This window comes from Streptomyces sp. NTD91 (assembly GCF_059510455.1).
Genome location: NZ_JCAJZW010000011.1, coordinates 1 through 182,701, shown reverse-complemented (window position 1 = coordinate 182,701; position 182,701 = coordinate 1). Strand labels below are relative to the sequence as shown.

General features: G+C 71.7%; 128 protein-coding genes and 5 pseudogenes. 73 read left to right on the top strand and 60 right to left on the bottom strand.

What is annotated here, in order from left to right; genetic code table 11:
- Window positions 1-681: 681 nt before the first annotated feature.
- The gene (locus AC5WRT_RS15090; RefSeq protein WP_496100308.1) at window positions 682-2,409 is read right to left on the bottom strand and encodes an MFS transporter; all 1,728 of its coding nucleotides are present in this window, start codon (window positions 2,407-2,409) and stop codon (window positions 682-684) included.
- Between the two features lie 419 nt (window positions 2,410-2,828).
- Between AC5WRT_RS15090 and AC5WRT_RS15085 the strand changes: the two are divergent.
- Window positions 2,829-3,121: pseudogene (locus tag AC5WRT_RS15085) on the top strand (phenylacetic acid degradation protein); the annotation flags it as partial.
- A 21-nt stretch (window positions 3,122-3,142) separates the two neighbouring features.
- On the opposite strand, the gene meaB reads toward AC5WRT_RS15085, so the two are convergent.
- The 4 genes from meaB to AC5WRT_RS15065 form a co-directional block, all read right to left on the bottom strand.
- On the bottom strand, window positions 3,143-4,138 hold the full coding sequence (gene meaB / locus AC5WRT_RS15080; protein ID WP_496094101.1) for a methylmalonyl Co-A mutase-associated GTPase MeaB: 996 nt from the start codon (window positions 4,136-4,138) through the stop codon (window positions 3,143-3,145).
- Window positions 4,139-4,145: 7 nt separating this feature from the next.
- Window positions 4,146-6,320 carry a methylmalonyl-CoA mutase gene (gene scpA, locus AC5WRT_RS15075; RefSeq protein WP_496094102.1) on the bottom strand — a complete coding sequence of 725 codons (2,175 nt, stop codon included), beginning with the start codon at window positions 6,318-6,320 and terminating at the stop codon, window positions 4,146-4,148.
- Window positions 6,320-8,119 carry a methylmalonyl-CoA mutase family protein gene (locus AC5WRT_RS15070; protein ID WP_496094103.1) on the bottom strand — a complete coding sequence of 600 codons (1,800 nt, stop codon included), beginning with the start codon at window positions 8,117-8,119 and terminating at the stop codon, window positions 6,320-6,322. Before AC5WRT_RS15070 ends, scpA begins: the two co-directional genes overlap by 1 nt.
- 85 nt (window positions 8,120-8,204) lie before the next feature.
- Window positions 8,205-8,714 carry a MarR family winged helix-turn-helix transcriptional regulator gene (locus AC5WRT_RS15065; RefSeq protein ID WP_496094104.1) on the bottom strand — a complete coding sequence of 170 codons (510 nt, stop codon included), beginning with the start codon at window positions 8,712-8,714 and terminating at the stop codon, window positions 8,205-8,207.
- Between the two features lie 137 nt (window positions 8,715-8,851).
- Here AC5WRT_RS15065 and AC5WRT_RS15060 point away from each other — a divergent pair, with 137 nt between their 5' ends.
- A complete protein-coding gene (locus AC5WRT_RS15060; protein ID WP_496094105.1) occupies window positions 8,852-9,367 on the top strand; it encodes a YceI family protein in 516 nt (171 codons plus the stop codon).
- Window positions 9,368-9,376: 9 nt separating this feature from the next.
- Here the strand turns inward: AC5WRT_RS15060 and AC5WRT_RS15055 are convergent, their stop codons facing one another.
- The gene (locus AC5WRT_RS15055) at window positions 9,377-11,173 is read right to left on the bottom strand and encodes a hypothetical protein (RefSeq protein WP_496094106.1); all 1,797 of its coding nucleotides are present in this window, start codon (window positions 11,171-11,173) and stop codon (window positions 9,377-9,379) included.
- Between the two features lie 195 nt (window positions 11,174-11,368).
- On the opposite strand from AC5WRT_RS15055, the gene AC5WRT_RS15050 reads away from it, so the two are divergent.
- The 5 genes from AC5WRT_RS15050 to AC5WRT_RS15030 all read left to right on the top strand — a co-directional run bounded on the left by AC5WRT_RS15050 (window position 11,369) and on the right by AC5WRT_RS15030 (window position 15,391).
- Complete coding sequence (locus AC5WRT_RS15050; protein WP_496094107.1) at window positions 11,369-11,788, top strand: cell division protein SepF; 420 nt, start codon at window positions 11,369-11,371, stop codon at window positions 11,786-11,788.
- A gap of 260 nt (window positions 11,789-12,048) precedes the next feature.
- On the top strand, window positions 12,049-13,218 hold the full coding sequence (locus AC5WRT_RS15045) for an AAA family ATPase (protein ID WP_496100307.1): 1,170 nt from the start codon (window positions 12,049-12,051) through the stop codon (window positions 13,216-13,218).
- The gene (locus AC5WRT_RS15040; protein ID WP_496094109.1) at window positions 13,215-13,583 is read left to right on the top strand and encodes a nucleotide pyrophosphohydrolase; all 369 of its coding nucleotides are present in this window, start codon (window positions 13,215-13,217) and stop codon (window positions 13,581-13,583) included. Before AC5WRT_RS15045 ends, AC5WRT_RS15040 begins: the two co-directional genes overlap by 4 nt.
- Window positions 13,584-13,749: 166 nt before the next feature.
- Window positions 13,750-14,301 carry a DUF6099 family protein gene (locus AC5WRT_RS15035; RefSeq protein WP_496094110.1) on the top strand — a complete coding sequence of 184 codons (552 nt, stop codon included), beginning with the start codon at window positions 13,750-13,752 and terminating at the stop codon, window positions 14,299-14,301.
- A 166-nt stretch (window positions 14,302-14,467) separates the two neighbouring features.
- Complete coding sequence (locus AC5WRT_RS15030) at window positions 14,468-15,391, top strand: LLM class F420-dependent oxidoreductase (protein WP_496094111.1); 924 nt, start codon at window positions 14,468-14,470, stop codon at window positions 15,389-15,391.
- An 86-nt stretch (window positions 15,392-15,477) separates the two neighbouring features.
- Here the strand turns inward: AC5WRT_RS15030 and AC5WRT_RS15025 are convergent.
- Window positions 15,478-15,807, bottom strand: a pseudogene (locus AC5WRT_RS15025) (alanine--tRNA ligase-related protein); the annotation flags it as partial.
- Between the two features lie 560 nt (window positions 15,808-16,367).
- On the opposite strand from AC5WRT_RS15025, the gene AC5WRT_RS15020 reads away from it, so the two are divergent.
- The 8 genes from AC5WRT_RS15020 to AC5WRT_RS14985 all read left to right on the top strand — a co-directional run bounded on the left by AC5WRT_RS15020 (window position 16,368) and on the right by AC5WRT_RS14985 (window position 27,984).
- Entirely contained in the window at window positions 16,368-17,309 is a 942-nt protein-coding gene (locus AC5WRT_RS15020) for a hypothetical protein (protein WP_496094112.1), read from the top strand.
- Window positions 17,310-17,371: 62 nt separating this feature from the next.
- On the top strand, window positions 17,372-18,835 hold the full coding sequence (locus tag AC5WRT_RS15015; protein ID WP_496100306.1) for a 3' terminal RNA ribose 2'-O-methyltransferase Hen1: 1,464 nt from the start codon (window positions 17,372-17,374) through the stop codon (window positions 18,833-18,835).
- Window positions 18,832-21,411, top strand: coding sequence for a polynucleotide kinase-phosphatase (locus AC5WRT_RS15010; protein ID WP_496100305.1), 2,580 nt, complete (start codon window positions 18,832-18,834; stop codon window positions 21,409-21,411). Before AC5WRT_RS15015 ends, AC5WRT_RS15010 begins: the two co-directional genes overlap by 4 nt.
- Before the next feature lie 205 nt (window positions 21,412-21,616).
- Window positions 21,617-23,464, top strand: a complete 1,848-nt coding sequence (locus tag AC5WRT_RS15005) for a RiPP maturation radical SAM C-methyltransferase (RefSeq protein ID WP_496094115.1) — start codon at window positions 21,617-21,619, stop codon at window positions 23,462-23,464.
- Entirely contained in the window at window positions 23,461-23,991 is a 531-nt protein-coding gene (locus tag AC5WRT_RS15000) for a DUF5825 family protein (protein WP_496094116.1), read from the top strand. The genes AC5WRT_RS15005 and AC5WRT_RS15000 overlap by 4 nt, the downstream gene beginning before the upstream one ends.
- Window positions 23,992-24,087: 96 nt before the next feature.
- A complete protein-coding gene (locus AC5WRT_RS14995) occupies window positions 24,088-25,311 on the top strand; it encodes an arginine deiminase (protein ID WP_496094117.1) in 1,224 nt (407 codons plus the stop codon).
- 93 nt (window positions 25,312-25,404) lie between these two features.
- Window positions 25,405-26,421 carry an ornithine carbamoyltransferase gene (gene argF, locus AC5WRT_RS14990; protein ID WP_496094118.1) on the top strand — a complete coding sequence of 339 codons (1,017 nt, stop codon included), beginning with the start codon at window positions 25,405-25,407 and terminating at the stop codon, window positions 26,419-26,421.
- Window positions 26,422-26,535: 114 nt separating this feature from the next.
- Window positions 26,536-27,984 (top strand): amino acid permease, encoded by a 1,449-nt coding sequence (locus AC5WRT_RS14985; RefSeq protein WP_496094119.1) that lies wholly within the window; start codon window positions 26,536-26,538, stop codon window positions 27,982-27,984.
- Here AC5WRT_RS14985 and AC5WRT_RS14980 read toward each other — a convergent pair.
- On the bottom strand, window positions 27,941-28,447 hold the full coding sequence (locus AC5WRT_RS14980) for an ATP-binding protein (protein ID WP_496100304.1): 507 nt from the start codon (window positions 28,445-28,447) through the stop codon (window positions 27,941-27,943). The two genes, AC5WRT_RS14985 and AC5WRT_RS14980, sit on opposite strands and share 44 nt — an antisense overlap.
- Window positions 28,448-28,745: 298 nt before the next feature.
- Here AC5WRT_RS14980 and AC5WRT_RS14975 point away from each other — a divergent pair, with 298 nt between their 5' ends.
- Genes AC5WRT_RS14975 through AC5WRT_RS14965 form a run of 3 tightly spaced genes read left to right on the top strand, consistent with a single transcriptional unit; the run spans window position 28,746 to window position 32,468 of the window.
- Entirely contained in the window at window positions 28,746-29,573 is an 828-nt protein-coding gene (locus AC5WRT_RS14975) for an enoyl-CoA hydratase family protein (RefSeq protein WP_496094121.1), read from the top strand.
- A gap of 6 nt (window positions 29,574-29,579) precedes the next feature.
- Entirely contained in the window at window positions 29,580-31,904 is a 2,325-nt protein-coding gene (locus AC5WRT_RS14970) for a bifunctional salicylyl-CoA 5-hydroxylase/oxidoreductase (RefSeq protein ID WP_496094122.1), read from the top strand.
- A gap of 54 nt (window positions 31,905-31,958) precedes the next feature.
- Window positions 31,959-32,468: a hypothetical protein gene (locus AC5WRT_RS14965; RefSeq protein WP_496094123.1), complete on the top strand. Its 510-nt coding sequence runs from the start codon at window positions 31,959-31,961 to the stop codon at window positions 32,466-32,468.
- A 77-nt stretch (window positions 32,469-32,545) separates the two neighbouring features.
- On the opposite strand, the gene AC5WRT_RS14960 is transcribed toward AC5WRT_RS14965, so the two are convergent.
- Window positions 32,546-33,358, bottom strand: a complete 813-nt coding sequence (locus tag AC5WRT_RS14960) for a PaaX family transcriptional regulator (protein ID WP_496094124.1) — start codon at window positions 33,356-33,358, stop codon at window positions 32,546-32,548.
- A gap of 15 nt (window positions 33,359-33,373) precedes the next feature.
- A complete protein-coding gene (locus AC5WRT_RS14955; RefSeq protein ID WP_496094125.1) occupies window positions 33,374-34,966 on the bottom strand; it encodes an AMP-binding protein in 1,593 nt (530 codons plus the stop codon).
- A gap of 310 nt (window positions 34,967-35,276) precedes the next feature.
- Here AC5WRT_RS14955 and AC5WRT_RS14950 point away from each other — a divergent pair, with 310 nt between their 5' ends.
- Window positions 35,277-36,416 carry an acyl-CoA dehydrogenase family protein gene (locus AC5WRT_RS14950; protein WP_496094126.1) on the top strand — a complete coding sequence of 380 codons (1,140 nt, stop codon included), beginning with the start codon at window positions 35,277-35,279 and terminating at the stop codon, window positions 36,414-36,416.
- Window positions 36,413-36,811 (top strand): RidA family protein, encoded by a 399-nt coding sequence (locus AC5WRT_RS14945; RefSeq protein ID WP_496094127.1) that lies wholly within the window; start codon window positions 36,413-36,415, stop codon window positions 36,809-36,811. Before AC5WRT_RS14950 ends, AC5WRT_RS14945 begins: the two co-directional genes overlap by 4 nt.
- Before the next feature lie 28 nt (window positions 36,812-36,839).
- On the opposite strand, the gene AC5WRT_RS14940 is transcribed toward AC5WRT_RS14945, so the two are convergent.
- On the bottom strand, window positions 36,840-37,040 hold the full coding sequence (locus tag AC5WRT_RS14940) for a DUF5999 family protein (RefSeq protein ID WP_496094128.1): 201 nt from the start codon (window positions 37,038-37,040) through the stop codon (window positions 36,840-36,842).
- A 239-nt stretch (window positions 37,041-37,279) separates the two neighbouring features.
- Between AC5WRT_RS14940 and AC5WRT_RS14935 the strand changes: the two genes are divergently transcribed.
- Window positions 37,280-37,705 (top strand): DUF6299 family protein, encoded by a 426-nt coding sequence (locus AC5WRT_RS14935; RefSeq protein ID WP_496094129.1) that lies wholly within the window; start codon window positions 37,280-37,282, stop codon window positions 37,703-37,705.
- 81 nt (window positions 37,706-37,786) lie between these two features.
- On the opposite strand, the gene AC5WRT_RS14930 is transcribed toward AC5WRT_RS14935, so the two are convergent.
- From AC5WRT_RS14930 to AC5WRT_RS14920, 3 genes are all read right to left on the bottom strand, one after another.
- Complete coding sequence (locus AC5WRT_RS14930) at window positions 37,787-37,987, bottom strand: acyl-CoA carboxylase epsilon subunit (protein WP_496094130.1); 201 nt, start codon at window positions 37,985-37,987, stop codon at window positions 37,787-37,789.
- 35 nt (window positions 37,988-38,022) lie between these two features.
- The gene (locus AC5WRT_RS14925; RefSeq protein ID WP_496094131.1) at window positions 38,023-39,567 is read right to left on the bottom strand and encodes an acyl-CoA carboxylase subunit beta; all 1,545 of its coding nucleotides are present in this window, start codon (window positions 39,565-39,567) and stop codon (window positions 38,023-38,025) included.
- A gap of 112 nt (window positions 39,568-39,679) precedes the next feature.
- Entirely contained in the window at window positions 39,680-40,465 is a 786-nt protein-coding gene (locus tag AC5WRT_RS14920) for an AfsR/SARP family transcriptional regulator (RefSeq protein ID WP_496094132.1), read from the bottom strand.
- Between the two features lie 495 nt (window positions 40,466-40,960).
- On the opposite strand from AC5WRT_RS14920, the gene AC5WRT_RS14915 reads away from it, so the two are divergent.
- From AC5WRT_RS14915 to fabI, 6 genes are all read left to right on the top strand, one after another.
- On the top strand, window positions 40,961-41,968 hold the full coding sequence (locus tag AC5WRT_RS14915) for a DUF2156 domain-containing protein (protein ID WP_496094133.1): 1,008 nt from the start codon (window positions 40,961-40,963) through the stop codon (window positions 41,966-41,968).
- Window positions 41,969-42,001: 33 nt separating this feature from the next.
- Window positions 42,002-42,151 carry a hypothetical protein gene (locus AC5WRT_RS14910; protein ID WP_496094134.1) on the top strand — a complete coding sequence of 50 codons (150 nt, stop codon included), beginning with the start codon at window positions 42,002-42,004 and terminating at the stop codon, window positions 42,149-42,151.
- Between the two features lie 241 nt (window positions 42,152-42,392).
- A complete protein-coding gene (locus AC5WRT_RS14905; RefSeq protein ID WP_496100303.1) occupies window positions 42,393-43,493 on the top strand; it encodes a fatty acid desaturase family protein in 1,101 nt (366 codons plus the stop codon).
- Between the two features lie 170 nt (window positions 43,494-43,663).
- A complete protein-coding gene (locus tag AC5WRT_RS14900; protein WP_496100302.1) occupies window positions 43,664-45,031 on the top strand; it encodes an MFS transporter in 1,368 nt (455 codons plus the stop codon).
- A 28-nt stretch (window positions 45,032-45,059) separates the two neighbouring features.
- The gene (gene fdxA / locus AC5WRT_RS14895) at window positions 45,060-45,389 is read left to right on the top strand and encodes a ferredoxin (protein ID WP_496094137.1); all 330 of its coding nucleotides are present in this window, start codon (window positions 45,060-45,062) and stop codon (window positions 45,387-45,389) included.
- On the top strand, window positions 45,386-46,153 hold the full coding sequence (fabI, locus tag AC5WRT_RS14890; RefSeq protein ID WP_496094138.1) for an enoyl-ACP reductase FabI: 768 nt from the start codon (window positions 45,386-45,388) through the stop codon (window positions 46,151-46,153). The genes fdxA and fabI overlap by 4 nt, the downstream gene beginning before the upstream one ends.
- A gap of 55 nt (window positions 46,154-46,208) precedes the next feature.
- On the opposite strand, the gene serS is transcribed toward fabI, so the two are convergent.
- The 12 genes from serS to AC5WRT_RS14830 all read right to left on the bottom strand — a co-directional run bounded on the left by serS (window position 46,209) and on the right by AC5WRT_RS14830 (window position 58,528).
- Entirely contained in the window at window positions 46,209-47,486 is a 1,278-nt protein-coding gene (serS, locus tag AC5WRT_RS14885) for a serine--tRNA ligase (RefSeq protein ID WP_496094139.1), read from the bottom strand.
- Window positions 47,479-48,948 carry an APC family permease gene (locus AC5WRT_RS14880; RefSeq protein ID WP_496094140.1) on the bottom strand — a complete coding sequence of 490 codons (1,470 nt, stop codon included), beginning with the start codon at window positions 48,946-48,948 and terminating at the stop codon, window positions 47,479-47,481. The genes serS and AC5WRT_RS14880 overlap by 8 nt, the downstream gene beginning before the upstream one ends.
- Window positions 48,949-49,161: 213 nt before the next feature.
- Window positions 49,162-50,382 carry a beta-ketoacyl-[acyl-carrier-protein] synthase family protein gene (locus AC5WRT_RS14875; RefSeq protein ID WP_496100301.1) on the bottom strand — a complete coding sequence of 407 codons (1,221 nt, stop codon included), beginning with the start codon at window positions 50,380-50,382 and terminating at the stop codon, window positions 49,162-49,164.
- Window positions 50,382-50,612, bottom strand: a complete 231-nt coding sequence (locus AC5WRT_RS14870; protein WP_076095786.1) for a phosphopantetheine-binding protein — start codon at window positions 50,610-50,612, stop codon at window positions 50,382-50,384. Before AC5WRT_RS14870 ends, AC5WRT_RS14875 begins: the two co-directional genes overlap by 1 nt.
- A gap of 79 nt (window positions 50,613-50,691) precedes the next feature.
- The gene (locus AC5WRT_RS14865; protein WP_496094142.1) at window positions 50,692-51,699 is read right to left on the bottom strand and encodes a beta-ketoacyl-ACP synthase III; all 1,008 of its coding nucleotides are present in this window, start codon (window positions 51,697-51,699) and stop codon (window positions 50,692-50,694) included.
- Window positions 51,696-52,676 carry a ferritin family protein gene (locus AC5WRT_RS14860; RefSeq protein WP_496094143.1) on the bottom strand — a complete coding sequence of 327 codons (981 nt, stop codon included), beginning with the start codon at window positions 52,674-52,676 and terminating at the stop codon, window positions 51,696-51,698. Before AC5WRT_RS14860 ends, AC5WRT_RS14865 begins: the two co-directional genes overlap by 4 nt.
- Complete coding sequence (locus tag AC5WRT_RS14855) at window positions 52,673-53,218, bottom strand: flavin reductase family protein (protein ID WP_496094144.1); 546 nt, start codon at window positions 53,216-53,218, stop codon at window positions 52,673-52,675. The genes AC5WRT_RS14860 and AC5WRT_RS14855 overlap by 4 nt, the downstream gene beginning before the upstream one ends.
- Window positions 53,215-53,745, bottom strand: coding sequence for a hypothetical protein (locus AC5WRT_RS14850; protein WP_496094145.1), 531 nt, complete (start codon window positions 53,743-53,745; stop codon window positions 53,215-53,217). Before AC5WRT_RS14850 ends, AC5WRT_RS14855 begins: the two co-directional genes overlap by 4 nt.
- Before the next feature lie 20 nt (window positions 53,746-53,765).
- A complete protein-coding gene (locus AC5WRT_RS14845; protein WP_496094146.1) occupies window positions 53,766-54,248 on the bottom strand; it encodes a type II toxin-antitoxin system RatA family toxin in 483 nt (160 codons plus the stop codon).
- A 2-nt stretch (window positions 54,249-54,250) separates the two neighbouring features.
- Window positions 54,251-55,546, bottom strand: coding sequence for an aspartate aminotransferase family protein (locus AC5WRT_RS14840; RefSeq protein WP_496094147.1), 1,296 nt, complete (start codon window positions 55,544-55,546; stop codon window positions 54,251-54,253).
- 177 nt (window positions 55,547-55,723) lie between these two features.
- The gene (locus tag AC5WRT_RS14835) at window positions 55,724-56,866 is read right to left on the bottom strand and encodes an acyl-CoA dehydrogenase family protein (protein WP_496094148.1); all 1,143 of its coding nucleotides are present in this window, start codon (window positions 56,864-56,866) and stop codon (window positions 55,724-55,726) included.
- Window positions 56,867-56,896: 30 nt separating this feature from the next.
- Window positions 56,897-58,528, bottom strand: coding sequence for an aldehyde dehydrogenase family protein (locus AC5WRT_RS14830; protein WP_496094149.1), 1,632 nt, complete (start codon window positions 58,526-58,528; stop codon window positions 56,897-56,899).
- A gap of 162 nt (window positions 58,529-58,690) precedes the next feature.
- Between AC5WRT_RS14830 and AC5WRT_RS14825 the strand changes: the two genes are divergently transcribed.
- From AC5WRT_RS14825 to AC5WRT_RS14780, 10 genes are all read left to right on the top strand, one after another.
- Window positions 58,691-58,990, top strand: a complete 300-nt coding sequence (locus AC5WRT_RS14825; RefSeq protein ID WP_496094150.1) for an acyl carrier protein — start codon at window positions 58,691-58,693, stop codon at window positions 58,988-58,990.
- A gap of 11 nt (window positions 58,991-59,001) precedes the next feature.
- Entirely contained in the window at window positions 59,002-64,662 is a 5,661-nt protein-coding gene (locus tag AC5WRT_RS14820) for a type I polyketide synthase (RefSeq protein WP_496100300.1), read from the top strand.
- Between the two features lie 32 nt (window positions 64,663-64,694).
- On the top strand, window positions 64,695-66,296 hold the full coding sequence (locus AC5WRT_RS14815) for a long-chain-fatty-acid--CoA ligase (RefSeq protein WP_496094152.1): 1,602 nt from the start codon (window positions 64,695-64,697) through the stop codon (window positions 66,294-66,296).
- On the top strand, window positions 66,293-67,285 hold the full coding sequence (locus tag AC5WRT_RS14810) for an LLM class flavin-dependent oxidoreductase (RefSeq protein WP_496094153.1): 993 nt from the start codon (window positions 66,293-66,295) through the stop codon (window positions 67,283-67,285). The genes AC5WRT_RS14815 and AC5WRT_RS14810 overlap by 4 nt, the downstream gene beginning before the upstream one ends.
- Window positions 67,286-67,314: 29 nt before the next feature.
- Window positions 67,315-68,082, top strand: coding sequence for a thioesterase II family protein (locus AC5WRT_RS14805; protein ID WP_496094222.1), 768 nt, complete (start codon window positions 67,315-67,317; stop codon window positions 68,080-68,082).
- A gap of 154 nt (window positions 68,083-68,236) precedes the next feature.
- Window positions 68,237-69,706, top strand: coding sequence for an MFS transporter (locus tag AC5WRT_RS14800; RefSeq protein ID WP_496094154.1), 1,470 nt, complete (start codon window positions 68,237-68,239; stop codon window positions 69,704-69,706).
- A 151-nt stretch (window positions 69,707-69,857) separates the two neighbouring features.
- Entirely contained in the window at window positions 69,858-71,051 is a 1,194-nt protein-coding gene (locus AC5WRT_RS14795) for a cytochrome P450 (RefSeq protein WP_496094155.1), read from the top strand.
- Between the two features lie 126 nt (window positions 71,052-71,177).
- Window positions 71,178-72,140 (top strand): diacylglycerol/lipid kinase family protein, encoded by a 963-nt coding sequence (locus AC5WRT_RS14790; RefSeq protein WP_496094156.1) that lies wholly within the window; start codon window positions 71,178-71,180, stop codon window positions 72,138-72,140.
- A 53-nt stretch (window positions 72,141-72,193) separates the two neighbouring features.
- Window positions 72,194-72,562 (top strand): nuclear transport factor 2 family protein, encoded by a 369-nt coding sequence (locus AC5WRT_RS14785; protein WP_496094157.1) that lies wholly within the window; start codon window positions 72,194-72,196, stop codon window positions 72,560-72,562.
- A 95-nt stretch (window positions 72,563-72,657) separates the two neighbouring features.
- Window positions 72,658-74,229, top strand: a complete 1,572-nt coding sequence (locus tag AC5WRT_RS14780) for an MmgE/PrpD family protein (protein WP_496094158.1) — start codon at window positions 72,658-72,660, stop codon at window positions 74,227-74,229.
- Window positions 74,230-74,289: 60 nt separating this feature from the next.
- On the opposite strand, the gene AC5WRT_RS14775 is transcribed toward AC5WRT_RS14780, so the two are convergent.
- Entirely contained in the window at window positions 74,290-75,057 is a 768-nt protein-coding gene (locus AC5WRT_RS14775) for a GntR family transcriptional regulator (RefSeq protein ID WP_496094159.1), read from the bottom strand.
- Window positions 75,058-75,379: 322 nt separating this feature from the next.
- Between AC5WRT_RS14775 and AC5WRT_RS14770 the strand changes: the two genes are divergently transcribed.
- The 5 genes from AC5WRT_RS14770 (at window position 75,380) to AC5WRT_RS14750 (ending at window position 86,126) form a co-directional block, all read left to right on the top strand.
- Window positions 75,380-76,660: an extracellular solute-binding protein gene (locus tag AC5WRT_RS14770; RefSeq protein ID WP_496094160.1), complete on the top strand. Its 1,281-nt coding sequence runs from the start codon at window positions 75,380-75,382 to the stop codon at window positions 76,658-76,660.
- 84 nt (window positions 76,661-76,744) lie between these two features.
- Window positions 76,745-77,743: a carbohydrate ABC transporter permease gene (locus AC5WRT_RS14765; RefSeq protein ID WP_496094161.1), complete on the top strand. Its 999-nt coding sequence runs from the start codon at window positions 76,745-76,747 to the stop codon at window positions 77,741-77,743.
- The gene (locus AC5WRT_RS14760; RefSeq protein WP_496094162.1) at window positions 77,740-78,570 is read left to right on the top strand and encodes a carbohydrate ABC transporter permease; all 831 of its coding nucleotides are present in this window, start codon (window positions 77,740-77,742) and stop codon (window positions 78,568-78,570) included. The genes AC5WRT_RS14765 and AC5WRT_RS14760 overlap by 4 nt, the downstream gene beginning before the upstream one ends.
- Before the next feature lie 8 nt (window positions 78,571-78,578).
- Window positions 78,579-80,069: a glycoside hydrolase family 3 protein gene (locus AC5WRT_RS14755; RefSeq protein ID WP_496094163.1), complete on the top strand. Its 1,491-nt coding sequence runs from the start codon at window positions 78,579-78,581 to the stop codon at window positions 80,067-80,069.
- Window positions 80,070-80,843: 774 nt separating this feature from the next.
- A complete protein-coding gene (locus AC5WRT_RS14750) occupies window positions 80,844-86,126 on the top strand; it encodes a sacsin N-terminal ATP-binding-like domain-containing protein (protein ID WP_496094164.1) in 5,283 nt (1,760 codons plus the stop codon).
- A 42-nt stretch (window positions 86,127-86,168) separates the two neighbouring features.
- On the opposite strand, the gene AC5WRT_RS14745 is transcribed toward AC5WRT_RS14750, so the two are convergent.
- The 8 genes from AC5WRT_RS14745 to AC5WRT_RS14710 all read right to left on the bottom strand — a co-directional run bounded on the left by AC5WRT_RS14745 (window position 86,169) and on the right by AC5WRT_RS14710 (window position 101,006).
- Entirely contained in the window at window positions 86,169-88,331 is a 2,163-nt protein-coding gene (locus AC5WRT_RS14745; protein ID WP_496094165.1) for a DEAD/DEAH box helicase, read from the bottom strand.
- On the bottom strand, window positions 88,331-89,656 hold the full coding sequence (gene brxD, locus AC5WRT_RS14740) for a BREX system ATP-binding protein BrxD (protein WP_496094166.1): 1,326 nt from the start codon (window positions 89,654-89,656) through the stop codon (window positions 88,331-88,333). Before brxD ends, AC5WRT_RS14745 begins: the two co-directional genes overlap by 1 nt.
- Before the next feature lie 45 nt (window positions 89,657-89,701).
- Window positions 89,702-91,450 carry an AIPR family protein gene (locus tag AC5WRT_RS14735; protein WP_496094167.1) on the bottom strand — a complete coding sequence of 583 codons (1,749 nt, stop codon included), beginning with the start codon at window positions 91,448-91,450 and terminating at the stop codon, window positions 89,702-89,704.
- A gap of 40 nt (window positions 91,451-91,490) precedes the next feature.
- A complete protein-coding gene (pglZ, locus tag AC5WRT_RS14730) occupies window positions 91,491-94,391 on the bottom strand; it encodes a BREX-2 system phosphatase PglZ (RefSeq protein WP_496094168.1) in 2,901 nt (966 codons plus the stop codon).
- Entirely contained in the window at window positions 94,388-98,272 is a 3,885-nt protein-coding gene (gene pglY, locus AC5WRT_RS14725; RefSeq protein ID WP_496100299.1) for a BREX-2 system ATPase PglY, read from the bottom strand. The genes pglZ and pglY overlap by 4 nt, the downstream gene beginning before the upstream one ends.
- A gap of 92 nt (window positions 98,273-98,364) precedes the next feature.
- Entirely contained in the window at window positions 98,365-100,305 is a 1,941-nt protein-coding gene (locus AC5WRT_RS14720) for a DNA/RNA helicase domain-containing protein (protein ID WP_496100298.1), read from the bottom strand.
- 162 nt (window positions 100,306-100,467) lie between these two features.
- Window positions 100,468-100,719 carry a hypothetical protein gene (locus AC5WRT_RS14715; RefSeq protein ID WP_496100297.1) on the bottom strand — a complete coding sequence of 84 codons (252 nt, stop codon included), beginning with the start codon at window positions 100,717-100,719 and terminating at the stop codon, window positions 100,468-100,470.
- A complete protein-coding gene (locus AC5WRT_RS14710) occupies window positions 100,716-101,006 on the bottom strand; it encodes a hypothetical protein (RefSeq protein ID WP_496100296.1) in 291 nt (96 codons plus the stop codon). Before AC5WRT_RS14710 ends, AC5WRT_RS14715 begins: the two co-directional genes overlap by 4 nt.
- Before the next feature lie 201 nt (window positions 101,007-101,207).
- On the opposite strand from AC5WRT_RS14710, the gene AC5WRT_RS14705 reads away from it, so the two are divergent.
- Together AC5WRT_RS14705 and AC5WRT_RS14700 are read left to right on the top strand one after the other, a co-directional pair.
- Window positions 101,208-102,050 carry a helix-turn-helix domain-containing protein gene (locus tag AC5WRT_RS14705; protein ID WP_496100295.1) on the top strand — a complete coding sequence of 281 codons (843 nt, stop codon included), beginning with the start codon at window positions 101,208-101,210 and terminating at the stop codon, window positions 102,048-102,050.
- The gene (locus AC5WRT_RS14700) at window positions 102,032-102,241 is read left to right on the top strand and encodes a DUF397 domain-containing protein (RefSeq protein ID WP_496100294.1); all 210 of its coding nucleotides are present in this window, start codon (window positions 102,032-102,034) and stop codon (window positions 102,239-102,241) included. The genes AC5WRT_RS14705 and AC5WRT_RS14700 overlap by 19 nt, the downstream gene beginning before the upstream one ends.
- Window positions 102,242-102,305: 64 nt before the next feature.
- Here AC5WRT_RS14700 and pglX read toward each other — a convergent pair whose 3' ends face one another.
- Both pglX and pglW read right to left on the bottom strand, forming a co-directional pair.
- A complete protein-coding gene (gene pglX / locus AC5WRT_RS14695; RefSeq protein ID WP_496100293.1) occupies window positions 102,306-105,908 on the bottom strand; it encodes a BREX-2 system adenine-specific DNA-methyltransferase PglX in 3,603 nt (1,200 codons plus the stop codon).
- Window positions 105,905-110,602: a BREX system serine/threonine kinase PglW gene (gene pglW, locus AC5WRT_RS14690; protein WP_496100292.1), complete on the bottom strand. Its 4,698-nt coding sequence runs from the start codon at window positions 110,600-110,602 to the stop codon at window positions 105,905-105,907. The genes pglX and pglW overlap by 4 nt, the downstream gene beginning before the upstream one ends.
- 370 nt (window positions 110,603-110,972) lie before the next feature.
- On the opposite strand from pglW, the gene AC5WRT_RS14685 reads away from it, so the two are divergent.
- The 4 genes from AC5WRT_RS14685 to AC5WRT_RS14670 are packed head-to-tail and all read left to right on the top strand — an operon-like array spanning window position 110,973 to window position 119,477.
- Window positions 110,973-112,610 (top strand): TIGR02677 family protein, encoded by a 1,638-nt coding sequence (locus AC5WRT_RS14685; RefSeq protein ID WP_496100291.1) that lies wholly within the window; start codon window positions 110,973-110,975, stop codon window positions 112,608-112,610.
- Window positions 112,607-113,881, top strand: coding sequence for a TIGR02678 family protein (locus AC5WRT_RS14680; RefSeq protein ID WP_496094177.1), 1,275 nt, complete (start codon window positions 112,607-112,609; stop codon window positions 113,879-113,881). Before AC5WRT_RS14685 ends, AC5WRT_RS14680 begins: the two co-directional genes overlap by 4 nt.
- Before the next feature lie 8 nt (window positions 113,882-113,889).
- A complete protein-coding gene (locus tag AC5WRT_RS14675) occupies window positions 113,890-118,128 on the top strand; it encodes a TIGR02680 family protein (protein WP_496094178.1) in 4,239 nt (1,412 codons plus the stop codon).
- Entirely contained in the window at window positions 118,119-119,477 is a 1,359-nt protein-coding gene (locus AC5WRT_RS14670) for a TIGR02679 family protein (protein ID WP_496094179.1), read from the top strand. Before AC5WRT_RS14675 ends, AC5WRT_RS14670 begins: the two co-directional genes overlap by 10 nt.
- 223 nt (window positions 119,478-119,700) lie before the next feature.
- On the opposite strand, the gene AC5WRT_RS14665 is transcribed toward AC5WRT_RS14670, so the two are convergent.
- On the bottom strand, window positions 119,701-121,230 hold the full coding sequence (locus tag AC5WRT_RS14665; RefSeq protein ID WP_496094180.1) for a helix-turn-helix domain-containing protein: 1,530 nt from the start codon (window positions 121,228-121,230) through the stop codon (window positions 119,701-119,703).
- A 435-nt stretch (window positions 121,231-121,665) separates the two neighbouring features.
- On the opposite strand from AC5WRT_RS14665, the gene acnA reads away from it, so the two are divergent.
- On the top strand, window positions 121,666-124,383 hold the full coding sequence (acnA, locus tag AC5WRT_RS14660) for an aconitate hydratase AcnA (protein ID WP_496094181.1): 2,718 nt from the start codon (window positions 121,666-121,668) through the stop codon (window positions 124,381-124,383).
- A 64-nt stretch (window positions 124,384-124,447) separates the two neighbouring features.
- On the opposite strand, the gene AC5WRT_RS14655 is transcribed toward acnA, so the two are convergent.
- Window positions 124,448-127,117 carry a SpoIIE family protein phosphatase gene (locus AC5WRT_RS14655; RefSeq protein ID WP_496094182.1) on the bottom strand — a complete coding sequence of 890 codons (2,670 nt, stop codon included), beginning with the start codon at window positions 127,115-127,117 and terminating at the stop codon, window positions 124,448-124,450.
- Between the two features lie 460 nt (window positions 127,118-127,577).
- Entirely contained in the window at window positions 127,578-131,381 is a 3,804-nt protein-coding gene (locus AC5WRT_RS14650) for a GH92 family glycosyl hydrolase (protein WP_496100290.1), read from the bottom strand.
- 342 nt (window positions 131,382-131,723) lie between these two features.
- On the opposite strand from AC5WRT_RS14650, the gene ngcE reads away from it, so the two are divergent.
- The 9 genes from ngcE (at window position 131,724) to AC5WRT_RS14605 (ending at window position 143,785) form a co-directional block, all read left to right on the top strand.
- Window positions 131,724-133,169: an N-acetylglucosamine/diacetylchitobiose ABC transporter substrate-binding protein gene (gene ngcE, locus AC5WRT_RS14645; protein WP_496094184.1), complete on the top strand. Its 1,446-nt coding sequence runs from the start codon at window positions 131,724-131,726 to the stop codon at window positions 133,167-133,169.
- A 116-nt stretch (window positions 133,170-133,285) separates the two neighbouring features.
- Window positions 133,286-134,221 carry a carbohydrate ABC transporter permease gene (locus AC5WRT_RS14640; RefSeq protein ID WP_496094185.1) on the top strand — a complete coding sequence of 312 codons (936 nt, stop codon included), beginning with the start codon at window positions 133,286-133,288 and terminating at the stop codon, window positions 134,219-134,221.
- A gap of 15 nt (window positions 134,222-134,236) precedes the next feature.
- Complete coding sequence (locus tag AC5WRT_RS14635; RefSeq protein WP_496094186.1) at window positions 134,237-135,157, top strand: carbohydrate ABC transporter permease; 921 nt, start codon at window positions 134,237-134,239, stop codon at window positions 135,155-135,157.
- 188 nt (window positions 135,158-135,345) lie between these two features.
- Complete coding sequence (locus AC5WRT_RS14630; RefSeq protein ID WP_496094187.1) at window positions 135,346-136,545, top strand: ROK family transcriptional regulator; 1,200 nt, start codon at window positions 135,346-135,348, stop codon at window positions 136,543-136,545.
- 134 nt (window positions 136,546-136,679) lie between these two features.
- Window positions 136,680-137,777 carry a sugar ABC transporter substrate-binding protein gene (locus AC5WRT_RS14625; protein WP_496100309.1) on the top strand — a complete coding sequence of 366 codons (1,098 nt, stop codon included), beginning with the start codon at window positions 136,680-136,682 and terminating at the stop codon, window positions 137,775-137,777.
- Window positions 137,778-137,963: 186 nt separating this feature from the next.
- Window positions 137,964-138,755, top strand: a complete 792-nt coding sequence (locus AC5WRT_RS14620; protein ID WP_496094188.1) for an ATP-binding cassette domain-containing protein — start codon at window positions 137,964-137,966, stop codon at window positions 138,753-138,755.
- Window positions 138,752-140,044: a sugar ABC transporter permease gene (locus AC5WRT_RS14615; protein WP_496100289.1), complete on the top strand. Its 1,293-nt coding sequence runs from the start codon at window positions 138,752-138,754 to the stop codon at window positions 140,042-140,044. The genes AC5WRT_RS14620 and AC5WRT_RS14615 overlap by 4 nt, the downstream gene beginning before the upstream one ends.
- Before the next feature lie 133 nt (window positions 140,045-140,177).
- Window positions 140,178-142,106, top strand: coding sequence for a 1-deoxy-D-xylulose-5-phosphate synthase (dxs, locus tag AC5WRT_RS14610; RefSeq protein WP_496094190.1), 1,929 nt, complete (start codon window positions 140,178-140,180; stop codon window positions 142,104-142,106).
- A 155-nt stretch (window positions 142,107-142,261) separates the two neighbouring features.
- Window positions 142,262-143,785: an amino acid permease gene (locus AC5WRT_RS14605; protein ID WP_496100288.1), complete on the top strand. Its 1,524-nt coding sequence runs from the start codon at window positions 142,262-142,264 to the stop codon at window positions 143,783-143,785.
- A 104-nt stretch (window positions 143,786-143,889) separates the two neighbouring features.
- Here the strand turns inward: AC5WRT_RS14605 and AC5WRT_RS14600 are convergent, their stop codons facing one another.
- Entirely contained in the window at window positions 143,890-144,288 is a 399-nt protein-coding gene (locus AC5WRT_RS14600; protein ID WP_496100287.1) for a PIN domain-containing protein, read from the bottom strand.
- 38 nt (window positions 144,289-144,326) lie between these two features.
- Window positions 144,327-145,322 carry a hypothetical protein gene (locus AC5WRT_RS14595; protein ID WP_496094193.1) on the bottom strand — a complete coding sequence of 332 codons (996 nt, stop codon included), beginning with the start codon at window positions 145,320-145,322 and terminating at the stop codon, window positions 144,327-144,329.
- 20 nt (window positions 145,323-145,342) lie between these two features.
- On the opposite strand from AC5WRT_RS14595, the gene AC5WRT_RS14590 reads away from it, so the two are divergent.
- The 3 genes and pseudogenes from AC5WRT_RS14590 to AC5WRT_RS14580 all read left to right on the top strand — a co-directional run bounded on the left by AC5WRT_RS14590 (window position 145,343) and on the right by AC5WRT_RS14580 (window position 149,768).
- The gene (locus AC5WRT_RS14590) at window positions 145,343-146,563 is read left to right on the top strand and encodes a CapA family protein (protein WP_496100286.1); all 1,221 of its coding nucleotides are present in this window, start codon (window positions 145,343-145,345) and stop codon (window positions 146,561-146,563) included.
- A gap of 1,922 nt (window positions 146,564-148,485) precedes the next feature.
- Window positions 148,486-148,728: pseudogene (locus AC5WRT_RS14585) on the top strand (hypothetical protein); the annotation flags it as partial.
- Between the two features lie 46 nt (window positions 148,729-148,774).
- Window positions 148,775-149,768 (top strand): annotated as a pseudogene (locus AC5WRT_RS14580) (PLL family lectin).
- A gap of 51 nt (window positions 149,769-149,819) precedes the next feature.
- Here the strand turns inward: AC5WRT_RS14580 and AC5WRT_RS14575 are convergent.
- Window positions 149,820-151,949, bottom strand: a complete 2,130-nt coding sequence (locus AC5WRT_RS14575; RefSeq protein ID WP_496100285.1) for a 3-hydroxyacyl-CoA dehydrogenase NAD-binding domain-containing protein — start codon at window positions 151,947-151,949, stop codon at window positions 149,820-149,822.
- Window positions 151,946-153,163, bottom strand: a complete 1,218-nt coding sequence (locus tag AC5WRT_RS14570; RefSeq protein WP_496100284.1) for a thiolase family protein — start codon at window positions 153,161-153,163, stop codon at window positions 151,946-151,948. Before AC5WRT_RS14570 ends, AC5WRT_RS14575 begins: the two co-directional genes overlap by 4 nt.
- A 320-nt stretch (window positions 153,164-153,483) precedes the next feature.
- Here AC5WRT_RS14570 and AC5WRT_RS14565 point away from each other — a divergent pair.
- Window positions 153,484-153,692, top strand: a pseudogene (locus AC5WRT_RS14565) (carbohydrate ABC transporter permease); the annotation flags it as partial.
- A 5-nt stretch (window positions 153,693-153,697) separates the two neighbouring features.
- Here AC5WRT_RS14565 and AC5WRT_RS14560 read toward each other — a convergent pair.
- The 3 genes from AC5WRT_RS14560 to AC5WRT_RS14550 form a co-directional block, all read right to left on the bottom strand.
- Window positions 153,698-154,984 carry an HRDC domain-containing protein gene (locus AC5WRT_RS14560; protein ID WP_496100283.1) on the bottom strand — a complete coding sequence of 429 codons (1,287 nt, stop codon included), beginning with the start codon at window positions 154,982-154,984 and terminating at the stop codon, window positions 153,698-153,700.
- Window positions 154,985-155,202: 218 nt separating this feature from the next.
- The gene (locus AC5WRT_RS14555; protein WP_023545949.1) at window positions 155,203-155,859 is read right to left on the bottom strand and encodes a response regulator transcription factor; all 657 of its coding nucleotides are present in this window, start codon (window positions 155,857-155,859) and stop codon (window positions 155,203-155,205) included.
- Window positions 155,860-156,140: 281 nt separating this feature from the next.
- A complete protein-coding gene (locus AC5WRT_RS14550) occupies window positions 156,141-156,818 on the bottom strand; it encodes a DUF3000 domain-containing protein (protein WP_496094198.1) in 678 nt (225 codons plus the stop codon).
- Between the two features lie 169 nt (window positions 156,819-156,987).
- Here AC5WRT_RS14550 and hemE point away from each other — a divergent pair, with 169 nt between their 5' ends.
- A complete protein-coding gene (gene hemE / locus AC5WRT_RS14545) occupies window positions 156,988-158,028 on the top strand; it encodes a uroporphyrinogen decarboxylase (protein WP_496094224.1) in 1,041 nt (346 codons plus the stop codon).
- A 1-nt stretch (window position 158,029) separates the two neighbouring features.
- Here the strand turns inward: hemE and AC5WRT_RS14540 are convergent, their stop codons facing one another.
- Window positions 158,030-158,854 carry a rhomboid family intramembrane serine protease gene (locus AC5WRT_RS14540; RefSeq protein ID WP_496094199.1) on the bottom strand — a complete coding sequence of 275 codons (825 nt, stop codon included), beginning with the start codon at window positions 158,852-158,854 and terminating at the stop codon, window positions 158,030-158,032.
- Between the two features lie 91 nt (window positions 158,855-158,945).
- On the opposite strand from AC5WRT_RS14540, the gene AC5WRT_RS14535 reads away from it, so the two are divergent.
- Window positions 158,946-159,215: a hypothetical protein gene (locus AC5WRT_RS14535; protein ID WP_496094200.1), complete on the top strand. Its 270-nt coding sequence runs from the start codon at window positions 158,946-158,948 to the stop codon at window positions 159,213-159,215.
- Between the two features lie 97 nt (window positions 159,216-159,312).
- On the opposite strand, the gene AC5WRT_RS14530 is transcribed toward AC5WRT_RS14535, so the two are convergent.
- Complete coding sequence (locus AC5WRT_RS14530; protein ID WP_496100282.1) at window positions 159,313-160,713, bottom strand: FAD-dependent oxidoreductase; 1,401 nt, start codon at window positions 160,711-160,713, stop codon at window positions 159,313-159,315.
- A gap of 45 nt (window positions 160,714-160,758) precedes the next feature.
- The gene (locus AC5WRT_RS14525) at window positions 160,759-161,721 is read right to left on the bottom strand and encodes a DUF4349 domain-containing protein (RefSeq protein ID WP_496100281.1); all 963 of its coding nucleotides are present in this window, start codon (window positions 161,719-161,721) and stop codon (window positions 160,759-160,761) included.
- Between the two features lie 201 nt (window positions 161,722-161,922).
- On the opposite strand from AC5WRT_RS14525, the gene hemG reads away from it, so the two are divergent.
- Entirely contained in the window at window positions 161,923-163,377 is a 1,455-nt protein-coding gene (hemG, locus tag AC5WRT_RS14520) for a protoporphyrinogen oxidase (RefSeq protein ID WP_496094203.1), read from the top strand.
- A 5-nt stretch (window positions 163,378-163,382) separates the two neighbouring features.
- Window positions 163,383-164,114, top strand: coding sequence for a hydrogen peroxide-dependent heme synthase (hemQ, locus tag AC5WRT_RS14515; RefSeq protein ID WP_496094204.1), 732 nt, complete (start codon window positions 163,383-163,385; stop codon window positions 164,112-164,114).
- An 8-nt stretch (window positions 164,115-164,122) separates the two neighbouring features.
- Here the strand turns inward: hemQ and AC5WRT_RS14510 are convergent, their stop codons facing one another.
- The 5 genes from AC5WRT_RS14510 to AC5WRT_RS14490 form a co-directional block, all read right to left on the bottom strand.
- The gene (locus tag AC5WRT_RS14510) at window positions 164,123-165,775 is read right to left on the bottom strand and encodes an alpha/beta hydrolase (protein WP_496094205.1); all 1,653 of its coding nucleotides are present in this window, start codon (window positions 165,773-165,775) and stop codon (window positions 164,123-164,125) included.
- A 159-nt stretch (window positions 165,776-165,934) separates the two neighbouring features.
- The gene (locus tag AC5WRT_RS14505) at window positions 165,935-166,714 is read right to left on the bottom strand and encodes a TIGR04222 domain-containing membrane protein (RefSeq protein WP_496100280.1); all 780 of its coding nucleotides are present in this window, start codon (window positions 166,712-166,714) and stop codon (window positions 165,935-165,937) included.
- A gap of 106 nt (window positions 166,715-166,820) precedes the next feature.
- A complete protein-coding gene (locus AC5WRT_RS14500; protein WP_496094207.1) occupies window positions 166,821-167,594 on the bottom strand; it encodes a DUF4142 domain-containing protein in 774 nt (257 codons plus the stop codon).
- A 373-nt stretch (window positions 167,595-167,967) separates the two neighbouring features.
- Window positions 167,968-169,287 (bottom strand): MbnB/TglH/ChrH family RiPP precursor modification enzyme, encoded by a 1,320-nt coding sequence (locus AC5WRT_RS14495; RefSeq protein WP_496094208.1) that lies wholly within the window; start codon window positions 169,285-169,287, stop codon window positions 167,968-167,970.
- An 88-nt stretch (window positions 169,288-169,375) separates the two neighbouring features.
- Window positions 169,376-170,122 carry a peptidyl-tRNA hydrolase gene (locus AC5WRT_RS14490; RefSeq protein WP_496094209.1) on the bottom strand — a complete coding sequence of 249 codons (747 nt, stop codon included), beginning with the start codon at window positions 170,120-170,122 and terminating at the stop codon, window positions 169,376-169,378.
- 72 nt (window positions 170,123-170,194) lie between these two features.
- Between AC5WRT_RS14490 and AC5WRT_RS14485 the strand changes: the two genes are divergently transcribed.
- Window positions 170,195-171,058, top strand: coding sequence for an ABC transporter ATP-binding protein (locus AC5WRT_RS14485; RefSeq protein ID WP_496094210.1), 864 nt, complete (start codon window positions 170,195-170,197; stop codon window positions 171,056-171,058).
- A complete protein-coding gene (locus AC5WRT_RS14480) occupies window positions 171,055-171,726 on the top strand; it encodes an ABC transporter (RefSeq protein WP_496094211.1) in 672 nt (223 codons plus the stop codon). The genes AC5WRT_RS14485 and AC5WRT_RS14480 overlap by 4 nt, the downstream gene beginning before the upstream one ends.
- Window positions 171,727-171,777: 51 nt before the next feature.
- On the opposite strand, the gene AC5WRT_RS14475 is transcribed toward AC5WRT_RS14480, so the two are convergent.
- From AC5WRT_RS14475 to zapE, 5 genes are all read right to left on the bottom strand, one after another.
- On the bottom strand, window positions 171,778-173,301 hold the full coding sequence (locus AC5WRT_RS14475; RefSeq protein WP_496100279.1) for an FAD-dependent oxidoreductase: 1,524 nt from the start codon (window positions 173,299-173,301) through the stop codon (window positions 171,778-171,780).
- Window positions 173,302-173,683: 382 nt separating this feature from the next.
- Window positions 173,684-174,553, bottom strand: a complete 870-nt coding sequence (locus AC5WRT_RS14470) for a PPK2 family polyphosphate kinase (protein ID WP_496094213.1) — start codon at window positions 174,551-174,553, stop codon at window positions 173,684-173,686.
- Window positions 174,554-174,609: 56 nt separating this feature from the next.
- Window positions 174,610-175,155: a YbhB/YbcL family Raf kinase inhibitor-like protein gene (locus tag AC5WRT_RS14465; protein WP_496094214.1), complete on the bottom strand. Its 546-nt coding sequence runs from the start codon at window positions 175,153-175,155 to the stop codon at window positions 174,610-174,612.
- A 10-nt stretch (window positions 175,156-175,165) separates the two neighbouring features.
- Window positions 175,166-176,203 carry a slipin family protein gene (locus AC5WRT_RS14460; protein WP_496100278.1) on the bottom strand — a complete coding sequence of 346 codons (1,038 nt, stop codon included), beginning with the start codon at window positions 176,201-176,203 and terminating at the stop codon, window positions 175,166-175,168.
- A 436-nt stretch (window positions 176,204-176,639) separates the two neighbouring features.
- Window positions 176,640-177,743: a cell division protein ZapE gene (zapE, locus tag AC5WRT_RS14455; protein WP_496094216.1), complete on the bottom strand. Its 1,104-nt coding sequence runs from the start codon at window positions 177,741-177,743 to the stop codon at window positions 176,640-176,642.
- 37 nt (window positions 177,744-177,780) lie between these two features.
- On the opposite strand from zapE, the gene AC5WRT_RS14450 reads away from it, so the two are divergent.
- From AC5WRT_RS14450 to AC5WRT_RS14430, 5 genes are all read left to right on the top strand, one after another.
- Window positions 177,781-178,644: a pyrimidine reductase family protein gene (locus tag AC5WRT_RS14450; protein ID WP_496094217.1), complete on the top strand. Its 864-nt coding sequence runs from the start codon at window positions 177,781-177,783 to the stop codon at window positions 178,642-178,644.
- A gap of 130 nt (window positions 178,645-178,774) precedes the next feature.
- Window positions 178,775-179,248 (top strand): indole-3-glycerol phosphate synthase, encoded by a 474-nt coding sequence (locus AC5WRT_RS14445; RefSeq protein WP_496094218.1) that lies wholly within the window; start codon window positions 178,775-178,777, stop codon window positions 179,246-179,248.
- A 112-nt stretch (window positions 179,249-179,360) separates the two neighbouring features.
- Complete coding sequence (gene murC / locus AC5WRT_RS14440; RefSeq protein WP_496094219.1) at window positions 179,361-180,749, top strand: UDP-N-acetylmuramate--L-alanine ligase; 1,389 nt, start codon at window positions 179,361-179,363, stop codon at window positions 180,747-180,749.
- Between the two features lie 13 nt (window positions 180,750-180,762).
- Window positions 180,763-181,170 carry a peptide-methionine (R)-S-oxide reductase MsrB gene (msrB, locus tag AC5WRT_RS14435; RefSeq protein ID WP_496094220.1) on the top strand — a complete coding sequence of 136 codons (408 nt, stop codon included), beginning with the start codon at window positions 180,763-180,765 and terminating at the stop codon, window positions 181,168-181,170.
- 312 nt (window positions 181,171-181,482) lie between these two features.
- On the top strand, window positions 181,483-182,701 hold a 1,219-nt coding region (locus AC5WRT_RS14430), incomplete at its 3' end, for a PP2C family protein-serine/threonine phosphatase (RefSeq protein WP_496094221.1).

The following is a 182,701-nucleotide window of genomic DNA, read 5'->3' as shown; positions in this document are numbered from 1 at the left end:
CTCGGCACGGCGGCCGGAGGGGGTCCTGGTGATCGGTGGCCGGGGTGAAGGGTGCGGCATCCGGCGCCGTCGCCTGACGAGGGGCTTGAGAATCCAGCCCAGGGCTTCATGGACTTCGGTCCGGAAGCCGCCTCCGAAGAGATACGGAGCAGGCAGACCGGGGGCGCCGAGCCGTGCAGGAGTTCGGGCAGTTCGCCGGTGCCGTGACGCTCGTTTGACGCTCTGAGCACCCGCAACCGGGACAGCGGGCCGAGAAACCGTGCCTGACCTGGCCTTTTCTGAGCCTCGCTCGGGCCGACATCCTTCCGACGACGTCGCACGTGGAGTGCGTGGCGATTCTGGAGCCTGTCGTCAAGGGGACCTGACCTGCGGCTTTCATCGGCTCCTCGATACGTACGGGTGTGCTCGACCGTTTGCCGAAGTGCGCGACGTCGAGCACGTCGTACGCTCACGAACGCCGTCTGAACTGGCCTTCCAGACCGCGCACGGGGTGGCTGCGCGGTCTGCTCCTTCCGCGGTACGAAGCGGGGCTGACGGCCTTGACGCTCGCCGAGCGCGCGGCTCGGACCGGGCCCCGTCGGCACTGCGTCCGGCCGACGCCGTGCGGCGCCCCTGGGCCGGGTCGGGTCCGGTGCAGTCGGCCATGACGGCGTTCGACCGGCCGCGTGGTGCCATCGCGTCCTACCGGCCTTGCGAAGGCGCTCCACGTTCCGGGCCTGTGGGTTTCGCCGTCCTGGCAGGGGCGGGGAGTCGCAGTGCCATCAGCCAGCCGACGAGGGCCAGCGCGGCCATAGCGGTGGCCGACACGGTCAGCGCCTGCTCACGGGCACGGGCGTTGATCCGTACCAGCCCGTCGGCCGCGGTACCGGTGAAGCCCCGTGACGTCGCTTTCGCCCGCAGGGCGTCGTCGGACACGGCGGTGATCTGGACCTGGTGCTCCACGGTCCGTGTCACCAGGTCCTTCTGGGCGGCGGACAGGACGCTGCTGTCGCTCACCCCGGCCTCGAACGCGTACAGCAGCGCTGTGGTCATGAGGGCACCGGCGAGCGCGACTCCGAACGAACTTCCGAGATAGCCGGCCGTGTAGGAGAGCCCTGTCACGTCGCTCACCTCGTCCCGCTCGGGCGCCGACTGGACGAGGTCGGTGAGTGTCGTGGCCATGCCCCGGCCGACTCCGATCAGGAGGATGCCCGGCGCGAGTGCCAGACCCACCGCCGCCACTCCCTGTGCTCGAGGACTGAACAGGACGGCGACAGCGCCGCAACCGACGCCCATGCAGACGAACGCTCCCATCGCGGCGGCGCGGTGTGTCATCCTCCCCCGCCCGATGCGCTGGGCGGTCGGCGGGGCGGCCATCATCAGCCCCAGCGAGATCGGAAGCAGCACGACTCCGCTGTGCAGCGCGCCGAATCCGAAGGTGGTCTGCAGGAAGACCGGCACCAGGAAGAGCACGCCGTTGGGCACCAGCACCAGCATCAACTGGGTCGAGATCCCGGTCCGGACGGCGTGGTTCTGCAACACCGTCACGCGGACCAGCGGGTCCCTTCCGAGCCGAACGAGACGCAGTTCCCATCCCGCGAAGCAGGCCAGGACCACCAGCCCCGTGCCCGCCAGGACGGGAACGGGTGACAGACCGCCACGCTCCAGCAGCGTGTGGCCGAGCACCACGAAGTTCTGCCGGGCCTTCAGCAGGCCGTACCGCCCCGCGAACAGGGCCGAGACGACGAGCAGAACCAGTCCTGTCGTGGACAGCAGCACCCCACGGGCATCGAAGTGCTGTCCGGGGCGTCCCGGGAACGTCCCGGCAGCGGCCGTACACCGCATGAGCCATGTCACGGTCAGGGTGATCACGGCTCCCAGGAGGAACGACATACGCCAGCTCACGTAGTTGGTGACCAGGCCGCCCAGCACGGGACCGGCCGCCGCGCCGATGCCGGAGGTCATGGCCAGCGTGGACAGCACCTTGGTCCGTACGGCCCCGGTGAAGGTTGCGGTGAGCATGGCCATGAGCGCCGGAAGCATCAACGCGACGCCGAGCCCCTGGAGCACGGACCAGCCGAACAGCACGAACGGCAGGCTCGGGGCGGAGCCGCTGATCAGCGCGCCCAGGACGAAGATTCCGCCGCCGAGGGCAAAGGTCCGCCGGTACCCGTGGCGGGTGCCGAGCTTGCTGCCGGTGATCACGAACGCGGCGACCACCAGAGCGTACAGCGAAATCGCCGACTGTACGCCGACCAGGGTCGTGTGCAGGTCCCCGACGAGCGCCGACAGGGCCACGTTCATGGCGGTGGCGGTGTAGTTGATCAGGAGGTTCTGGCCGGCGAGCAGGAAGAACAGTGTCCTGGCGGCCGACGGCGTCTCCCCTCCGACCGGTCCCCTGAACCGCCCCGCTGCGTTTCGCCTTTGCACGAATGCGTCCTGCCGTTCACTCGCTCCGCCCCGCGCGGGCCCGCTGCTCCCAGGACCGGCCTGTGTCTTCGACCCTCCGGTTCAGGGTGCCCGCCGTGCGCACCCCAGGCTCGCGGGACGCGCCAGCACAGACCCGAGCGGATGACATGGGCCGCGACCCGGCCCTCGCGGGGCTGCCGAGATGCGATCTTCGACGGGGGCGCCGATCGCTGTCGGGGCGGATGCGACCAGGACAAGGTCCATGCGCTGCTCATGCCGAGACGACGGGACGCCTGATCGGCGGCGAACATGCGTGCCGTCGAGTCCGTGCGAGTCGGTGTTGCCTCTGTCGTGACTTGTACCACCCTGTCAACCGACCGAACATTCGGTCAGCGTGCGGCGTGGCCAGTGATTCGAGCCATGCCAGGGCCTGTCGAGAGACCGGTCGACTCGACGCCGATCGGCTGACCGCGCTCATCGACGGCCTGGTCGACGTCTTCGCAGCCGACCACTGGTGGTTGTGCGGCCCCCACGGCATGGTCCTGGACGCCCAGAGGGTGCTCGCCGAACTGGGAGTGCCCCGTGACCGGGTCCACCAGTGGCTCTTCTTCGCGGGCGGGGAGCCCACCGCCGTACGCCGCCCGGAACCCCGGGCCGACGGACCGGTCGGCCAGGCGCCGTCGTCCTGGCCGGCCGCGCCACCACCTCCGCGCTCTCCCGCGAGGCGCCGGTGCCGCGCCGTGCGGCGGTCTCGTCAGGGGGAGCCGGTCGAGCCCCGGAACGCCTCCAGGATCCGTTCCGCCGCCAGGGTCGCCGTCAAGGAGCCGTCGCGCACCGCCCGTTCCAGCCCGGGCGCGACCTCGCGCACCGCCGGGTCGGCGTGCAGCCGGCCGAGCAGTTCGTCGCGGACCATCGACCACGTCCAGTCGACCTGCTGGTCCCGCCGCTTGGCGGTGAGCCGCCCGGTGGAGTCCAGCAGGGTGCGGTGCTGTTCCAGCCGCTCCCACACCAGCTCCAGGCCGGCCGACTCCCGCGCGCTGCAACTGAGCACCGGAGGCGCCCAGAACGCGTCCTTGCCGTGCATCAGCCTGAGCGCGCCCGCCAGCTCACGGGCGGCGGCGCGGGCGTCGCGCTCGTGCGGGCCGTCCGCCTTGTTCACGGCGATCACGTCGGCCAGCTCCAGGACGCCCTTCTTGATGCCCTGCAGCTGGTCGCCGGTGCGGGCCAGGGTGAGCAGCAGGAAGGAGTCGACCATGTCGGCGACCGTGGTCTCGGACTGGCCGACGCCGACGGTCTCCACCAGGACCACGTCGTAACCGGCCGCCTCCATGACGACCATCGACTCGCGGGTCGCCTTCGCCACCCCGCCCAGCGTGCCCGCGCTGGGCGAGGGCCGGACGAAGGCGTCCGGGTCGACCGCCAGGCGCTCCATCCTCGTCTTGTCGCCCAGGATGGAGCCGCCCGTGCGGGTCGAGGACGGGTCCACGGCCAGCACCGCGACCCGGTGGCCCAGCGAGGTCAGCATCGTGCCGAACGCGTCGATGAACGTCGACTTGCCGACACCCGGCACCCCGCTCACGCCGATCCGGCGCGCCCGGCCGCTGTGCGGCAGCAGCTGCGTCAGCAACTCCTGCGCCAGCGACCGGTGCTGAGGGCGGGTGGACTCCACGAGTGTGATCGCACGGGCCACGATCGCCCGCTTTCCGTCGAGCACGCCCTTCACGTAGGCGTCGAGACCGATCGGTGCCATCGACGCCCTACAGCTCGTGGCCGAGGTCGGCCGACAGCCGCTTCACGAGGTCGTACGCCGCGTCCGGGATCACCGTCCCGGGCAGGAACACCTCCGCCGCGCCCATCTCCCGGAGCGTCGGGACGTCCTGCGGCGGGATCACCCCGCCGACCACGATCATGATGTCCTCGCGGCCCTCCTCGGCGAGCTTCTCGCGCAGCGCCGGAACGAGGGTCAGATGGCCCGCGGCCAGCGAGGACACGCCGACCACGTGCACGTCCGCCTCGACCGCCTGCCGGGCGACCTCCTCCGGCGTCTGGAACAGCGGGCCGACGTCGACGTCGAAGCCGAGGTCGGCGAAGGCGGTCGCGATCACCTTCTGGCCGCGGTCGTGGCCGTCCTGGCCCATCTTGGCGACCAGGATGCGCGGCCGGCGCCCCTCGGCCTCCTCGAAGTCGTCCACCAGGGCACGCGTGCGGTCCACGGACGGGGACTGGCCTGCTTCGTTGCGGTACACGCCGGAGATCGTACGGATCTGGCCCGCGTGCCGCCCGTACACCTTCTCCAGGGCGTCCGAGATCTCGCCGACGGTCGCCTTGGCGCGGGCGGCGCGGACGGCCAGCTCCAGCAGGTTCTCCTTGCCGTCGGCGGCCCGGGTGAGCGCGTCGAGGGCGTCCCGGCAGGCCTGCTCGTCCCGCTCCTCCCGCAGCCGCCGCAGCCTCTCGATCTGCTGGGCGCGTACGGAGGAGTTGTCGACCTTGAGGACCTCGATCTGCTCGTCGTTCTCCACTCGGTACTTGTTCACGCCGATCACCGGCTGCCGGCCGGAGTCGATGCGGGCCTGCGTGCGGGCCGCCGCCTCCTCCACGCGCAGCTTGGGGATGCCTGCGTCGATGGCCTGCGCCATGCCGCCCGCCTGCTCGACCTCCTGGATGTGCGCCCACGCCTTGCGCGCGAGGTCGTACGTCAGCCGCTCCACGTACGCGCTGCCGCCCCAGGGATCGATGACCCTGGTCGTGCCCGACTCCTGCTGGATGAGCAGCTGGGTGTTGCGGGCGATGCGCGCCGAGAAGTCGGTCGGCAGGGCGAGGGCCTCGTCGAGGGCGTTGGTGTGCAGCGACTGGGTGTGGCCCTGGGTCGCGGCCATCGCCTCCACGGCCGTGCGCGTGACGTTGTTGAACACGTCCTGCGCGGTCAGCGACCAGCCCGAGGTCTGCGAATGGGTGCGCAACGACAAGGACTTGGTGTTCTGCGGCTCGAACTGGGAGACCAGCCTGGCCCACAGGAGCCGGGCCGCGCGCAGCTTGGCGATCTCCATGAAGAAGTTCATGCCGATCGCCCAGAAGAACGACAGCCGGGGCGCGAACGCGTCCACGTCCAGGCCCGCCTCCCGGCCCGCGCGGAGGTACTCCACACCGTCCGCCAGCGTGTACGCCAGCTCCAGGTCGGCCGTCGCACCCGCCTCCTGGATGTGGTAGCCCGAGATGGAGATCGAGTTGTAGCGCGGCATCCTCTGCGAGGTGTACGCGAAGATGTCGGAGATGATCCGCATCGAGGGCTTGGGCGGGTAGATGTAGGTGTTGCGGACCATGAACTCCTTGAGGATGTCGTTCTGGATGGTCCCCGCCAGCTTCTCCGGCGGCACGCCCTGCTCCTCCGCCGCCACGATGTACAGCGCCAGCACCGGCAGCACGGCGCCGTTCATCGTCATCGACACGGTCATCCTGTCCAGCGGGATGCCGTCGAACAGCTGCCGCATGTCGTAGATGGAGTCGATGGCCACGCCCGCCATGCCGACGTCACCGGTCACGCGCGGGTGGTCGCTGTCGTAACCCCGGTGCGTGGGCAGGTCGAAGGCGACCGACAGGCCCTTCTGGCCGGCCGCCAGGTTGCGCCGGTAGAAGGCGTTGGACTCCTCGGCGGTGGAGAAGCCCGCGTACTGGCGGATCGTCCAGGGCTGGTTGACGTACATCGTCGGGTAGGGGCCGCGCAGATACGGCGCGATGCCCGGATAGGTGCCCAGGAAGTCCAGGCCCTCCAGATCACGGCCGGTGTAGAGCGGCTTGACCCCGATGCCCTCCGGGGTCTCCCACAGCTGCTCTTCGCTGCCGGTCGCCCGTGCGACGGCCGCACGCCACTGATCGGCACCGCCGTCGGCGACCGGCGTCCCCAGCTCGACGCCGGAGAAGTCGGGGATTCCCATCAGGACACTCCCATGCGGTCGAGGGTCGCGGACAGGACGTCGATGGCGTCGCAGCCCGCGAAGACACAACTGTCGATACCGGCGTACTCGCCCCGGCCCGCCAAGAACACGTGCCGGGCGCCGGACGCCTTGAGCGACTTGGCGGCCTGCCCGGCCTGTTCGGCGTACAGGGCGTCGCTGGAACACAGCACGGCCTCGGTGGCGCCGCTGTCCTCGAAGGAGCCCTCGGTGACCGGTTCGACACCGCCCGCCTGGAAGAGGTTGGCGGCGAAGGTGGCGCGCGCGGTGTACTCGGCGGCCGAGCCGAGGGCCGCCAGGTAGACCCGGGGGCGGGCGCCGGTCGCGGCCAGGTGGGCGTCGGAGCGGGCGCGCAGTTCCTCGAACGCCTCGTCGCGGCGCACCCGCGGCAGCCCCCCGGACGGCGGCTCGGGCGCGCGCTCGCGCTCCACCGGCTTCTCCGCCAGCAGCGGGAACTCACTGACGCCGGTGATGGGTTCGCGCCGCTTGGCGAGCTTCTTGGAGCGCTCCGCCCAGGTCGTCGCGAGGTCGGTGCGCAGCCGGCCGGAGCGCAGGACGGCCGCCTGGCCGCCGTCGCGCTCGATCGTCCGGAAGAACTCCCAGGCCGCGTGCGCGAGTTCGTCGGTCAGTCGCTCCACGTACCAGGAGCCGCCCGCCGGGTCGATGACCCGGGCCAGGTGGGACTCCTCGATCAGGATCGTGGAGGTGTTGCGGGCGATTCGGCGCGCGAACGCGTCGGGCAGGCCGAGCGCGTGGTCGAACGGCAGGACGGTCACGGAGTCGGCGCCGCCGACCCCGGCGGCCAGCGTCGCGACCGTCGTGCGGAGCATGTTCACCCACGGGTCGCGGCGGGCCATCATCACCGGGGAGGTCACCGCGTGCTGCACCTGGGCGCCCGGGGCCCCGCACACCTCGGCGACCCGGGACCACAGCCGGCGCGCGGCCCGCAGCTTGGCGATGGTGAGGAACTGGTCGGCGGTGGCCGCGTAACGGAACTCCAGCTGTCCGGCAGCCTGTTCGATGCTCAGCCCGGCCTCGGTGAGCTGCCGCAGATAGGCCACACCGGTGCCGAGCGAGGCGCCCAGCTCCTGTGCGGCCGAGCCGCCCGCCTCGTGGTACGGCAGCGCGTCGACGGTCAGCGCGCGCAGCCCGGGGTGACGCTCGGCGCAGCGCGCGGCCAGGGCGGCGTACGGCGCGAAGTCCAGGGCGGTGCCGGTACGGGCCTCGTACCCGAGCGGGTCGCCGCCCAGATTGCCGCGTACGGTCCCGGCGTCCACGCCCTTGTCGGCGTGGAGCCGCAGCAGTGCCTCGGCGGCCTGCCCGGTGTCCCGGCCGGCGTCCAGCACGACCGGTGCGAGGTCGAGGTACACGCCCTCCAGCGCCTCGCCCAGCCGGTCGACCGGGATGCCGCCCTCGCCCAGCACGAGCCACAGCGAGGTTCCGCCGTTCTCCAGGTCGGCCAGGACGGCGCCCTCCGCGAGGGCGGTGTGCCGCTGCCGCACGTCCCAGCCGCCCACGGTGTTGCCCTCGGGGCGGCAGCCGCGCACATAGGGTGCGAAGCCCGGCAGTCCGGGGTCGGGCGCGGCGTCGCGCGCGGTGTACAGGGGGCGGGTGCGCAGCCCGTCCTCCAGCGTCGTGGACAGGGCGTCCTCAACTGCCGCGCCCGAGACTTCCTTGCCCGACTTGCGCAGCACGCCCTCCACCAGGCGTTGCCACTGCTCGTGCGTCGCGTCAGGGAACTCGGCGGCCAGTGAGAGCCCGTCGTCAGGCAGGACCGTCATGGCTCGGATGCTAGGGCAGGGCGCTCGACCACGACTAAACGAAGCCCTGTGAGGTTTCTCCTCTTGCGCGTGTGACCTGCGTCGCTCAGCTCCCGGTGGGTGCGGCGTCGGGCTCCGGAAGGTCGGGTACGAGCGCGCACACGGCCGCGCGCTGGTCGGGTCCCATGGAGTCCGCGAGGGCCTGCCGGACGGTCGCCGCGAGCAGGGCGGAGGTCTCGGCCAGCAGGTCGCGCGCCTTGTCGGTGAGGGCGACCTGGACGCCGCGCCTGTCACCGCACACGGACGTGCGGGCGACCAGACCGGCCCGCTGGAGGCAGGCGATCTGGTAGGTGAGCCGGGTCTTGGGCCGGCCGAGGAGGTCGGCGACCTGGGTCATGCGCAGCCCGGTGCGGGGCTGTTCCGCCAGCAGGCACAGGATCAGGAACTCGTCGTGGGAGACGTCGAGGGTGTCCTTCACGGCCGAGCGCAGCCGTTGCTCCACGGCACCGGTGGTGGCCAGCAGGATCATCCAGGCACGCAGCTCGGCCGGCAGCAGGCTGCCGGCCGGGGCGGGGCAGGGCAGCCGGTCGGCGAGGTGCGCGTCGGGGTCGGACATGGCTCGAGTCTACCTGTTGTCCAAATTTGGACCATGTTGGTGCCTGATTCCGGGCGAGTCGGTTGTCCAAATTTGGATAAGCGGCTAGCGTGACGACAGTCGTCCAAATTTGAACCACTCACGTCGGGAGTACGACCATGACCGTCGCCGTGCAGACAGGCACCTGGCAGCTCGACCCGGCCGCGTCCGCCGTGGGGCTGCGGCACAAGACCTTCTGGGGGCTCGTCACCGTGAAAGGCGCCTTCACCGGTGTGTCCGGCGGCGGCGAGGTGCATGCCGACGGCTCGGCCACCGGCACCGTGACCCTGGAGGCGGCCTCTTTGGACACCGGGCACGCCAAGCGGGACACGCATCTGCGCTCGGCCGACTTCTTCGACGCCGGCGAGCACCCGGAGCTCACCTTCGCCGTCCGCGCCGCCGAGCGTCTCGACGGCGACGCCGTACGGGTCACCGGTCAGCTGACCGTGTGCGGCGTCAGCAGGCCCGTGACCTTCACCGCGCGCCTGGCCGAGGCGGGCGCCGACGCGCTCACCCTGGACGCGGAGTTCACCGTGGACCGCGAGCAGTTCGGCATGGGGTGGAACCAGCTGGGCATGATGCGCGGGCTCACCACGGTGACCGCGAGCCTGCGCTTCCTGCGAACGCCTGCCTGAACCGCCCGCTCAGCCCTTCGGCGCCGCCCCGCCCTTGCCGCTCGCGTCCTTGATGCCCAGCTCGGCCCGGGTCACGTCCTTGGTGGAGAGCGTCTGCGGGGTCGCCGTGAAGGCGCGCAGCCGGATGTGCGTGTACTTCTTCGAGGGCAACGGGACTCCTCCCCTGGGCGCGCGCAGCTGGACGGTCGCCGTGGTGTGCGCGGGGATCGTGGCCGGGCCGTGCGCCAGCGACCAGTACCGGCTCATGCCCTGGCCCGTCGTCAGCATGTAGTGCGGGGTGAGCGCGGTGTCGCCGGTATTGGTCACCTTGACGCTCAGCGCCGTCAGCGTGCGCTTCGAGCCGTGGCGGTTCGCCGTGATGTCCATGCTCAGCGGCGGCTTCCCCGTCATCGCCAGGGTCGCGCTCACCAGCGCGGGCAGCACCAGCACCACCACGGCCGCCGCCAGGGCCGGCCGGCGGCGGCGGCCCGTCAGCCACCGGGGGCGCGGCTGCCACGCGTTCCGGAACTCCGACAGGGGCGCGGTGACGGCCGCCGCCAGCCACAGCGGCGTGTACATCAGGTAGTAGCCGTCCTGGGAGCGGGTCGCCAGGTAGAAGGCGCACCAGGGCAGCACGGTCGCGGCCGGGCCCAGTCGCCGTACGAACAGCACGAACAGCGCCATCAGGGCCGCGGCGAGCAGCATGCTCGCGTGGCCGTACCAGTCGAGCCGGTCGCTGCCGTGCGTGAAGTACAGGGAGACGTCGACCAGGCCCTGGCCGTGCAGCACCGCGCCCTGGGTCAGCGGCAGGGCGATGCCGTCCAGCCACGGGCCCGGCTCACTGACGACGAAGTAGGCGTTGATCAGCAGCCAGGTGGCGACGGCGATCCCGGTGATCCGCAGCACCACCCGCGCGGCCTCGCGCCCGCCGAGTTCACCGCGGCGCACGGCGTAGATCCCGGCCAGCAGGAACGGGGTGACGAACCAGGGGAGCTGCTGGGCCGCGCACGCGGCGCCGATGCACGCGGCCCGCGCGATCCCGGCGGCACCCAGCCGGCCCCCGGCGCCGAACCGCGGCCAGCGCATCACCACCGGCACCAGCAGGACCAGGCCGACGATCGCCGGGTAGCCCTGACGGGCGTACGACGGCAGGAAACTGAAGCCCAGACAGACCATCGTGGCCGCCGACCGCCACGGCGTCGGCAGCAGCCGCCACAGCACGACCGTGCCGACGATCAGGACGGCCGTCACCGCGAGCGTGGCCGGTGCGCCGGCGTGGCCGAGCCACAGGAAGGGCACGGTAAGAAGCGGCGCCAGCGGCGGATAGCCGTACGTGAAGTCGTAACCGCCGGTCGTCGTCGCCGTCAGGGCGACGCCCTTGATGCGGAAGAGCCACGGCCACGGCTGGTCGTACACCTGGTGTCCGTGCACGATCTGTTTCGCCGCCTGCGTGGTCAGGACCGCCTCGTCGCCGCCCGCGTGGTTCAGCGTCCAGGCGCACAGGGTGAGCGCGACGGCGGTCACCAGCACCACCACGTCCAGGCGGGCCAGCGAGCGAGCCCGGCGGACCGTCAGGGTGAGAACGCCGGTCACCAGGATCGAGGCGTAGCAGAGGGAGACGACCGCTGCGAGGACCAGTTTGTGCGTGGCCGCCTGCGTCCACACCGCGCGGGTGCCGATGAACAGGCTGACATCGGCGAGCAGTGTCAGCACGCGATGCCACTGCGCGGGAGCTTCGTGGATCGCCGCGCGGGCGACCGGGACGGCGGACACCGCCGACTGCGTCCGCCGGCCGACTGTCACCTGCTGTGTTTCTGCCAAGTGCACGGGAACGGACGCTATCGGGGGTGGATGTGCGACACGTGGCGCCTCGTGAAGAGGACGGTATGAGGGAGGTAAGAAGCGGGCGTATTCGCACATGTGACGCAGGTCGCTCTCGGCCATGTGGCACAGGACCGGTGGCGCAGTGTGTCGCTGTTGGGCCGAACGGGTGACATGGCGTAAGAATTGGCTGGTGCAGGCATGGAGTGCGAGTCAGGTCGGGGGGAGCCGGTGAGCCGCTACGACGTCACCGATGAGCAGTGGGAGGGGCTCGCCCAGGTCGTGCCGCTGCGGGGCCGGGACGCCTGGCCGTCGGCGGTGAACCACCGCTCGCTGCCGGACGCCGAGACCGAGACCCGGCGCCGGTTCGTGGTCCTGCGCGTCAACGTCTTCGCGGACGCCCGCGACGTGGCCGAGACCCTGATGGCGGGCGCGCCGGTCCTGCTGGACCTGACCGGCGCGGAGAACGAGGTCGCCAAGCGCGTCCTCGACTTCAGCACCGGCGTGGTCTTCGGCCTGGGCAGCGGAATGCACCGTGTCGACCGCAATGTGTTCCTCCTCACTCCACCCGGCACCGAGGTGAGCGGGTTGATGGAGGGCATGGGGGTTTCCGGGGGCTGAGCCGGGGCCTTCGGCGGTCGGGTGCGATCCTCGGGCGGTCGAGGACAGTGGGCGGCCCGGCGGTCGGGCGCGTGTCCGGTCGTCCGGGGCGCCGGTGGCGGTGCCGGAGGTGCGCGCGGGGGTGCCTCCGGGCGACGGTCGGTTCGCTGTCACTCGACCGGGTGGCCCCGGTCGCGCCGGATGCCGTCTCGACCGCCCGATCGTGGGAAGACGCCGGCGTGAAACGGTTCGGCAGGCGGGGCTCGGCCTACGGTCCGGGCATGGCCGTCCCTTCCGCGTCCGCCGCGACCGTCCCCCCGCAGTTCCGTCAGCCCTCCGATGTGCGCGCCCGGATCACCGAGTTGCGGCTGTCGGCCTTCGCCGTGCACCGGCGGGCCGGCTTCCCGCTGGGTGCCGTCACCTTGTTCGCCGGGCGCAGCGGTGCGGGCAAGACGACCGCGCTCGCGGCGTACGAGGCGCTCGCCCGGCTCGGCGGCGGGGCCTCGCTGCGCGAGGCGTTCCCGGACCCCGTGGCCTGTGTGCCGCAGCGGGCGCGTCCCGATGCGGGCGGACGCCGCGGCTTCCGGATCGGGTGTACGGCCGACGGTGCCGAGGGGCCGGTGCGGCTCGACCTCGCCGTGCAGGCCGAACCGGACCTCAGGATCGTGGGCGAGCGGCTGACCGCGGGCGGCGTGGTCCTGCTGGAGACCGCGCTGCGCGACCCCGGGCGCCGTACCGTCCAGGCCGCCTGGCACACGGCCGGCTCCGCACCGGTGACCCGTGCCCCGCTGCCGGACGACCGCCTCGGCACCGCCCTGCTGCCGTTGCGCGTGGCCGGCAAGACGGACGGGCAGCGGCAGGTGCTCGCCGCGGCCGAGCAGACGGTGGTCGCGCTGCGGTCCGTATTCCCCTGCGACCCCCGGCCCGACTGCATGCGCGGCCCCGTCCCCACCGGCTCCGGGCGGCTGCTGCCCGGCTGCGACAACCTCGCCGACGTGCTGTGGCGCACCCGGACGGAGTGCAGCCGCCGGCACGGACTGCTGGTCGACGCGCTGCGTGCGGGATGCGCGGGCCCGGTGGCCGACCTCCTCGCCGAGCCGCTGCCCGACGGCACCGTACGGGCGCTGCTCGACCGCGGCGACGGCCCGCGCACCGAACTCGCCCGGCTCGGCGACGGCGAACTCCGCTACCTCGCGCTGACGCTGGTGCTGCTGACCGGGCCCGGCGTGCTGGCCGTGGACGCCCCGGGTGAGGTGCCCGACGCGCTGCGCACCCTCACCGTCCTCGCCGACGGCTTCGATCGCGGCCTCGACCCCGTCCAGCGCCGCGAACTGCTGGGTACGGCGGCCCGGATGGGCGAGCGCGGGCACATCCGGTTCGTCGGCGCGGTGAGCGACGCCTCGTGGGCCGCCGGGACCGACGGCGTCACGGTGGTAGACCTGGACGCGTGACGGAACCTCTCGACCTCGCCCGACTCCAGCGCCGGCTCGCCGAGTTCGCGGCCGCACGGAACTGGCAGCCCTACCACACCCCCAAGAACCTCGTCGCCGCGCTCAGCGTGGAGGCCTCCGAGCTGATGGAGATCTTCCAGTGGCTGACGCCGGAGGAGTCCGGGCGGGTGATGGACGATCCCGGCACCGCGCACCGGGTCGCGGACGAGGTCGCCGACGTCCTCGCCTATCTGCTGCAGTTCTGCGAGGTCCTGGACATCGACCCGCTGGCCGCCCTGGACGCCAAGATCGACCGCAACGAAGAGCGCTTTCCCGTGCCGGGAGCGCAGAGCGGCGTCGCGCACCCCCAAGGACCGGAAGCCTGAAGTCCGATATCACTCTACGGAGTCAAATTGCCTGTCGAATCCGAATTGTTGTCCACAGATTTCGGTCTACCTCTGGCTTTTCGTCCTTGACGCCTTCACTCTGGGTAGTGGACACGGGAGTTCCGCCGGGCGTGCGAGGGGGCACGCGGAAGGACGGGGACGACGCATGGATGCGATACGGCTCATCCTCACGGGCAGGCGTGCGCTGGCCTGTGCTGCCGACGCGGGCGAGATCATGGCGGAAGTCTGGCAGGCGCAGGCACTGGCCCAGGCGATCGGCAGCAGACTCGCGGTCTCCGGCCCGCCGGAGCTGCGCGGCGAGGCGCTCGGCCTGACCGAGCTGGCGGGCCGGGGCTGCGGAGTCCTGGACCCGCCCCAGCTCGACCTGGGTGCCCTGCGCGCCGCCCAGCTCACCGAACTGGCCGACGCCCGCGAGACCCTGCTCTGCCTCGGGGGCCTGCTCGGCGAGGTCGGCATCGCTCTGGTCGGCATGGCGAGTTCGGCCGACGACGAGACGACGTACTGGCAGTGCATGGAGGCCATCGACGCGGCCGACGAGTCCCGCGACCGCGTCGTCGAGATGCTCCGCAAGCTGGCGGCGCGGGAGGAGGCATTACAGCGGGACGAGACATTACCGGGGGAGCGGACGCCCCAGCGGGACGAGACGTTGCGGGAGAACGGTCGGCAGAACAGCCCGTCGAGCGCCCTGGGCACCTGACACGACCCGCCCGCCGCACCACCACGAGGGCCGGCCGCACCGCCCGGCAGCCGGCGGCTCCGTGCCGGTCACCGGCACCTGGCGCACCCCCGCGGTGACCCGACCGACCGCCGTTCGCGGTGGCACCGAAGAGGTTGACCGGCGGTGCGGTGTGCAGGATGGATGTATGGACCTTCGAATCTTCACCGAGCCCCAGCAAGGGGCTACCTATGACACCTTGCTCGCCGTGGCGAAGGCCACCGAGGACCTCGGTTTCGATGCCTTCTTCCGTTCCGACCACTACCTCCGCATGGGCAACGTCGACGGCCTGCCCGGCCCCACGGACGCCTGGATCACCCTGGCCGGCCTGGCCCGCGAGACCCGGCGCATCCGCCTCGGCACGCTGATGACGGCAGGTACCTTCCGGCTGCCCGGTGTGCTCGCCGTCCAGGTCGCCCAGGTCGACCAGATGTCCGGCGGCCGGGTGGAGCTGGGTCTCGGCGCGGGCTGGTTCGAGGAGGAGCACCGGGCGTACGGCATCCCCTTCCCGAAGGAGAAGTTCGCCCGGCTGGAGGAACAGTTGGCGATCGTCACCGGGCTGTGGGCGACCGAGGTGGGCAAGACCTTCGACTTCCACGGCACGTACTACGACCTGACCGGATCGCCCGCGCTGCCCAAGCCCGCCCAGGGGAAGGTCCCGGTGCTCATCGGCGGCCACGGCGCGACCCGTACGCCGCGGCTGGCCGCGCAGTACGCGGACGAGTTCAACATCCCCTTCGCCTCCGTGGAGGACAGCGCGCGGCAGTTCGGCCGGGTGCGTGCGGCGGCCGAGGCGGCCGGGCGCGGCGCGGACGCGCTGACGTACTCCAATGCGCTCGTGGTCTGCGTCGGCCGGGACGACCGGGAAGTCGCCCGCCGCGCCGCCGCGATCGGCCGCGACGTGGACGAACTGAAGGCCAACGGTCTGGCCGGCTCGCCGGCCGAGGTCGTCGACAAGATCGGCCGCTACGCCGAGATCGGCTCGCAGCGGATCTATCTGCAGCTCCTGGACCTCGACGACCTGGACCACCTGGAGCTGATCTCCGCACAGGTCCTGGTGCAGCTGTCGTAGGGCACACGACGGCCCGAGAGGGCGGATCCGACCGCGCCGTGACGAAGGCCCCGTGACCGGAACCACCGCTCCGGTCACGGGGCCCGTCACTCCTCCCGCAGGCCCGTGACCGGATCGCGGGACAGGCCATGGGTGTCGTGAAGATGATCGAAGTCCTCGTCCGTCAGCCTGCTCCGGAACTGCGGCCGGGCAAGCACCTGCCGGCCGCGTTCCAGCAGTCGGCCGAACCGGCGCTCCTCCTCCAGCAACAGCCGGTGTACGGCGCCGGGGTCTCCCTTCTGCCGGAAGTGGTCGGGGGTGTGCGTGACCAACTCCTGCGGAAGGTCTCCGAGACCGCGCGAGGGATCCTCCCGCCACAGCACGGTGAGCACCCGTCGCACCAAGCGGCGCAGCACGCAGCCTCGCCCGGCGGGGGAGGCACCGGAGAACGGGACCGTGCGGCCGTCGCACCGGACAGGAGGGCGAGGATGTCAGGGGATCATCGACGGGCCGTTTCCGGTCGCCGGTGGAGGGACGTCAGGCGGCGGCAACCGGCGAGCCGGCCGCTCGCGCGGTCGCGGTGGTGTTCCGGCCGGTGACGTCCATGGTGTGACCATGAGCCGCCCCGTACGTCGAGCACGTGGGTTTCCGGCTCGGCGCGCCGTTTTCACCGGCCGGGCGGGCGTGTCATGAAGTGACGGCCATGGGTTTCGGCATCCGTTCCTGTGCCTTCCACGACGGCGACGCCGTCCCGATGGATGCCTCGGTCGTCCGGGGGGCCGGAGCGGTACGTGCTCGGGCGCGACCGAGGCGTGCCTCGCGGTGCCCGACAGGGAGGGGCGGCCGGCCGCGTACCCCTTCGGCTGCGGCGCACATCTCGCGGTGGCCGACTTCACCTGCTCCAGGTGAGGCCCTCGTGAGGCATCCGTGAAGTCGATGTGCCGGAACTGTGGGCTCCATCACGGCGCCCATGATCCGGACCTGATCGGATGGCCGGGTGCGCAGAGTCCTTCCCCTCGCCCTCATCGGCCTGTTCGCCCTGTCCGCCTGCCAGTTGGCCGGTCACGACGACCCCGCCGACAAGGCCCGCGGCCTCAACACCATGGCGGCGCTCCCGCTGCACGCCTACGTCCCCGATCCCGCGTCGGACGGTGGGAAGGCTGTCGGCAGGGCCCAGTGGATCCTCGGGAAGCAGTGCATGGTCAAGCTGGGCTTCACCGGATTCGCGGCGCTCGACACCGAGTCCATGGCGTCGACCGAACCGGTCCGGCGGGACACGATCACGGAGGACGCCGACATGCCCGGCGACGACACGCCGTACGGCGTCGTCGACCCCGACCTGACCGCCGAGCACGGCTACCACAACCGCACGGCGGACTCCGCCGGCCGCTACCAGCGGTGGCCCGCCGACCAGTACGCCGCGCTCACCGGATCCTTCCAGCCCGGCGACAGCCACGTCACCCACGGGCACCGCATCCCCGAGGGCGGCTGCCTGGGCCAGGCGATGCGGAAGATCTACGGCGCCCCGCCCAAGGCGACCAAGGTCGCCGGCATCAGGCTGTCCGGCTACTACTCGCTCGCCCTCGAACTCTGGCACGACTCCCGCGAGCAGGCGAGCAAGGACCCCGCCTGGAAGAAGGCGGACCGGGCATGGTCGGCCTGCATGAAGAAGATGGGCTTCCGCTACGCCACCCCGGACAAGGCCACCTACGACTCCGGCTGGTTCGGGCACACCAAGCCGTCGGAGAAGGAGAGGAAGACGGCGACCGCCGACGCCCGCTGCAAGCTCGACACCGGCTACGTCCCCACCGTCCACGCCCTGGAGGTACGGGCCCAGAAGGCCGCCATCGCCCGGCACCGGCGCAGCCTCGATGCGCTGCGGGCGGCCGACGAGCGGGCGATGCGGAACGCGCAGAAGATCGCCGGCAACGCGTCGTGACGACCGGTGCACGGTGAGAAAAACGGTGGTCGGCGAGGCCTGATGCCGGAACACTCGGACATGTGTTCCTGACGATCTCCATGCGCGGCGACGCCGCCCAGCCGGCCACCGACCTCGGGTATCTGCTGCACAAGCACCCTGACAAGGCACAGAAGTTCACCACGTCCCACGGCACGGCGCACGTCTTCTACCCCGAGGCGGACGAGCGGTGCTGCACGGCCGCTCTGCTGCTGGAGGTCGACACGCTCGCGCTGGTCCGGCGGAGCAGGGGCAAGGGCCGCGGCGGCGCCCCCGACGCGGCACTCGCGCAGTACGTCAACGACCGTCCCTACGCGGCCTCGTCGCTGCTCGCGGTGGCGCTCGGCGGCGTGTTCTCCAGCGCGATGAAGGGCGCCTGTGCCGCCAGGCCCGGACTTCCCGAGCAGCCGAGGCCGTTGCGCATCGAGGTGCCCGCGCTGCCCGCCCGCGGCGGACCAGAGCTGGTACGCCGGCTCTTCCAGCCGCTGGGCTGGACGGTCGCCGCCGAACCGGTCGCCCTGGACGCCGAGTTCCCCGAGTGGGGCGACTCGCGCTATGTGCGTCTCGTCCTGGAGTCCGAGGCGCTGACCCTCGCCGAGGCACTGCGTCACCTCTATGTCCTGCTGCCGGTCCTCGACGATGCCAAGCACTACTGGATCTCCTCCGACGAGGTCGACAAGCTGTTGCGGGCCGGTGAGGGCTGGCTGCCGGTCCACCCGGAGCAGAAGCTGATCACCAGCCGGTATCTCTCCCGCCGCTGGTCGCTCACCCGGCAGGCGATGGAGCGGCTGGAACTGGTGCGCCTGGCCGAGGCCGACGACAGTGAGGTCGAGGAGATCGACAACGCGGTCGAGGTGGAGACCGAGACGGAGGAGAGGCCGACCCCGCTCGCCGTCCAGCGCCGCGAGGCGATCCTCGCCGCCCTGCGCGAGCACGGCGCCTCTCGTGTCCTCGACCTCGGCTGCGGACAGGGCGAGCTGGTGCGGGAGCTGCTGAAGAACACGGAGTTCACCGGGATCCTCGGGATCGACGTGTCCGTGCGGGCACTGACCATCGCCTCCCGGCGGCTGAAGCTGGACCGCATGGGGGAGCGGCAGGCGTCCCGCGTCAAGCTGGTGCAGGGCTCGCTCGCCTACACCGACAACCGGCTCAAGGGCTACGACGCCGCCGTGCTCAGCGAGGTCGTCGAGCACCTCGACCTGCCCCGGCTGCCCGCCCTGGAGTACGCCGTGTTCGGGCACGCCCGCCCGCGCACGGTCCTCGTGACCACCCCGAACGTCGAGTACAACGTCCGCTGGGAGACCCTGCCCGCCGGACACGCCAGGCACGGCGACCACCGCTTCGAGTGGACCCGCGAGGAGTTCCGCGCCTGGGCGCGGACGGTGGCCGAACGGCACGGGTACGACGTCCGGTTCGCGCCCGTCGGCCCGGACGACGCCGAGGTCGGCCCGCCCACGCAGATGGCCGTGTTCACCCTGAGGACCGAGAAGGAGGCGAAGGCCGCATGAGCGAGATCCAGAAGCAGGGACGGGCGCTCCCCGTCACCGACCTCTCCCTCGTCGTGCTCGTCGGCGCCTCCGGCTCCGGCAAGTCCACCTTCGCCCGCCGGCACTTCAAGCCCACCGAGGTGATCTCCTCGGACTTCTGCCGCGGCCTGGTCTGCGACGACGAGAACGACCAGAGCGCGACCCGGGACGCCTTCGACGTGCTGCACCACATCGCCGGCAAGCGGCTGGCCGCCGGCCGCCGTACCGTCGTCGACGCCACCAGCGTCCAGCAGGACGCCCGGCGTCAGCTGATCGACCTGGCCAAGCAGCACGACGTGCTGCCGATCGCCATCGTGCTGGACATACCGGAGGAGGTGTGCGCCGAGCGCAACGCGGCCCGCAGCGACCGCGCCGACATGCCCCGCCGGGTCATCCAGCGGCACATCCGCGAACTGCGCCGCTCGCTGCGCCACCTGGAGCGCGAGGGCTTCCGCAAGGTGCACGTCCTGCGCGGCGTCGAGGAGGCGGAGAACGCCACCGTCGTCACCGAGAAGCGGTTCAACGACCTGACCCACCTCACCGGCCCCTTCGACATCATCGGCGACGTCCACGGCTGCTCCGGCGAGTTGGAGGCGCTGCTCGCCAAGCTGGGCTACACCGACGGCGTGCACCCCGAGGGCCGTACCGCCGTGTTCGTCGGCGACCTGGTCGACCGCGGCCCGGACACCCCCGGCGTGCTGCGCCGGGTGATGTCGATGGTCGAGACGGGCAACGCACTGTGCGTGCCGGGCAACCACGAGAACAAGTACGGCCGCCACCTCAAGGGCCGAAACGTCCAGCACACCCACGGGCTCGCCGAGACCATCGCGCAGATGGCGGGCGAGAGCGAGGAGTTCCAGGAGCGGGTGCGGGCCTTCCTGGCGGGGCTGGTCAGCCACTACCTCCTCGACGGCGGCAGGCTGGTCGTCTGCCACGCCGGCCTGCCCGAGAAGTACCACGGCCGCACCTCCGGCCGGGTCCGTTCGCACGCCCTGTACGGCGACACCACCGGCGAGACCGACGAGTTCGGGCTGCCGGTGCGCTACCCCTGGGCGGAGGACTACCGGGGCCGCGCGGCGGTGGTCTACGGCCACACCACGGTGCCCGAAGCCACATGGCTCAACAACACCATCTGCCTGGACACCGGCGCCGTCTTCGGCGGCAAGCTGACCGCGCTGCGCTGGCCGGAGCGCGAGCTGGTCGACGTACCGGCCGAGCGGGTCTGGTACGAGCCGGCGAAGCCGCTGCGCTCCGAGGCGCCCGGCGGACACGACGGCCGGCCGTTGGACCTGGCGGACGTCCACGGCCGCCGGGCCGTGGAGACCCGGCACGCCGGCCGGGTGACGGTCCGCGAGGAGAACGCGGCGGCGGCCCTGGAGGTCATGAGCCGCTTCGCGATCGACCCGCGCCTGCTGCCGTACCTGCCGCCGACCATGGCACCTACGGCGACCTCGCAGGTCGACGGCTACCTGGAGCACCCGGTGGAGGCCTTCGCGCAGTACGCGGCGGACCGCGTCGGGCGGGTCGTGTGCGAGGAGAAGCACATGGGCTCGCGGGCGGTGGCCCTGGTGTGCCGGGACGCGCAGGCGGCACGCAAGCGGTTCGGGGCCGGGGGCACCTCCGGCCCGAGCGAGGCCGAGCGTGGGGGAGGGCCGACCGGTTCTCTCTACACCCGTACCGGCCGGCCGTTCTTCGACGACGAGAAGGTGACCGAGCAGATCCTCGGCCGGCTCCGCTCGGCGATCGCCGGCGCGGGGCTGTGGGACGAACTGGCCACCGACTGGCTGCTGCTGGACGCCGAACTGATGCCGTGGTCGCTGAAGGCCTCGGGTCTGCTGCGCAGCCAGTACGCCGCCGTCGGCGCCGCGTCCGGCGCGCTGTTCCCGGGCGCGCTGGCCGCCCTGGAGTCCGCCGCCGCACGGGGTGCGGACGTGGGCGGCCTGCTGGAGCGGCAGCGGGAGCGCGCCGCCGACGCGGCCGCCTTCACCACCGCCTACCGCCGCTACTGCTGGACCACCGACGGCCTGGACGGCGTGCGCCTGGCCCCCTTCCAGTTGCTGGCGGTCCAGGGCCGCAGCCTCGCCGCGCTGCCGCACGACGAACAACTGGCCCTGATCGACCGGCTGGTGGAGCACGACGGCACCGGACTGCTGCACACGACCCGGCGGCTGTACGTCGACACCGGTGAGCCGGAGTCGGTGCGCGCGGGCGTCGACTGGTGGCTGGAGATGACCGGCCGGGGCGGCGAGGGCATGGTCGTCAAGCCGGCCGGCGCGCTCGTCCGGGGCGGCGACGGGCGGCTGGTCCAGCCGGGCATCAAGTGCCGGGGGCGGGAGTACCTGCGGATCATCTACGGCCCCGAGTACACCCGCCCGGACAACCTCGCCAAGCTGCGGCAGCGGTTCCTGAACCACAAGCGGTCCCTCGCCCTGCGCGAGTACGCCCTCGGCCTGGAGGCCCTGGACCGGCTCGCGGACGGCGAGCCCCTGTGGCGGGTGCACGAGGCGGTGTTCGGGGTCCTCGCCCTGGAGTCGGAGCCGGTCGACCCGCGCCTGTAGCCGTCCCGGTTCACCGCGTCGGTCACAGAACGCCCTTGTGTCGCACACACATCTGTCCATATGGTGGACGGCCGTACGGCACAGGGGTGTTCCGCGCGCCGACGGGAGGGGTGGACATGGAGATCAAGAAGGTCGTGGTCCGCGAGGAGGCACGGGGCACCGGGCGGCGCCCGGCGATCCTGGAGAAACGGCCGACCCGCTGAGCATGCGCGTCCACCTGGTCACGATGCCCTGGCATCCGCTCGACCTTCCCTCCCTCCAGCTCGGCCTGCTGAACCGGCTGGTCCGCCGGGTGGAACCGGACGCCGAGGTCACGGAGTTCCACGGCTCGCTGCGCTGGGCGGAGTTCCTGCTGGAGCGCTCCGGCGGCCGGCTGAGGCCGGGCGACTGTGTCTCCGTCGGCAGCGACGCCATCTTCCACGGCCTCGGCGACTGGGTCTTCTCCGGTGTCCTGTACGACGATCCGGGCTGGGGCCTGGCCCGGCTGCGCGGGTACGCAGCCGAGCGGGACGTCTTCATCGACACGGCCGTCGCCATGCGGCCGTACGCCGCCGGCTTCGTCGCCGCCTGCGCCGAGGAGGTGCTGGCGGCCCGGCCGGACGTGGTCGGGTTCACGAGCACCTTCATGCAGAACGTCGCGTCCCTCGCACTGGCCCGCGAACTCAAATGCAGGCGGCCGGAGTTGACGGTGGTCTTCGGCGGCAGCAACTGCGACGGGCCGATGGGCCACGCCCTGCACCGCAACCACCCCTTCGTCGACCATGTGGTCCGCGGCGAGGCCGAGTACGCCTTCCCGGCCCTGTTGCGGCACCTGGCCGAGGGCACCGACCCCGTCGACGTGCCGGGCCTGTGCTGGTGGGACGGCACGGTCTCGCGCGCCAACCCCGCCCCCCGGCGGACCGTGGCCCCGGCCGACATCCCCTCGCCCGACTACGACCAGTGGCAGGCCGCGCTGGACGCCTCCCCGGTGCGGGAGTACGTGCATCCGAAGCTCGTCGTGGAGGGCGCCCGCGGCTGCTGGTGGGGCGAGAAGCACCACTGCACCTTCTGCGGGCTCAACGGCTCCGCCATGGCCTTCCGCGCCAAGCCCGGCGAGCGGCTGTGGGCGGAGATCGACCGGCTGGTGCGCCGGCACCGCGTCCTCGACGTGGTCACCGTCGACAACATCATCGACATGGCCTACTTCCGGGACTTCCTGCCCCGCGTGGTGGACAGTGGCTGGGACCTGCGGCTGCACTACGAGGTCAAGTCCAATCTCACCCCGGCCCAGCTGCGGCTCCTCGGGGAGTCCGGCACCGTGCACCTCCAGCCCGGCATCGAGAGCCTGGGCAGCCGGGTGCTGGACCTGATGGACAAGGGCGTCACCGGCGCGCGCAACGTCCGCACCCTGCGCGAGTGCGAGAACCACGCCCTGACCTGCTCCTGGAACCTCCTCTACGGCTTCCCCGGCGAGACGGCCGACGACTACACCCCCGTGATCGACCAACTCCCGGCGCTCGTCCACCTCCAGCCGCCCAGCGGCGCCCACCGCATCCAGCTGGAACGGTTCAGCCCGCACTTCACCGACCCGGGCCTCGGCTTCGCCGAGCGCCGCCCGGCCCGGATGTACCAGCACGTCTACGAGCTGCCCGAGGACGAACTCGGCGACCTGGTCTACCTGTTCGACGCCGAGGACGCCGGCATCACGGGCCCGGTCGAGCGGCGCCTGCAGGACGCCGTGGCCGCGTGGCGCGCCGGGCACGCCCGTTCCCGGCTGCTGTTCGAGGAGGACGGGGAGCACCTTCTGGTCCACGACCGCCGGCACGGCCGACCGCCGGCCACCCACTGCTTCACCGGCTGGCGCGCCGAGGCCCTGCGCCGCCTGGAGGACGGCCGCAGCGTCCCGGCCCTGCACCGGTTGCTGACCGCCGACGGCTCGGGGCCGACGCTCCCTTCGCTGGCGGAGTGGGTCCAACAGGCTCTTGGAATGGGCCTGTTGTTCCGCGACGGAGCCACCTACGTGTCCCTGCCGACCTGGGGCGAGCCGGTCCGGCTGCCCGAGGGCGCCGTATGACCGCGCTGCCCGGCGCCGTGCCGTACCGGCTCACCGGGCGAGGGGTCGAACCGGCCGTACCACTGGACCTCGGCGGCGCGGGCCGGGAGACGGTGGAGGCGGTGCGCTTCCTGCGCGAGTGCGAGAGCCGGGGGCTGCGCGTCACCTGGCGGGCCGCGGGCAGTGCGCCGTACGACCTCGGTGTGCTCCGCCACCTGCCGCCGCCTGGGGAACTTCCGGGTCGTGAAGGCGAGTTGGCGGCCTGGCGGGCCGGTTACTCCCACGGAAGCCTTCATCACCGGCGCGGGCCCGGGTTCGTCCTGGTCCTGGACCGCAGAGAGCGGGGCACGGCCGTACGGCTCACCCTCGACCATCCCGGTCTCCTCGCCGCCTTCCTCCGCCTCCAGGAACCCGCGCCGCTCGACGCGGTCGACCCGGAGGCCGTGGACCTTCTCGCCGCCGAGCGGCTGGTGCTGGCCACCGGCGGCTGGGCGGTCGCGCTGCCCCCGCGCATCCGCCGCTGGCCGGTCCCCTGCACGGCGATCTGACCGGCGCCGCCACTTCTTGTCACCGAGACGAAAACAGGAGTGGCGGAAACGGTCGACAAGGGCGTGAAGACGGGCGCGGGCGGCCAGGATGGAGACATGGCATACCACGTCGACTCCGAGGCCGGGCGGCTGCGCCGGGTGATCCTGCACCGGCCCGACCTCGAGCTCAAGAGGCTCACCCCCAGCAACAAGGACGCCCTGCTCTTCGACGACGTGCTGTGGGTGCGCCGGGCGCGCGCCGAGCACGACGGGTTCGCGGACGTCCTGCGGGACCGCGGCGTCGTCGTCCACCTCTTCGGCGACCTGCTCACCGAGACGCTCCGGCTGCCCGAGGCCCGCACCCTCGTCCTCGACCGTGTCTTCCAGGAGAAGGAGTACGGCCCCCTCGCCGCCGGCCATCTGCGCGCCGCCTTCGAGGCGATGCCCGCGCGCGAGCTGGCCGAGGCGCTGGTGGGCGGCATGACCAAGCGGGAGTTCCTGCAGGCGCACGCGGAGCCGGCCTCCGTCCGCTTCCACGTGATGGACCTCGACGACTTCCTGCTCGGCCCCCTGCCCAACCACCTGTTCACCCGCGACACCTCCGCCTGGATCTACGACGGGGTCGCCATCAACGCCATGCGGCTGCCGGCGCGGCAGCGGGAGACGGTCCACTTCGAGGCGATCTACCGGTACCACCCGCTGTTCCGCGACGAGACCTTCCACGTCTGGTCGCAGGGGCAGGCCGACCACCCCTCCACCATCGAGGGCGGCGACGTCCTGGTGATCGGCAACGGCGCCGTCCTGGTCGGGATGAGCGAGCGCACCACCCCGCAGGCCGTGGAGATGCTGGCGTACAAGCTGTTCGCGGCGGGCTCGGCGCGCACCATCGTCGCCCTCGACATGCCCAAGCGGCGCGCCTTCATGCACCTCGACACCGTGATGACCATGGTCGACGGTGACACCTTCACCCAGTACGCCGGGCTCGGCATGCTGCGTTCGTACACCATCGAGCCGGGGGTCTGCGAGAAGGAGCTGAAGGTCACCGACCATCCGCCGGAGCACATGCACCGCGCGATCGCCGCCGCGCTCGGCCTCGGTGAGATCCGGGTGCTGACCGCCACGCAGGACGTGCACGCCGCCGAGCGCGAGCAGTGGGACGACGGCTGCAACGTGCTGGCCGTCGAGCCCGGCGTGGTCGTCGCCTACGAGCGCAACTCGACCACCAACACACACCTGCGCAAACAGGGCATCGAGGTGATAGAGATCCCGGGCAGCGAACTGGGCCGGGGCCGGGGTGGGCCGCGGTGCATGAGCTGTCCGGTGGAACGAGACGCCGTGTAACGCCGTCCCGCACCGCGAGACGGCGCATAGAAATGTGGATGGTCGTATAGACTTCCAATAGTCACGTGTTCTCGTACCCTCTGGAGCGCCCCCATGGCGACAGCCCCGAACGCCCTCGTCGGCCGCCACTTCCTCAAGGAGCTGGACTTCACCGAGGAGGAGTTCCGCGGTCTGGTCGAGCTGGCAGCCGAGCTGAAGGCGGCCAAGAAGGCGGGCACAGAGACGCAGTACCTGCGCGGCCGCACCATCGCGCTGGTCTTCGAGAAGACCTCGACGCGCACCCGCTGCGCGTTCGAGGTCGCCGCAGCCGACCAGGGTGCCCGCACCACCTACCTCGACCCGTCGGGCTCGCAGATCGGGCACAAGGAGTCCGTGCGGGACACCGCCCGGGTGCTGGGCCGGATGTTCGACGCCATCCAGTACCGCGGTGACAGCCAGGCCAAGGTCGAGGAGCTGGCGGCGTACGCCGGGGTGCCCGTCTACAACGGGCTCACCGACGACTGGCACCCCACCCAGATGCTCGCCGACGTGCTCACCATGACCGAGCACAGCGCCAAGCCGCTGCGGGAGATCGCCTTCGCCTACCTGGGCGACGCCCGCTTCAACATGGGCAATTCCTACCTGGTGACCGGCGCGCTGCTCGGCATGGACGTGCGGATCGTGGCCCCGAAGAGCTACTGGCCCGCCCAGGAGATCGTCGACCGGGCCCAGGAACTGGCCGCTTCCAGCGGCGCCCGGATCACGCTGACCGAGGAGACCGCGGAGGGTGTCGCGGGCACCGACTTCGTCGCCACGGACGTCTGGGTCTCCATGGGTGAGCCCAAGGAGGTCTGGGCCGAGCGGATCGACGCCCTCGCGCCGTACGCCGTGACCATGGACGTGCTGCGCGCCACCGGCAACCCGGACGTGAAGTTCCTGCACTGCCTGCCGGCCTTCCACGACCTGGGCACCCAGGTGGGCCGCGAGATCCACGAGACCTACGGCCGCGACTCGCTGGAGGTCACCGACGAGGTCTTCGAGTCCGCGCACTCGGTGGTCTTCGACGAGGCCGAGAACCGACTGCACACCATCAAGGCGGTGCTGGTCGCCACACTCGCCCGGCGCGCGTAGGCCCCCGTCCTCACCAGCCCTTATCCTGGCCGACGGCCCGGCACCACCCCAGCCTCGGGCCGCCGCCGCGACTCACCCGGTCGCCCGCACCCCCAGAAACGAGCACCACCCGCAATGCCCGCTCCCCGTGTCAAGTCCCCGCACCTGCTGGTCGCCGAATCCGGCGCCGACCGCGAGGGACACGGCCTGAAGCGCACGATGGGCCTCTTCCAGCTCGTCTGCTTCGGCGTCGGCGCCATCGTCGGCACCGGCATCTTCGTCGGCCTCTCCGACTCCGTCGCCCAGGCCGGCCCGGCCGTCGTCGTCTCCTTCGTCCTCGCCGCGATCACCTGCGTCTTCACCGCCTTCTCCTTCGCGGAGCTGGGCGGCGCGATCCCGGTCTCCGGCTCCTCGTACTCCTTCGCCTACGCCGGCCTCGGCGAGTCCACCGCCTTCCTGGTCGGCTGGTGCCTCCTGCTGGAGTACGGCGTCTCCGTCTCGGCCGTCGCCGTCGGCTGGAGCCAGTACGTCAACGAGCTGCTGCACAGCCTCACCGGCCTCCAGCTCCCGGCCGCGCTGTCCGCGGGCCCGGGCGACGGCGGGATCATCAACCTCCCGGCCGTCGTCGTGATCGCCATGGCCTCCGTGCTGCTGGTGCGCGGCGTGCGGGAGAGCGCCCGCGCGACGGCCGCCATGGCCGCCGTGAAGCTCGTCATCCTGCTGGCCTTCTGCGCCATCGGCTACAGCGCCTTCAAGCACGGCAACCTCACCCCGTTCTCCCCGGCCGGCCTCGGCGGCATCGGCGCGGGCACGACGGCCGCGTTCTTCTCCTACATCGGCTTCGACGCGATCACCACGGCCGGCGAGGAGGCCAAGAACCCGCGCCGGGACATCCCCGTCGCGATCATGGTCTGCATGGGTCTGGTGACGCTGCTGTACTGCGCGGTCGCGGTCGCCGCGATCGGCGCCGTCGGCAGCGACCAGGTGGCGGGCCGCCCCGCCGCCCTGTCCTACGTCGTCAACGAGGTCACCGGCTCCACCGTCGGCGGCGGAGTCGTCGCCTTCGGCGCGGTCGTCGCCATCGCCTCGGTCGTCCTCGCCGTGATGTACGGGCAGACCCGCATCCTGATGTCGATGTCCCGGGACGGTCTGATCCCGCGCGTGTTCGAGAAGGTGAACCCGAAGACCTCCACCCCGGTGGCCGGCACCCTGATCGTCGCCGCGGTATTCGCGCTCCCGGCGGCCTTCGCCTCGCTCGACTCCGTGATGAACCTGTGCACCGTCGGCACCCTCGCGATCATGGCCGTCGTCAACATCGCGGTGATCACCCTGCGCCGCCGCGAGCCGGGCCTCGGCCGCAGCTTCCGGGTGCCGCTGTACCCGGTCGGCCCGCTGCTCGGGGTCGCCTTCTGCCTGTACCTCATGTACGAGACCGGCTGGCAGACCTGGGTCCAGTTCGCCGTGTTCCTCGCCGTGGGCCTCGCGATCTACGCCGCCTACGGCCGCCGGCACTCCACGCTGGCCCAGGCCGCGCTCGAGGTCACGCCGAGTTCCGCCGCTGAGCGGGAACCGCAGGGAGCCTGAACCACACCGCCTTGCCCGACGCGGTGGGGCGGTGCCCGCAGGACGCGCTGAGGGTGCGGATCAGCAGCAGCCCGCGCCCGCCCTCCTGCCAGACGTCGGGCTCCTCGATCACCGGCCGGGTCAGATGGCCGGGCGGCGCCGGGTCCGGGTCGTGCACCTCGACCTGGCAGCCGCCCGGCAGCAGCTCCACCACCAGCTCGATGGGGCCGCGCCCGGCGGTGTGCTCCACGGCGTTGGCCACCAGCTCCGCCGTGAGCAGCTCCGCCGTGTCGCAGTCGGCCGGGTGCTCCCCCTCGGTGAGGGCCGTGCGCACCAGGGCGCGGGCCACGGGCACCGCCGCCGCGGTGTGCGGCAGCGCGACGCGCCAGGAGGCAGACCGAAGGGGCGTCACGAAGTGACCCGATGGGGGGCGGTGGTCGGGCGACGGGCGGGCGGGGCGTTCGTGCAAGGCGAGTCCGTTCATGGAGCAGGCTGTCCTGCTTTCGACTGTGGAAATGGTACGGGCCCGGCCTCGGGGGCCGACGACGGGCTGCGCCCGGGACCCGCGGCCCCGGTACCGGGCGGCCTACCCCGCCGAACGGCCTGGCTCGCCCGCTCGTGCCCACTGTTACGGCGCTGTCGCCGACCGATGACGCGCGTGACCGGATCCGGCCGAAGAACGGCCGAGGTTTGTCGCGGAGTCGTGACGACAGTCACAAACAAGTGATAACTTCGTGGGACAGTGCAACGTACGGCACCGCCGCCCTAGGAGGCCGCACGTCATGAGTCCCTTCACCGGCTCCGCCGCCCGCACCTCCCACTGGGAGCATCTGCGCCTCCGGCTCGACGACGGAGTCGCCACCGTCACCCTCGCCCGCCCCGAAAAGCTCAACGCGCTCACCTTCGGTGCCTACGCCGACCTGCGCGACCTGCTCGCCGAGCTGTCCCGGGAGCGCGCCGTACGCGCCCTGGTGCTGACCGGCGAGGGACGGGGCTTCTGCTCCGGCGGCGACGTCGACGAGATCATCGGCGCCACCCTCGGCATGGACACGGCGCAACTCCTCGACTTCAACCGGATGACCGGGCAGGTCGTCCGGGCGATCAGAGAGTGCCCCTTTCCCGTGATCGCGTCCGTCCACGGCGTGGCGGCCGGCGCCGGAGCGGTCCTGGCGCTCGCGGCCGACTTCCGTGTCGCGGACCCGAGCTCCCGCTTCGCGTTCCTCTTCACCCGCGTCGGTCTGTCCGGCGGCGACATGGGCGCGGCCTATCTGCTGCCCCGGATCGTCGGCCTCGGCCACGCCACCCGCCTGCTCATGCTCGGCGAACCGGTGCGGGCCCCCGAGGCCGAGCGGATCGGCCTGATCAGCGAGCTGACGGAGGAGGGGCGGGCGGACGAGGCCGCGCTGGCCCTGGCCCGCCGCCTCGCCGACGGTCCGGCCCTGGCGTACGCCCAGACGAAGGCCCTGCTGACGGCCGAGCTGGACATGCCTCTCGCCGCGGCCGTCGAGCTGGACGCCTCGACCCAGGCCCTGCTGATGAACGGCGAGGACTACGCGGAGTTCCACGCGGCCTTCACCGAGAAGCGCCCTGCGAAATGGCGAGGAAGGTGAGCGCCCGTGCGCGTGGCTGTCATCGGCGGCGGTCCCGGCGGCCTGTACGCCGCTGCGCTGCTCAAACGACTCGACCCGGCCCGTGAGATCACCGTCTGGGAGCGCAACGCCCCCGACGTCACCTTCGGCTTCGGCGTGGTCCTCTCCGACGAGACCCTCGGCGGCATCGAACACGCCGACCCCGTGGTGTTCGAGGCCCTGCAGCGGGACTTCGTCCGCTGGGACGACATCGACATCGTGCACCGGGGTGTCACGCACCGCTCCGGGGGCCATGGCTTCGCGGCGCTGGGCAGGCGCCGGCTCCTCGCGATCCTGCACGAGCGCTGCCGGTCCCTCGGCGTGGACCTGAGGTTCTCCACCGAGGCACCCGACGCCGGCACGCTCTCCGCCGCGTACGACCTCGTGATCGCCGCCGACGGCGTCAACAGCACCACCCGCGCCGCCCACGCCGACGTGTTCGATCCGCACGTGACGACCCACCGCTGCCGCTACATCTGGCTCGCCGCCGACTTCGCCTTCGACGCCTTCCGCTTCGAGATCGCCGAGACCCCGCACGGCGTGATGCAACTGCACGGCTACCCCTATGCCCGCCCGTCTGTCGACCACGCCCCCGCGACCGGCGCCTTTGGAGCGCAGAAGAACCAGTTCGGTGCCTCCACCGTCATCGTCGAGATGCGCGAGGAGGTCTGGAAGGCGGCCGGATTCGACGAGATCACCCCGCAGGAGTCCATCGAGCGCTGCGCCAAGGTCTTCGCCGACGCGCTCCGCGGCCGCCCCCTGCACTCCAACAACTCGGCCTGGACCGGCTTCCGTACGGTCGCCAACGGCCGCTGGTCCCACGGCAACGTCGTCCTCCTCGGCGACGCCGCGCACACCGCGCACTTCTCCATCGGCTCCGGCACCAAGCTGGCCGTGGAGGACGCGCTGGCCCTGGCCGCCTGTCTGGAGGAACAACCCGATGTGGCAAGCGCGTCGGCGGCCTACGAGGAGGAGCGCAAGCCGGTCGTCACCTCCACCCAGCGGGCCGCGCGCGCGAGCCTCGAGTGGTTCGAGAACCTGCGGCTGTACCTCGGTCAGCCGCCCCGCCAGTTCGCCTTCAACCTGCTCACCCGCAGCCGCCGCGTCACCCATGACAACCTGCGGCTGCGCGACGCCCGCTTCACCGAGGCGGTCGAGCGCGAGTTCGGCTGCCCGCCCGGCACGCCGCCGATGTTCACCCCGTTCCGGCTGCGTGGCCTGACCCTGCGCAACCGGGTCGTGGTGTCCCCGATGGACATGTACTCCGCCACCGACGGCGTCCCCGGCGACTTCCACCTCGTCCACCTGGGCGCCCGCGCGCTCGGCGGGGCCGGCCTGGTCATGACCGAGATGGTGTGCGTGAGCGAGGAGGGCCGGATCACGCCGGGCTGCGCCGGTCTCTACACCGGCCGGCAGGCCGAGGCATGGCGCCGGATCACCGACTTCGTGCACACCCAGGCACCCGGCACCGCACTCGGCGTACAACTCGGCCACTGTGGCCGCAAGGGCTCCACCCGGCGGATGTGGGAGGGCATGGACGAGCCGCTGTCCCGCGGCAACTGGCCGCTCGTGGCCGCATCCCCGCTGCCGTACAAGCCGGGCAGCCAGATCCCGCGCCAGCTCTCACGAGCTCAACTCACCGACGTACGCGAGCAGTTCATCGCAGCGGCCTGGCGTGCCGCGCGGGCCGGGTTCGACCTGCTCGAACTGCACTGCGCGCACGGCTATCTGCTCTCCGGCTTCCTCTCCCCGCTCACCAACCACCGCACCGACGCCTATGGCGGCTCGCCGGAGCGGCGGCTGAGGTTCCCGCTGGAGGTCTTCGACGCCGTACGCGCAGTGTGGCCCGCCGAGCGGCCGATGACCGTGCGCCTCTCGGCCACCGACTGGGCCGAGGGCGGCACCACCGCCGAGGACGCGGTGGAGATCGCCCGCGCCTTCGCCGCGCACGGCGCCGACGCGATCGACGTGTCCACCGGGCAGGTCGTGGCCGAGGAGCGGCCGGAGTTCGGACGGTCGTACCAGACGCCGTTCGCCGACCGGATCCGGCACGAGGTGGGCATCCCGGTGATCGCCGTCGGCGCGATCTCCTCGTGGGACGACGTCAACTCCCTGATCCTCGCCGGCCGTACGGATCTGTGCGCGCTGGGCCGCCCGCACCTGTACGACCCGCACTGGACCCTGCACGCGGCGGCCGAGCAGGGGTACACGGGGCCCGGGGCGGTGTGGCCCGCGCCCTACCGGGCGGGCAGCCGCCGCCCCCGGACCGGCCGCACGGACGCCCCCAAGCCCCGGCTGACCCTCGGCCGCTGAGCCGTCAGTGCCGTCTGCTCTACTCGGAGGCGGGAGACGAGGGACGGAGCGCTGATGGGTGTGCTGTTCGACTACTTCGTGGCGGCCGACCGGCCGACGGCGGTGGACCGGGCGATCGGACCGGGCGGGGACCCGTCGGCCGAAAGGCGGTCCCTCGGCGAGGCCGGCGCGGACCGGATCGACATGAAAGGCGTCGATCCGCATGTCAGCCTGGGACAACTCGTCGCGTTCACCGAGGGAAAGCCGTACGACGTCCATGACGCCGGGCCGGAACTGGTCTGGCCGGACCGGCGGGAGTGGCCCCCCGAGCGGCCGGCGCCGCCCGGCGGCGAGTCGCCGTGGGACGCCGGCCTGTATCTGAGCGAGCTGCCCGACGCCTGGCGGGACCTGCTCGCCTCCGTGACGGAGGAGCACGTGCCCATGCTCGCACTGCAGTGGTACGACATCGAGGAGATCGACTTCGCCGACTTCCAGGACTGCGCCGACTGTGTGCGCACCTTCGCCGCTCTGGCCCGGCGGGCCCGGGACGCGAGCGCGCACCTGTACTGCCTGTGCTGTGTCTGATCCCGGCGGCCCGGAAGAGTCCGGCGTCGGTCACATGCCAGCGTTGCGGCTGCGCCGCTTCTGATGCGGGCGCGGCCTCACAGTCCGGTGAACTCGGCCCCCGCGTCCCGCAGTCTGCGGTGCAGCCCCTGGAAAACCTCCGCCGAGCGCAGCCCCGGCCAGCCGGCGGGCAGCAGCCGGGTGGGCAGGCCGGGATCCGTGTACGGCAGATGGCGCCAGGAGTCGAGGGCGAGGAGATAGTCCCGGTAGGCCGCCTCGGGCGGGGTGTCCTGACGGCGCTCCCAGGCGCGCAGCACCGGGCCGTGCGCGTCCAGGAAGCGCTCGTGCTCCTTGGCGATCGCGGCCAGGTCCCACCAGCGGGCGACCGCCTCGGCCGTCGGCGCGAAGCCCAGGTGTTCGCCGCGGAACAGGTCGACGTACGGGTCGAGGTGCAGTCGGCGCAGGGTGTGTTCGGTCTCCTCGTACAGCCGGGCCGGGGCGATCCACACGCCCGGGGCCGCGGTGCCGAAGCCCAGGCCGGCCAGCCGGGAGCGCAGCACATGCCGCTTCTGCCGTTCCGACTCGGGCACCGAGAACACGGCGAGCACCCAGCCGGCGTCCGCGACGGGCGTGGTGGCGTAGATGCGGCGGTCGCCGTCCTCCAGCAACTGACGTGCCTCCGGCGAGAGTTCATATCCCGCCGCGCCGGACTCCGTGCGGGCCGGCAGCAGCAGCCCGCGGCGTTTGAGCCGGGACACCGAGGACCGCACCGAGGGCGCGTCCACGCCGACCGCGGCCAGGAGCCGGATCAGCTCGGCGACGGGCACCGGGCCGGGCAGGGAGCGGCCGTACGCGCCATAGAGCGTGACGATGAGGGACCTGGGGGCGCGCTGCTCGGACACGTTGATCATTTTAGGTCGTCGGCGTCACTGCCGGTCTCCCCCGCCGCGCAGCCGGAACCGCTGCAGCTTGCCGGTGGCGGTGCGCGGGAGCGCGTCCAGGAAGACGAACTCGCGCGGGCACTTGTAGGGCGCCAGCTCGGACGTGAGGAAGGCGCGCAGGGCCTCCGGGTCGCGCCGGGCGCCCTCGCGCAGCACGGCATAGGCGACCACCACCTGTCCGCGGGCCTCGTCCGGGCGGCCCACGACCGCCGTCTCCACCACGTCCGGGTGCCGCAGCAGCGCGTCCTCCACCTCCGGACCCGCGATGTTGTACCCGGCAGAGATGATCATGTCGTCGGCGCGGGCCACATAGCGGAAGTAGCCGTCGGACTCGCGGACATAGGTGTCGCCGGTGATGTTCCAGCCGTCGCGCACGTACTGGCGCTGCCGCGGGTCGGCGAGATAGCGGCAGCCGACCGGGCCGCGCACCGCGAGCAGACCGGGCTCGCCGTCCGGCACGGGTGTGCCGTGCGCATCCTGGACCCGCGCCCGCCATCCCGGCACCGGCACGCCCGTGGTGCCCGGCCTGATCTGCTCGTCGGCGGCGGAGACGAAGATGTGCAGCAGCTCGGTGGCGCCGATGCCGTTGATGATCCGCACGCCGGTGCGCTCGTGCCAGGCGCGCCAGGTGGCCGCGGGAAGGTTCTCGCCGGCCGACACACAGCGCCGCAGCGACGAGACGTCGTACCCGTCGAGCTGGTCCAGCATCGCGCGGTAGGCGGTCGGCGCGGTGAACAGGACGGAGACGCGGTGCTCGGCGATCGCGGGCAGCAGCCGGCGGGGGTTCGCCTCTTCCAGGAGCAGGGAGCTGGCGCCGGCCCGCATCGGGAAGACCACGAGTCCGCCCAGGCCGAAGGTGAAGCCGAGCGGGGGAGAGCCGGCGAAGACGTCGTCCGGGCGGGGGCGCAGCACGTGCTCCGAGAAGGTGTCCGCGATCGCCAGCACGTCCCGGTGGAAGTGCATGCACCCTTTCGGGCGGCCCGTGGTGCCCGAGGTGAACGCGATCAGGGCCACGTCGTCGGCGGCGGTGTCCACGGCCCGGTACGGCGTGCCGGGGGCGGGCCGGTGCAGGAGGTCGTCGGGGCCGTCGCCCCCGTACGTGGTGATCCGCAGCCCGGGTATGTCGGCCTTGGCCAGGTCATCCACCGACCGGATGTCGCACAGCGCGTGCCGCACCAGGGCGATCTCGCACATCGTCGCCAGCTCGTGCGGGCGCTGTTGGGCGAGCACGGTGACGGCCACCGCGCCCGCCTTCAGCACGGCCAGCCAGCAGGCGGCGAGCCAGGGTGTGGTGGGGCCGCGCAGCAGCACCCGGTTGCCGGGGACCACGCCTAGGTCGCCGGTGAGCACGTGCGCGATCCGGTCGACGTGCGCGCGCAGGTCTCCGTACGTCCATGAAGGGCCGGCCGGGGTGTGGAAGGCGGGCCGGTCCGCCTCGTCGTGGCCGAGCAGTTCGACGGCGCAGTTCAGCCGCTCGGGGTAGCGCAGTTCCGGCAGGTCGAAGAGCAGCTCGGGCCACTCGTCCGGGGGCGGCAGGTGGTCGCGTGCGAAGGTGTCGACATGGGCCGAGCGATGCATGGGCGGTTCGCCCCCTTGCCGTGACAAACGTCGGAGACGGGCGTCGTGGTGGGCACCGGCGTCCTCGTGGGCTCGCGCATCGAGCGTATCGTGTTGGTGACGGCAGTCAACCTTACGCGATAACCTCATCGGTGGGTGGGCAGGGCCCGGGCGATCCCGGGCCCGGACCGGACGGCCGTGGTCGCCTGATGCCGGGGGGCGAGGGGAAGACGGCCGTGGCCCACCCGGCACACGGCGAGCGGGCCTGCCGGCCCGCCCCGGACAGCGAACGGGAGGGGCCGTGCCGGCCCCGACCGGAGGGAGGACGGCAGTGTCCGCATTCTCGCTCGAACCGGAACGGGCCGCCTGGTGCGCCGAGCTGCGCGCGACGGCCGCCGAACAACTGCGGCCGCTCGCCGACAAGGGCGAGCCGGGGCACGTCAACCGGCCGCTGCTCACCGAACTGGGCCGACTCGGGCTCCTCGCGCGGCTGTTCGGCTCCGGTGCGCTGGACCTGTGCCTGATGCGGGAGTCCCTCGCCCAGAGCTGCACCGAGGCCGAGACCGCGCTCGCCCTGCAGGGGCTCGGCGCCCACCCGGTGCACGCGCATGGCACCCCGGCCCAGCGCGAGCGCTGGCTGCCCCGGGTCGCCGACGGCAGCGCGGTCGCCGCCTTCGCGTTGAGCGAGCCGGACGCCGGCTCGGACGCGGCCGCGCTGTCCCTCGGGGCCGAGCCCGACGGCACCGGCTGGCGGCTCTCCGGAGCCAAGCGCTGGATCTCCAACGCCCCCGAGGCCGACTTCTACACCGTCTTCGCCCGCACCACACCCGGCGCCAGGGCCCGCGGCGTGACCGCCTTCCTCGTCCCCGCCGACCGTCCCGGACTCACCGGCACCGCGCTGGAGATGCTCTCCCCGCATCCCATCGGCGCCCTCGACTTCGACGCCGTACCCGTGACGGCCGACGACGTGCTCGGTGAGGCGGACCACGGCTTCACCGTCGCCATGGGCACGCTCAACCTCTTCCGCCCCAGCGTCGGCGCCTTCGCGGTCGGCATGGCGCAGGCCGCGCTGGACGCCACCCTCGCCCACACCCGTCGCCGCGAGGCATTCGGCGGCCGGCTGATGGACCTGCAGGCCGTCTCCCACCAGGTCGCCGAGATGGCCCTGCGCACGGAGGCGGCCCGGCTGATGGTCTACGCGGCGGCGACGGCGTACGACGAAGGCGCCGCCGACGTCCCGAAGCGCGCCGCGATGGCCAAGCTGCTCGCCACCGAGACCGCGCAGTACGTCGTCGACACCGCCGTCCAGCTGCACGGCGCCCGCGCCCTGCGCCGCGGTCACCTCCTCGAGCACCTCTACCGCGAGGTGCGCGCCCCGCGCATCTACGAAGGCGCCAGCGAGGTCCAACGCGGCATCATCGCCAAGGAGTTGTACGCCCACGCCGACGCCCACGAGCAGGAGGTCCGGTGACGACAGAGCGCGTCAACCCGCCCGAGCTGTCCCCGCCCACGGGGTTCTCGCACGCCGTCGTCGCGTCCGGCTCCCGCGTGGTGTTCCTCGCGGGCCAGACCGCTCTGGACGCCGACGGCAAGGTCACCGGCGACACCCTCCCCGAGCAGTTCGAGCGGGCCCTCGGCAACCTCCTGGCGGCCCTGCGCGCGGCCGGCGGCACCCCCGCCGACCTCGCCCGTGTCACCGTCTACGCCACGGACGTCGCCGCCTACCGTGCCCACACCGGCCGGCTCGGCCGCATCTGGCGCGACCTGGCCGGCCGGGACTACCCGGCGATGGCCGTCGTGCAGGTCGTACGGCTGTGGGACGAGCGGGCGATGGTGGAGCTGGACGGGTTCGCGGTCCTGCCGTGACGCGCCGCCGACGTGCCTCCGTGACCGTTCAGGCCGCCGCCACGGCGGGCCGGTCTGCCGGGAGGACCCGGAGCGGCGGGACCACGCTGCCGTCCGGGCGCAGTTCGCCGCTGTCGTCGAAGACGATCGAGCCGTCGCACAGCACGGTCCAGCCCTGTTCGGGACGGGCGGCCACCGGGTGCCGCGGGGCGGGACCGGACGCGGGGCACGAGGACCGGTCGGAGCACATTGGCGCACCTCCACATCGGGACGTGAGGGGCCGGCCGTTGCAGTCGCGGCCCGTCATACCCAGACCATGCCCGCGCCGTGAACGCCCCGGAACCGCTCGCCGTGAAGAGTGACAACTCCCGGACAACTCCCGGACGGTCCCATGACGCGCCACCGAAGGGGTGACGGTCGCGCTCGGCGGTACGGCCGCCCGGTACCAGTGGAGGCTCCCGGCCCCCATCGGAACCGGGAGGGTATCCCATGCCCGTACGTCCCGCCCTCGCCGCGGCCCTCGGCACTGTCGCCCTGCTGTGCGTCGCCGCGGGCCCGGCCGGCGCCGGCCCCGCCGAGACCATCACCGTCGACACCACCGGCCGTCTCGCGTCCGAGGGCACGGTCACGCTCTACGGCAGCTACCGCTGCACCGCCGGCACCGGGCCCGTGTTCGTCACCTCCTCGCTGAGCCAGAGCGACTCCCGCGTCCGGCACGGCATCGGTGGCGGCCCCGCTCGGTGCGACGGCGCCGAGCACCGGTGGCGGAACTCCGGCCAGGTCGCCCCGGAGGTCCTCAGAGCCGGCCGGGCCCATGTGCAGGCCACGCTCATGGAGATGCGGCCCGCGGGCGTCGTCCCGCTGCCCGCCCTCCACGCGGTCACGGACCAGGACATCACCCTCACCCGGGGGTGAGCCGGGGATGAGCCGGGGATGAGCGACGGGCCACGCCGAGCGGCCCGGACGCGATACGCGCCGGACCGCCGCGGTCGCCGGTCAGGCGCGCTGCCAGCTGTGCGGCGCGTGGAAGGCGTGCGGGCGCCAGCAGGTGGTGCCGGGGGAGACCGGCGCGGTGTCGGGGGCGGCCAGGGCGCCGCGGCTCAGCAGCAGCACCGCGAGGGCGGCCAGCTCCTCCTCGGTGGCCTGGCCCTTCTCGACCCGGATCGGGGCGGTGGGGGAAGCGGGGGACACGGGCATGGGAACCTCCGTCGGGGTGCGGGTACCGAGCAGAATCACTGCGGGGGATTGCCGTGCTTGCGCGCCGGACGCTCGGCGTGCTTCGTGCGCAGCATCGCCAGCGCGCCGACGAGGACGGCGCGGGTGTCGGCCGGGTCGATCACGTCGTCGACCAGGCCGCGTTCGGCGGCGTAGTACGGGTGCATCAGCTCGGTCCTGTACTCCTTGACCAGCTCCGCCCGTCGGGTCTCGGGATCGTCGGCCTCGGCGATCTGCCGCCGGAAGATGACGTTCGCGGCGCCCTCGGCGCCCATCACCGCGATCTCGTTGGTCGGCCAGGCGTAGGTGAGGTCGGCGCCGATCGACTGCGAGTCCATGACGATGTACGCGCCGCCGTAGGCCTTGCGCAGGATCAGCGAGACACGGGGCACGGTGGCGTCGCAGTAGGCGTACAGCAGCTTGGCGCCGTGCCGGATGATGCCGCCGTGCTCCTGGCCGACGCCGGGCAGGAAGCCGGGCACGTCGAGCAGGGTGACGATCGGGATGCTGAAGGCGTCGCACAACTGGACGAACCGCGCGGCCTTTTCGCTCGCCTCGATGTCCAGCACCCCGGCCAGCGTCTGCGGCTGGTTGGCGACGATCCCGACGACCTGGCCGTCCAGCCGGGCCAGCGCGCAGATGATGTTCCGCGCCCAGCGCTGGTGCACCTCCAGGTACTCGCCGTCGTCGACGATCTCCTCGATGACCCTGGCCATGTCGTACGGCCGGTTGCCGTCGGCCGGCACCAGGTCCACGAGGGACTCGCAGCGCCGGTCGGGCGGGTCGTCGCAGGGCACGGCCGGCGGGGTCTCGCGGTTGTTGCGGGGGAGGAGGGAGAGCAGATACCGGACCTCCTCCAGGCAGGTCTCCTCGTCGTCGTACGCGAAGTGGCACACTCCGCTGGTCTCGGCGTGGACATCGGCGCCGCCGAGTCCGTTCTGGCTGATCTCCTCACCCGTCACCGCCTTGACCACGTCGGGGCCGGTGATGAACATCTGCGAGGTCCCGCGCACCATGAACACGAAGTCGGTCAGGGCGGGCGAGTACGCGGCGCCGCCCGCGCACGGGCCCAGCATGACGCTGATCTGCGGGATCACCCCGGACGCCGCCGTGTTGCGGCGGAAGATGCCGCCGTACCCGGCCAGCGCGGTCACACCCTCCTGGATGCGGGCGCCGGCGCCGTCGTTGAGCGACACCAGGGGCGCGCCGGCCGCGATGGCCATGTCCATGATCTTGTGGATCTTGGCGGCGTGGGCCTCGCCCAGCGCACCGCCGAAGATCCGGAAGTCATGGGCGTAGACGAAGACGGTACGGCCCTCGACGGTGCCCCAGCCGGTGACCACACCGTCGGTGTACGGCCTCTTCGCCTCCAGGCCGAACCCGGTCGCCCGGTGCCGGCGCAGCGGCTCGACCTCGTGGAACGAGCCCTCGTCGAGCAGCAGGCCGATCCGCTCGCGCACGGTGAGCTTGCCCTTGGCCCGCTGGGCGGCCGTCGCCTTCTCGCCGGGGCCGGCGAGCACGCGTTCGCGCAGTTGGGCCAGTTCCGCGACCTGGGACTTCATGTCTCCCTGCCTCTACGTGAGGAGTTCTCGAGCCGGCGTCACCGCGGGAAGCGTGACAACCGGGGCTGACCGTGCGCTGACGAGCCGCCGACGTACGTCGCCGACCGTCCTCTCAAGCGGGCTGGAGAAGACGGTCGCCGGTGAGGACCGGGTCGTGGGAGAGGATCGCGCTCTCGATCCGGCGCAGCGCGGGGGAGGGCTGGATCCCGAGTTCGTCGTCGAGCCGGCGCCGCATCCGGTGGAAGACGTCGAGGGCGTCGGCCTGCCGTCCCGAGCAGTACAGCGCGATCATCAGCTGCTCGCAGAACCGTTCCCGCAACGGGTGGTTGGAGTGCGCCTCGGCCAGCTCCGCCAGCATGGCCGCATGCCGGCCGAGCCGCAGCTCGGCGTCGAAGAGCAGCTCCATCGCCCGCATCCGGTGCTCCTCGTAGCGGGCGCCCGCCAGCTGGCACAGGGTCCCGCCGGGGAAGCCGCCGAAAACCGGCCCGCGCCACAGCGCCAGCGCGTCCCCGAGCAGCCGCGCGACACGCCCGGCATCGTCCGGCGCCGCGGACTCGGCCAGCCGCACCGCCCGCACGAACTCGGCGGCGTCCAGCTCCCCTTCGCCCAGCCCGAGCCGGTACCCGGCCGGATGGATCGTCACCCGCGACACCGGCCGCTCCGGCTCCAGCGCCCGCAGTCGGCGGCGCAGCCGGCTGATGTGCGCCTGCAGCGCGTTGACCTGGTTGTCCGGCGCGGCCTCGCCCCACATCTCCTCGGCCAGGCTCTCCCCGGAGACCGGTCGGCCCTCGCTGACCAGCAGCGTCTGCACCAGGATCCGCTGCAGATCGCCCGGCACGTCCGCCGGACCCGCGTCGGTGCGTATCTGCAGTGGCCCGAGAACGGAGAACCTCAGCATGTCTTTCCCCCTGGACGACCTTGACGACAATTCCTCGGCGACGGTGTTACCGGATTTCTGCTGCGGTGGAACGACTGGGTTGCCGAACGCGCCACGCCCCGGCGGGCCTTTTCTCGAGCGGCCCGCCGGGGCGGTTGCTCCGCCGGGACGGGGGGCGGCCGGCGGTTTCTGGGAGACCGGTGTCCGTCGCCTTCGGCGGAGCACCGGATGAGGGTGGTCTCGCTACCGCGCAACTGCTGGTGAATTCTCGTTCACCAGGGCACGGAAAACATGAACCGGCTTGTGATGGAGACTGCGGTGGAGCGGGCGGGCCCCAGGCTCCGGTGACCCGTGCCGTTCACGGGTCCTCACACTGGCAGTGCGCGCTGACGGAATGCTGACACGCTTCTGACGCAGGCAAAGGAATTTCCATCGGCCCTTTTCCCCGACATCCCGGCGGTGCTGTACTCGCTTCGGAACTCCCTTGCCGTGAAAGGCTTCCGAAAGGGGTACGGAATGACCGCCACCACCACCGAAACCACCACCCACGACCGGATTCTCGACGCGATACGCCGGCACACCGCGAGCGAGAACCCGAGTTCGTTCCTGGCGCTCAACAGCGGAAACAGCGTCTTCACCGCGCCGGGCACGGACGGTGTCGTCGTGTACCGGCGCACCGGCCGCTGGGCCGTGCAGTTCGGCGGCCCCTTCGCCGCCGAGCAGGACTACGGCACCCTGCTGGACGCCTTCCGCGACCACGTCCGGGGCGAGGACCTGGACCTCGTCGGCGTCCAGCTCCAGCGCGCGGACGCCGAGCGCTACGCCGCACGCGGCTTCACCGTCAACCAGGTCGGCGCCTCCTGGGCGGTGAGCCTCGACGGGTTCACCCTGCGCGGCACCAAGTTCATGCAACTGCGCAACAAGATCTCCCGTGCCCATCGCAACGGCCTGACGATCCACGAGGCCGACGCCGCCGACGTGCGCGAGGCCATCGCCACCATCGACCGGGCCTGGCTCGGCTCCAAGGGCGGCGCCCAGCAACTGGAGTTCCTCGTCGGCCAGATCGGCGGCACCGCCCAGGCGCACCGGCGTCTCTTCGTCGGCACCATCGACGGCGCCCCGGTCGCGTACATCTCGTACTCGCCGGTGCACGGCAGCCGGGCCGGCTGGATGCACGACCTCAGCCGGCGCATCCCCGAGGGCTCCCCGGGTCTGATGGAGGCCATCAACGCGCACGCCGTCGAGGTGTTCCGGGCCGAGGGCGTCGAGTGGCTGCACTTCGGGTTCACGCCGTTCACCGGCCTGGATGCCAGCCATGAACTCGACGGTCACAGCGCCGCGTTCCAGTGGCTGATGCACGCCCTGTGGGCCGAGGGCGCGGCGCTGTACCCGGCGCAGACCCAGTTGTCCTACAAGCAGAAGTGGGCGCCCGACGTGACCATCCCCGAGTACGTCGCCTTCGACGGGCCGCAGGCCTCGCTGCCCGGGTTCGCGCACATCTTCCGGGCGTGCAACGCCTTCTGACGCGACATCGACCGACCGAACAGGAGACACACGATGAGCCAGTCCACCGAGGAACTCCAGCACGCCATGGTCGAGCAGCTGATGGCCGTCATCGGCGCGCCCGACGACCGGCAGGTGGCCGACGCCGCCGACGCGGTCGTCCGCGCCCTCGACGAGCGGCTGTGCGCCGAGGCCGCCGCCTGAGCGCCGGCTGGATCAGACCGGCATCAGTGCCACATCAGTGCGGCGCGGAACGCTGGACGTGCGTTCGCCCGGCGGTCCGGGCGCGGGAGCACCGCACTGTGCTCCCGTCGTCCGGGCCCGCCGGGCGGGCCGCAGCCCGCGACCGCACGCGGGAGCTGAAGTCGACTCGCGGCGCCCGCAGCTCCGCGGGGCAGCGGCGCCGCCGCCCGCACCGGGCAACTTCTCCCAAGGAGAGCAACGCATGCAGCGTCCGCACATCCAGACGGCCGGGGTCCCGGCCTCCGAGGCCGCCCCGCGCCCCGGCGCCTCGGCGACCTTCGCCGAACTGCTCAAACGGGTCAGGGCCGAGGGTCTGCTCGACCTCGACCCGCGCTACTACGTGGGCAAGCTCGCCCTCAACACCACCCTGCTGCTGCTCGGCTTCGCCGCCTTCTTCGAGCTGGGCGACAGCTGGTGGCAGCTCGTCACGGCCCTGTGGATGGGCCTGTGCGGCGGCCAGTCGGCGTTCATGTGGCACGACGCCGGCCACAAGGCGATGTTCCGCAGCAAGAAGGCCGCCTCCGCGGTCGGCTACATCCACGCCAACCTGGTCAACGGGGTCAGCTACGGCTGGTGGGTCAACCACCACAACCGGCACCACAGCAACCCCAACCACCTGGACATGGACCCGGACATCGGCCGCCGCACCGCCATCTTCGACATCAAGCAGTACCCCACCCGCAAGGGCACCCAGAAGCTCGTCGTGCGCTACCAGAGCCTGCTGTTCTTCGTGCTGCTGGTCCTCGAGGGCTTCAAGATGCTGAAGACCGCGGTCAAGTCCATCGTCACCGGCAAGACCAAGCGGCCCGCCCTGGAGACCTTCCTCATCCTGTTGCGCGCCGCCGTCTACCTCACCTGCGTCTTCACCGTCCTGTCCCCGGCGCTCGCGGTCACGTTCATCGTCGTCCAGCACGCGGCTCTCGGCGTCTACTTCGGCATGATCTTCGCCCCGAACCACAAGGGGATGCAGGTGCGCGACGGCGAGGAGGAGACCCTGGACTGGCTCGAGCGCCAGGTCCTCACCTCCCGCAACATCCGCCCGGGCCGGCTGGTCGACTTCCTCTACGGCGGCCTCAACTACCAGGTGGAGCATCATCTGTTCCCGGCCATGCCGCAGAAGAACCTGCCGCGCGCCCGCGAACTGACCATGCAGTACTGCGCCGAACGCGGAGTGCCCTACCACGAGGTCGGCTTCTGGGCCTCGTACCGCGAAGTCGCCTCGTTCCTCCACGAGGTCAGCGCCCCGGTCCGCCGCGGTGACGTCGAGGAGCAGATCCGGCGCCGGGCCATGGAATCGGTCTGATCCCGGCTCGCCGGTCCCCGCAGCGAACACCCGCAGCCCACCCCCCACCCCACTTCCCACCTCCCCCACACCCCACACCCCGGCCCCCGGGCCGTACGCCCGGGCCCGCCGGTGGCCCGGGCGGTTCCTTGGCCAGGGGGCGACGCGACCGTCCGTAAGGAGCCAGCCCCATGTCCCAGACCACCGCGGCGGCGGGCGGTGTCACCGCTCCCGCCCCGATCGGCGCCCGCCTGGACCGGCTGCCGATCACCCCGCTGCACCGCAGACTCACCGCCGTCGTCGGTGTCGGCCTGTTCTTCGACGCCTTCGAGAACAACCTGTCCGGCACCATCGGCAAGGTGCTGCAGGGCGACTTCGGTTTCGGCACGACCTCGCTCAAGCTCGTCCTGGCGTCCGCGTTCCTCGGCCAGTTCCTCGGGTCCCTGACGCTCGGCCGGATCGCCGACCGGTTCGGCCGGCGCCGGGCCTTCCAGCTCAACCTGGCCGTCTACTCGGTGGCGTCCCTGCTCGGCGCCGTCTCGCCGAACGCCGCCTGGCTGATCGTGACCCGCTTCGCCGCCGGCCTCGGCATCGGCGCCGAACAGGCCCTGGCCGACTGCTACCTGGCCGATGTGCTGCCCGCCACCCGGCGCGGCCGTTTCATCGCCCGTGCCTACACCCTCGCCTTCTGCGGGGTCCCCGCGGTCGGCTTCGCCGCCCTGTGGCTGGTGCCGCGCACCCCGCTCGGCGTGGCCGGCTGGCGCTGGCTGTTCGTGCTCGGCGCGCTCGGCTCGGCCGTGGTGTGGATCCTGCGACGGGGCCTGATCGAGTCCCCGCGCTGGCTCGCCTCGGCCGGCCGCACCGCGGAGGCCGAGCGGCTGGTGGCCCGCATGGAGGCGGAAGCGGCGGGCCGGGGCCTGCTCCTGGCCTCGCCTGCGCCCCGGAGCGCGACCCCCGCGGACGGCGCCCGACTGCGCGACGTCCTTCGCCCCGGCCTGCTCCGCCGCACCCTCGTCCTCTGGCTGTTCTGCGCGCTCTCGGTCGTCGGCTACTACGGCTTCGGCACGCTCGCCCCGCAGATCGTCGCCGCCAAGGGCTACGGCATCGTCGCCGGCCTCGGCTTCACCGCGCTGTCCTTCCTCGGCTACCCCGTGGGCTCCGCCCTCGCCCTGCCGGTCGTCGACCGGGTCGAGCGCCGCACCCTGATCGCCCTGTCGGCGACCGCGATGGTCGCTGCCGGACTCGGCTTCGCGTACGCCGGCTCGGCGGAGCCGATCGTGGTGTGCGGCTTCGCCTACACCCTCTTCAGCAACGTCTTCTCCAGCGTCTCCCACGTGTACCTGTCCGAGCAGTACCCCACCGCGATCCGGGCGACCGCCGCCGGCGCCGCCTACTCGCTGTCCAAGCTCAGCGCCGCCGCGCTGCCGTTCGTCCTGCTGCCGGTCCTCGACGCCGACGGCCCCGGCGCCCTGTTCGCCGTGATCGCCGCCGCCATGGCCGTCCTCGCGCTCACCGTGCTGACCCTGGGCGAGCGCACCACCGGCATCCCGGTCGACTGAACCCGCCCACCGGAACGAGGAGTTGAAGATGGCCTACGTCATCGGACTGCCCTGTGTCGACGTCAAGGACCGCTCCTGCATCGACGAATGCCCCGTCGACTGCATCTACGAAGGCCGCCGTGCCCTGTACATCCATCCGGAGGAATGCGTGGACTGCGGCGCCTGCGAACCGGTCTGCCCGGTCGACGCCATCTACTTCGAGGACGACCTGCCCGAGGAGTGGGGCGGCGACCACGCGGCCTCCAACGCCGACTTCTTCGCGGGCCTCGGCTCGCCCGGCGGCGGCAGCGCCCTCGGTCCCCAGGACCACGACTCCGCGCTGGTGAGCGCGCTGCCCGAGGGGGTGTCGGTGGCATGAGCGGCATCCTCGCCGGCAAGCGGATCCTGGTCACCGGGATGGTCACGGACGCGTCCATCGCCTTCCACGTGGCCCGGATCGCCCAGGAGGAGGGCGCCGAGGTGCTGCTCACCGGCTTCGGCCGGCTCTCCCTGATCGAGCGGTTCGCGGACAAGCTGCCCGGGCCCGCCCCCGTGATCGAGCTGGACGTCACCGACCAGGACCACCTGGACACCCTCGCCGACCGGATCGGCGCCCACGCCGACTCCCTCGACGGTGTCGTGCACTCCATCGCCTACGGCCCCCGGGGTGCCTTCTCCTTCCTCGACGGCACCTGGACGGACGTGTCGACGGCGATGCACGTCTCGGCGTACTCCCTGAAGTCCCTGACCACCGCCTGTCTGCCGCTGCTGAAGCGGCGCGGTGGCGCGGTCGTCGGCCTCACCTTCGACGCGGGCGTGGCCTGGCCGCACTACGACTGGATGGGGGTCGCCAAGGCCGCCCTCGAGTCCACCAGTCGCTACCTCGCCCGTGACCTCGGCGGGCACGGCATCCGCTGCAACCTGGTCGCGGCCGGCCCGCTGCGCTCCATGGCCGCCAAGTCCATCCCCGGCTTCTCGGAGCTGGCCGACGTCTGGACCACCGGGCGCGCCCCTGCGGGCTGGGACCTCACCGACCCCGAACCGGCCGCCCGCGGCGTGGTCGCCCTGCTGTCCGACTTCTTCCCGCGCACCACGGGAGAGATCGTCCACGTGGACGGCGGGGTGCACATGACGGGCGCGTGAACCCGACGCACGGGAAAGGGGCGGGAGTCCGACTCCCGCCCCTTTCCCGTCGCCCTCACTCGGTGGCGCCGCCCGGAAGGATCCGCCGGAACCCGGCGTACGGCACCAGCGCCTGAGGCAGCACCACGGAGCCGTCGTCCCGGGCGCCCTGCTCCAGGAGCGCGGCCACCGTACGGCCGATGGGCAGGGCCGAGCCGTTCAGGGTGGCCGCCGGACTCTTGCGGCCGTCGGCACGCTTGACCCGGATGTCGGCGCGGCGGGCCTGGAAGGTGCCGCAGTCGGACACCGAGGAGATCTCCCGGTAGGAGCCGCCGCCCGGCAGCCACACCTCGATGTCGTACGTCATCCGCGCCGAGAAACCCATGTCGCCCGCGGGCAGCAGCACGGTGCGGAAGGACAGTTCGAGGCGGCGCAGGCACTCCTCGGCGTGCCCGACCATCAGCTCCAGCTGCTCCTGCGCCTGCTCCGGCGCGCAGATCCGCACCAGCTCCACCTTCTCGAACTGGTGCAGCCGGAGCACCCCCCGGGTGTCGCGGCCGTACGCCCCCGCCTCCGCGCGGAAGCACGGGGTGCGGGCGGTGAACGCGTACGGCAGGGCGCGCGCGTCCAGCAGGTCGCCGGCGACCAGGTTGGTCAGCGGCACCTCGGCGGTCGGGATCAGGAACAGCTCCCGGTCGCCGACCTGGGTACGGAACAGGTCCTCCTCGAACTTGGGGAGTTGGCCGGTGCCGGTCATGGTGTCCCGGCTGACCAGGAACGGCACGGACTGCTCGGTGTAGCCGTGCTCGCGGGTGTGCAGGTCGAGGAAGAAGTCGCCGAGGGCCCGCTCCAGCCGGGCGCCGGCACCCCGGGCCACGCTGAACCGGGCGCCGGAGAGTTTCGCGGCGGCGGGGGAGTCCAGGATGCCGAGCGCCTCACCGATCTCGGCGTGGTGCCGGGCTCCGGCGGCCGGACGCGGCTCGGGCCCGCCGCGCCGTATCTCCACCGCTTCCTTCTCGGAGTCGCCGTCCGGCACCGCGTCCAGCGGCAGGTTGGGGAGGGACAGCAGCATGGCGCACAGTTCGCCGGCCGCCGTCCGCGCCGCGGTCTCCGCCGCCTGGACCTCGGCCCGCAGCGCACGGGCGGCCTCCTTCTCCGCCTCCGTGGGCGGGCCGGAGCGGCGGGCCTTGGCCGTGCGGTTCAGCTCGGTGCGCAGCCGGGTGACCTCCGCCTGGGCGGCGGTGCGGGCCCGCAGGGCGGTGTTCAGCGCGTCCAGGTCGAGCTCGTGGCGGCGGCGGGCCAGGCGCCGTACGGCGTCGGGGCCCGCCTCGATCAGCTCGTGCGGATCATGCATGGCGGTCTCCTGTCAGGGCGGGGGAGGGAGCCGGGGCGGGCGGGGCGAGGTGCCGGGTGCCGAGCCGGCGGTAGCGCGCCGGGCGTGCCGCGCGCAGCCTGGCGGCGTACGCCAGCCCGCCCAGTGCCACCAGCGGCAGCAGCCAGGGCAGGGCGGCGATCACCTTCGAGGGGGAGCCGGTGAGCATGTCGAAGTTGCCGACGACCAGCCAGACGGAGGCGGCCAGCCCGGCGAAGCCGAGCAGCGGGGCGAGGGTCTCCCGCCACCAGTGGCCGCCGCCCCCGCGCAGCCGCAGCCCGAGCACGGACAGCGCGGCCAGCGCCTGCAGGGCGACGATGCCGAGGGTTCCGAGGCCGAGCATGCTGGTGGTCAGATCGGCGTACGGGTCCAGGCCGGCCACCGCGAATCCGGCCACGACCAGCGTCGTCAGCGCGCTCTGCGCGAGACTCGCCCGGTGCGGGGAGCCGTGCCGCGGGTGCTCGGCGGCCAGGGCGGCCGGCAGCAGCCCGTCCTCGGCGAGGACCTGCGCGTACCGGTTGGCGGCACTGTGCAGGGCCAGTGTCGCCGCGAACAGGCTGGTGCACAGCAGCACCTGGAGGCCCGTGCTGCCCGCCTTGCCGAGGAAGTCGTCGCCGAGCACGAAGAACAGGTCGCCCATCTCCTTCCCCGCGACCTCCCGCACCCGGCCGCTGCCGACCGCACCGACCGCCAGCCAGCTGGTCAGCGCGTAGAAACCGGCGATCAGCACGACGGCCGCGTACGTGGCCCGGGGCACGCTGCGCCGCGGATCCCGCGCCTCCTTGCCGTACAGCGCGGCCGACTCGAAGCCGATGAAGGAGACGAACGCGAACATCAGCGAGACGCCGGCGCCGGGGCCGGCGGCCGTGTGCGGGGAGAACGAGACGGCGGGCAGGGCGTGCGCCCCGTGCCGGACGAGGATCGCCACGTCGAGCGCCGCCAGCACGCCGATCTCGCCGAGCATCAGCAGGGCGAGCACGCGCGCGCTCAGCGCGATCTCCCGGTATCCGAGCACGGCCGTCAGCGCGAGCCCGACGGCCGCGCACCACTCCCAGGAGATCGTCAACCCGTGTGCGGCGAGCACGAGCTGGGTGAAGTAGCCGAGTGCGCCCGCCAGGCCGATGGTGGCGCAGTTGTAGGAGAGGAGGGCGACATATCCGGCCGCGACGGCGGGCGGCCTGCCGAGCCCGTCTGCGACGGAGGCGTAGAACCCGCCGGACCCACCGGTCCGCCGGGCGCTCACCGCGTACCCGACCGAGAAGCACAGCAGGGTCACTCCGGCGAAAAGGAAGGCCGCCGGCACACCCGCACCGTCACCGAAGGCGAAGGCGAGGGGAACCGTGCCGACCATCGCGGAGAGCGGGGCGGCGGCGGCGACGATGAGGAAGAGGATGTGCCCGGTACCGAGCCGGCCGGGTGGGGAGGGGGACTGACTGGTGGACATGGGGACTCCAGAGCAGGACGGGGATGTACGGGGAACAGCCGCCCGCAGTGGCTTCCACGGACGGCTGCTGGGGCGCCCCGCAAGGGGCGCGGGGTTGCGCTCGATGTGCGGCTCCGCCGCGATGGAGGCCCCCCCGGTCCGAGTGAATCCGGGACTCGGGGGCGACCGGCCACGGACGGCCCGCGGGGGTTGACCCCGGAACCAGGCAGGCGCTTACGCGGGCGCGATCGCGAGCGCGGTGTTCTGCCCGCCGAAGCCCAGAGAGTTGCTCAGAGCCAGATCGATCGGCATCTCGGTGAGGGTCTGCGCCAGCTTGATCTCGATCCGCGGATCGGGCATGACCAGGTTGGCGACGGGCGGAATCAGCTCACGTTCCACGCTCAGCACGGCGAACACCGCTTCCACGGCTCCCGCCGCCCCGAGCAGATGCCCGGTGACTCCCTTCGTGGACGTGACCAGCGGATTCCCTCGCAGGGTCCGCTGGATCATGCGGGCCTCGGACAGGTCGTTGAGCGGAGTCGACGTGCCGTGGGCGTTCACGTGCTGCACGTCGTCGGGGTCGGCGCCCGCGTCGGCGAGAGCCGCCCGCACCGCCGCCTCGATCCCCGCGCCGTCCGGATGCGGGGAGGTCATGTGATGGGCGTCGGCCGTCGCGCCGTAGCCGATGATCCGGCCGTGGACATGGGCGCCCCGCGCCCGCGCGTCCGCCACCCGTTCCATCACGAGGATCCCGGCGCCCTCCCCGGCGACGAACCCGTCCCGGTCGGCGTCGAACGGCCGGGACGCGGACGCCGGATCGTCGTGCCGCCCGGACAGCGCGCCCATCTGGGCGAAGCCGGCCATGACCAGCGGGGTGATCATGGCCTCGCTGCCGCCGGCGAGGACGATGTCGCAGCGGCCCAGCGCCAGCAGGTCCCGGGCGGTGCCGATGGCGGTGGCGCCCGAGGCGCAGGCGGTGGCCACCACCAGGTTGGGCCCGGTCGCCCCGAACTCGATGGCCGTCTGGCCGGCCAGCATGTTCGGCAGCTGCATGGGCAGCAGCAGCGGCGACACCCGGTCGGCGCCCTGCTCGCGCAGCACGTGGTGCTGGTCCTCGACGGTGCCCGGACCGCCGTCGGCGCAGCCCAGCACCACACCCACCCGCGCACCGTCCCAGGTCTGCGGGTCCAGACCCGCGTCGGCCACCGCTTCGTGCGCGGCGACCAGCGCGAACTGTACGAACCGGTCGAGTCGGTGGGCGCGCCGTGCGCTCAGCAGGGTCTCGGGATCGAAGCCGGGCACCCGGCAGGAGATCTGTACGGGATTGTCAGCGAGCACCGGATCGAGGGCGGCGGCCGGCCTGCCGTCGCAGACCGCCGACCAGCTCGGCCCGACCCCGATACCGCCCGGGGTGACCAGGCCGAGCCCGGTGACGGCGATGTCCATGCCGGCCATCAGACCGTCGCGCTCCGCTCCTCCATGAGCCGGACCATGTCGGCCACGGTCTCGGCCTCCAGGAGGTCGTCGTCGCTGATGTCCAGGTCCAGCTCGGACTTCAGCAGCAGCGACAGCTCCACCACGGCCAGCGAGTCCAGCTCGATGTCCTCCCGGGTGGCCTCCGGGGTGATGGCCTCGGGCGACACCTTGAGCTTGTTGGACAGGATTTCCTTGAGCTGCTCCAGCATGACGGTTCCTTTCGAAGGTGTACGCGCCGCGCGTACCGCTGAATACGAGTTGCTGACGTTGCGTCAGGGTGTCTGCGCGTCAGAAGGTCTGCAGCTGCGGCCAGAGGACCGTCGCCGCTCCCCACGACAGGCCGCCGCCGAACGCGGTGAGCAGCACCCGGTGGCCCGGGGCGAGCCGCCCCTCGGCGGTGGCCTCGGCGAGCAGGAGCGGGATGGAGGCGGCGCCGGTGTTGCCGACCCGCTCGATGTTGCTCAGCCGCCGCTCGCCGGGGATGCCGAGCCGGTCCGAGACGGCTTCCAGGATCCGGGCGTTGGCCTGGTGGGCCACGAACCGGTCGACGTCGGCCAGGCGCCAGCCGGCCCGCTCGGCGGCCTCGGTGGACGCGGCGGTCATGTGCTCCACCGCGTGCCGGTAGGTGTCCCGGCCGAGCATCTGGAAGCAGTGGTCCTCGGGGGCGGCCGGGCGGCCGGTGGACCGCTGCCGGGAGCCGCCCGCGGGCACCTCGATCAGATGGCTCAGCTCGCCGTCGCTGCCGAGCACCAGCGGTCCGAGGGCCCCCGGTTCGTAGGGCGAGCCGGCCCGCAGGACGACCGCGCCCGCACCGTCCGCGAAGATCACCGCAGTGGTGCGGTCGGCGGGGTTGATGATCGTGGTGAAGGCGTCGGCGGCGACCAGCAGCACGCTGTCGGCCACCCCGGCGGCGATCAGCCCGGCGGCGGACGCCAGTCCGTAAAGGAACCCGGAGCAGACCGCCGCCACGTCGAACGCGGGCACCTGCCCGAGCCCCAGCCGCGCCGCCACCTGCGGTGCGGTCGCCGGGCAGGGCTGGTCCGGGGTGGTGGTGGCCAGCACCACCGCACCGACCCGTTCGTCACCCGCCGACTTCAGCGCCCGCAGGCCCGCCTCGACCGCCAGGTCGCCGGTGGACGTGCCCGGCGAGATGACGCAGCGCTCGGCGATGCCGGTGCGGGACCGGATCCAGGCGTCCGAGGTGTCCAGCCGGGCCGCCAGGTCGTCGTTGGTCACCCGGTTGGGCGGCACGTACGACCCGATGCCGGCGATCACCGCGGCCCGCCCGGTGCTCATGCGCCCGCCTCCGACGAGAGGACCTCCACGGGCAGGCCCATGTACGCCATGCGCACCTCGGCCATCTCGTCGGTCCACCGCTCGGCCATGTCGTAGCGCTGCTCGGCGGTGGTGTCCAGTATCCGCACGCCCGGCCAGATCTCGTAGTCGCCGATCAGGTCGGCGTGCTCGAACATGCCCTCCTGGAACAGCTCCTCGCGGTGGATCACGAACTCCCGGTCCGGGATCTCGTCCCACAGCTTCACGCCCGCGCGCAGGATCTCCAGCAGCCTCGGCCTGTACTCCGGGTGCTCGACGACGTGGTCGCGCAGGATGGTGCTGGCCACGGTGAGGTGCCGGATCTCGTCGATGGCGGTGCCGCGCGAGATCTCCCCGGTCGCGGGGGACAGCGGGGTCCACTTGCGCTCGCTCAGCTCGGCGGCCGGAGCGAGCACGCCCTCGATGACGATGGCGAACACGGCGACCCCGCCGGGGAAGTCGGCCCGGTCGCGGACGATGTCCAGGGTGAAGTCCACCACCGGGTCCAGGACCCGCTTGCGGTAGTCGCGGGCCATCTCCTCGATGTCCTTCAGCAGGGTCCGCTGCGGAATGCCCAGCTCAACCAGGTGCTGTCGGAAGACCCGTGCGTGCCGGGCCTCGTCCAGCAACTGCGTGGCGTAGAACTCCATCTGAGGGATGCCGGGCGCGATCGAGACGTAGTGGCCGAGCAGGCGGGTGGCCAGTTCCTCGGCCAGCGCCCGGAAGCCGAACTCCAGCACCAGGGCCTCGCGCAGGGGTCCGGGCGCCCTCAGGAAGTCCGGGGTGATCGCGCTCTCGTGGTGGCCGGTCGCCCCTCGGTCGCGCAGGGTGCCCTGGGCGACCGAGGTGATCCAGTAGGCGAGGTCGCACTGCTCGGGGCCGAGAGTGAGTTCCTTCGCGCCGTCCAGCAGACCGGGAGCCTTCTCCCAGTCCGCCTCCGGTGCCACAGATGCGGTCATGACGCGGCGGCCTCCTTCGCCGGACGCAGGGAGCCGGCGTACAGCCCGCCGGCGTAACTGAACAGCGGCAGCCCGTCGTCCGCCGTGGCGCGCACGACATGGCCGAGCAGCAGTTCGCTGTCGCCCGCCGTGTGCGCGGAGTGGAAGCGGCAGACGTAGTGGGCGAGCGCGCCCGCGATCAGCGGCGCGTGCGCGTACCGGTCCGCCGTCCAGGCCAGGCCCGCGAAGGCCGCGTCGCCGTCCGGCCGGGAGCTGTCCGCGAACCGCCGTGCCACGCCGGCCTGTTCGCCGCCGAGTACGTTGATCGCGAACCGGCCCTCGGCGGCCGCCAGCCGGGCGAAGGACGAGCCCGCCCGCAACACGACCCCGACGAGCAGCGGTTCGCGCGAGACGAGGGTGACCGTGCTGGCCGTCGTGCCGTGCATCCGCTGCTCGGGTCCGGTGGTCAGCACCGACACCGGGGAGGCCAGGTGGTACAGGGCGCGCCGGCGTTCGGCCGGGTCCTGCCGGACCGGGCGCCGTACGTCCGTGGCGGTGGTCATCGCACGGCCTCCGTCCCGCGCACGGCACGGGCGGGCACGTGTCCGACCGGCACCGGGTCCATGGCGTGCCCGACCGGCTTGGGGTGGGGCAGGCCCAGGTCGTCCAGGAGCCTCAAGTAGCCGTCCTGGCACACCGGTTCGAAGGGCAGCGCGAAGGACTTCATGAAGTTGCCGAACAGGCCGCGGTCGCCGAACAGATGGAACGGCAGCACCAGCAGCGCCCACTCCGGCTTCACCAGCCAGCACCACAGCGCGGCGACCGCGCCCTGCGTGATGAGGCTGTGCATGACGTTGTAGAGGACGTAGTACGCCTTGGGGATCGGCCGGCCGCCGCTCCTGCGGAACGCGATCGCGCCGGGGACGTAGCCGATCAGGTCGATGTACAGGAACAGCCCGAGCGCCGGCAGCCAGCGGATGTCACCGAAGTGGTAGACGATCAGGCCGGTGGTGACCGCGAGGCCCACCAGGTACTCGGCGCGGTGCAGCGAGTAGGTGCGCGGGGTCTCGAAGGGGTTCGCCTGGTCCATGTCAGCTCCTCGCCCGGGTCCTAGGCGCCGACCGCTGCGGGCGTGGTCAGTTCGATGCCGCCCTGGATGCGCACGGCCGGGAACAGGCCGGTCAGCGCCCAGGCGACGGTCTCCTTGATGACCCGCTCGGCGATCGGGTCGAGGATGCCCTCCAGGCTCGGGATGCCGAAGTCGAAGTCGGCGTCGAAGCGGACGGTGACGTCCTCCTGGGACTGCTGGACGGACCAGGTGCCGGAGAAGGAGTCGAAGTCCCCGTCGGACTGCTCGAAGCGGATCACGCCCTCCTCCGGCACGACCACGTCGTCCTCGGTCCAGCGCAGCAGGCCGCTGCGGAAGTGCAGCTCCCAGCTGGAGGAGGCCTCCGGGTCGGGGTAGGAGGCGTGCACGGTGGTCGTGTTGACGTGGGGCGCGAGGTCGGGGTACTTCTCCCAGCGCCGGACGGCGTGCAGGACCGTCTCGGCCTGCTCCGCGGGTATGAGGGCATCGAGTTCGACGTGCCGCACGATCAGTTACCGCCTTCCGGCATTGTGGCCGCGCCCTTGATCAGGTCGCGGGTGGCCAGGTCGAAGGAGTTGACGAGGAAGTCGACGTCGGTGTCGTCCAGCACGGCGGGCGGGGTGAAACGCACCACCGAGCTGCCGTTCATGGAGTGGTTGGCGACCACGCCGTGGTTGAACAGCTCGATCAGCAGCTCGCCGGCGAGGCCCGCCTCGACCAGCTCCACACCGATGAGCAGGCCCCGGCCGCGCACGTCCACCACCAGCTCGGGGATGTTGCGCCGGGCGACCTCCGCGATCCGCGGCAGCAGCCGGGCGCCGAGGTCCATGGCCCGGGTGACCAGGCGCTCCTCCTTCACGGCCCGGATCGCGCCCTGCACCGCGGCCATCAGCACCGGCTGGCCGGAGAAGGTGGCGGTGTGGACGTAGGGGTCCTTGTCGAAGGGGCGGAACGCCTTGCGGGTGGCGACGGCCGCCGACACCGGCATCACGCCGCCGCCGAGCGCCTTGCCGGTGAGCAGGACGTCCGGTACGACGCCCTCGATGTCGGCGCCCCACCACTCGCCCAGCCGCCCGAACCCGGACTGCACCTCGTCGAGGATCAGGAAGCCGTCGTACGCGCGGACCAGCTCCTCGACCCGCTTGAGGTAGCCCTTGGGCGGGACGATGACCCCGCCCTCGCCCTGCACCGGCTCAAGGATCACGCACACCTCGCCGGGGTGGGCCTTCAGCTCGGCCTCCAGGGCGTCGGCGTCGCCGTACGGCAGGTGCTGGAAGTCGGGCACGAGCGGGCGGAACGGCGCCTGGTAGACGTCCTTCGCGGTCGCCGACAGGGCGCCGAGCGTCTTGCCGTGGTAGCCGCCGCGCATCGAGACGGTGCGCTTGCGGCCACCCGCGCGGGCCAGCTTCAGCCCCGTCTCCACGGCCTCCGCGCCGGACAGTGCGAAGTGCACCCGGTCCAGACCGGGCGGCAGCACCGACACCAGCGCCTCGGCGGCGCGGGCCACCGTCGGCTCCAGCAGGATGCGGGTCGCGGTGGGGTGGGTGCGCAGCTGGCGCTCCACCTCCTCCATGACGATCGGGTGCCGGGCGCCCATGATGAACACGCCGTAGCCGCCGGCGTTCAGGAAGCGCTCACCGTCGCTGGTGGTGAGCCAGGCGCCCTCGGACGCGACCTCCATGTGACTGCCGAACAACTCGGCGAGCGTGGCCCGGCCCTTGCTGAGATGGGCACGGTAGAGACCGAGGATCTCGGCCTCGTCGTCGACGGCCGGGGCCGCCGGTGATTCCTGTACAACGGTCACGTGTCACTCACTCCAGGAAGAGGGGTGGGGAAGCGCGCCCCACCGGGGCGCGAAGCCGTGTCGATGTGCGGCTGCGCCGCGACGGGGCCCTGCCGGGTCCGGGCGAAGCCGAGGACTCGCCGGAGCGATCAGCGACGACGAACCCGCGGCCGCGCACGCGGCCCTGCCGACCGAGCTCTACGCCAGAACCAGTGGCCCTCCGCCGAAGTACGCGAGCAACGGCTCCGACGCGGCGACACGGGACGGCGGATGAAAGGCCAGCGCACGCGTCGCGGCAGCGGCCTGCGCACTCGCGGAGTTGCTGATGAACTCGAGCCCGCCCAGCAGCTCCAGCGCCCGCCCCACGATCGCCGGCAGCGCGTTCTGCACGGCGTACCGGGCGACCAGCACCCGCGCCACCGACTCCTCGTCGCCGGGCTCGGCGCCCGTGCCGCGGGCCACGCCCTCCAGCAGGGCGAGGGCGGCATCCATGTCGACGGCGAGGGCCGCCCGCTCCTCGGCGCCGCCCCGCTTGCGCTCCAGCACCTGCTCCACCAGCGCGGCCGCGGCACCGGCGTACCCGGCGGAGATCAGCATCTCGAACCAGACGAAACCGGCCGACTGCAGGTCGTCCAGGCGGGTGGGGTCGTCGGCGCCGGCCCGCACCACCATGTCGGCCGGCACGAACACGTCCTCCAGGCGGACTTCGTCGCTCTCCGCGCCTGCCAGCAGGTCGTTGCCCCAGAAGGGGTGCACGGACAGGCCGGGCGCGCGGGCGGGCACGATCGCGAGCGCCAGTTCCGGCTCGCCGCCCTCCTCGCCGTGGATGGCGATGGACGCGGTGAGCAGGCTCATCGAGCGGGACAGGCTGCACGGCTTCTTCGACCCGGACAGCAGGAACCCGCCCTCCACCGGGCGCGCGGTGACGGCCGGCTTGAGGATGTTCTGCGCGGTACGGCCCTCGGCCCAGCCGGAGGCCATCACCTGCTGGTCCGGCACGATCCGGTGCAGCAGTTCGGTCTGCGCGGCGGTGAGCCGGCCGTCCTTGACGGCGAGCGAGTACAGCATGGCGGCGGTGAAGTGGTGCATGGACACGGCCGCGACCAGGGAGGGTGACAGCGCGCCGAGGGCCAGCTGGACGCGCAGCGCCTCCAGCGGGGCGGCGCCGTGGCCGCCGTAGGACTCGGGTATGAGCAGGCCGACCCCGCCGTGGATGCGGAACAGGTCGATCACCGGGCTGCCGGGCCGCTCCCGTTCGGCGTAGGGGAGCTGCTCCAGCTCCTTGAGCAGTCCGGGGTGGAACCGCTCGCAGACGGTCCTGGCGGCATCGAGGGAACGCACGGGAAACCTCCGCGGGACTCTGGGTGGTGGTCAGGCGCCGAAGACCGCGTCGTACGGGCTCACGTCGCGGGCGATGCTGACTCCCTGCACGTGGGAGGTCTTGAGCATCGGGTAGTTGGCCTCGCCGAACGCGCCGCCGGTGCGGCCGGTGCCGCCGTGGCTCGGCAGGTACGGCAGGAAGCCGATGTGCGAGTCGTTGACCTTCAGCAGACCGCCGTTGACGGTGCGCCGCACGAAGGTCTCCACGACGTGGTCCGAGCGGGACCACAGAGAGTTCCGCAGCCCGTAGTCGTTGCTGTTGACGAACTGCAGGAACGCTTCCAGCAGGGCGTCGTCGTGGTCGCGTTCGGCGACCACGATCGGGATCAGCGGGAAGAAGGTCTCCTCGCGGACCACGTCGTACGTCCGCGCCCGGTCCAGGCCGTCCACCCGCACCACCGTCGGCTGCAGGAACACGCCGGTCTCCGAGACCGTGCCGTCCAGCTCGGTGCGGTGACCGCCGGTCACCAGCTCGGCGCCGTTGTCCAGGGCCTGCCGCAGCAGCCGGAAGAACCGCTCGCTGCGCCTGACCGGCGACAGCAGTACGTCCTCCTCCTCGGGCAGCCCCGGACGGATGCCCTTGACCTGCTCCTTCACCTCGGCGATCAGCGCCTCGGCGACGTCGGGGTGGGCGAGGACGTAGTTGGGCACCATGCAGATCTGTCCGGAGCCGTAGAAGGCCTCCGTGATCGCCTCGGCCGCCCACTTCACGTCGGCGTCCTTCCACACCACGATGCCGTCGTTGCCGGCGAGTTCGAGGATCGGCTTCTTGCCGTGCGCCACGCACTGCTGCTCGAAGCGCAGGCCCTCCTGGCTGCCGCCGATGTAGAAGATGTCGTCGATCAGCGGGTCGGCGATCCAGCGGTCCATGGTCTGCTTCGGGTTGGAGCACACCGCGTTGAGCACCCCGGCGGGCGCGTCGATCTCCTCCAGCAACGGGGCGACGACGTCCCGCAGCAGCCACATCGTGGACAGCGCGATGCTGCGCGGCGCCCGCACCACGACCGCGTTGCCGGCCATCAGGGCCAGCACGCACAGCGCGGCACTGGGCAGCGGGGCGTTCTGCGGCGGGTTGAAGGCGACCACGCCGTCCGGCTGGCGGTGCAGGATCAGCTTGCGGCCGTTGTACTCCTTCTCCACCCGCATCTGCTTCAGGTACCAGCGCAGGGAGCCGGGGGCGTAGATCTGCAGCAGGCAGCTCAGCTCCCAGCGGGCGAGCTTCACGGGGTGGGACTCGGCGACCAGCATGCGCAGGAACTCGTCCTGGTGCTTGATCAGTTCCTCGCGGAAGCGGGTGCCCAGCTGCATCCGCCGCTCCAGGGGCACGGCCGCCCAGTCGGGGGCGGCAGCGGCGGCGGCCTGGGTGGCCAGGTCGATGGCGGAGTCGTCCGCGATCGCGCAGCGCCCGACGACGTAGGGGTGCCTCGCCGCCTCGGACTCGGGGTCCTGCTCGAGGGAGCGCTTCAGGCTCACGCTGGTGAACACGTCTTCCAGCAGGGAACGTCCGCTGACGGTGTAGACCCAGCCGTCCCCGGCGACGTCCTTGCCCGCGATGTAGAGGTCGTAGCTCTTCAATCCGGAAGGTGCCTCAGCACTCTCCTCCTGCGCGGCTTCGCGAAGCATCTTCAGCCTTTCGGATATGGCGTGTGGATTTCTTGAAGCAAGGCGAGCCTGACAGCGGAATCTGACCCGGCGCTGACGCCCGGCTGACCGGCCTGATCCGGCCAACCCCGGCGGTGGGAACCCGTCAGTGGGGCGTCAGCCGGCGCTGCTTGCATGAGGCGCATGCCACCTGTCGACAGCACGAGCCGGCGCCTGCGTGAGCTGCCGCGCAGCGAACTCGCCGAAGAAATCGAGTCAATCGTCCTCGGCAGATTCAAGGCCGTTCTCCTCATGGACGATTCCGAGGACCTTCCGCTCGACATCAGCTATTTCGATCTCGGCCTCACCTCGCTGCGGCTGACCGAGATACGGCAGAGCCTGGAGCAGCTCCTGGACCTGTCGATCAACGTCAGCGTGCTCTTCAACGAGCCGACGATCGCCCATCTCGTGGACCACCTGACCCAGGCCATCCAGGAAGCTTGAGGAGTCGCTCCATGCCGCGTACGGAGACAGAGCAGGCGCCCGAGCCGGTCGCGATCGTCGGAATCGGTCTGCGGTTCCCCGGCGGCAGCGGCTCGCCCGACGAGTTCGACGCCTTCCTGCGGGAGGGCGCAAGCGGGATCGGCCCGATCCCCCGGGACCGCTGGGACGTGGAGGCGTTCACCCCCGAGGGTCCCGACGACAAGGGCAAGATCATCGCCTCGGCCGGCGGATTCCTCGACCGCATCGACCTGTTCGACGCGGGCTTCTTCAACATCTCGCCGAAGGAAGCCCGGTACATGGACCCGCAGCAGCGGCTGCTGCTGGAGACCGCCTGGCAGGCCCTGGAGCACGCCGGCATCGACCCGGCCCCGCTGCGCCGGGGCAACGGCGGCGTCTACATCGGCGCCAGCTCCATCGACTACGCCCTGGAACTGGACTCACTGCCGTACGAGGAACTGGACGGCCACCTGGCGTCCGGCATCACCATGTTCCCGCTGTCCGGCCGGCTGTCGTACTTCCTCGGCTGGCGCGGCCCCAGCATGAGCGTCGACACCGCCTGCTCCTCCTCCCTGGTGGCCCTGCACCTCGCCGTGCAGGCGCTGCGCGGCGGCGAGACCGACATCGCGCTGTGCGGCGGCGTCAACGCCCTGCACCATCCGCGCATCCCGGTGATGTTCTCCAACGCCCAGATGCTCGCTCCCGACGGGCGGTGCAAGACCTTCGACGAGGCCGCCGACGGCTACGCGCGCGCCGAGGGCTGCGGCATCGTCGTCCTCAAGCGGCTGAGCGACGCCGAACGCGACGGCGACCGCGTCCTCGCGCTCGTACGGGGTACGGCCGTCGGACAGGACGGCGACAGCGCGGGCCTGACCGTGCCCAACGGTCCGGCCCAGGAGAAGGTCATCCGCAGCGCGCTCGACGCCGCCCGCCTCAAGCCCGGGGACATCCAGTACGTCGAGGCGCACGGCACCGGCACCCCGCTCGGCGACCCGATCGAGTTCGGCGCCATCGGGGACGTGTTCGTCGACTCGCACACCAAGGAACGCCCGGTGCTGGTCGGTTCCGTGAAGACCAACCTCGGCCACATGGAGCCCGCCTCCGGCATCGTCGGCGTCATCAAGACCGTGCTCCAGCTGCGGGCCCGCACGATCTATCCGCACATCAACCTGCGCACGCCCTCCGGCCGCATCCCCTGGGACCTCTACCCGCTGCGGGTGCCCACCGCCTGCGAGCCGTGGGAGGCCGAGGTCCGGCGCGCGGTCGTCAACAGCTTCGGGTTCGCCGGGACCATCGGCGCGGTGGTGCTGGAACAGGCGCCCGAGAGGGCACCTGCCGCCGAAACGGCGGGCGCGCCGCCGCTGTTCACCCTGTCGGCGAAGAACGCCACCGCACTGCGCGAACTCGCCGCCGAGTACCGCAAGCTGGTCGACGAGCAGCCGCTCGGAGCGCTCTGCCACAGCGCCAACACCACGCGCGCCCACCACCCCTACCGCATCGCCGCTCCGGTCGCCGACCGGGCCGCGCTGACGAGGCTCCTGGACCGGGCCGCCGAGCAGGAGCACGAAGGCCCCTCCGGCATCCGCAAGACCGCGTTCCTGTTCACCGGCCAGGGCTCCCAGTACCCCGGCATGGGCGCCGCCCTGTACGGGGCCTTCCCCGTCTTCCGCGCCCATGTGGACGAGTGCGACGAGCTCTTTGCCGACCATCTCGGCCGCTCCGTGAGCGAGTTGCTGCTCGGCACCGCCGACGACCCCGAGGCGGTCGACCGCACCGAGTACACCCAGCCCGCCCTGTTCACCCTGGAGTACGCGCTCGCCCGGCAGTGGATGGCCTGGGGCGCCCGGCCCAACGTGCTCATCGGGCACAGCATCGGCGAGGTCGTCGCCGCCGCCGTGGCCGGACTCTTCGACCTGCCCGACGCCGTACGGCTGGTCGCCGCCCGCGCCCGGCTGATGCAGGCCGTGCGCACCGAGGGCGGGATGGCCGCCGTCACCGCGCCCGTCGAGGACGTCGAACCCCTGCTCCAGGGACGCGACGACCTCGCGCTGGCCGGGATCAACGCCCCCGACCAGACGGTGATCTCCGGCGCCACGGCCGCCCTCGACGAGGTCACCGGCATCCTCACCGGCCGGGGCGTCCGCGTCGAGCGGCTGAAGGTCTCGCATGCCTTCCACTCCCCGCTGATGGCCGAGGTCTACGACGACTTCCGTGCCGCCCTGGACGGCCTCGCCTTCCACGAGCCGCAGATCAGCATCGTCTCCAACGTCACGGGCCGGCTCGCCCGGTTCCGCGACATCGGCAACGCCGACTACTGGGTCCGGCACATCGGCGAACCCGTCCGTTTCCTCGACGGCATCCGGGCCGTGGCCCGGCGCGGCCGGCACGCGATGGTCGAGATCGGCCCGCAGGCGGGGCTCACCGCGCTCGCCCGGCGCGGCGTCACCGCCGAGGACCACCTGTGGCTGCCCAGCCTGCGCCGCCGCGACACCACGACGGCCACCACCCTCACGGCCCTCGCCGACTACTACACCGCCGGCCTGACCGTCTCCTGGACGGGCTACCACGCCGGGCGACCGACGCCGGCCCGGGTGGACCTGCCGACGTACGCCTTCCAGCGCAAGCGCTACTGGCTGCCCTCCGTCACCCCGCGCCGCTCCGCCGCGGGTGGCACCGCACGGCACCCGCTGCTCGGCGTCGAGGAGCGGTTCGCCAGCGGGGTGAGGGAGTTCACCGCGGAGTTCACCGCCGAGGAGCTGGGCGCGCTCGCCGACCTCGCCGACGGCGGCCGTACCGTGCTGCCCGCCGGTGCCTACGTCGACCTGCTGTTCGCCGTGCAGGACGCGGTCCAGGGCCATGCCCGCTCCGCCGTCCACGACCTGAAACTGCTCGCCCCGCTGGAGCTGCCCGCCGAGACCCTGACCGCGCTGACCACCCGCTGGCGACCCCGGCAGGGCGGCGGCGCCGAGGTCGAGGTGTTCACCACCGTCGGCGGCGAGGAGAACCTGCACGCCACCGCCGTCGTCGCCGCCGCACCCGAACCCCTCGTCCCCGTCTCGGAGCTGGCGGAACTCGACGCGGCCCTCGCCCCGGCCGCCCAGCACATCGACGACGAGGACATCTACACCGACCTCGCCTCCGTCGGCCGCCCCCAGGGCCCGCGCATGCGTCTGCTGCTCCGCGCCGCCCGGCATGGCGACGGGCTGGTCACCGGCGAGCTGACCGGACGCGACGCCACCGCCGTCGAGCACGTTCCGGCCGAGCTGCTGGAGGCCGCCGTGCAGGCCCTGGTCGTCCTCGACCCCGAGGGACCGGTGTTCGTGCCGCGCGAGATCGCGGCCGTACGGCACTTCCGCAAGCCGCGCGGGGAGAACCTGCGGGTGCTGGCCCGGGTGCGCGGCGAGCAGGACCGGCGGCTGGCCGATGTACTGCTCCTGGAGAACGGCGAGCCGGTCGCCGAACTGCTCGGCGTCCGCATGGCCCGGCCCGACGGCCGCGCCGGCCGCCGCCAGTTCCTGCACCGCCCCGACTGGGTGCGCCGTGCCCTGCCCGCCCGCGAGCACGCCCCGGCCCGGCACGTGGTCCTGCTCGACCCGTCGGCCGCACGCGCCGCCGAACTCGCCGCCGAGCCCGGTCTGAAGATCACCTGGCTGGCCGACCTCACCGACCTCAAGGCCGCCCTGGAGGACCCGACCGTCACCGACGTGTGCCGGCTGTGGCGCCAGCGCCCCGAGCCGATGTCCGCCGGGCGGCTGCGCGCCGAGTGCGAGGACAACTACCGTGAACTACTCGCTCTCGTAGGGGCGTTGGAGACAGCTGCGCGCCCGCCCCGGCTTTGGCTGGTCACCGAGGGTGCCCAGTGGCTGCCCGGCGACCCGGCCGGTGACGGCGGCCACCTCGGCGCCGCCACCCTGTGGGGCTTCGGCCGGGTACTGCTCACCGAGTACCCGCAGTACCGGGCCACCCTGGTCGACCTCGCCCCCGGCAGCGGCCTCGCCCCGCTCGCCGAGGAATGGCGAGCCGAGCCCCCCGGCGAATACCAGGTCGCGCACCGTCCCGGCCGCCGCTATGTGCGCCGGCTGCTCGCCGGTGACACCGCGCTCACCTGGACCGGAGGCTTCGAACTGCGCGCCCCCGACTCCGGCGACCTCTCGGACCTGGCCCTCGCCCCGGCCGCGGACCGGGCGCCGGAGGCCGGCGAGGTCCAGGTCCGCGTGCACGCCGTCGGCCTCACCGCCGAGGACGCCCGCACCGCCCTGGACACCGGCCGGGCCGAACGTGCCGAAGAGGCCGCCGAAGAGGGACCGCCGCCGCTGCTGGGCCAGTTGGCCCGCGGCACGGTCCTCGCCGCCGCAGCCGGCACCGGATTCGCGTCCGGCGACGAGGTGCTCGTCCGGTACGACGGCACCTTCCGCTCCACCCTCACCGTCCCCGTCCCGGCCGTCGTCCACGCCACCGGCTCCGACGACACCGCCCCACGCTTCCGGCTCGACGAGACCGGCGAGGCCCTGCGCACCGCCCTCGCCGAGTCGACCGGACGGGCCTGGGTGACGCTGCCGGAGGACATCGAGGAGGAGCGGCCCGAGGTGGACGACGGCCCCACCGGGCTGCGCGCCGACCGCACCTACCTGGTCACCGGCGGCCTCGGCGGGCTCGGCCTGGTCACCGCCCGCAAGCTGGCCGCCCTCGGCGCCCGGCACCTGACCCTGGTCAGCCGCAGCGGCCGGGCCACCGAGGAGGCCTCTCAGCTGCTCGCCGACCTCGCCGCCGACGCCGAGATCGACGTCGTGCGCGCCGACATCTCCCGCCCGCAGGACGTGCAGCGGCTCGTCCGGCAGCTGGCGGCCGGGCCGTACCCGGTCGGCGGGATCGTGCACGCCGCCGGCTCCTACGACAAGAAACTGATCTCCGAGCTGACCTGGGAGTCCATCGACGCCCAGCTCGCCGCCAAGGCCTACGGCGGCTGGCTGCTGCACGAGGCCGCCGAATCCTCCTTCCCCGAGCTGGAGTTCTTCGTCACCTACTCCTCCATCGCCTCCGTCCTCGGCGGCGCCACCCAGGGCCACTACGCCGCCGCCAGCGCCGCCCTCGACGCGCTCGCCGAGTGGCGCGGCCGGCGCGGGGTGCCGGGCCTGTCGGTGAACTGGGGCGCCTGGGCCCGGGTCGGCATGTCCGCCCGGCTGGAGGAGCACCTCAGCCAGGAGATCGAACGCAGCGGCGTCCGCTTCTTCTCCCCGACCCGCGCCCTGGACACCCTCGCCCGGCTCTGGGGCCGGCCCCGCACCCAGCGGATCGTCGGCGAGTTCGACTGGGACCGCTACGTCTCCGGCAGCGTCACCGGCGACCTGTTCTACGACCGGCTCGCCCGGCACACACCCGACGAGGACGGCACCGGCCTCGACCTCGGCGCGCTGGCCGCGCTGCCCGAGGCGGAACGTCTGACCGCCGTCACCTGCGTGGTCCGCGAGAAGGTCGCCGCCGTCCTGCACCTGGAGGAGGGCGACGAACTGGACGTGAACTCCGAGTTCGTCTCGCTGGGCCTGGACTCCCTGATGGCCCAGCAGGTCAAGTCCGCGTTGGAGCAGGCGCTCCGGCTGCCCCTGCCGGCCTCCCTCACCCACGACCACCCCACGGTCCGCGCGCTCGCCCGGTTCGTCGCCGGGCAGCTCGCCTAAGGCAGCGTGAACAGCAAGGGACGGGACACACCATGACCGACATACCCAGGGAGCGCTGGACGCTCCACCACTCCTCCCGGGCCCACGCCGGCAGCCGCCCCGACCACCCGGCGATCATCTGCGAGGGCCACGTCACCACCTACGACAAGCTGCACCGGGACAGCAACCGGGCCGCGCACGCCCTGCACGCGAGCGAGGTGCGGCGCGGCGACCGGGTCGCCTACCTGGGCCGCGAGTCCGCGAACTACTACCTGGTGATGATCGCCTGCGCCAAGGCGGGTGCCGTCCTGGTCCCGGTCAACTGGCGGCTCACCCCCCGCGAGGTCGACCACATCCTCCGCGACTCCGGCGCCGCGCTGATCTTCGTGGACGACGAGTTCTGGGACACCGTCGCCACCGTCCGCCACCAGCTGCGCGGACTGCGCCGGGTGATCCGCGTCGACGGGACCGACCCCTACGGGGAACCCGCGCGCGGCGCCGGCCTGCTCGCCTGGGCGGCGGACCGGCCCGAGACCGACCTCACGCCCGGCACGGGCCCCGACGACGCCGTGATCCAGATCTACACCAGCGGCACCACCGGCCTGCCCAAGGGCGCCGTCCTCGCCCACCGCAGCTTCTTCACCCTGCCGCACGCGAGCCGCGCCGCGGGCGTCGACTGGATCGACTGGCTGGCCGAGGACGTGTCCCTGATCTCGCTGCCGGGATTCGGCGTGGCCGGCATCGGCTGGTTCCTGCACACCTTCAACGCGGGCGGCACCAATGTGATCATGCCGCAGTTCGACCCGCAGGAAGCGGTCCGCCTCATCCGCGCCCACCGGGTCACCACCACCTTCGCCGCACCGGCCATGCTCCAGGCGATGGCCGCGGAACGCGAGGCCGGGCCGGAGGCGTTCGCGTCCCTGCGCAAGATCGCCTACGGTGCCGCACCGATGTCGGAGACGCTGCTCAAGCAGTGCATGGAGACCTACCGCTGCGCGTTCGCCCAGATCTACGCCAGCACGGAGACCGGCAGCGTCGCCGTGTGCCTCCCGCCCGACGCCCACCACCCGGGCAGTACCAAGCTCACCTCAGTGGGCCTGCCCTGCCCCGGCAACGAGATCAAGGTGATCGGCCCCGACGGCGAGAGCCTGCCGCCCGGCGCCGTCGGCCAGATCTGCGTGCGCGCCCCGTCCCGGATGCTCGGCTACTGGAACCTGCCCGAGGCCACCGCCCGCACCCTGGTCGGGGAGTGGCTGCACATGGGCGACGCCGGCTACCTCGACGAGGACGGCCACCTCCACCTGTGCGACCGCATCAACGACACGATCATCGTCGCGGGGCAGAACATCTACCCGGCGGAGGTCGAGAAGGCCCTCGCCGCGCATCCCGCCGTCGCCGAAGCGGCGGTCGTCGGCCTGCCGGACGAGCGGTGGGGCGAGAGCGTGCACGCGGTGGTCGTGCTGACGCCCGGCGCGACCGCGACCCCCCGGGAACTGCTGCTGTCCCTGCGGGGCCGCATCGCCGACTACAAGATCCCGGGCGCCTACCACTTCATGGACTCCCTGCCGCGCAACCCCTCGGGGAAGATCCTGCGCCGCGCGGTGCGGGAGCAACTGACGGCACCGGCCAGGGACGTACTCGGGAGCACAGTGTGACTTCACCACGGATCGGCATCCTCCTGCCCACCCGCGAGCAGGCCATCAACGGCATCTATGCCGCGGCGCCCCTGCTCGACTTCGCCCGGCAGGCGGAAGCCCTCGGCTTCGACTCGCTGTGGGCAGGGGACTCGCTCACCGCCCGCCCACGGCTCGACCCCCTCGTCGTGCTCTCGGCCGCGGCGGCGGCCACCACCCGCATCACCGTCGGCACCGCCGCCCTCACCCCGGCCCTGCGCCATCCCCTCATCGGCGCCAACATGGTCGCCAGCCTGAGCCATGTGGCCGCCGACCGTCTGGTCCTGGGCCTCGGTTCCGGGTTCCCCATGGCCGAGACCGAGGAGGAGTTCGCTTCCGTCGGCGCCTCCTTCCAGGGCCGGGTGGGGCGGCTGGACGAGATCACCACGTTGTGGCGCACCGCCTGGCGCTCCCACGACGAGGGTGAACCCACCGAGTTCCAGGGCAGGTTCTGGCAGGCGGAGAACCTGGACCGGCTCCCCGGCCCCGCCGTCGCCGGCGGCCCGCCGCTGTGGCTCGCGGGCAGCGACACCCCCAAGGTGCTGGCCCGCGCGGCGGCCCGGTACGACGGCTGGCTGCCCTTCCTCCCGGACGTCGACGCATACGCCCGCGCCCGCCGCCGTATCGCCGAACTCGCCGACGAGGCCGGCCGCACGGTCACCCCGGCGCTGTACGCCACGGTCACCGTGAACAGCAGCGAAGCCGCCGCCAGGGCGGAGCTGGAGCACTACATCAGCCACTACTACGGCCGCTCCCTGGAGCAGATGAGCAGCATCCAGGCCTACGCCTGGGGCAGTGCCGAGAAGTGCGCCGAGTGGCTCGGCGGATACGTCCGGGCCGGCGCCCGGCACCTGGTCGTACGGATCGGATCGCTGGACCCCGAGCCACAGTTGAAGGAGATCGCCGAGGTGCTGCTGCCCGCCGTGCGCGCCCTCGGCCCGTCCACCACCGTTGGGAGTACGCAGTCGTGACCACCGAGATCGGCACCATTGGCAGCCGGATGTCCAGCGAGGGGCACTGGTTCCACCCCGTGGAGCCCTCGCCCGACGCCTCGATCCGGCTGTTCCTGCTGCCCCACGCCGGCAGCGGCGCCATCATCTACCGCGACTGGGAGCGCCTGCTGCCACCGGACATCGCCCCGCAGGCCGTCACCCTGCCCGGCCGCCACAACCGCCGGGACGAGCCGACGTACGAGGAGTTCTGGCCGCTGCTCGACGCCCTGCACGACGCGGTGCTGAACGACCTGGACGACCGGCCGTTCGCCTTCTTCGGGCACTGCCTCGGCGCCCAGCTGGCGTTCCGGCTGGCCATCCGGATGCAGGAGGAGGGCGGACCGGCGCCGGTGATGGTCGGCATGTCCGGCTGGTCGCCCGAGGGCTTCTTCCAGCCGACGGAGGAGCAGAGCCGGATGCCGGAGCCCGAACTCGTCGAGTGGATCAAGAAGTTGGGGTCCTTCCCGGCCGAGATCTACGACAACCCGGAGATGCTCGCCCTGGTCGTGCCCGCGCTGCGCGCCGACCTGCGGGTCGCCGCCCAGTACGAGGACGACGGCAAGGGCGTCACCTGCCCGCTCGCCTCCTACGGCGGCCGCAGCGACCCGCTCCAGGAGGCCCCGGACGCCATGACCCACTGGGCCGGGCGCACCCCCGTCTACCTGGGCCACAACGAGTACGAGGGCGGCCACTTCTACATCGACACCCACGCCCGTGCCGTCACCGCGCACGTCGCGCACCGGCTGCAGCGGCTGGCCGCCGCGGCCGTGAACTGACCGCCGCCGGCGTCCGTGTCAGCGCCGTGTCAGCGGGGCGCGGGACAGTGCTCGGAGGACTGTCGTACCGAGGACCGTCCCGTGCCCCTCGCGTGCGCCCCGGACACCTTCGGCACGCCCCCCACCAGCACGAAACGACCTAGGAGGGTCGTCCATGACCACCGAAGCAGAACTGACCGGCAGCGCGGCCTCGGCCGCCTCGCCCCCGGACATCGAGGAGGCCGCGGGCAAGCCCGCCTGGGGTGCGCTCTGGGTCGTGCTGGCCGGCCTGTTCATCGCCAACGTCGACTTCTTCATCGTCAACGTGGCCATCCCCTCGCTGCAGCGGAACATGCACGCGACCAGCGCCGAGATCCAGCTGGTCGCCGCCACCTTCAACATCGGCCTGTCCGCCATGCTGATCACCGGCGGCCGGCTCGGCGACCTCTACGGCCGCCGGAAGGTCTTCTCCATCGGCCTGGCCCTGTTCACGCTGTCCTCGCTGGCCTGCGGGATCGCCCCGAACATGGCCGAGCTGATCGTGGCGCGCGCGGTGCAGGGTGCCGCGGCCGCCCTCGTCATCCCGCAGGTCCTCGGCATCCTCACCACGGCCTACGCGGGCAAGGCCCGGGTCGCCGCGTTCAACGCCTACGGCATCACGATGGGTGCCTCGGCCGTGTTCGGCCAGCTGATCGGCGGTCTGCTGATCAAGGCCGACGTCTTCGGCTGGGACTGGCGGACCATCTTCCTGATCAACGCCCCGATCGGCGCGCTGGTGCTGCTGCTCACGCCGAAGGTGGTGCCCGAGTCCCGGGCGGAGGGCCACACCGGCCTCGACTGGACCGGCGTCGTCCTGGTGACCGCGGGACTCGCCGCCGTCGTGCTGCCGCTGGTCGAGGGCCGGGAGCAGGGCTGGCCGACCTGGACGGGGGAGTGCCTGGTGGCGGCCGTACCGCTGCTGGCCGCGTTCTGGTGGACCCAGCGCCGCAAGGCGGCACGCGACAAGTCGCCGCTCGTCCACCCGAGCCTGTTCGAGGACCGCGCGTTCGGCGTGGGCGTCGTCTCGCTGCTGGTGTTCTTCGCCGCGATGGCCTCCTTCTTCCTGGTCCTCGCGCTGTACCTGCAGGAGGGCCGCGGCCTGTCCGCACTCCGGTCCGGTCTGCTGTTCATCCCGCTCGGCCTCGGCTTCTTCATCGGCTCCGCGCAGTCTCCGAAGGTCGCGGCCAAGCTCGGCAAGCAGGTCCTCACCATCGGGGCGCTGCTCCAGGCGGTCGGCAACCTCGCGCTCGCCGCCACCGCATGGGAGCTGGGCAGCACCGGCTCCGTCGCCTGGTGCATCCCGGCCATGGTGCTCGCCGGCCTCGGCATGGGCTTCGTCGTCGCCCCGCTCGCCTCGCTGGTCCTGGAGGGCGTCGCCCCGCACCACGCGGCCGCCGCCTCCGGTGTCTTCTCCACCGCCCAGGAGATGGGCAACGCCGTCGGCATCGCGGTCATCGGCGTCGTCTTCTTCGGCGTCGCAGGCCACAAGGTCAGCGCCCACTCCTACTCCCACGCCTTCGGCGCGGGCCTGCTGGTCCAGGCGGCCATCTGCGTGGCGGTGGCGCTGCTGGTGCAGTTGCTGCCGCGCAGGGCCGAGGCGTCCTGACGGCACCGGACGAAAGAACCCACACCCGGCGGGCGCACGGAGGCAAAGCCTCCGTGCGCCCGTCAGCGCTGCGTCAGAAGACCGTCAGCCGTCTCCTCCACGCTGGCCGAAACGAATCGCCGCTTTTCGGCCGAGCCGACGGAGGACATCCGTGCCCGACACCCTTGACCCACTCCCCGCCTGGCCCATGCCGCGCTCCTGCCCCTACGCGCCCCCCGACGCGTACGCGGAGCTGCGCGAACAGCCCCCGCTGAAGGTGCGCATACGCGGCGGCGAGGCCTGGCTCGTCACCCGCCACGCGGACGTGCGCCAGGTGCTCAACGACCACCGCTTCAGCGCCGACGACCAGCAGCCGGGCTTCCCGATCCGCATCCAGCTGCCGCCCGAGCCCGGAGTGATGTCGTTCAACCGCATGGACGACCCGGAGCACGGTCGGCTGCGCCGCATGGCCATGACCGAGTTCACCGCCCGCCGCACCCGCGCCCTGCGCCCCGAGGTCGAGGCTCTCGTGGAGCAGCTGCTGGACGGCCTGGAAGCCGGCCCCCGCCCGGTCGACCTGGTACGGAGCTTCGCGATCCCGCTGCCGTCGCTGGTGATCGCCCGGATGCTCGGCGTCCCCGAGGAGGACGAGGCGGACTTCACCGAGCAGAGCCAGGTGATCCTCTCCCAGGAGGCCGGACCCGAGGAGACGTACGCGGCCTTCCTGGAGATGACGCGGTTCCTGGACCGGCTCGCCGCGCAGCGCACCGCCGAACCCCGCAACGACCTGATCAGCCGGCTGGCCACCCGGTACGTCGCGAGCGGCGAACTGAGCCACGACGAACTCGTCGCCATGGCCCGCTTCTTCCTCGTCGCCGGGCACGAGACCACCGCCCACCAGATCAGCCTGAGCGTCCTCAGCCTGCTGCGCGACCCGGCCCAGCTGGCCGAACTGCGCGCCGACCCGTCCCTGTACAGGCCGGCCGTCGAGGAACTCCTGCGTTACTGGTCCATCTCGCAGGACAACCAGGTACGCGCCGCGGTGGACGACGCCGAGCTGAGCGGGGCCGTCATCCGCAAGGGGGAGGGAGTGATCGTCGCCATCCCCGCCGCCAACCACGACGAGTCGGTGTACGCCGGCGCCGGCCGCCTCGACATCCACCGCGACGCCTCCGGCCACCTCGCCTTCGGCTACGGCGCCCATCTGTGCCCCGGCGCCTCCCTGGCCCGCATGGAGCTGGAGGTCTGCCTGAGCGCCCTGTTCGCCCGCTTCCCTGCGCTGCGCCTGGCGGTGCCGCCGGAGCAGGTCCGGTTCCGCGAGAACACGATCGTGTACGGCCTGGAGGAACTGCCCGTCACCTGGTGACCGCGCGCCCTCGGCGTCAGCGCCGCGTCAGCGCCCCCCGGCACAGTGGGAACCGCAGCGACACCGGGGCGGCACCACCCGGCCTGGTCGGCCCGCTGCCGTCCGACGAGAAGGAGCAGGCCCGCCATGGCAGACACCGCAGCCCCGGCTCCCACCCGGGCGCTCGTCCTGGGCAACCCCGCCTCCGGCAGCCACTCGCCCGAACTGGTCGAGGAGGTGAGCCGGTTGTGCGCCTCCTGCCTGGAGCACACGGAGGTGCACCTCACCACCGGCCCGGGGGACGCCACGGCCGCCGTGCGCCGTGCCCTGCAACGCTCCGCGCAGGCAGCACCCGGGGCGCCGGACCTGGTCGTCGTCATCGGCGGGGACGGCACCGTCCGGGAGGCCGTCCAGGGCCTCGTGCCCGTGACCGGGAACGCCACCCTCGCGGTGGTGCCCGGCGGCACCGGCAACTCGGGCTACAAGATGCTGTGGGGCGACCGCCCCTGGAGCGAGTCCCTGAAGGCGGTCCTGACCGACGGCGGCATCGGCGGCAGCGCCCGACTGCGCCGCCTGGACCTGGCCCGCCTCGCCGAGACCCGCAACCTCGTGTACCTCGGCGCCTGTTCCGGGGTGATTGCCGACGCGCTGATCACCGCCCGGGAGCTGCCGCTGACCGGGCGGGAGCGCTACGCCCGCGCCTTCGCCGACACGGCCGCCGGCTACGAGCCGTACCCGGGCCGGGTCACCGTCGACGGCCGGGTGGTGCACGAGGGCCCCACGGTCCTCGCCAACGTCGGCGGCGGACCCTACCGAGGCGGCCGGTTCCTCGTCCTGCCCGACTCGCTGCTCGACGACGGACTGCTCGACGTCTGCGTGATCGGCGGCGCCGTTCCCGCCGACCGGGTGCCCGAACTGACCCTGGAAGCACAGCACATGGACCATCCGGCGACCGTGTACGCCCGGGGCCGCACGATCACCGTCGAGCGCACCGACGGCCGCCGGCTCCCGCTCGAGCACGACGGCGAGTACCAGCACGGCATCGGCACCACGGCCACCTTCGAGGTGCTCCCCGGAGCCCTCCCGGTCTGGGCGCCGGCCCTCCCCTGAACCACCTGTCCGAAGAACCGCCAGAAGCAACGCCACGTAAGGAGATCGCCCGCATGAGCGACCTGACCACCACCGTCACCCGCTACCTCGAGATCTGGAACGAGGCGGACGCCGAGAAGCGCGCCGCGGCCATCGCCGAGCTGTTCACCGCCGACGCCCCGTACATCGACCCGCTCGCCGCGGTCGAGGGCCACGAGGGCTTCGGGGCCGTGGTGGCCGGCGCCCGAGACCAGTTCAAGGGCCTCGCCTTCGAACTGCACGGCACCGTCGACGCCCACCACGACCAGGCCCGCTTCCAGTGGGGCCTGGTGACCGAGCCCGGGGCCGAGCCGATCGCCATCGGCTTCGACGTGCTCGTCACCGACGAGAGCGGCAAGATCAAGGCCGTCTACGGCTTCCTGGACAAGGTCCCGGCCGCGTAACACCACCGAGCACTGCGGGAGCACCGGGACGACGGTGCTCCCGCAGCCGTGTTCCCCCTCGGACGTCCCAGCGCACGCACGGAAGGTGTACCCGCATGACCGCCGTCCTCGCGGAGAGCGTCGCCCGGGCGCTGTGCGCCGACTGGGGCGCGACGCACGGCAGTTCCGCCCGCACCGACCGGGGCCGCCGCACTCCGGCGGACACCCCGCTGCGCGAACTCTCGCACTGGGCCGCGACCCTGCGCCCCAGCGACGTGCCCTGCCGGGTGCTGAAGCTCGCCGCGAGCCAGGTGCTCTCGCAGATCGCCTCCATCCGCGCCGGCCTCCAGCACCCGCTCGGCAGACGGCTGGTGGCCGCGTTCGGGCACCCCATGCAGCGTGACCCGCGGCAGGCGGCCGGCGTCTTCGCCGCGCTCGGCTCCTGGCTCAACCTGGACGACACCGCGTACGCCGGTCACCTGTCGAACTCGACGGTCGCGGTGCCGCTCGCCTTCGCCTACGCCCGCCAGCTGGACGGGCTCTCGCTGCTCACCGCGGTCGTCGCGGCCAACGAGTGCGCGGCCCGGATCACCGCCTCCGCGACCCTCGGGCCGCTGCGCGGCCAGAGCGCCGTGCACACCCATCTGGCCGGGGCGGTGGCGGGCCGGCTGCACTGCGACCGGGCGTCGGCGACCCTGTTCGAGAACGCCTTCGGACTGGCCTTCGCGATGCCCAACTGGCCCCTGATGCGGGCCTTCCTGGCCAGTGACGCCCGCCTGTTCAACACCTTCACCCCGGTGCGCACCGCGATGGACGCCTGCGACGCGGCGTACGCCGGACTGCGCGGGGCGCCGGACATCATGGAGCACAGCGACGGCTTCCTGGCCCGCTTCGCCACCGTGCCGCTTCCGCAGGCGGTGGCCAAGGGCCTCGGGCGCCGCTGGCACACCGACACCCTGTCGTTCAAGATGCACCCGGGCGGCCCCGGCATCGACGCCGCCGTGGACTGCGCGGCCGAGATCCACAAGGAGATCGGGGCCCTGCAGCCGCGGGACGTGGCCGAGGTGGTCGTCGAGGCCTCCCTGTACACGCTGTTCGCGGGGGAGCGGGCCGCCCGCTATGTCACCGGCCCCGGCTCCCCGCTCGGCGCACTGGTCCTGGACGTCCCCTATCCGGTCGCCACCACGCTGCTCACCGGCGGCTTCGGCGTGGACGACTTCTCCCCGCCCCACCTGGACGACCCCGACCGCTGGGCACTGGCCCAGCGGATACGGCTGGAGCACGACACCGAGATGACCCGCGAGCTGTTCCTGTCCGACGCGCCGTTCGGCGAGGCCGTGCGGGAGGCGGGGGAGCTGGCCGTGCCGTGGCTGCGCGGCTTCGGCGGTGACGAACTGGTCGACCTGGTGGGCGCGTTGGCCGCCGACGAGCGGGACTTCTCCCGGTCCACCAAGGCGACCGGTGCCCGGGTCACCGTACGTCTGACGGACGGCCGTACGATCTCGCGCACCCGGCTCATCCCCGTCGGCGCGGCCGGGCCGGAGACCCGGGCGGGCCATGCCGATCTGGTGCGGGAGAAGTTCCTGTCGGTGGGCGGCGCGCCGCAGGTCGCCGACACGGTGGACCGGCTGCACCGGATGCGGCCCCGGGCGGTGCGCCGCTGGATCGAGACGGCGTTCCTGGACTGACCGGACGGCGCAGCCGAGGACGCGGGGCCGTGCCGGACGCGCGGCCCACCACGACGCACGTCAGCCCCTGGTCTCCTGCCTCCGCCGCAGCCCCGCTTCCTCCGCCGGCCGGCGAAGGGCGGCCACGAACTTGTACCGGGACCCCCGGTACACCGAGCGCACCCACTCCACCGGGGTGCCCTGCGCGTCCCGGGAGTGACGGGAGAGCAGCAGCATCGGCAGGCCCACGTCGGTGTTGAGCAACTGCGCCTCGCGCGGGGTCGACAGTGAGGTCTCGATGGTCTCGTCGGCCTCCGCGAGCCGGACGCCGTACACCTCGGCGAGCGCCGTGTAGAGCGAGGGGCACGTCGTCAGGGAGCGGCGCAGGCCGGGGAAGCGGCGCGCGGACAGATGGGTGGTCTCGATCGCCATGGGCTCGCCGCCGGCCAGCCGCAGCCGCTCTATGCGCAGCACGCGCTCGCCGGCTGCGATGCCGAGCAGCTCCGCGAGCGTCTGGCCGGCCTTGAGCTCTCCGAGGTCCAGCACCTGGGAGGAGGGCGTGAGGCCCTGGGCGCGCATGTCCTCGGTGTGCGAGGTCAGCCGGAGCGTCCGGTACAGCTTGGGCGGGGAGACGAAGGTGCCCTTGCCCTGGATCCGGTCGAGGCGGCCCTCGCCCACGAGTTCGGTGAGTGCCTGCCGGACGGTGGTCCGCGAGGTGCCGAACCGGACCGCGAGCAGCCGCTCGGCCGGCATGGCCGAACCGGGCTGCAGCGCCTCGGCCATGGCGAGGAGCTGTTGCTTGATCCGGTAGTACTTCGGCACGCGCGCGCCGCTGACGTCGATGGTCATGCCTGCCTTCCCGGCCGTGCCGACGGTCTCCCGTTATAGCGACCAACTGGCCCATGGTCTAGTCCAATCGGCCGGCCGGCTGTGGTTCGGTCCAACGCCGGGCGAAAGGGGCGGATGTGGACGGAGGCGCTCCGGTGACGTTCTCGTAACGGCCGGAATCGGCTTCGCTGACCACCCTTGACACCCCGAAAGGTCTAGGCCAAGCTCCACCGTACTGGTCTACACCATTAGTGGCCAGGTCCCGAGCCCTACGTGCAACAGCGTCGTACGCAGGTCACCGCCGAGGGCGTGGGGGGTTAGTGGCATCCCTGAGGAGGGTGGCGTGAAGCGCAAGCTCGCTGCCGCGATCGTGATCGCGGGCATGATGGTCTCCGTTGCGGCGTGTGGCGGAAACAGCGGCAAGGACAGGTCCAAGGACGCGGGACCGAGCAGCTGGAAGGGTCAGACGCTCACCGTCTGGACCATGGACGGCTCCGCACCGCCGCAGTGGAGCAAGGACGTCCAGGCCGCGTTCGAGAAGAAGACCGGCGCGAAGCTGAAGTTCGAGATCCAGAAGTGGGACGGGATCCAGCAGAAGATCACCACCGCCCTCTCCGAGGACAACCCGCCGGACGTCCTGGAGGTCGGCAACACCCAGACCCCCGCCTACGCGGCCACCGGCGGCCTCGCCGACCTCTCCGACGTCAAGAAGGAGATCGGCGCCGACTGGACGCCCTCCGTCTCCCAGTCCTCCGTGTACGACGGCAAGCAGTACGCCGCCCCGTGGTACTTCGCCAACCGCGTCGTCATCTACAACAAGGCGATCTGGGCGAAGGCCGGCATCAGGACCACCCCGAAGACCCGCGACGAGTTCTTCAAGGACCTGGAGACCATCGGGAAGAAGACCGACGCCGAGCCGCTCTACCTGCCTGGCCAGAACTGGTACTTCCTCGACGGCCTGATCATCGGCCAGGGCGGCGACCTGGTGAAGAAGCAGGGCGACAAGTACGTCTCCAACCTCGCCGACCCCAAGGTCGCCGCGGCGATGGAGCTGTACAAGAAGTACGCCTCCTACTCCAAGGCCCCCAAGGACAAGGACGAGGCCACCCCGCAGCAGGCCACGATCTTCGCCAAGGGCAAGACCGGCGCCTTCATCGGCATGGGCTGGGAGGCCGGCACAGCCGTCCAGGCCAACAAGTCCATCGAGAAGCAGATCGGCTACTTCACCATCCCGGGCGCGACGGCCGACAAGCCCGAGGGTGTCTTCCTCGGCGGCTCCAACCTCGCCGTCGCCCAGAACAGCAAGAAGCAGTCCCTGGCCGAGGAGTTCCTGAAGATCGCCCTGTCCGACCAGTACGAGGGCGAACTGGCCAAGCTCAACGGCGTCATCCCGAACAAGACGTCCCTGCAGAGCAACCTCCAGGGCAACGGCGCCGCCGAGGCCGCCGCCCCCGCCGCTGCCGTCGGCGGCACCACCCCGCTGATCCCGGAGTGGGCCGCGGTGGAGAACACCCCGAACCCCATCAAGTCCTACATGACCGCCGTGCTGAACGGTAAGGCTCCCGCGGCGGCCGCCAAGGACGTCCAGTCCGAGATCGACAAGCGCCTGGCCCAGCAGAACTGATGACCCGCGCCGGGGGCGCCGCGGCAGGCGCCCCCGGCTCAGCCGTTCGTACGGCCGGTTCGGCCACGGAAGAGATGACACCTCATGTCAGTGCAGACCCAAGGCACGGACACGGCCGGGGGGCCCGCTGTCCGCAAGGCCGGGACACCGGGGCCGCCGCGGGACGCGGACCGCGACTCCGCATCCCCGTCCCGCCGCGGTGCCGCCGCCCCCTACCTCCTGCTGCTGCCGGCGCTGCTGGCCACCCTGGTCCTGCTCGGCTGGCCCCTGGTCAAGAACGGCATGCTGTCGTTCCAGAACCTCAACCCCCGCCAGCTCATCCAGCACCTCACCGAGTGGAACGGCGCAGCGAACTACCGGCAGGTGCTGTCCGAGGGGGAGTTCTGGCACGTCCTCGAGCGCTCCGTCTTCTTCACCGCCGCCAACGTCGTCCTCATCATGGGCATCGGCACCCTGATCGGTCTGCTGCTGGCCCGCCTCGGCAGGAGAATGCGGCTGCTGCTCATGGTGGGCCTCGTCCTCGCCTGGGCCATGCCCTACGTCGCGGCCACCACCGTCTACCAGTGGCTTTTCGCCCAGCGCTTCGGCGTCGTCAACTGGGTGCTGGACAAGCTGGGCTGGCACTCCATGGCCGACCACAACTGGATGGGCTCCCAGCTCTCCACCTTCTCCGTGGTCGTCCTGCTGATCGTGTGGCAGTCGGTCCCGTTCGTGGCGATCAACCTGTACGCCGCCACCACCACGATCCCCAAGGAGCTGTACGAGGCCGCGTCCCTGGACGGCGCGGGCGCCTGGAAGAGCTTCACCTCGGTGACGCTGCCCTTCCTGCGGCCGTTCCTGTACGCCACGACCTTCCTCGAGGTCATCTGGGTGTTCAAGTCGTTCACGCAGCTCTTCGCGATGAACGAGGGCGGCCCCGACCGCCTCACCGAGACCCTGCCGATCTACGCCTACGTCGAGGGCGTCGGCAACCAGCACTTCGGGGTCGGCGCGGCGATCTCCTTCCTGACCATCCTGGTCCTGCTCGTCATCACCTCGTACTACCTGCGCATGGTGCTCAAGCAAGAGGAGGACGAGCTGTGAAGCGCTCGCTCTTCGTCCGGATCTGGCCCAACGCGACCGCCGTCGTCCTCTTCGTCGGCTTCGTGTTCCCCGTGTACTGGATGTTCGCCACGGCCTTCAAGCCGACCGGCGACATCATCGCCGACAACCCCGTGTGGTTCCCGACGAACGTCACCCTCGGCCACTTCAGGAAGGCGGTCGACGCCGACCACTTCTGGACGCTGGTCGGCAACTCCGTGACGGTCACCGTCCTTTCGGTCGTGTTCTCGCTCGTCATCGCGCTGTTCGCCGCCTTCGCCCTCGCACGGATGCGGTTCCGGGGCCGGCGCGGACTGATCGTGACGTTCATGCTGGCGCAGATGGCCCCCTGGGAAGTCATGATCATCGCCATCTACATGATCGTCCGCGACAACGACATGCTCGACAGCCTCGTCCCGCTGACCGTCTTCTACACGATGATGGTGCTGCCGCTCACCGTCCTGACGCTGCGCGGCTATGTGGCTGCCGTGCCCAAGGACCTGGAGGAGGCGGCGATGGTGGACGGCTGCACCCGCATGCAGGCCTTCGTCCGGGTCATCCTCCCGCTGCTCGCGCCCGGCCTGATGGCGACCTCGCTGTTCGGCTTCATCACCGCCTGGAACGAGTTCCCGCTCGTCCTGATCCTCAACAAGGACGTCGAGAAGCAGACCCTGCCGCTGTGGCTGTCGCAGTTCCAGACCGCCTTCGGCGACGACTGGGGCGCCACCATGGCAGCGTCGTCCCTGTTCGCGCTGCCCATCCTGATCCTCTTCGTCTTCCTGCAACGCAAGGCCGTCAGCGGCCTGACCGACGGCGCCGTGAAGGGATGACCCCGCCGATGACCACACTCGCCACCGGCCCGGACACCCTCACCCGGGACGCCCTCGCCGTGCTGCAGCCGGGATTCGACGGCACCACCGCGCCCGACTGGGTGCGCCGCCGCCTCGGCGAAGGGCTCGCATCCGTCGCCCTGTTCGGCCGCAACGTCGTCACCGAGGGCCAGGTCACCGCGCTCACCGCGGAGTTGCGGGCCGAACGCGACGACCTGCTCGTCGCCATCGACGAGGAGAGCGGTGACGTCACCCGCCTCGACGTGCGCACCGGCTCCTCCTTCCCCGGCAACCACGCCCTCGGCGCCGTCGACGACCCCGGCCTCACCCGGGCCGTCAGCCGCGAGCTGGGCCGGCGTCTGGCGGCCTGCGGCGTCAACTTCGACTGGGCGCCGTCCGCCGACGTCAACGCCAACCCCGACAACCCCGTCATCGGGGTGCGCTCCTTCGGCGCGAGCAGCGACCTGGTCGCCCGGCACACCGCCGCCTGGGTCGAGGGCCTGCAGTCCACCGGCGTCGCCGCCTGCACCAAGCACTTCCCCGGCCACGGCGACACCAACGTCGACTCCCACCACGCGCTGCCCCGCATCGACGCCGACGCGGAGACGCTGTACGAGCGAGAACTGCCCCCGTTCCGCGCGGCCATCGCCGCCGGCACCCGCGCGGTCATGAGCGCGCACATCCTCGTGCCGGCCCTCGACCCCGACCGCCCCGGCACCCTCTCCCACCGCGTCCTCACCGAACTGCTCCGCGAGGAACTCGGCTACCAGGGCCTGATCGTCACCGACGGCATGGAGATGCGCGCGATCTCCGGCACCTACGGCCTGGAGCACGGCGTGGTCCTGGCGATCGCGGCCGGTGCCGACGCCATCTGTGTGGGCGGCGGACTGTGCGACGAGGGCACCGTACTGCGGCTCAGGGACGCGCTCGTGGCCGCCGTACGCTCCGGCGAACTGCCCGAGGAACGGCTCGCCGACGCGGCCGCCCGGGTACGCGACCTGGCCCGGTGGACCACGCGGACCCGCGGCCACGCGGCGGCCGCCGCGGCCGACCCGCAGATCGGTCTGGTCGCGGCCCGCCGCGCGCTCAGGGTGACCCGCACGGGCCCCGCCGCACCGGTCACCGCGCCGGTGTACGTCGCCCAGTTCGAGCCGGCCCGCAACATCGCCGTCGGCGACCAGACCCCCTGGGGCGTGGCCGCCGAGCTGCAGCGGCTGCTGCCCGGCACCGCCGCCGGCTCCTTCACCGGCGACGGCGACGCCGGCCCGCGCGTCCTCGCCGCCGCCGGCGGCCGCCGGATCGTCGCCGTGGTGCGCGACGAGCACCGGCACGCCTGGATGCGCACCGCCGTCGACACCCTGCTAGCCGCCCGCCCCGACACCGTCGTCGTGGAGATGGGCCTGCCCGAGGCCGCCGCGCGCGGCGCCCTGCACATCACCACGTACGGCGCGGCCCGGGTGTGCGGGGTGGCGGCGGCGGAGGCGGTCGTGGCGGGCTGACCGCGGGGACGCCCGCCCGGGCAGCCCGTCGACCGCCCGCGCCGACCGGAGGTCAGATGTCCCGGAAGAGACCAGCGGACGGCGTGACCTGCTGCGATGACGGTCGTGCGTCGCTGACTTGCACGAACGGCCTTTCGGCTGTTTCACGCTCGTACCCGTTGATGCAGCCGGAAGTCCCAGAAGAGTCCCAGGGGACTCCGACTGACCGTAGGCACTCTTTCGGCTAGCGCAGGCCGTACGGGCGCGGTGTGGGCTGATGTTCGTGCATCGGTGGTCCGCCCTGAATGAACGGCAACGCGCACTTCTCGAACGGGTCGCGGTCAGTGAAGATCACGCGGCCTGGGAGCCGGATGGCTGGCGGTCGGCTTACGCTCCGCGCGACCGTGGGCTTCCGGGCGTCAGGTGCCGTGGCGGGGGGCGTGCGAGGTCACCGAGGCCGGCCGCTTCTGCCTTCGGCATGGCCGTCATCCCGACAACCCGACGTTTACAGGCAGTGGCGGCCAGGAGGTGTCCGCCGACACTGCGCCTTCGGCGGCAGGCGCCGGGTGGCGCGGTTCCACAGGACGGCGGAGGCGCATTCCGATGAGTCGGTGACCTCGGCGAAGGCGATGAAACAGCGCGCTTGAATGCGAGTGGGGCAGCGAGAGCGGCCGGGTGCCTCAGTGCAACTCGATGTGGGATTCACCAGAAATCATGCCCCGTGATTCGGTTGGATGACATTGCCAGGAGGCTTCTGGCGGGCGCAGGGCTGTGCACGAACGAGGGGGAACAGCCATGACATCGACGTGGGATGCCGCGGAGTGCGACGGATTCCGGTCGGCCGTACTCGCCCTGACCAGGCGGCGAGTCGAGATCTACAGGGACGCAGGCGAGACATGGCGGTTCGCCGAGAGCCTGAAGTCCGTGAGTGAGGACACCGCCCAGGAGTACGAGGGCCGCACGATCCTCGAACTCGTCCAGAACGGCCACGACGCACTCGGTCAAGCCGCCCCGGGAAGGATCGCCGTCCTGGCGGTCAGCCGGGAGGACGGCGGCGTCCTCTACGTCGCCAACGAGGGGGCGGTGTTCGCTGAGAAGAACTTCCGCGCCATCACCGAGCTGGCCCTGTCGAGCAAGACGGCCGGTGAGGGCATCGGAAACAAGGGCCTCGGCTTCCGCAGTGTGCTGCAAGTGACGGACTGGCCGGAGATCTACTCGAAGTCGTCCTCCGACTCTCAAGTGTTCGAAGGCTATTGCTTCCGCTTCGCCAGGCCCGAGGATGTGCGCTCCCTGGTGGAAGACCCGGCACTCGCGACCCGGGTGATCGAGGACATCTCCCCGCTGGCGCTGCCTGTACCGGCCGACGTCACCGATCCCGTGCTCAAGGAACTCGCCGAGGACGGGTACGCCACGGTCGTACGGCTGCCGCTGCGCGACCGGCACGCCTGGGGACTCGCCGTGGCACAAGCGGAGGACGTGGTGAACGGTGAGGCGCCGCTGCTGCTCTTCCTCGACCGGGTGGCCGAACTCCTCGTCGAGGTGCGGGACGGCTCGGACACCGCTTTCCGGCAGGTTCTCTCGCGTACCGAGCGCACATCGGACCTGGTCACCGCAGGCGAGGACGACTGGGTGCGGGAGGTCGACCTCGCCGAGGCGGGCCGCTACCTGCTGGCGCGTCGCACTCTCGATCCCGAGGCCCTGAGCGGAGCGATCAGCCGTAGCGTCCAGGCGCGCGAGATCGACGCCGCCTGGGAGAACTGGGACGCCGAGGCATGGGTGGCGGTCGCGCTGCGCCTCGACGCGCCGCTCCCCAACGGCCGCATGTACACCTTCCTGCCGATGGCCGAGGGCGTCCACGCACCGTTCCCCGGCCACGCCCATGCCCCGTTCTTCACCAAACTGGCTCGCCTCGACATCAGCGAGGCGATGGCCCTGAACGCCTTCCTCCTCGACCAACTCGCTCTGCTGACGGTGGAACTGAGCAGGCGCATTCGTTCGGAGACCCCGTACCTTGTCGCCGCGGACCTCGTCCTTGACCTCATGTGCTGGGACGTGCCGGACCGGCTGGACGCGGCCCTGGACGGGAGGCTCGCCGCTGAACCGATCGTGCCCCTGCACGGCAGGGAAGCGTGGGGCTCGTTTCAGGACTCCTACGGATGGCCCGACGGCAAGCGCTCCTGGCGCGTACTCACCACCGAGGCACTCACGAAGGCCGGAGCCGACCTGCTGACGCCGTCTGTCAGTCCTGTCCGCCACGCGCGTCTGGACAAGCTGTGCAGAGCCGTCATCTCCAGGCCCTTCCGTCCGCCGGCGCCCCTGGTCGCCACGTGGGCAGAAGCCGTGGCCCGGTCTCTGCTCGGCGGTACGGAACCGGAAGGGCAGGTATGGGCGGACTTCTACAGCGACCTGTCCCATGCGTTCGCCCGGGACCAAGGTGTGTTGCGAGGCCGACGCATCATCCTCGACCAGGACGTGCGGCTGAGAAGCGCGCTCGGCGGCCGGACCGATTCCGGCAGGCAGGACGCGACCGTATTCTTCCACCCCGAGCCCGACGAAATTGCGGACGGTGAGACCGCCACCCGGGTGCCGGGGGATCTCAAGGCACTCCGGCGCCGTATCTCCTTCACTCACCCGGCGATCGCCTGGGACAGCGCCGGGCGCGGGTTCCTCGAGCGCAACGAACTGGTCCGCCCGTACCAACTCGACCGGGTCTTCGACGCACTGGACGACCTGCTCGGCGGCCATCCCTCGGAGGCGCTCGGCCGCGACGCCCTGACCTTCGCCTTCCGGCAGTACCCGCTGCTCACCCAGGCCCAGCGCCGACGGCTGGCCCACATTCCCTTCCGGCTGCCACTGGCTGACACCGGCAGGTGGGGCAGAGCCGCACGCTGCTCCTTCTCACCCGCATGGGGCACCGAGGGAGCGCGGCGGCTGGAGCGGTTCCTCGCCGAGGGAGGATCCGGGATCCCGGCCCTGGCCGCGCAGCGGGACCAGTGGATCAGCGGCCCCGACGACTGGCCCGCGCCGGTACGGGACCGGGCGGCCTACACCGAGTTCCTGCAATCCCTCGGTGTGTGCGACGGCCTGCGGCCGGGAGCCGTCGGGGAGCGACTGGGAGCCCGCCAGGGACACGAACTGCGCCTCACGGGACTCGCCGCGGGCTTCGGGCTGGGGGACGCGCTCACCGATGCCTGGTGCGCCGACGTCAGGAGCGACTGGACCCGATTCCAGCACCCTTACACGCCCTACGAGTTCACGCACCCGCCTGCCCACCTGACAGGAGCGACCGAGGTGGCCGGACTCGGCTCCGCCGCCCGGCGTGAGTTCGCCGAGCTGTTGATGCACGGGCTGCGCACCTGGGGCGAGGAGGTCTTCACCGTCACCGTGCACAGGCCCACCTACTCCTTCAAGGACGCGCACACCTGGCCCACTCCTCTGGCCTCCTACCTCCGAGGCATGGCCTGGCTGCCCGTGGAGGAGCCGGATGGCCCCTCCTTCGTCGCACCCCGGCGGGCCTGGTTCAGCACCGACGGGGAACTCCCGGCCTTCGTCCCCGCGTTGCCCTTGTCGACGCGCCGCCTGCTCACCGACAGGAATGTCGTCGAGCGGATGCTCCGGCTCGGCCTGCGCAGGTGGGAAGATCCACAGCACGCGGGGGCGGCGGTGAGTCAGCTCGCTGACGTGCTCGACAAGGGCGACGTGCCCGAGTACCTCAGCGTCTCCTTCAAACGGCACTACGAACGGGCGTGGTCGAACGTCGTACGGACGGGCCAGTGGCCCTGGGCGCCGAGGGAAGAGGTGCGCCTCGTGGTCAGCCGCACCCACGAGCTCGGCACCTTCACCCCGTCGGCCGACGAAGCACCCGTCATCGTCTGCGACGAGGCGGATCCCCTGAAGGAGGCGCTCATCGAGCCGGCGGGGCATCCCGTCCTCGTCGCACCGGCGGAGTCCGGTGACGCCGTCGTCCGCCTGGCCGAGGCGAACGGGCTGAGGGTGCAGCGCACGTCGACCACCAACGTGCAGGTACGTCACCGCGACGGCGCCCCCATCGCGCCGTCGAGTCAGGCGGCGGTGTTCATCCGGGAACGGGAGTGGCTGGTCACCGTGGTCGCCCTCGCCATGGAACTCAAGTCCGGGGCATTCGTGCGCCGCAGCGAGCGCGGTGTCCGGGCCGCGCTCGAACGGCTCCGCCGCCTGCGCGTCGTACACGCCGACGATGTGGAGATCACCGTTTCCGGGACGCCGGCCGAGCCGCCGTCGTCGACGCGCGCCCTGCCGTTGCCGGACGACGAGTACCCCACGGTGGTCGTCTGGAGAAGCGACGAGGGGTGGGACGAACTGCAGGCGGCGACACCTGCCGTCGCACAACTGCTGGGCAGGCCGTGGTTGCAGGACGCGCTGGAACTGGTCCTCGTCAAACTCGAGCGGAGCCTCGGCGGCAGCAGCCCGGCGCTCGTCGACGACGCCGTCCTCGCCGCCGCTCTGGACACGACCCAGGCCAAGGTCGCCGAGATCCGGCGCAACCTCACCGGTGACGTGCAGGACACGGTGAGACTGCTCCGCCCGGTGCTGGCATGCCTGGCCGCCGACGCCTGGAACGAGGAGGCCGCCCACCTCCTCGGTCGTGCGGCCGGCGAACGCGAACTCGTCGGGATCATCGACCGGCTCGCGCCCGGTCTGCCGCTGCCGTCGGCGGAACTGGTCGCCCTGGCCCGCTCCTGCACGAGGCCGGCGGAGCTCAGGGACGAACTGGGACTCGACTTCCAGCAGTTCAACGCCGCACTGGTCGCCCTCGGGTACCCCCCGGAGTACTACCCCGACCGCCACGAACAGGCCTTCGGCGACTTCGTACGGGCTCGCTCCGGAATCCTCCTCGACCGGCTCCGCGAGCGATACGCCGTCGCCGCGCAGCAGGGTGAGGACATCTCCGGCTACGCCGCGGCCCGCGGTCTTCACGACCTCCAGCCGGACCCGGACTGGCTTCCCCGGTTCATCACCCCGCCGGAGGAGGCGATGCGCGACAGGGTGCGGGAATGGCTCCGGGCGCGCGGAGCTGACGACGACCTCGAGCGGCCCACCGAACTCGAGCCCCTCGACCGGCTCCGGGCACGCAACACGGCCGCACTGGACGCGCTCGTGCCGGTGCTGCCCCCACTGGTGACCGCCTGGTGCCGCCGTCACGGCGTCCAGGTGCCTGCGGGGTGGCACGGGGCGGTGCTGCTGGAATGCAGGAGTTTCATCGACGGTACCGGGCTGGGCGACCTGCTGCCGCTGAGCGAGAGCCGTCTGCTCGATGCGGTGGGACGAGCCGTGGGGTGGCCCGCCGGGATGCCGCACGCCGCGGACCCAGCGGCGCTGGGCCTCACCGACAAGGACCTCGCACGGACGGCGGCACGGGCCCGGGATTCGGGTGTCTCCACGATCGTCGCTCCGCGCACGATCACCATCGGGGATGCCGAGGTCAGGGTCGGTAGCGATCAGCTCTCCACCATCGCGGACATCGCCTCGAGAACCATCGACGAGGCCTTCCTCGCCCAGTCGGGCAGGGTGCGCCTGGACACCGTGGCCGGTGTGCCCCGGCCACGCAGCGGGGGCGGATCCTCCGTCAGGCCGCGCATCGTCGTCGCGAAGACGAAGCGGACTACGGAGGACCAGCGGTCCGCCATCGGTCTCGTCGGGGAGGTGGCAGCGCGCGCCTGGCTCCAGCGCCACTACCCCGACGTGCGGTGGACCTCGGGCTATGCGGCCGTCGTCAACGGAGACGACGAGGCCTCCGACTCCCTGGGCTACGACTTCGAGGTCACCTGGCGTGACACCACCCGGCTGTACGAGGTGAAGGCACTGAGCGACCCATGTGCCGAGCGGGTGGAGTTCGAACTCGGACCGTCCGAGGTGGAAGCGGCCCGCCGCCACGCCCGGGGCAACCGCTACCGCATCCTGTTGATCACCTCCGCCCTCGTGCCGGAGCAACGCCGCGTCTTCGACCTGCCGAACCCGCTCTCGGCCCAGGGTCGTGACCGCTTCAGGATGGTCAGCCGGGGGGTGCGCTATCAGTGCTCGCCCTCGGGGAGGGGGTAGCGCGTTCGAGGCGACACACGGAGGGCGGTGGCAAGGCCCGCGTCATCGGACGTTCAAGAAGCGCTTCGGCTCCGCCAGAACGGTGCCGGCACCGTCGAAGTCGGCGAGCCGCGCCGACAGGGTGGCCACGGCCAGCCGTCGGGGGAGCGCCGCCGAGAACTTCAGACCACGCACTGCCCGCTGGTCGACGTCGGGCAGGACGAGTGTCGGCCCGGCTGGTACGGCGTCCAGCGCGGCGCGCCACATGTCCGGGCTCAGGTCCTCCCGCAGCCGCAGGTAGCAGTCCGTGGGCCGTTGGACCGGGTCGGCAACCGACGGCAGCGTCGCTCCCAGCGTCGCGTTGGCCCGGTACCCCGCCCACGTCCACCAGCGGACGTCATTCCCGCGTCGTGCGACCAATGTCCCGCCGGGGTGGACGAGGTGGGGGCCGTCCTCCTCACGCCACTCCTGGAGGCAGACCTGGGCTCGTCGGGTGAGCGAGACGTCCGGGTCGGCGCCCAGGAGGACCTCGCGCATGGCCCGCGTCAGCGCGTAGGACAGTCCGGCGATCGTGCCTCCGGACCATTTGGCGATCCCTCCGCCCTCGACCGGCTCGACGAAGACCCGTTTGCGCCCCCAGTCGATGAACGTCACTTGCCAGCTGCGGCCCGCCAGCAGCAGCCGACGCGGACCCTGGCGTTCCTCGGTGAGGACGGACGGATCCATGCGTCCGATCTCGGTGCGACCGGACAGGACGGTGAACTGGGGTGGCGCGGTGAAGGACGCGGTCAGCTCGATGAAGTGGCGCCGTCCGAAGCGGCGTTCCGCCTCATGGCCGATGAAGAGCATGCCCCCGTCGGTGTCGAGGAAGCCTTCGTCCGTCAGATGGCGGAGGACAGGAGCGGCCGAACGGTCGAAGGGCGCCAGGCCGTTCCACTGCTCGGGCCACGTCTGATCGCCCAGCTTGTGCTCCTGCAGTGCGGCGGCCAGCAGTTGCTGCGCGACGAGGTGTCGTGGCTCGGGTGGTGCGACGACCGGTTCGACCCAGCCGCGGCCCCACAGGAGCAGCAGCGCGGCGGCCTGCAACAAGGTGTCCTTCTGGGTGGCCAGGAACAGGCAGTTCCGGGTGCTTCCGGCGCGGCGCCCCGTCCGGCCGATGCGCTGGAGGAACGAGGCGACGGTGCCAGGAGCGTCGATCTGAATCACCCGGTCGAGGTCACCGACGTCGATGCCCAGTTCCAGGGTGGACGTGGCCACGATGACGCAGTCTCGTGCCTCGGCGAACGCCTCCTCGGACCGGGTCCGTTCGTCGGCCGAGAGGGACGCGTGGGAGAGGAACACGGTGACGTCGCGCGCCCGCAGTGCCGCGCCCAGTTCCTCGACCTGCCGCCGGGAGTCGCAGAACACCAGTCGCTTCTCGCCCTTGTGCAGGGCCGCGATGACCTTGGCGGCATTGGACAGGGAACCGACGTAGTCGAGTTCGACCTCACCCGGTGGGGGACCGGCCGTGTCGCTCGCAGGCGCTCCTGCTGATTCCGTCCGCGGGAACGCCGTGAGGTCCGGGGCGACGACTCGGCCCGGACGCCGGCCGGCACCGGACCCTTGCAGCCAGGTGAGCAGATGCCGTGGATTCCCGACGGTCGCCGACAGCCCGATCCGCTGGATGGGACGCCCGGTGACCCGCTGGAGGCGTTCGAGGACCGCGAGGAGGTGCCAGCCCCGGTCGTCGCCCGCGAAGGCGTGCACCTCGTCGACGACGACGGCCCGGACACCGCCCAGCAGGTGCGCGTGGTCCGTCTTCACGCCGATGAGCATGGCTTCCAGCGACTCGGGTGTCGTCAGCAGGATGTCCGGCCTGTCGGTACGGATGCGTTGACGCTGCGATTCCTTGGTGTCCCCGTGCCACAGGGCCGCATGCCGGCCAAGCCACTGTGCGTAGCCGTCGACCCGGGTCACCAGGTTGTTGAGGAGCGCCTTGAGCGGGCAGAGGTAGAGGACCGAGGTTCCGGTCCAGCTCTGCGCGGACATGGCCGACAGGATCGGCAGGCAGGCCGCCTCGGTCTTGCCGCCCGCGGTGGGAGCGAGCAGCACGACGTCCTCGCCGTCCATCACGGGGTCGATCGCGGCCCGCTGCAGCGGCCGCAGATCCGGCCAGCCGAGAGTGTTGACGACGTGGTGCAGGATGACAGGGTCGAGCCGCTCGACGGGGTCCGCGGGCGTTGCCATCACACCTCCAGGTCGACGTCGCCGGCCGATGCGGATGCGGCCAGGTTCCTCTCGACATCGGTGAGTTCCCGGCTGTCCACCGTCAGCCGGTAGTGCTGCCGCGGGTCGAAGTCCGGGAACTGGTCGATGCGGTCGAGGACGTCTCCGATCAGCTTCTTGAGGAAGAGCCGGGGCGCCACGCCGACCTTCCCGCCGAGCGCTCCGCCCACCGCTCGGGCGAGGTCGGCGATGTACGCGTCGTCGGCCAGTGCTTCGATCCGGCCGGGTGCGTCGGCCCCGGAGGCGTAGAGATCGCGGATGGTCACCCCGAGCCCGGTCAGCGACTCCAGGGTGAAGCCGGGCAGGCGCAGTTGGACCGCACGCGGGTTGTCGAAGCGCGGGTCGGTGGTGAAGTCGGTGGCGAGCCGCTGGGCGAGCGGTGGGAGCCGCTGCACGCCCTGCTGGCCGTCGTAGAAGGCGGGGGTTCCGGTGATGACCAGGTAGAGGCCGGGGAACCGCCCGGAGTGGACTTCGTCGATCAGCTGCCGGAGCGCGTTGAGTGCCTTGTCGCGGGCGTCCGACCGCACTCTCTGCAGGGTTTCCACCTCGTCGAGTACGACGAACAGTCCCCGGTGGCCGGAATCCCGCAGGACGGTGAGCAGTCCCTGAAGGAAGCCCAGGGCGCCGAAGTGGTCGAGGTCGCCACGCACTCCCGCCGCTCGACGGGCCGCTGCCGCCACGTGGGGCTGGCCGCCGATCCAGGCGAGGACGGCCGCCGCCGTCGCTTCGTCGCCGTCGGCCAGTGCGGAACGGTATCCGCGCAGCGCCGCCGCGAAGGACGGGGCGTGCCGTGACACCTCGGTCAGGCGGGCGGCCAGCAACTGCTCCGCCGCGCCGCTCAGGTCGTCCTCGTCGGCCCCCGCCGCGAGGGCGTCCTCTTCCAGGGCGTAGAACCAGGCGTCCACGACGGGCCGCAGCGCGCTCGGCGGGAAACTCGTCGTGGACAGCCGTTCGGTGAGGCGACGGTAGACGGTCTCCAGTCTGTGCAGCGGCGTTTCCGTCTCCGAGACCTGGATCTCGGAGACGGCGAAGTTGCGCTGCTTGGCGCGTTCCCCGAGCCATCGGGTGAAGAACGTCTTGCCGGAGCCGTACTCGCCGCGCACGGCCTTGAAGACGGATGCGCCGGAGGCGACCGCGTCGAGTTCCGCGTCGAGGGCGGACTCGAAACGGCCGAGTCCGGTGGCGAGGAGATCCAGGCCGCTCTCGGGCACGGCACCGCGCCGCAGCGCGTCGATGGCGGTGCGCCGCCGGGCGGCGGAGACGGGAGAGGGACGAGGGTCGATCACCTGCCCATCCTCCCATCCCCCGCCCGGCCGCGGGCCGTGCAGGAGTCACCTGCGGTGGAGGCTGCCGTATCCCAGCTCGGTCGTGAGGTAGGTGACGAAGTCACTGCTCTTCGCCGTCTTGTCGGGACCCGACCGCTGCCGCTGCTGGTACGTGTCGAAGTGTTCCTGGAGCGACGTCCACAGTGACCGAAGGCGCGCGGGACTCGGGAAGACGTCCTCCCGAGCGGCGTTGTTCAGGGCTTCCGGCTTGCTGAAGATGTGGCCCACGAGGTCGACGGCGCCGAGCATGGCCAGGTGGAAGCGAAGGTTGGTGTGCAGCGAGCGGGAGATGGGATCCGACGTCGACTGCAGGAACTCGTCCACCTGGCGCTGCGCCTTGGCCAGCCACAGGTAGACGGCGAGCTCCGTCTTGTCCGAGAAGACGCGCCGGTAGTCCACGTCCGACTTCAGCAGGCTCGACGGACGGGCTCGCGCGTAGTCGGGCCGTCCCAGCGCCATCGCCATCACGGACTGGGCCAGCAGGGGGATGCTGACGATGCGGTCGGCCGGCTTGCCCTGGTTGCGGTAGAAGTTCTTGCGCCGGTCGTAGAACCAGTCGTGTTCGAGGAAGTACGACTCGATCTGCCGCTGGATGTCGTCCGTGGCCCGCAGGGACGCGACGGGCACGCTCGTCTGCCGGTTGGTGGCGCGGATGACGGAGTCACGGGCGGCCTGGTCCACGGTGACGAGGATGCGCACCTGCACCAGTCTGTCGAAGACCGGTTCGGCAGGGTCGGTCACGTAGCGGTCGCGCAGCGTTTCGTGCAGGGTGTAGGAGGTCTGCAGGCCGTTGACGATCTGGACGTCGGAGAGGCTGAGCCGTTTACCCACCGAGGTCGCCTGCGAGCACACGATGGTGATGCCGTTGTTGAGCCACCAGAACTCGGGTGCCCCCGGGTTCTGCAGGGAGGCCGTGATCTCCCGGTTCACCTCGACGTTGCCCTGGTAGTCGCGGACGTTCCAGTCGAAGATGTGGGACTTGATCGCCCCGGTCTCGTCGCTGAGGAAGTCGATGTACTCACCCAGGCCGACGAGCGCGATGTGGCTGGTGCCGTGGGTGATGCTCTCCCGGTAGGGGAGTTCCAGGGTGTACGAGGGAAGGGTGCTGGCACGCTTCCAGAGCTCCGCGGGGCCCAGGAACTCGACCTCGCCCGTGGAGATGGCGAACGCGCCCGAGAACTGGCTCTCCAGGATCTTGGCTTTGGCCTGGACCTTGGGATGCACCTCGCTCGCCGAGCCGCGTGTCACGTAGGAGAACTTGATCAATACGGTGGGATGGCGGGTGAGAAGCTTTTTCAGGGCTTCCCTGAAGAGGCTGAAGCGCGCGAGGAGGTCCTCGCTGTACAGCAGGCCGACGGCGGCCTCGTCGACCTCCATGTCGAGGAGGTTCTTACAGGTGGACGCCACCTTGTCGATGGCGACCTCGGAGAAGCCGGGGCTCGTCTTCGCCTGGACGAGCCAGAGCGTCAACTGGGTTCCCTGCTCCACGTTCGCGACGGCGGACTGCTGCTGGAAGATCTCACTGTCCTCGTGCAGAAGGCGCCCGCCGAGGAAGACGTACGCCCCGTCGATGCCGCCGTCGTCCGCGCCGCCGATCACACCGGCTTCGATCTCCTCCTCGGAGAGGCCGAAGCCATGCAGGGCGTGTTCACTGGCGAACCGCTCGAATTCCGCGTCGAACGAGAGGGGGACGGCGCGGGCGTTGCGCCGTTCCTCGATCATCTGGTTGATCAACACACGGTCGTTGGCGCTCATGGCTCCCGGCTCATCGGTGTGGGATACGGCTGGCAGATCGTCAACCCAACTCGAACTGCATGCGGAGCAGGGAGAGATCGAGGCGGACGGTCCGGCCGTCCGGCAGTGTCTCCAGGACCTGGACTCCGTCGTAGTTGAGCAACTGGCGCAGGATCGCGGCGAACCCGTCGGCACGGGTGGCCGGATAGGACACACGCTGGGCGAGTGCCGTCACGGGAAGCGTGCCTCCTGCCTCGATCAGAGCCCGGATCGCGCTTTCCACCTTCTCCATCGGTGGTCTGCGCGCGAGCAGGCCGATCTGCCCCTGGAACGTCTCCGAGGCGAAGAGGGTTGTGACAAGGGCGTCGTCCGGGCTCGCCGCGGCGGCGGTCACCAGAGTTCCGTCGTCCTCGGGCGAGGGGACCACGGCGACGTCGAACAGCGCGTCGTGGGAGCGGGCGAGCCGGGCCTGGGCCTTGGTCGGTCGCTGCCGGGCGGCCCGATCCCCGGGGGCGGCGCGTTCGGGCAGGGCGGGGACGGCGTGCCGGGGAGACGGGGCGTCCAGGGACCACCACGCCGGCCGCTGGTCGCCCAGCTCCCGCCAGGACGCGGGAGGGGGAGCTCCGAACGGCAGGAAGGCCAGGACGGGAATGGCGAACTCGGCCAGAGAGGCTCCGCCGTGGTAGCCGGCCTTGCGGGCGGTGTACCGGGAGTCGGCGTCCCAGAGGGCGACGATCGAGCCGCCCGGTTCCGGGGCGACCACTCGCGTGCCGTGCAGCTCCACCTCGGCAGGTCCCACCTCGTCGCCCGGCTCGCGGTGGCGGGCGGACAGCGGTGAGCCGGTCTCCACCTTCGCACCGTGCCGGTCGACGACGTGTCCGTGGTCGCTGGTGATCAGCACCGCCATGCCCTGCGAGGCGGCGATCCGCAGCAGGTCCGGCAGGCCCGGGATGTGCTCGGCCCGCCATGCGCCGTCGCCCAGTTTCTGCTCCTTGGCCAACCGGTCGTCGATCGCGTTGAGGACGACCGCCACATGCGTACGGCCGTCCATGAGCGCTTCGGTGAGCGCGGACCCGAAGGTCTCCCCGGCGCTGTCGGCCCGCAGGTCGTCCTTGTGGAACACGGCGGCGGGCGCCCCGCTCCACAGGGACAGAGCGGGGAACAGTTGCGCCTCGTCCTTCTGCGAGCCCCGCATCAGTCTTCCCGCGAACAGCGACGTGCGCGAGACGGAGGTGAGGGTGGGGAGCGCAGCTGCCATGGCGCGGCGCCGCGGCGTGCCCTCTGCGGCCACGGGGTCGAACTCGGCCCAGGAGGAGCGCAGTTCCTCGGCCAGCTCGCTGGCGATGGCCGCGCTCATCCCGTCCAGGACGATCAGGAGCACGCGCCGGTCGTCGCCCCGCACGAGCGGCTTCACCACCCGCTCCAGGAACGTCTCCACCGTCAGCATGCCGCCGGGATCGGTGCCGGCCGCCGTCCAGGTCGCCAGGGTGCGGGCGAAGTCGCGGTCGATCTCGTGCCGCCGTCGGCGCACGCGGGCGGCCAGCGCGTCGTAGGCGGTCCTCAGCCGGTCGTCGGGGTCGCCGCCCGCTTCGATGTGCTCCACAGCACGGTCGACCCAGGCGGTCTCCTCCATGTGGCGCCCGATGGCCGCGCCGACGTGCGACGCCTCGGCCGCCGGGTCGGTGGCCAGCCACTGAACGAGCCGCTGCCCCATCCGCGCCCGTTCGATCCGGGCCCGCACCTCCGGCCCGTCGGCACGCCGGTGCAAGCTCAGCAGGCGGACGGCCGCGTCCAGCGCTTCCGGCTCGCCGGCCGCGAGGGCCTCTCCGACCGTGGTGAACCTGGCGTCCAGGCCGGCCGGCAGCAGGGGACTGGTCCGGGCGGCGGCCTCGGCCCCGAACTGCCGGACCAGCGCCGAAGCGCGCTCCAGCACCGTGTCGCTCGTCCGGCGGGCCTCGCGGGCCTCCTCCGACACCGGGCCGCCGTCCCGCTTCGCTCCGGCGAGCAGCGTGCCGACGTAGTCCTCCGTGACCCGGCCGAAGGCGGCGACCATGGCGTCGAGTTGTTCGCCCCGCAGCGGTGGGCGGTCTCCGAACCACCGCTCCGCGCGGCCGCGCGCCGTGTAGACGGCCGCGTCCGGCTCGGCGTGGCACCACAGCGCCGCGCACAGCAGGCCGAAGGCCACCGCGTCCGGCCCGTGCTCGGCCTCGACCAGGGCGAGCAGGGCGCGTCCCGCGAGGCCGGCCTGGTCCTCCTCCCCGAGGAACGCCGCCAGGCCCGCGCGTTCCGGACCGCGCAGCGCCAACAGCCGATCCGGCCCTCCGGGGATCAACGACCAGCCCAGCAGGGTGTGGGTGTCGAGCCGGTCGGCGGACGTGGCGTGGTCCTGGCGGGCCGTCTCGTCCTCGTACCGTCCCAGCCTCAGGCGGCGCAGCGCGAGCGCGGTCAGGGCGGTGCCACGGGAGAGCATGCCGCCGCCGAGCCGGGGCCAGCCCCCTCCTGGGGGCGCCGCGTCCAGAAGGGCCTCCGCGGCCCACTTGTCGTCCTTGAGCCTCGGGTCGACCTGGTGTGCTCCGAAGGCGTCCCGGACGACGTCCCAGCTGTCCACCGTGTCCACGCGCTGTTTGTGGGCGCGGGCCAGGATGGCGGGGTCCAGCTCGTTCTGCTCGCGGTCGGTGAGGACGACGAGCACGGCGGGTCCGGTCGCCGAGTCCGACAGGTGACCGAGCACCAGCTCGTGCACGGCGAGCGGGGATGGGGCCGCCGCGATGCGGGCGGACTGCCCGTCGCCCCAGGCGTGTTCGGCCGGGCCGTCCCACTGGGGTGCGGAGCGCAGCAGCACGGCCCGTCGCCGGTCCCGGCCGGCCAGGGCGTCGGCCAGCGAGGCCTGGGCGGACAGGTACTGGGTGAGGGTGGCGAGGTTCAGCCGCACCGCCGCCGCGCCGGTCGTCGCTGTGCTCATCCTTCGACGACCTGCCAGGTGATCTCGACCGTGGCACCGGGTTCCCGGGCGGCCAGCTCCGCGATCTCCGCCTGGAGTTCGGCCACGGCCCTGGCCGCGGTCGTCCGCCCGCCGCCGGAGCGCTTCACCCGGCCCGGCGTGGACGGGCGCGTGCCAGGCGGCTGCTCGGGCACGGGCGGGTGGCTGGACGGTGTGTCGAGGGGGACGTCACTCGGACGCGGGGCCGGGGGCGCGGGCGGCGCGGGCGGTGTCGCGCGGTTCCGCTTGACCAGGGCCAGCACCTCGCGCTGGGTCCGGGCCAGCGCCTCCTTGAGGTCGTTGGTCCGCTGGTCGCTCTGGGCGGCGTTGCGCAGGGAATCCAGCAGTGCCTCGCCTTCGGGGCCTTCCGAGGTGGCCAGGTCGAGCGTGGTCCACGACGTCGAGTCCAGTGCCTGCGCCACGGCTCGGGCCTGCTTGACCGAGGTCCCGAACCGGTCCGCGCCGACCTCGCCGAAGTCGAAGGCGGCCAGCGCCTCGACGGTCTTCCTGGCGCCGGCGGCACCCTGGCCTGCGGACCGCGTCAGCTCCCGCAGCAGGTCGACGGCGCGGCGCGCGACGGCGAGGCGCCCGTTCTCGGCGGTCTCGTCCAGGCGGAGGAACCCGGCGTGCCGCTCCAACTGCGTCACCAGCTCCCGGGCGGCCTCCTGGTGGGCGCCCGCCTGCTGGACGATCTGCCGGGCGAGCTGGTTCACCATGCGGCCGCGCCGCAGGGTGGGGGCCGTTTCGCCGAACAGCGCCGTGAACCGCTGCCGGGCGGCCGACCAGTCCTCCTCCGAGGGCAGCGGCTGGCTGCGCAGCGCGTCGTGGTCCTTGATCTCGCTCAGTGCGGGCGCGGGGTCGAGCGGGGTGCCCGCGCGCACCCACACCCGGTCGTCCATCTCGGCGAACGAGGCCACCACCAGCCGGGCGAGGAAGCCCGGCAGACCGCGCGGCGCGGGCCGGTCGGTCCAGTCGGTCAGCGTGATCAGGCTGAGGTCGCCGGTGACGCCCTGCTCGCGGGCCAGCTGCCGGAAGTGGTCCGCCCAGTAGTGCGACAGCTCGAAGTACGCCTCCTTCTGCTGCCCGAGCCGCAGCGGGGTGGCGACCCGCCGCATCAGGTTCCGGTCGGCGGCGGGGACCTCGGCCCGCCCGTCGCGGGCCTCGGCGGCGGCCTGGACGTGCGTGAACACCTTCTTCGCGTCGGCGGGCCTGACCACCGTGCCGTTCCCGTCGGGGTCCAGGTCCGGGTGGTCGGGGTACTGGCTCACGAGCAGCCGGCTCGCGATGTGCCGGACGCCGTCGCGCAGCGACTGGCCGAACGACAGGGTCAGCCCGTCGACCTCGCGCAGCGACTCCAGGTGGTCGGAGAAGCCGAGTTCCACGTCGGTGGCCTTCTTGTCGGCCAGGCCGTACGCCTGCTTGAAGGCGGCCTTGACGTTCTTGAGCAGCGACTCGCGCTGGGTCTCCAGGAGGCCCTTGGCGCGGGCCCGGTTGTCGGGACTCAGGTGGCCGGCGTACTGGCCGTCGAACCGCCGGCTGTCGGAGAGGGCCTTGTCGATGACGACGAGACGGCGGAAGTCGGCGTAGCGCTGTCCGGACAGATGGGTGGGCAGCCAGGCGACCGTGCGGGACGGCTCGCCCTGCCGCTCCCGCAGACGCCGCATCCGGTTGGCGTCCTCGACGGCTCCGTACTCGCTGTCGTCGAAGGGCAGGTCGATCACGAGCCGCCAGAGCCCGTCCTGCTGGGGCATGAGGTCGTGGTCGGGCAGCTCGTCCTCGTCCGCGACGTTGCCGAAGACGACCTCGACGCTGCGCTCCGTGCCCCGCCACACGAACTGCAGCTGGTCGACCAACTGGCCCTGGCTGATGCCGAGTTCCTCGACGAGGATGCGCCGGGCGAGGGCCTGGCGGTTGCCGGGGTTGTCGTTGACGTCGGCGTTGGCGATCACCGAGTCGACGTCGACGCCGGACAGTTCGAGCCGGACGCCCGGGTTGGCCTCGGTGCCGGTCTCCTTGATCTCGGGGAACCGGCCCGCCCACTCGGCGATCTTGTTCTTCAGGATGCCGTACTCGCGCCCGGGGATCGGGGCCACGACCGAGCCGTAGTTCAGCGCGGACAGGCGGCGGACGGTCAGGTCGGACAGGGCGGGGACGCTGGGGGCGAGCGCCGACAGCAGCAGCGTGCCGACGATCCGGTTGTCCCCGGTGAACTGCTTGATCCGGGTGCGCAGCGCGGGGTCGGTGATGCTGTCGGGCCGGTTCGCGTACTGCTCTACGTCCTCCTCGGACACGTTGTGGGTGAGGAGGAGGTAGGGCCGCAGCTTGGTCCGGTACAGCTTGTCCGCGGCCTCGAAGACCACCTTCAGGCTGTCGGTGAACGGCTTGTCGCCGCCCGCCGTGATCAGCGGGTACAGGTCGCCGACCGGGATCAGGTCGCCCAGCCGCAGCTCGGCGCGGTGGTCGGCGAGCAGCTGGCCCATCAGCTTCATGCCGGTCCGGTTGCGCTGCAGCGCGGAGGACACGTGCACGAGGGTGTCCATGAACGCCGGCGAGAACGGGTACGTCAGCCGGAAGCTCTCCTCGTCCGCGCCGACCCCGTCCGCCCCGCGGTCGGACCCCAGGAGCGTGTCCCACACCTCCTGGCGGATCTTGCGGGTCTTGTCGAACTCCGCCTCGATGAGCGCGGCGGCCTGCGCGTCCTTGGGCCTGAGCAGCCGGGCGTGGGCGACCTGGGGGAGGTTGCGGTCCTCCAGAGTGATCTTGTCGAAGCGGCCGGAGGCCAGGTTGAGCGTGTCCTGGATGGACGCCTCGGCGGCCCCGGACACCTCTTCGCCGACCAGCTCGCGCAGGTCGCGCTGGCGGGCGATGAAGGAGATGACCGGGATGGCGCGGCGGGCGTCGCCGCCCTCCACGAAGTTGGTGATCTTGCCGGCTTCCCGGGCCACGAACTTCTGGTCGTGGATGAGGGTGGCCAGCCACAGGATCAGCTCGTCCATGAACAGGATCAGTCCGTCGTAGCCGAGCGACTTGGCGTGCTCGGCGATCACGGACAGGCCGGCGTCCAGCGAGACGAACCCGTGCTCGTCCTCGGCGGCGTTCTTCGCGAAGCCGGGCAGCAGGTGGGTGCTCGCGTCCTGGACGAGGCGCGCCCGCAGCTCGGCGGGCGTCGACGGGCTGACCAGGTTGAGCGACTGCCCGCCCTCGTGGACCTCCTCGGCGGCCAGCGCGGTGTCGAGCAGCGCGGGCGCCCACCCGAACGCCTCGCCCCACTCGTCCTCCTCGTCCGTACCGGCGCCGTCCGGCGAGGTCAGCCCGGCGATGACGGCCGCGTCGCCCATGCGGGACCGCATCGCCCGGATGTCCTCGAACAGCGCGTCCGTCCGGTACACCTGCGGTGTCGGCGCCTCGGGGTGCAGCTTCTTGACGTGGCTGACGTAGCCGCCGAGGACCCGCTGCTCAAGCGCCTTCGCCCCGAGCATGTGGTACGGCACGAGCAGGAACCGCTTGCCCTCGGCGCCGAGCCACTCGTGCTTGCTGAGCACCGGGTCGAGGTCCGTCCGGGAGCGGGCGGCCGGGCTGCCGCTGAGCAGCGCGTGCAGCACGGCCATGAAGTGCGACTTGCCGGAACCGAACGAGCCGTGCAGGTAGGCCGCCTTCGAGGTGTGCCCGTCGAGCGCGGCCTTGATCAGTCCCAGCGCCTCGTCGAAGTTCTCCAGCAGCCGCTCCGTGACCACGTAGTCCCGCAGGGCGCGCTCGGCGCCCTCGGGGGTCGTCGCCTCCGAGAGCTGGAGGACGAAGTCCGACGTGGAGATGGACTCCTTGATGTCGATGACATCGCGGAGCAGGGGCGGCTGCTGGGCCATGAACGATCACTCTCCGACGGGCGGCTGCGCGGGCTCATCCGATCGTATGGCGTACCACTGACAGCGGATGACCACTTTTCGCACATGCCCGACTACACGAGCGCGGGCACATCCACCCCGGACGAGGGATGGACGAGCGAGCGCAGTTTCTCCCGCGTCTCCGGGTCGGTCGAGTAGATGATCGTGCCGACCATGCCCCGCGTCAGCAGCACCTTGTACGTGTTGCGGATCAGCCGGTCGATCTCGCTGTCCGGCGTCGCCTTGGTGAAGATCGGATCCTTGGACGCCGACCGGTCCACGACCCACCGGTCCGTCCGCCACACCAGGTCGGGACCGATGATGACGCCCGACCAGTCGTACTCGAAGCCCTGCGCCGTATAGACGCAGCCGACCTGGCCGAAACCTTCCGGTTCGGTGGCCCACAGGGGCGCAGGCGGGGCCCCGAACACGGATCGGTCGCCGTACACGTTCCAGGGCCGGGCCCAGTCACCGATGACGACATCGGTGGGAAGCGCTGTCATCTCGGGCGTGACCTTGGTCGTCCACTTCCAGCAGTAACCGGCCGACATCCGCGCGCCGTAGCCCTCCGCGCGCTTCGCGACGAGGAAGTCCTCCAGCTCCTGCGGGCTCTCGGCGGTCCGCAGCTCCAGTCTGCCGTCGGGTTCCCACGCGTGGGGCGTGCCGCCCTCCAGACCGAGCAGGTCGACGACCCACTTCTCGTACGCGTCGCTGCCGCCGCACCGGAACTGGCCGTCCAGCTCGATCACCGTGCAGTCGAGCCCCTCCGCGGCGGCGGCCCGCCGGATCTCCTCCTTCGTCCCCATCTCGCCGGGCCGCACCACCTGGTGCTGGTCGAGCAGGAACACCGGCACGCGAGCCGCGTCGATGAGTTCCGAGACCTGCGGCCGGCCGGTGCGCAGCTCGGCCTTGGTGTAGCGGTTGGCGGAGGTCTTCCGCAGCCGGTGCGCCTCGTCGCAGATCAGCACGTCGAGGTCGTTCGGCTCGGCGTCCATGAAGCTGTTGAAGTACATGAAGAGCTTCTGCACTTCGCGCTTCTTGTGCCCGGCGATCTTGCGCATCGTCTTGGTGAACGACGCCGACCCGGTGGCGTGCAGGGCGGTCTCCCCGCGCCGGTACAGCTCGCCCAGCAGCGACATCGCGATGACGCTCTTGCCGGAGCCGGGACCGCCGGTCACCACGATGACCTTCTTGTGGTTGCCGCGCTTGGCCTTGCGCACGGCGGACATCACCATCTCGTAGGCGACCCGCTGCTCGGCGAGGAGCACGAACTGCTCGCGGTCGCGGATCTCGGCCGCGGCGACCGCCATCAGCTGTTTCGACGGCCGGATCCTGGCGTCCCTCAGCAGGTCGGCGGCCTCCGCGCCGGACTTGGCGGCCAGCCGGGATCGCAGGAAGTCGAGGAAGGCCCCGCGCTGGTCGGCCGTGTACATCCGGCCGTACTGGTCCTCCTCGACGCTCCGCAGCCCCGCGATCCGGGACTCGGTCGCGTTGTGCAGGAACGCCACCCCGGCCAGCGACCCGGGCATCCGTTCCAGGGCCGCGTTGAACGACAGCAGGTACGCGCAGTAGCCCCGCACCTGTTCGATCGGGTTGAGGACGGGCTGCGGGTAGGCGTCGAGCCGGCACAGGAGAGGGTCGTCCTCGTCCGGGTGGGCCTCGCTCCACTGCTTCAACTCGACGACGACGTACGACGGCTGCCCCGTCGTCGGGTGCACGCCGGCCAGGACGGCGTCGGCGCGCTTGCTGGTGAGGGGCAGGCTGTACTCGATGACCACCTCGACCTCGCCGAGCCCGGCTTCCATGAGGGCGTTGACGAGGGCGGGGAGGCTGCGTTCCCAGGACCGTGTCTCCGCCTGTGCGGCGTTCCTGCCGTGCAGGTGACGGAAGTTCTCGGTCAGATGCAGCGCGAGCGACCCTTCGAGGATGCGGGTGGCCACGGACGCCGCGGACTCACGGAACAGCAAGGAAATGCCCCCAGGCAGCACGAAGAAGACTCGTGCGGGTGGGGGCATGTCCTGCGGTGTCCGCCGCGCGCCGCCGTGGAGCGGGTGCGATGGCGGATCAGGAAGCCCGTCGGGCCGCTGAGATGTTGTCTCGACATCCTAGGTGAGCGCGGCGATCAAGAGGAGGGGGTTCCGTACTGGTTCGGCCACGTCCGGGAACGGACGGCAGGGTCACCTGGTGCTCTGACGGGAGCGGGCGTTGACCTCGGCGAGGAGAGCGCTCAGCAGCTCGTCCTGGCTCAGCGTGCGGACGTGACGAGGGTCGGCGTCCCACTCGCGGCCGCCGCCGAGCGGCCGGACCTGGAGGTACGGGCCTTCGTGGCCCATGACCCGGCCGACCCGGTCGCGGGCGGTGTCCCGTACGGCTTCTCCGACTGCCGGGACCTCGCTCGGGCTTCCGCCCCGGTCGTCGTCCTCCGTCACGCACTGGTCCCCTTCAGGATCACGTCCGCGAGCATGAGGGCCACGGGCGCCGAGCACACCCCGAGGTGGACGAGCGCGTACCGGGCATCGTCCTCGCGGTCGTCCACCCACGGGGTGCGGATGTCCATCGCCGGAAGCTGGATACCGGCCCGGCTGAGCGCGGAGGCGAGGGCGTCACGGGCGTCGAGGGCCTCCTGGACCTTCGCAGCGGTGGGTGGCGGGCTGTCCGCGACGGCTGGGTGGCCGATCGCCGTCGCGTGGTCCGGGTGTCGCGGTGTGGGGGTCATCGTCGTCCTCGTCGGTCCAGTCCTACGGATTCCAGGACCCGGCTGCGCTGGGTGGATTACGCTGCGTAGCCTGGGTGTTACGAGGATGCGCCGGGATCTGAGCGGTCAGGCCGTGGACGGGGTCGTGCTTCCCCACGTCCCGGTAGTCGTTCCACACCTTCCACACCGTCCACGCGAGCTTTTCGGAGGGGAGCCAGCCGTATGCCGCAACGACGCGTCATCACCGGCCGCAGCCAGGAACCACGTCAGCGTTTCGCCGAGGAACTGCGGACCCTGCGGGCGGGCAGTGGGACGAGCCTGCGGCAGCTCGGGGAACGGCTGGGCTGGGACTGGTCCCTGTTCGGCAAGATGGAGAAGGGCGAGACGCTGGGCAGCCCGGAGGTCGTCCAGGCCCTCGACACGCACTACGGCACGCCGGGACTGCTGCTCGCGCTCTGGGAGTTGGCGGCCGGGGACCATACGCAGTTCCGGGAGCGGTACCGGCGGTACATGGCGCTGGAGGCGGAGGCGGTGAGCCTGTGGCACTTCGCGGTGAGCGTCCTGCCGGGACTGCTGCAGACGCCGGGGTACGCGCGCGAGGTGCTGGCGGCCGGAGGGCTGAAGGGGAAGGAACTGGAGCAGCAGGTCGAGGCGCGGATGGGGCGGCGGGAGTTGCTGGAGGGGGAGGATGCGCCACCGTTCCGGACGATCCTGTCGGAGGCGGTGCTGCGGACGCCGTTGCGGGATGTGGGGGAGTGGCGGGGGCAGTTGGAGCATGTGGTGGAGCTGGCGGAGCAACCGAACGTGACGATGCAAGTGCTTCCGCTAAGTGCCGGGATGCACGGTCTGGACAGCACTGCACTGATGTTCCTACGGCTCCCGGGCGGGGCTACCGTGGCGTATACCGAGAACGCACACCGCGGCGAACTCATCGAAGAGGACGTGCCAGTTGAGCGACTGCAGCGTGCGTACGATGCGATGCGAGACCTGGCGTTGTCCCCGACCGAGTCGCAGAAGTTCGTCCTGGCCATCTTGGAGGAAGTACCGTGCGAGGCATCGACCTGAGCGCCGCTAGTTGGCGCAAGAGCTCCTACAGCAACTCGGACGGTGGCGAGTGCGTCGAGGTCTCCGACGACTTCGCCGGTGTCGTCCCCGTGCGGGACAGCAAGGTTCTGCACGGTCCGGCACTCGTGTTCCCGGCTGGCGGGTGGTCGTCCTTCGTGGCGGCTGTCAAGAGCGGTAGCCTGCGCGGCTGACAGGGAACGTCGACGGCCCTCGCGGTGATCGTTACCGCGAGGGCCGTTGCCGTACCCGCCTTGGCTACTTCTTGGCCGGACGCCAGGCGCGCAGGTCGTCGTCGGTGAGACCGTGCTTGCCCTGTTCCATCTGCCGGTCGCCCTCGAAGAACTTCGCCGGGGTCGGGGCGAAGAGGGGGTCGGGCTCGTTGTGCCACTGGTCCAGCCACGGCTGGAGTTCGAGGAGCCCGGCGAGGAGCGGGGTGACCTCTTCGGTGGTCAGGCCCTCGTGGGTGGCGATGTAGGTGTCCAGTGCGATGGCCTGCTCGCGGTGGTCCCAGCCGGCCCAGCCGTAGAGGGTGGGGGTGGCCGCGTTGGTCCGCCCGTACGAGATGAACCGCTCCTTGGGCACGTCCAGCTTGCCCCGCGCCCGCCAGTAGGAGGGGCGCAGGAAGTCGGCCGAGGTGTACTTCGGCGGCACAGGGATGGTGTCCCGGATCTTCCGCTTGGCCGGCTCGTCCGGGGCGGCGTCCTCCTGCCGCTGGAGATCCCAGACCTGCTCCCAGTCCGCGCGCTTCTTGAGCCCGGAGGGCTTGTAGCGCAGGGCGGGGAGGAAGGGCACATGCTCGGTCGTCATCAGCTCAGCGACGACTGCGGGCAGTTCCTTGTGGGGCGCGTACATTTTGGCAACGGAGACGAAGTCATCGTCACGGGACAGGTTGTCGGTGAGGCGGGAGAGGGTGATGAGGGCGGGCATGCCGTTCTCGTCGAACCAGTGGGAACGGTCCTCGATCCGATCGAGCAGCCAACCCTTGAGCGCCTTCTCCTGAAGCGCGTCCCACCCTTCGGTTGCCCAACGCCGCTTGTACTCTGGCCGCTCGATCATGCTGATAGCGCGAGACGACTCGATGGCGTCGATCCGCTTCTGGACGACCTCGCGGTAGGCGGCGGGCCAGTGAGTGGGAATCTCGGTGATGAGTGTGGACCCATGTCGCTTGAACCACTCATCACTGGCTTCCCCTGCGGCGACACGGCGTGCGAGCACAATCTCGAAGGCGCGCTCGCCGAGGTCGAGTTCGGGGATGCTGGGAGAGTCGGGGTCCTCGGAGACGCGCAGATCCTCGGGGTGCAGGCTGTAGAGGGAGTAGACCTGCCAGTCCAACTCTTCTTGAAGAGAAATCATTCTAGCGCGGGTCGATAGCCATGATTCGCGCGCATTCCGGAGGGTGGAAGGCGAGGGGGTTGTTTGGGCGACGATGGATTTAGGACTTGCCTCGGTGAGCTTCTGGGCGAGGTGATCAAGCGCCACGGCGCAAGCGGTGGGGAATGCGTCAGGAAGTGGAAAATCCTGCAGTTTAGTTCCCGTGAACTCAAAGAACCTTTCCCAGGGGTGAGATTTGTATCCTTCGTTGACGCCCTGGCTGCCCTTGTCGTGACTCACCATTTTGAGCCAGAATCCAGCTGTCGAGCTATTAAGCAGCCCCATCAGCTGGAAATGATCTTCCTTGCTTGCTTCAGATGGCAACTTTATTACTGGAGCTGTACGCGTGAAAGCACTACTGTTGCGATCGCATGCGAAGTGGTTGTGGGTGGCCACAAATGCAAAATTGAGAGACCACTTATGTGTCGCCAAGTCCTTTGGGAGTTGATGCCACTCCCACCAAGGCCGCCCTTCGGTGAAGTAGGTTTTACCGGAGAAGGTGGATCGATTTCCCAGTTCTGTGCGATTAGGCCATAGAATCCGCGCGATCGATGGCATGGACTTCAGTGGAGCGATCGAGCGGGATGCAGTGTAGGGATGGATTACCCAATCCCCCTCGGAGATACCGTAGTCACGAACTTCATCACCGACGCCAATCGGTTTGATGAAATCCTTCTCTGCGTCAAGTGTGAGAAGTTTTCGCAGTGGCATTGTTAGTGCGTCGTCAGCGTGTGTGTCTCCGTAGAAACCGATCCGGATGATCCGTGACTTCAGGGTTTTCGGGCTCGATGTGGACAGCGACTCGATCATTTCAAGGCCGCCATCGGCGAGAATCCAAGGCTTTTTGCTAAGGTATTTATCTCGCGCAAGATCATCTGTCGAGACCCACTGGCTCACAGAGCCTGGGTTGTCGATCTGCTGCAAGATGGCACGCCAGACAAGTCCTTCTTCTGGCGTTTCTGGGGTCGCGGGCTCGCCTTGAACAGTACGCACCGTGCGAATAGTCGCTGACCGGGCACTTTCGCGTCGGCGGCGACCCACTAGGATAACGGTTGGTGTTCCGTGTCCGGGAATGTAAGCTCCCGAGGTGTCGATTACCTCGGTGAGCTCTACCTCGTGGCCAAAATACTCCTCGATAAGTCGTGTACCGAACTCCCTTTTCATGAACGAGTTCGCGGTGATTTGTCCCACCATGCCATATCCGCGCCCGCTGTCGGGGTCCCCTGTAGTTGCGAGCTCGAAAAAGCGCTGAGCGAAGGGAACCGACAGGGCGTAGGTCCCGGCGCAAGCGTTGTATAGTCCCCGATAGAGTTCGTTGAGCTTCCTGTCCTTTACCGTGATATAAGGCGGATTCCCCACCACCACGTGATACCGCCCCGGCGTCAGAATCCCCGGATGCTCGTGCACATCCTCAGTCTCATACTTGAAGTCGGCCAGCTCATCGGCCCCCTCCTCCTCCAAGTCGTCGAACAGATTCCCTTGCTTGTGCCGGTGCTTGATGAGTGAGTCGCCCACCGCCAGGTGAATCGGCCACTCGTACTTCGCGGCCTCCGCCAGCGTCCGCACCCCACTCGCAGCCATAGCCGCCACCAGCAACCGGAACCGTGCAATAGCCACCGCGAACGGGTTCAGGTCCACCCCGTGGACCGAGTCCAGCGCCTCCCGCACCCGCTCGTGCACGTCCTTGCCCGGCCGGCCATCCGCCCACAACCGCACCAGCCGCCGGAACGCCCCCAGCACGAAGTGCCCCGACCCGCACGTGGGGTCGATCATCTTCAGGCCCTCGTACCCGAACTCCCGCACCGCCGGGTCCATCGTCCGGTCGAGGATGAACTCCTCCACGAACTCGGGCGTCTGGAGCAGCGCGTACGTCTTGCGGGCCGCCTCGCTCAGGTCCTGGTACAGGTCGCCCAGGAACCGCGTGTCCCAGCCCCGCGTCCCGTCGCCGTCCTCCTCCAGCGGGTCCCGGAAGTCGTGGACGAGCACGCCTTGCTCGTCTCGCACGCGCCAGAAGTCCACCAGGTCCCGCGCCCCGTCGTGCGACAGCGGGATCTGGTACAGCGGGTTGTGACGGCGGTCGAACAGCAGCCGTCCCGCCTGCCCCGCGCCCAGTTCCTCGAACGCCTGCTCAAGCCAGCCCCGGTACGTCGGGTCGTCGGACCGCGCGACGTACTCCTCGAAGCGGGCCAGCGCCAGATCGCGCCGGTCGTCCTCAGGGGCCGTCAGGTACGGCTCCGGGATCAGGCGGTTGTCCTCGCAGAAGCGGACGAAGACCGTGCCCAGCACCCACGCGACGGCGACCTGCGTGACCCGCTCGTCGAGCCAGGAGTTCCACGTCGCCGCCGTACGGCCCAGCTTGCGCGCACGGTCGTACTCCGCGCGCAGCTTCTCGCCCTCCGGCACCACCTTCACCTGGCGCCCCAGGTCGGCCTCGACCGCCTTGACCTGCCCCTTCAGGTCGTCCAACAGGGCCTTGCGGTCGATCACTCGGAGTCTCCCTCGGTACCGTTGCTCATCTTCGTTCCCGCCCCCACCGCGCCGGCCCGGTGGGCGTTGCGCACCCACGAGTCCGGCAGCTCTATCCACTCGCCCAGACCCGCCTGGTACGCCACGGCGACGTGCCCCAGCCTCGGCTCGCGTGCCGGGTCCGGCTGCGGCACGAGCAGCCACAGTCCCCGCCCGCCCTGCCGGGCCGCCTCCGCCAGCCGGTCCAGGACGCCCATCGCGTCGTACCGGGCGAAGACCGCCACCTCCGTCAGGAGTACCGGACCCGAGCCCGCCCCCGGCGCCAGCAGCTCACGCACCCGCGGTTCGACCGTCCCCCACGCCGTCCGCGCGTACTCCGTGAACTTCATGGCCCCCCGCGATCCCGGCTCGGCCACGTCCGCCTTCAGCAGGGTCTCCCACGTCGGCTTCGTGCCCGGCGGGACCAGCGCGTGCAGGGACTGAAGGAACAGCTCCGTCACCGACACCGGCTGCGCGCCGATGCGGTCCGCCGCCAGCTCCCGTACGGCCTCGACCGTGCGGCCGTGGTGCACGGTCAGCACCCGGTAGCCGTCGCGCCGGGCGGACGCGAGGAGCCGTTCGTCCGCGCGGACCGCTCCCGCGAGCAGCGGGTCGTCCGAGTACCGGGTCGCAGCGCCGACGAAGGTGGACTGCCGGGCCGCCACGCCCGTCAGGTAGCTGGACGCGTCGTCCATGCGGGTGGGCAGGTAGCGCGGCTTCCCGGAGTCCTCGTGCGTCGACAGGGTGAGGTCGAAGCCGGCCTCGCGCAGCGCCTTGGTCAGCGGCCCGCCGGTCGGCAGCTCGTGCGTGCTCCTGCCCCGGGCGTCCTGGACGACCAGCTCGGGGAAGCGGGCCCGTACCCGCTCGTGGATGTCCTCCGGACGCAGGCCCGGCTGCCACGCCTCGGGGACGCCGGGGTTCAGCCGGACCAGGCCGGCCTGCGTGAGGCGCAGCGCCCGGACCAGCGGCAGGTCGCGCGGGTAGATCTCCAGGCGGGGCGTGGCCGCGGCGTTGACGGACGCTGCGGCGGCCAGCTCGACCAGGCGGCGCTCGTCCCAGTCGACGACGCCAGGCGGCGGGGTCAGCGCGCCCAGCTCGCTCAGTACGGTCGTCGCCGTCGGCAGGGTCTCCAGGCGGGCCAGCCGGTCGGCGGTCCTGCCCAGGCGGGTGGCGTAGTCGAGGAGGCCGGGAGCCGTCGGGGTGTCGGGGGCGTCGACCTCGCGGACGTCCAGCGCGAGCAGTCCGGCCGCCAGCGACTCCTCCGTCGCCCTGCGGTTCGGCTGGTGCTGGAACTCGGCTTCCTCCGGCTGGAGTTGCTCCACCTCCACTACGGCGCGGACGGCCGCCAGGGCGAGTGCGCGTCGCTGCTCGCGCTCCGGCAGCTGCGTACCGCGGCGTACGGCGAGCGCGTCCGCGATCTCCACGGCGGAGGCGACCCGGCCGAGGTCCACCAGCAGTCCGACGATCTCGTCCCGCAGGGCCTGGACCGCGGGCAGCTTCTTCCAGCGCTTGCGCTCCTCCTTCAGCATCTGCGGGATGCGGCCGGCGGACAGCCCGAGCGCCTCGGCCACGTCCTTCTGCTTGGGCCACACGCCGATGCCGGGCAGCTCCCCGTGCTCGTCCGGCAGTCGCAGCAGCAGCCGGACCATCTCGACCTTGTTGGCGTTGGAGCGGTTGTTGTTCAGCTCCGGGACGAACAGCGTGGCGAGGGTGTCCAGGCTCACCGAGCGCAGGGCGGACTCCGTCAGCCCGGCCGCTCCCTCGCCCACCGCGAGGGTCCCGGCGACGGCCGACTCGGCGGCGGTGAGCTGGGCCAGTTCCTCCCTGGCCTCCGCCCGGCCCTTCGGGGTGAGCGGGGAGAGCGGCGTCTCACGCAGCAGCCTGCCCCACTGGCGCTGGCGGCGCTGCACCTCGGTTCGGGTCTTGGTGCCGAGGCCCGGCGCGTTGAGGAGCTTGCTGCGGCTGTAGTCGAGCAGTCCGCCGACGGTGGTGATCCCGAGGCCGTAGAGGAAGGACTCGGCGGCCGGGGTGAGACCGGCGGCAGACAGGTGGGTGTCCCGGGTGACCGCCGCCGCGAGGCGCTCGCGCTGCTCGTCGGCGCTGAGGGGTTCGGCGTCGGCGATCGACGCGGGGCGCCCACCGGCCGGGGCCGGCTGCGGGGCGGGCTCGGGATGGCGGGAACGATGGCTGGACGGCACCGCCTGCGAGGCGTCCAGGAAGATCCGCTTCCAGGCGTCCCGCATCGGCTTCAGGTCGGGGAAGCGCTGGGCCACGTCCCGGTGCAGGGCCTTGCGGAAGAAGGCGACCAGCCCGTCCCGCACGGCGGGCTCGAAGGCGTCGGCCTGGACGGTCGGGTACGGGAACTCCTTCTCGTCCGTCATGCGGGGCGGGACCGAGCCGTCGCCCCACTTCGGCAGCTCGCCCGAGGCCATCTGGTGCAGGGTGACGGCGACCGCGTACCGCTCGGCGTGCGAGTCGTACGCGGTACGGGTCAGGGTCCCGATGAACGGGTCGAGATAGCCCTCCGTCCCGGCCTCGTGGTCCTTGGCCGGGTAGCCCGCCAGCGAGAAGTCGATGAGGACCAGCTCGCGGGTGCGGTTGGGGCGGATGCGGATGGCGATGTTGTCCGGCTTGATGTCGCGGTGCCAGACTCCCTCGCCCTCCAGGAAGTCGACGGCGCCGAACAGGTAGTCGCCGTACGCCTCCAACTGGTCCATCTGCAGGCGGCCGTGCTCGCGCAGCTGGCGCGCGACCGTCTCCTCACGGCGGCGGGTACGGGTGCGGGTACCGGTCTCGGCGGCCTCCGGGTCGTGGTCGAGGCTCTCCCGCTCGTCACCCACGTACTCCAGGGCGAGGACGGTGCGGCTCCCGATGCGCAGGGGCTCCGGCTCGACCAGCCGGATCACCCGGGAGTCGGGGCGCAGCCGGTTCATCACCTCGGCCTCCTGGACGAGGATCTGGCCCCGGCTGTCCGAGAGGGCGACCTTCAGGACCGCCAGCGGCCGGGTCCTGCGCGCCTCGGCCTCGAGGTCGCGGACGAGGAACGCCCGGCTGGTGGAGCCGGTGCCCAGGCGGCGGCGCACCTCCCAGCGCCCGCCGAGCACGTCACCGGCCACCGCCTCCAGCGGGTCCTTCCCCGCGTCCTCGGCGGAGTCGGCGCGCTCCGGTCCGGCGGCCGGGGACGGCGCGGTCAGAGCGTCCTCGACGATCTCCAGCATCTCCAGGAACTCGTCGACCGACGACAGCCGCTGTCCGGGGCGGTAGGCGGTCGCCGCCTGGACGAGGAAGTCGATGTCCTCGGACAGGCCGTCGACCAGGGAGCTGGGGCGCAGGCCCTCGCCGGCCTCCAGACGGGCCAGCAGCTCGGCCTGGCTCGCGGCCGGAGCCTTCCCGGTGACCAGCAGATAGGTGAGGACGCCGAGGCCGTACACGTCCAGGTACACCGGGTCGGCCTTGAGCGCGGTCAGCTCCGGGGCGAAGTACGGGTCGGAGCCCTCCGACAGGTGCATCGCCGACAGTGCCGTCGGGGCGAAGCGGGTCACGCCCTGGCCGCTGCCGCCCTCGGAACCGGAGGCGCGCTGGGTGGCGATCTGCCAGTCCGAGATCTCGAGGCGGGGCGTGAGCCAGGCGGCGTCCTCACCGATGGCCTGCCCACGGCGGCCCCGGTCGCGGGGGACGACGTGGACGGCGCGGGCGGCCAGCGCCCGGTGGTGGATGCGGGCGGAGTGGGCGGAGCGCATCGTCTCGGCGAGCTGGCGGACCAGCGCCATCCGGCCGAGGATGTCCAGCCCCTTGCCGTGCTGGAGCAGGTACTCGTCCAGGCGGAGGGTACGGGGGTCGTAGTCGAAGATCAGCGCGGGGCCCGCCGCGTGCCCCGACGGGTAGTACTGCTTGAGCTGCACCACGCCGGGGTGCTTGAACCGCTGCAGCACCGCCGCCTCGCGGCGGGCCGCGTTCTCCACCGACCGCCGGATCGACGCGTCCGACCCGCGTTCGCTCAGGTAGACCCGGACCCGGGCCACCTCGGGCAGCTCGCTGTGCTGCGCCTTGTAGTCGGCCCAGGTCGGCCCCGAGTCGAACGACTTCCGGTCCAGCTGGTACGGGCCGACCTTGTACTCCGCCTCGCTCCTGCGGATGCCGATCCGGTCCAGCGCCGTCTTGATCTCGCGTGATTCGACGGCCGTGATCCGGCGCCGCTCGTCGCGCGGCGGCCGCTTCAGCATCGCGACCAGTTCGTCGACGGTGTGCACGCCGTTCTGGTCGTGGGCGGGCAGGCGCACGCGCAGGCCGCCGTCTGTGAAGCAGACGGCCTCGCCGACCCACACCCGCCTGCCGTGCTGGCCGAGCAGGGAGGCCAGTTCCTTCGCCTTCTTGTTGACGAGGTGGAGGGGGTTGCCGTGCGGGCGGCGGTGCCCGCCGGGGGTGGTCTGGACCCAGGTGCCGTTCTCGCTGGTGACGGAGCCGTGCCAGTCCTTCAGCTCGATCATGTGGACGCCGCCGGGGGCGACGACGAGAAGGTCCACCTCGCGTACGTGACCGGTGTGGGCGGTGAAGGTGAAGTTCGACCAGGCCCGCCACGGATCGGCGTCCGGCAGCTGCTCCCGGACGGCTTCCAGGCCACGGTGTTCATGGTCGAACTCGGACTCGGTGACCGTGGTCCACCGGCCTTCCCGCATGCGCCGTCCCCGCCTCTTGCACTCCGACTCCAGTGGGCGTCCGCTCCGGGTCTCCCGGCCTTTCGCACCGTTTCCACCACGTCGCGGACCCGGTGAATCCTAGTCGTGGCCGCCGACAGCGGGTACGTCCCGGAGGGCGGCGGTGACGGCCGGCCCGGAAGGCGGGCCTGGAGACGACGGGGGAGGACGCTCCGGTGCGAGCAGCTGGGCATCGGGCCACGGATCAGCGCAGGAAACGACCGACCGTCCTTCGGCCCGGCGGATTCCGCGCAGCCTGATCGCTCCACGCCGCGGAACGATGCCCCGTTGGGCGACAGAAATCAGACATCCCGTACGGTCGCGCGCACCGGTCCGGAACAATGGGCCGACGATGAACTCCGAGATCTCCCAGACTGCCGAATCCGTCGCCTACACCCCGTTCGCCCACCTCACCGCCCCCAACGCCCCCCTCTACCGCCAGGTCATGCGGGCGTTCCTCGCCGCCAAGGAGCGGTTCGCGGTGCATCTGCGGCCGGAGGACGTGTACGCCGCCCTGGACGCGGGGGACAGGCCCGCCGACCTCGAAGCGGTGACGCAGGCGCTGGACAAGCTCGTCGTGTGGGGAAACCTGCGGGCCGATCCGGACCACGCGCGGGTGACGGCGGTCGAGGACTTCTACCGCAGGCGGTTCATCTACCAGCTCACCCGGGCCGGTGAGGCGGCCGAGGCGGCGCTGGGGACGTACGACGAGGTGCTGGGGCGGCGCGGCGAACTCCAGGCGGTCGCGCTGCACGACATCGTCACGCAGCTGCGCGCGCTCCTGGTGATCGCCGCGGAGGACGAGCCCGACCCGGCCAAGACGTACGTCGCGCTGTCCGTGCTGACGGCGCGGTTCACCGACCTCGCCGACAACGCCCGCGCCTTCATGGGCTCGCTCCAGCGCACCATCGACCTGCACGACATCGAGGTCGAGGCGTTCCTCGCCTACAAGGACCGGCTGATCCAGTACCTGGAGCGGTTCATCCAGGACCTCATCACCCTCGGCGGACGGATCGCCCTGCTGATCGGGGAGCTGGAGGAGCAGGAGCGCGTCGGTCCGATGCTGCGGCTCGCCGCCGCCCGCGAGGCCGCCGACGCCGCTCCCGAGGACGCCGAGCGGGCCGAGGCGGTGGCGTACGAGCGGTGGGCCGCCCGGTGGTCCGGGCTCGCCGAGTGGTTCGTGTCGGGGGAGGGGCGGGAGTCGCAGGCCAGACTGCTGCGCGGGCGGGCGCTCGGCTCGATCCCGCAGCTCCTGGCCGTCGTACGGCAGCTCAACGAGCGGCGGGCCGGACGCTCGGACCGCTCGGCCGACTTCCGCACCCTGGCGCGCTGGTTCGCCCAGGCGCCGGATGACGAGGCCCGGCACCGGCTGTGGCGGGTGGCGTTCGGGCTGCACTCCTCCCGGCACCTCACCGTCGACGCCGACACTCTCGCCGAACGGACGGCCGCCCCGGAGCCGGCCTCCACCCCGTGGAGCGAGGCGCGACCGCTGAGGATCAGCCCCCAGTTGCGCCGCACCGGCAGCTACGAACGGCGCGGCAAGCCGCGCCGGGTGGCCGACCGGGGCGAGGCGAAGCGCCGGCTCGCCGAGATCGCCGCCCGGCAGACGGAGGAGACCAGGCGGGCCCGGGACCGTCTCGTGACGGACGGACCGGTGCGGCTGTCCCGGCTCGGCGGACTCGACCCGCATGCCTTCCAGTTGTTCCTGCGGCTGCTCGGCGACGCGCTCGCCACCTGGCGGCCGGGCACCATCACCACCGTCGCCACCAGCGGGGACGGTTCGACGGAGATCCGGCTGACCGCCCTCGGCGACGGATCGACAGCCGAAGTGCGCACTCCCGACGGTGTGTTCAGCGGCCCCGACCACCTGATCGACATCGTCGACCTCACGGTGGGGCAGCCCGACCGCGCCGCCGCACGGCCATCGGCACCCGTTCCCCTCCCCGCCCCGCGACGGGACACCGCTCCCCAGCTCACGGAGGACCGATGAGCGGCCCGCTCGCCGAGGTCCTCGACGGCCAGCGGCAGGCCGACCTCCAGAAGGCCGCACGCGCCCTGCTGAAGGAGCCGCTGCTCACCGCGGACGGACCGTACGCCGACGAGTTCAAGCTGGTGCGTCGGCACACCGCCGAGCTGCGGGAGTGGTTCGAACGCAACGTCGGCTGGACGCTGCGCACGGACGCCGACGCCGCACGGCTGCGCAAGACGCCGGGCACCCTCACCGACGCCACGCACCCGGCGCGCGAGGCCGCCCGCAGCGCCCTGCCCTTCACCCGCCGCCGCTACGTCCTGCTCTGCCTGGCCCTGGCCGCGCTGGAACGGGGCGAGTCGCAGGTGGCGCTCGGCCGCCTCGCCGAGCAGGTCGTCCTGGCCGCCGCCGATCCCGAACTCGTCGCCGCCGGGATCACGTTCACTCTGGAGCGGCGCGACGAGCGCCTCGACCTCGCGGCCGTCGTCCGCCTGCTGCTGCGGCTCGGGGTGCTGCGGCGGGTCGCCGGCGACGAGGACGCCTACGTCAGCGGATCGGGCGACGTGCTGTACGACGTGCGGCGGCGTGTGCTGGCCGGGGTGCCCGCGTCCCTGCGAGGTCCCTCCATGGTGGAGGCCGAGGGCTTCGAGGAGCGCCTGGTGGAGATGACCGCGTGGACCGTGCTCGACAGCGACGAGCTCAGGTTCCGGGCGGTCCGCTGGAAACTGACCCGCATCCTCCTGGACGACCCGGTGCTGTACTACGACGACCTGACCGACGACGAACTGGCCTATCTCACCCGGCAGCGGGGCTTCATCACCGCCCGCATCAACGAGCTGACGGGACTCGTCCCGGAGGTCCGGGCCGAGGGCATCGCCATGGTCGACCCGATGGACGACCTCACGGACGCGCGCATGCCGGAACAGGGCACCCACGGTCACGTCACCCTGCTGCTGGCGGGGCACCTGGCCCGGGCGGACGGGCCCGTCGAACCGGTGGAGCTGGCGGCCCGCGTACGGGAACTGGCCGTGGAGCACGGCGGGTTCTGGTCCAAGGCGGCGAGGGAACCGGGAGCGGAGCCCGAACTCGTCGAGCAGGCGCTGGCCAGGCTGGTGGCGCTGGGACTCGCCGAGCGCACCGAACGGGGCGTCGTACCGCGGCCGGCCCTCGCGCGGTACGCGGTCGGCGAACCCGTGGTCAGGGAACCCGGACGGGCCCGCCGGCCCGCCACGACCGAGCAGACCCTGCCGCTGGTGCGGCCCATGCAGCAGCCCGTGCAGGACGAAAGGTGAACCGCCCCGTGACCGCGCTCCCCGGCCCCCAGTCGCCCGGCCCCGCGCTGCCCGCTCCCGCGCCCGGCCGGTGGCGGCCCCTGCGCATCGGACTCGTCGATCTCTTCCACTACGACGTCGAGGAGTTCTGGTTCCGCGACGGCCGGCTGCTGCTGCGCGGCAACAACGGCACCGGCAAGTCGAAGGTGCTCGCCCTCACCCTCCCGTTCCTCCTGGACGGCGACCTCTCCGCCCGCCGCGTCGAACCCGACGGTGACCCGGGCAAGCGCATGGAGTGGAATCTGCTCCTGGGCGGCGCGCACCCGCACCCCGAACGGCTCGGTTACACCTGGATCGAGTTCGGACGACTCGACGGCACCACGGGTGAGGCGCACTTCCGCACGCTGCTGTGCGGACTGAAGGCGGTCGCCGGGCGCGGCATCGCCCGCCACTGGTTCGCGGTCACGGGCCAGCGGGTCGGCGCCGGCCTCGACCTGCTGGACGCGACCGGGACGGCACTGTCCCGGGACCGGCTCGCCGAGGCCGTGGGCGGCCACGGCATGGTGTACGACACGGCGAAGGCCTACCGCAGGGCGGTCGACGAAGCCCTGTTCGGGCTGGGGGAGCGGCGCTACGGCGCCCTCGTCGACCTCCTGATCCAGCTGCGCCAGCCCCAGCTGTCCAAGCGCCCCAGCGAGGCCGCCCTGTCCCGGGCGCTGACCGAGGCGCTCCCGCCGATGGACCAGGCGGTCGTCGCCGACGCGGCGGAGGCGTTCCGGTCGCTGGACGAGGAGAAGGAGGAACTGCGGGCGGCCCGCGAGGCCGAACAGGCGTCCTCGGCGTTCCTCGACCACTACCGCCGCTACGCCCGCATCGCCTCCCGCCGCCGCGCCCGCCTGCCCCGCCGCGAACACGCCCGCTACGAGAACCTGCAACGGGAGCTCGCCAGGGCACAGGCGGACCGGGACCGCGCCTTGGCGGACCGCGAGGAGGCCAGGGAGAGGGGTGCCGCCCTCGACGAGCGGGCCGCGCGGCTGGCCGCTCAGGACGCCACGCTGCGGTCCCGGCCCGAGATGCGCGACGCCCGCGCGCTCGACCGGGCGGCGGACGACGCCTCCCGCACGGCCGCAGAGCTGAAGCGGGCGGAGGCGGACCGGCGTACGGCGGCCGAGGCGCACACCCGGGCCCTGGGCCGGCTCGCCACCGCGGACAACCGGCTCGCGGCAGCCCGGGAGGCGCTGGACGGCATTCGGGACCGAGTCGCCGAGAGCGCCGCGGCCGCCCGGCTCGACATCCCCAGGACGGAGGGAGCCCCCGACGCGGTCCTGCGCCGGGAGGCGGACGAGGCGACCGCGAGCAGGCGGCGTGCCGTCGAGCACGTGGCGGAGCTCGTCACCCGGGCCGAGCAGGCCGAGGAGCGGCAGCGTGCCGCCCGGCTGCGCGCCGACGAGGCCGACGAGGAGGCCGTGCACGCCGAGGAGCGGCTGGCCGAGGCGGAGGAGGACGTCGCCCGGGAGGGGCGGGCGCTGGTCACGGCCGTGCGGGAGCGTCTTTCCGGGTGCGTGGAGCTGCGGGTGCCCGGGCTGCCCGGGGTCCTGGACGCCGTACAGGACTGGGCGAGTTCTCTGGACGGCCCAATGCCGGCCCGTACGGCGGCGAGCGAGGCGCATCGGGCCGCCGCCTCCCGCCTGGCGGACCGGGCGGCCGGACTGGCCCACCGTGAGGCGGCGACGGCGGAGCGGCGGCGGCTGGCGGTGGAGGAACTGACCGCCCTCGAAACGGGTCGGCAGCGCGGCCCCGCGGCTCCCCCCACGCGCACACCGGGCGTGCGGGACCGGGGCCCCGGCGCTCCGCTGTGGCGGCTCGTCGACTTCCGCCCGCATGTCACCGGGGCCGACCGGGCGGGACTGGAAGCCGCGCTGGAGGCGTCGGGGCTTCTCGACGCGTGGGTGCGGCCGGACGGCTCCGCGGTCGCGGCGGGCGGGCATGACGTGCTGCTCGATCCGGTCGGACTGCTCGGCGGTACCGGCCTCGACCGCGCGCTGTGCCCGGCGGTCGACCCCGCGGACGCGGGGGCCGCAGCCGTGGGGGAGGAGACGGTCGCGCGTCTGCTCGCCTCGATCGGGCTGGCCGCGGTCGGCGACGACGGGCCTGGCGAGGCCTCCTGGGAGGCCGGTGGCCACGACACCTGGATCTGCGCGGACGGGCGCTTCCGCGTCGGGGCGCTCACCGGGAGCTGGGCCAAGGACAGCGCCCAGTACGTGGGGGAAGGTGCGCGGGAACAGGCACGCCGCGTTCGCATCGGGGAACTGCGCGCCGAGATCGACGGCCTGACGGCGGAGCGGGAACGACTGGCCGAGGAGTCCCGCGCCGTGGCCGGGCGCCGTGCCCTGCTGGACGCCGAACTCGCCGCACTGCCGGGCGACGACGAACTGCGGCGCGCCCACGCACGCGTCACCGCCGCGGCCGAGGCAGTCCGTCGCGCCCGCGCCCGGCGGGACGAACGGGCCGCGGAACTGGCTCCGGCGACGGAGCGGGCCGAGCGTGCGGCGGCCGAACTCGCCGACACCGCGGCGGCCCTGAACCTTACCGCCGACCACACGGCACTGGGCGCCGTGCGCCAGGCGCTCGCCGACCACACCGCCCTCCTGGCGGCCCTGTGGCCCGCGCTGCGCGAACGCGCGGAGGCCGAGCGCGCGGTGACCGGTGAGCGGGAGGAGACCAGCCGGGCCGACCTCCTCGTGTCCGAACTCGCGGAGCGCGCTGCGGAGGCGGCTCGGGTGGCCGCGGCGGCGGACGAACACCTCACGACGCTTCGCTCCACCGTCGGAGCGGCCGTCGCCGAACTGCAGAGGCAACTGGAGGAGACGGCCGAGGCGGCCCGGGTCTGCGAGCACGAGCAGCGGCAGGCCCGGGCGGAGCACGGTGACGCCGACCGGCGGGCCAGCCGCGCCGAGGGACGCATCGAGCGGCTCGCCGAGGACGTCACCGAGGCGACCGCCGCGCGGGAGGAAGCCGTCGCGGCGCTCCAGCGGTTCGCCGCGACGGGGCTGCTCGCCGTCGCGCTGCCCGACGTCGACGTACCGGACGACGGGGCAGGGACGTGGGCGGCCACCCCCGCCATCGCCCTCGCGCGGGCCGTGGAGTCCCGGCTCTCCTCGGTCGACGACACCGACGCGGCCTGGGAGCGCGTTCAGAAGCGGCTGAGCGAGGAGTTCGGCAGACTCCAGGACGCGCTGTCGCGGCACGGCCACACCGCCACCGCCCGCCCGAGCGAGGACGGTATGCGGGTCGACATCGTCTACCAGGGCCGGGAACGGGCCGTGCCCGAACTCGCCGAGGCACTGGCCGCGGAGGTCGCGGAACTGACCCGCGTCCTGTCCGCACGCGAGCGCGAGATCCTCCAGACCCATCTGATCACCGAGGTCGCCGGGACCCTCCAGGAACTGATCGGCGCGGCCGAACGGCAAGTGACCGCCATGAACAGGGAGCTGGAGGAGCGCCCGACCTCCACGGGCATGAAGCTGCGGCTGGTGTGGAGAGCGTCCCGCCGGGCCCCGCAGGGACTGGCCCAGGCCCGTGAACGGCTGCGTCAGTCGGCCGACGCGTGGTCGCCCGAGGAGCGGGCCGCGGTCGGCGCGTTCCTCCAGGAGCAGATCGCCCACCGACAGGCCGACGACAGCGCCGGCAGCTGGCTGGAGGACCTCACCGCCGCCCTCGACTACCGGTCCTGGCACGAGTTCGGCGTCGAACGCCATCAGCACGGCAAGTGGGTACCGGCCACCGGACCTGCCTCGGGCGGGGAGCGGGTGCTGGCCGCATCCGTGCCCCTGTTCGCCGCCGCGTCCTCGCACTACGCGAGCGCGGGCGGCGCGCACGCCCCGCGCCTGGTCACCCTGGATGAGGCGTTCGCCGGCGTCGACGACGACTCGCGCGCCAAGTGCCTCGGTCTGCTGCGCGCCTTCGACCTCGACGTCGTCATGACCAGCGAACGCGAATGGGCCTGCTACCCCCAGGTGCCGGGCATCGCCATCGCCCAGCTGTCCCGCGTCGACGACATCGACGCCGTACTGGTGACACGGTGGGAATGGGACGGCAGCGAACGGCGGCGCGGCACGGAGCCCGGGGCCCGCGCGGACGCGTTCGCGGCGGCCGCCGGTGCCGGCGACTCCGGCGAGGGGGCCGGCGGACCGGTGAGTCCTTCCGGTGAGCCAGGGCGGACCGCCGTCGTCGACGGCTCCGGCGGACAGGGGGCCCTGTGGACGTGACCCCTTCGGTGCCCCCGCCTGACCGCGACGGCGGCCGGACGACGGCCGGACGCACGACACCGCCGACCGCCACCGTGGGCGCGGTGGCGGCCGTGCCGCCACCGGCAGAAGCCCTGACCGACGTCGATACCGAGCGCCTCGGACGCCTGCTCGGCGATCCCGGCCTTGCCTGGTTCGTGGACCGCGTGCGGAAGCGCTTGGCACGTGGCCGGCCGCTCACCGGCTCCGTCACCTTGTCCGACCCCGATGAGTCCCAACGTCGCGCCGCCGAACGCCTGCTGGGACGGGCACCACGATCCAGCGGCTCCCTCGGCATTCGTCTCGTCACCGTCGACGAGATCCTGCGGCGCTCCGGTGTCAGCCCCGACGGACTGGCGGCGGCCGTCGTCGCCCTCACCGGCCCGGTCGTACTCCACGCGGAGACGCGGAACAGGGAGGAGCGGGCTTGGGAGGAGGCGTACGCCCCACTCGGCATCCTCGACGGGGAGCTGGCCCGCTGGGCCGAGCGGATCCGCGGTGACGGTCTCGTACGGCGCCTCGCCCGAACACCGGAGGCCGCGGGCCCCCTGGTGGAGGCCGCCGTACGCGCGTTGCGTGCGCTGCCCGCGGCACCCCCGACATCGCGGGCGACGTTCGCCGCACGGAACCTCTCGGGCGCTCATGCCCTGGACGAGGGGACGCCGCTCGCCACGCTCGTCCTGTCCGGCATCCGTTGCCTCACCGGCTTCCCCGACGGCTCCGGTGCGCAGTGGCGGCGGGAGGCGTGGGCCTCGGCGGGCCTGCTCAAGGACGACCTGTCATCGACCGTCCTCACCCTCAACCTGCGCGGAACGCCAGCCCTCGACTGGATGGCCGACGCGGGGGAGCCGGCGGTGCTGACACTCCGCTCCCTCACCGGTCGCGCCCCGGTTGCCCCTGTTCCGGCCACGGGAACCGTGCACATCTGCGAGAACCCGGCCGTGCTGTCCGCCGCCGCCGACACTCTCGGCCCGCAGTGCCCGCCCATGGTGTGCCTCCAGGGCCAGCCGTCGGCCGCCGCGCTCACCTTGCTGCGCGACCTGTCCATACGGGGAGCCCGCCTTGTCTACCACGGCGACTTCGACTGGGGCGGTGTGCGCATCGCCGCAGCGCTGGCGCGATGCGTCCCCTGGCGGCCGTGGCGCTACACGGCCGCCGATTACCGAGCAGCAGTGACCACAGTGGCCGAAGCCCCGGAGCTGACGGGCCCGCCCGCCGCGACTCCCTGGGACCCTGCCCTGGCCGTCGCTCTCGCCGAGTGCGGTGTCCGGGTCGAGGAGGAAACAGTGCTGGACGATTTGCTCACGGACCTTGGAACGGGGTTCCGCTGAGGCGAATTTCGAGAGCGCGGCGGGCGCAGAGTCCTACGAGTACCGACTCACTCCCTCGACATGTGCATCTTTCCGACGACGCGTCGTGTGGAGTGTGTGTCACTCGAAAGCCTTCACGCCCGGCCAAAAGTCCCAGAAAAGTCCCCGGAGGCGCCTGCACACCCCTTCCGTCTTACATGCGTGCAGGTCAGTAGGGGTGCGGTGGTGGTTTCTCTGAGAACCTTCAGATGTCCCGGAAGATCTCGATCTGCGCCCCCACCGAGTTCAGCCGCTCGGCGAGATCCTCGTAACCCCGGTTGATGACGTAGACGTTGCGCAGCACCGACGTGCCCTCGGCGGCCATCATCGCCAGCAGGACGACCACGGCGGGGCGCAGGGCGGGCGGGCACATCATCTCGGCGGCGCGCCACCGGGTCGGGCCCTCGACCAGCACCCGGTGCGGGTCGAGGAGCTGGAGCCGGCCGCCGAGGCGGTTCAGGTCGGTCAGGTAGATCGCGCGGTTGTCGTAGACCCAGTCGTGGATGAGGGTCTTGCCCTGCGCGGACGCCGCGATGGCCGCGAAGAACGGGACGTTGTCGATGTTCAGGCCCGGGAAGGGCATGGGGTGGATCTTGTCGATGGGGGCTTCCAGCTTGGAGGGGCGGACGGTGAGGTCGACCAGGCGGGTGCGGCCGTTGTCCGCGAAGTACTCGGGGCTGCGGTCGTGGTCGAGGCCCATCTCCTCCAGGACCGCCAGCTCGATCTCCAGGAACTCGATGGGGACCCGGCGAACGGTCAGTTCCGACTCGGTGACGACCGCGGCGGCCAGCAGGCTCATCGCCTCGACCGGGTCCTCGGAAGGGGAGTAGTCCACGTCGACGTCGATGTTCGGCATGCCGTGCACGGTCAGCGTGGTGGTGCCGACGCCCTCCACCTTGACGCCGAGGGCCTCGAGGAAGAAGCACAGGTCCTGGACCATGTAGTTGGAGGAGGCGTTGCGGATGACGGTCACGCCGTCGTGCCGGGCGGCGGCCAGCAGCGCGTTCTCGGTCACGGTGTCGCCGCGTTCGGTCAGCACGATCGGGCGGTCGGGGCGGACCGTGCGGTCGACCTGCGCGTGGTACTGGCCCTCGGTGGCGGCGACGTCCAGACCGAACCGGCGCAGCGCGATCATGTGCGGCTCGATGGTGCGCGTACCGAGGTCGCAGCCGCCGGCGTAGGGCAGCTTGAAGGCGTCCATGCGGTGCAGCAGCGGGCCGAGGAACATGATGATGGAGCGGGTGCGTACGGCGGCCTCCGCGTCGATCGCGGCCATCTCCAGCTCGGCCGGCGGCACCAGCTCCAGGTCGACGCCGTCGTTTATCCAGCGGGTGCGCACGCCGATGGAGTTCAGTACCTCCAGCAGCCGGTACACCTCCTCGATCCGCGCGACCCGGCGCAGCACCGTGCGCCCCTTGTTCAGCAGGGTGGCGCACAGCAGCGCGACGCAGGCGTTCTTGCTCGTCTTGACGTCGATGGCACCCGAGAGCCGGCGGCCGCCGACGACGCGCAGATGCATCGGGCCCGCGTAGCCGAGCGACACGATCTCGCTGTCCAGGGCCTCACCGATACGGGCGATCATCTCAAGGCTGATGTTCTGGTTGCCGCGCTCGATGCGGTTGACCGCGCTCTGGCTGGTACCGAGCGCCTCGGCGAGCTGCGTCTGTGTCCAGCCCCGGTGCTGCCGGGCGTCACGGATGAGCTTGCCGATGCGTACGAGGTAGTCGTCTGCCATGAGGCTGAGGTTATCTCAGATATGAGATGCCGCCCGCCATGGGGGTCCATTCGGGTGACGGCGCGTCAATGACCTGCGCGAACGCGGTAGTCCGCCCGCTCGGAGGCGAGTGGCCCCTTTCTTCCCTACTCTCCCGATAGAAGGCGTATTCGGCGCATTGTGCGCCCCCTCGATCCACGGTCGGTCCGGAGGGCGTGTCACGTCGATCCACGGCCGGCCCGGAGGGAGTGTCACGGCCGGCCCGGTGGGGGTGTCCGGGCATGACCATCCCGCCCCCATGTACTAGAGTTATCTCGACATCGAGATATCTGCCAGGCGCACCGCAGCCGCCAGCCGCTGAGGATTACCTAACTAAGCCTTGCCTCAGCGGATCGGTCAGACCGGCGTGGCGGCACGATTGACGGTGGTACGCGCACATCAATGAAGGAGACTGTCGTGTCGGCGAACAGCTTCGACGCCCGCAGCACGCTGCAGGTGGGCGACGAGTCGTACGAGATCTTCCGGCTGGACAAGGTGGAGGGCTCGGCCCGCCTGCCGTACAGCCTCAAGGTCCTGCTGGAGAACCTGCTCCGCACGGAGGACGGCGCGAACATCACCGCCGACCACATCCGCGCCCTCGGCGGCTGGGACTCGCAGGCCCAGCCCAGCCAGGAGATCCAGTTCACGCCGGCCCGCGTGATCATGCAGGACTTCACCGGCGTGCCCTGCGTCGTGGACCTCGCGACCATGCGTGAGGCCGTCAAGGAGCTGGGCGGCGACCCGGCGAAGATCAACCCGCTGGCGCCGGCCGAGCTGGTCATCGACCACTCCGTCATCGCCGACAAGTTCGGCACCAGCGACGCCTTCAAGCAGAACGTCGAGCTGGAGTACGGCCGCAACAAGGAGCGCTACCAGTTCCTGCGCTGGGGCCAGACCGCGTTCGACGAGTTCAAGGTCGTCCCGCCCGGCACGGGCATCGTCCACCAGGTGAACATCGAGCACCTGGCCCGTGTCGTCATGGTCCGCGACGGCAAGGCCTACCCCGACACCCTGGTCGGCACCGACTCGCACACCACCATGGTCAACGGCCTCGGCGTCCTCGGCTGGGGCGTCGGCGGCATCGAGGCCGAGGCCGCCATGCTCGGCCAGCCGGTCTCCATGCTCATCCCGCGCGTCGTCGGCTTCAAGCTCACCGGTGAGCTGCAGCCCGGCACCACCGCCACCGACCTCGTGCTCACCATCACCGAGATGCTCCGCAAGCACGGTGTGGTCGGCAAGTTCGTCGAGTTCTACGGCGAGGGCGTGGCCGCCACCTCGCTCGCCAACCGCGCCACCATCGGCAACATGTCCCCCGAGTTCGGCTCCACCGCCGCGATCTTCCCGATCGACGACGAGACCCTGAACTACCTTCGTCTGACCGGCCGTTCGGAGCAGCAGGTCGCCCTGGTGGAGGCCTACGCGAAGGAGCAGGGCCTCTGGCTGGACCCCAAGGCCGAGCCGGACTTCTCCGAGAAGCTCGAGCTGGACCTGTCCACGGTGGTCCCCTCCATCGCCGGCCCGAAGCGCCCGCAGGACCGCATCGTCCTCGCGAACGCCGCCGAGCAGTTCAAGCTGGACGTCCGCAACTACGTCGACGACATCGACGAGGCGGGCAAGGAGTCCTTCCCGGCCTCCGACGCCCCGGCCGTCCACCCCAACGGCTTCCCGTCCAACCCGGTCCCGGTGACCGCTCCCGACGGCACCACCTACGAGCTGGACCACGGTGCGGTGACGGTCGCGGCCATCACCTCCTGCACCAACACCTCCAACCCGTACGTCATGATCGGCGCCGCCCTGGTCGCCAAGAAGGCCGTCGAGAAGGGCCTGACCCGCAAGCCGTGGGTCAAGTCCACCCTCGCTCCGGGTTCCAAGGTCGTCACCGACTACTTCGAGAAGGCCGGCCTCACCCCGTACCTGGACAAGCTGGGCTTCAACCTCGTCGGCTACGGCTGCACCACCTGCATCGGCAACTCCGGCCCGCTGCCGGAGGAGGTGTCCAGGGCCGTCAACGAGCACGACCTCGCGGTCACCTCGGTGCTGTCCGGCAACCGCAACTTCGAGGGCCGGATCAACCCCGACGTCAAGATGAACTACCTGGCGTCCCCGCCGCTGGTCGTCGCCTACGCCATCGCGGGCTCCATGAAGGTGGACATCACCCGTGACGCCCTGGGCACCGACCAGGACGGCAACCCGGTCCACCTGAAGGACATCTGGCCCACCGAGGCCGAGGTCAACGACGTCGTCGCGAGCGCCATCGGCGAGGACATGTTCGCCAAGTCCTACCAGGACGTCTTCGCCGGCGACGCCCAGTGGCAGTCCCTCCCGGTCCCGACCGGCAACACCTTCGAGTGGGACGCGGAGTCCACCTACGTCCGCAAGCCCCCGTACTTCGAGGGCATGGGCATGGAGCCGGCCCCGGTCGAGGACATCACCGGCGCCCGGGTCCTCGCCAAGCTCGGCGACTCGGTCACCACCGACCACATCTCCCCGGCCGGTGCCATCAAGGCCGACACCCCGGCCGGCAAGTACCTCACGGAGCACGGCGTCGAGCGCCGCGACTTCAACAGCTACGGCTCCCGCCGCGGCAACCACGAGGTCATGATCCGGGGCACGTTCGCCAACATCCGCCTGCGCAACCAGATCGCGCCGGGCACCGAGGGCGGCTACACCCGCGACTTCACGCAGGACGGCGGCCCGGTCTCCTTCATCTACGACGCCTCGCAGAACTACCAGGCCGCCGGCATCCCGCTGGTCGTCCTGGCCGGCAAGGAGTACGGCTCCGGCTCGTCCCGCGACTGGGCGGCCAAGGGCACCGCGCTCCTCGGTGTGAAGGCCGTCATCGCCGAGTCCTACGAGCGCATCCACCGCTCCAACCTCATCGGCATGGGCGTGCTCCCGCTGCAGTTCCCGGAGGGCGCCTCCGCCCAGTCCCTCGGCCTGACCGGCGAGGAGACCTTCTCCATCTCCGGCGTGACCGAGCTGAACGAGGGCCGCACCCCGCGCACGGTGAGGGTCACCACCGACACCGGTGTCGAGTTCGACGCCGTCGTCCGCATCGACACCCCCGGTGAGGCCGACTACTACCGCAACGGCGGCATCATGCAGTACGTGCTGCGCAACCTGATCCGCAAGTAAGCGGCAGGACCGAGCGGTTCAGGGCCGCACCCCCGGCGCCGGGGGTGCGGCCCTTCGTCGTCGGCTACGGCAGTTCCTGCTCCGCCCAGATCACCTTGCCCCGGGGGCTGTACCGGACTCCCCAGCGCTCGGTCATCTGCGAGACCAGGAACAGCCCGCGGCCGCCCTCGTCGGTCGTCGCGGCGTACCGCAGATGCGGCGCGGTGTTGCTGCCGTCGGCCACCTCGCAGATCAGCGTGCGGTCGCGGATCAGCCGCAGATGGATCGGCTCGGCGCCGTGGCGGATGGCGTTGGTGACCAGCTCGCTCAGGACGAGTTCGGTGGCGAAGCCCAGTTCGGCGAGGCCCCACTGGGCCAGCTTCTCCAACACCGCCCCGCGCATGTCCGCCACGGCCGCCGGGTCGGGCGGCACGTCCCAGTCGGCGACCTGGCCGGGCTCGAAGGCCCGGGTGTGCGCCACCAGCAGCGCCACGTCGTCCGTGGCCCGCCCGGGCAGCAGCTCGTCCAGTACTCCCTGGCACATCTCGTCCGGCGACCGGCCGGCCTGGCCCGCCAGGGCCTGCCGCAGCAGATCCATGCTCACGTCCAGGTCCCGGGCACGGTTCTCGATGAGGCCGTCGGTGTACAGCACCAGCCGGGTCCCCTCGGCCAGCTCCAGTTCGGCCGTCCGGAACGGCAGGCCCCCGATGCCCAGTGGAGGCCCGGCCGGCACATCGGCGAAGGTGACGCTTCCGTCGGGGTGGACCAGGGCGGGCGCCAGGTGCCCGGCCCGTGCCATGGCACACCGGCGCGTCACCGGGTCGTAGATCGCGTACAGACAGGTGGCACCGGCGATCTCCGAGGCCGCCTGCGCGCACGCCTCGTCCTGGTCGATGCGGCCGACCAGGTCGTCCAGGTGGCTCAGCAACTCGTCGGGGGGAAGGTCGAGGGCGGAGAAGTTGTTCACCGCGGTGCGCAGCCGCCCCATCGTGGCGGCGGCGTGCAGGCCGTGGCCGACCACGTCGCCGACGACCAGCGCCACTCGGCCCCCGGGCAGCGGGATCACGTCGAACCAGTCCCCGCTCACCCCGCTCTGCGCGGGCAGGTAGCGGTAGCCGACGTCGAGGGCGCTCTGCTCCGGCAGCGCCCGCGGCAGCAGGCTGCGCTGCAGGGTGACCGCCAGCGCGTGCTCACGGGTGTAGCGGCGGGCGTTGTCGATGCTGACCGCGGCACGCGCCACCAGCTCCTCCGCGAGGGACAGGTCCTCCTCGTCGAAGGGGTCCCGCTTGGCACGCCAGTAGGTGGCCATGCCCAGCACCGCACCGCGGGCCCGGATCGGGGCGACGATGAGAGACTGTATGCCGTAGTCGAGGATGGCCCTGGCGCGCCGCGGATCCTGTGCCTGCCAGTCCTGCACGGCGGACAGGTCGGCCACCAGTTCCGAACGGCCGGTGCCGTACCCCCGTCCGTGGGGCGTGGACGGCAGGAAGTCGATCAGCCGGTCCTTCTCGTAGAACGGGTGGTCGTCCCGGACGCCGTGGACGACGACGCGGCGCATGTCCGTCGCGGTGGCGGACGACTCCTCGCCGTCCAGCACCGCGTCGGCCAGGTCCACGGTGACGAAGTCGGCGAAGCGCGGCACGGCGACCCGTGCCAGCTCCTCCGCCGTACGCTCCACGTCCAGCGTGGTGCCGATGCCCAGACCGGCGTCGTACAGCAGCTTGAGCCGCTCCCTGGCGGCGTCCGCCCGGCCGGACACCGCCTGGAGCTCGGTGGAGTCGCGCAGGGTCACCACGGTCCCTCCGGGGCCTCCGGCGTGGTCCGTGGGCCGCTGGTTGACCGCGAGCAGCCGTTCCCCGGCGAACAGCACCTCGTCGCTGGCCTCGCGTCCGGAGACGAGCAGCTCCACGATGTCCGGTTCCATGCCGGGCAGCTCGGACACCTGCCGGCCCTCGGCCTCGGCGGGCAGCCCCAGCAGCCGCCGGGCCTCGTCGTTGACGAGCAGCAGTCGCCCGTGGGCGCCGACGATGAGCACCCCTTCGCGCACCGCGTGCAGCACGGTGTCGTGGTGCTGGTACATGCGGGTCATCTCGTCCGGCCCCAGGCTGTGCGTCTGCCGCCGCAGCCGCCGGCTCATCAGGGCCGTGCCCCCGGTCGACACCACGAGCGCTCCGGCCCCGGCGGCCAGGATGATGGGCAGCTGCCGGGCCACGGCGTTGGTGATGTTCTTGACCTTCAGCCCGGCGGACACCAGGGCGACCACCTTGCCGTGGGTGTCACGGACCGGAACGGTCGCCTGCTCCTCGTGGCCCAGCGGTCCGTGGACGCTCTCCGTGTAGACCTTGCCCGCCAGCGACGGCCCGATCGTGCCCACGAACCGGTGCCCGATCTTGCTGGGCATCGGGTGGGTGTAGCGGATGCCATGGGTGTCCATGACGACGATGAAGTCCACGCCCGCCGACTTGCGGCCAGCCTCGGTGAGCGGTTGCAGGATCTTGGAGGGGTTCGGCGCCCGCAGCGCCTGCAGGAGGCCGGGGGAGTGCGCGAAGGTCTGGGCGACGGCGATGGAACGGCGTCGGGCCTCGGTGCCCGTGTCCCGCTGCGACTGCAGGACCAGGGCGAGGACGCCGCACAGGACGAGTGCCGCGACGAGGGCCACCTGCAGGACGAAGACCTGCCCGGCGACGCTTCGTGGGCTTTTGCCGATCACAGACCGCCAGGAGAGTCGCCTGGATCGGCCAGGTATGTCCGACATGCCGCCTTTGTAGCATTCGTATTCTCGTGTGGCTACGGCCGTCCACGGGCCGGATGCCCTTCGTGCCCCCGGCGGAGGCAAGTAGTCGCAGGTCGGGCGTTGGCGTCGGGGGGTGGCGAGACGTCTCGTATTCCTCGCCCGCATCCCGCCCGTGCTCTGGGCGGACCCGGTGCTCGCGTGCACCGGGTCCGCGAGCCGGGCGGGGGAGGGGGGGTCGGGAATCCGCCCGGACGGTGCTGGATTGTGAGGTCCGCCACAATTCGGCCGCGGCACATGTGACAACGTTGTCTGTGGTCTGTACATGACTCTACCGCGCCAACCGACAACGATGTCAATCCACTTGCACCACCACGACCGGGTGATCCCGGCCGGCTGTCCGCCGGAAGCGCCCCGAGCCGCGCCACGACGAAGAGCGGCCGCCCCCTCGGGAGGGGACGGCCGCTCTTCGTGGCGGTGCCCGTCAGGCCAGCAGTTCCACCTCCGCCAGCGTCGAATCGCTGTCCAGGACCAGCCGGTACTTCGCGTACGTGCCCGGCGCGGCGATGGTGAACGCCCGGGTCTGGCGGTCCCAGGTGAACGTCTCCCCGAAGCGGTGGTCCAGGGTCTGCCAGGTGGTGCCGTCCGTCGAGCCCTGGAGGGTCCAGCCGGTCGGCGCCTCGGTGTGGTCGGCCGGCGAGGTCAGCGTGTACTGGACCGGCTTCACGGCCCGGTCCACCGGCAGGTCCACCGAGGTGACCGTGGCCTCCGTCGCCGAGGTGTTGTCGAACAGCGCGCCGTCACCCCGCAGGACGTCCGACCGGGGTGCGGGCACCTTGTCGTCCCGTGTGATGGATACCGGCGCCGCGTCCTCGCCCGTTCCCCAGGTGGACGGCTCCGACCCCATGGAGAACTCCAGTACCCCGCCCTTGGACAGCATCGCGTGCGGCAGCGAAGTCGATCTCCAGGGGTGGCCGTTGAAGGTGACGCCCTGGACGTAGACGTTCCTGGCGCTGTTGCCCGGCGCCTCGACCACCAGGTCGTGGCCGTTCTCCAGGTGCACGGTGACCTTCTTGAACAGCGGGGATCCGATGGAGTACTCGCCGCTGCCCATCACCAGCGGGTAGAAGCCGAGCGCGGAGAACAGGAACCAGCCCGACTGCTCCCCGTTGTCCTCGTCCCCGTGGTAGCCCTGCCCGATCTCGCTGCCGAGATAGAGCCGGGAGAGGATCTCGCGGACCGCCGCCTGCGTCTTCCAGGGCTCGCCGGCCGCGTCGTACATGTACGACACATGGTGCGCGACCTGGTTGGACTGCCCGAGCATGCCCATCCGGACGTCCCGCGCCTCGGTCATCTCGTGGATGACACCGCCGTAGGAGCCGACGAAGTCGGGGGAGGCGGTCTCCGGGGTGGAGAAGAACGCGTCCAGCTTGTCGGCGAGACCCTGCCGGCCGCCGTAGAGGTTGGCCAGACCCCGGCTGTCCTGCGGGACGCTGAAGGCGTACCCCCAGCCGTTGGTCTCCGTGTAGTCGTACCCCCAGATGCGCGGATCGTACTTCGAGGAGTCCACCCGCCAGCCGCCCCGGGCGTCACGCCCCTGGAAGAAACCGGCCTTGGAATCGAAGAGGTTCACATAGTCCCGGGCGCGGTTGAGGAAGTACTCGGACTCCTCCTCGTAGTGCTTCTCGCCCGTCCTCTTGTACAGGGCCTCGCCCATCCTCGCGATGCCGTAGTCGTTGACGTACCCCTCCATCGCCCAGGACAGGCCCTCGGGGGTGGCGGTGCCGGTGTAGCCGAGGAAGGGGGACGTGCTCATGCCCTTGCGGCCCACGCCCGACATCGGCGGGACGACGGTCGCGTTCTTGAGGGCCGCCTGGTAGGCCGCCTTCGCGTCGAACCGCACGCCCTTCACATACGCGTCCGCGAACGCCACGTCCGAGGAGGTGCCCGTCATCAGGTCGGCGTAGCCGGGGGAGGACCAGCGGGAGGTCCAGCCGCCGTCCTTGTACTGCTGCACGAACCCGTCGACCATCTCGCCCGCCTGAGAGGGCGTCAGGAAGGAGTACGCCGGCCACGTGGTCCGGTAGGTGTCCCAGAAGCCGTTGTTGACGTACACCTTGCCGTCCACGATCTTCGCCCCCGTGTGGGTCGGCGTGTCCTGGCTCGGCATGGGCGAGAAGGGCGAGGCGTACCGGTACGTGCCGCCGACCTTCTCGAAGCCGGAGTTCGGGTACAGGTACAGCCGGTACATGCTGGAGTACAGCGTGGTCAGCTGGTCCGGGGTCGCGCCCTCCACCTCGACCTTGCCGAGCAGCTTGTCCCAGACGCGCTGCGCCCGCTCCTTCACCGTGTCGAAGGAGGCGCCGTCCGGGATCTCCTGGCGGAGGTTGTCCTTCGCCTGGTCGACGCTGATCAGCGAGGTCGCCAGGCGCAGGGTCACTGTGTGGTCGGAGCCCGCGTCGAAGCGCAGATATCCCTTGACCCCGCTCGATCCGCCGTCCGTCACCGGCTTGTCGAACTCGCCGTACACGAACAGCCGGGTGGCGCCGGTCGACAGGCCGGACTTCACGTCCGAGTAGCCGGTGACGATCCCGTGGTCCCTGTCCAGGGTCAGCCCCGCCTGCTCCGTGACGTTGTCGAACAGCACGCTCGCGTCGTCGCCGGGGTAGGTGAAGCGCAGCACCGCCGCGTGGTCGGTCGGGGTCATCTCGGCCTTGAGACCGTTCTCGAAACGGACGCCGTAGTAGTACGGCCGCGCCGTCTCGTTCTCGTGCCGGAACGGCAGCTCGCGCGCCTCGCGGCCGGTGTCCGGAGTGCCGGAAGCGGCCGACGGCATCACCTGGAAGGTCTGCCGGTCGCCCATCCACGGGCTCGGCTCGTGACTCGCGCTGAACGCCTGGACCGTGGGCAGGTTGTCGTCGTTGTTCGCGTGCGCGTACTCGTACAGCCAGCTCAGCGACGACGCGTTGGTCACCGGGGTCCAGAAGTTGAAGCCGTGCGGAAGGGCCGTCGCCGGGAAGTCGTTGCCGCGCGAGAAACTGCCGCTGGAGTTGGTGCCGCGCGTGGTCAGCGCGTAGTCCGACAGATGCGCCTTCGGCCGCTGCGGCGGAACCGGTTTCAGGGACACGTCGTCGATCCAGCCCCGGAACTTCGCCGGCCCGGCGGGGGAGTCGTACGCCACCAGGATCCGGTCGACCGTCTTGCCGGACGCCACCGAACCGATCCGCGCGACCACGTTGTTCCACTGGTTGACGTACAGGGACTTCGAGTCGCCCTGCCCGCGCGGCGACAGCGGGAACCCGTGCTGGTCCAGCGCGCCCAGATCGCTCAGAAAGGTGCCGTCGGTGAACACCAGGTCCAGGGAGACGTTGGTGGCGTCGTAGTCCCGGTCGCCGTCGGCCATCTGCGGGAAGATGCGGTACGACAGCTCCGTGTCGGCGTCGACCTTCACGTTCACGTCGAAGACCTTGTTGTACGAGTACGCCCGGCCGGCCGCCGTGTGCCGTCCCGCGTACCGCAGTGCCCGCTTCCCGGTGAACCCGACCCGGGCCTTGGCCGTCGGCGAGGCGGTCGGGCCCTTGTCGACCAGCGTCAGCATGTCCTGCGGCACCGGGCCGCCCCCGCCGCCGGTGGAGAACTGCACATCGGCGATCTGCAGGATGCCCGATGCGCCGTTGTTCCTGGTGACCTCCAGCCGGAAGTGCTGGTACTCGACAGGCTGGTCCAGGTCGTAGGACTTGGTCTGGAAGCGCGCGGAGAAGGTCTCCTCCGAGCGGGTGTCGACCGTCTTCCAGTCCTTGCCGTCGGTGGAGCCGAGCAGCGTCCAGTTCCTCGGGTCGCGCTCGGCGTAGTCGTTGGCCGAGGTGAGCGCATACGTCGCCAGCTTGACGGGTTTGTCGAGGTCGAACTCCACCCAGCCGGTTGGCTCGAAGGTGAGCCACTTGGTGCCGGGCTCGCCGTCGACCAGGTTCTCCTTCACCTCGCCGGAGCCGGTGTTCTCGCCGCTCGCCCGGACCTCGGTGACATGGTCGTTGACGTTCCCCGGAATGCCGGTGCCGTAGCCGCCGTCGACACCCGAGGCGCGCTTGGCGCCGTCCGGGCCGGTGTCGACGCTGTTCAGCCAGTCCGGTGCCGGGTCGCCCGTCTCGAACGAGGAAGCGAAGGCCCTGTCGGGAGCCGGAGCCTTGGCCGGCAGGGCGACCGCCGCACCCTGTGCGCCGACGGACATGACAAAGGCGGCCGTGAGGACGACCGCCGGAACCCATCTGTGCCCCGTTCTCCGCTGCATCTACGGATTTCCCCTCCTGCGACCGCTCTGGACAACGTTGTCAACTTCGGCGCGCAGGAACCAGTAGGGCGTCAAGTGACCGGTGGTGTCAAGGGTGTTGGCTGTGGCATTCAGGCACTTATGCCGCGTGCTTTTCTCGCAGGTGCCCCACGGGGGCCTCATATTTCCGCGAGGTCTCAACTCGGAAAAGACCCATCGCGAACCTTGCATTCGATCTTGCTCCACTGGCGGGAAGTGGACTATACCTGTCGGCGTTTCCCGCACGACCCTGCACTACCCGACCGCGGTGCCGGGGAGGATCCGGTTCACCGCCTGAGTCCTGGAGAAGGCGAGGACTTGAGCATGGGATCCACTGCGCACCACGGTGGCGAGGGTGTCGGCCGCCGCGATCTGATCAAGCGTTCGGCCGCGCTCGGACTGGTGTCCGTGCCCGCCATGGGTCTGCTGTCCGCCTGCGCGAGCGGCGGCGGGGGCGGCGGCAACTCGGACGAGGGCAAGACCAAGGGAAAGGTGTCCAAGGACAACCCCTTCGGCGCCAAGAGCGGCAGCAAACTCGATGTCGTCGTCTTCAAGGGCGGATACGGCGACGACTACGCCAAGGCGTGGGAGGCCGACTTCAGCAAGAAGCTCGGCATCACCTCGACGCACACCGGCACCCAGGAGATCACCGGCAAGCTGCAGCCGCGCTTCAACGCCGGGAACCCGCCGGACATCGTGGACGACTCGGGCGCCCAGCAGATCAAGATCGACGTCCTGTACAAGAACGGCTCCCTGCTCGACCTCTCGGAGGTCCTGGACGCACCGTCGGTGGACGACCCGAGCAAGAAGGTCCGCGACACCCTGATCCCCGGCACGCTCGACCCGGGCGTCCAGGAGGGCAAGGTCGTCGCCCTCAACTACATCTACACGGTGTGGGGGCTGTGGTACTCCGGCAAGCTCTTCCAGCAGAAGGGCTGGCAGGCGCCGAAGACCTGGGACGACTTCCTCGCCATCTGCCAGGACGCCAAGAAGCAGGGCATCGGCGGTCTCGCCCACCAGGGCAAGTACCCGTACTACATCAACGTCGCCATCATGGACATGATCGCGAAGAAGGGCGGCATCGACGCCGTCAAGGCGATCGACAACCTGGACCCGAAGGCGTTCGTCGGCTCCGACGCGGCGCAGGCGGGCATCGAGGCGATCTACGAGGTCGTCGAGAAGGGCCTGTTGATGCCCGGCACCAACGGCCTGACCCACACCGAGTCGCAGACCCGCTGGAACCAGTACAAGGCCGCGTTCATCACCTGCGGCTCCTGGCTGGAGAACGAGCAGCTGAAGCAGACGCCGACCGACTTCGACATGAAGTTCCTGCCGATGCCGCTGCTGCCCGGCAGCAAGATGCCGTTCGAGGCGATCCGGGCCGGATCCGGTGAGCCGTTCATCATCCCCGCGAAGGCGGCGAACCTGCCCGGCGCCAAGGAGTTCATGCGGCGGATGCTCTCCAAGGAGTGGTCGACGCTGTTCGCCAAGCAGGCGAACTCCCTGACCATTCTCCAGGACGGCGTGGACCCGAGCGTGAAGCTGCGGCCGGGTACGCAGTCGACGGTGGAGGCCTCGAAGGCGGCCGGCTCCAACACGTTCCGGTATCTGTACCCCGACTGGTACAGCGAGATGGACACGGCGATCCAGAACGCGTCCAATGAGCTCATGGCGAAGCGAATTCAGCCCAAGGAGTGGCTGAAGAGGTGTCAGGCGGCGGTGGACAAGCAGGCCAAGGACCCGGCGTCGAAGAAGAACCGGCACGAGTGAAATTCGCCCAGGCGCCGGGGGCGCGCGTGGAATTGCGGGTTCCAGTCCGTTGCGGCTGGTCGCGCAGCTCCCCGCGCCCCCGGGTGCCGGCGCTGACCGGAATATCAGGGGCAGGCATGCGCAAAGGGCAGTACCGGTTCGTCGCGGGGTTTCTCCTCGTTCCCGTGGCGCTTTATCTGATCTTCGTGATCTGGCCGTACATCCAGACGTTCGGCTATTCACTGACCGACTGGAAGGGGCAGTCACAGACCTTCGGCTTCGTCGGTCTGGACAACTACAAGGCGCTGTTCCAGGACGATGTGTTCCTGGAGGCGATCTGGCACAACATCCAGTTCCTGATCTTCATCCCGGTGATCACCATTCTGCTCGCCCTGTTCTTCGCCTTCATGCTGAACGCGGGCGGGCGCGGCAAGGCCGGCGGGGTGCAGGGCGTCGCGGGGGCGAAGTTCTACAAGATCGTCTACTTCTTCCCGCAGGTGCTGTCGCTGGCGATCCTCGCCGTGCTGTTCAACGCGGTGTACCGCAGCGACGGGGGCGGTCTGCTCAACGGCGTCCTGATCAAGGTCGGCCTGGTCGACGCCGACAACCCGGTGGAGTGGCTGAACGAGCCGCACCTGGTGCTCTGGGCGCTGATGGTCGCCGTCATCTGGCAGGGCGTGGGCTTCTACCTGGTGCTGTTCTCCGCCGCCATGCAGTCCATCCCGAAGGACATCTACGAGGCCGCCCTGATCGACGGCGCGAGCCGCAACCAGTCCTTCTTCCGCATCACCCTGCCGTTGCTGTGGGACACCGTGCAGACCGCCTGGGTCTACCTCGGCATCGTCGCCATGGACATGTTCGTCCTGGTGTCCTCCATGACCCAGAACATGGGCGCGTACGGCGGCGGCCCCGACCATCACAGCGATGTGATGTCGACGGTGATGATGCGCAACTTCCTCTACTACGGCAAGAGCGGCTACGCCTGCGCCATGGGCGTGGTCATGCTGCTGCTCACCCTGATCCTGTCCGTCGTCACGCTGCGCGCCACCCGCCGCGAGCGCATCGAGTTCTGAGCGGGAGTATCGACGATGAGTGCACTCAAGGAGACCGCTCCCGCTCCGGCCGACGAGCCCGTCGCCGAGGTGACCGTCCGGTCCGGCGACCGGCGCGGCGAGGGCGTGGTCCTGAACGTCTTCTCGCACGGCTTCCTCGCCGTGTGGGCGCTGCTGATCGTGCTGCCGCTGCTGTGGCTGGTGCTCAGCTCCTTCAAGACCGACGCCCAGATCGGCGGCTCCGCCTTCGGCTGGCCGCACGACTGGTCCTTCGACGTCTTCCGGCGGGCCTGGAACAAGGGCATCGGGGACTACTTCCTGAACACCGTGATCGTCCTGGTGTTCTCCGTGCCGCTGACCATGCTGTTCGGCTCGATGGCGGCGTACGTGCTGGCCCGGTACCGGTTCCGGGGCAACCGGCTGCTGTACTACTTCTTCGTCGCCGGCGCCATGTTCCCGGTGTTCCTGGCCCTCGTCCCGCTGTTCTTCATGGTCAAGCGGCTGGACATGCTCAACACCTACCAGGGCCTGATCCTCGTCTACATCGCCTACTCGATGCCGTTCACGGTGTTCTTCATGCACGCCTTCTTCCGGACCCTGCCCACGGCGGTCTTCGAGGCGGCGATCCTGGACGGCGCCTCGCACACCCGGACCTTCTTCCAGGTGATGCTGCCGATGGCCAGGCCGGGCCTGATCAGTGTGGGGATCTTCAACACCCTCGGCCAGTGGAACCAGTTCATTCTGCCCACGGTGCTCATGCAGCCGCAGAGCGGCTCCGACCCCGAGCGCTATGTGCTCACCCAGGGCCTGATCCAGCTGCAACAGCAGCAGGGATACGCCTCCGACCTGCCGGTTCTGTTCGCGGGTGTGACCATTGCGATGATCCCGATGCTGGCCGTCTACCTGTCCTTCCAGCGCCAGGTGCAGGCGGGTCTGACCTCGGCGACTCTGAAGTAGCACCACACTGCGCGACCGACCGTGCGCACGCCGTCCCGGCCTCCGGGACGGCGTGTTCGCTTGTGCCCCGGGGACCCGGAAACGGTTCAACCTCTTGACGGAAGTCGCCCCTAACGGCTCAGCTTAGAGTTCACTAGTTGGACATACGCGGGGCCTCGCCGAAGCGGCCCCGCGCTCAGGAGGTCGTCGTGGAGACTCCAGGGTCGCAGTCGTCGCTGCACCGAGCCAACCTGGAGCGGGTCGTACGTGCCGTGCGCCTGGCCGGATCCCTCACGCAGGCGGAGATCGCGCGGACGACCGGTCTGTCCGCCGCGACCGTCTCCAACATCGTGCGGGAACTGAAGGACGGCGGAACCGTCGAGGTCACGCCCACGTCTGCGGGCGGGCGGCGGGCCCGCAGCGTCAGCTTGAGCGGGGACGCCGGGATCGTGATCGGCGTCGACTTCGGGCACACCCATCTGCGCGTCGCGATCGGGAACCTCGCCCACCAGGTGCTGGCCGAGGAGTCCGAGCCCCTGGACGTCGACGCCTCCGCCGACCAGGGCTTCGACCGGGCGGAGGAGCTGGTCAACCGCCTGATCGCGGCGACCGGTGTGAACCGGGCCAAGGTGGCCGGCGTCGGGCTCGGCGTGCCCGGCCCGATCGACGTGGAGTCGGGCACGCTGGGATCCACCGCGATCCTGCCCGGCTGGGGCGGTACCAAGCCCGCCGAGGAGATGCGTGAGCGCCTCGGCGTGCCCGTGCACGTGGACAACGACGCCAACCTCGGCGCCCTCGGCGAGCTGGTCTGGGGCAGCGGGAAGGGCGTGAGGGACCTCGCGTACATCAAGGTCGCGAGCGGTGTCGGCGCCGGTCTGGTGATCGACGGGAAGATCTACCGCGGCCCGGGCGGCACGGCCGGCGAAATCGGGCATATTACACTCGATGAATCCGGTCCGGTCTGCCGTTGCGGCAACCGCGGCTGCCTGGAGACGTTCGCGGCCGTGCGCTATGTGCTCCCGCTGCTCCAGCCCAGCCACGGCCCCGATCTGACCATGGAAGGCGTCGTACGGCTGGCCAGGGACGGAGACCCGGGCTGCCGTCGGGTGATCGCCGACGTCGGCCGCCACATCGGCAGTGGAGTGGCCAATCTGTGCAATCTGTTGAACCCGAGCCGCGTGGTCCTCGGTGGTGATCTCGCCGAGGCCGGTGAGCTGGTGCTCGGGCCGATCAGGGAGTCCGTCGGCCGCTACGCCATCCCCAGCGCGGCGCGCCAACTGTCCGTTCTCCCGGGGGCGCTTGGCGGCCGTGCCGAGGTGCTCGGAGCGCTCGCCCTCGCCCTCAGCGAGATGGGCGATTCGACACTTTTGGACGGATCGCTGCCGGTGGCGGCCCCTGCCTTCACTTAGAGAACGGATGGCACCGTTGCCATCTCGTTAAGGATTTACTTCTTGACGTCGCACGTGTGGCCGAGTTGACTTCCAGCCACCTCGGCCGCAACGACGCGGCCTCGTCAGGGAGGTTTCTGGAAGTGAACATGCGTATGCGTCGTGCGGCCTTCGCCGTTGCTGCTGGTGCCATGGCCGTCTCGCTCGCTGCCTGTGGCAGCGCCAAGCAGTCCGGTGGCGCCACCAAGTCGTCCAGCCCCAAGAAGGGCGACGCGATCACGGTCGGTCTGCTCCTGCCGGAGAACCAGACTGCCCGTTACGAGAAGTTCGACAAGCCCTTGATCGAGAAGAAGGTCCAGGAGCTCACGGGCGGCAAGGGCAAGGTTGTCTACGCCAACGCCAAGCAGGACGCCAGCCTGCAGAACCAGCAGGTCGACACCATGATCACCAACAAGGTGGACGTGCTGATCGTGGACGCGGTGGACGCCGCGGCCATCAAGAACTCGGTCGAGAAGGCCAAGCAGGCCGGCATCCCGGTCGTCGCCTACGACCGCCTGGCGCAGGGCCCGATCGACGCGTACACCTCGTTCGACAACGAGACGGTCGGCAAGACCCAGGGCGAGGCCCTGCTGAAGGCCCTGGGCTCCAAGGCCAAGTCCGGCAAGATCGTCATGATGAACGGTTCCTCCACCGACCCGAACGCCGCGCAGTTCAAGAAGGGCGCCCACGAGGTGCTCGACGGCAAGGTGAACATCGGCAAGGAGTACGACACCAAGGAGTGGAAGCCGGAGAACGCCAACTCCAACATGGAGGGCGCCATTTCCGCTCTGGGCAAGAAGAACATCATCGGCGTCTACTCCGCCAACGACGGCATGGCCGGCGGTATCATCACCGCCCTGAAGCAGGCCGGCATCGCCAACATCCCGGTCACCGGCCAGGACGCGGAGCTGGCGGGTGTCCAGCGCATCGTCGCCGGTGAGCAGTACATGAGCGTCTACAAGCCGTACGCTCCCGAGGCCGCCGCCGCCGCCGAGATGGCCGTGGACCTCGCCCAGGGCAAGTCGCTCGACTCCGTCGCCAAGGACAAGGTCGACAGCCCCACCACCAAGCAGGTGCCCTCGGTCCTGGTGCCGGTCACCGCGCTGACCAAGGGCAACATCAAGGACACCGTCATCAAGGACGGCGTCTACACGGTCGCCGACATCTGCACCCCGCAGTACAAGGCCGCCTGCGACAAGATCGGCCTGAAGTAAGCAGCCGACGCGCCTTTACGGCAAGGGGAATCCATCCTTGAATTCCCCTTGCGGGAGCAAGGCGCCCATCAGCTCCTCCGGTGCCCCGCGCAAACAAACAGCCCCGCAAGCTCGGCGCGGGGCGCCGGACGGATCTACCCCCCCAAACTTCTGCACAACCTCCCGCCGGGTCAGGCGGCGAAGGAGTTGGTTCACGTGTCCGCTACGCCCGTGCTGGCGTTGCGCGGGGTCTCCAAGCGGTTCGGTGCCGTCCAGGCGCTCACCGACGTAGAGCTTGAGGTCCACGCCGGTGAGGTGGTCGCCCTCGTGGGTGACAACGGCGCCGGAAAGTCCACGCTGGTCAAGACGATCGCCGGCGTGCACCCCATCGATGAGGGCGTCATCGAATGGGAAGGCAGGGCCGTCCAGGTCAACAAGCCGCACGACGCTCAGAACCTGGGCATCGCCACGGTGTACCAGGACCTCGCGCTGTGCGACAACATCGACGTCGTCGGCAACCTCTTCCTCGGCCGGGAGATCCGCCGCCGCGGTGTGCTGGACGAGGTCGAGATGGAGCGGCGCTCGCGTGAGTTGCTGGACCAGCTCTCCATCCGCATCCCCAGCGTCCGCATCCCGATCGCCTCGCTCTCCGGCGGCCAGCGCCAGGTCGTGGCCATCGCCCGCTCCATGCTCGGCGCGCCCAAGCTGGTCATCCTCGACGAGCCCACCGCCGCGCTCGGCGTGGAGCAGACCGCCCAGGTCCTCGACCTGGTCGAACGACTGCGGGAGCGCGGTCACGCCGTGATCCTCATCAGCCACAACATGGCCGACGTCAAGGCCGTCGCCGACAAGGTGGCCGTGCTGCGTCTGGGCAAGAACAACGGCGTCTTCGAGGTCAAGTCGACCTCGCAGGAAGAGATCATCTCCGCCATCACCGGCGCCACGGACAACGCCGTGACCCGTCGTGCGGCGCGCAGCAATGGGGAGATCAAGAAGTGAGCATCGACAAGACCTCCACGCCTCCCGAGGACACCCCCGTGGAGAACCCCGAGGCGGCACGCGGCTCCGATGTCGCCGTCGACCCCCGCCTGTTGGTGCGCGAGCAGGGACTCGCGGGCTACGTCACCGAGTTCAAGCGCAAGATGAAGGCCGGTGACCTCGGTTCCATCCCGGTCGTCATCGGCCTGGCGATCATCTGGATCATCTTCCAGAGCCTGAACTCCAACTTCCTCACCGCGGGCAACCTCTCCGACATCTCCGTCGCCATGGTCGGCACGGGCATGATCGCCGTCGGTATCGTGTTCGTCCTGCTGCTCGGCGAGATCGACCTGTCGGTCGGTTCGCTCTCCGGTGTCGCGGGCGCCACCTTCGCGGTGCTCAACGTCACCCACGGCATGAACGAGATCCTGGCCCTGGTGCTGTCGATCCTCACCGGAACGGTCGCCGGTGCGGTGCAGGGCTTCTTCTTCGCGAAGATCGGCGTGCCGGCGTTCGCGGTGACCCTGGCCGGTCTGCTGTTCTGGAACGGCTTCATGCTCAAGATCCTGGGCGACAACGGCACGATCAACCTGGACGACAACGGCCTCGTCGCCAAGCTGACCAGCTACTACTTCTCCGACGTGGCCGCCGCCTACGGCCTGGCCATCGCGGTGACGGTGCTGTTCTTCCTCAGCTCCTACTTCGGCAACAAGCGCCGTGAGGCCGCCGGTGTGCCGTCCCGCCCGCTGAGCGAGACCGTTCTGCGCACCGCGCTGCTGGCCGTCGTGTCCTTCGCCGCCGCGGTCGTCTTCAACCAGTACAAGGGCCTCCCGCTGGCCGTGGTGATCTTCGTCGGCATGCTGCTGTTCACCGACTTCGTGCTGCGCCGTACCTCCTACGGCCGGAAGGTCTTCGCGCTCGGCGGCAGCGTCGAGGCGTCCCGCCGTGCCGGTATCAACGTGGACATGGTCCGGATCTCGGTGTTCGCCATCTCCGGTACGTTCGCGGCGATCGGCGGTCTGTTCATCGCCTCGAAGATCGCCTCCGCCAACCAGGGCGCCGGCGGCGGTGACCTGCTGATGAACGCGATCGCCGCCGCCGTCATCGGTGGTACGTCGCTCTTCGGCGGACGTGGGCGCACCTGGAACGCGCTCCTCGGTGTGCTGGTGATCGTCTCGATCCAGTACGGCCTCGCGCTGGAGGGCATCGCCTCCCCGGTGCAGTACATGATCACCGGTGGTGTGCTGTTGGCCACGGTGGTGATCGACGCGGTGACGCGTAAGACGCAGAAGACGGCAGGGCGTGCATAACGCCTGGTCTTCGTAGGCCGACCGGCGCCCGGCACGGAAACGTGCCGGGCGCTGTCGTGTCGTGCAAAGCGTGAACATTAGACTCGGGCGAGCCCGGCGAAAGCTCGATCAGCTCTATTGCAAGGAGGCACGGGTGCCGCTGCTGACCCGCATCAGGGGACCGCGCGATCTGGACCGGCTCAGCCTGGAGGAGCTGGACCGGCTGGCGGAGGAGATCCGGACCTTCCTCGTCCAGGAGGTCTCCAAGACCGGCGGGCACCTGGGCCCCAACCTCGGTGTGGTGGAGCTGACCATCGCCCTGCACCGGGTCTTCGACTCGCCGAAGGACAAGGTGCTCTGGGACACCGGCCACCAGTCCTACGTGCACAAGCTGCTCACGGGCAGGCAGGACTTCTCCCGGCTGAAGATGAAGGGCGGGCTGTCCGGCTATCCCTCGCAGGCCGAGTCCGAGCACGACGTCATCGAGAACAGCCACGCCTCCACGGTGCTCGGCTGGGCGGACGGCATCGCCAAGGCCAACCAGCTGAAGAAGCGGGACAGCCACGTCGTCGCCGTCATCGGTGACGGCGCCCTCACCGGCGGCATGGCCTGGGAGGCCCTCAACAACATCGCCGACGCCAAGGACCGCCCCCTGGTCATCGTCGTCAACGACAACGAGCGGTCGTACGCGCCCACCATCGGCGGTCTCGCCAACCACCTGGCCACCCTGCGGACCACCGACGGCTACGAGCGGTTCCTCGCCCGCACGAAGGAACTCCTGGAGCGCACGCCGGTCCTCGGCAAGCCGCTGTACGAGACCCTGCACGGGGCGAAGAAGGGCTTCAAGGACTTCATCGCCCCGCAGGGCATGTTCGAGGACCTGGGGCTGAAGTACGTCGGCCCGATCGACGGCCACGACATCGAGGCGCTGGAGTCCGCGCTGGCCCGGGCCAAGCGGTTCGGCGGGCCGGTCATCGTGCACTGCCTCACCGAGAAGGGCCGCGGCTACCAGCCCGCTCTGCAGGACGAGGCCGACCGGTTCCACGCCGTCGGCAAGATCCACCCCGACACCGGGCTGCCGATCGCCAGCTCGGGTGCCGACTGGACCTCCGTCTTCGGTGACGAGATGGTCAGGCTCGGCGAGGAGCGGGAGGACGTCGTCGCCATCACGGCGGCCATGCTCCAGCCCGTCGGTCTGGACCGGTTCGCCAAATGCTTCCCCGAACGGGTGTACGACGTCGGTATCGCCGAGCAGCACGGCGCCGTCTCCGCCGCGGGCCTCGCCTACGCCGGCCTGCACCCGGTCTTCGCCGTGTACGCCACCTTCCTCAACCGCGCCTTCGACCAGGTCCTGATGGACGTGGCCCTGCACAAGTGCGGGGTGACCTTCGTCCTTGACCGGGCCGGCATCACCGGCACCGACGGCGCCTCCCACAACGGCATGTGGGACATGTCGATCCTCCAGGTCGTGCCGGGGCTCAGGCTGGCCGCGCCGCGCGACGCCGAGCAGGTGCGGGCCCAGTTGCGGGAGGCCGTCTCCGTCGACGACGCGCCGACCGTGGTGCGCTTCTCCAAGGGCGCCGTCGGCCCCGCCGTGCCCGCCGTGGGCCGTATCGGCGGCATGGACGTGCTGCGCGAACCCGGTACCGACCGGCCGGACGTGCTGCTGGTCTCCGTGGGCGCCCTCGCCCCGATGTGCCTGGAGATCGCCGACCTGCTCGACAAGCAGGGCATCTCCACCACCGTCGTCGACCCGCGCTGGGTCAAGCCCGTCGACGAGGCCATGGCCCCGCTCGCCGAGCGGCACCAGGTCGTCGTCACCGTCGAGGACAACAGCCGCGTCGGCGGTGTCGGCTCCGCGATCGCCCAGGCCCTGCGCGACGCCGGGGTGGACGTGCCGCTGCGCGACTTCGGTGTCCCGCCGCGCTTCCTCGACCACGCCTCCCGCGCCGAGGTTCTCGCCGAGATCGGCCTGACCGCCCCGGACATCGCCCGCCAGGTCACCGGACTGGTCGCCAAGCTGGACGGCCGGTTCGACCGTGCGGCCGCCGAGGTGGACTCGGTGGAGCCCGCGCGCGACTGATCCCGGACGCGTTCCCCCACGGGCCGGTCGCGCCACCCCTTGCGGTGGCGGAACCGGCCCTCCTGCGTGAACCTGCCTGTGCCTGGGCATACGCATCCCGACCCTCTCGATCATGACGGGCCAGAGTGTGGCCCCCGAGCGTGGGAGGTAGGTACGTGAGCAGCGCGCTGTTCAGGACGAAGAACGTCGAGCAGTCCATCCAGGACACCGAGGAACCGGAGCATTCGCTCAGGAAGTCCCTCTCCGCGCTCGACCTGACCGTCTTCGGCGTCGGCGTCATCATCGGCACCGGCATCTTCGTCCTCACGGGACAGGTCGCCAAGAACAACGCCGGCCCGGCGGTGTCACTGGCCTTCGTGGTGGCCGGCGTGGTCTGCGCGCTCGCCGCCCTCTGCTACGCCGAGTTCGCGTCCACGGTCCCCGTGGCGGGCTCGGCGTACACGTTCAGCTACGCCTCCCTGGGCGAGTTGCCCGCCTGGATCATCGGCTGGGACCTGGTGCTGGAGTTCGCGCTCGGGACGGCGGTGGTGGCGGTCGGCTGGTCGGGATACATCCGCTCGCTGCTGGACAACATCGGGTGGCATCTGCCGGACTACCTGGCCGGCCGGGACACCGCCTCCGGCTTCGGCTTCGACATCCTCGCCGCCGCCCTGGTACTGGTGCTCACCGCCATCCTCGTCCTCGGCATGAAGCTGTCAGCCCGGATCACCTCGCTGGTCGTGGCCGTCAAGGTGGCCGTCGTGCTCATCGTGATCGTCGCGGGTGCCTTCTTCATCGACTCCGCCAACTACGCGCCGTTCGTCCCGCACCCCCAGTCGGTGTCGGCGGGCGGGAATCTGAAGGCCCCGCTGATCCAGCTGATCTTCGGCTGGGCGCCCGCCGACTTCGGCGTGATGGGCATCTTCACGGCCGCCTCGGTGGTGTTCTTCGCGTTCATCGGCTTCGACATCGTCGCCACGGCCGCCGAGGAGACGCGCAACCCGCAGCGGGACATGCCGCGCGGCATCCTCGGCTCCCTGCTCATCTGCACCGTGCTGTACGTCGCCGTGTCCATCGTCGTCACCGGCATGGAGAAGTACTCCAAGCTGACCGTGGACGCGCCGCTCGCCGACGCCTTCAAGGGCGTCGGGCACCCCTGGTACGCGGGTGTCATCAGCTTCGGCGCCGCCGTCGGCCTGACCACGGTGTGCATGATCCTGCTGCTCGGTCAGACCCGGGTGTTCTTCGCGATGAGCCGCGACGGGCTGCTGCCGCGCTTCTTCTCCCATGTCCACCCGCGCTTTCGGACTCCGCACCGGCCGACCATCCTGCTCGGCGTGATCATCGCGATCGTCGCCGGCTTCACCAGCCTGAGCGAGCTGGCCGAGCTGGTGAACATCGGCACGCTCTTCGCGTTCGTCGTCGTCGCGGTCAGCGTGATCATCCTGCGCCGGACCCGTCCGGACCTGCCGCGCGCCTTCCGCACTCCGTGGGTGCCGGTCATCCCGATCCTGTCGGTGTGCGCCTCGCTGTGGCTCATGCTCAACCTGCCGGCCGAGACCTGGCTGCGGTTCGCGATCTGGATGGTGATCGGTTTCGCCGTCTACTTCCTCTACGGCCGCACGCACAGCCGGCTGGCCCAGCCCGGGCAGGCCACCGCCAAAGAGCCCCGGCGGCCGTCCGCCGGAAACACCCCGTGACCGCCTTCACCGGGCGGCTCTGATTCCGGTCGGTCCGATTCCCGGTCCCGTGGGTCCCGTGTGCGAAGGGGGGCAGCCGGCCCGGTGCCGTACGCGCGCCGGTCTCAGCCCAGTACCGCCCGCGGCCCGGTGGCCTCGGCCCCGTGCTGCCTGACCCGGCGGCGCAGTTCCCGGTCGGCCGTGACGACGAGGCACGGGCGGCCGCCGGCCGCGGCTGCGAGGTCGACGATGAGGTCGTCGCCGCTGCCGGGCGCGTCCTCGACGCGCACCCCGGGCACCGACGCGACACCCCGGGCCGTGCCCTCCACCACCAGGACCAGCTCCAGCGGACCGGGCAGGCCGGCCACACCCGTCCGGGCGAGCGGCACCAGCCGGTCGCGCAGGCGCTCGGCGGCACCCCGGCGGTCCCGCCACCAGCCGTCGGGTACCGAGCCGACGACGTTCGCGCCGTCGACGACGAGCAGGGGGAGGGACTCGCGCCCGGCGCCCGAGGGGTCCGTCATGTCCGTAACAGCCTTGCTCTCGCGTCTCCTGGCGGGGCTCAGTCTGCCACGGGTCCCGCGGACGCCGTCCGTGCCGGTTTCCCGGCCCACCGGCCGGTGATCGCGGCGATCGCGGCCGCCGCCTGCTCGGCCGGCCGTCCGCCGGCGCGCACCTCGGGGGAGAACTCGACGTGCAGGAACGGCACATGGTCGGCGTCGGCCACCTTGCCCTGCTCGTTCGTGCGGCCCTCCAGGGGACAGGAGCGCGCCCAGGCCCGGCACACCCGGAAGCCCCTGCGGCGCAGGGCGTCGGCCAGCTCGCGGCCGTCCTGCCGGCCCGCCGCCCCGGCGCCGGTGGAGGCGACCACGTCGTACCCGGGCACGGCGGAGGCGGCGAAACCGTGCAGCTGGACACCGGGCATCCCGCGCCGGGCCAGCTCGGCGCAGATGGCGTGGAAAACGGTGTCCGTGCGGTGCGCCACGTCCGCGGAGTTGCCGACTCCGGCTTTGCGGTGTGCTCCCGCGATCACCAGGACCCCGCCGGGCGAGCCGCGCAGCACCCGCACGCCCAGCTGCTCGGTGCCCAGGTCGAAGCCGGGGTGCGGGACCTGCACCGACCAGCTCGGGCGGTGGTCCAGGTCGACGTAGACCCGGCCCCAGCCGCGCGGTGCCACGGCGGAGTCGGTGCGGTCGGCGACCTCGGCGTAGCGGCGGCCGGTGGGCCGGTCGACGATCGTGCGCACGCTGAAGTCCCGTTGCGAGAGCAGCCGTTCCGCTTGTGCGCGGTGGCCGTCGAGCAACAGGCCGATCGCCGTCGCGATGTCCTCGCGGTCGGCCCGGCCGGGCGGCAGATACCCGTGTCCGGGGCCGAACCGGCTCGTGTAGTCCGCCACCTCGCGCGCCAGGTCGATCCGCACCCCCGCCGGGGCGGGCCGGCCGGCGTCGTCCGCGGCGCCGCGCCCGGCCGGGAGCATGCTGGTGAGACCGACGGCGAGACCGGCGACGACCAGCAGAAGTGCTGCGATCGTTGTGGCGCGTGAGCGATGGGCCCTCATGGTTGTATCAAGATATCCCGGTGAACCGACGCCGTGGCCGGAACCTGCTGTCCCTGCTCATCCCGCTCTCCCTGCTCGCCGCCGTCTCGGGCTGCGGACTGCTCTCGGACGACGCCGGCGCCCAGGGCGGCGGGCGTTCCTTCACCGTCGCGGCGGCGGGGGACATCCTCATGCACCCCGAACTGGTCGACCAGGCGCGCAAGGACGCGAAGCGCACCGGCAAGGGCGTGGACGGCATGGACTTCGGGCCGATGATGGCCGGCATCAAGCCGGTGATCAGCAAGGCGGACCTGGCGATCTGCCACGTCGAGCCGGTGATGGGCCCGGCGCGGGGCCCGTTCGCGGGCTTCCCGGACTTCCAGGTGCCTCCGCAGCAGGCGAAGACCATCAAGGACATCGGCTACGACACCTGTTCCACCGCCTCCAACCACACCCTCGACCACGGCTACGACGGTGTGAGGCGCACCCTGGACGCCCTGGACGCCGCCGGCCTGAAGCACGCCGGCTCCGCCCGCACCGAGAAGGAGGCGAACACCCCGCTGGTCCTGGACGTCAAGGGCGTCAAGGTCGCGCAGATCTCCTTCGCGTACGGCTTCAAGGAGCCGCACCGACTGCCCAAGGACAAGCCCTGGCTGGCCAACCTGCAGGACCTCGGCCGGATCAGGGCCGCCGAGCGGCGCGCCCGCAAGGCCGGTGCCGAGGTGGTGATCCTCTCCCTGCACTGGGGGCGTGAGCACCACCCGGAACCGTCGGCCTCGCAGATCTCCTTCGCCCGGCAGATCGCCCGCAACACCGGCATCGACCTGGTCATGGGCCACCACGCGCACGTGGTGGAGCCGATGGAGAAGGTCGACGGGACCTGGATCTCCTACGGGCTCGGCAACCAGATCGCCCGGCACGAGGTGCCGACCGGTCTGACCGAGGAGGGCGTGATCGGCTGGTTCACCTTCACCGAGCACGGCAAGGGCCACTGGGACGTGCAGCCCCGCTTCGAGCCGACGCTGCTGACGATCCCCCCGGACCCCGAGAACGTCCGGGACGGCGGCACCGCCGCCTACGGCGGCGGCGACGTGAAGGACTACCGCCTGCTGGACGTGCCGGCCGCGCTGCGCGACGGCCACGGCCTCACCGACGCCCAGCGGGCCCGCCTGTGGCTGGCCTTCGAGCGCACCGAGGGCACCCTGCTCAACCGCGGGGCGGGCGCCGACGGACTGAAGCCGCTCACCTCCCTACCCGCATAGGCGCCGCGCAGATCCCGAACCGCGCCGTATTTGTCCGTACTTGTCCCACGGTTGCACGATGTTGCGCAGGCCACGTCTGTCTTATAGCCCGCCGCCGAGCCGACATGTCGCTGATCGGAGGCATTCGTCCGCCGATCGCGGTTCTCTCGGCGCTGCTGCTGACGCTCGCCGGCATCACGGCGCTGGTGCTGGGACGTGTCGACAACACGGGCGTGCCGAAGGCGGTGCTGACCTCCCAGCAGCACTTCGCCGAGGACGGTGCCATCGCGCTGCGCGCCTCCATCGACGAGTCCGTCAAGGACGTCACCCGCTCCGCCACGCTGTTCAGCGCCGGGCAGCCGGTCACCGGCGACGCGGTCCTCGACAAGCTCGGCAGCACCTACCAGAAGTGGATGGGCACCGCCGTCGTCGAGATCCGCACCGGCAAACTGGTCGCGGCCCGCGGTGAGACGGTGCCGCTGACCTCCGTGGACCTGTCCGCGCTCAGCGGCGAGGACGGGCTTGCCCCATGCATGGTCCAGCAGAAGAACGGCGAGGTGCTGCTGCTGTCCTTCGGGCTGCTGACCTGGCCGGGCAAGCCGCAGCTGCTGCTTGTCGCCTCCCGGAACCTGAAGTTCCCCGGCATCAGCCTCGGCCAGTTCCGTTCCGTCGCCGTGGTCGGCTCCGGCGGCACGATCCTCAGCGAGGACGGCATCGCCGACCCCGAGTCGGCGCGCAACAGCATCGACCGCAAGGACCTCACGAACTCCCGCAAGCACCTGAAGGAGTTCGCCCGGCAGGCCGCCCGCCGCGCCCAGCAGGACCCGCGCAGCAGCAAGGAACCCGGCACCGGCGGCTACCAGGGCGTCAGCGGCAGCCTGCTCGGCGGCAAGCTGCTCGGCGACCGCTCCGTCGCCGGATACGCCACGCTCGCCGCGGCCGAGTCCGGCGAGCCGACCACCGCCACCGGCCTCGGCCTGTCCGTGGTCGCCATGGTCAAGGTGACCGAGAAGTCCGGCCGGGCACAGTCCCCGGTGTTCGGGCTGGTGACGGGCGGCGCCCTGCTCGTCGTCGGCGCCCTGGCCGTGGCGGTGCTGCTGGGTACCGTGCAGCGCCCGCTCATCCGGCTGTTCCTGGAGTCCCGCCGGCTCACCCGCGGCGACCTGACCCGGCCCGTCACCGCCCCCGGCTACGGCGAGGCGCACCGCATCGGCAGCGCCCTGGAACGGCTGCGCCGCCAACTGCTCGGCGAGGGCCCCGGGGCCACCGGCCCGGCCGTACGCCCCAGCGGGCTGCGCCGGGTCGGCACCCGCGCCCTCCTCGCGGTCTGCGCCGTCCTGCTGCTGGCCTGGTCCGCCCCGCTGATGCTGCTGGTCAACCGGGCCGACAGCACTGCCGAGGTGCCCCGGCAGCTCGTCAACGACCAGCGGGAACGCACCGACACGCTCAGCGACCGCATCCGCCGCGCGCTCAACGAGGGCGACGCCGACCTGCAGTCCGTCGCCTCCCTCATCGGCGACAAGACCTCGCCCGAGGCGATGGAGACGGTGCTGGAGCGCACCTACAACGAGAACAGGCGTTACCGCTCCCTCTACGTCGTCGACGCCCACGGAGCGATCCAGGCCCGCGAGGGCAAGAAGCCCAGGGTGATCCAGGCCGACCGGGTCTCCGGCAAACCACTGCGGCTGCTGGGCCGCGGCGGCAAGGAACCCGTGGTGGTCGCCGCCGCCGAGATACCCGGCCGGAGAGGCGCCCAGCTGGTCGGCGAGTTCCGCGTCGAGTTCTTCAACGCCCTGCTGACCCGGCCGGGCCTCGGTGTGGTCCGGCTCGTGGACGACCGGGACAAGGTCATCGCCGGCAACACCGGCTTCCTCGCCTTCCAGTCGCTGCCCGACGCCCGCCTCAAGGACCTCAAGCTCCAGGGCCCGAGCCCCTGGTACGTCCGGCCGCAGAACATCGACGTCCTCCAGCCCGGCGATCTGCTGTTCTTCGAGATGGACCACCGCACCGGCAACCACATGGGCCACTCCGCGATCTACCTCGGCCCGGACACCGGGGGTCACAAGATCTTCATCTCCAGCCGCAAGGAGCAGAACGGGCCGACCATCGGTGACCAGGGAGGTGTCTCACGTCTCGACGGAAACGGGTTCTACGCCAAGCTGTTCCGCAGCGCCAAGCGGCTGTGAACGGGTGGGCGCGGACCGCCCGGGACCGACGGCACAGGGGGAACCGGTGAACGGCGACCGGCTTCTGCGCGGCCGCGACGGCCGGCTCAGTGTCTACCGGTTGTCGGGCGGCGCCGTCCTGTGCCGGGCGGAACGCGAACCCGGCGGTTCCTGGACCACTGCGCGCACGGTCGGCGGCGACCAGGAACTGCACCCCGTCCTGGCGATCGGCCGGGGCGCCGACGGCCACGCCCACCTGATCTCCTGGCGGCCCACCGTCAAGGGCGAGTCGGGGCTCGTCCACTCCACCCACTTCCGGCCGCGTCTCGCGGCCCTGGACTGGAGCCCGCTCGGCCACCCGCTGAAGAAGGGCGACCGCACGGGCACGCCCGCGGTCGCCGTGGACGCCGGGGGCCGCGCACATGTCTTCGTGCCCGACGGCCGGGGCGGGGTGCGGCTGCTCGCCCAGAAGGAGAAGGGCGGCTGGCAGGCCTGGTCGGACCTGGAGGGGGAGGGCGTCGGGGGAGTCCGGCAGGGTCGAGCCGTACGCGGCCGGCTCCGACGGAATCCTCCACTGGCGCCAGGAGAAGCGGGGCGCCGAACCGGTCCTGACCGAGTCCCTGCGGACCCCGGTCCGACCGGGCACCCTCTACGCCCTGGCCACCTCGCCCGCCGGCACGACCCTCTACTACACCGACACGGCGGGCGAGCTGTGCGCCTGGCGTCCAGGCGGGTGGCCGGTCCCCCTGCTGCCCGCGGCCGGTACCGGCCCGGTCTCGGCGGTCCGCTGCGACCTCGACGGCCACGACTGCACCCTGCTCGCCCAGCGCTCGTCGAGCGGTCGAGTCGCCTTTGCCGCCCATCCGACGGAACTGGAGTCGGCGGGCGCCTGGTGGACCGAGTCGGGCCCGCGCCTGCCCGTGGACGCGACCGTGTCCCTCACCACCGACGCCGAGGGCCGGGTGGCCGCGGCAACGCTGTCGCCGTCGACCGGCCGGCTCCTGCTGACCCGGCGCAAGGACGAGCCGGGGCCGGCGCTTCAGGCGTGGCGACAGGTCTGAGCACGCGAAAGGGCCCCCGCCGCCGCGGGGGCCCTTCCTGGTGTCACGGTGTTACGCCGGAACCGACGCCACGCCCGGCTCCAGGAACTTCTTGCCGTTCACGCGCTCCGAGACGCCCTCGCGGTCCAGGTACGGCGTGATGCCGCCCAGGTGGAAGGGCCAGCCGGCGCCCGTGATGAGGCACAGGTCGATGTCCTGGGCCTCGGCGACGACGCCCTCGTCGAGCATGAGCCCGATCTCCTGCGCCACCGCGTCGAGGACACGAGCGCGGACCTGCTCCTCCGTCAGCACGACGTCGCCCTGCTCGAGCAGCGCGGCGACCTCCGGGTCCAGCTCCGGCTTGCCGCTGTCGTAGACGTAGAAGCCGCGCTTGCCCGCCTCCACGACCGCCTTGAGGTTCGGGGAGACCTTGAAACGGTCCGGGAACGCGCCGTGCAGCGTCTCCGAGACGTGCAGGCCGATCGCCGGGCCGACCAGCTCCAGGAGCACCAGCGGGGACATCGGCAGACCGAGCGGCTCGACGGCCTTCTCGGCGACCTCGACCGGGGTGCCCTCGTCGATGACGTTCTGGATCTCGCCCATGAAGCGGGTCAGGATGCGGTTCACGACGAACGCCGGGGCGTCCTTGACCAGAACCGCGGTCTTCTTCAGCTTCTTGGCGACGGCGAACGCGGTGGCCAGGGAGGCGTCGTCGGTGTTCTCGCCGCGGACGATCTCCAGCAGCGGCAGGACCGCGACGGGGTTGAAGAAGTGGAAGCCGACGACCCGCTCGGGGCGCTTCAGCTTCGACGCCATCTCCGTCACCGACAGCGAGGAGGTGTTGGTGGCGAGGATCGCGTGCTCCGGGGCGACCGCCTCGACCTCCGCGAACACCTGCTGCTTGACGCCGATCTCCTCGAAGACGGCCTCGATGACGAAGTCCGCGTCCGCGAAGCCCTCGGCCTTGTCCAGGACACCGGTGACCAGCGCCTTGAGGCGGTTGGCCTTGTCCTGGTTGATCCGGCCCTTGCCGAGCAGCTTGTCGATCTCGGCGTGGACGTAGCCCACGCCCTTGTCGACGCGCTCCTGGTCGATGTCGGTCAGCACGACCGGCACCTCCAGGCGGCGCAGGAACAGCAGGGCCAGCTGCGAGGCCATCAGACCGGCGCCGACCACGCCGACCTTGGTGACCGGGCGGGCCAGGCTCTTGTCCGGGGCGCCGGCCGGACGCTTGCCGCGCTTCTGCACGAGGTTGAACGCGTAGATGCCGGCGCGCAGTTCGCCGCTCATGATCAGGTCCGCGAGGGCCTGGTCCTCGGCGTCGTAGCCCTGCTGCAGGTCGCCGTTCCTGGCGGCGGCGATGATGTCGAGGGCGCGGTAGGCGGCCGGGGCCGCGCCGTGCACCTTGGAGTCCGCGATGAACCGGCCCCTGGCCACCGCCTGGTCCCAGGCCTCGCCGCGGTCGATCACCGGGCGCTCGACCTGGATGTCGCCCTTGAGGACCTGTGCGGTCCAGATCAGCGACTGCTCCAGGAAGTCGGCGCCCTCGAAGATCGCGTCGGCGATGCCGAGTTCGTAGACCTGCTTGCCCTTGAGCTGCTTGTTCTGGTTCAGCGAGTTCTCGATGATGACCGAGACGGCCTTGTCGGCGCCGATCAGGTTCGGCAGCAGCGTGCAGCCGCCCCAGCCGGGGACCAGGCCGAGGAAGACCTCGGGGAGCGAGAACGCCGGGAGGGCCTTGGAGACGGTGCGGTAGGTGCAGTGCAGACCGACCTCGACACCGCCGCCCATCGCCGCGCCGTTGTAGTAGGCGAAGGTCGGCACGGCCAGCGCGGACAGACGCTTGAAGACGTCGTGGCCGCCCTTGCCGATGGCGAGTGCGTGCGCACGCTCCTTGAGGATCTCCACGCCCTTGAGGTCGGCGCCGACCGCGAAGATGAACGGCTTGCCGGTGATGCCGACGCCGACGATCTCGCCGTCCGCGGCCTCCTTCTCGACCTGGTCGACGGCGGCGTTCAGGTTCGCCAGCGAGCCCGGTCCGAAGGTGGTCGGCTTGGTGTGGTCGAAGCCGTTGTCCAGCGTGATCAGCGCGAACCGGCCGGCGCCGAACGGCAGGTCGAGGTGGCGGACGTGCGCACTGGTGACGACCTCGTCGGGGAATTGTTCCGAGGCCTGCTTCAGAAGCTCGGCGGTGGTGCTCACTTGTCCCCCTCGAAGTGCGGGTTCTCCCAGATGACCGTCGCGCCCATGCCGAAGCCGACGCACATGGTGGTCAGGCCGTAGCGGACGTGTCGCTGCTCCTCGAACTGGCGGGCCAACTGCGTCATCAGTCGGACGCCGGAGGAGGCCAGCGGGTGACCGAAGGCGATGGCGCCGCCGTACTGGTTGACGCGCTCGTCGTCGTCCGCGATGCCGTAGTGGTCGAGGAAGGCCAGCACCTGCACGGCGAAGGCCTCGTTGATCTCGAACAGGCCGATGTCGGAGATGCCGAGGCCGGCCTTGGCGAGGGCCTTCTCCGTGGCCGGGATCGGGCCGTAGCCCATGACCTCGGGCTCCACGCCCGCGAAGGCGTAGGAGACGAGCCGCATCTTGACCGGCAGGCCGTTCTCCCGGGCGAAGTCCCCGCTCGCGATGATGGAGGCGGTGGCACCGTCGTTCAGACCGGCCGCGTTGCCGGCGGTGACCCGGCCGTGCACGCGGAACGGCGTCTTCAGGCTCTGCAGGTTCTCCAGGGTGGTGCCCGGGCGCATCGGCTCGTCGGCGGTGACCAGGCCCCACCCGGTCTCCCCGCCCTCCGGGTCGGTGCGGCGCACCGAGATCGGCACCAGGTCCTGCTGGATCTTGCCGTTGGCGTACGCCTTGGCGGCCTTCTCCTGCGAGCGCACCGCGTACTCGTCGGCGCGCAGCTTGGTGATGTGCGGGTAGCGGTCGTGCAGGTTCTCCGCGGTCATGCCCATGAACAGGGCGGACTCGTCGACCAGCTTCTCGGAGACGAACCGCGGGTTGGGGTCCACGCCCTCGCCCATCGGGTGGCGGCCCATGTGCTCCACACCGCCGGCGATGACGGCGTCGTAGGCACCGAAGGCGATCGAACCGGCGGTGGTCGTCACCGCGGTCATCGCGCCCGCGCACATGCGGTCGATGGAGTAGCCGGGGACGGACTGCGGCAGGCCCGCGAGGATGCCGGCCGTACGGCCCAGGGTCAGGCCCTGGTCGCCGATCTGCGTGGTGGCCGCGATGGCGACCTCGTCGATCTTCTTCGGGTCCAGACCGGGGTTGCGGCGCAGCAGCTCCCGGATCGCCTTCACGACGAGGTCGTCGGCGCGGGTCTCGTGGTAGATGCCCTTCGGGCCCGCCTTGCCGAACGGGGTGCGGACGCCGTCGACGAAGACGACGTCCCTGACGGTACGAGGCACGATGGCTCTCCTCCAGGGTGCGGGATGGCACTACTGCTGCGCGGCACGCTGAGCGCGCGCTCAGGTCCATGCTACTTACGAGTAACGTACCTGCCCAGTCCCCTCGCCGTGAGCGGCGAACGTCACACCGCCGGGGGTGCGGTGAAGCCCCGTGGTTCCAGTACCGGCGGGGGGACCGGCCGCGAGCCCTGGCCCCCGCCCGTGATGCCGCCGAACAGCCTGCGCGCCACGTCCGCCCCGAATCCGAGCGCGTCTCGGCCCATCGCGGAGAGCGTCGGAGGCGTCAGCCGGCACAGCCGCGATCGTGAAGGGGCAGCCGCCACAACGACTTCTGCACCCCGTTCCCCGGCATGCCGTCCCAGGATCTTGGCGTGATCTCGACGTCGCTGTTCCGCTTCCGCGGCCCCCACGGCCCCCACTGGGAGCTCGTCTCGGCGGGCACCGTCCTGGTGATCCTTCCGACGCTGATCGTCTTTCTCGCCTGCGGAGATTCGTCCACGACGGTTTCCTGCGGGGAGCGACCAGGTGACGCGCTCAGGCCCGCACGGTCAGCGCGCTCACCAGTACGGGCGTGACCAGTGCCACCTGCCAGGCCCGCGCGCCGTATCCGGCCAGCGTGAACTCGACGGATTCCGCATCGACCACCTGCGGCGGCTCCCAGCAGATCCGCCGCACGGTGTCCGGGGACACCAGATTCTCCTGGGGCAGGCCGAGCCGCTCGGCCAGCTCCGTCACCCCGGCCCGGGCCGCGGACAGCCGGGCCGCGGCGGCGGGGTCCTTGTCGGCCCAGGCGCGCGGCGGCGGAGGCCCGGTCACGGGCTGCCCCGGCTGCGGCAGCGCGGACTCCGGCAGGGCCCTGGCCCGGTCGACCGCCGCCTGCCACTGCTCCAGCTGCCGCCGGCCCATCCGGTGCCCGAACCCGTTCAGCTGGGCCAGGGCCTGCGCATGGGGCGGCAGCGCGAGCGCGGCCTCGACGATGGCTGCGTCGCTGAGCACCTTGCCCGGCGACACGTCCCGGCGCCGCGCGATCCGGTCCCGCGTCTCCCACAGCTCCCGCACGACCCCGAGCTGCCGACGCCTGCGCACCTTGTGCATCCCGGACGTGCGGCGCCACGGATCCTTCCGGGGCTCGGCCGGGGGAGCGGAGGCGATCGCGTGGAACTCCTGCAGGGCCCACTCCAGCTTGCCCTGCCGGTCCAGCTCCTTCTCCAGGGCGTCGCGCAGGTCGACCAGCAGCTCGACGTCCAGGGCGGCGTAGCGCAGCCACGGCTCGGGCAGTGGGCGGGTCGACCAGTCGACGGCGGAGTGGCCCTTCTCCAGCACGAAGCCCAGCACGTTCTCGACCATGGCGCCGAGGCCGACCCGGGGGAACCCGGCGAGCCGCCCGGCCAGCTCGGTGTCGAAGAGCCGGGTCGGGATCATGCCTATCTCGCGCAGGCAGGGCAGGTCCTGGGTGGCGGCGTGCAGGTCCCACTCGACGCCGGACAGGGCTGTGCCGAGGCCGGACAGGTCGGGACAGGCCACGGGGTCGATCAGCGCGGTCCCGGCGCCCTCGCGGCGCAGCTGGACCAGGTAGGCGCGCTGGCCGTAGCGGTAGCCGGAGGCGCGCTCGGCGTCGACGGCGACGGGGCCGGAGCCCGCGGCGAACGCGGCGACCGCGTCGGCGAGGCCGGCCGGGTCGGCGATGACGGGGGGAATGCCCTCGCGCGGCTCGAGCAGCGGTGTCGGCGCCCCCGTCACAGAAGATCCGGCGGCGTCCGGAGGGGTGCCTCCGGTGGTGCGCGGGGAGCAGTCTGCTGCGGTGTCTTGGGCGTCGGTCACCTGTCAAGAGTATCCGTGTGTCGACGGCGCCCGTCGACGGAACGTTCCGCCGACGGGCGCGGGAGGGTCGTAAACCAGTCAGGTCGGTGAAAGCCACAGTTCACATGAGGGGACCGCGCGCTGCCGGCCCGGTTCGAGGGAGGTCCTGTGGTCGGCTCGATAAGGGGTTCGGTGATCGGTTCGGGGACGGTTCGCAGGCCGCATCGACGGGCGGTGGCTCAGTGGATGATCCCGGTGCGCAGGGCCACGGCCACCATGCCGGCGCGGTCGCCCGTGCCCAGCTTGCGGGCGATGCGGGCGAGGTGGCTCTTGACGGTGAGGGCGGACAGGCCCATGGAGACGCCGATCGCCTTGTTCGACTGGCCCTCCGCGACCAGGCGCAGGACCTCGACCTCGCGTCCGGACAGCTCGCGGTAGCCGCCCGGGTGGCTCGGGGCACCCGGGGGGCGGCGGTGCATGCGGGCGGCGCCGAGGGGAGCGGCTCCGGGCCGGGTGGGCAGGCCGATGTTGGTCCGGGTGCCCGTGACGACGTAGCCCTTGACGCCGCCGGCCAGGGCGTTGCGCACCGCGCCGATGTCGTCGGCGGCGGACAGCGCCAGACCGTTGGGCCAGCCCGCGGCGCGGGTCTCGGACAGCAGGGTCAGGCCGGAGCCGTCGGGAAGGTGGACGTCGGCGACGCAGATGTCGCGGGGGTTGCCGATGCGGGGACGAGCCTCCGCGATGGACGAGGCTTCGATGACATCGCGCACGCCGAGCGCCCACAGATGGCGGGTGACGGTGGAGCGGACGCGGGGGTCGGCCACGACCACCATGGCGGTCGGCTTGTTCGGGCGGTAGGCGACCAGGCTTGCGGGCTGCTCGAGGAGAACGGACACCAGGCCTCCTGGGTGGGGGGACGGGGCCGGCTTGTGGGGAGGAAGCCGGGACGAACCGTGCTTTCAAGGTCACAGTCGTCTTCGGCAGCAAACTCGTCCGCCTTTAGAGAATGATCACGATCTAGTGAGTAACAATACGTGCAATTCGGACACGCGATCGATCATCCGAAGATCGGGTCGGTTCGCGGGCATGCGATTCGGGGTCGGAAAGTGGCCGTATCGACAAAGAGATGGTCAATAAGGCGCCCATGCGGATGAATGTCGCCCGTCCGGCGGCTGCGTCACCGGGGCTGCGGACCCCTGCGCTGCGGCAGCGTCACCACCGAGGCGTCGCCCGGACCGGCCGGCGGCAGCCCCGCGACCTGCGCCAGCAGATCGCACCAGGAGGCCAGGTGGGACGCTGTGTCCGGCACTCCGCCGAGGCCCTCGCGCGGCGTCCAGGACGCCCGGATCTCGATCTGTGAGGCCGCCGGCCGCTCGGCCAGCCCGCCGAAGTAGTGCGAGCTCGCCCGGGTGATCGTGCCGCTCGGCTCGCCGTAGCCGAGCCCGCGCGCCTGCAACGCCCCGGTCAGCCACGACCAGCACACCTCGGGCAGCAGCGGGTCGGCCGCCATCTCCGGCTCCAGCTCCGCACGCACCAGGGTCACCAGCCGGAAGGTGCCGCGCCAGGCGTCGTGGCCCGCCGGGTCGTGCAGCAGCACCAGCCGTCCGTCGGCCAGCTCCTGCTCGCCGTCGACGACCACGGCCTCCAGCGCGTACGCGTGCGGGGCGAGCCGCTGCGGGGCGGGCGTGGGCTCCACCTCGACCTGCGGCCGAAGCCGGCAGCTGCGCAGGGCGTCGACCGCGGCCAGGAACGCCGGCGGCCCGGGAGATCCGGAACCCCGGTCCGCCTCCTCGGTGTCCTTCATGTCGTCCATTCCGTCAGCGCTGTCCGACATTCGTCCGTGAGCCGCAGCCATGCGGGGAAGAGTAAGGGGAACGGAGCCTTCGTGCAGGGCAAGACACATACGCGGCCCAGGCGGTCGCACCCGGCGGGGGCCGGCGAGCGGGCGGCCGACGGCCACCCCCCACCCTGCGGATCCGGCCGCGGCGGCATGCGAAACTTGCTCCGTGACCGCCAACAGCAGCATGCAGCCGACAGCAACGGACGACAGCGCCTTCCTCAAGGCGTGCAGGCGTGAACCGGTGCCCCACACCCCCGTGTGGTTCATGCGCCAGGCCGGCCGCTCCCTGCCCGAGTACCGCAAGGTGCGCGAGGGAGTCCCGATGCTCGAGTCCTGCATGCGGCCCGAGCTGATCACCGAGATCACGCTGCAGCCGGTGCGCCGGCATCACGTGGACGCGGCGATCTACTTCAGCGACATCGTCGTACCCCTGAAGGCCATCGGCCTCGGCCTCGACATCAGGCCCGGCGTCGGCCCGGTCGTGGAGGAGCCCATCCGCACCCGCGCCGACCTGGCCCGGTTGCGCGACCTGACCCCCGAGGACGTCCCGTACGTCACCGAGGCGATCGGCATGCTGACGCAGGAGCTCGGAGCGACCCCGCTGATCGGTTTCGCGGGGGCGCCGTTCACCCTCGCGAGCTACCTGGTCGAGGGTGGTCCCTCCCGCACGTACGAGAACGCCAAGGCGATGATGTACGGCGACCCGGAGCTGTGGGCCGACCTTCTGGACCGGCTCGCCGACATCACGGCCGCTTTCCTGAAGGTGCAGATCGAGGCCGGCGCGAGCGCGGTGCAGCTGTTCGACTCCTGGGTCGGCGCCCTCGCCCCGGCGGACTACCGGCGCTCGGTCATGCCCGCCTCCGCGAAGGTCTTCGACGCCGTCGCCGGCTACGGCGTGCCGCGCATCCACTTCGGTGTCGGCACCGGTGAGCTGCTGAAGCTCATGGGAGAGGCCGGCGCGGACGTCGTCGGCGTCGACTGGCGCGTCCCGCTGGACGAGGCGCGGCGCCGCGTCGGCCCCGGCAAGGCGCTCCAGGGGAACCTGGACCCGACCGTCCTGTTCACCGACAAGGACACCGTCGAGGCCCGGGCCCGCGAAGTGCTGGACGCGGCCGCCGGCCTGGACGGGCACGTCTTCAACCTGGGCCACGGCGTGCTGCCGAACACCGACCCGGACGCGCTGACCCGGCTCGTGGAGTACGTTCACACCGCTACCGCGCGCTGACTCACCAGGTGTAGCGGGGCCGCGCCCGCCTGCCGAACAGCAGGCCGCGCGGCTCCGGCGGGGGCGGTGTGCCGGGCTTGAGCGGCCAGGCCAGCAGCATGCCCGCCGCGAAGCCGACCACGTGCGCCGCGTACGCCACCGTGCCGGCCCCGGACACGCCGTGCCCGGACGAGTAGACCGCCTGCAGCACGAACCAGAAGCCCAGCACCAGCCAGGCGGGCAGCCTCAGCGGCAGGAAGATCAGGAACGGCACCAGGACCCACACCCGCGCCCTCGGCCAGAGCACGATGTAGGCGCCGAGCACCCCCGCGATCGCGCCGGACGCGCCGATCAGCGGGTCGCCCGAGGCGGCGTTGAGCAGCGCGAAGCCGTATCCGGCCGCGTAACCGCAGACCACGTAGAAGAGGAAGAAGCGGATGTGGCCCATCCGGTCCTCGACGTTGTTGCCGAAGATCAGCAGGAAGAGCATGTTCCCGAGCAGGTGCAGCCAACTGCCGTGCAGGAACATGGCCGTGAACACCGACAGCGGCGGCGACTTGTCGTAGTGGGGCGCGGCCACCACGCAGCCCGGGCCGTGCGGCCCGACGCCCACCTGTCCGGTCGGGACCAGCCGCGGCATCTCATGGTGAATCAGCTCTCGCGGGACCGCCGCGTAGTGATCCATGAAGGCCTGCAGATGGCACAGATCGGCCAGGCTGCTGCCGCCGGCCACGGAACCGGCTGTGCCGGGGGTGTCGAGGAACACGAGCACGTTGGCGGCGATGAGCGCGTACGTCACCCAGGGCGTGCGGCGCACCGGGTTCACGTCATGGACGGGGATGACCACACAGAAGTAGTGCCCGGGATGCGGCGGGCGAATCGGTGAACGGCGCAGGGCGGCCGTGCGTATCTGTCCTCAACCGACGTGAGGACAGGCGATGACGAACGCTCCGCAGGTTCAGCAGATGCAGGCACTGCCCGACGGCGAGGCCGAGCTGTCTTTGGTGGTACGGATCCCGTGGGAGGACGTCGCGCGGCTCGGCCAGGAAGCGGGCCGGCTCGCCTCGCAGATGGGGCGGCCGGTGACACTGGACGAGGCCGTCAGCTACCGGCTGCGCTCCACACGGCCGACGGCCACGCACGCGAAGCCGGCGGGTGAGCAGCCGGCGGCTGTCTCCGCTCTGCCGCGGATCAGCGGGACGGCTTAGGCGCGTTCGCGGGGCGGGGGACGGGTGTCGCCGGTCGCATCCGCCCGGCGAGCCGCGGATCGGCACAGCCCCACGGCCCCGGGGTCCACGTCCCTGGTCAGAGGGAGCCCTCGCGTACCTTCGCCGCGGCCTTTCTCGCCGCCACCAGTACCGGGTCCCACACCGGTGAGAAGGGCGGGGCGTAGCCCAGGTCCAGGGCCGTCATCTGCTCGACCGTCATCCGCGCGGTCAGCGCCACCGCGGCGATGTCGACCCGTTTCGCCGCGCCCTCCCTGCCGACGATCTGGACGCCGAGCAGCCGGCCGGTGCGGCGTTCGGCGAGCATCTTGACCGTCATCGCGGAGGCGCCGGGGTAGTAGCCCGCGCGGCTGGTGGACTCGACCGTGACCGTCTCGTACCGCAGGCCCACCCGGTCGGCGTCCTTCTCCCGCAGGCCCGTGCGGGCGATCTCCAGGTTGCAGACCTTGCTGACCGCCGTGCCGACCACGCCCGGGAACGTGGCGTAGCCGCCGCCGGCGTTGGTGCCGATGACCTGGCCGTGCTTGTTGGCATGGGTGCCGAGCGGGACGTACTGGTCCTGGCCGGACACCAGGTTCAGCACCTCCACGCAGTCGCCGCCCGCCCAGACGTTCTCGTGGCCGCGCACCCGCATCGCGAGATCGGTGAGCAGGCCGCCGTGCGCGCCGAGGGGGAGCCCCGCGGCCTTCGCGAGCGCGGTCTCCGGGCGGACGCCGATGCCCAGGATCACCACGTCGGCCGGGAATTCGGCGTCCTGCGTGGCCACCGCGCGGACCCGGCCGTGCTCTCCGGTGAGGATCTTGGTGACCTCGGCGTCGTTCACCATGGTGACACCCAGCCCCTCCATGGCCCCGTGCACGAGCCGGCCCATGTCCGGGTCGAGCGTCGACATGGGCTCCTTGCCGCGGTTGACGACCGTCACCTCGAAGCCGCGGTTGATGAGCGCCTCCGCCATCTCCACACCGATGTAGCCCGCGCCCACCACCACTGCCCTGCGGCCACGCGTGCGTGCCAGCGTCTCCAGCAGAGCCTGGCCGTCGTCCAGGGTCTGCACGCCGTGCACCCCGGGGGAGTCCACGCCGGGCAGGTCCGGGCGGACGGGGCGCGCGCCGGTCGCGATGACGAGCTTGTCGTACGGAGTCCACGACGCGGCGCCGGAATCGACGTCACGCGCGCGTACCCGCTGTCCGGCCACGTCGATCTCCGCGACCTCGGTGCGCAGCCGCAGATCGATCCCCCGCGCCCGGTGCTCCTCGGGCGTGCGGGCGATCAGATCGTCCCGCTCGGGGACGTCGCCGCCCACCCAGTAAGGAATGCCGCACGCGGAGAAGGAGCTGAAGTGGCCGCGTTCGAAGGCCACGATCTCCAACTCGCCCGGCCCCTTCAGCCGGCGCGCCTGCGACGCCGCGGACATGCCCGCGGCGTCGCCGCCGATCACGACCAGTCGTTCCGTCCCGCCCCGCCCGTCACCCATGTTCATGGGAACACGCTACGGGGCGCGGGAATTTCATTCCCCCTTCGGCCGCTACTCGGAGGGTTCCGCCGCCGGAAAGGCCGACGGCGGCCGTCCCGGCGCGGTCATCGCGGGCGCGGGCTCCCGGCGGTGCGGCAGCCGGGGCCGTACGGCCCGCAACCACAGCAGCGTCAGCAGAGTCGCGAACGCCGCGAACGGCAGGGCGGCGCCGAGCGCGAGGAGGATCCAGCGCAGCAGGGTGACGAACACGTGCCAGCCGCCCGACAGGGCGTCCACGATGCCCGGGGAGCCGTCACCGGCCGCCTTGTGCACCGGTGTCTCGGACAGCGACAGCGTGACGGTGGCGAGGCTCGTGCGGTCCTTCAACGACGCCTGCCGGGCCAGCAGCGCCTCCAGGTCGGCCTGACGGCTGCTCAACTCGCCCTCCAGGGCGACGACATCGCTCAGCCTGGTCGCCCGGTCCATCAGCGCGCGGATCCGGTCCAGGGCGGCCCGCTGCGACTTGACGCGGCTGTCCACGTCCACGGCCTGGTCGGTGACGTCGACGGCCTTCGCCGTGCGGCTGATCAGCCGGCCCGTGCCCTCGAGTTCGGCGAGGACCGTGTCGTACGCCCCGGACGGCACCCGCAGGACGACCCGGGTGCGCTCGTGCCCGGAGCCGTCCCGGCTCGTGCTCTCCTCGCCCGGGTAGCCGCCCGCCGCCTCGGCGGCCGCCCTGGCCCGCTCCAGGGCCTTGGAGACGTCCTTCACCTGGAGCGTGAGGGAGGCGGTCCGGATGATCGCGCTCCGGGGCAGCCGGGGTGCCCCGGTGTCCGCCCGCCGGGCGCCGCCGGCCGTGCCCTGCCCGGCGGCCACGTCGGCGCCGTCCGCCGCGGACCGGGGCGCGGACTTCGAGGCGGCGCCGCCCGAGTCCGCCGCGCCGCCGCACCCGGCGAGCGCGAGGGACGCGGCGAGCAGCAGCCCGGCCAGCGCCCTGCCGGAACTGACGGACCGAACCGAACCTGACGTGCGCATGAGTGAACCCCCGAGGGCCGGAACCGATGACGCACCTACGACGGCCAAACGCCCCGAAACGTTGGCGCCGGACGGCCGCGAGCCGGTCACGGTCCGGAGACGGCGCGGACACGGCGCGGACACGGCGCGGACGACGGGTCCCCGTCGGCGGGGCCCAAAGGCCCTGGCGGAAGCGTCCGTGGGGTCTGAGAGAGTGGGTGCATGAGCGCAACGGGTACGCGTACGGGGCACGTCGTCGTCATCGGGGCAGGCATCGCCGGGCTGGCCGCCGCCCACCGGCTGCTCGGACGCGGCACGCGCGTGACCGTCCTGGAGGCCGCGGACCGGGTCGGCGGCAAGCTGCTGCCCGGCGAGATCGCGGGCGTGCGGGTCGACCTGGGCGCCGAGTCGCTGCTCGCCCGCCGTCCCGAGGCGGTGACCCTCGCGCGCGAGGTGGGCCTCGACGGCCGGCTCCGGCCGCCCGCCACCTCGACCGCCTCGATCTGGACCCGTGGCGCCCTGCGGCCCATGCCCAAGGGCCATGTGATGGGCGTACCCGGCACCGCCGCCGCCCTGGCCGGAGTGCTCTCCGCCGAGGGCCTCGCCCGGATCGAACGCGACGCCGACCTGCCGCCCACCGAGGTCGGTGACGACGTGGCCGTGGGGGAGCACGTGGCGGCGCGGCTCGGCCGCGAGGTCGTCGACCGCCTGGTCGAGCCCCTGCTCGGCGGGGTGTACGCGGGGGACGCGTACCGCATCTCGATGCGCTCGGCCGTCCCTCAGCTCTTCCAGGCCGCCCGCACCCACGCCTCCCTCACGGAAGCGGTCCGCGAGATCCAGGCCAGGGCGGCGGCCGCCCCGCTGACCGGGCCGGTGTTCATGGGCATCGAGGGCGGCGTCGGGACCCTGCCGCTCGCGGTGGCGGAGTCGGTGCGCGCGCGGGGCGGAGAGATCCTGACCCGGACGCCGGTCACCGGACTGCGCCGGGAGACCTCCGGCGGCTGGCGGATCACCGCCGGGGAGCGCGTGCTGCGAGCCGACGCGGTGATCGTCGCCGTACCCGCCCCGGCCGCCGCCGGTCTGCTGCGGTCCGAGTCTCCCGGGGCAGCCGCCGAGCTGGCCGCGATCGAGTACGCCTCCATGGCCCTGGTCACCCTCGCCTACCGGCGTGCGGACCTGGACCTCCCCGAGGGCAGCGGCTTCCTCGTGCCCCCCGTCGACGGCCGCACCATCAAGGCGTCCACGTTCGCCTCGCAGAAGTGGGACTGGATCTCCGAGGACGACCCGGACGTCGTCGTCCTGCGCACCTCCGTGGGCCGGCACGGCGAGACGGAGATCCTCCAGCGGGACGACGCCGGCCTGGTGGACGTCTCCCGGCACGACCTCGGCGAAGCCACCGGCCTGGCCGCCGTACCCCTTCGGACCCGGGTCACCCGCTGGACCGACGGCCTGCCGCAGTACCCGGTGGGCCACCACGCGCGCGTGGCCCGCATCCGCGAGCATGTCGCCGAGCTGCCCGGCCTCGCGGTGTGCGGCGCGCAGTACGACGGCGTCGGCGTGCCGGCCTGCATCGCGAGCGCGTACGCGGCGGTGGACCAGCTGGGCGGCGACACGAGCGGGGTCCGGGAGCTGACCGCCAACCCGGTGCAGAGCCTTCACGGCGGAGCGGGAGAATAGGGATTATGAGTGACGACGCCCCCACCATCGAGACCGGCAGGATTCCGAACAAGGGCAAGCTGGCCAAGGACCTCAACGAGACCATCCGCTACACCCTGTGGTCGGTCTTCAAGCTGAAGGACGTGCTGCCGGAGGACCGCACGGGTCACACCGACGAGGTCCAGCAGCTGTTCGACCAGCTTGCCGCCAAGGACGTGACCGTCCGCGGCACCTACGACCTCTCCGGCCTGCGCGCCGACGCCGATCTGATGATCTGGTGGCACGCGGAGGACAGCGACCGGCTCCAGGAGGCGTACAACCTCTTCCGCCGCACGAAGCTGGGCCGCGCGCTCGAGCCGGTGTGGTCCAACATGGCGCTGCACCGCCCGGCGGAGTTCAACCGCTCGCACATCCCGGCGTTCCTCGCCGACGAGACGCCCCGGAACTACGTCAGCGTCTACCCGTTCGTGCGCTCCTACGACTGGTACCTGCTGCCCGACGAGGACCGCCGGCGCATGCTCGCCGACCACGGCAAGATGGCCCGCGGCTACCCGGACGTGCGCGCCAACACGGTCGCGTCCTTCTCCCTCGGCGACTACGAGTGGATCCTGGCCTTCGAGGCCGACGAGCTGCACCGCATCGTCGACCTCATGCGCCACCTGCGCGGCTCGGAGGCCCGGATGCACGTCCGCGAGGAGATCCCGTTCTTCACGGGCCGCCGGAAGGACATCGGGGACCTGGTGGCCGGGCTGGCCTGACGGTTCCCTCAGGGGCGACCCTCCGGTAGCCCCCGGGAGCCTGTCCTCACGGCGCCCCGGCGCTTCGCCGGACCGGCCGCCGGAGGCAACCGGTGCGGCGCGCAGGCCGCGTGCCGCACCGGCACCCGCCCTTCCAGCAGATACGCCTCGAAGTGGCCGTTCACGCACCTGTTGGGGCCGCCCGCGATGCCGTGCGTGCCCGCGTCCCGCTCGGTCACCAGCACCGAGCCGGCCAGCCGCCGGCTCATCTCCAGCGCGCCCGGGTACGGCGCGGCCGCGTCCCGCTCGGCCGCCAGGATCAGCACCGGCGGCAGCTCACCGGGCCCTGTCCGTACGTCGAGCGGCTGCTGCCGGGGCTCGGGCCAGTAGGCGCACGGCAGGTTCATCCACACGTTGTCCCAGGTCTCGAACGGCGCCATCCGGGCGAGCCGGGTGTTGTCCTGGTCCCACACCTTCCAGTCCGTCGGCCAGGGCGCGTCGTTGCACTCCACCGCCGTGTAGACGGCGCTGCCGTTCTCCGCCTCCGTGGCCGTCCCCGTGTCCGGGGCGGCCAGTCGGACCAGCGGCTCGGGGTCGCCGTGCAGATAGGCCGACAGGGCCGCGGCCCGGCTGGGCCAGAAATCGTCGTAGTACCCGGCCGTCAGGAACGCGTTCTGCAACTGGCCGGGACCGACCTTCCCGCCGGCCGCCTTCCGGGCCAGCCGGCCGGCGGCCGTGTCGTAGCTGCGCTGCACCTTCGTGGCGGTGTCGCCGAGCTCGTAGACGTCGTCGTGGCGGGCGATCCAGTCCCGGAAGTCCGCCCAGCGGTCCTCGAACGCGGCCGACTGGTCCAGGTTGTCGCGGTACCAGATCTTCTGCGGGTCCGGGTTCACCGCCGAGTCCAGCACCATGCGCCGTACGTGCGTGGGGAACATCGCGGCGTACAGCGCGCCGAAGTAGGTGCCGTACGACGCCCCCACGAAGGTGAGCCGGTCCTCGCCGAGCGCGGCCCGCAGCACGTCCAGGTCCCGGGCGTTGTTCAGCGAGGTGTAGAAGCGCAGCTTGCTCCCGGAGCGCTTGGCACAGCCCCGCGCATAGGCCTTGGCCTCGGCGATGCGCCGCCGCTTGTACGCCTCCGACGGGTGCGTCGGCGCCGCGGTGGGTGCCTTGAGGAAGCGCTCGGGGTCCTCGCAGGACAGCGGCGCCGAACGGCCCACACCGCGCGGTGCGTAGCCGACCAGGTCGTACGCGGCGGCGATCCGCTGCCACTGCGGGACCGCGCCGATCAGCGGGAAGTACATGCCGGACGCGCCGGGGCCGCCCGGGTTGTAGACGAGGGCCCCCTGCCGGGGCACCTTCCGCTTGCTGTTGTGCGGGTCCTTCTGCGTGGCGGGCATCCGGCTGACCGTCAGCCTGATCCGCCTGCCGTCCGGATGGGCGTAGTCGAGCGGGACGGCCACCGTGCCGCAGCGCAGCCCCTTCGGTGCCTTCGGCACGTCGGCGGGGGAGCACGCACCGAAGTCGATGCCGGCCGCCCGGGCGCGGGCCACGGCCACCTCGGTGCCGCGCAGTTCGGCCGTGCCGGGGACACCGGGAGCCGCGCCCGCACCGTCCGCCGGGGCGGCGGCAAGCGTGGTCAGCAGCAAGGACCCGGCGGCGGAGTACAGGGCGGCGGCTCTCATCGCGTTTCCCTTCGGTTCGGCGACGGCGATGGCACGGCTGCCACGCCCCGGCGTCGACAAAAGGGATGCTTCGTTCACCCCCCGGCGAAGGCAAGCACCACCCGGCCGGTGTCGGCCGCAATGCCCCGTGTGCGCCGTCCGAAGACCCGGCGGACGCCCTCACTCCCGCCAGGGCTGGTCGCGGTGGGTGAAGGCCGCGCGCAGCCGGGGCTCACCGATCGCGCGGATCCCGCGCACGGCGACCGAGGTGAGGAACGACCGCTCGTCGCCGGCCGGCCTGCGCACCAGCGCGCCCAGCAGCCGCTGTCCGGCCGGAGAGGCCCAGCGCGCGTACGGATGCACCTCGAACCGGGCGATGGCCAGGCAGCTCAGGCACAGCGTGAGCGGCAGGGCGAACCACAGGCCGACCAGCAGCCGCGGCGTCCCCGCACCGATCGGCAGCAGCAGCGCGGCGGCCCCGAGCAGCGCCACGGCCGGCGCGGCGGCGCGCACCTGGCGCACCGCGGCGCCCACGGAGGTCCCGGCGCCCTCGGGGACGGCGAGCCCGGCCCGCACCAGCCGGTCGGCGAGCCGCCGTACGGCCTCCGCGCCGGCCGCCCGTGCCCGCGCGGGCGCGATGCGCGACTGCCCGTCCGGGCCTATGGCGCCTATGACCGACTGCTCGATCTCGTCGTGCCCCAGCGGGTCCACCACCGTGGCCCAGCCGGTGTGCGCGAGCAGCAGGCGGCGCTGACGGGCCATGGAGACCAGCGTCACATCGGCGACCCGGACCGGGCCGCCGGAGAGGAAGGCCGCCTCGTACAGCGTCAGTTCGTGCTCCCGGCCCACCGTCGCGGCATCCGCGTCCAGGGCTGCGGCGCGAACGGCCGCCAGGCACAGCCGGGTGCACGCCGTACCGGCGAAAGCCCAGGCCAGGAGCAGGAGAAGGACCCAGAACATGACGTGTTTCTATGCCAGAGGCGGGGGTGAGCGCCATGCCTTGTTCACCATCCGGACACAGTGTCACAGGTCTGTGACGTTCCGTTCGGCGCCCACGTCGGCGCCGTCAGGGGTTGCTCGTCCCCGGCGGCGCACTGGTGGTGGCGGGCGGCATGGAGTACGACTCGCCCGGCGACGGGGCGACCGGCACGGCGGCGCTGGGATCGACGACCCTTGGGGTGGGAACGGGGGTGGGGGAGGCCGCCAGCTCCTGGGCGAGCGCGGCGAAGTCGACGTATCCCGTCGCCTCCAGCGCCTTGATGTGATCCAGAAGGGTCGCGTTCGCGTCGTCGGCGAGATCGCGGACCAGTGAGTTCTGGGTGCCGGCCCGGACCTCGGCGACCTGCGCGTACATCCGGCCGTCGGCCGGTCGGACGAGACCGGCGAACTGGCGGTCGAAGTCCTGGCCCTGCGCCGAGCGCAGCGTGTCCAGCCACTGCTTCTGCCGGGCGTCCGGTTCGTCGGGCAGCGGCACGCCGAGCTGGGTGGCGACGGTGCGCAGATGGGCGTCCAGCGAGGTGTGCCCGTCGACCAGGTGCCGGCCCGCCGTGCGCACGGCCGCCATGGTGCCCTTGTGCTCCGCCAGCTCGCCGGCGGGCAGCTCCCACAGGCCCGCCAGGCGGACGGTGGTGATGAAGTCCCGGTCCTGCGCCGACAGGGGGCCGTACGGGGTGGTGACGGTCTGTGTGCTCAGCACGGTGACGCCGGCCGCCGGGCTCGGGCGGTCGGCGTACGACCACAGCGGGTAGAGCAGCGCCGTCGCGGTCGCCGCGAGAGCCGCGATCACGAGGCTTGTGCCGCTGAATATGCCTCTGCCCTTGATGGGGGGCCGGGGTCGCATGACGCCTCCTGTCAGCGCACCGCACGCGAGTGTGCCTGGGGGTGGGTGCGGCGGCATATTACTCGGCCGGGGCCGGCCGCCGCCGGGGCACGGGCGGGCCCCTCGGGCCGGGGCGTGCGGTGCGTGGGGCGGCTGCGGGACTCGGGGCACGTGCGCAGGGGCGCCCAGGGGGTCCGGAGCCTCGGCGGGCGCGTGTCGCGTTGTGACCGGTCGCGCGGTTCCGCGCCCCCCTCGGGGTGCTTCCCGCCGACGTGGCCTGCGCCCGGGCGTGCGGTGCGGCGGCACGGCTGGGCGCCGGGGGCACCCCCTCGGCGGGAGGCGCCCTGCCGGCGCCGGTGAGCGAACCCCGGCCGGCCCTCCGCCACGGCCCGCCTCACACCCCCCGCAGCAGCACCTTCCGTGCCGCGCGGGCCACTCGCCCGGTGGGCCTCGGAGCCGGTCCCGCCCGGTCCAGCCACCACTCCCGCAGGGCCCGGCGAGCCGCCGCATTCTCGGGGCGCCCGGTCTTCAGCAGGTGGCCGGCGAAATCCAGTGCGTCGCGCCGGTAGCCCCCGGCCATCGGCCGTACCCGCGCGTAGTCCAGGAACACCGCCCGGTACTCCTCGCCCACGATGACCGGTAGCTCGGGCGCCACCTTCGCCACCACGTCCGCCCGCTTCGCGGCGAGGGCCCGCGCCTGCACCCCCATCCGCGCCCGGTCGAACCCCTCGGGCGCCGGCGTCCCGGCGACCAGGGAGGACAGCACGGCGGCCTGGGAGACGGCGAGCCGCTGCCGCGCGCCGGGCTTCGATCGAGGAGCAGCAGCGGTACCGGCGCCGCCCGCCGGACCTTCCACGGCCGCCTGCGCCATGCCCTCGCCGGCCCGCTTGCGCCCCGCCCGCACCGCTTCCGCGACCGACGCCAACTCCCGCTCCAGCCCGGCCGGTTCGGGGAAGTTCTCGTCCCGTTCCAGCAGGACTCCGGGCGGGGCGGTGCGGGCGGCGAGGTCGGTGAGGATGTCGAGCACCGGGCGCGGCACGGGGTGGGCGTGGCTGTCGTGCCAGACGCCGTCGCGCTCGAAGCCGCCCGCGACATGGACGTAGGCGATCGCCTCCACGGGCAGCGCTGCCAGCGCCTCGGCGGGGTCCTCGCCCCGGTTGACGTGGTTGGTGTGCAGGTTGGCCACATCGATCAGCAGGCGTACGCCGGTGCGCTCGACCAGCTCGGACAGGAACTGTCCCTCGGTCAGCTCCTCGCCCGGCCAGGAGAACAACGCGGCGACGTTCTCCAGGGCCAGCGGCACGGGCAGCGCGTCCTGCGCGATGAGCACGTTCTCGCAGAGCACGTCCAGGGCGTCCCGGGTGCGCGGCGCCGGCAGCAGATGCCCGGCCTCCAGGCGGGGGGAGGCGGTCAGCGGGCCGCCCGCGCGGACGAACGCGATGTGCTCGGTGACCAGCGGGGACCCGAGGGCCTCGGCCCGCTCCGCCAGGGCCGTCAGCCGGGCCCCGTCGGGGCGGTCGGCGCCGCCGAGGCCCAGGGAGACGCCGTGCGGGACCACGGTCACCCCGCGCTCCCGCAGCCGCAGCAGCGAGTCCGGCAGGTGCCCGGGGCAGACGTTCTCGGCCACGACCTCCACCCAGTCGATGCCCGGCATCCGCTCCACGGCGTCCGCGATCTCCGGCCGCCAGCCGATCCCCGTCCCCAGTCGCCGCATGGTTCCACCCCTCCTTCGCCCGGACCCCTCCGCCGAACGACGGGGGTATGGCCCCGGCGACCGGCCGCCAATCACCTCCCTGCCGTGTTCAGAGCAACATTTGAGCTTGCGCAGCCGTCCAGCGCAGCGCCGGGTGGTCGGCGACCACCGTGCAGCTGCCCGGTGCGATCTCGGTGAAGCCCGCGTCGCGAACGACCGGCAGCCCGCTGCCCGTGAGCCGCGGCCAGTCGGCGGGCGAGGCCGTGCGGACGGCCAGCGCGTGGCCGGCGTCCCGCCAAGCGGCGCGCTCCGCGTCGGACAGCGCCCACCAGGCCAGCTGGGCGCCGTGCCCGACCTGCGCCATCGTCTTCCCGGCGGACATCTCCAGCTCGGGGTTCAGCCACAGTACGGGCCGCGCCGGGTCGGCGGCGACGGGCGGCTCCGGGTCGTCCAGCTCGGTGCCGGACACCTGGAGCCGGGCCAGGTCCTTGGGCCAGCCGTTCAGCGGGACCGGCGGGAAGACCCGTACCTGCGCGGACTTGCCGGTCACCGTGATCCCGGGCAGCGCCTCGGCCCGCCGCCACTCGGCGCCGCGGGCCCGCCGGACGACCTTGCGGATCCGCGCGTCCTCCCAGCCGCGCACCGCCTCGGCCCACGCGCCGTCCCCCTGTGCCCGCTCGTCACCGAGCAGCACGAGCACAGCCCGTGCGGCCGTCTCCAGCGCGTCGGTGCGCGCGGGCGGCGCGGCGCGCTCGATCCGCACGACGAGGGGCAGCACGAACTGGGGCGCGGCGTCGCGCGGGGTGCGCTCGGCGTGGAAGGGACTGTCTCCGGGGGACGACGAAACCTGGCTCACATCAGCCAACCTTAAGGGGGGACCGGTGGTCCACGGCTCCGCCCGGTGGGCGCGAGCGGCCACAATGCCCCCATGCAACGTGATCTACGGCTGGCAGGGGTGGGCCGCCGCTACGGCCTCCGCGGCCCCTGGGTGTTACGAGGCGTCGACCTCACCCTCACCCCCGGCACCCTCACCCGCGTCGAAGGAGCGAACGGCACCGGGAAATCCACCCTGCTCCGCCTCCTCGCCCGCCTGGACGCGCCGACGGAGGGCCGGGTCACCGGCCGCCCGCGCACGGCGTACGTACCCGAGAGATTCCCCTCGGCGCTTCCCTTCACCGCCCTCGGCTACCTCACCCACCTCGGCACCGTCCACGGACTGGGCCGCAGATCCGCCGCACGAGCCGCGGGCACCTGGCTGGAGCGCTTCGGCGCGGGCGCCCACGCCGGTACGCCGATGGCGCGGCTGTCCAAGGGCAGCAGCCAGAAGGTGGCCGTCGCCCAGGCCCTGCTCGGCGAACCGGAACTGCTGGTCCTGGACGAGGCCTGGACCGGTCTGGACGCGGAGGTCCGGGCCGAGCTGGAGCGGGCGGTGGCCGAGCGGACCGCCGCCGGGGGCGCCGTGGTGTTCGTGGACCACGACCCGCGTCGGCTGGCCGGGGCCGCGGACGCGACGTACACCGTGCTCGACGGCGGCCTCCGGCGCCGTGCGGACGACGGGAGTCCACCGTCCGGGCCGACCGCCCTCGTCACCGTGCGCGGACCGGCCGGCGCCCAACTGCCGCCCGACGCGGCCCGGTCCGTCGCCTGCGTCGAGGAGACCGCCCCCGGCCTGTACCGCCTGGCCGTCCCCGCCTCCCACTCCGACGTCGTCCTGCGCACCCTGCTCACGGCTCGCCCGCCCTGGCACATCGTGAGCGTCGCCCCGCCCTCCGACCCCGGAAGCCGTCCATGACCGCCCTTCTGCGCTACCAGGCCGACCTGCTGGTGCGCTCCCAGCGCTGGCTGCCGCCGGTGATCCTGTACGCCGCGTTCCTCGCGATCGGTGTGCAGGGCGGCGAACCCGTCCTCGACTCGCTCGGCTACACGGCCGCCGGTCTGCTTCCGGTGGCCGCCTGGCTGGTGCGGATCTGCGTCACCGGCGAGCCCGACGCGGCCCGCGCCTGTGCCGCCGCCGCCCGCGGCCCGGCCCGCGCGCACCTCGCCTGTCTGCTGACGGCGCTGCTCGCGGCGGTGGCGCTCGGACTGGTGGCGACCGTGGTCGTGACGCTGATCAGCGACCCGGCGAGCAACGGTCACCGGGTACCCGTGCCCCTGCCGCGCGCCGGTGCGGCCGGACTGCCGGCCACGCTCACCTGCGCGCTGCTGGGCGCCGCCGTCGGCGCGCTCACCAACCGGCCGCTGCTGCGCTCCACCGGCCGTGCCGTGCCCGCGATGCTGCTGGGCGCACTGCTGGCGGTGGTGCTCACCGGATCCCCGGCGCAGGCGGCGGTCAGCGGTCTGGTCACGGGCTCGCAGAGTGGCAGGGCACCGGTGCCGCTGCTGCCGCTGGCCGGGGCGGTCCTGTTCACGGCCGTGGCCTTCGCCGCGGCCAGTGCGCTCGCCGCCCGCCGGTCACCCTGAGCAGGCGATGCCGCTGGGCCGGCCGGCGCATGCAGCGCGGGAGCCAGGCGTTCACAGGTCCCGCTGTTCCAGCGGCCGGACCGCCGGGCCCTGGAGGACCGTGCCGTCGACGGTGAAGCGCGAGCCGTGACAGGGGCATTCCCAGGCGCGTTCGGCCCGGTTGAAGGAGACCAGGCAGCCGAGGTGCGTGCAGCGGGCCGAGACGGCGTGCAGGGTGCCCTCCTCGTCCCGGTGAACCGCGATCCGCCTGCCGTCCACCCGGGCCACCGTCCCGTCGCCGGGTGCCAGAGCGTCCACCGAGCCCGGCGGTTTCAGCCGGTCGCCGACCAGGTGCCGGGCCACCTCCGCCTGCGTCTTCAGCAGCGACGGCGCCTCCCGCACCACCGACTTCAGCCGCCGCGGGTCGTACAGCTCGCGCCACGCGCAGTCCCGGCCGGTGATCAGCACGGTCAGCAGCAGCCCGGCCATGATCCCGCCGCTCAGCCCCCAGCCGCCGAAACCCGTGGCGACATAGGTGTGCCTGGCCGCCGGGTGGAAGGGGCCGACCATCGGCACGGTGTCGGTGGCGTCGTTGTCCTGCGTGGCCCAGGCCTGGTCCGGGGCCACTGCGGGGAAGTGCTCCTCGGCCCAGCGGGCGAGCGTGCCGAGGCCCTCCCCCACGTCGCCGGTGCCGGGCGTGAAGTGCTCGCCGGTGACGACGAGCAACCGCTGCCCGTCCGCGCCGTACGGCGCCGTGCGCACCGAGCGGGTGTTCTCCTCGGGCGTGATGTACATGCCCTCCGGATCCGGGCCGCCGTTCAGCGGGCCCGCGACGACCAGTTCGCGGCGCGGGGAGAGCCGGGCGAACAGCAGCGCCCGGTCGAACACCGGGTAGTGGGTGGCGATCACGACGTCCCGCGCGGTGACCGTGTGCCCCGACTCGGTCGTCAGCCGGCACGGCTCCCCGCCCTCCTGCAGCCCGACGACGCGCGTCCCCTCGTACACCTGACCGCCTCGCGCGACGAGGTCGTCGGTGATCGCCCGCAGGTACTTGACCGGGTGGAACTGCGCCTGCCCGGTCACCCGGACCGCGCCCGCCACCGGGAACGGCAGCCCGGTCTCCGTCGTGAACGCGGCCGGCAGCCCCGCGTTCCGGGCCGCCTCCGCCTCCGCCCGCACCTCGTCGACGCGCGCCCGGTCCCGCACATAGGTGTACGCGTCCCGTGTCTCCCACTCGCAGTCGATGCCCAGCTCGTCGACCAGCGCCGCCGCGTGCTCGATCGCCTCCGACTGCGAGCGGGCGTACAGCCGCGCAGCTTCGGGACCGCGGGTGCGCCGCAGTCGGTCGTACACGAGCGTGTGCTGGGCGGTCAGCTTGGCCGTGGTGTATCCGGTGACCCCGGCCGCCACCCGACCGGCCTCCAGCACGGCCACCCCCAGCCCGGCCCGGACCAGTTCGTACGCGGTGCTGAGCCCCGCGATGCCCGCGCCCACGACGGCCACGTCGACGTCGAGATCCCCGCTCAGCGCGGGCAGGGAGGGCCCCGGTGCGGTGCGGAGCCAGTAGGAGCCGGTGACGTTCCGCTGCGTGCGCATGGCCGCCGGGTACCCGCCTGCGGTCCGTTCAGCAGTCGCCTCCGCGCATCCCGGCCGGCCGGGAAGCCCCGCCGGTGTCACGGCCCGCGTCCGGCTGCGGCAGGTGCGGGGAACTCTTCCGGGGCGAAGCCCAGGTGCGGGCGGGCGTTGACCTGGGGGATCGTCGTGGTGATGCAGTGGCGGGATGCGGTCGTCGCGCACCTCCCGGTGTCAGAAGACGAGGGTCGCTCCGCACACCGGATGCGTCACGCGTCCAGGCTCAGCAGTCCCGTCGAGGGGGCATCATCCGGTGCTGAGGCCAAGGCGTGATCATGCGGCGGATGCCGACAATGCGGGCGGTGGCCGGGCCGCGGTTCTCGCTCCGCTCGCGTGCAGCGGCGGTTCAGGGGCCCGCCAGCAGTCGCTCCCGGCACTGCGCCACGTCGAAGTCCGCCTTCGGGTACTGCGGGTCCAGGGCCTCCAGGTGCTCCACCAGCAGGCGGCTGATCGCCCAGTTCCGGTACCACTTGCGGTCCGCCGGGATCACGTACCAGGGCGCGTACGGCGCCGCGCAGCGCTCCAGAGCGATCTGGTACGCCTCCTGGTACGCGGACCACAGGGCGCGCTCGTCGATGTCGCCGGGGTCGAACTTCCAGTGCTTGTCCGGGCGGTCCAGGCGGCGCAGCAGCCGACGCCGCTGCTCCTCGTGGGAGAGGTGCAGAAAGCACTTGATCAGCGTGACGCCGTCCTCGGTGAGGCACCGCTCGAAGTCGTTGACGAGACCGTAGCGGCTGCCGATCTCGGCGGGCGGGGCGAGATGCCGGACGCGGGCGATGAGCACGTCCTCGTAGTACGAGCGGTCGAAGATCCCGATCTCGCCCGGCCGGGGCAGGGCCGGGCGCACCCGCCACAGGAAGTCGTGCCGCCGCTCCTCCTCGGTGGGCGCCTTGAACGCGTGGACACGACAGCCGGACGGGTTGAGGTGCCCGATGACGTGCTTGACCGTGCCGCCCTTGCCGCTGGTGTCCATGCCCTGCAGCACCAGCAGCACCCGCCGCCGGTCGCCCGCCGTGCCCGCCGCCCACAACCGCTCCTGCAGCCGGGCCAGCCGCTTGGCCGTCCGCGCGCTGTCGGCCGCGCCGGCCCGCTTGCCGCCGGGTACGCCGGGCGTGGCGCGGGTGTCGAACGCGGCCAGGTCGACCGGCTCACCGGGCGGCAGCCGCAGTGCCTCCCGCAGGTCCTCACCGCTCTTGCGACCGCTCTTCCTCGCCATGGCCGCCCTCTTTCTCCGTCGGTGTACGCCAAGACGCCCGACGGGCTCTCACGGCACTACCCGCGGCCGTACCGGCCCGTCAGAACGCCCATGGCAAGCGTGTGCCCGGAAATCGCCCGCAGCAGATCCGTCCGCGAGGCCCCGGCGGGGAGCGGCACACGACGGTCGACGGCGTACACGGTGAGGACGTAGTGATGCGGCCGGTCCCCGCGCGGCGGGCACGGGCCGCCGTACCCGGTCCTCCCGAAGCCGTTGCGCCCCTCGACCGCGCCGCGCGGATGCTCCCCGGCGGACAGCCGCGCGGTGTGCGGGTCGATGTCCCAGACCAGCCAGTGCGCGAACGTGCCGTGCGCGGCGTCGGAGTCACGCAGGACCAGCGCCAGCGACGCCGTCCGCGGGGGTACGCCGGCGAGGGCGAGCGGAGGCGAGAGGTCGGCGCCGTCGCAGCCGTACCGGCGTGGGACGGTGGCGCCGTCGGCGTAGGCCGTGCTCGTGACGGTCAGCCGGCCGGTGGCGGTGGGCGAGGCGGACGGTGCGCCGCCGTCGCCGCAGCCCGCCACGAGGGCCGTCGCGGCCAGGGCGATCACCCAGCTCCTGCGCATGCCCGGAACGTTATCCGGAGCGCGGCTCCCGGTCACCGACCGGCGCGGCCGGCGGGGCGTTCCTCTCCGGGGAGCGTTCCGTGTGCTGGGTGACTGCCTCCGGACGGCGCTGTGTGTCGCTGTCCGGAGCGGCCCGGGGGTCGCCACCTTCGAGAAGGCGCTTGCTCTCCACGTCCGGCGTGGTGTGCGGTGTGCCCGCCTCCAGCAGGCGTTCGCTCTCCGCTTCCGTGGGGGTCGGTCGGTCGCCCCGCTCGGGACGGGGCTCGCGCTCCCCGTCCGGCACGGCCGGCCGGTTGCCCCGTTCCAGGAAGTGCAGCAGTTCCACCGGGATGGGCAGCACCAGCGTGGAGTTCTTCTCGGCGGACACCGCCATCACCGTCTGCAGCAGCCGCAGTTGGAGGGCGGCGGGCGTGTCGGCCATCTGCTGCGCGGCCTCGGCCAGCTTCTTGGAGGCCTGGTACTCGGCGTCCGCGTTGATGATCCGGGCCCGGCGCTCCCGGTCCGCCTCGGCCTGGCGGGCCATGGACCGCTTCATCGTGTCCGGCAGGGACACGTCCTTGATCTCGACCCGGTCGACCTGGACGCCCCAGCCGACGGCCGGGCTGTCGATCATCAGCTCGAGCCCCTGGTTGAGCTTCTCCCGGTTGGAGAGCAGATCGTCCAGGTCGCTCTTGCCGATGATCGACCTGAGGGACGTCTGCGCCATCTGCGACACCGCGAACTTGTAGTCCTCGACCTTCACCAGCGCGCTCACCGCGTCGACCACCCTGAAGTAGACGACCGCGTCCACGCGGACGGTGACGTTGTCGCGGGTGATGCCCTCCTGGGCGGGGATCGGCATCGTCACGATCTGCAGGTTGACCTTCTGCAGCCGGTCCACGAAGGGGATGATCATGTTGAAGCCCGGCGGTCGTACGTCACCCACGACGCGCCCGAGCCGGAACAGCACGCCCCGTTCGTACTGCTTGACCACGCGCGCGGCCATGGCCAGGTACACCAGTCCGGCACAGCCCGCCCCGATGATCGCACCCAGCAGATCCTCGACCATGACGACCTCCTCGCACAGAGGTCCGATACGCCTGTCTCTGCAACGATATGCCCCTGCCGGGCAACGGGGCCATGCCACCGAGCCCGGGACCCCGCCCGGCCAGGTCAGGGGGTGGCGGCCCGCGTCCCGGTCGTCCGGCTCACCGGTGCCGGTCTGTTTCCCGGTCGTCCGAGCCGTGGTGCCGGTCGGTGTCCGGACCGGCTGAACGAGCCTCCGGCGCGGGCCCGGTTTCCGGTCGGCCGGGTCGTGGTTGCGGGCCGGCTGCTCGGGCCGCCGGGTCGCGGGTGGGTGCCGGCCCGCTGGGGCTTGTCCGTCGGCCGTCCGAGCCGCGGGGCCGTCCTGTTGCGGGGTGAACCGCGCGTCACGAGCGCGAGAGAGCGTGAAAAGCGCTGGTCCCTGGCGCGATCCGGCCGTTGACCGCGCGTCGGGGTCCTCGTTATGAGCCGACGAGGCCCTTCGCGTCGCGGGCCAGCGCGGTGAGCCGGGAGATCGCCCTGAAGTACTTCTTGCGGTAGCCGCCGTTCAGCATGTCCTCGCTGAACAGCCGGTCGAACGGCAGACCCGAGGCCAGCACCGGGACCTCGCGGTCGTACAGCCGGTCCGCGAGCACCACCAGCCGCAGCGCCGTCGACTGGTCCGGCACCGGCCGCACGTCGGTGAGGCAGACCGCCTTCAGTCCGTCGGTCAGCGCGCCGTACCGGCTCGGGTGGACCTTGGCCAGGTGCTCCAGCAGGTGCGGGAAGTCGTCGAGCGAGGCGCCCCCGGTGGCGTACGCCGCCTTCGTGACCTCTTCGTCGGTGAACGGCTTCGGCGCCTCGGGCAGGCCCCGGTGGCGGTAGTCCTCGCCGTCGATGCGCAGGGTGCGGAAGTGGGCCGACAGGCCCTGGATCTCGCGCAGGAAGTCGGCGGCGGCGAACCGGCCCTCGCCCAGCTTGTCCGGCAGCGTGTTGGAGGTGGCGGCGAGCGCCACGCCCGCCTCGACCAGCTTGCCGAGCAGGGTCGACACCAGCACCGTGTCGCCCGGATCGTCCAGTTCGAACTCGTCGATGCACAGCAGCCGGTGCCCGGAGAGGGTGCGCACGGTCTGCTGGAAGCCGAGGGCGCCGACCAGGTTCGTCAGCTCCACGAAGGTGCCGAACGCCTTCAGCGCGGGCTCGGCCGGGGTGGCGTGCCACAGGGAGGCGAGCAGATGGGTCTTGCCGACGCCGTAGCCGCCGTCCAGATAGACCCCGCGCGGGCCGGCCGGGGCCTTGGGCGCCCTGGCCCGGCCGAAGCCGAGGAAGCCGCGCCGGCCGGCGCCGGAGGCGTGCGCGCCGCCGAGCCCGGCCGCGAAGCCCTCGAGCACCTGCACGGCCTGGCGCTGGCTGGGCTGGTTCGGGTCCGGTATGTACGTCGAGAAGCGGACCGAGTCGAAGCGCGGCGGCGGCACCATCTCGGCGACCAGCCGGTCCGCGGGAACGTGCGGCTCGCGGGCGCACAGGGACAGGGGGCCCGCGTGGGTCACCGGGCCGGATCCGGAGGCGGAGGTGGAGGACGACACGGTTGTCCATGCTAAGCGCCGTGTCACACTGCACGACATGCGACGCCTGTTCCCTGTGACCGACGAAACAGCGGCCCGGCCCTCCGGCGGGGCTACCGAGCGGGAGGGGGCGGGGAGGATCGGCGGGAGCATCGTGGCCGATGGGACCGGTGGTGCCGCCGCCCTCGTCGACCGTGAGTGGAGTCTGGCCGAGCTGGCCGCCGCATACGCCTACCCGGAGCCCGCGCCCGGCGCGCCGCGGCCCTGGCTGCGGGCCAACATGGTCTCCACACTCGACGGCGCCGCCCAGCACGAGGGGCGCTCCCAGCCCATCTCCAGCGCCGCCGACATGCGGATCTTCGGCACGCTGCGGGCGCTCGCGGACGTGGTCGTGGTGGGTGCGGAAACGGTACGGCAGGAGGGATACCGCCCGGCACGCGCGCGTGCCGAGTTCGCCGAGGCACGCGAGGCCGCCGGACAGGGCGCGGCGCCGGTGATCGCGGTCGTCACCGCGAGCCTGGACCTGGACTTCTCGCTCCCGCTGTTCACCTCGCCCCTGGTGCCGACCCTGATCCTGACCGGAGCCGCGGCCGCCCCCGACCGCGTCGCCGCCGCCGAGAAGGCCGGCGCCAAGGTGGTGACCGCCGGTGAGGGCGTCGGCGTCGACCCCGCGCGGGCGGTGCGCGCCCTGGCGGAGCTCGGCCACACCCGGCTGCTCACCGAGGGCGGTCCCCGGCTGCTCGGCCAGCTGGTCGCCGCCGAGGTGCTGGACGAGCTGTGCCTGACCGTGTCGCCCATGCTCACCGCGGGGGACGCCCAGCGCATCGCCGGGGGACCGTCGCTCGCCGTCCCGCAGCGGTTCGAACTCGCGTCCCTGCTGGAAGACGCCGGATTTCTGTTCGGCCGGTACCGCCGGTCCTGACACCAACGGAATCTGCCGTTCCGTTTCGCGTCGGGGGGGCAGACTTAATCCGGCACTACCCGGGCGATCACGGGGCAGGATGGTTTCCGCAGGGGCCTCGTCAGGGCCCACGGAGGAGAAGAGGCGTTTGGTGTTCACAAGCGTTCTGATGATCGAGAAGGCTTTGACGTCCGCCGACGTGGAGTTCGTCACGACCTTGCACGGAGACGAGCCGGTCGCTTTCCATGTGCTCCTCCAGCCGCGCGGAGACCAGGCGGACCGCCTGCTGCGGGCCATCGACGACATCGCGCTCGGTGAACTCGACGAGGCGGTCCGCGAACGCGAGACCCCCGAGGGGGAAGCGGCGAAGAGCGTCGGACAGCAGGCTCTCGACGTGTCCGTGCAGGCGCTGCGCGCCTCGGGGAACGACGCGGAGGGGCGACTGGTCGAGGACCATCCGCTGGACGCGCTGAAGGCCCTGGTCGCCGAGGTGCACGCGGACGAGGTGATCGTGCTCACCGACCCCCACTACGTGGAGGAGTTCTTCCACCGCGACTGGGCGTCCCGGGCCCGGCACAAGGTGGGGGTGCCGGTGCTGAAACTGTTCTCGCACAGCAAAGCCTGATCACGGCCCCGCGCCCGTTGGGCGGGGCCGGCACCCCGCGCTGCGAGGAGCCCGGTGCTTCAGCGCATAGGCTAGGCACGCTCCGTCCGCACCGTACTCGGGAGAAGAACGCATGGCACCCGGCCTTCCTACCGCCATGGACCGACCGCACTTCATCGGCATCGGCGGCGCCGGGATGTCGGGGATCGCCAAGATCCTCGCGCAGCGCGGGGCCGTGGTGGCCGGCAGCGACGCCAAGGACTCGGCGACCGCCGAGGCGCTGCGGGCGCTCGGGGCCACCGTGCACATCGGGCACGCGGCGGAGCACCTCGCCGACGACGCGAGCTGTGTCGTCGTCTCCTCGGCGATCCGCAAGGACAACCCCGAACTGGCCCGCGCCGCCGAACTGGGCATTCCCGTGGTCCACCGTTCGGACGCGCTCGCCGCGCTGATGGAGGGGCTGCGCCCGATCGCCGTGGCCGGCACCCACGGCAAGACCACGACCACCTCGATGCTGGCGGTCTGCCTCGGCGAGCGGGGCCTGAAACCGTCGTACGCCATCGGCGGCGACCTCGACGCGCCCGGCTCCAACGCGCTGCACGGCGAGGGCGACATCTTCGTCGCCGAGGCCGACGAATCGGACCGCAGCTTCCACAAGTACGCCCCCGAGGTCGCCATCGTCCTCAACGTCGAGCTGGACCACCACGCCAACTACGCCTCGATGGACGAGATCTACGAGTCCTTCGAGACCTTCGCCGGGAAGATCGTCCCCGGTGGCACGCTGGTCGTCTCGGCCGACCACGGCGGCGCGCGCGAGCTGACCCGGCGGCTCGCGGGGTCCGTGAAGACGGTGACGTACGGCGAGGCCGAGGACGCCGACGTGCGCGTGACATCGATCGTCCCGCAGGGGCTGAAGAGCCGGGTCACCGTGGTGCTGGACGGCCAGGAGCTGACCTTCGCGGTCTCCGTGCCCGGCCGCCACTACGCCCTCAACGCCGTCGCCGCGCTCACCGCCGGGACCGCCCTCGGCATCCCTGCCGCCGAACTGGCGCCCGCGCTCGCCGCCTACACAGGCGTCAAGCGGCGCCTGCAGCTCAAGGGCGAGGCCGCCGGGGTGCAGGTCATCGATTCCTACGCCCACCACCCCACCGAGATGACCGCCGACCTGGAGGCCATGCGGGCCGCCGCCGGCGACGCCCGCATCCTCGTCGTCTTCCAGCCGCACCTGTTCTCCCGCACCCAGGAGCTGGGCAAGGAGATGGGCCAGGCCCTCTCCCTGGCCGACGCCTCCGTGGTCCTCGACATCTACCCGGCCCGCGAGGACCCGATCCCGGGCGTGACCAGCGCGCTGATCATCGAGGCCGCCCGTGCCGCCGGGGCCGACGTCACCGCCGTGCACGACAAGACCGAGATCCCCGCCGTGATCGCGGGAATGGCGAAGCCCGGTGATCTCGTTCTCACCATGGGCGCGGGCGACGTGACCGACCTGGGCCCGCTGATCCTGGACCGCCTGTCGCAGTGAGGGGCTGACGCTCATGCCGTACGACGTCGAGAAGCCGGAGGAGCAGTGGCGGGAGGAACTGACGCCCGCCGAGTACGCCGTGCTGCGCCAGGCCGCCACGGAGCCGGCGTTCACCGGTGAGTACACGGACACCAAGACCAGGGGCGTCTACTCCTGCCGCGCCTGCGGCGCCGACCTGTTCACCTCCGACACGAAGTTCGCCTCGCACTGCGGCTGGCCGTCCTTCTACGACCCGAAGGACACCGACGCGGTGGAACTGGTCGAGGACCGCTCCCACGGCATGGTCCGCACGGAGGTGCGCTGTGCCCGCTGCGGCTCCCACCTGGGACACGTCTTCGAGGGTGAGGGCTATCCGACCCCGACCGACCAGCGCTACTGCATCAACTCCGTCTCGCTGCGGCTGACGCCCGCCGAGGACTGATCCTCCGCGGGCCCGGCCGATGGACACCGACGACCCGGCAGAACCAGCCCCGGACAGGATCCGGCCGGTCGAGGCCGAGCGCCATCGGACACCGGATCGTGGCTGATGTTCCGTACTGAGGCCGCTGGGGGCACCGGGACACAAGAGGCCGGTGCCCGACTCGTTCCGGTTTGAGATTCTGTGAGGATGTGGGGTGTGGCGCGCTGGATCCAGTCCCGTCGCGGGGCCCGGTCCGCCGACAGCGACCGTCGCGGTGCCGGCGACGGCGGAAGCGGGACGGCGTCCGCACGAGGCGGCGATGCCGCTCGGGGCGTGGGCGCGGGCGACGCGGCGCAGGGCCTGCCCGCCGCCGGTGCCATGGCGGCCGGCCCGCCGTCGGACGTGCTGCGGGAGGCGCTGGCCGGCATCGGCACGACCCTCGACGAGGCCACGACCTGCGCCGAGCTGACCCGGATCGCCGTACGGCTGGCGGGCGGATCGGCCGCCGTGATGCGCCGCGGCGGCGCGACCGTCTCCGGGTACGAGGCGGTCAGCGGCGACGTCGGCGTGCTGCCCGACGCCCGCTGGGCCGCCGCAGTGGCCCGCGAGGCGGCCGTACCGGCGCTCGACGCCCAGCCCGAGCCCTGGGTCGAGCACACCGCCTCCCGGAACGCCCTGTGCGTGCCGCTGACCAGCGGCGGCGACGCCTACGGCGTTCTGGTGTGGGCTCGCTCCGGGCAGCCGCCGCTGCGCGCGGAGGCCGAGCTGCTCAGCCTGCTCGCCGAGCGTGCCGCCTCCCACATCCGGCACGCCCGCACCTACGCGAGCGTCCACCGCACCGCCGGCGATCTGCAGCGCGCCCTGCTCGCCGAGCCCGGCCGGCCGCACCCGAACCTCGACATCGCCGTGCGGTACCTGCCGGCCGGCGGAGGCGTCCTCGTCGGCGGCGACTGGTGCGAGACCGTACGACTGCACTTCGGGCGGACCCTGCTGGTCGTCGGCGACGTCATGGGGCACGGCCTGGAGGCCGCCGTCGACATGAGCGCCTACCGTTCCTCCCTGCGCTACATCGCCTCCGCCGACCTGCCCCCGCACCGGGTCCTGCGGCAGATGGACGAGATCGCCTCCCGGGAGGCCGAACTCAGGCCCGCCACCTGTCTGCTCGCCCAAGTCGACCCGGGGCGCCGCCAGGTCACCCTGGCCAGCGCCGGGCACCTGCCGCCCGTGCGCATCACGACCGACGGCACGGTCTCGATGGTGCCGGTGCCCGTCGGGCCGCCGCTGGGCACCGGGCTCGGCGGCTACGACTCGGCCACCCACGCGCTCGCCGAGGGGGAGACCCTGGTGCTGTTCACCGACGGCCTGGTGGAACGCCGGGGCGAGGACATCGACCGGTCGCTGGAGCGGCTGGCCGCCGTCCGCTTCCCGGGCGGGGACGGGCTGGACGACGTCCTGGACACCATCCTCGGCCGCCTGGACGCGCGGCACGCGGAGGACGACGTCGCCGCGATGGCCTGCCGGCCCCACAGCAGCCGTACGGCCCCGCGCACCT

Excerpts from the sequence above, each read along its gene's own strand:
- meaB (WP_496094101.1), bottom strand. The coding sequence starts at position 4,138 with ATGGCACCGATCGGTCTCGACGCCTACGTGAAGGGCGTGCTCGACGGA.
- scpA (WP_496094102.1), bottom strand. The coding sequence starts at position 6,320 with ATGGGAATCCCCGACTTCTCCGGCGTCGAGCTGGGGACGCCGGTCGCC.
- AC5WRT_RS15070 (WP_496094103.1), bottom strand. The coding sequence starts at position 8,119 with ATGACGGTCCTGCCTGACGACGGGCTCTCACTGGCCGCCGAGTTCCCT.
- AC5WRT_RS15065 (WP_496094104.1), bottom strand. The coding sequence starts at position 8,714 with ATGTCCGACCCCGACGCGCACCTCGCCGACCGGCTGCCCTGCCCCGCC.
- AC5WRT_RS15060 (WP_496094105.1), top strand. The coding sequence starts at position 8,852 with ATGACCGTCGCCGTGCAGACAGGCACCTGGCAGCTCGACCCGGCCGCG.
- AC5WRT_RS15050 (WP_496094107.1), top strand. The coding sequence starts at position 11,369 with ATGGAGTGCGAGTCAGGTCGGGGGGAGCCGGTGAGCCGCTACGACGTC.
- AC5WRT_RS15045 (WP_496100307.1), top strand. The coding sequence starts at position 12,049 with ATGGCCGTCCCTTCCGCGTCCGCCGCGACCGTCCCCCCGCAGTTCCGT.
- AC5WRT_RS15035 (WP_496094110.1), top strand. The coding sequence starts at position 13,750 with ATGGATGCGATACGGCTCATCCTCACGGGCAGGCGTGCGCTGGCCTGT.
- AC5WRT_RS15030 (WP_496094111.1), top strand. The coding sequence starts at position 14,468 with ATGGACCTTCGAATCTTCACCGAGCCCCAGCAAGGGGCTACCTATGAC.
- AC5WRT_RS15010 (WP_496100305.1), top strand. The coding sequence starts at position 18,832 with ATGAGCGAGATCCAGAAGCAGGGACGGGCGCTCCCCGTCACCGACCTC.
- AC5WRT_RS15005 (WP_496094115.1), top strand. The coding sequence starts at position 21,617 with ATGCGCGTCCACCTGGTCACGATGCCCTGGCATCCGCTCGACCTTCCC.
- AC5WRT_RS15000 (WP_496094116.1), top strand. The coding sequence starts at position 23,461 with ATGACCGCGCTGCCCGGCGCCGTGCCGTACCGGCTCACCGGGCGAGGG.
- AC5WRT_RS14995 (WP_496094117.1), top strand. The coding sequence starts at position 24,088 with ATGGCATACCACGTCGACTCCGAGGCCGGGCGGCTGCGCCGGGTGATC.
- argF (WP_496094118.1), top strand. The coding sequence starts at position 25,405 with ATGGCGACAGCCCCGAACGCCCTCGTCGGCCGCCACTTCCTCAAGGAG.
- AC5WRT_RS14985 (WP_496094119.1), top strand. The coding sequence starts at position 26,536 with ATGCCCGCTCCCCGTGTCAAGTCCCCGCACCTGCTGGTCGCCGAATCC.
- AC5WRT_RS14980 (WP_496100304.1), bottom strand. The coding sequence starts at position 28,447 with ATGAACGGACTCGCCTTGCACGAACGCCCCGCCCGCCCGTCGCCCGAC.
- AC5WRT_RS14975 (WP_496094121.1), top strand. The coding sequence starts at position 28,746 with ATGAGTCCCTTCACCGGCTCCGCCGCCCGCACCTCCCACTGGGAGCAT.
- AC5WRT_RS14965 (WP_496094123.1), top strand. The coding sequence starts at position 31,959 with ATGGGTGTGCTGTTCGACTACTTCGTGGCGGCCGACCGGCCGACGGCG.
- AC5WRT_RS14960 (WP_496094124.1), bottom strand. The coding sequence starts at position 33,358 with ATGATCAACGTGTCCGAGCAGCGCGCCCCCAGGTCCCTCATCGTCACG.
- AC5WRT_RS14955 (WP_496094125.1), bottom strand. The coding sequence starts at position 34,966 with ATGCATCGCTCGGCCCATGTCGACACCTTCGCACGCGACCACCTGCCG.
- AC5WRT_RS14940 (WP_496094128.1), bottom strand. The coding sequence starts at position 37,040 with ATGTGCTCCGACCGGTCCTCGTGCCCCGCGTCCGGTCCCGCCCCGCGG.
- AC5WRT_RS14935 (WP_496094129.1), top strand. The coding sequence starts at position 37,280 with ATGCCCGTACGTCCCGCCCTCGCCGCGGCCCTCGGCACTGTCGCCCTG.
- AC5WRT_RS14930 (WP_496094130.1), bottom strand. The coding sequence starts at position 37,987 with ATGCCCGTGTCCCCCGCTTCCCCCACCGCCCCGATCCGGGTCGAGAAG.
- AC5WRT_RS14925 (WP_496094131.1), bottom strand. The coding sequence starts at position 39,567 with ATGAAGTCCCAGGTCGCGGAACTGGCCCAACTGCGCGAACGCGTGCTC.
- AC5WRT_RS14920 (WP_496094132.1), bottom strand. The coding sequence starts at position 40,465 with ATGCTGAGGTTCTCCGTTCTCGGGCCACTGCAGATACGCACCGACGCG.
- AC5WRT_RS14915 (WP_496094133.1), top strand. The coding sequence starts at position 40,961 with ATGACCGCCACCACCACCGAAACCACCACCCACGACCGGATTCTCGAC.
- AC5WRT_RS14910 (WP_496094134.1), top strand. The coding sequence starts at position 42,002 with ATGAGCCAGTCCACCGAGGAACTCCAGCACGCCATGGTCGAGCAGCTG.
- AC5WRT_RS14905 (WP_496100303.1), top strand. The coding sequence starts at position 42,393 with ATGCAGCGTCCGCACATCCAGACGGCCGGGGTCCCGGCCTCCGAGGCC.
- AC5WRT_RS14900 (WP_496100302.1), top strand. The coding sequence starts at position 43,664 with ATGTCCCAGACCACCGCGGCGGCGGGCGGTGTCACCGCTCCCGCCCCG.
- fdxA (WP_496094137.1), top strand. The coding sequence starts at position 45,060 with ATGGCCTACGTCATCGGACTGCCCTGTGTCGACGTCAAGGACCGCTCC.
- fabI (WP_496094138.1), top strand. The coding sequence starts at position 45,386 with ATGAGCGGCATCCTCGCCGGCAAGCGGATCCTGGTCACCGGGATGGTC.
- serS (WP_496094139.1), bottom strand. The coding sequence starts at position 47,486 with ATGCATGATCCGCACGAGCTGATCGAGGCGGGCCCCGACGCCGTACGG.
- AC5WRT_RS14880 (WP_496094140.1), bottom strand. The coding sequence starts at position 48,948 with ATGTCCACCAGTCAGTCCCCCTCCCCACCCGGCCGGCTCGGTACCGGG.
- AC5WRT_RS14875 (WP_496100301.1), bottom strand. The coding sequence starts at position 50,382 with ATGGCCGGCATGGACATCGCCGTCACCGGGCTCGGCCTGGTCACCCCG.
- AC5WRT_RS14870 (WP_076095786.1), bottom strand. The coding sequence starts at position 50,612 with ATGCTGGAGCAGCTCAAGGAAATCCTGTCCAACAAGCTCAAGGTGTCG.
- AC5WRT_RS14865 (WP_496094142.1), bottom strand. The coding sequence starts at position 51,699 with ATGAGCACCGGGCGGGCCGCGGTGATCGCCGGCATCGGGTCGTACGTG.
- AC5WRT_RS14860 (WP_496094143.1), bottom strand. The coding sequence starts at position 52,676 with ATGACCGCATCTGTGGCACCGGAGGCGGACTGGGAGAAGGCTCCCGGT.
- AC5WRT_RS14855 (WP_496094144.1), bottom strand. The coding sequence starts at position 53,218 with ATGACCACCGCCACGGACGTACGGCGCCCGGTCCGGCAGGACCCGGCC.
- AC5WRT_RS14850 (WP_496094145.1), bottom strand. The coding sequence starts at position 53,745 with ATGGACCAGGCGAACCCCTTCGAGACCCCGCGCACCTACTCGCTGCAC.
- AC5WRT_RS14830 (WP_496094149.1), bottom strand. The coding sequence starts at position 58,528 with ATGCTTCGCGAAGCCGCGCAGGAGGAGAGTGCTGAGGCACCTTCCGGA.
- AC5WRT_RS14825 (WP_496094150.1), top strand. The coding sequence starts at position 58,691 with ATGCCACCTGTCGACAGCACGAGCCGGCGCCTGCGTGAGCTGCCGCGC.
- AC5WRT_RS14820 (WP_496100300.1), top strand. The coding sequence starts at position 59,002 with ATGCCGCGTACGGAGACAGAGCAGGCGCCCGAGCCGGTCGCGATCGTC.
- AC5WRT_RS14815 (WP_496094152.1), top strand. The coding sequence starts at position 64,695 with ATGACCGACATACCCAGGGAGCGCTGGACGCTCCACCACTCCTCCCGG.
- AC5WRT_RS14805 (WP_496094222.1), top strand. The coding sequence starts at position 67,315 with ATGTCCAGCGAGGGGCACTGGTTCCACCCCGTGGAGCCCTCGCCCGAC.
- AC5WRT_RS14800 (WP_496094154.1), top strand. The coding sequence starts at position 68,237 with ATGACCACCGAAGCAGAACTGACCGGCAGCGCGGCCTCGGCCGCCTCG.
- AC5WRT_RS14790 (WP_496094156.1), top strand. The coding sequence starts at position 71,178 with ATGGCAGACACCGCAGCCCCGGCTCCCACCCGGGCGCTCGTCCTGGGC.
- AC5WRT_RS14785 (WP_496094157.1), top strand. The coding sequence starts at position 72,194 with ATGAGCGACCTGACCACCACCGTCACCCGCTACCTCGAGATCTGGAAC.
- AC5WRT_RS14780 (WP_496094158.1), top strand. The coding sequence starts at position 72,658 with ATGACCGCCGTCCTCGCGGAGAGCGTCGCCCGGGCGCTGTGCGCCGAC.
- AC5WRT_RS14775 (WP_496094159.1), bottom strand. The coding sequence starts at position 75,057 with ATGACCATCGACGTCAGCGGCGCGCGCGTGCCGAAGTACTACCGGATC.
- AC5WRT_RS14765 (WP_496094161.1), top strand. The coding sequence starts at position 76,745 with ATGTCAGTGCAGACCCAAGGCACGGACACGGCCGGGGGGCCCGCTGTC.
- AC5WRT_RS14755 (WP_496094163.1), top strand. The coding sequence starts at position 78,579 with ATGACCACACTCGCCACCGGCCCGGACACCCTCACCCGGGACGCCCTC.
- AC5WRT_RS14750 (WP_496094164.1), top strand. The coding sequence starts at position 80,844 with ATGACATCGACGTGGGATGCCGCGGAGTGCGACGGATTCCGGTCGGCC.
- AC5WRT_RS14745 (WP_496094165.1), bottom strand. The coding sequence starts at position 88,331 with ATGGCAACGCCCGCGGACCCCGTCGAGCGGCTCGACCCTGTCATCCTG.
- AC5WRT_RS14735 (WP_496094167.1), bottom strand. The coding sequence starts at position 91,450 with ATGAGCGCCAACGACCGTGTGTTGATCAACCAGATGATCGAGGAACGG.
- pglZ (WP_496094168.1), bottom strand. The coding sequence starts at position 94,391 with ATGAGCACAGCGACGACCGGCGCGGCGGCGGTGCGGCTGAACCTCGCC.
- pglY (WP_496100299.1), bottom strand. The coding sequence starts at position 98,272 with ATGGCCCAGCAGCCGCCCCTGCTCCGCGATGTCATCGACATCAAGGAG.
- AC5WRT_RS14720 (WP_496100298.1), bottom strand. The coding sequence starts at position 100,305 with ATGCCCCCACCCGCACGAGTCTTCTTCGTGCTGCCTGGGGGCATTTCC.
- AC5WRT_RS14710 (WP_496100296.1), bottom strand. The coding sequence starts at position 101,006 with ATGACCCCCACACCGCGACACCCGGACCACGCGACGGCGATCGGCCAC.
- AC5WRT_RS14705 (WP_496100295.1), top strand. The coding sequence starts at position 101,208 with ATGCCGCAACGACGCGTCATCACCGGCCGCAGCCAGGAACCACGTCAG.
- pglW (WP_496100292.1), bottom strand. The coding sequence starts at position 110,602 with ATGCGGGAAGGCCGGTGGACCACGGTCACCGAGTCCGAGTTCGACCAT.
- AC5WRT_RS14685 (WP_496100291.1), top strand. The coding sequence starts at position 110,973 with ATGAACTCCGAGATCTCCCAGACTGCCGAATCCGTCGCCTACACCCCG.
- AC5WRT_RS14680 (WP_496094177.1), top strand. The coding sequence starts at position 112,607 with ATGAGCGGCCCGCTCGCCGAGGTCCTCGACGGCCAGCGGCAGGCCGAC.
- AC5WRT_RS14665 (WP_496094180.1), bottom strand. The coding sequence starts at position 121,230 with ATGGCAGACGACTACCTCGTACGCATCGGCAAGCTCATCCGTGACGCC.
- AC5WRT_RS14655 (WP_496094182.1), bottom strand. The coding sequence starts at position 127,117 with ATGTCGGACATACCTGGCCGATCCAGGCGACTCTCCTGGCGGTCTGTG.
- AC5WRT_RS14650 (WP_496100290.1), bottom strand. The coding sequence starts at position 131,381 with ATGCAGCGGAGAACGGGGCACAGATGGGTTCCGGCGGTCGTCCTCACG.
- ngcE (WP_496094184.1), top strand. The coding sequence starts at position 131,724 with ATGGGATCCACTGCGCACCACGGTGGCGAGGGTGTCGGCCGCCGCGAT.
- AC5WRT_RS14640 (WP_496094185.1), top strand. The coding sequence starts at position 133,286 with ATGCGCAAAGGGCAGTACCGGTTCGTCGCGGGGTTTCTCCTCGTTCCC.
- AC5WRT_RS14635 (WP_496094186.1), top strand. The coding sequence starts at position 134,237 with ATGAGTGCACTCAAGGAGACCGCTCCCGCTCCGGCCGACGAGCCCGTC.
- AC5WRT_RS14625 (WP_496100309.1), top strand. The coding sequence starts at position 136,680 with ATGCGTCGTGCGGCCTTCGCCGTTGCTGCTGGTGCCATGGCCGTCTCG.
- AC5WRT_RS14600 (WP_496100287.1), bottom strand. The coding sequence starts at position 144,288 with ATGACGGACCCCTCGGGCGCCGGGCGCGAGTCCCTCCCCCTGCTCGTC.
- AC5WRT_RS14595 (WP_496094193.1), bottom strand. The coding sequence starts at position 145,322 with ATGAGGGCCCATCGCTCACGCGCCACAACGATCGCAGCACTTCTGCTG.
- AC5WRT_RS14550 (WP_496094198.1), bottom strand. The coding sequence starts at position 156,818 with ATGGCTGCGGCTCACGGACGAATGTCGGACAGCGCTGACGGAATGGAC.
- hemE (WP_496094224.1), top strand. The coding sequence starts at position 156,988 with ATGCAGCCGACAGCAACGGACGACAGCGCCTTCCTCAAGGCGTGCAGG.
- AC5WRT_RS14535 (WP_496094200.1), top strand. The coding sequence starts at position 158,946 with ATGACGAACGCTCCGCAGGTTCAGCAGATGCAGGCACTGCCCGACGGC.
- AC5WRT_RS14530 (WP_496100282.1), bottom strand. The coding sequence starts at position 160,713 with ATGAACATGGGTGACGGGCGGGGCGGGACGGAACGACTGGTCGTGATC.
- AC5WRT_RS14525 (WP_496100281.1), bottom strand. The coding sequence starts at position 161,721 with ATGCGCACGTCAGGTTCGGTTCGGTCCGTCAGTTCCGGCAGGGCGCTG.
- hemG (WP_496094203.1), top strand. The coding sequence starts at position 161,923 with ATGAGCGCAACGGGTACGCGTACGGGGCACGTCGTCGTCATCGGGGCA.
- hemQ (WP_496094204.1), top strand. The coding sequence starts at position 163,383 with ATGAGTGACGACGCCCCCACCATCGAGACCGGCAGGATTCCGAACAAG.
- AC5WRT_RS14510 (WP_496094205.1), bottom strand. The coding sequence starts at position 165,775 with ATGAGAGCCGCCGCCCTGTACTCCGCCGCCGGGTCCTTGCTGCTGACC.
- AC5WRT_RS14505 (WP_496100280.1), bottom strand. The coding sequence starts at position 166,714 with ATGTTCTGGGTCCTTCTCCTGCTCCTGGCCTGGGCTTTCGCCGGTACG.
- AC5WRT_RS14500 (WP_496094207.1), bottom strand. The coding sequence starts at position 167,594 with ATGCGACCCCGGCCCCCCATCAAGGGCAGAGGCATATTCAGCGGCACA.
- AC5WRT_RS14495 (WP_496094208.1), bottom strand. The coding sequence starts at position 169,287 with ATGCGGCGACTGGGGACGGGGATCGGCTGGCGGCCGGAGATCGCGGAC.
- AC5WRT_RS14485 (WP_496094210.1), top strand. The coding sequence starts at position 170,195 with ATGCAACGTGATCTACGGCTGGCAGGGGTGGGCCGCCGCTACGGCCTC.
- AC5WRT_RS14480 (WP_496094211.1), top strand. The coding sequence starts at position 171,055 with ATGACCGCCCTTCTGCGCTACCAGGCCGACCTGCTGGTGCGCTCCCAG.
- AC5WRT_RS14475 (WP_496100279.1), bottom strand. The coding sequence starts at position 173,301 with ATGCGCACGCAGCGGAACGTCACCGGCTCCTACTGGCTCCGCACCGCA.
- AC5WRT_RS14470 (WP_496094213.1), bottom strand. The coding sequence starts at position 174,553 with ATGGCGAGGAAGAGCGGTCGCAAGAGCGGTGAGGACCTGCGGGAGGCA.
- AC5WRT_RS14465 (WP_496094214.1), bottom strand. The coding sequence starts at position 175,155 with ATGCGCAGGAGCTGGGTGATCGCCCTGGCCGCGACGGCCCTCGTGGCG.
- AC5WRT_RS14460 (WP_496100278.1), bottom strand. The coding sequence starts at position 176,203 with ATGGTCGAGGATCTGCTGGGTGCGATCATCGGGGCGGGCTGTGCCGGA.
- AC5WRT_RS14450 (WP_496094217.1), top strand. The coding sequence starts at position 177,781 with ATGCGACGCCTGTTCCCTGTGACCGACGAAACAGCGGCCCGGCCCTCC.
- murC (WP_496094219.1), top strand. The coding sequence starts at position 179,361 with ATGGCACCCGGCCTTCCTACCGCCATGGACCGACCGCACTTCATCGGC.
- msrB (WP_496094220.1), top strand. The coding sequence starts at position 180,763 with ATGCCGTACGACGTCGAGAAGCCGGAGGAGCAGTGGCGGGAGGAACTG.